The organism is Spirillospora sp. NPDC048911 (genome assembly GCF_043198015.1).
In the GTDB taxonomy this organism is placed as follows: Bacteria; Actinomycetota; Actinomycetes; order Streptosporangiales; family Streptosporangiaceae; genus Spirillospora.
The window spans coordinates 1,247,429-1,474,981 of the sequence record NZ_JBICUD010000001.1 but is presented as its reverse complement, the minus strand read 5'-3'; the positions used below and the strand labels follow the sequence as shown (position 1 = coordinate 1,474,981).

The 227,553-nt window shown below is 70.1% G+C and carries 204 protein-coding genes, 2 tRNA genes, 2 pseudogenes and 1 riboswitch (2 of these 209 only partly in view); of the genes and pseudogenes, 55 read left to right on the top strand and 153 right to left on the bottom strand.

Features of this window, described 5'->3' with window-relative positions:
- Positions 1–915 carry the 5' portion of a cytochrome P450 gene (locus tag ACGFNU_RS06785; RefSeq protein ID WP_392590830.1) on the bottom strand. Its footprint begins 219 nt before the window's first position, so 915 of the gene's 1,134 nt are visible here — the first part of the coding sequence; it begins with the start codon at positions 913–915; the stop codon falls past the left edge of the window.
- A gap of 427 nt (positions 916–1,342) precedes the next feature.
- Here ACGFNU_RS06785 and ACGFNU_RS06780 point away from each other — a divergent pair, with 427 nt between their 5' ends.
- The 7 genes from ACGFNU_RS06780 to ACGFNU_RS06750 all read left to right on the top strand — a co-directional run bounded on the left by ACGFNU_RS06780 (position 1,343) and on the right by ACGFNU_RS06750 (position 9,449).
- The gene (locus ACGFNU_RS06780) at positions 1,343–2,728 is read left to right on the top strand and encodes a cytochrome P450 (RefSeq protein ID WP_392590828.1); all 1,386 of its coding nucleotides are present in this window, start codon (positions 1,343–1,345) and stop codon (positions 2,726–2,728) included.
- Complete coding sequence (locus ACGFNU_RS06775) at positions 2,725–3,699, top strand: hypothetical protein (protein WP_392590827.1); 975 nt, start codon at positions 2,725–2,727, stop codon at positions 3,697–3,699. The genes ACGFNU_RS06780 and ACGFNU_RS06775 overlap by 4 nt, the downstream gene beginning before the upstream one ends.
- 146 nt (positions 3,700–3,845) lie before the next feature.
- Entirely contained in the window at positions 3,846–5,438 is a 1,593-nt protein-coding gene (locus tag ACGFNU_RS06770; RefSeq protein ID WP_392590825.1) for a prenyltransferase/squalene oxidase repeat-containing protein, read from the top strand.
- Positions 5,439–5,640: 202 nt separating this feature from the next.
- Complete coding sequence (locus tag ACGFNU_RS06765; protein WP_392590823.1) at positions 5,641–8,037, top strand: nitrate- and nitrite sensing domain-containing protein; 2,397 nt, start codon at positions 5,641–5,643, stop codon at positions 8,035–8,037.
- Positions 8,034–8,456, top strand: a complete 423-nt coding sequence (locus ACGFNU_RS06760) for a roadblock/LC7 domain-containing protein (protein WP_392590821.1) — start codon at positions 8,034–8,036, stop codon at positions 8,454–8,456. Before ACGFNU_RS06765 ends, ACGFNU_RS06760 begins: the two co-directional genes overlap by 4 nt.
- On the top strand, positions 8,453–8,869 hold the full coding sequence (locus ACGFNU_RS06755; RefSeq protein WP_392590819.1) for a DUF742 domain-containing protein: 417 nt from the start codon (positions 8,453–8,455) through the stop codon (positions 8,867–8,869). Before ACGFNU_RS06760 ends, ACGFNU_RS06755 begins: the two co-directional genes overlap by 4 nt.
- Entirely contained in the window at positions 8,850–9,449 is a 600-nt protein-coding gene (locus ACGFNU_RS06750) for an ATP/GTP-binding protein (RefSeq protein ID WP_392590818.1), read from the top strand. The genes ACGFNU_RS06755 and ACGFNU_RS06750 overlap by 20 nt, the downstream gene beginning before the upstream one ends.
- On the opposite strand, the gene ACGFNU_RS06745 is transcribed toward ACGFNU_RS06750, so the two are convergent.
- The 21 genes from ACGFNU_RS06745 to ACGFNU_RS06645 all read right to left on the bottom strand — a co-directional run bounded on the left by ACGFNU_RS06745 (position 9,446) and on the right by ACGFNU_RS06645 (position 34,656).
- Positions 9,446–10,393 (bottom strand): polyprenyl synthetase family protein, encoded by a 948-nt coding sequence (locus tag ACGFNU_RS06745; RefSeq protein WP_392591031.1) that lies wholly within the window; start codon positions 10,391–10,393, stop codon positions 9,446–9,448. The genes ACGFNU_RS06750 and ACGFNU_RS06745 overlap by 4 nt on opposite strands.
- Before the next feature lie 66 nt (positions 10,394–10,459).
- Complete coding sequence (gene nuoN / locus ACGFNU_RS06740) at positions 10,460–12,025, bottom strand: NADH-quinone oxidoreductase subunit NuoN (protein ID WP_392590817.1); 1,566 nt, start codon at positions 12,023–12,025, stop codon at positions 10,460–10,462.
- On the bottom strand, positions 12,022–13,605 hold the full coding sequence (locus tag ACGFNU_RS06735) for an NADH-quinone oxidoreductase subunit M (protein WP_392590815.1): 1,584 nt from the start codon (positions 13,603–13,605) through the stop codon (positions 12,022–12,024). Before ACGFNU_RS06735 ends, nuoN begins: the two co-directional genes overlap by 4 nt.
- The gene (gene nuoL / locus ACGFNU_RS06730) at positions 13,605–15,515 is read right to left on the bottom strand and encodes an NADH-quinone oxidoreductase subunit L (protein WP_392590813.1); all 1,911 of its coding nucleotides are present in this window, start codon (positions 15,513–15,515) and stop codon (positions 13,605–13,607) included. The genes ACGFNU_RS06735 and nuoL overlap by 1 nt, the downstream gene beginning before the upstream one ends.
- A gap of 9 nt (positions 15,516–15,524) precedes the next feature.
- Complete coding sequence (nuoK, locus tag ACGFNU_RS06725; protein WP_208259340.1) at positions 15,525–15,824, bottom strand: NADH-quinone oxidoreductase subunit NuoK; 300 nt, start codon at positions 15,822–15,824, stop codon at positions 15,525–15,527.
- Positions 15,821–16,738, bottom strand: a complete 918-nt coding sequence (locus ACGFNU_RS06720; RefSeq protein WP_392590812.1) for an NADH-quinone oxidoreductase subunit J — start codon at positions 16,736–16,738, stop codon at positions 15,821–15,823. Before ACGFNU_RS06720 ends, nuoK begins: the two co-directional genes overlap by 4 nt.
- The gene (gene nuoI / locus ACGFNU_RS06715) at positions 16,735–17,331 is read right to left on the bottom strand and encodes an NADH-quinone oxidoreductase subunit NuoI (protein ID WP_392591030.1); all 597 of its coding nucleotides are present in this window, start codon (positions 17,329–17,331) and stop codon (positions 16,735–16,737) included. The genes ACGFNU_RS06720 and nuoI overlap by 4 nt, the downstream gene beginning before the upstream one ends.
- A 43-nt stretch (positions 17,332–17,374) precedes the next feature.
- Positions 17,375–18,751 carry an NADH-quinone oxidoreductase subunit NuoH gene (nuoH, locus tag ACGFNU_RS06710; RefSeq protein WP_392590810.1) on the bottom strand — a complete coding sequence of 459 codons (1,377 nt, stop codon included), beginning with the start codon at positions 18,749–18,751 and terminating at the stop codon, positions 17,375–17,377.
- On the bottom strand, positions 18,748–21,165 hold the full coding sequence (locus tag ACGFNU_RS06705) for an NADH-quinone oxidoreductase subunit G (RefSeq protein WP_392590809.1): 2,418 nt from the start codon (positions 21,163–21,165) through the stop codon (positions 18,748–18,750). Before ACGFNU_RS06705 ends, nuoH begins: the two co-directional genes overlap by 4 nt.
- Positions 21,162–22,463: an NADH-quinone oxidoreductase subunit NuoF gene (gene nuoF, locus ACGFNU_RS06700; protein ID WP_392590807.1), complete on the bottom strand. Its 1,302-nt coding sequence runs from the start codon at positions 22,461–22,463 to the stop codon at positions 21,162–21,164. The genes ACGFNU_RS06705 and nuoF overlap by 4 nt, the downstream gene beginning before the upstream one ends.
- On the bottom strand, positions 22,460–23,242 hold the full coding sequence (gene nuoE, locus ACGFNU_RS06695; protein WP_392590805.1) for an NADH-quinone oxidoreductase subunit NuoE: 783 nt from the start codon (positions 23,240–23,242) through the stop codon (positions 22,460–22,462). The genes nuoF and nuoE overlap by 4 nt, the downstream gene beginning before the upstream one ends.
- On the bottom strand, positions 23,242–24,591 hold the full coding sequence (locus ACGFNU_RS06690; RefSeq protein ID WP_392590803.1) for an NADH-quinone oxidoreductase subunit D: 1,350 nt from the start codon (positions 24,589–24,591) through the stop codon (positions 23,242–23,244). Before ACGFNU_RS06690 ends, nuoE begins: the two co-directional genes overlap by 1 nt.
- Entirely contained in the window at positions 24,588–25,334 is a 747-nt protein-coding gene (locus tag ACGFNU_RS06685; RefSeq protein WP_392590802.1) for an NADH-quinone oxidoreductase subunit C, read from the bottom strand. Before ACGFNU_RS06685 ends, ACGFNU_RS06690 begins: the two co-directional genes overlap by 4 nt.
- A 97-nt stretch (positions 25,335–25,431) precedes the next feature.
- Positions 25,432–25,986, bottom strand: coding sequence for a NuoB/complex I 20 kDa subunit family protein (locus tag ACGFNU_RS06680; RefSeq protein WP_392590800.1), 555 nt, complete (start codon positions 25,984–25,986; stop codon positions 25,432–25,434).
- 99 nt (positions 25,987–26,085) lie between these two features.
- Positions 26,086–26,445 carry an NADH-quinone oxidoreductase subunit A gene (locus tag ACGFNU_RS06675; protein ID WP_392590798.1) on the bottom strand — a complete coding sequence of 120 codons (360 nt, stop codon included), beginning with the start codon at positions 26,443–26,445 and terminating at the stop codon, positions 26,086–26,088.
- A 146-nt stretch (positions 26,446–26,591) separates the two neighbouring features.
- Positions 26,592–27,848, bottom strand: coding sequence for a geranylgeranyl reductase family protein (locus tag ACGFNU_RS06670; protein WP_392590796.1), 1,257 nt, complete (start codon positions 27,846–27,848; stop codon positions 26,592–26,594).
- Positions 27,849–27,971: 123 nt separating this feature from the next.
- Positions 27,972–28,673, bottom strand: coding sequence for a demethylmenaquinone methyltransferase (locus ACGFNU_RS06665; protein ID WP_392590794.1), 702 nt, complete (start codon positions 28,671–28,673; stop codon positions 27,972–27,974).
- Between the two features lie 83 nt (positions 28,674–28,756).
- The gene (locus tag ACGFNU_RS06660; RefSeq protein ID WP_392590792.1) at positions 28,757–29,959 is read right to left on the bottom strand and encodes a hypothetical protein; all 1,203 of its coding nucleotides are present in this window, start codon (positions 29,957–29,959) and stop codon (positions 28,757–28,759) included.
- A 143-nt stretch (positions 29,960–30,102) separates the two neighbouring features.
- Complete coding sequence (locus ACGFNU_RS06655; RefSeq protein WP_392590790.1) at positions 30,103–33,348, bottom strand: S8 family serine peptidase; 3,246 nt, start codon at positions 33,346–33,348, stop codon at positions 30,103–30,105.
- A gap of 56 nt (positions 33,349–33,404) precedes the next feature.
- Positions 33,405–33,644: a DUF4229 domain-containing protein gene (locus ACGFNU_RS06650; protein ID WP_392590788.1), complete on the bottom strand. Its 240-nt coding sequence runs from the start codon at positions 33,642–33,644 to the stop codon at positions 33,405–33,407.
- A 52-nt stretch (positions 33,645–33,696) separates the two neighbouring features.
- Positions 33,697–34,656, bottom strand: coding sequence for a threonine/serine dehydratase (locus tag ACGFNU_RS06645; RefSeq protein ID WP_392590787.1), 960 nt, complete (start codon positions 34,654–34,656; stop codon positions 33,697–33,699).
- 244 nt (positions 34,657–34,900) lie between these two features.
- Here ACGFNU_RS06645 and ACGFNU_RS06640 point away from each other — a divergent pair, with 244 nt between their 5' ends.
- Positions 34,901–35,101 carry a BldC family transcriptional regulator gene (locus ACGFNU_RS06640; RefSeq protein WP_151559136.1) on the top strand — a complete coding sequence of 67 codons (201 nt, stop codon included), beginning with the start codon at positions 34,901–34,903 and terminating at the stop codon, positions 35,099–35,101.
- A 99-nt stretch (positions 35,102–35,200) separates the two neighbouring features.
- On the opposite strand, the gene ACGFNU_RS06635 is transcribed toward ACGFNU_RS06640, so the two are convergent.
- On the bottom strand, positions 35,201–35,458 hold the full coding sequence (locus ACGFNU_RS06635) for a hypothetical protein (RefSeq protein ID WP_392590785.1): 258 nt from the start codon (positions 35,456–35,458) through the stop codon (positions 35,201–35,203).
- Positions 35,459–35,527: 69 nt separating this feature from the next.
- Complete coding sequence (locus ACGFNU_RS06630; RefSeq protein ID WP_392590783.1) at positions 35,528–36,472, bottom strand: hypothetical protein; 945 nt, start codon at positions 36,470–36,472, stop codon at positions 35,528–35,530.
- A 114-nt stretch (positions 36,473–36,586) separates the two neighbouring features.
- Here ACGFNU_RS06630 and ACGFNU_RS06625 point away from each other — a divergent pair, with 114 nt between their 5' ends.
- Positions 36,587–36,880, top strand: coding sequence for a PLDc N-terminal domain-containing protein (locus ACGFNU_RS06625; RefSeq protein ID WP_392590781.1), 294 nt, complete (start codon positions 36,587–36,589; stop codon positions 36,878–36,880).
- A gap of 28 nt (positions 36,881–36,908) precedes the next feature.
- Here ACGFNU_RS06625 and ccsB read toward each other — a convergent pair whose 3' ends face one another.
- From ccsB to ACGFNU_RS06590, 7 genes are all read right to left on the bottom strand, one after another.
- Positions 36,909–37,862, bottom strand: a complete 954-nt coding sequence (gene ccsB / locus ACGFNU_RS06620; RefSeq protein ID WP_392591029.1) for a c-type cytochrome biogenesis protein CcsB — start codon at positions 37,860–37,862, stop codon at positions 36,909–36,911.
- A gap of 44 nt (positions 37,863–37,906) precedes the next feature.
- The gene (locus ACGFNU_RS06615) at positions 37,907–39,538 is read right to left on the bottom strand and encodes a cytochrome c biogenesis protein ResB (RefSeq protein WP_392590779.1); all 1,632 of its coding nucleotides are present in this window, start codon (positions 39,536–39,538) and stop codon (positions 37,907–37,909) included.
- Between the two features lies 1 nt (position 39,539).
- Positions 39,540–40,283: a cytochrome c biogenesis CcdA family protein gene (locus tag ACGFNU_RS06610; RefSeq protein WP_392590777.1), complete on the bottom strand. Its 744-nt coding sequence runs from the start codon at positions 40,281–40,283 to the stop codon at positions 39,540–39,542.
- Between the two features lie 19 nt (positions 40,284–40,302).
- On the bottom strand, positions 40,303–40,887 hold the full coding sequence (locus ACGFNU_RS06605) for a TlpA family protein disulfide reductase (RefSeq protein ID WP_392590775.1): 585 nt from the start codon (positions 40,885–40,887) through the stop codon (positions 40,303–40,305).
- Positions 40,888–40,935: 48 nt separating this feature from the next.
- Positions 40,936–41,577 (bottom strand): histidine phosphatase family protein, encoded by a 642-nt coding sequence (locus ACGFNU_RS06600; RefSeq protein WP_392590773.1) that lies wholly within the window; start codon positions 41,575–41,577, stop codon positions 40,936–40,938.
- A 78-nt stretch (positions 41,578–41,655) separates the two neighbouring features.
- The gene (locus ACGFNU_RS06595) at positions 41,656–42,939 is read right to left on the bottom strand and encodes a sensor histidine kinase (RefSeq protein ID WP_392590771.1); all 1,284 of its coding nucleotides are present in this window, start codon (positions 42,937–42,939) and stop codon (positions 41,656–41,658) included.
- A complete protein-coding gene (locus ACGFNU_RS06590; protein WP_392590769.1) occupies positions 42,936–43,592 on the bottom strand; it encodes a response regulator transcription factor in 657 nt (218 codons plus the stop codon). The genes ACGFNU_RS06595 and ACGFNU_RS06590 overlap by 4 nt, the downstream gene beginning before the upstream one ends.
- Positions 43,593–43,745: 153 nt before the next feature.
- On the opposite strand from ACGFNU_RS06590, the gene ACGFNU_RS06585 reads away from it, so the two are divergent.
- From ACGFNU_RS06585 to ACGFNU_RS06570, 4 genes are read left to right on the top strand one after another with little or no spacing between them, the layout of a single operon-like run.
- On the top strand, positions 43,746–44,288 hold the full coding sequence (locus ACGFNU_RS06585) for a hypothetical protein (protein ID WP_392590767.1): 543 nt from the start codon (positions 43,746–43,748) through the stop codon (positions 44,286–44,288).
- Positions 44,285–45,451 (top strand): peptidoglycan-binding protein, encoded by a 1,167-nt coding sequence (locus ACGFNU_RS06580; RefSeq protein WP_392590765.1) that lies wholly within the window; start codon positions 44,285–44,287, stop codon positions 45,449–45,451. The genes ACGFNU_RS06585 and ACGFNU_RS06580 overlap by 4 nt, the downstream gene beginning before the upstream one ends.
- Positions 45,448–46,140, top strand: coding sequence for an ABC transporter ATP-binding protein (locus ACGFNU_RS06575; RefSeq protein ID WP_392590763.1), 693 nt, complete (start codon positions 45,448–45,450; stop codon positions 46,138–46,140). The genes ACGFNU_RS06580 and ACGFNU_RS06575 overlap by 4 nt, the downstream gene beginning before the upstream one ends.
- 8 nt (positions 46,141–46,148) lie before the next feature.
- On the top strand, positions 46,149–47,351 hold the full coding sequence (locus ACGFNU_RS06570; RefSeq protein ID WP_392591028.1) for an ABC transporter permease: 1,203 nt from the start codon (positions 46,149–46,151) through the stop codon (positions 47,349–47,351).
- 36 nt (positions 47,352–47,387) lie between these two features.
- Here ACGFNU_RS06570 and ACGFNU_RS06565 read toward each other — a convergent pair whose 3' ends face one another.
- From ACGFNU_RS06565 to ACGFNU_RS06550, 4 genes are all read right to left on the bottom strand, one after another.
- The gene (locus tag ACGFNU_RS06565) at positions 47,388–47,987 is read right to left on the bottom strand and encodes a hypothetical protein (RefSeq protein ID WP_392590761.1); all 600 of its coding nucleotides are present in this window, start codon (positions 47,985–47,987) and stop codon (positions 47,388–47,390) included.
- Positions 47,988–48,002: 15 nt separating this feature from the next.
- Positions 48,003–48,329, bottom strand: coding sequence for a hypothetical protein (locus ACGFNU_RS06560; protein WP_392590759.1), 327 nt, complete (start codon positions 48,327–48,329; stop codon positions 48,003–48,005).
- Complete coding sequence (locus ACGFNU_RS06555) at positions 48,326–48,454, bottom strand: hypothetical protein (protein ID WP_392590757.1); 129 nt, start codon at positions 48,452–48,454, stop codon at positions 48,326–48,328. The genes ACGFNU_RS06560 and ACGFNU_RS06555 overlap by 4 nt, the downstream gene beginning before the upstream one ends.
- 62 nt (positions 48,455–48,516) lie before the next feature.
- Complete coding sequence (locus tag ACGFNU_RS06550; RefSeq protein ID WP_392590755.1) at positions 48,517–49,440, bottom strand: LysR substrate-binding domain-containing protein; 924 nt, start codon at positions 49,438–49,440, stop codon at positions 48,517–48,519.
- A gap of 72 nt (positions 49,441–49,512) precedes the next feature.
- Between ACGFNU_RS06550 and ACGFNU_RS06545 the strand changes: the two genes are divergently transcribed.
- Positions 49,513–50,436, top strand: coding sequence for an EamA family transporter (locus ACGFNU_RS06545; RefSeq protein ID WP_392590753.1), 924 nt, complete (start codon positions 49,513–49,515; stop codon positions 50,434–50,436).
- A gap of 32 nt (positions 50,437–50,468) precedes the next feature.
- Complete coding sequence (locus tag ACGFNU_RS06540) at positions 50,469–51,350, top strand: dihydrodipicolinate synthase family protein (RefSeq protein ID WP_392590752.1); 882 nt, start codon at positions 50,469–50,471, stop codon at positions 51,348–51,350.
- 3 nt (positions 51,351–51,353) lie between these two features.
- Here ACGFNU_RS06540 and hemL read toward each other — a convergent pair whose 3' ends face one another.
- Positions 51,354–52,655 carry a glutamate-1-semialdehyde 2,1-aminomutase gene (gene hemL, locus ACGFNU_RS06535; protein WP_392590750.1) on the bottom strand — a complete coding sequence of 434 codons (1,302 nt, stop codon included), beginning with the start codon at positions 52,653–52,655 and terminating at the stop codon, positions 51,354–51,356.
- 148 nt (positions 52,656–52,803) lie between these two features.
- Here hemL and ACGFNU_RS06530 point away from each other — a divergent pair, with 148 nt between their 5' ends.
- Positions 52,804–54,480 (top strand): serine/threonine-protein kinase, encoded by a 1,677-nt coding sequence (locus tag ACGFNU_RS06530; protein ID WP_392590748.1) that lies wholly within the window; start codon positions 52,804–52,806, stop codon positions 54,478–54,480.
- A gap of 3 nt (positions 54,481–54,483) precedes the next feature.
- Here the strand turns inward: ACGFNU_RS06530 and ACGFNU_RS06525 are convergent, their stop codons facing one another.
- From ACGFNU_RS06525 to ACGFNU_RS06495, 7 genes are all read right to left on the bottom strand, one after another.
- Positions 54,484–55,128, bottom strand: a complete 645-nt coding sequence (locus tag ACGFNU_RS06525) for a bifunctional DNA primase/polymerase (protein ID WP_392591027.1) — start codon at positions 55,126–55,128, stop codon at positions 54,484–54,486.
- 261 nt (positions 55,129–55,389) lie between these two features.
- Entirely contained in the window at positions 55,390–55,842 is a 453-nt protein-coding gene (locus ACGFNU_RS06520) for a hypothetical protein (RefSeq protein ID WP_392590746.1), read from the bottom strand.
- Between the two features lie 102 nt (positions 55,843–55,944).
- Entirely contained in the window at positions 55,945–57,222 is a 1,278-nt protein-coding gene (locus ACGFNU_RS06515; protein WP_392590744.1) for an ABC transporter permease, read from the bottom strand.
- On the bottom strand, positions 57,219–58,016 hold the full coding sequence (locus ACGFNU_RS06510) for an ABC transporter ATP-binding protein (RefSeq protein ID WP_392590743.1): 798 nt from the start codon (positions 58,014–58,016) through the stop codon (positions 57,219–57,221). The genes ACGFNU_RS06515 and ACGFNU_RS06510 overlap by 4 nt, the downstream gene beginning before the upstream one ends.
- Positions 58,013–59,242, bottom strand: a complete 1,230-nt coding sequence (locus ACGFNU_RS06505) for a peptidoglycan-binding protein (RefSeq protein ID WP_392590741.1) — start codon at positions 59,240–59,242, stop codon at positions 58,013–58,015. Before ACGFNU_RS06505 ends, ACGFNU_RS06510 begins: the two co-directional genes overlap by 4 nt.
- Positions 59,243–59,554: 312 nt before the next feature.
- Positions 59,555–59,986 (bottom strand): hypothetical protein, encoded by a 432-nt coding sequence (locus ACGFNU_RS06500; protein WP_392590739.1) that lies wholly within the window; start codon positions 59,984–59,986, stop codon positions 59,555–59,557.
- A 77-nt stretch (positions 59,987–60,063) separates the two neighbouring features.
- Positions 60,064–60,510 (bottom strand): peptidase inhibitor family I36 protein, encoded by a 447-nt coding sequence (locus ACGFNU_RS06495; RefSeq protein WP_392590733.1) that lies wholly within the window; start codon positions 60,508–60,510, stop codon positions 60,064–60,066.
- Between the two features lie 231 nt (positions 60,511–60,741).
- Here ACGFNU_RS06495 and ACGFNU_RS06490 point away from each other — a divergent pair, with 231 nt between their 5' ends.
- Complete coding sequence (locus ACGFNU_RS06490) at positions 60,742–61,746, top strand: hypothetical protein (protein ID WP_392590732.1); 1,005 nt, start codon at positions 60,742–60,744, stop codon at positions 61,744–61,746.
- A 15-nt stretch (positions 61,747–61,761) separates the two neighbouring features.
- On the opposite strand, the gene ACGFNU_RS06485 is transcribed toward ACGFNU_RS06490, so the two are convergent.
- From ACGFNU_RS06485 to ACGFNU_RS06425, 13 genes are all read right to left on the bottom strand, one after another.
- The gene (locus tag ACGFNU_RS06485) at positions 61,762–62,733 is read right to left on the bottom strand and encodes a TAXI family TRAP transporter solute-binding subunit (RefSeq protein ID WP_392590731.1); all 972 of its coding nucleotides are present in this window, start codon (positions 62,731–62,733) and stop codon (positions 61,762–61,764) included.
- Positions 62,734–62,763: 30 nt separating this feature from the next.
- Positions 62,764–64,164 carry a sensor histidine kinase gene (locus ACGFNU_RS06480; protein ID WP_392590729.1) on the bottom strand — a complete coding sequence of 467 codons (1,401 nt, stop codon included), beginning with the start codon at positions 64,162–64,164 and terminating at the stop codon, positions 62,764–62,766.
- Positions 64,164–64,859 carry a response regulator transcription factor gene (locus ACGFNU_RS06475; RefSeq protein WP_392590727.1) on the bottom strand — a complete coding sequence of 232 codons (696 nt, stop codon included), beginning with the start codon at positions 64,857–64,859 and terminating at the stop codon, positions 64,164–64,166. Before ACGFNU_RS06475 ends, ACGFNU_RS06480 begins: the two co-directional genes overlap by 1 nt.
- A gap of 31 nt (positions 64,860–64,890) precedes the next feature.
- The gene (locus tag ACGFNU_RS06470) at positions 64,891–65,907 is read right to left on the bottom strand and encodes a hypothetical protein (protein ID WP_392590725.1); all 1,017 of its coding nucleotides are present in this window, start codon (positions 65,905–65,907) and stop codon (positions 64,891–64,893) included.
- Positions 65,908–66,101: 194 nt separating this feature from the next.
- Positions 66,102–66,590, bottom strand: coding sequence for a hypothetical protein (locus ACGFNU_RS06465; RefSeq protein ID WP_392590724.1), 489 nt, complete (start codon positions 66,588–66,590; stop codon positions 66,102–66,104).
- Positions 66,591–66,597: 7 nt separating this feature from the next.
- Complete coding sequence (locus ACGFNU_RS06460) at positions 66,598–67,098, bottom strand: hypothetical protein (protein WP_392590722.1); 501 nt, start codon at positions 67,096–67,098, stop codon at positions 66,598–66,600.
- A 313-nt stretch (positions 67,099–67,411) separates the two neighbouring features.
- On the bottom strand, positions 67,412–68,416 hold the full coding sequence (gene hemB, locus ACGFNU_RS06455; RefSeq protein ID WP_392590720.1) for a porphobilinogen synthase: 1,005 nt from the start codon (positions 68,414–68,416) through the stop codon (positions 67,412–67,414).
- Positions 68,417–68,451: 35 nt separating this feature from the next.
- Positions 68,452–70,056, bottom strand: a complete 1,605-nt coding sequence (locus ACGFNU_RS06450) for a uroporphyrinogen-III synthase (protein ID WP_392590718.1) — start codon at positions 70,054–70,056, stop codon at positions 68,452–68,454.
- Positions 70,043–70,957: a hydroxymethylbilane synthase gene (gene hemC / locus ACGFNU_RS06445; protein ID WP_392590716.1), complete on the bottom strand. Its 915-nt coding sequence runs from the start codon at positions 70,955–70,957 to the stop codon at positions 70,043–70,045. Before hemC ends, ACGFNU_RS06450 begins: the two co-directional genes overlap by 14 nt.
- A complete protein-coding gene (locus tag ACGFNU_RS06440) occupies positions 70,954–72,402 on the bottom strand; it encodes a glutamyl-tRNA reductase (RefSeq protein WP_392590714.1) in 1,449 nt (482 codons plus the stop codon). Before ACGFNU_RS06440 ends, hemC begins: the two co-directional genes overlap by 4 nt.
- Positions 72,399–73,169, bottom strand: coding sequence for a redox-sensing transcriptional repressor Rex (locus tag ACGFNU_RS06435; protein WP_392590712.1), 771 nt, complete (start codon positions 73,167–73,169; stop codon positions 72,399–72,401). Before ACGFNU_RS06435 ends, ACGFNU_RS06440 begins: the two co-directional genes overlap by 4 nt.
- Before the next feature lie 293 nt (positions 73,170–73,462).
- On the bottom strand, positions 73,463–73,708 hold the full coding sequence (locus ACGFNU_RS06430; protein ID WP_392590710.1) for a glutaredoxin family protein: 246 nt from the start codon (positions 73,706–73,708) through the stop codon (positions 73,463–73,465).
- Positions 73,709–73,715: 7 nt separating this feature from the next.
- Positions 73,716–75,158 carry a putative quinol monooxygenase gene (locus ACGFNU_RS06425; protein WP_392590708.1) on the bottom strand — a complete coding sequence of 481 codons (1,443 nt, stop codon included), beginning with the start codon at positions 75,156–75,158 and terminating at the stop codon, positions 73,716–73,718.
- Between the two features lie 196 nt (positions 75,159–75,354).
- On the opposite strand from ACGFNU_RS06425, the gene ACGFNU_RS06420 reads away from it, so the two are divergent.
- Both ACGFNU_RS06420 and ACGFNU_RS06415 read left to right on the top strand, forming a co-directional pair.
- On the top strand, positions 75,355–75,999 hold the full coding sequence (locus ACGFNU_RS06420; protein WP_392590707.1) for a sigma-70 family RNA polymerase sigma factor: 645 nt from the start codon (positions 75,355–75,357) through the stop codon (positions 75,997–75,999).
- A gap of 321 nt (positions 76,000–76,320) precedes the next feature.
- A complete protein-coding gene (locus tag ACGFNU_RS06415; RefSeq protein ID WP_392590706.1) occupies positions 76,321–77,193 on the top strand; it encodes an HAD family hydrolase in 873 nt (290 codons plus the stop codon).
- A gap of 295 nt (positions 77,194–77,488) precedes the next feature.
- Here the strand turns inward: ACGFNU_RS06415 and ACGFNU_RS06410 are convergent, their stop codons facing one another.
- The 6 genes from ACGFNU_RS06410 to ACGFNU_RS06385 all read right to left on the bottom strand — a co-directional run bounded on the left by ACGFNU_RS06410 (position 77,489) and on the right by ACGFNU_RS06385 (position 82,621).
- Positions 77,489–78,406, bottom strand: a complete 918-nt coding sequence (locus ACGFNU_RS06410) for a lysophospholipid acyltransferase family protein (protein WP_392590705.1) — start codon at positions 78,404–78,406, stop codon at positions 77,489–77,491.
- A 14-nt stretch (positions 78,407–78,420) separates the two neighbouring features.
- A complete protein-coding gene (locus ACGFNU_RS06405; protein WP_392590703.1) occupies positions 78,421–79,437 on the bottom strand; it encodes an NAD-dependent epimerase/dehydratase family protein in 1,017 nt (338 codons plus the stop codon).
- Between the two features lie 47 nt (positions 79,438–79,484).
- A complete protein-coding gene (locus ACGFNU_RS06400; protein WP_018654693.1) occupies positions 79,485–79,583 on the bottom strand; it encodes a 30S ribosomal protein bS22 in 99 nt (32 codons plus the stop codon).
- 412 nt (positions 79,584–79,995) lie between these two features.
- On the bottom strand, positions 79,996–80,199 hold the full coding sequence (locus tag ACGFNU_RS06395) for a helix-turn-helix domain-containing protein (RefSeq protein WP_026414196.1): 204 nt from the start codon (positions 80,197–80,199) through the stop codon (positions 79,996–79,998).
- Positions 80,200–80,546: 347 nt separating this feature from the next.
- Positions 80,547–81,404, bottom strand: coding sequence for a phosphatase (locus tag ACGFNU_RS06390; RefSeq protein ID WP_392590701.1), 858 nt, complete (start codon positions 81,402–81,404; stop codon positions 80,547–80,549).
- On the bottom strand, positions 81,404–82,621 hold the full coding sequence (locus ACGFNU_RS06385) for an acetoin utilization protein AcuC (RefSeq protein ID WP_392590700.1): 1,218 nt from the start codon (positions 82,619–82,621) through the stop codon (positions 81,404–81,406). The genes ACGFNU_RS06390 and ACGFNU_RS06385 overlap by 1 nt, the downstream gene beginning before the upstream one ends.
- A gap of 308 nt (positions 82,622–82,929) precedes the next feature.
- Here ACGFNU_RS06385 and ACGFNU_RS06380 point away from each other — a divergent pair, with 308 nt between their 5' ends.
- Positions 82,930–83,898, top strand: a complete 969-nt coding sequence (locus ACGFNU_RS06380; protein ID WP_392590698.1) for an alpha/beta hydrolase — start codon at positions 82,930–82,932, stop codon at positions 83,896–83,898.
- Between the two features lie 98 nt (positions 83,899–83,996).
- Here ACGFNU_RS06380 and ACGFNU_RS06375 read toward each other — a convergent pair whose 3' ends face one another.
- From ACGFNU_RS06375 to ACGFNU_RS06365, 3 genes are read right to left on the bottom strand one after another with little or no spacing between them, the layout of a single operon-like run.
- Positions 83,997–86,087, bottom strand: a complete 2,091-nt coding sequence (locus tag ACGFNU_RS06375) for a hypothetical protein (RefSeq protein WP_392590696.1) — start codon at positions 86,085–86,087, stop codon at positions 83,997–83,999.
- A gap of 41 nt (positions 86,088–86,128) precedes the next feature.
- A complete protein-coding gene (locus tag ACGFNU_RS06370) occupies positions 86,129–86,437 on the bottom strand; it encodes an AzlD domain-containing protein (protein ID WP_392590694.1) in 309 nt (102 codons plus the stop codon).
- Positions 86,437–87,120, bottom strand: coding sequence for an AzlC family ABC transporter permease (locus tag ACGFNU_RS06365; protein ID WP_392590692.1), 684 nt, complete (start codon positions 87,118–87,120; stop codon positions 86,437–86,439). The genes ACGFNU_RS06370 and ACGFNU_RS06365 overlap by 1 nt, the downstream gene beginning before the upstream one ends.
- A 67-nt stretch (positions 87,121–87,187) precedes the next feature.
- Here ACGFNU_RS06365 and ACGFNU_RS06360 point away from each other — a divergent pair, with 67 nt between their 5' ends.
- Positions 87,188–87,748, top strand: a complete 561-nt coding sequence (locus ACGFNU_RS06360) for a helix-turn-helix domain-containing protein (RefSeq protein WP_392590690.1) — start codon at positions 87,188–87,190, stop codon at positions 87,746–87,748.
- A 53-nt stretch (positions 87,749–87,801) separates the two neighbouring features.
- Here the strand turns inward: ACGFNU_RS06360 and ACGFNU_RS06355 are convergent, their stop codons facing one another.
- The 11 genes from ACGFNU_RS06355 to ACGFNU_RS06305 form a co-directional block, all read right to left on the bottom strand.
- Positions 87,802–88,989: an ABC transporter permease gene (locus ACGFNU_RS06355; RefSeq protein WP_392590688.1), complete on the bottom strand. Its 1,188-nt coding sequence runs from the start codon at positions 88,987–88,989 to the stop codon at positions 87,802–87,804.
- Positions 88,986–89,624 carry an ABC transporter ATP-binding protein gene (locus ACGFNU_RS06350; protein ID WP_392591025.1) on the bottom strand — a complete coding sequence of 213 codons (639 nt, stop codon included), beginning with the start codon at positions 89,622–89,624 and terminating at the stop codon, positions 88,986–88,988. Before ACGFNU_RS06350 ends, ACGFNU_RS06355 begins: the two co-directional genes overlap by 4 nt.
- Before the next feature lie 233 nt (positions 89,625–89,857).
- Entirely contained in the window at positions 89,858–91,228 is a 1,371-nt protein-coding gene (locus tag ACGFNU_RS06345) for an efflux RND transporter periplasmic adaptor subunit (protein WP_392590686.1), read from the bottom strand.
- A 111-nt stretch (positions 91,229–91,339) separates the two neighbouring features.
- Entirely contained in the window at positions 91,340–91,762 is a 423-nt protein-coding gene (locus ACGFNU_RS06340; protein ID WP_392590684.1) for a hypothetical protein, read from the bottom strand.
- A 159-nt stretch (positions 91,763–91,921) separates the two neighbouring features.
- Positions 91,922–92,716 carry a pyrroline-5-carboxylate reductase gene (gene proC / locus ACGFNU_RS06335; protein ID WP_392590682.1) on the bottom strand — a complete coding sequence of 265 codons (795 nt, stop codon included), beginning with the start codon at positions 92,714–92,716 and terminating at the stop codon, positions 91,922–91,924.
- Positions 92,717–92,820: 104 nt separating this feature from the next.
- Positions 92,821–93,741: a proline dehydrogenase family protein gene (locus ACGFNU_RS06330; protein WP_392590681.1), complete on the bottom strand. Its 921-nt coding sequence runs from the start codon at positions 93,739–93,741 to the stop codon at positions 92,821–92,823.
- Positions 93,742–93,852: 111 nt separating this feature from the next.
- The gene (locus ACGFNU_RS06325; protein WP_392590679.1) at positions 93,853–95,040 is read right to left on the bottom strand and encodes an LCP family protein; all 1,188 of its coding nucleotides are present in this window, start codon (positions 95,038–95,040) and stop codon (positions 93,853–93,855) included.
- A 59-nt stretch (positions 95,041–95,099) separates the two neighbouring features.
- On the bottom strand, positions 95,100–95,834 hold the full coding sequence (locus ACGFNU_RS06320) for an ABC transporter permease (protein WP_392590678.1): 735 nt from the start codon (positions 95,832–95,834) through the stop codon (positions 95,100–95,102).
- Complete coding sequence (locus ACGFNU_RS06315) at positions 95,831–96,565, bottom strand: ABC transporter ATP-binding protein (protein ID WP_392590676.1); 735 nt, start codon at positions 96,563–96,565, stop codon at positions 95,831–95,833. Before ACGFNU_RS06315 ends, ACGFNU_RS06320 begins: the two co-directional genes overlap by 4 nt.
- Positions 96,566–96,720: 155 nt before the next feature.
- Entirely contained in the window at positions 96,721–97,449 is a 729-nt protein-coding gene (locus tag ACGFNU_RS06310) for a TetR family transcriptional regulator (RefSeq protein WP_392590674.1), read from the bottom strand.
- Positions 97,446–98,330 (bottom strand): sugar phosphate isomerase/epimerase family protein, encoded by an 885-nt coding sequence (locus ACGFNU_RS06305; RefSeq protein ID WP_392590672.1) that lies wholly within the window; start codon positions 98,328–98,330, stop codon positions 97,446–97,448. Before ACGFNU_RS06305 ends, ACGFNU_RS06310 begins: the two co-directional genes overlap by 4 nt.
- 144 nt (positions 98,331–98,474) lie before the next feature.
- Between ACGFNU_RS06305 and ACGFNU_RS06300 the strand changes: the two genes are divergently transcribed.
- Positions 98,475–99,173 (top strand): class I SAM-dependent methyltransferase, encoded by a 699-nt coding sequence (locus ACGFNU_RS06300; RefSeq protein ID WP_392590671.1) that lies wholly within the window; start codon positions 98,475–98,477, stop codon positions 99,171–99,173.
- A 68-nt stretch (positions 99,174–99,241) separates the two neighbouring features.
- Positions 99,242–100,342, top strand: coding sequence for an alpha/beta fold hydrolase (locus ACGFNU_RS06295; protein ID WP_392590670.1), 1,101 nt, complete (start codon positions 99,242–99,244; stop codon positions 100,340–100,342).
- A gap of 8 nt (positions 100,343–100,350) precedes the next feature.
- Here ACGFNU_RS06295 and ACGFNU_RS06290 read toward each other — a convergent pair whose 3' ends face one another.
- The gene (locus ACGFNU_RS06290) at positions 100,351–100,593 is read right to left on the bottom strand and encodes a hypothetical protein (RefSeq protein ID WP_392590669.1); all 243 of its coding nucleotides are present in this window, start codon (positions 100,591–100,593) and stop codon (positions 100,351–100,353) included.
- 34 nt (positions 100,594–100,627) lie between these two features.
- Here ACGFNU_RS06290 and radA point away from each other — a divergent pair, with 34 nt between their 5' ends.
- On the top strand, positions 100,628–102,103 hold the full coding sequence (gene radA, locus ACGFNU_RS06285) for a DNA repair protein RadA (RefSeq protein ID WP_392590668.1): 1,476 nt from the start codon (positions 100,628–100,630) through the stop codon (positions 102,101–102,103).
- Between the two features lie 177 nt (positions 102,104–102,280).
- Positions 102,281–103,363 (top strand): DNA integrity scanning diadenylate cyclase DisA, encoded by a 1,083-nt coding sequence (disA, locus tag ACGFNU_RS06280; RefSeq protein ID WP_392590666.1) that lies wholly within the window; start codon positions 102,281–102,283, stop codon positions 103,361–103,363.
- Between the two features lie 288 nt (positions 103,364–103,651).
- Here disA and ACGFNU_RS06275 read toward each other — a convergent pair whose 3' ends face one another.
- Positions 103,652–104,305, bottom strand: coding sequence for a hypothetical protein (locus ACGFNU_RS06275; protein ID WP_392590665.1), 654 nt, complete (start codon positions 104,303–104,305; stop codon positions 103,652–103,654).
- A 68-nt stretch (positions 104,306–104,373) separates the two neighbouring features.
- Here ACGFNU_RS06275 and ACGFNU_RS06270 point away from each other — a divergent pair, with 68 nt between their 5' ends.
- Entirely contained in the window at positions 104,374–105,267 is an 894-nt protein-coding gene (locus tag ACGFNU_RS06270) for an A/G-specific adenine glycosylase (RefSeq protein ID WP_392590663.1), read from the top strand.
- On the opposite strand, the gene ACGFNU_RS06265 is transcribed toward ACGFNU_RS06270, so the two are convergent.
- Positions 105,209–105,604 carry a hypothetical protein gene (locus ACGFNU_RS06265; RefSeq protein ID WP_392590662.1) on the bottom strand — a complete coding sequence of 132 codons (396 nt, stop codon included), beginning with the start codon at positions 105,602–105,604 and terminating at the stop codon, positions 105,209–105,211. The genes ACGFNU_RS06270 and ACGFNU_RS06265 overlap by 59 nt on opposite strands.
- A gap of 221 nt (positions 105,605–105,825) precedes the next feature.
- Between ACGFNU_RS06265 and add the strand changes: the two genes are divergently transcribed.
- A complete protein-coding gene (add, locus tag ACGFNU_RS06260; protein WP_392590660.1) occupies positions 105,826–106,818 on the top strand; it encodes an adenosine deaminase in 993 nt (330 codons plus the stop codon).
- Positions 106,819–106,933: 115 nt separating this feature from the next.
- On the opposite strand, the gene ACGFNU_RS06255 is transcribed toward add, so the two are convergent.
- The 7 genes from ACGFNU_RS06255 to ACGFNU_RS06225 form a co-directional block, all read right to left on the bottom strand.
- On the bottom strand, positions 106,934–107,416 hold the full coding sequence (locus ACGFNU_RS06255) for a hypothetical protein (protein ID WP_392590659.1): 483 nt from the start codon (positions 107,414–107,416) through the stop codon (positions 106,934–106,936).
- Positions 107,417–107,569: 153 nt separating this feature from the next.
- Positions 107,570–108,358 carry an N-acetylmuramoyl-L-alanine amidase gene (locus ACGFNU_RS06250; protein WP_392590657.1) on the bottom strand — a complete coding sequence of 263 codons (789 nt, stop codon included), beginning with the start codon at positions 108,356–108,358 and terminating at the stop codon, positions 107,570–107,572.
- A gap of 146 nt (positions 108,359–108,504) precedes the next feature.
- On the bottom strand, positions 108,505–111,018 hold the full coding sequence (locus ACGFNU_RS06245; RefSeq protein WP_392590655.1) for an ATP-dependent Clp protease ATP-binding subunit: 2,514 nt from the start codon (positions 111,016–111,018) through the stop codon (positions 108,505–108,507).
- 359 nt (positions 111,019–111,377) lie between these two features.
- On the bottom strand, positions 111,378–111,698 hold the full coding sequence (locus ACGFNU_RS06240) for an Lsr2 family protein (protein WP_392590654.1): 321 nt from the start codon (positions 111,696–111,698) through the stop codon (positions 111,378–111,380).
- A 622-nt stretch (positions 111,699–112,320) separates the two neighbouring features.
- Positions 112,321–112,770: an RDD family protein gene (locus ACGFNU_RS06235; RefSeq protein ID WP_392591023.1), complete on the bottom strand. Its 450-nt coding sequence runs from the start codon at positions 112,768–112,770 to the stop codon at positions 112,321–112,323.
- 348 nt (positions 112,771–113,118) lie between these two features.
- Positions 113,119–113,880, bottom strand: a complete 762-nt coding sequence (locus ACGFNU_RS06230) for an RDD family protein (protein WP_392590653.1) — start codon at positions 113,878–113,880, stop codon at positions 113,119–113,121.
- Between the two features lie 3 nt (positions 113,881–113,883).
- The gene (locus tag ACGFNU_RS06225; protein ID WP_392590651.1) at positions 113,884–114,399 is read right to left on the bottom strand and encodes an amino-acid N-acetyltransferase; all 516 of its coding nucleotides are present in this window, start codon (positions 114,397–114,399) and stop codon (positions 113,884–113,886) included.
- Between the two features lie 232 nt (positions 114,400–114,631).
- Positions 114,632–114,818: riboswitch (cyclic di-AMP (ydaO/yuaA leader) on the top strand.
- Between the two features lie 78 nt (positions 114,819–114,896).
- Between ACGFNU_RS06225 and ACGFNU_RS06220 the strand changes: the two genes are divergently transcribed.
- Positions 114,897–115,814 (top strand): NlpC/P60 family protein, encoded by a 918-nt coding sequence (locus ACGFNU_RS06220; RefSeq protein WP_392590649.1) that lies wholly within the window; start codon positions 114,897–114,899, stop codon positions 115,812–115,814.
- A gap of 1,030 nt (positions 115,815–116,844) precedes the next feature.
- On the opposite strand, the gene ACGFNU_RS06215 is transcribed toward ACGFNU_RS06220, so the two are convergent.
- Positions 116,845–117,075, bottom strand: coding sequence for a LuxR family transcriptional regulator (locus ACGFNU_RS06215; RefSeq protein WP_151559203.1), 231 nt, complete (start codon positions 117,073–117,075; stop codon positions 116,845–116,847).
- A 534-nt stretch (positions 117,076–117,609) separates the two neighbouring features.
- Here ACGFNU_RS06215 and ACGFNU_RS06210 point away from each other — a divergent pair.
- Positions 117,610–118,608 carry a LacI family DNA-binding transcriptional regulator gene (locus ACGFNU_RS06210; RefSeq protein WP_392590647.1) on the top strand — a complete coding sequence of 333 codons (999 nt, stop codon included), beginning with the start codon at positions 117,610–117,612 and terminating at the stop codon, positions 118,606–118,608.
- A gap of 210 nt (positions 118,609–118,818) precedes the next feature.
- Here the strand turns inward: ACGFNU_RS06210 and lysX are convergent, their stop codons facing one another.
- From lysX to ACGFNU_RS06165, 9 genes and pseudogenes are all read right to left on the bottom strand, one after another.
- Positions 118,819–120,309 carry a bifunctional lysylphosphatidylglycerol synthetase/lysine--tRNA ligase LysX gene (gene lysX, locus ACGFNU_RS06205; protein ID WP_392590645.1) on the bottom strand — a complete coding sequence of 497 codons (1,491 nt, stop codon included), beginning with the start codon at positions 120,307–120,309 and terminating at the stop codon, positions 118,819–118,821.
- 85 nt (positions 120,310–120,394) lie between these two features.
- Positions 120,395–120,976 (bottom strand): hypothetical protein, encoded by a 582-nt coding sequence (locus ACGFNU_RS06200; protein WP_392590643.1) that lies wholly within the window; start codon positions 120,974–120,976, stop codon positions 120,395–120,397.
- A gap of 108 nt (positions 120,977–121,084) precedes the next feature.
- Complete coding sequence (locus ACGFNU_RS06195; RefSeq protein WP_392590641.1) at positions 121,085–121,867, bottom strand: type III pantothenate kinase; 783 nt, start codon at positions 121,865–121,867, stop codon at positions 121,085–121,087.
- A 14-nt stretch (positions 121,868–121,881) separates the two neighbouring features.
- Entirely contained in the window at positions 121,882–122,739 is an 858-nt protein-coding gene (gene nadC, locus ACGFNU_RS06190; protein ID WP_392590640.1) for a carboxylating nicotinate-nucleotide diphosphorylase, read from the bottom strand.
- Complete coding sequence (locus ACGFNU_RS06185; RefSeq protein WP_392591021.1) at positions 122,736–123,083, bottom strand: hypothetical protein; 348 nt, start codon at positions 123,081–123,083, stop codon at positions 122,736–122,738. Before ACGFNU_RS06185 ends, nadC begins: the two co-directional genes overlap by 4 nt.
- A gap of 258 nt (positions 123,084–123,341) precedes the next feature.
- Positions 123,342–124,661 (bottom strand): annotated as a pseudogene (locus tag ACGFNU_RS06180) (L-aspartate oxidase); the annotation flags it as partial.
- Between the two features lie 229 nt (positions 124,662–124,890).
- A complete protein-coding gene (panD, locus tag ACGFNU_RS06175) occupies positions 124,891–125,313 on the bottom strand; it encodes an aspartate 1-decarboxylase (RefSeq protein ID WP_392590638.1) in 423 nt (140 codons plus the stop codon).
- A complete protein-coding gene (gene panC / locus ACGFNU_RS06170; protein WP_392590637.1) occupies positions 125,313–126,200 on the bottom strand; it encodes a pantoate--beta-alanine ligase in 888 nt (295 codons plus the stop codon). The genes panD and panC overlap by 1 nt, the downstream gene beginning before the upstream one ends.
- A 117-nt stretch (positions 126,201–126,317) precedes the next feature.
- Complete coding sequence (locus tag ACGFNU_RS06165; RefSeq protein ID WP_392590635.1) at positions 126,318–127,304, bottom strand: Rossmann-like and DUF2520 domain-containing protein; 987 nt, start codon at positions 127,302–127,304, stop codon at positions 126,318–126,320.
- A 267-nt stretch (positions 127,305–127,571) separates the two neighbouring features.
- Between ACGFNU_RS06165 and ACGFNU_RS06160 the strand changes: the two genes are divergently transcribed.
- The gene (locus tag ACGFNU_RS06160) at positions 127,572–127,868 is read left to right on the top strand and encodes a hypothetical protein (protein ID WP_392590633.1); all 297 of its coding nucleotides are present in this window, start codon (positions 127,572–127,574) and stop codon (positions 127,866–127,868) included.
- A 237-nt stretch (positions 127,869–128,105) separates the two neighbouring features.
- On the opposite strand, the gene ACGFNU_RS06155 is transcribed toward ACGFNU_RS06160, so the two are convergent.
- The 4 genes from ACGFNU_RS06155 to ACGFNU_RS06140 all read right to left on the bottom strand — a co-directional run bounded on the left by ACGFNU_RS06155 (position 128,106) and on the right by ACGFNU_RS06140 (position 133,651).
- On the bottom strand, positions 128,106–130,610 hold the full coding sequence (locus ACGFNU_RS06155; RefSeq protein ID WP_392590631.1) for an ABC transporter permease: 2,505 nt from the start codon (positions 130,608–130,610) through the stop codon (positions 128,106–128,108).
- A gap of 5 nt (positions 130,611–130,615) precedes the next feature.
- Positions 130,616–131,386, bottom strand: a complete 771-nt coding sequence (locus ACGFNU_RS06150) for an ABC transporter ATP-binding protein (protein ID WP_392590629.1) — start codon at positions 131,384–131,386, stop codon at positions 130,616–130,618.
- Between the two features lie 285 nt (positions 131,387–131,671).
- The gene (locus tag ACGFNU_RS06145; RefSeq protein WP_392591019.1) at positions 131,672–132,346 is read right to left on the bottom strand and encodes a response regulator; all 675 of its coding nucleotides are present in this window, start codon (positions 132,344–132,346) and stop codon (positions 131,672–131,674) included.
- A 138-nt stretch (positions 132,347–132,484) separates the two neighbouring features.
- Complete coding sequence (locus ACGFNU_RS06140) at positions 132,485–133,651, bottom strand: sensor histidine kinase (RefSeq protein ID WP_392590627.1); 1,167 nt, start codon at positions 133,649–133,651, stop codon at positions 132,485–132,487.
- 153 nt (positions 133,652–133,804) lie between these two features.
- On the opposite strand from ACGFNU_RS06140, the gene ACGFNU_RS06135 reads away from it, so the two are divergent.
- Positions 133,805–134,803 carry an SAM-dependent methyltransferase gene (locus ACGFNU_RS06135; protein ID WP_392590625.1) on the top strand — a complete coding sequence of 333 codons (999 nt, stop codon included), beginning with the start codon at positions 133,805–133,807 and terminating at the stop codon, positions 134,801–134,803.
- Here ACGFNU_RS06135 and ACGFNU_RS06130 read toward each other — a convergent pair.
- From ACGFNU_RS06130 to ACGFNU_RS06120, 3 genes are all read right to left on the bottom strand, one after another.
- Positions 134,800–136,008, bottom strand: coding sequence for a cytochrome P450 (locus tag ACGFNU_RS06130; protein ID WP_392590624.1), 1,209 nt, complete (start codon positions 136,006–136,008; stop codon positions 134,800–134,802). The two genes, ACGFNU_RS06135 and ACGFNU_RS06130, sit on opposite strands and share 4 nt — an antisense overlap.
- A gap of 286 nt (positions 136,009–136,294) precedes the next feature.
- Positions 136,295–137,638 (bottom strand): PH domain-containing protein, encoded by a 1,344-nt coding sequence (locus tag ACGFNU_RS06125; RefSeq protein ID WP_392590623.1) that lies wholly within the window; start codon positions 137,636–137,638, stop codon positions 136,295–136,297.
- Positions 137,639–138,054: 416 nt separating this feature from the next.
- A complete protein-coding gene (locus ACGFNU_RS06120) occupies positions 138,055–138,675 on the bottom strand; it encodes a PH domain-containing protein (RefSeq protein WP_392590621.1) in 621 nt (206 codons plus the stop codon).
- A gap of 251 nt (positions 138,676–138,926) precedes the next feature.
- On the opposite strand from ACGFNU_RS06120, the gene ACGFNU_RS06115 reads away from it, so the two are divergent.
- On the top strand, positions 138,927–140,075 hold the full coding sequence (locus ACGFNU_RS06115) for an NADH-quinone oxidoreductase subunit D (RefSeq protein ID WP_392591018.1): 1,149 nt from the start codon (positions 138,927–138,929) through the stop codon (positions 140,073–140,075).
- Positions 140,076–140,080: 5 nt separating this feature from the next.
- On the opposite strand, the gene ACGFNU_RS06110 is transcribed toward ACGFNU_RS06115, so the two are convergent.
- The 13 genes from ACGFNU_RS06110 to dacB form a co-directional block, all read right to left on the bottom strand.
- The gene (locus tag ACGFNU_RS06110) at positions 140,081–140,218 is read right to left on the bottom strand and encodes a hypothetical protein (RefSeq protein ID WP_392590619.1); all 138 of its coding nucleotides are present in this window, start codon (positions 140,216–140,218) and stop codon (positions 140,081–140,083) included.
- On the bottom strand, positions 140,205–140,546 hold the full coding sequence (locus ACGFNU_RS06105) for an MmcQ/YjbR family DNA-binding protein (protein ID WP_392590617.1): 342 nt from the start codon (positions 140,544–140,546) through the stop codon (positions 140,205–140,207). The genes ACGFNU_RS06110 and ACGFNU_RS06105 overlap by 14 nt, the downstream gene beginning before the upstream one ends.
- A gap of 15 nt (positions 140,547–140,561) precedes the next feature.
- Complete coding sequence (locus ACGFNU_RS06100; protein ID WP_392590616.1) at positions 140,562–141,035, bottom strand: DUF3180 domain-containing protein; 474 nt, start codon at positions 141,033–141,035, stop codon at positions 140,562–140,564.
- The gene (gene folK / locus ACGFNU_RS06095; protein ID WP_392590614.1) at positions 141,032–141,628 is read right to left on the bottom strand and encodes a 2-amino-4-hydroxy-6-hydroxymethyldihydropteridine diphosphokinase; all 597 of its coding nucleotides are present in this window, start codon (positions 141,626–141,628) and stop codon (positions 141,032–141,034) included. The genes ACGFNU_RS06100 and folK overlap by 4 nt, the downstream gene beginning before the upstream one ends.
- Positions 141,625–141,990 carry a dihydroneopterin aldolase gene (gene folB, locus ACGFNU_RS06090; RefSeq protein ID WP_392590612.1) on the bottom strand — a complete coding sequence of 122 codons (366 nt, stop codon included), beginning with the start codon at positions 141,988–141,990 and terminating at the stop codon, positions 141,625–141,627. The genes folK and folB overlap by 4 nt, the downstream gene beginning before the upstream one ends.
- On the bottom strand, positions 141,987–142,418 hold the full coding sequence (locus tag ACGFNU_RS06085) for a nuclear transport factor 2 family protein (protein ID WP_392590610.1): 432 nt from the start codon (positions 142,416–142,418) through the stop codon (positions 141,987–141,989). Before ACGFNU_RS06085 ends, folB begins: the two co-directional genes overlap by 4 nt.
- Entirely contained in the window at positions 142,415–143,293 is an 879-nt protein-coding gene (gene folP, locus ACGFNU_RS06080) for a dihydropteroate synthase (RefSeq protein WP_392590608.1), read from the bottom strand. The genes ACGFNU_RS06085 and folP overlap by 4 nt, the downstream gene beginning before the upstream one ends.
- Before the next feature lie 163 nt (positions 143,294–143,456).
- Entirely contained in the window at positions 143,457–144,071 is a 615-nt protein-coding gene (folE, locus tag ACGFNU_RS06075; RefSeq protein ID WP_392591016.1) for a GTP cyclohydrolase I FolE, read from the bottom strand.
- Positions 144,072–144,073: 2 nt separating this feature from the next.
- The gene (ftsH, locus tag ACGFNU_RS06070; protein ID WP_392590606.1) at positions 144,074–146,077 is read right to left on the bottom strand and encodes an ATP-dependent zinc metalloprotease FtsH; all 2,004 of its coding nucleotides are present in this window, start codon (positions 146,075–146,077) and stop codon (positions 144,074–144,076) included.
- 255 nt (positions 146,078–146,332) lie between these two features.
- A complete protein-coding gene (gene hpt, locus ACGFNU_RS06065; protein WP_392590604.1) occupies positions 146,333–146,896 on the bottom strand; it encodes a hypoxanthine phosphoribosyltransferase in 564 nt (187 codons plus the stop codon).
- Positions 146,897–146,976: 80 nt separating this feature from the next.
- The gene (gene tilS / locus ACGFNU_RS06060; protein ID WP_392590602.1) at positions 146,977–148,038 is read right to left on the bottom strand and encodes a tRNA lysidine(34) synthetase TilS; all 1,062 of its coding nucleotides are present in this window, start codon (positions 148,036–148,038) and stop codon (positions 146,977–146,979) included.
- Positions 148,039–148,277: 239 nt separating this feature from the next.
- The gene (locus tag ACGFNU_RS06055) at positions 148,278–149,390 is read right to left on the bottom strand and encodes a zinc-dependent metalloprotease (RefSeq protein ID WP_392591015.1); all 1,113 of its coding nucleotides are present in this window, start codon (positions 149,388–149,390) and stop codon (positions 148,278–148,280) included.
- A 236-nt stretch (positions 149,391–149,626) separates the two neighbouring features.
- Complete coding sequence (gene dacB, locus ACGFNU_RS06050; RefSeq protein WP_392590600.1) at positions 149,627–150,877, bottom strand: D-alanyl-D-alanine carboxypeptidase/D-alanyl-D-alanine-endopeptidase; 1,251 nt, start codon at positions 150,875–150,877, stop codon at positions 149,627–149,629.
- A 285-nt stretch (positions 150,878–151,162) separates the two neighbouring features.
- On the opposite strand from dacB, the gene ACGFNU_RS06045 reads away from it, so the two are divergent.
- Positions 151,163–151,666 (top strand): inorganic diphosphatase, encoded by a 504-nt coding sequence (locus ACGFNU_RS06045; RefSeq protein ID WP_344544104.1) that lies wholly within the window; start codon positions 151,163–151,165, stop codon positions 151,664–151,666.
- A gap of 295 nt (positions 151,667–151,961) precedes the next feature.
- Here ACGFNU_RS06045 and ACGFNU_RS06040 read toward each other — a convergent pair whose 3' ends face one another.
- The 3 genes from ACGFNU_RS06040 to ACGFNU_RS06030 all read right to left on the bottom strand — a co-directional run bounded on the left by ACGFNU_RS06040 (position 151,962) and on the right by ACGFNU_RS06030 (position 155,918).
- Positions 151,962–153,173 carry an NlpC/P60 family protein gene (locus ACGFNU_RS06040; RefSeq protein ID WP_392590598.1) on the bottom strand — a complete coding sequence of 404 codons (1,212 nt, stop codon included), beginning with the start codon at positions 153,171–153,173 and terminating at the stop codon, positions 151,962–151,964.
- Between the two features lie 237 nt (positions 153,174–153,410).
- Positions 153,411–155,003: an RNA polymerase sigma factor gene (locus ACGFNU_RS06035; protein WP_392590596.1), complete on the bottom strand. Its 1,593-nt coding sequence runs from the start codon at positions 155,001–155,003 to the stop codon at positions 153,411–153,413.
- 171 nt (positions 155,004–155,174) lie between these two features.
- Entirely contained in the window at positions 155,175–155,918 is a 744-nt protein-coding gene (locus ACGFNU_RS06030) for a nuclease-related domain-containing protein (protein WP_392590594.1), read from the bottom strand.
- Positions 155,919–156,093: 175 nt separating this feature from the next.
- Here ACGFNU_RS06030 and ACGFNU_RS06025 point away from each other — a divergent pair, with 175 nt between their 5' ends.
- Positions 156,094–156,888, top strand: a complete 795-nt coding sequence (locus ACGFNU_RS06025; RefSeq protein WP_392590592.1) for a MerR family transcriptional regulator — start codon at positions 156,094–156,096, stop codon at positions 156,886–156,888.
- Complete coding sequence (locus tag ACGFNU_RS06020; RefSeq protein WP_392590590.1) at positions 156,885–159,497, top strand: VIT domain-containing protein; 2,613 nt, start codon at positions 156,885–156,887, stop codon at positions 159,495–159,497. The genes ACGFNU_RS06025 and ACGFNU_RS06020 overlap by 4 nt, the downstream gene beginning before the upstream one ends.
- 54 nt (positions 159,498–159,551) lie before the next feature.
- Here ACGFNU_RS06020 and ACGFNU_RS06015 read toward each other — a convergent pair whose 3' ends face one another.
- On the bottom strand, positions 159,552–161,006 hold the full coding sequence (locus ACGFNU_RS06015; protein ID WP_392590588.1) for an MFS transporter: 1,455 nt from the start codon (positions 161,004–161,006) through the stop codon (positions 159,552–159,554).
- Positions 161,007–161,108: 102 nt separating this feature from the next.
- Here ACGFNU_RS06015 and ACGFNU_RS06010 point away from each other — a divergent pair, with 102 nt between their 5' ends.
- Both ACGFNU_RS06010 and ACGFNU_RS06005 read left to right on the top strand, forming a co-directional pair.
- Positions 161,109–161,486 carry a MarR family winged helix-turn-helix transcriptional regulator gene (locus ACGFNU_RS06010; protein WP_392590586.1) on the top strand — a complete coding sequence of 126 codons (378 nt, stop codon included), beginning with the start codon at positions 161,109–161,111 and terminating at the stop codon, positions 161,484–161,486.
- Positions 161,487–162,208: 722 nt separating this feature from the next.
- Complete coding sequence (locus tag ACGFNU_RS06005; protein ID WP_392590584.1) at positions 162,209–163,768, top strand: PP2C family protein-serine/threonine phosphatase; 1,560 nt, start codon at positions 162,209–162,211, stop codon at positions 163,766–163,768.
- Positions 163,769–163,880: 112 nt separating this feature from the next.
- Here the strand turns inward: ACGFNU_RS06005 and ACGFNU_RS06000 are convergent, their stop codons facing one another.
- The 6 genes from ACGFNU_RS06000 to ACGFNU_RS05975 all read right to left on the bottom strand — a co-directional run bounded on the left by ACGFNU_RS06000 (position 163,881) and on the right by ACGFNU_RS05975 (position 170,389).
- On the bottom strand, positions 163,881–164,669 hold the full coding sequence (locus tag ACGFNU_RS06000) for an SDR family oxidoreductase (RefSeq protein ID WP_392590582.1): 789 nt from the start codon (positions 164,667–164,669) through the stop codon (positions 163,881–163,883).
- Between the two features lie 735 nt (positions 164,670–165,404).
- The gene (locus tag ACGFNU_RS05995) at positions 165,405–166,349 is read right to left on the bottom strand and encodes a peptidase inhibitor family I36 protein (protein ID WP_392590580.1); all 945 of its coding nucleotides are present in this window, start codon (positions 166,347–166,349) and stop codon (positions 165,405–165,407) included.
- A 35-nt stretch (positions 166,350–166,384) separates the two neighbouring features.
- On the bottom strand, positions 166,385–167,272 hold the full coding sequence (locus tag ACGFNU_RS05990; protein WP_392590579.1) for a peptidase inhibitor family I36 protein: 888 nt from the start codon (positions 167,270–167,272) through the stop codon (positions 166,385–166,387).
- 635 nt (positions 167,273–167,907) lie between these two features.
- Positions 167,908–167,983 (bottom strand) — tRNA-Thr (locus ACGFNU_RS05985).
- Between the two features lie 55 nt (positions 167,984–168,038).
- On the bottom strand, positions 168,039–169,523 hold the full coding sequence (locus ACGFNU_RS05980; RefSeq protein WP_392590577.1) for an alpha/beta hydrolase: 1,485 nt from the start codon (positions 169,521–169,523) through the stop codon (positions 168,039–168,041).
- A 110-nt stretch (positions 169,524–169,633) separates the two neighbouring features.
- Positions 169,634–170,389: a TetR/AcrR family transcriptional regulator gene (locus ACGFNU_RS05975; protein ID WP_392590575.1), complete on the bottom strand. Its 756-nt coding sequence runs from the start codon at positions 170,387–170,389 to the stop codon at positions 169,634–169,636.
- Positions 170,390–170,507: 118 nt separating this feature from the next.
- Between ACGFNU_RS05975 and ACGFNU_RS05970 the strand changes: the two genes are divergently transcribed.
- Together ACGFNU_RS05970 and ACGFNU_RS05965 are read left to right on the top strand one after the other, a co-directional pair.
- On the top strand, positions 170,508–171,974 hold the full coding sequence (locus ACGFNU_RS05970; protein WP_392590573.1) for an MDR family MFS transporter: 1,467 nt from the start codon (positions 170,508–170,510) through the stop codon (positions 171,972–171,974).
- A 138-nt stretch (positions 171,975–172,112) separates the two neighbouring features.
- On the top strand, positions 172,113–173,117 hold the full coding sequence (locus ACGFNU_RS05965) for a glycoside hydrolase family 6 protein (RefSeq protein ID WP_392590571.1): 1,005 nt from the start codon (positions 172,113–172,115) through the stop codon (positions 173,115–173,117).
- Positions 173,118–174,188: 1,071 nt separating this feature from the next.
- Here the strand turns inward: ACGFNU_RS05965 and ACGFNU_RS05960 are convergent.
- The 5 genes from ACGFNU_RS05960 to ACGFNU_RS05940 all read right to left on the bottom strand — a co-directional run bounded on the left by ACGFNU_RS05960 (position 174,189) and on the right by ACGFNU_RS05940 (position 179,679).
- Positions 174,189–174,869, bottom strand: coding sequence for a YceI family protein (locus tag ACGFNU_RS05960; protein WP_392590570.1), 681 nt, complete (start codon positions 174,867–174,869; stop codon positions 174,189–174,191).
- Positions 174,870–175,336: 467 nt separating this feature from the next.
- A complete protein-coding gene (locus tag ACGFNU_RS05955) occupies positions 175,337–175,912 on the bottom strand; it encodes a hypothetical protein (RefSeq protein WP_392590568.1) in 576 nt (191 codons plus the stop codon).
- A 16-nt stretch (positions 175,913–175,928) separates the two neighbouring features.
- The gene (locus ACGFNU_RS05950; RefSeq protein WP_392590567.1) at positions 175,929–177,167 is read right to left on the bottom strand and encodes an ABC transporter permease; all 1,239 of its coding nucleotides are present in this window, start codon (positions 177,165–177,167) and stop codon (positions 175,929–175,931) included.
- Complete coding sequence (locus ACGFNU_RS05945; RefSeq protein ID WP_392591014.1) at positions 177,164–177,847, bottom strand: ABC transporter ATP-binding protein; 684 nt, start codon at positions 177,845–177,847, stop codon at positions 177,164–177,166. Before ACGFNU_RS05945 ends, ACGFNU_RS05950 begins: the two co-directional genes overlap by 4 nt.
- 602 nt (positions 177,848–178,449) lie before the next feature.
- A complete protein-coding gene (locus ACGFNU_RS05940) occupies positions 178,450–179,679 on the bottom strand; it encodes an efflux RND transporter periplasmic adaptor subunit (protein WP_392590565.1) in 1,230 nt (409 codons plus the stop codon).
- Positions 179,680–179,824: 145 nt separating this feature from the next.
- Here ACGFNU_RS05940 and ACGFNU_RS05935 point away from each other — a divergent pair, with 145 nt between their 5' ends.
- The 4 genes from ACGFNU_RS05935 (at position 179,825) to ACGFNU_RS05920 (ending at position 184,365) form a co-directional block, all read left to right on the top strand.
- Positions 179,825–180,583 (top strand): DUF427 domain-containing protein, encoded by a 759-nt coding sequence (locus tag ACGFNU_RS05935; protein ID WP_392590563.1) that lies wholly within the window; start codon positions 179,825–179,827, stop codon positions 180,581–180,583.
- Positions 180,584–180,797: 214 nt separating this feature from the next.
- Entirely contained in the window at positions 180,798–181,868 is a 1,071-nt protein-coding gene (locus tag ACGFNU_RS05930; RefSeq protein ID WP_392590561.1) for a ferredoxin reductase, read from the top strand.
- 17 nt (positions 181,869–181,885) lie between these two features.
- Positions 181,886–183,031, top strand: a complete 1,146-nt coding sequence (locus ACGFNU_RS05925; protein WP_392590559.1) for a fatty acid desaturase family protein — start codon at positions 181,886–181,888, stop codon at positions 183,029–183,031.
- A 191-nt stretch (positions 183,032–183,222) separates the two neighbouring features.
- Entirely contained in the window at positions 183,223–184,365 is a 1,143-nt protein-coding gene (locus ACGFNU_RS05920) for a BTAD domain-containing putative transcriptional regulator (RefSeq protein WP_392590557.1), read from the top strand.
- A gap of 556 nt (positions 184,366–184,921) precedes the next feature.
- Here the strand turns inward: ACGFNU_RS05920 and ACGFNU_RS05915 are convergent.
- Positions 184,922–185,815, bottom strand: coding sequence for a M23 family metallopeptidase (locus tag ACGFNU_RS05915; protein ID WP_392590556.1), 894 nt, complete (start codon positions 185,813–185,815; stop codon positions 184,922–184,924).
- 478 nt (positions 185,816–186,293) lie between these two features.
- Here ACGFNU_RS05915 and ACGFNU_RS05910 point away from each other — a divergent pair, with 478 nt between their 5' ends.
- Both ACGFNU_RS05910 and ACGFNU_RS05905 read left to right on the top strand, forming a co-directional pair.
- The gene (locus ACGFNU_RS05910; RefSeq protein ID WP_392590554.1) at positions 186,294–187,391 is read left to right on the top strand and encodes a hypothetical protein; all 1,098 of its coding nucleotides are present in this window, start codon (positions 186,294–186,296) and stop codon (positions 187,389–187,391) included.
- A gap of 186 nt (positions 187,392–187,577) precedes the next feature.
- Positions 187,578–188,456 carry a BTAD domain-containing putative transcriptional regulator gene (locus ACGFNU_RS05905; RefSeq protein WP_392590552.1) on the top strand — a complete coding sequence of 293 codons (879 nt, stop codon included), beginning with the start codon at positions 187,578–187,580 and terminating at the stop codon, positions 188,454–188,456.
- 413 nt (positions 188,457–188,869) lie between these two features.
- Here the strand turns inward: ACGFNU_RS05905 and ACGFNU_RS05900 are convergent, their stop codons facing one another.
- The 10 genes from ACGFNU_RS05900 to topA all read right to left on the bottom strand — a co-directional run bounded on the left by ACGFNU_RS05900 (position 188,870) and on the right by topA (position 202,059).
- The gene (locus tag ACGFNU_RS05900; RefSeq protein WP_392591012.1) at positions 188,870–189,739 is read right to left on the bottom strand and encodes a stage 0 sporulation family protein; all 870 of its coding nucleotides are present in this window, start codon (positions 189,737–189,739) and stop codon (positions 188,870–188,872) included.
- A gap of 92 nt (positions 189,740–189,831) precedes the next feature.
- Positions 189,832–190,881, bottom strand: coding sequence for a hypothetical protein (locus ACGFNU_RS05895; protein WP_392590550.1), 1,050 nt, complete (start codon positions 190,879–190,881; stop codon positions 189,832–189,834).
- A gap of 109 nt (positions 190,882–190,990) precedes the next feature.
- Positions 190,991–191,851, bottom strand: coding sequence for a fructosamine kinase family protein (locus ACGFNU_RS05890; protein WP_392590549.1), 861 nt, complete (start codon positions 191,849–191,851; stop codon positions 190,991–190,993).
- 6 nt (positions 191,852–191,857) lie between these two features.
- On the bottom strand, positions 191,858–192,331 hold the full coding sequence (locus ACGFNU_RS05885) for a low molecular weight protein-tyrosine-phosphatase (protein ID WP_392590548.1): 474 nt from the start codon (positions 192,329–192,331) through the stop codon (positions 191,858–191,860).
- Positions 192,332–192,356: 25 nt separating this feature from the next.
- Complete coding sequence (locus ACGFNU_RS05880; protein WP_392590546.1) at positions 192,357–192,950, bottom strand: permease-like cell division protein FtsX; 594 nt, start codon at positions 192,948–192,950, stop codon at positions 192,357–192,359.
- Entirely contained in the window at positions 192,947–193,510 is a 564-nt protein-coding gene (locus tag ACGFNU_RS05875; RefSeq protein ID WP_392590544.1) for a SigE family RNA polymerase sigma factor, read from the bottom strand. Before ACGFNU_RS05875 ends, ACGFNU_RS05880 begins: the two co-directional genes overlap by 4 nt.
- 144 nt (positions 193,511–193,654) lie before the next feature.
- The gene (locus ACGFNU_RS05870) at positions 193,655–195,379 is read right to left on the bottom strand and encodes a S8 family serine peptidase (RefSeq protein ID WP_392590542.1); all 1,725 of its coding nucleotides are present in this window, start codon (positions 195,377–195,379) and stop codon (positions 193,655–193,657) included.
- A gap of 445 nt (positions 195,380–195,824) precedes the next feature.
- On the bottom strand, positions 195,825–196,979 hold the full coding sequence (locus ACGFNU_RS05865; RefSeq protein ID WP_392590540.1) for a DNA polymerase III subunit delta': 1,155 nt from the start codon (positions 196,977–196,979) through the stop codon (positions 195,825–195,827).
- A 202-nt stretch (positions 196,980–197,181) separates the two neighbouring features.
- Positions 197,182–199,287 carry a dTMP kinase gene (gene tmk / locus ACGFNU_RS05860; protein WP_392590538.1) on the bottom strand — a complete coding sequence of 702 codons (2,106 nt, stop codon included), beginning with the start codon at positions 199,285–199,287 and terminating at the stop codon, positions 197,182–197,184.
- A 75-nt stretch (positions 199,288–199,362) separates the two neighbouring features.
- The gene (topA, locus tag ACGFNU_RS05855) at positions 199,363–202,059 is read right to left on the bottom strand and encodes a type I DNA topoisomerase (protein ID WP_392590537.1); all 2,697 of its coding nucleotides are present in this window, start codon (positions 202,057–202,059) and stop codon (positions 199,363–199,365) included.
- A 189-nt stretch (positions 202,060–202,248) separates the two neighbouring features.
- Here topA and ACGFNU_RS05850 point away from each other — a divergent pair, with 189 nt between their 5' ends.
- Positions 202,249–202,434, top strand: a complete 186-nt coding sequence (locus ACGFNU_RS05850) for a DUF5703 family protein (RefSeq protein WP_344544196.1) — start codon at positions 202,249–202,251, stop codon at positions 202,432–202,434.
- 423 nt (positions 202,435–202,857) lie between these two features.
- On the opposite strand, the gene ACGFNU_RS05845 is transcribed toward ACGFNU_RS05850, so the two are convergent.
- From ACGFNU_RS05845 to ACGFNU_RS05835, 3 genes are all read right to left on the bottom strand, one after another.
- On the bottom strand, positions 202,858–205,209 hold the full coding sequence (locus ACGFNU_RS05845) for a chaplin family protein (RefSeq protein WP_392590534.1): 2,352 nt from the start codon (positions 205,207–205,209) through the stop codon (positions 202,858–202,860).
- Between the two features lie 201 nt (positions 205,210–205,410).
- Positions 205,411–206,313, bottom strand: coding sequence for a hypothetical protein (locus tag ACGFNU_RS05840; RefSeq protein ID WP_392590532.1), 903 nt, complete (start codon positions 206,311–206,313; stop codon positions 205,411–205,413).
- 136 nt (positions 206,314–206,449) lie between these two features.
- Positions 206,450–207,760: a M20/M25/M40 family metallo-hydrolase gene (locus ACGFNU_RS05835; RefSeq protein WP_392590531.1), complete on the bottom strand. Its 1,311-nt coding sequence runs from the start codon at positions 207,758–207,760 to the stop codon at positions 206,450–206,452.
- A 119-nt stretch (positions 207,761–207,879) separates the two neighbouring features.
- On the opposite strand from ACGFNU_RS05835, the gene ACGFNU_RS05830 reads away from it, so the two are divergent.
- A tRNA-Leu gene (locus ACGFNU_RS05830) sits at positions 207,880–207,965 on the top strand.
- Between the two features lie 523 nt (positions 207,966–208,488).
- Here the strand turns inward: ACGFNU_RS05830 and ACGFNU_RS05825 are convergent.
- The 3 genes and pseudogenes from ACGFNU_RS05825 to ACGFNU_RS05815 all read right to left on the bottom strand — a co-directional run.
- Positions 208,489–209,610: pseudogene (locus tag ACGFNU_RS05825) on the bottom strand (recombinase family protein); the annotation flags it as partial.
- A 646-nt stretch (positions 209,611–210,256) separates the two neighbouring features.
- A complete protein-coding gene (locus ACGFNU_RS05820) occupies positions 210,257–211,180 on the bottom strand; it encodes a TRM11 family SAM-dependent methyltransferase (protein WP_392590529.1) in 924 nt (307 codons plus the stop codon).
- Positions 211,180–212,073, bottom strand: coding sequence for a hypothetical protein (locus tag ACGFNU_RS05815; protein ID WP_392590527.1), 894 nt, complete (start codon positions 212,071–212,073; stop codon positions 211,180–211,182). Before ACGFNU_RS05815 ends, ACGFNU_RS05820 begins: the two co-directional genes overlap by 1 nt.
- A gap of 567 nt (positions 212,074–212,640) precedes the next feature.
- Here ACGFNU_RS05815 and ACGFNU_RS05810 point away from each other — a divergent pair.
- The 8 genes from ACGFNU_RS05810 to ACGFNU_RS05775 all read left to right on the top strand — a co-directional run bounded on the left by ACGFNU_RS05810 (position 212,641) and on the right by ACGFNU_RS05775 (position 223,518).
- Positions 212,641–213,480, top strand: coding sequence for a hypothetical protein (locus ACGFNU_RS05810; RefSeq protein WP_392590526.1), 840 nt, complete (start codon positions 212,641–212,643; stop codon positions 213,478–213,480).
- Between the two features lie 199 nt (positions 213,481–213,679).
- Positions 213,680–214,129 carry a pilin gene (locus tag ACGFNU_RS05805; protein ID WP_392590525.1) on the top strand — a complete coding sequence of 150 codons (450 nt, stop codon included), beginning with the start codon at positions 213,680–213,682 and terminating at the stop codon, positions 214,127–214,129.
- 268 nt (positions 214,130–214,397) lie between these two features.
- Positions 214,398–216,173 (top strand): hypothetical protein, encoded by a 1,776-nt coding sequence (locus ACGFNU_RS05800; protein ID WP_392590524.1) that lies wholly within the window; start codon positions 214,398–214,400, stop codon positions 216,171–216,173.
- Entirely contained in the window at positions 216,173–217,177 is a 1,005-nt protein-coding gene (locus ACGFNU_RS05795; RefSeq protein ID WP_392590522.1) for a PrgI family protein, read from the top strand. The genes ACGFNU_RS05800 and ACGFNU_RS05795 overlap by 1 nt, the downstream gene beginning before the upstream one ends.
- Positions 217,174–219,036: a VirB4 family type IV secretion system protein gene (locus tag ACGFNU_RS05790; protein WP_392590521.1), complete on the top strand. Its 1,863-nt coding sequence runs from the start codon at positions 217,174–217,176 to the stop codon at positions 219,034–219,036. The genes ACGFNU_RS05795 and ACGFNU_RS05790 overlap by 4 nt, the downstream gene beginning before the upstream one ends.
- The gene (locus tag ACGFNU_RS05785) at positions 219,033–221,597 is read left to right on the top strand and encodes a hypothetical protein (RefSeq protein ID WP_392590519.1); all 2,565 of its coding nucleotides are present in this window, start codon (positions 219,033–219,035) and stop codon (positions 221,595–221,597) included. Before ACGFNU_RS05790 ends, ACGFNU_RS05785 begins: the two co-directional genes overlap by 4 nt.
- Positions 221,598–221,665: 68 nt before the next feature.
- Entirely contained in the window at positions 221,666–222,526 is an 861-nt protein-coding gene (locus tag ACGFNU_RS05780) for a replication-relaxation family protein (protein WP_392590518.1), read from the top strand.
- Positions 222,526–223,518, top strand: coding sequence for an NlpC/P60 family protein (locus tag ACGFNU_RS05775; RefSeq protein WP_392590516.1), 993 nt, complete (start codon positions 222,526–222,528; stop codon positions 223,516–223,518). Before ACGFNU_RS05780 ends, ACGFNU_RS05775 begins: the two co-directional genes overlap by 1 nt.
- 161 nt (positions 223,519–223,679) lie before the next feature.
- Here the strand turns inward: ACGFNU_RS05775 and ACGFNU_RS05770 are convergent, their stop codons facing one another.
- From ACGFNU_RS05770 to ACGFNU_RS05750, 5 genes are all read right to left on the bottom strand, one after another.
- Complete coding sequence (locus tag ACGFNU_RS05770; protein WP_392590514.1) at positions 223,680–223,997, bottom strand: hypothetical protein; 318 nt, start codon at positions 223,995–223,997, stop codon at positions 223,680–223,682.
- A 38-nt stretch (positions 223,998–224,035) separates the two neighbouring features.
- Positions 224,036–224,518 carry a hypothetical protein gene (locus tag ACGFNU_RS05765; RefSeq protein WP_392590513.1) on the bottom strand — a complete coding sequence of 161 codons (483 nt, stop codon included), beginning with the start codon at positions 224,516–224,518 and terminating at the stop codon, positions 224,036–224,038.
- Positions 224,519–224,608: 90 nt separating this feature from the next.
- Positions 224,609–225,799 (bottom strand): hypothetical protein, encoded by a 1,191-nt coding sequence (locus tag ACGFNU_RS05760; protein ID WP_392590512.1) that lies wholly within the window; start codon positions 225,797–225,799, stop codon positions 224,609–224,611.
- 326 nt (positions 225,800–226,125) lie between these two features.
- Positions 226,126–226,581 (bottom strand): hypothetical protein, encoded by a 456-nt coding sequence (locus ACGFNU_RS05755; protein ID WP_392590511.1) that lies wholly within the window; start codon positions 226,579–226,581, stop codon positions 226,126–226,128.
- Positions 226,582–227,211: 630 nt separating this feature from the next.
- Positions 227,212–227,553: the 3' portion of an ATP-binding protein gene (locus ACGFNU_RS05750; RefSeq protein WP_392590509.1), read on the bottom strand. It continues 147 nt past the right edge of the window; only the last 342 of its 489 coding nucleotides appear in the window; its start codon lies beyond the right edge, outside the window; the stop codon is at positions 227,212–227,214.

Genomic DNA, 227,553 nt, shown 5'->3' with positions numbered 1-227,553 from the left:
GAGCACGTCGGCATCGTCCAACTCTGACGGATCCCGGTTCGCGGCGCCGACGGCCACGCCCACCGCCGAGCCCGCCGGAATGCTCACGCCCGCCAGTTCGACGTCGCGCGTGGTCACCCGGGGAATGACCGCGTTGGCCGGATCGACCCGGAGCATCTCCTCGATCAGGGCGGGGATGGCCGAGGACTCCCCGGCGATCAGCCGGCGCAGGTCCGGACGGACCGCCAGCTTCGCGAAGATCAGGCTCAGCGCGTTGGTGACGGAGTCCACCCCCGCGAGGACGAAGAGGAAGCACAGGCCCACCGCCTCCTGATCGGTCATCGGCTCCTCTGCCGACGCTTCGAAGAGACTTCGAAGGAGTCCCTGCGCCCTGCCGGCACGGCTTTCGGCCGCGTGCGCGCTGACGTACTCGAAGAGCTCGGTCGCCGACCGCACGGCCTCCGGCGTGGGCTCTCCCGCCCCGGACAGATCGGCCAGCTGAATGATCACCTCACGCCAGGCCAGCAGCCGCTCGACATCGCTCGCGGGCAGGCCGAAGAGCGTGAGGAAGACCTGGGCCGGCACCGGTCGCGACAGGCCGGACACCACGTCGCCGCCTCCCTCCGGGAGGAACGCGTCGATCAGTGTGCCGGCGTGGTCGCGGACGGCCCGCTCCAGGGCCGCGGCCGCCCGCGGCGTGAAGAACGGCTGGAGCAGGCGCCGGTAGCGGGTGTGGTCCGGCGGGTCGAAGGCGATCGGGACCAGCGGAACCGGACTTCCCAACGTGTCGAACGCCTTTTTCGAGGAGAAGGTCGCGGGGTCTTTGAAGACCTGATCAGCGAGTTCGCGAGTCGTCACCAGATAGCCCGCGTCCGACCGTACGAGGGGACCGGCGCCGCGCAGCACGGCGTAGCCCTCCCCACGGTCGTCCGCCATGGGCAACTCCGCCATACGGAGCACGTCGCCATTCCTTGCATCGATAGTCATGGCCATCCTGAGGCGCGGTCAAGGAAGATCGGCCAGATCGTATGTCGGCATTGCGGTGAATGGAAGCCTCTCAAGATGATCAATTCATGGGTCTCGAACCTCTCTCACGCCGGCCTCCATGCCTCTTTACAGCACTTGTTGACAAGAGCCCACAGTGAGTGATCTCTGTCACCTTTTAAGTCCGATTCCCGAACGATGCCCAACTTGATACCTAAAAGAGGATCATGTAATACTTTGGCGATAAGTGATCGCTTTGTACGTCTTTGACCTATCTGTCGAACTTTCCCGTCACCGAGGGGCCTCACGCGGCAGAGGTTGCGGCGTGACCCGGGCCCACCGCCACCATCCACCCGGTTCGTCCGAGGGGCAGTGAGCCATGTCCGCCACGGTCAAAACGAACGGCATCCGCAAACCCAGGAATTTCCCCCTCTACAAGACCCTGCCCGGATTCATTCGCAATCCGCTCAAGGAGATCGAGCACATCGGAAGGGTCGCCGACGGAGACCTCGCACGATTGGATCTGGGAGCTTCCAAGCCCCTGATAGCCACCCACCCCGACCACGTGCAGAAGGTTTTGCGCAACTCAGGCGACTACGTTCGGGCGGGAACGTTCTGGCGTCCCCTGCACGGCCTGATGGGTGACGGCATCCTCGGCGAAGGCGAGCTTTGGGCCCTGAGCCGCAGGAGTCTCCAGCCACTGTTCACCACTCGCAATGTGAACACCCTCGTCGGCCGGATGGCCGAAACGATCGACGAGGCCGTCGGCGAGCTGGACGGCCCCGCACGGGACCGGCGCCCCGTGTCCGCGAGCGCTGCGATGATCCGTATCGTCAACAGGACGGTGCTGAGGGTCTTCTTCGGGGAGAAGGTGTCACCGGCCGAGATCGAGCGGCTCGGCCCGGCCTTCGAGGCCGTGGCCACCAAGCTGGTCTTCCGGTTCCTGCTGCCGTTCGTCCCCGAGGCGGTTCCCATGCCCGGTGACCGCGCCTATCGCCGGGGCGTCCAGATCATGGACGAGGTGATGTACGGGCTGGTCGAGCGGTACCGCGACGACCCGGGCCCCGGCGAGGACATCTTCACCGCGCTCTGCCGGGCACGGACGGAGCAGGGACACACGGAGCAGGGACACGAGGTCTCGGGGCGCTGGATTCGCGACAACCTCGTCGCCATGTTCGCCACGAGCACGGAGACGACCTCCACCGCGTTGACCTGGCTGTGGCCGACGCTCGAATCCCATCCCGACGTCGCCCGGCGGCTTTATGACGAGATCGAGCAGGTCACCCAGGGGAAGAGCGTGACAGCCGAGCACCTCCCCCAGCTGGCCTACACAAGGCAGGTCGTGCAAGAGCTGCTGCGCCTCTACCCCGTCGGGTGGTTGTTCCCGAGGGTGGCGCGGAGGCCGGACTCCATCGGTGGAGTGCCGATCAAAGCCGGGCAGTCGGTGCTGATCAGCCCTTATCTGACCCACCGGCTTCCCTCGGTATGGGATCGGCCGCTCGTGTTCGACCCCGACCGTTTCGCTCCCGGCCGCGGCGCGGACCGCCATCGCTACGCCTACTTCCCGTTCGGCGGCGGTCAGCACCAGTGCATCGGCATGCACGTCTTCAACCTCGAGGCGCAACTGGTCATCGCGAGCATCCTGAGCAGGTACCGGCCCGAGCTGCGGGGGTTCACCGCGCCCGCCGCTCCGCGAATCGGCGCGACGATCCGGCCGAGTCAGGACCCGAAGCTGATCCTGCACCCGCTGGATCGCGTCAGATGACGCGGGCAGAGGTCGCGGGATCGCCCGCTCCCCCGTTCGTCCCGTCGACGTCCGCCGCCGAGGCCGGAGCCATCTGCGCCGTGGCGGGGCAGAGCCAGCGGCAGATGCGCGAGTGGGCCAGCGCCTATCCGGCTCTGTACGCCGTGAGCCCGTTCGACCCCGCTCTCTTCAGCACCCTTTCCCTCGCGGCGGCGTTCAGCGGGCCCGGTCTCACCGCGGACCAGCTCCGCATGGCGAACCGCGTGTGCCTGTGGTGCTTCGGGCTGGACTGGCTGGTCGACTACGTCTTCACCACCGAGGAGCAGATCAGCGCTCTCGTCCAGCGGTGCCAGTCGGTCGTGGACGGCACCCTCACGTCGGCCGGCGCAGCCAGGCCACCGGCGCCAGAGCCGACACCGACACTCAACGATGATTCCGCGGCGGCCTTGGACGATCTGGAGCTCTTCCTGATCGACATCCGGCGGGAGCTCGCCGCCGCGCCGGCGTTCACCGACCTCGGGGACGTCTGGCGTGCGGAGTTCCGGCTCATGGTGGAGGCGATGGCCCGCGAGTGGCGGTGGAAGGCCGATCGTGACGGCGGCATGGGCCGTGGCCCGACCTTCGACGAGTACCTCGCCAACGCCGACAACCTCGGCTTCTCCTTCGTCCTGGCCTCGCACTGGATCGCGAACGGGGGCGGCGGCGACATCGACGGCGTGCGGACGGCGAGCCGAGCCGTGCAACGCGTGATCCGCCTGTTGAACGACCTCGGAACCTACGACCGGGACATCCGGTGGGGCGACCTCAACGGGCTCCTTCTCGATCGCACGCGGAGCGAGGTCGAGCGACAGGTCATCGTCCTCGCCGAGCATGCCCGGGCCGCGATCCAGGACATTCGCCACGAGTGCCCGGCACTGGCTTCGTACATGGAGCGGCAGATGGATTTCTGTGCAGGTTTCTATGGATCTGCCGACTTCTGGGGCGCTCTGTGAGCTCCTGTACGCGGACGTCAGGCGCGGGCCAGACGTCGGGCGCAGGCCAGACGCCGGGCGCGGGCCTGGCGTCCGCCGTCATCTCCACGGACGACACGCGCCCGTCCGCCATCGTCTCGGCTGCCCAGGACCTGGTCGACGGTCTCATGACGCACGGCTGGGGGCAGACGTCACCGTCGGTCTACGAGACAGGCCGGCTGGTGACGCTGGTCCCCTGGCTGTCCGGGCATGGCCGGCGGGTGGCCTACCTCCTGAAGACCCAACGCTCAGACGGCGCCTGGGGGCCAGGGGAAGAGGGCTATTCGCTGGCTCCGACCCTGAGCGCGGCCGAGGCGCTCTTGTCGGTCGTGTGCAACGACACGCTCGCGACGGGCACCGGCTCGCAGCCCCACCCCGAGGCAGTGGCCGAGGCCGCGGCACGCGGGCTGAGCGCCTTGGTGGACGGACTGAACGGCGCACGCCCGAGCTGGACTCCGCTACCCGACATGCCGGCCATCGAGCTGATCGTGCCCTCGCTCGTCGAAAGGATCAACCGGCACCTGGCGGGCCTGCCCGCACGGCCGCGGCAGGGCCTCGAAGAATGGGCGGGCACCCGGATCGCCCTTCCCGCCGGCGTGAACGGCGACAAGCTCCTGCGGACCAGAAGACTGCTGGAATCGGGAAGGGACATACCGCCGAAGCTCCTGCACGCACTGGAAGTGGCCGGTGAGACCGCGGTCGGCCTGCCGCACGTCCGTCCCGAGCGGACCGGCACGATCGGGGCGGCCCCCGCCGCCACCGCGGCCTGGCTGGGAGATCGTATGCCGGCCGATCCCGGCGACCCCGCACGCTGGCACCTGGAGACCGTGGTGGCGCTGCACGACGGTCCGGTGCCCTGCGGATTGCCGCTGACGGTGTTCGAACGCGGATGGGTGCTGGCCTGGCTGCTGCGTTCGGGATTGCCGGTGAACGTCCATCCCCAGCTCGTGCTGAGCCTCACCGCACCGCTGGGCCCCAAGGGCACCGCCGCCGCCGCGGGCCTGCCCGCGGACGCCGACACCACGGCCGGCGCGCTCTACGCGCTGGCGCTGCTCGGAGCTCCGCGCCGGCCCGACCCGCTGTGGGAGTACGAGGGCGAGACGCATTTCTGCACGTGGGCAGAGGAAGACGGCAACTCCACCACCACGAACGCCCACGTCATTGAAGCCTTCGGACAATATCTGGCGTCCGTTCCCGCCCAACGGATCGGCGCCGGGATGGGACGACGCTATTCAGCGACTATCAACAAGCTTGCCTATTGGTTGTGCGAACAGCAACGAAACGACGGGAGCTGGGCAGATCGCTGGCACGCCTCGCCTTATTATGCGACTGCCTGCTGCGCCGTCGCGCTGGCCGGATTCGCAGGCGAGCGATCCGCGCCCGCGGTGAAGGCCGCCCGCCAGTGGGTTCTGGACACCCAGCGCGCGGACGGCTCTTGGGGGCGATGGCAAGGGACGGCGGAGGAGACGGCCTACGCCGTGCGAACTCTGCTTCTTACGACGCCGCGGCCGGATCCGCTCTCCCTACGGGCGGTGGCGCGTGGCCGGGAACACCTCGCACAGGCACTGTGGGACGAATCCGGCGCTCTTGCCGGCGAGCTCAAGGATGAGCCGGCCCTGTGGCACGACAAAGATCTTTACCGGCCCACGGCAATCGTTCGAGCCGCGATCGTGGCGTCGCTGCATCTCGCGGAGAAGTCCGCACCGGTTTCCGGTAAGTGAATTGCGCCACATACTCGGCTCTTCGCCGAGGTCGGTCGGCATTTATGTTGGTTGACCTTGAGCCGGTATGTCACGGGTTGCTAGTGTTCCCTCGCGTGCCGAACGGCCGCTGCCCGCGCCCATCCCGGTCAAGGGAAACTTGCGCTGGTCCGTTAGTTCCTAACGGTTCGCAGATCAACCTACATATTGTTGGGGCGAAGTTATGCGCTTCCGCAACTCACGCCTGCGGACGAAAGTCACGGCCCTGCTGCTCTCCCTGATCGCCCTCTGGTCGTTCGCCGCATGGGTGACCTTGCGGGAAGGCGTGAACCTGCTCGGCGTGAGCACCCTCGACTCCAACATCGCGCAGCCCTCCGACCCGCTCCTCGTCGAGCTCCAGCAGGAACGCCGGCTCTCCATGATTCACATGGCGGCGCCGACCGCCGCCAAGCGGCGCGCCCTCGACCAGCAGCGGGCCCGCACCGACAGGGCCAAGGCCGAACTGGTGCGAAAGGCACGTGCGGGCAGCGTCCGGTGGACCGCGGGCGACCTGCTCGAACGACGGATCACGCAGATGCTCGACCAGCTGAGCGGCATGGACGGCGCACGCCGGACGGTCGACGCCGGAGTCACCGACCGGACCCGCGTCGCGACGTCGTACTCCAAGGTCATCGACTCGTTCTTCCTGGTCTACGACACCCTCGCCACGCTGGACGACAAGGACTTCGCCAAGGACACCCGATCCCTGGTCGAGCTCAACCGCTCCTGGGAGCTGCTCTCCCAGGAGGACGCGCTGATGGCCGGCGCGCTGTCCACCGGCCGGGTGACACCGGCGGAGCAGTTCCAGTTCATCCAGCTCGTCGGCGCGCGGCGCAACCTCCTCGCGCGCGCCGTGACCGATGTCGAGAACTCCGACCGCGTCCTGCACACGAATCTGATCAGGAGCCCGGTCCTCGCGCGGATCAGCGCCTTGGAGGAGCAGCTCGCGCAGAGCCGCCGCGCCGGCGCGCAGGACCGGTCGGCGCAGCGCTCGCCGGTGAGCGCCGAACAATGGACCGCCGCGGCGGGGCCGGCGCTCACCGAGCTGCGGCGTCAGGTGCAGGGGTCGGGAGACCGGCTGGTGGAACGGGCCAAGCCGATCGCCGCCGGAGTGGTCATCCGGTTGCTGCTGGCCGGTGGGCTCGGCCTGATCGCGGTCATCGCGTCCATCGTGCTGTCCATCACCACGGTCCGCGGCATGTCCCGGCAGTTGCAGCGGCTGCGTGACGCCGCGCGCGAACTGGCCGAGCAGCGGCTGCCGAGCGTCGTCGAGCGGCTGGGGCATGGCGACAAGGTCGACGTCGCCAAGGAGGCTCCGCCGCTGGAGTTCGGAGCGGACGAGATCGGGCAGGTGGGCCGCGCGTTCAACGTCGTGCAGGAGACCGCGATCCGCACCGCGGTCGAGCAGGCCGAGCTGCGGCGCGGTATTCGCGACGTCCTGCTGAGCCTGGCCCGCCGCACGCAGACCCTCGTCCACCGGCAGCTCAGCATGCTCGACCAGATGGAGCGCAAGCACGACATCGATCCCAAGGATCTGCAGGAGCTGTTCCGGCTGGACCACCTGGCCACCCGCATGCGGCGCAACGCCGAGAACCTCATCGTCCTCTCCGGGGCCATCCCCGCGCGTGGCTGGCGGCGGTCGGTGCCGATGGTGGACGTGGTCCGGGCGGCGGTCGGCGAGGTCGAGGACTACACCCGGGTCCAGGTCATGCCCATCGGCGAGGTCGAGCTGACCGGGCGGGCCGTCGGCGACGTCACGCACCTGCTGGCCGAGCTGATCGAGAACGCGGTGACGTTCTCCCCGCCCGACACCGTCGTCCAGATCGGCGGGCATCCGGTCGCGAGCGGATTCGCGATCGACATCGAGGACCGCGGCCTCGGCATGGACGACCAGAAGCTCGGCGAGATCAACCAGCGCATCGCCGATCCGCCGGAGTTCAACCTGCAGAGCTCGGTGCAGCTCGGCCTGTTCGTCGTCGGCAAGCTGGCCGAACGGTACGGGCTCCAGGTCTCCCTGAAGCGGTCGGCGTACGGCGGCACGACCGCCGTCGTGGTGGTCCCGCGCGAGCTCGTGACGGACGCCGAGGACGGATCGACCGGTCCACGGCCTCTTCCCGCCGCCACGGCGACGACCGAGAACGGCCTGGCCGTCCGCCAGCCCGTGCTCGCCGCCGCACCGGCGGCCGCGCCGGCACCGGTCACGGCCATCTCGCTCGCGGCCCCTTCGCCTGAGCACGATGTCGCCGACATCTCGGCACCGGCGCCATTGGCGGAGACCGCCCCGGCCGAGGCGTCCGGTCCGGCGGCACCGGACGACACGGAGGGCGCGGTGGACGAGAGGCCTGAGCCGGAGGTTTCGAGTACTCCGGGTGGGTTGCCGGTGCGGGTGCCGCAGGCGAGCTTGGCGCCGGCTTTGAAGACCGAGGAGCCGGCGGTGGTCGAGGAGCCGGACGAGGACGATCCCGGGCGGTCTCCCGAGGAGATTCAGCGGATCATGGGCTCGTACCAGCGCGGCACGGAGCGCGGGCGGAGCGAGGCGGCCGCCAGGACGGACACAGCGGAAGGTGAGGACGAGCAGTGACGCAGAAGACGGGTTCGCCGGCGGACCTGAGCTGGTTGCTGGACGACCTGATCACCCGGCTGCCCCATGCCCGGCACGCCGTCGTGCTGTCGGCGGACGGGCTGCTGATGGCGTCGTCGCGCGGCATCGGGCAGGACGACGGCGAGCACCTGGCCGCGGTGGCGGCGGGGATCCAGAGCCTGGCCAAGGGCGCGGGGACGCGGTTCGGCGGCGGGCCCGTACGCCAGACGATCATCGAGATGCAGTCGGCCTTCATGCTGGTCACGGTGGCGGGCAAGGGGGCCTGCCTGGCGGTGCTGAGCGACGAGGACTCCGATGTGGGGCTCATCGCCTACGAGATGGCGATGCTCGTCACCGCCATGGGACACCACCTGACCAGCCCGTCGCGAACCTCCATGGAGGATCAGGCCCCGTCATGATGCCCCCAGAGGATCCCTGGCAGGACGGTCCGCGACGGCAGGACCGGCCCGAGGAACGGTGGCTCGACGAGCACGCCGGGCCGATGGTGCGCCCGTACGTGATGACCAGCGGGCGGATCGAGCCGACCCGGGGCAGCTTCGACCTCATCACGCTGGTGGTGGCGCTCGCGCCGGAGACGGCGAGCGAGGTGGGCCTCGGGCCCGAACATCTGGCGATCACGCGGCTGTGCCAGTCGGTGATGTCGGTGGCCGAGCTCACCGGGCATCTGGACCTGCCCGTGGCCACCGTGCGGGTCCTGCTGGGCGACCTCCTCGACAAGGGCCTCATCACCCTGCAGGAACCCGAACCGGAGGCGGACATGCACGACATCAGGCTCTACAAGGCGGTGATCGATGGTCTCCGGGCCCTCTAACGAGCGCAGGCTGCCCACGGCGGTCAAGATCGTGATCGCGGGCGGCTTCGGGGTCGGGAAGACCACGATGGTCGGGACCGTGTCGGAGACCGCGCCCCTGCGGACCGAGGAGATCCTCACCGATCACAGCGTGGGCGTCGACGACGTGTCCGGCGTCGAGACGAAGCAGACGACCACCGTCGCGATGGACTTCGGCCGCATCACCATGCGCGATGAGTACGTGCTCTACCTCTTCGGCACCCCGGGCCAGGAGCGGTTCTGGTTCATGTGGGACGAGGTGTCGCTGGGCGCGCTCGGGGCGGTCGTCCTCGCCGACACCCGGCGCCTGTCGGAGTGCTTCCCTTCGGTCGACTACTTCGAGCGCCGCGGCACGCCGTTCATCGTGGCGGTCAACTGCTTCGAGGGGGCCCGCCGGTTCGACCTGGAGGAGATCCAGCAGGCCCTCAACCTGGGCCCGAACGTGCCGGTCATGCTGTGCGACGCCCGCCGGCTCGACTCGTGCAAGGAGGTCCTCGTCAACCTGGTCCTCCACGCCATGAAGGTCCGAGGGCTGCCTTCCGCCGAACCCCAGAAGGCCTAACCCGTGCGGGAGACGACGTAGTCGCAGAGGCCGGTGAAGGCGGCGCGGACGGGGATGTCCGGGAGGGTCTCCAGCTCGGCGCGGGCGTCTTCGGCCCAGCGGCGGAGGTCGGTGCGGGCCCGGTCCATCGCGGGGTGGGCGCGCAGCAGGGCCAGTGCCTCGGCGTGCAGGGCGTCGTCGGTGAGGTCCTGGCCGAGGAGCTCGCGGAGGCGGGCGTCGTCGGGGCCTGAGCCGGCACCGGCGAGGACGAGGTGCATCGGCAGGGTGCGGATGCCCTCGCGCAGGTCGGTGCCCGGGGTCTTGCCCGACTGCTCGGCGTCCGAGGCGATGTCGAGGATGTCGTCGGAGAGCTGGAACGCGACGCCGATCTTCTCGCAGGCGGAGGTGATGGTGTCGACGACGTGCGAGGGGGCGCCGCCGAGGAGGGCGCCGAACTGGCCCGACACGGCGATGAGGGACGCGGTCTTGTCGGCCACGACCTGCAGGTAGTGCTTGAGCGGGTCGGCGTCGGGGGTGGCGCCGACGGTCTCCTGGATCTGGCCGCGGACCAGGCGGGCGAACGCGCGGGCCTGGATGCGGACGGCCTCGGGGCCGAGGTCGGCCAGCAGGTCGGAGGCGCGGGCGAACAGGTAGTCGCCGGTGAGGATGGCGACGGTGTTGGTCCACCGGGCGTTGGCCGAGGGGGTGCCCCGGCGCACGGTCGCCTCGTCCATGACGTCGTCGTGGTAGAGGGTGGCCAGGTGGGTCAGCTCGACCACCACCGCGGCCGGGACGACACCGGCCGCGGCGGGGTCGCCGAAGTGGGAGGCCAGCAGCACCAGCATCGGGCGGAAGCGCTTGCCGCCGGCCTCGACCAGGTGCTTGGAGGCCTGGGTGAGCAGCGGGTCCTCGCTGTGGACCGACTCGAGCAGCAGGCTCTCGACGGCCGCGAGCCGCTCCAGCATGTCGGCGGCGAGGCCCTCGTCCACGGGCAGACCGAACGGAACGGCGCTGCTACTCACCCAAACCCCCTACCGCACGAACATCTGTGTCGCGGCGTGTCCCGCCAGGTCCAGCATGGGCTGGGGCAGGACGCCGAGTACAACAGTAGCCGTCAGCCCGAGCGCCACCGCAGCCGCGGTCGCCGGTCCGGCCACGACCGTCGGCCCGTCGGCCTCCGGCTCGCTGAAGAACATGACCACGATCACCCGGACGTAGAAGAACGCGGCGATGGCCGAGGACAGCACGCCGACCACGACCAGCGGGGTCGCCCCCGCCTCGATGGCCGCCTTGAAGACCGCGAACTTGCCGGTGAAACCGCTGGTCAGCGGGATACCGGCGAAGGCCAGGAGGAAGAAGGCGAACACCCCGGCGACCACCGGGGAACGCTTGCCCAGCCCGGCCCAGCGCGACAGGTGGCCCGCCTCGCCGCCCGCGTCCCGGACCATGGTGATCACGGCGAACGCGCCGATCGTGGTGAAGCCGTAGGCCGCCAGGTAGAACAGCGTGCTCGACAGGCCGTCGCGCGAGGTCGCGATCACGCCGGTGAGCAGGAAGCCCGCGTGCGCGATCGAGGAGTACGCGAGGAGCCGCTTCACGTCGGTCTGGGTGATGGCGATGACCGCGCCCGCGACCATTGTGAGAATGGCCACACCCCACATGACCGGCCGCCAGTCCCAGCGCAGGTTCTCGAACGCCACGTAGAAGACCCGCAACATCGCGCCGAACGCCGACACCAGCGTGCAGGACGCCATCAGCGCGGTGATCGGGGTCGGGGCGCCCTGGTAGACGTCCGGCTTCCACATGTGGAACGGCACCGCGCCGAGCTTGAACAGCAGCCCGACGGCCAGCAGCGCCATCCCGGCCAGCAGCAGGGTCTCGCTGCCCGCGTTCTTGCTCAGCTGGTCGGCGATCACCGACAGCCGCACCGAACCGGCGTAGCCGTACAGCAGCGCCGTCCCGTACAGGAAGAAGGCCGAGGAGAACGCGCCCAGCAGGAAGTACTTGAGCGCGGCCTCCTGCGACAGCAGCCGCCGACGGCGGGCCAGCCCGCAGAGCAGGTAGAGCGGGAGCGACAGGATCTCGAGCGCCACGAACATCGTGAGCAGGTCGTTCGAGGCGGGGAAGGCCAGCATGCCGCCCACCGCGAACATCATCAGCGGGAACACCTCGGTCTGGGTGATCCCGGCCGCCATCGTCTCCTGCTCGGCCTCGCTGCCCGGCAGCGCCGCGGCCTGCGACGCGAAGTGCGCCTTGCCGCCGCGCTCGGAGATCAGCAGGAGCGAGATGAGGGCGAGCACGAGGATCGTGCCCTGCAGGAACAGGGTCGGCCCGTCCACCGCCAGTGCGCCTTCGGCCGCGACGTGGAAGGGCTTGTCGGTGTAGGCCAGGACGCAGGTCCAGGCGAACGCGCCGATCAAGCCGAGGAAGGCCAGCGGCACCTGCACCGAATAGCGCCACGTGCGCGAGACGAACGCCTCGACGAGCACGCCCGCGATCGCCACGCCGAAGACCAGCAACATCGGGGCGAGCTGCCCGTACTCGATGTGCGGCGCGGAGATGTCCCCCTGCGCCAGCACCGCGCCAGTCGTGCTCATGGCCGCGCTCCGTTCTCGGCGACGTTACCGGTGATCTTCGGCGCCGGATCGTTCGGCTTGTCGACCCGGCTCAGGGTCTGCTCCACCGAGGGGTTGATCACGTTCAGCACCGGCTGCGGGAAGAAGCCCATCACCACGATGAGCGCGATGATCGGCCCGACCGCCCACAGCTCGCGCGCGGACAGGTCGGGCATGCCCTTCACCTTCTCGGTGGCGGGCCCGCCCATCGTCCGCTGGTACATCCACAGGATGTAGATGGCGGCGAGGACGATGCCGGTCGTGGCGATCAGCGCCGGCACCTTGTACCGGGTGAACGTTCCGGTCAGGACCAGGAACTCCGACACGAACGGCGCGAGGCCCGGCAGCGACAGCCCCGACAGCCCGGCGACCAGGAAGAGCCCGGCGAGCTTGGGGGCCTCCTTCTGGACGCCACCGTAGGCGTCGACCCGGGCCGACCGGCGCCGGACGATCATGAAGCCGACGATCAGGAACAGCGCGCCGGTGGAGAAGCCGTGGTTGACCATGTAGAGCGCGGCACCCGACTGCCCCTGCGAGGTCATCGCGAAGATGCCCAGCACGATGAACCCGAAGTGCGAGATCGAGGTGTAGGCGACCAGCCGCTTGAGGTCGACCTGGCCGATCGCCAGCACCGCGCCGTAGATGATGCTGATCACGGCGAGCGTGAGCACCACCGGGGTCGCCCAGTCGGCCGCGCCCGGGAACAGCTCCAGGCAGAACCGCAGCATCCCGTACGTGCCGACCTTGTCGAGCACGCCGACGATCAGCACTAGCGCGCCCGCCGGGGACTGCCCGGCCGCGTCCGGCAGCCAGGTGTGCACCGGCACCATCGGCGCCTTGATCGCGAACGCGATGAAGAAGCCCACGAACAGCCACTTGGCGGTGCTGGGGTCGATGTTCAGCTTGCTCAGCTCGCTGAACAGGAACGTGCCCTGCCCGAGCCCGCCCTCGCTCGCCGGCTTGGCCGACAGCGGGTAGAGCCAGATCACCGCGACGAGCATGATCAGCCCGCCGAACAGCGAGTAGAGCAGGAACTTCACCGCGGCGTACGAGCGCTGCGCGCCGCCGTAGGACCCGATGATGAAGTACACCGGGATCAGCATCGCCTCGAAGAAGACGTAGAAGAGGAAGACGTCGGTCGCCGCGAAGACGCCGATCATCATCGACTCCAGCGCCAGGATCAGCACGAAGTACGTCTTCACCGACCGCTTGGCGGGCACGTCGACGCCGCCCGACCGGTCGGCGTCGTTCCACGAGGCCAGGATGACCAGCGGCACGAGGACGACCGACAGCAGCACCAGCGTCAGCGCGACACCGTCGACGCCGACCGCCCAGTGGACCCCGAACTGCTTGATCCACCAGTACTTCTCGTCGAACTGGAACCGCGCGCCGCCGGTGTCGAACTGCGCCGCCATCACACCGGCGACCACCGCGACCACCAGCGAGACGCCGAGCGCGACCCGCTTGACGAGCTCGTCGCTCCCGCGTGGCAGCAGCCCCACGATCAGCGCGCCGAGCACCGGCAGCGCGATCAGGACGCTCAGCCAGGGAAAGTCTTCCATCAGACGCTCACCACCAGGAGCGCTGCCACGACAAGAGCGGCGCCGAAGAACATTGAGAGTGCATAGGAACGGGCGAAGCCGGTCTGGACGCGCCGGACGCGGCCCGAGGTGCCGCCGATCCCGGCCGCGAGGCCGTTCACCGCGCCGTCGACGCCCCGGTTGTCGAACCAGACCGCCAGCCGGGTCAGCCACTGGCCGGGCCGCATGAGCAGCGACTCGTTCAGCGCGTCCCCGTAGAGGTCCTTGCGGGCGGCGACCGTGACGAAGGAGCCCTTCGGCGCCTCACGCGGCACCGGCCGCGCCCCGTACTGCCGCCACGCGATCCCGACGCCGACGAGCATCAGCACGAACGTGGCGATGCCCGGACCGGTGATCGGCTTGAAGCCGTGGTGCTCGGGCTCGCCCACGACCGGGGCGAGGAAGTCGGAGAAACCACCGAGAATCAGGAAGCCACCGGCGAACAGCGACCCGAGCGCCAGCACCATCAGCGGAACCGTCATCACCTTGGGCGACTCGTGCGGGTGCACGTCCTCGTCCCAGCGCTTCTCGCCGTAGAACGTCATGAACATCACGCGCGACATGTAGTACGCGGTGATGCCGGCGCCGATCAGCGCGCACGCCCCGAGGATCGCCCCCGAGGTGCCGCCCTTCTCGAACGCGGCCTCGATGATGCCGTCCTTGGTGAACCAGCCCGACAGTCCCGGGAACCCGATGATCGCCAGGAAGCCGAGCCCGAACGTGGCCCACGTGACGACCATCATCGCGCGCAGCCCGCCGTAGTGGCGCATGTTGACGTCGTCCTTCATGCCGTGCATGACGGACCCGGCGCCGAGGAACAGCCCCGCCTTGAAGAAGCCGTGCGCGATGAGGTGCGCGATGGCGAACGCGTACCCGGCCTTGCCGAGCCCGGCCGCCAGGTGCATGTAGCCGATCTGCGACATCGTCGAGCCGGCCAGCGCCTTCTTGATGTCGTCCTTGCCGGTACCGATGATCGCACCGGCGAGCAGCGTGGCGGCGCCGACGATCGTCACGACGAGCTGCGCGGTGTCGGACATCTCGAAGATCGCCGCGGACCGCACGATCAGGTAGACGCCCGCGGTCACCATGGTCGCCGCGTGGATCAGGGCCGACACCGGGGTCGGGCCCTCCATCGCGTCCAGCAGCCAGGACTGCAGCGGGAGCTGGGCCGACTTGCCGCACGCGCCGAGGAGCAGCAGCAGGCCGATCGCGGTCGCGGTGCCGGTGCCGAGCTTGGAGGCGAGCCCCACGTGCTCGGCGCCCTCGCCCAGGATCTGCTCGAACGAGACCGTGCCGAACGTGGTGAACATCAGCATGATCGCCGCGACCAGGCCGAAGTCGCCGACCCGGTTGACCACGAACGCCTTCTTGGCCGCAGTGGCCGCGGTCGGCTTGTACTGCCAGAACCCGATCAGCAGGTACGAGGCGAGACCGACGCCCTCCCAGCCGATGAACATGGCGACGTAGTTGTCACCGAGCACCAGCAGGAGCATCGCCGCGACGAAGAGGTTCAGATAGGCGAAGAAGCGCCGCCGGTCCTCGTCGTGCGCCATGTAGCCGATGGAGTAGATGTGGATCAGCGAGCCGACGCCGGTGATCAGGAGCACGAAGCTGATGGACAGCGGGTCCACCAGCAGGCCCATGTCGACCTTGAACGAGCCGACGTCGAAGAACTCCCAGAGGTGCACGGTCCGGCGGCGCTCTTCGGCGTCGTAACCGAGCATCTGGACGAACATCGCCGCGCCGACCACGAACGAGCCGAGCGACATCAGCACGCCGAGCAGGTGCCCCCACTTGTCGGTGCGGCGCCCGCCCAGGAGCAGGATCGCCGCGCCCGCCAGCGGGAGCGCTATGAGAAGCCAGGCGAGTGCCTGGACGCCTTCTGCCTTCACCAGCGCACCTCAGTACTTCAGCAGGTTCGCGTCGTCCACCGACGAGGACCTGCGGGTCCGGAAGATGGTCATGATGATCGCGAGGCCCACCACGACCTCGGCCGCCGCCACCACCATCACGAAGAACGCGATGATCTGGCCGTCGAGGTTGCCGTGCATGCGGGAGAACGACACGAACGCGAGGTTCGTGGCGTTGAGCATGAGCTCGACGCACATGAACACCACGATCGCGTTGCGGCGCACGAGCACGCCGACCGCGCCGATGGTGAACAGGATCGCCGAGAGGGCCAGGTAGTGCCCGGGACTCATCGACCAGCCTCGCCTTCGTTCGACGGGAGCGCCGGTGTCCCGGCCTTGACCTCCCGCGCCGCCGCGTCCGCGCCCTCGGCCTCCGCCGTGACGGCCTTGACGGCGGCCACGTCCTCCTCCAGCGCGTGCTGCTCGGTCTCGCCGTACAGGTCGGCGTGCCGGGAGGCGGTGTCGGTGCGGGCCGCGATGACCGGGTTGACCGACAGCTCGGACGGCGTGCCGTCGGGCAGCAGCGCGGGCATGTCGACCGCGTTGTGCCGCGCGTACGTGCCGGGGCCGGGCAGCGGGCCCGGGTGGGTGGAGTCGCCGCCCGCGTAGACCTCGAACCGCTTCTTCGACAGGTCCCGCTGCGTCGGCTTGGGCGTCGTGCGCTCGCGGTGCGCCAGCACCATCGCGCCGAGCGCCGCGGTGATCAGCAGCGCGCTGGTCGCCTCGAACGCGAACACGTACTTGCCGAACAGCAACCGGGCCAGCCCGATCACGTTGCCCTCGGCGTTGGCGTCCTTGAGGCCCGCCGAGTCGCTCAGCGCCGCGTCCCCGAGGCCGAAGACCAGCAGCACCAGGAAGCCGATGCCGCCGACGGCCGCCCAGAGCCGCTGCCCGCGGATCGTCTCCACCAGCGAGTCGGTGGAGCTCACGCCCACGAGCATCAGCACGAACAGGAAGAGCATCAGCACGGCGCCGGTGTAGACGATCACCTGGACGAACGCGAGGAACGGCGCGTCCTGGATCGCGTACAGCGCGGCCAGCGACAACATCACGACCGCCAGCAGCAGCGCGGAGTGCACCGCCCGCCGCATGAAGATCATGCCGAGCGCGGCGGCCACCGACGCGATCGCCAGCACCCAGAAGAAGAAGGGCTCGCCCGGCTGCGCGTCGGCGACCTGAGCCGCCGCGACCACGTCCGCCCTCACTTCTTCTCACCCTCTTGGCGGGCGCTCTTGCGGGTGCCCTTCTCGCGGGCGTTCTTTCCGCGCGTGCCCTCTTCGCGGGCCACCGCGGCGTCGACGCTCGCGCGCCCGCCGCCCTCGCTCGGGATGGCCGGGCCCTCGTCCGGCTGGAGGCCGAGGCGGTAGTAGTCCTCCTCGGTCTCACCGAGGCGCATCGCGTGCGGCGGCGTCTCCATGCCCTCACGGAGCGGCGCCAGCAGCATGTCCTTGGTGTAGATGAGGCTCTCGCGGCTGTCGTCGGCGAGCTCGTACTCGTTCGTCATCGTGAGCGCCCGGGTGGGACACGCCTCGATGCACAGCCCGCAGAGGATGCAGCGCAGATAGTTGATCTGGTAGACGCGGCCGTACCGCTCACCCGGCGAGTAGCGCTCGTCCTCGGTGTTGTCGGCGCCCTCGACGAAGATGGCGTCGGCGGGACAGGCCCAGGCGCACAGCTCGCAGCCGACGCACTTCTCCAGCCCGTCGGGCCAGCGGTTGAGCTGGTGCCGGCCGTGGAACCGCGGTGCGGTCGGCTTCTTCACCTCGGGGTACTGGACGGTCTCGCTCTTGGTGAACATCTGATGGAACGAGACCCCGAACCCCTTGACCGGGTTCAGGAAGTCAGTGAAGCCCACTGGTGACCTCCTTACGAGAGGTAGTGGTCTTTCCGTGGTAGTGGGGCGCGTCCATCGGCGGCACGGGGAACCCGCCCGCCGCGGCCACGTCGGCGGGAGCGGCGGGCCCGCCGGCGGCGGCACCGCCCGCCGGGTCCGGGACGATCTGCTTCTCCTTGTCGCCGTCGCCGCGGGCGGTCTCCCAGATCAGCGTGACGATGATGATCACGCCCAGCGCGATCGCGGAGTAGATCGAGATCCGGCCCATGTCGTAGCCCTCGTTCTTGAAGGCCCGGATGGTGGCGACCAGCAGGATCCAGCCGAGCGAGAAGGGCATCAGCACCTTCCAGCCGAGCTTCATCAGCTGGTCGTAGCGGACCCGCGGGAGCGTGCCGCGCAGCCAGACGAAGAAGAAGATGAACAGGACGAGCTTGATGACGAACCAGAGCACCGGCCACCAGCCCTGGTTGGCGCCCGCCCACACCGTGGAGATCGGCGCCGGGGCGCGCCAGCCGCCCAGGAAGAGCGTGGTGCACAGCGCCGACAGCGTCGCCAGGTTGATGTACTCCGCGAGGAAGAACATCGCGAACTTCAGCGACGAGTACTCGGTGTGGAAGCCGCCGACCAGCTCGCCCTCGCCCTCGGGGAGGTCGAACGGAATGCGGTTCGACTCGCCCATCATCGTGATCACGTAGACCAGGAACGACGGGAACAGCAGGAGCACGAACCACTTGTCGGCCTGCGCGTTGACGATGCCGGTCGTCGACATCGTCCCCGCGAAGAGGAACACCGCGACGAACGACAGGCCCATCGCGATCTCGTACGAGATGACCTGCGCCGACGAGCGCAGCCCGCCGAGCAGCGAGTACGGCGACATCGACGACCAGCCGGCCAGCACGATCCCGTAGACGCCCATCGACGACATGGCCAGCACCAGCAGCACCGCGACCGGCAGGTCGGTGCCCTGCAGCGCGGTCTCATGGCCGAAGACCGACACCGTCGGGCCGAACGGGATGATCGCGAACGAGATGAACGCCGGCACCGCCGAGATGATCGGCGCCAGGACGAAGACGAGCTTGTCGACCTGGCGGGGGACGATGTCCTCCTTGAGCGCCAGCTTCACGCCGTCCGCCAGGCCCTGCAGCAGGCCGAAGGGCCCGGCGCGGTTGGGGCCGACGCGCAGCTGCATCCGGCCGATGACGCGGCGTTCCATCCACATGGACATCAGCACGGTGACCACGAGGAAGACGAAGATGACCAGCACCTTGCCGCCGACCAGCCACCACGGATCGTTGCCGAAGTCCTTGAGCGTCGGGTCGCCGTCGGCCGGTCCGGCCGCCGCGACCCGCGTGGCGGCCGTGGCCAGGGTGGCGTGCGGACTCATCGGGAGCCTCCAGTGGAGATCTTGACCACGCTTCCCGCGGCCACGCCCAGATCGCGGTAGAGCGCGCATCCGGCGGAGTTCGTCGGCACCCAGACCACCCGGTCCGGCAGATCGGCGGTGATCTCCAGCGGCAGCGTGACCTCGCCGCGCCCGGCCGACACCGCGACCGTGTCGTTGGCCCCGATCTCGGCCGCGGTGGCCGGCGACAGCCGCACCACCGCCGGCTTGGCCGTCCCCGCCAGGTAGGGCTCGCCGTCCTGCATGGCGCCCTTGTCGAGCAGCATCCGCCAGGTGGCCAGCAGCGCCTCGCCGAGTCCGGGCTGCGCCTGCGCGCCCTGCGCCACGCTCGGCGCCGCGGGCCGCTCGCCGCGGAAGGCGCCGAGCCCGGCGAGCTCGCGCCGCGCGGCCTCGGGCCCCGGCAGCGCCAGGTGCACGTCCATCTCGTTCGCCAGCGCGTCCAGGACGCGCAGGTCGGACAGGTGCCCGGTGGACTTGAGCACGGCGTCGAACGGGCGGCCGCGGCCCTCCCAGTCGACGAACGTGCCGGACTTCTCGGCGACCGCCGCGACCGGCAGCACCACGTCGGCCCGGTCGGTGACCGCGCTGACCCGCTGCTCCAGGCTCACCACGAACGGGGCGCGCTCCAGGGCGGCCAGCGCCGCCTCCGGGTCAGGCAGGTCGTACGGGTCGAAGCCGCCGACGAGCAGGGCCTCCCGCTCGCCCGCCGCCGCGGCCGCGAGGATCGCGTCGGTGTCGTGCCCGGGCGTGGCCGGCAGTTCGGCGACGCCCCACGTGCGGGCGACCTCGGCGCGCGCGTCGGGGTCGGTGACCGGGCGGCCGATCGGCAGCAGCCCGGGCAGCGCCCCGGCCTCGATCGCGCCGCGCTCACCGGCCCGGCGCGGCACCCAGGCCAGCCGGGCGCCACTGGCCTGCGCCAGCCGGACCACGCTGGACAGCGCGCCGGGGCTGGCGGCCAGCCGCTCGCCGACCATGATGATCGATCCGACCGGCAGCGTGTCGGCGGCGGAGGCGACCAGGTCGCCGAGCACCTCGGCCTCGGCGCCGGGCCCGGCCGGCAGCAGCGTGCCGCCGACCTTCGCCAGGCCCCGGGTGGCGTACGGGCCGACCGCGAGGACCTTCAGCCCCTTCTTGCGGAACGCCTTGCGGAGCCGCAGGAAGACGATCGGCGACTCCTCCTCCGGTTCGAACCCGGCCAGCAGGACCGCCGGCGCGTTCTCCAGGTCGGAGTAGGAGACCTCGATGTCACGGCCCGCGACCGACGAGGCCAGGAACTCGGCCTCCTCGCGCGAGTGCGGCCGGGCGCGGAAGTCGACGTCGTTGGTGCCGAGCGCGATGCGGGCGAACTTGGCGTACGCGTAGGCGTCCTCCAGGGTCACCCGCCCGCCGGTCAGCACGCCCGTCTTGCCGCGGGCGGCGGCGAGGCCCCGCGCCGCGATCGTGAGCGCCTCCGGCCAGGAGGCCGGCTCCAGCTCGCCCCGCTCGTTGCGGACGAGCGGGTGGGTGAGGCGGTCGGGCTGGGTGGCGTAGGTGAACGCCCACCGGCCCTTGTCGCAGTTCCACTCCTCGTTCACCTGCGGGTCGTCACCGGCCAGCCGCCGCGTGATCTTGCCGCGCCGGGAGTCGGCGCGGATCGCGCAGCCGGACGCGCAGTGCTCGCACGTGGTCGGCGTCGACACCAGGTCGAACGGCCGCGACCGGAACCGGTAGGCCGCGCCGGTCAGCGCGCCGACCGGGCAGATCTGGACGGTGTTGCCGGAGAAGTAGGACTGGAACGGCTTGTCCTCGGCCGCGCCGACCTGCTCCTTGGCGCCGCGCTCGAACAGGTCGATGAACGCGTCGCCGGCGATCTGGTCGGAGAACCGGGTGCACCGGGCGCACTGGATGCAGCGCTCACGGTCGAGCAGCACCTGGCTGGACAGCGGGATCGGCTTGGGGAACGTCCGCTTGGTCTCGGTGAACCGCGTCTCGCCCCGGCCGTTGGACATCGCCTGGTTCTGCAGGGGGCACTCGCCGCCCTTGTCGCAGATCGGGCAGTCCAGCGGGTGGTTGATGAGCAGCAGCTCCATGACGCCGTGCTGCGCCTTGTCGGCCACCGGCGACGTCAACTGGGTCTTGATGACCATGCCGGGCATCACGGTGGTCGTGCAGGACGCCTGCGGCTTGGGCATCCCGCGCCCGTTGCCCGCGTCCGGGATCTCCACCAGGCACTGGCGGCAGGCCCCGACCGGGTCGAGCAGCGGATGGTCGCAGAACCGCGGGATCTGGATGCCGAGCAGCTCGGCGGCCCGGATGATCAGGGTGCCCTTGGGCACCTCGATCTCGAAGCCGTCGATGGTGACCGGCACCATCTCCTCGCCTGTAGCCACCGTTTTCTTGTCATCGGTGACCGTCATCGGGCGGCACCTCCCCACAGGGTGGACTTGGCCGGATCGAACGGGCAGCCGCCCTGCTCGAAGTGCTGGAGGTACTCGTCGCGGAAGAGCTTGATGGACGAGACCACCGGGCTCGTCGCACCGTCGCCGAGCGCGCAGAACGAGCGGCCGAGGATGTTGTCGGACAGGTCGAGGAGCGTCTCCAGGTCCTCTTCCTTGCCGTCGCCGGCCTCCAGGCGCTTGAGCATCTGCTTGTACCAGTAGGTGCCCTCGCGGCACGGCGTGCACTTGCCGCACGACTCGTGCGCGTAGAACTCCGACCAGCGCAGCACGGCCCGGACGACGCAGGTCGTCTCGTCGAAGATCTGCAGCGCCCGGGTACCGAGCATCGAGCCCGCGGCCCCCACCGACTCGAAGTCGAGGGGAACGTCGAGGTGCTCGTCGGTGAAGATCGGGGTGGAGGACCCGCCCGGCGTCCAGAACTTCAGCCGGTGGCCCTCGCGGATCCCGCCCGCCATGTCGAGGAGCTCGCGCAGCGTGATGCCGAGCGGCGCCTCGTACTGGCCCGGCCTGGTCACGTGCCCCGACAGCGAGAAGATCCCGAAGCCCTTGGACTTCTCGGTGCCCATCGAGGCGAACCAGTCGGCGCCGTTCTCCACGATCGAGGGAACCGAGGCGATCGACTCGACGTTATTGATCACAGTGGGGCCGCCGTAGAGACCGGCGACCGCCGGGAAGGGAGGCTTCAGCCGAGGTTGGCCGCGGAACCCTTCCAGCGAGTCGAGCAGCGCCGTCTCCTCGCCGCAGATGTACGCCCCGGCGCCGGTGTGCACGACCAGTTCGAGGTCGTAGCCGCTGCCGAGGATGTCCTTGCCGAGGTAACCGGCCTCGTAGGCCTCCGCGACCGCCGCCTGGAGGCGCCGGATCACGTGCAGCACCTCGCCGCGCACGTAGATGAACGCGTAGTTGGAGCGGATCGCGTAGGAGCTGATGATCACGCCCTCGACCAGCACGTGCGGGTTGGCCATCATCAGCGGGATGTCCTTGCACGTGCCCGGCTCGGACTCGTCCGCGTTCACGACCAGGTACCGCGGGTTGGGGCTGGTCGGCGGCAGGAACCCCCACTTCATGCCGGTGGGGAAGCCCGCACCGCCGCGGCCGCGCAGGCCGGAGTCCTTGACCGCCTGCACGATCGCGTCGGGCTCCATGCCGAACGCCGTGCGCAGGGCCTTGTAGCCGCCCTCACGCTCGTACGCGGCGCGCGTGAAGGAGTCGCTCTGGTCCCAGTTCTTGGTGAGAACCGGAGTCAGCGTCGTCACTTGTTCTCACCTTCCTGGCTGCCGGGCTTGACCGCGCCGCCGATGGGCTTGCCGGGCTCGTTCGGCGGGGGGTCGGTGACCTCGCCCGGCTTGACCGGCTCGTGCGCCCGCGGCTGGTCGCCGTTCGGTTCGGGGGCGGTCCAGTTGCGCTCCTTGGCGAGCGCGAGCCCGACCAGCGACTCGGCGCCGGCCTGGAGGCCCTCGCCCGCCCTGCCGTCCGGGAAGCCGGCCAGCACGCGGGAGGCCTCCTTCCAGCTGCACAGGCTCTCGGGCCCGCGCGAAGGAAGCACTTCCTTACCGGAGCGCAGGTCGTCGACCAGCTCCTTGGCCTTGCCGGGAGTCATGTTGTCGAAGAACTCCCAGTTGACCGTCATCACGGGAGCGAAGTCGCAGGCCGCGTTGCACTCGATGCGCTCCAGCGACACCTTGCCGTCCGGCGTGGCCTCGTCGTGGCCGACGCCCAGATGGTCGCTGACCTCGCTCCAGATCTGGTCGCCGCCCATGACGGCGCAGAGCGTGTTGATGCAGACGCCCACGTGGTACTCGCCGACCGGGTTCCGCTTGTACTGCGTGTAGAACGTGCTGACACCGGTGACCTGGGCGGGGGTGATGCCCAGCTGCTCCGCGCAGAACTCGATGCCGTCCTGGGTGATGTGCCCGTCGACCGACTGCACCAGGTGCAGCATCGGCAGCAGCGCCGACCGGGGCTTGGGATAGCGCCCGATGATGTTCTTGGCGTCCGCTTCGAGGCGCTCACGCACGTCGGGTTCGTATGGCATTAACGGTCCACTCCCCCCATGACGGGGTCGATCGAGGCGACGGCCGCGATCACGTCGGCGATCATGCCGCCCTCGGCCATCGCCGGGGTGGCCTGCAGGTTGGTGAAGGACGGGTCGCGGAAGTGCACACGGTAGGGGCGGGTGCCGCCGTCGCTCACCACGTGCACGCCCATCTCGCCGCGCGGCGACTCGATCGTCGAGTACGCCTGGCCCGCCGGGACGCGGAAACCCTCGGTCACCAGCTTGAAGTGGTGGATGAGGGCCTCCATCGAGGTGCCCATGATGTGCGCGATGTGGCGCGGCGAGTTGCCCATGCCGTCGGCGCCGATCGCCAGCTGCGCGGGCCAGCCGATCTTCTTGTCCTCGACCATCACCGGGCCCTTGACCGACTGCAGCCGCTCCACGCACTGCTCGACGATCTTGAGGGACTCCTCCATCTCCTGCATGCGCACGAGATAGCGGCCATAGACGTCGCTGGTGTCCTGCGTGGCCACCTCGAAGTCGTAGGTCTCGTAGCCGCAGTAGGGCTGCGACTTGCGCAGGTCCCACGGCAGGCCGGTCGCGCGCAGCACCGGGCCGGTGATGCCGAGGGCCATGCAGCCGGTCAGGTCGAGGTACGCGATGTCCTTGGTGCGAGCCAGGTAGACCGGGTTGGAGTCCATCAGCTTGCGCAGCGCCTGGATGCGCTTGGGCATGCGGTCCAGGTAGTCGCGGATCGAGCTGAGGGCCCCGCTCGGCAGGTCCTGGGCGACGCCGCCGGGACGCACGTACGCCATGTTCATGCGCAGGCCCGTGATCTCCTCGAAGAGGTCAAGGGTGTACTCGCGCTCGATGAACCCGTTGAGCATGACCGTCGTCGCGCCCAGTTCCAGGCCGAACGTGGCGATCGCGACCAGGTGCGAGGAGATGCGGTTGAGCTCCATCATCATCACGCGGATGATCTGGGCCCGCTCCGGCACCTGGTCGGTGATGCCGAGCAGCTTCTCCACGCCCAGGCAGTACGCCGTCTCGTTGAAGATCGGCGCCAGGTAGTCCATGCGCGTGCAGAACGTGGAGCCCTGCGTCCAGGTGCGGAACTCCATGTTCTTCTCGATGCCGGTGTGCAGGTAGCCGATGCCCACCCGGCACTCGTTCACCGTCTCGCCGTCGAGCGTCAGGATGAGCCGGAGCACGCCGTGCGTGGACGGGTGCTGCGGGCCCATGTTGACGACCAGGCGCTCGTCGCCGAGGTCCTCCGCCGCGGCCACGACCTTGTCCCAGTCCTGGCCGCCGACGTCGAAGACCTTGCCCTCCGCGGCCTCGTCGGCTGCGTAGGCGTCGTACTCGGTGTACTTCGTCGAGGGGCTCATACGTACGACCTCCGCTCATCCGGCGGCGGGATCTCGGCGCCGCGGTACTCGACGGGGATGCCGCCGAGCGGGTAGTCCTTGCGCTGCGGGTGGCCGACCCAGTCGTCCGGCATCTCGATGCGGGTGAGCGCCGGGTGGCCGTCGTAGACGATCCCGAAGAAGTCGTAGGTCTCCCGCTCGTGCCAGTCGGCGGTCGGGTAGACCGGGACGAGCGACGGGACGTGCGGGTCGGCGTCGGGGCAGGTCGTCTCCAGCCGGACCCGCCGGTTGTGCGTGATCGACAGGAGGTGGACGACCGAGTGCAGCTCGGCGCCGGTGTCCTGCGGGTAGTGCACGCCGGAGACGCCGGAGCACAACTCGAACCGCAGCGACGGCTCGTCCCGCATGGTCTTGGCGACCGCGGCCAGGTGCTCGCGCTTGACGAAGAACGTCATCTCGCCCCGGTCGACCACGATGCGCTCGACGGCGTCGCCGAAGCCGGCGAAGACGCGCTCCAGCTCGTCGGCGATCTCGTCGAACGCGCCCGCCTCGGCGGCGCCCTCGGGCCCGCCGAACGGGCGCGGCGTGGACACCTTCGGCGACTGGCGGACGACGAGACCGCCGTAGCCGGAGGTGTCGCCGGTCGTCTTGGCGCCGAACATGCCCATGCGGGCGACCGGCTGCTCCTTGCGCTCCTCCTCGGAGTGCGCGGGCAGCTGGTCGGCGGCCTGCTCGGCCTTCTGCTCAGGATGCTGAGAACTCACAGTGTCCCCCGCTCGGCTCCGGCGCGCCTTTCGGTGCGCGCTTCCCTCGTCGCAGGTTCCTCAGTCCAGCGCGCACCGCGCGCCTGCACCTCGCTCATCAGAGCGACCCCGTCCCTTGTCCGAGCAGCGGCAGCTGGCGGCGCTTGGCCACCTCCAGCTCCTGGATCTGCTTCGCGCGCTGCGGGCCGAGCTTGGTGTTCTGGATCTTGTCGTGCAGCTTGAGGATCGCGTCCAGGAGCATCTCGGGCCGCGGCGGGCAGCCGGGCAGGTAGATGTCCACCGGGACGATGTGATCGACGCCCTGCACGATCGCGTAGTTGTTGAACATGCCGCCGGACGAGGCGCACACGCCCATCGCGATGACCCACTTGGGCTCGGTCATCTGGTCGTAGATCTGCCGGAGCACCGGGGCCATCTTCTGGCTCACCCGGCCCGCGACGACCATCAGGTCGGCCTGCCGCGGCGTCGCCGACGCCCGTTCCATGCCCCAGCGGGCCATGTCGTGACGGGGGTCGCCCGTCGCCATCATCTCGATCGCGCAGCAGGCGAGACCGAAGGTGGCCGGCCACACCGAGCTCTTGCGCGCCCAACCGGCGACCTGCTCGACGGTCGTCAGCAGGAAGCCGCTGGGGAGTTTCTCTTCAAGACCCATGACACTGCCCCCGCTCCGCTCCGGCGCGCCTTCCGGCACGCGCTTCCCTCGTCGCAGGCTCCTCGGTCCAGCGCGCGCCGCGCGCCTCCGCGTCCCTCATCAGTCCCACTCCAGACCACCGCGCCGCCAGATGTAGGCGTACGCCACCAGCACGGTGAGGATGAACAGGACCATCTCCACAAGACCGAAAATTCCCAGGTGGTCGAAGGCGACCGCCCAGGGATAAAGGAAGATGATCTCAATGTCGAAGACGATGAACAGCATCGCCGTCAGGTAGTACTTCACCGGGAAACGCCCGCCGCCGGCCGGCTGCGGGGTCGGTTCGATACCGCATTCGTAGGCGTCCAGCCGGGCGCGGTTCCAGCGCTTGGGACCCGTGAGGGCGGCCATCGCCACCGAACCCGCCGCGAAAGCGAAGGCGAGCACTCCAAGCACGATGATCGGAACATAGAGATCCATGCCTCTACAGCCCCTCCTCGGTTCGTACGGCGTTGTACGGGGCGCACACGTGACGGCCATCACGAATACGGCTCGCCACCTTAGCCAAGGCGATCAATAGCACTCCCCTCCGGGGGGTCGGTCTCAAGCTGTATTGCCCGGTCGCCTCATGCTGCCGGAGCCACCTTCTGCATCGCGTTGATGACCCGGTCCATCGCGTCACCGCCCTTGGGATCGGTGAGATTCGCCAGCAGCTTGAGCGTGAATCGCATCAACGTCGGGTGCGGCAGGCCGTGCGCGGTCAGGAACTTCATGACTCGCGGGTCGCCGATGGCCTGGACGAAGACACGGGCGAGGGTGAAATAGCCGCCGTGCTCGTCCTTGAGGATCCGGGGGTACTCGTACAGGGTCCGCTCCCGCTGCGCGGGGGTCCGCCGGGCGAGCGCCTGGACGATGATGTCGGCGGCGAGGTGGCCGGATTCGAGGGCGTAGTCGATGCCCTCGCCGTTGAACGGGTTGACCATTCCGCCGGCGTCGCCGACCAGCAGCATGCCGCGCGTGTAGTGCGGCTGCCGGTTGAAGCCCATGGGGAGCGCGGCGCCGCGGATGGGGCTCGTCGCGTGCTCCTCGTCGAACCGCCAGTCCTCGGGCATGTTGGCGCACCAGCGCTTGAGCATGCCGCGGTAGTCGACGTCCTTGAACGACTTGCTGGTGTTGAGCAGGCCGAGCCCGACGTTGCAGGTGCCGTCGGCGACCGGGAAGACCCAGCCGTAGCCGGGGAGCAGGCGTTCGCCGTCCCAGAGCTCCAGCCACGCCTCCATGTAGTCGTCGGTGTGCCGCGGGCTCTCGAAGTAGCGCCGGACGGCCACGCCCATCGGGCGGTCTTCGCGCCGCCGGACGTCCATCGCGGTGGAGAGCCGGGACGAGACGCCGTCGCAGGCCACCACCACGGACGCCCGGAACTCGACCTCTTCGCCCTCGTACTTGGCGGTCACGCCGATGATGCGGTCGGTGCGCTCGTCCAGGATCGGCGCCTGGACGTTGCAGCCCTGCAGGAGCTTGGCCCCCGCCTTGACCGCGTGCTCGGCCAGCAACTGGTCGAGGTCCATGCGCGTGCGGACGAGCCCGTAGTCGGGGAAGCTCGCCAGTTCCGGCCACGGCAGCTCGATCTTGACGCCGCCGCCGTAGATCCGCAGGCCCTTGTTGCGGGCCCAGCCGGGCGCGTTGACGTCGACGCCCATGCCCACCAGTGCCCGCACGGCGCGCGGCGTGAGCCCGTCGCCGCAGATCTTGTCGCGCGGGAACGTCGCCTTCTCCAGCAGCAGCACGTCCAGGCCGGCCTGGGCCAGCCAGTAGGCGGTCCCCGATCCGGCGGGGCCGGCCCCGACGACGATGACGTCTGCCGTACGGGTGGAGTCGGTCACAGCGTTCCTCTTTAGCTCGTTCGCTTGTGAAGTACTTCACAAGGATCCGTTGGGGAGTCTATTCCTTATTGGCTGCGTGTGGGTACCTCTGTACGTCCAGAGATTTGGACCGGTCCCACGACATCAGCCCGGGTTGATGGCGTGATGGAGCGCCACGACCCCGAACGTCAGGTCACGCCAGCGGACCTTCTCCCATCCCGCGCCCTGAATCAACTCGGCCAGCGCCGCCTGGCCGGGCCACGCGAGCGTCGATTCGCCCAAGTACCTGTAGGAATCGGGGTTGGAGCTCACCTTGGCCAGCAGCGGCAGCCCGTACCGCAGGTGCATCTTGTGCCCCATCGCCAGGAGCGCGTTCGGCGGGTGACTGACCTCACAGACCAGCAGCCGCCCACCCGGCTTGGCGACCCGCCGCAACTCGCGGAGCGCCAGATCCGTGTCCGCGACGTTGCGCAATCCGAACGAAATCGTCACCGCGTCGAACGACCCGTCCGCGAACGGGAGCCTCAGCGCGTCCCCCGCCACGAACCGCAGCCGCTCCACACCGGCTTGCCGCCGCACCCCGACCCGCAACATCCCCAGCGAGAAGTCGCAGGCCACCGTCTCGGCCCCCGCCTCGGCGAACGGCACCGACGACGTGCCCGTCCCGGCGGCCAGATCGAGGACCCGCTCCCCCGGCCGCGCGGCCACGGCCTTGACGACCTCTTTCCGCCAGCGCCGATCCTGGCCACCGGTCATCAGGCTGTTGAGCAGGTCGTACCGCTCGGCCGTGCTGTCGAACATCGCGGCGACGTCGGCGGGCTGCTTGTCGAGTGAGGCGCGGGTCATGACCCCAACCTTAGAAGGGCCCGCCCCCTGCCACGCGAAGGCGGGCCGCCCCAAGGGCCGGCCCGCCGTGTGCGTCGAACGTCCTACTTCGTAATCTTCCGGGTGATTCGCACGCGGTCGTTGCCGCTCACCGGGTCCTTGGTCGCGCTCTTGACCCCGGCGACGAACAGCCGGGACCCGGACGCCGACTTCGCGACGGCCACGTTCAGGACGATCGTGACCTTCCCGCCGGCCTTCAGGTTCGCGATCGTGCACTTGATGCCGTTACCGGCCTTCTTGCAGCCGCGAACGGACTTGAACCTCAGCCCCTTGGGCAGCGCCCCGCTCACCACGACGTTCTTGGCCGCCGCAGGTCCCCGGTTGGCGACGGTCAACGTGTAGGTGCCCGTCCGCCCCTTCCGAAGCGCGCCGACCTTCCCGGAGATCCCGACATCCGCAACCACCGGCCTCGGCGGCTTCGGCGGCGCGACAACCAGAGTCTCCACCGCGGCTGAGTCGTTCTCGCGGACCGGATCGTTCAAAGACCAATAGGCCTCGACCGCCGAGTACATTCGGCTGCCGACCGGCACGGCCTCGTGAACCTTGACGGTGACTCTGAGGGTCCTGGTCTCGTTCTTGTCGAAGTTCTCAAGCCGGCAGCGGCTCTTGCCGTTGCACTCGGGCGAGGAACTCTGGAAGACCACACCGTTGGAGAGGTTGAAGTCCACATTCGCGCTCCAGAGGAACCTGGGCCCGTTGTTGGTGACCTTGGCCTCGTAGGTGATCAGGTCCCCCGGCTTGGCGGTGGCGGGACCGCTCATCGTGACCGCGAGATCAGTGGAGGGGTAGACGAGGCTCATCCCCGAATGGTCGTTCCTGTTCCAGTCCGGATTCGGCTCGGTGGTCTTGGCCCTGACGCCGGCCCGGAAGTCGAACCTGTCGTCGGCCTGGAGATCGACTGTCCCGACGAGACCGATCCTCCTCTCCTCACCGGCGGCGAGCGACCCGCCCTTCACATCGCAGGTGGCCGTGCGAGCACCCCAGACACAGTCGGTCAGTCCGGCGACGAGGTTCTGATCGACATGCAACTCGGCTGGCCAATCGAAGGTCGCCTTGACCTCCTCTGCGGCATCCGGACCGCTATTCCAGACCTTGGCGTAGAAGGCGTAGCGCTTACCCGGCATGACACTGTCCGGCGCTTCGACGGTCACGCCCAGATCCGCGGATCCGTCCGTGGCCGCGTTCGCGATGGGCGACAGCACCGAGGCCGCGACTGCTGCGCACAGCACGACGGCGAACCGTTTCATCCGTGAGACCCCCCTGAACTCCGTGCGACCGGGCGAGTGATCATATTGAGGTGATCATCTAGAACGGCGGGGTTCGGGTGATCTTGTCCCGATGCGGCCTGTGGGTGATCTCATGACAACCCACAGGCCGGGTCGGGCGTCGGTCAGCGCAGGCCGTAGGCGCGGATCGTGGTCTGCTCCACCGAGGCCGCGCCGCCGTCGGAGGCGCGGAGGCGGAGCGAGACGTGGCCTTGGTTGGCGGCCGGGTGGACGAGCTGGGCTTGCCAGCGGTTGGTGCCGTCAGCGGTCACCTCGGTCTCTTGCCAGGTTTTGCCCTCGTCGTAGGAGACCTCGACCGTCAGGGTTTGCAGGTTGGGCAGGGGGTGGGTTTGCGTGTCCACGCGGGTGTCGACGACCTGAACGGTGAGTCTGAACGGGCCGGCGGGGGCGCGATTGTTCAGGTCGAACGGGCCTGTGGCGCGCAGGGAGTAGAGCGGAGGCTGTTCCAGCACCTTCGGGTCGGGGGTGTAGGGGAAGGTCCAGCGGGCCTCTGATCTGGTGCCGAGCGCCGTCCACGAGACGTGCCTGGTGGCGGTGGAATGCAACGAGTAGGTGGCCTGGCCCGGCGGGGTCGCGACGGCGATCGTGTCGGCGTCGGCGGAGCCGAGCAGCTTTCCGTCGCGGTAGACGGCGATGGTGGGCCGGGTTTCGGGTGAGCGTTGCCAGGAGGCGTTCGCCGAGTGGATAGTCCAGGCCGTGAAAGCCATCGGGCACTTGACGCACTTGCGGGTGCCTTGGGGGGCGGTGCCGAACGCCGCTTTGTTCCAATCGGCGCGCTGTGAACGTCCGGCGACCATCGGCGGGTCGATCGCACTCTCGGCGAAGGCGGTGTTCGACTCGCCGGTTTCGAGCGTGCGAGCCCAGTTCACATTTTGTACTGGCGAGTAGAACTCGATGCGACGGCCGGGCAGCGAAACGGGGTATTCGCCACCCCCGCTCGGGAAGGGCTGGCCCGGCAAGATCACGCCCGTCCGCCGGAAGCCGGAGAGCGGTTTGTCGGAGTGATAGCGGGAGTCCAGGCGCGCGAGCCCGCGGTCCCTGACACGGAATGCGGGATTGGCCGGGATTCGTTTCTGGCTGACCAACGCGAGGTGGTAGGCGCGCGGCCCGTCCGGCTCCACGCGGGTGGTCACGAAGGAGAAGGCGTACGGGCGGTCGGTGGTCGTCGCGGACGGCTCCGCGAACAGGCCGGCGGCCGGGTCGCCGGAGCCGATGCCGAAGGCGACGGCGTTCCCGGCGACGGTCTCCGACACCAGGGCCTCGTCGAATCCGCTCTGCACGGCGGTACGGCTGTCCAGGCGGGCGGTGACGCGCTTGGCCCGGCGGGCGTCGGCCTCGATCGCGATGTCCCGGTCGACGTCGAGGACGGGCCGGGAGAAGAGCGTGCTGTCGTTGATCGTGCCGTCCGCGGCCACGGTGCTGACGGCGGCGGTCAGCCCGTACCGGCCGGCCGGGACGCGGGCGACGACCTTGCCGCCGCTGACGAACGTGGGGGCGTACTCGCCGCTCTTCAGGTCGATGAGGCCGACGAAGGGCAGCGACTCGACCGTGCCGCCGACGGGCCGTCCCGTACGGTCGATGCCGCTGAGTGTGACGGTGTGCAGGGGCGGCTCCAGGAAGGCTCCGACCGGCAGCTTCAGCTGACCGGCGGTGAGCCTGCCGCTGTACGAGCCGGTCGCGGTGGACTTGGCGGGGTCGACGGTGACGGACGCGGACGCCGTCCCGTTCGGAGGGATCTCGATCTTCGCGGGAGTGACCTCGAACATGCCCTCTGGGGCCTGGTCTCCTGATGGGTTCTTGACGGAGAGGTCCAGGTCCAGGGTCGTGGGGGCGTCGGAGTCGTTGCGGAAGGTCACGGTCTTGGTGGCCTTCGCCTTGGCGTGGAACGACAGGCTGCCCTCATCGGTCCAGAGCCGCTGGGAGATGGCACGGCCGACATCGACGCGCCCCGCGCCCTGCCGGTAGACGGTGTCGGTGTCGTTCGGCTTGGCGGTGTTCATCAGGGCGGCCTTGAGACGGGCGGGTGCCCAGGCGGGGTGAGCCTGGGCGAGGAGCGCCGCGGCGCCCGCCACGTGCGGCGTCGCCATCGAGGTGCCGTCGGCTCGCGTGTAGTGGTCGCCGACCGGCTCGCCGATGGCGGTGCCCTGGGCGCGGGCGGCGACGATTCCCACGCCGGGTGCGGTGATGTCGGGTTTGACGGCGCCGTCTCCGGGGCGCGGGCCGTTGCTGGAGAACTCTGCCCGGTTGTCGTCGCCGTCCACGGCGCCCACGGTCAGCGCGGCGTCGGCGAGGCCGGGCGCGCTGACGGACTCATCGCCACCGGCGTTGCCGGAGGCGACGACGAAAAGCGTTCCGGTCCGTGCCGTGAGGGTGTTCACGGCGGTGGAGAGCGGATCGGTGCCGTCGCTGGCCAGGGACACGCCGAGGCTCATGTTCACGACGCGGAGACGCTGCCCGGCCGCCCATTCCATACCCGCGATGACCTGCGAAACGGTGCCGTTTCCGCCGTCGTCGAGCACCTTGCCGACGACCAGCCTGGCGTCGGGCGCCACGCCGCGATAGCGCCGGTCGGCGACGCCGTCACCGGTGATGATCGAGGCGACGTGGGTGCCGTGGCCGAAGCCGTCCCGCACACCCTTCGGGTTCCCGGTGAAGTCCTGCGAGGCGGCGACGGCGTCCGCGAGGTCGGGATGGCTCGCGTCGATGCCCGAGTCGAGGACCCCGACCGTGACGCCCTTGCCCGTGCTGCCCGCCTCCCACGCCGTGGGCGCCCCGATCTGCGGCACGCTCTTGTCGAGGGCCGCCCGCACCCGCGCGTCGAGCCAGACCTTGGCGTTCCCGGACTTGATCGAGGTCCAGAAGGTCGCGGCCCGGTCCTTGCGGGTGCTGACGGCGGCCCCGTTCAGCGCGCCCAGCGTCCTGGTGACCTGCGCGCCGGCGGGCCGGGCCGTGCCCGCGACGATCAGTGGCAGGTCGCCGCGGTTCCGGTCGTCGTACCGGTCGCGGACGAGGCGGGTGACGTTGAAGAGCCCGGCGTCGAGGCGTCCGGCGGTCACCAGCGGCGCCGCGTCGGCCGGGACGATGGTCAGCTCGCGCCGGTGCACCCGGCGGAAGAACACCAGCTCCTTACGGCCCGGGCCCGGCTCGATCCGTACGGATCGTCCGTTCAGGTGGACCTTGTCGCCCGTCACCAGCGTCACGCTCACGCGCTGGCCGGGGGACGGATCCGGCCCTGCGGTGGTGGTCGCGGCGTGCGCCGGGGGCAGGGGCAAAGCGGTGGTGAGGGTGGCCACCACCGCGACGGCGCCGGCCGTCCGGCGGCGCGTCGTTCGGTTTCTCCTTGTGATCACACAGGGAAGTGGCCGGGCGGTGCCGAACGTTGCAGCCGCCCGCCGAACTAGTTGATCTAGCTGTCCTCTTTGGTGCGCGCCCGCTCGAACTTCTTGCGGCGCGCCTGGAACCCGGAGGTGACCGCGGACGACATCGCGTCCCGCTGGCCGGACAGCAGGACGAAGCTGACGATCCCGCTGATCAGCAGGGCCATCAGGAGCAGCAGCACGCCGCGGGCGCCGAAGAGCGCGAGGACGGCGGCGGTGGCGACGAAGATGACCAGCCGCGCGGCGGTGTAGAAGAATACGGAACGCATGACGCCCCCGAGCCTACCCGCGCCCCTCCGTGGCCTGACCTCGGGTGGTTCGTCAGGCGAGGACGTCCCGGAAGAGCGCCGGGTCGACGTTGCCGCCGGACAGCACCGACACGTACGTCTGCGCCGCCGGAAGCCGGTCGCGGTGGAAGAGGTAGCCCGCGGTCGCCACGGCGCCACCGGGCTCGGCGATGAGCCGGGTCTGGCGGGCGAGCCGGCGCATCGCCAGCCGGATCTCGTCCTCGGTGACGGTGATGATGTCGTCCACGTACTCGTTGATGTGGGCGAACGGGAGGTCGCCGAGCCGCTGGGCGCGCAGCGCGTCGGCGATGGTGCGGCCGGTCTCCTCGGCCGACCAGGCGACCGGCTTGCCCGCGCGGAACGAGGCCCGGGCGTCGGCGGCCAGCTCGGGTTCCACGCCGATGACCTTGATCCCGGGGTTCAGCTGCTTGACCGCGGCGGCGACGCCCGCGATGAGGCCCCCGCCGCCGACCGGGACCAGCACGACCCCGGCGTCCGGGCGGTCCTGGACGATCTCCAGCCCGACGGTGCCCTGGCCCGCGATGATTCCCGGATGGTCGAAAGGCGGGACGAGCGTGAATCCGTGCGCCTCGGCCAGCCGTTCGGCGGTGCCGACCCGGTCCTCCATCGTGGGCTCGACGTAAACAATCTCAGCGCCCAGCGCGATGCACGCCTCGACCTTCACGCCGGGGGTCGTGTGCGGGATGACGAGCACCACCGGAATGTCCAATGCCCGTGCCGTATAGGCGACGGCTTGGGCATGGTTACCGCTGGAATGCGTCACCACGCCCTTCTGCCGGAGAGGTTCCGGCATCGCGGCGATCGTGGCGTATGCGCCGCGCAGTTTGAACGCGCCGATCGGCTGCAGCGACTCGGCCTTCACCAGGAGGCGCGGATCGCTCAGCGGAAAGGGCACGAGGGGGGTCCGGACGGTGACCCCCGCGAGCCGTGCGGCGGCGCGTTCGATCTCCTCCAGAGCCACTAGATCGGACATGCCACCGAGCCTACGGGGATGTCCTCTGAGGTGGTTAACGGGCGGTTCCGATCGGGACACGGCATGGCTATAGAGATCAACGTGACCACTGTGCCCAATGCCATGTTTACTTCACGTTATTCCCGCTGTTCAGCCGATCACGCACGGTGATGTTTTGCGAAAACAAGGGAGAAATCGGTCTTGACCCGCCACACTAGGAAACAGTCCACCCGCACCGAGAGCGGGACAAAGGGGGAGAGATAACGTGGAAAGCACGAGCGAGCGTCTGCTCACCCCAGGAGAGGTCGCAGCCCTCTTCCGGGTCGATCCCAAGACCGTGACGCGCTGGGCCGCGGCCGGCCGGATCAGCAGCATCCGCACTCCCGGCGGGCACCGCCGTTTCCGCGAGTCCGAAGTACACGCGCTGCTGCGCGGGGAAGAGCCGGTAGCCGAGCACGTGCGCTGAGCGCCGGAGACCTGCTCGGCCCGCCCTTCCCCCGCGGCGGTTCCCGCTCCTCATCGCACGCAGGTTCATCGTACGCAGGGCCTCATCATCACCCAGGGACTACTCGTCCCTGCCCGCCTTCCACTCCTCGAACTGACGGAGCAGGTCGGCGTCCCCGTCTCGCCAGCCGCGGCGTTTCTCCTCCAGCTCCGCCTCGGTCAGTGACTGTCCGAGCAGCCGGTCGTAGTCGGGGTCGTCAGGGCCGATCTCCACGTATGCCTGGGCGATGATCCGTCCCTCGTCCGTGCCCTCGTCGGGGTTGAGCAGAACGCTGTGGGGCACCCGGAGCGTTCCGTCGGGGAGCCGGATCACGTACATCGTCGATCACCTTCGGTGCTGGTCGTGCAGCCTTGAGGTTCCGTTCGGGCTTACGTCGGTGGTGTTCCGTCAGATTCCGTAGCGGCGGTTGAAGAAGAGCATGACATCGAGTGCGGCGCGGATATTGCCGGCGAGCATATCGACCAGGGCGGGCCGCTGCCGGGCGGAGATCGCGGCGAACGCGTCCGCGAAGAACTCCCGGCGGCCGAGATCGTCGGGCTGCAGATGGAAGTCGCTGGCGAGGAAGGGGCGGCACTGGTCGTACAGCGCCCGGAACGCGGCGCTGTCGGACGTCCAGCCGCCCCCCTCGCCGTCGATGTCGTCGAGCGCGTGGCCGACCTCGTGCATCATCACGTCGGGGGTGGGCGAGGGCCGGTCCCCCACCACGATCTTCCGGTCGCCGTACGCTCCGGCGCAGATGTCCCAGGTCGCGCGGCCGGACGGCAGCGGCCGGTCGCGCAGATGGCCCATGTCGTCGAGCTGCGGCACGCCGCCCGGCCCGACGTAGATGCCGTCGAGGCCGCTCGCGAGCTTCTCCTTGAGCGAGTCGGGCAGCCCCGCGAGGCTCTCGACGGCGCGGACGACCTCCGGTGTCGGCGGCCCCTGCCGGGCGTCCCACTGGCGGTAGAGGATGCCCTCCAGCACGCCGCAGTGGACGCGGCCGTCGGCGGCGCGGTGCGGCCTGCCGGGCGGGTGCGGCTCGGCGCGCGGCGGCTCGTCGTCGAGCTCGAAGTCACGCCACGAGTAGCCGACCGGACGCGCGTCCTTGGTGCGGCCGCCGGGCCGCCTGGGCCGGACGGCGGCGTCCGAGGCCGCGTCGGCGGCCGCGCGCACCGCGAAGTCGTCGTCCCTGCCCGCCTTGCGGAACCGGCCGAACCGGTCGCGCGGCTGGTTGCCGCGCGGGCGGAACTGGCGGGTCTCCGGACGCTGCCCCGAGTCCTGGGGTGCGGGCGAGGGCGAGTACGAGGCGTCCCTCAGCTCCCGGGACTTGCGATGGATGCCTTTGAAGCGCATCGGGCTCCTCTGTCAGCGGGCCCCCCGAAGAATCAAGCGACAGGGCCCCCGATGCAGGGTAAGCCGGAATCCGACATGCCGTCATCCCCATCAGTCACGGACTAATCTCAAGGCATGGCGTTTGTGCTGCTCGTGCTCATCCTTGTGGGAGTTTGGCTCTTTTGCCTCTTCGACGTCCTCGGCACCGATGAGACCGACGTAAGGCATCTGCCCAAGTTCGGCTGGTTCCTCGTTGTTCTGCTGGGTTTCCTGCTGGGCGCGGCGGCGTGGCTGTCGCTGGGCCGGCCGCGGCGTACGCCCGAGGAGGCGTTGTGGCCGCCGCCGGGCGCGTCCGGCGGCCCGAAGGGCCCGGACGACGACCCGGCGTTCCTGCGCGACCTCGACCGCCGCCTGCGCGACGACGAGTGAGCCGTGACGGTTGCTGCGTGGACGGTGCCTACGCGTACGAGTGCAGGCCGGAGAACATGTAGTTCACGCCGAAGAAGTTGAACATCAGGCACGCGAACGCGACGAGCGAGAGGATCGCGGCCTTGCGGCCGCGCCAGCCGGCGGTCGCCCGCGCGTGCAGGTAGGCGGCGTAGGCGATCCAGGTGATGAACGACCAGATCTCCTTGGGGTCCCAGCCCCAGTAGCGGCCCCACGCCTCGTCCGCCCAGATGGCGCCCATGATGATCGCGGCGGTCCAGATCGGGAACGCGAACATGGTGACGCGCAGCGCCAGCCGGTCGAGGTCGTCGGCCGCGGGCACCCGGGCGAGGAAGCCGCCCGCCGCGCCGGCGGGCGCGAGCTTGGGCCCCTCGGCCGCCACCGCCGTCTTCGCCTCGTGGCGCGACTTGACCAGGTAGAGGATCGTCGAGGTGCCGGCGACGGTGAACGCGCCGGTCGCGATGATGGCGGCGCTGACGTGGATGGCGATCCAGTACGAGTTGAGGGCGGGCACGAGCGGGCCGACCTTGTCGTACAGCCAGATGTTGGCGACGCCGAGCGCGATGACCGCCGCGAGCATGACGAACGCGCCGAGGAAGCGGGCCTTGTAGCGGAACATCACGACGAGGTACGCGGTGACGGCCGCGAACGCGATCGCGGTGAGGAACTCGTACATGTTGCCCCACGGCCAGCGTTCGGCCGCCAGCCCGCGCGTCACGATGACGCCGAGGTGCGCGCCCCAGCCGAGGACGTTCAGCAGGACCGCGAGCCGTCCCCAGTCGCGGCCCTCGGGCTCTTCGCCGGCGGCCGCGTCCTCGGGGGGGACGTCGGCCACCTCGGCGCCGCCCGCGCCGACGAGGACCTTGGCCTCGGCCCTGTCCTCGGCCCGCCGCCGCGGCCCGAAGCCCAGATCGGCCGCGTAGGCGACCATGGCGACGATGTAGAGCACGACGGTGCTCAGCATGAGCTTGTCGCTCAGATTGGCGAGATCGGCAGTGCCCACCCTCGTCACTCCTCAGATTCGGTTGCCGAAGCGGCGGCCTGATCGGTGCCGGGCTTCTCTTGCTCGCCGCGCAACGCGGCCACGATGTCGTCGAACTCGGAGGTCGGGTTGCCGAGCGTCAGCCCGCCGACCTCGACCACGGTACGCCCGCCCTCGCCGGCGCCCGCACGGACCCATACCCTGCGCCGCCGGACCAGGAAGGAGGCGACCACGCCGACGATCGCCAGGATCGCCGCGACCAGCGCGGGCATCCGGCCCGGGTCGCGGTTGACCGACAGCGCCGCCCACTCCTTGAGGCCCTCGAACGTGACGGTCCCGGCGCCGTCGGGGAGCTTGAACGTCTCCCCCGGCTTCATGATCTTCTGGCCGTCGCGGCCGAGCGGCTGCAGCGTCTTGCCGATGCCTTCGAGCTTGTAGACCGACTGCGGGACGCCGGAGTCGAGGCCCAGCCGGCCCTTGAACGACGAGATCGTGATCATCGGGTTGAGCGGGGCCGGGAAGGCCGACACGATCTGCTTCTGGTCGGGGGTGGCCACCGCCGACGGCCACAGGATGGCGTAGAAGGCCAGCTCGTCCGGCTCGGCGTCGGGGACCTTGATGACGCCCTCGGCGGTCTGGTTGCGGTTCTCCATCTGGAGGAACGGCACGGCGTCCCGGAAGGCGACGTTGCCCTTGGCGTCGCGCACGGTGAAGACCGGCGAGTAGCCGTGGTTGATCAGGTAGACCTTGGCGCCGCCGATCTTCAGCGGATGGTTGACCTTCAGGTCGTACGGCTTCTCGGGCGAGTCCGGCGTCTCGCGGTAGCGCATCTTGGCCAGGAAGTCGATGGCCTGGCCGCGCTTGGCGCCCTGCGTCTGGTACGTCGCCCTGAAGTCGTCGAGGGTCATGGTGAACGGCGGCAGGTCGTCCGAGTCGAACTCGCGTCCCGGCATGAACTGGTCGTAGCGCGACAGTGAGTTGGCGAACGTGTTGCCCTCGGTCAGCAGCACGTTGCCCCGGTAGCCGAACGACGAGCCGAGGCCGAGCGCGAACAGCAGCGCCAGCAGTGCCAGGTGGAAGACCAGGTTGCCGGTCTCGCCCAGATAGCCCTTCTCAGCCGCCACCGAGCTTTCGCTCGCGTCGACACGGAAGCGACGCCCGCGCAACAGTTTGCGCGCCTCCGCCAGCACCTCGTCCGGCGAGGCGTCCGTCTCGTACGTCTCCGACTGCGGCAGCCGCATCAGGTTGCGGGGCGCGGCCGGCGGGCGGGCGCGCATCCCGCGGTAGTGCTTGAACGCGCGCGGGATCACGCAGCCCGCGAGCGACACGAACAGCAGGATGTAGATCGCCGCGAACCACGGCGCGCCGAAGACGTCGAACAGCGAGAACCTGTCGAGCCACGGCGCGAGCGACGTGTGGTCGACGAAGTACTGGTCGACCTTCTCCGGCGACTGCGCGCGCTGCGGCAGGATCGAGCCCGGCACCGCGCCCAGCGCGACCAGGAAGAGCAGGATCAGCGCCGTGCGCATCGTGGTGAGCTGGCGCCAGGCCCAGCGCAGCCACCCGATCGGGCCCAGCCCCTTGGGCCGGGGCACCTCCTCGGCGGCCTGCCGCTCCGGCGGCGCCGCGACGCCCGGTTCGATGTCGGTGTCGTCCATCTCAAATCACCGGTTCGAAGCCGCTGATCCACGACTTCAGCTGGATGGTCAGGTCGTCCCAGACGCCGGTCACCAGCAGCAGCCCGATCGCGACGAGCATGCCGCCGCCGATGCGCATGACCAGCCGGTAGTGGCGCTTGACCGCCCCGAAGGCCCCGAGGGCCCGCCGGTACGCCAGCGCGGTGATCACGAACGGAAGGCCGAGGCCGAGGCAGTACGCCAGCGACAGTAGCGCGCCGCGGCCCGCGCTCGCCTCGGTGATGGACAGCGCCTGGACGGCGCCGAGCGTCGGGCCGATGCACGGCGTCCACCCGACCCCGAACAGGACGCCCAGCAGCGGCGCGCCCATCAGGCCGGCGTTGGGAAGCCGCCCGGACTTCAGCGTGCGCTGGAGCCCCGGCACGAATCCCATGAACGCCAGCCCGAACACGATCGTGACGGCGCCCAGCACCCGGGTGATCGTGTCCTGGTATTCGAGCAGCCAGCGCCCGAGGCCGCCGAACAAGACCCCGTAACTCACGAAGACGAAGGTGAAGCCCGCGATGAAGAGCGCGGCCCCGGCCACCAGCCGTCCCCGCCGCTGCTCGGCCAGGTCGGCGCCGCTCATGCCGGTGACGTACGAGAGGTAACCGGGCACGAGCGGCAGCACGCACGGCGAGGCGAACGAGACCAGCCCGGCCAGGGCCGCCAAAGGCGCCGCCACCAGCAGCGAACCGCTGGTGACGGTCTCGTTGACTGCGCTCATGGCCTCGCTCCACTCGATGTCACCGCTCGGCCGCGACCTTGGCGACGAGCGGGCTCAGCTTGGAGTAGGTCGTGGCGCCGACGATGCGCGCCGCGACCCGGCCCTGCCGGTCCAGGATCAGCGTGCTGGGGATCGCGTTCGGCGGCACGTCCCGGAAGGCGAGGGTGATCTGCCCGTTCTCGTCGAAGAGGCTCGGGTAGGTGACCTTGAACTTGCGCTCGAAGGCCTTGGCGTTGTCGCGGCTGTCCTTGAAGCCGACGCCGACGAACTCCACGCCCTTGGCCTTGTTCTCCTTGTAGACCTGCTCCAGGGAGGGCGCCTCGCCCCGGCAGGGCGCGCACCACGAGGCCCAGAAGTTGACCACGGTGACCTTGCCCTTGAGGTCGGCCAGTTGGAGGGGCTTGCCCTCCAGCGTCGTCCCGGCCGCCTGCGGAGCGGCCTTGCGGTCGCCGGCCTTGATCTCCTGGGCGTTGCCGTCGCCCGCGACGAAGCGGTTGCCGCTGCCGCCGGGGGTGCCCGAGGCCGGGGATCCCGCGCAGCCCGCCAGAGCCGTGGACAGGGCGAACACGGCAACGAGCATCCCGGGGGAGGTGCGGGGGTTCAACGGACCCTCCTACAACTACAGCGTGTAGTACTCAATCTAGCGGCAGGGTCAGGCGCCCGCGACACTGGGCCCCTTGGCGATCCCGGCGGCGGGCTCGTGGTAGGAGACCTCCACCAGCCGGCTGCCCTCGAACGCCAGGGACGTGACGCTGGCCAGATCGCACTGCCGTTTGCCGGGATGGTGCCAGAGGCGCCGGTGCTCGGCCCGCAGCCGCAGGATCCACACCGGGAGCTGGTGGCTGACGCAGACGGCCTCGTGCCCGCTCGCGGTGTCGCGCGCCCGGATCACCGCGGCCTTCATCCGGTCCGCGATCTCCTTGTACGGCTCACCCCACGAGGGCCGGAACGGGTTGACGAGGTATCGCCAGTGCTCCGGCCGCTTCAGCGAGCCCGTTCCCGCCCCGAAGGTCATCCCCTCGAAGTGGTTGTCGGCCTCGATGAGCCGGTCGTCCACCGTCACCGGCAGATCGAGCGCGTCCGCCAGCGGCGCCGCCGTCTCCAGCGCGCGCTGCATCGGCGACGAGAACACCGCGGTGACGTCCCGCTCGCCGAACCACTTGGCCGCGGCCTTGGCCATGAGGACCCCGTCCTCACTCAGCCGGTATCCCGGCAGCCGCCCGTACAGCACACCCTCGGGGTTGTGCACCTCACCGTGCCGCAGCAGGTGAACGATCGTCTTATCAGCAGTCATGGCGTCGCCAGGGTACCCGCGCGCCCTTCGTGAACCCTCCCCCGACCTCACCTGACCGCAGGCGGCCGGAAGCGGCCCTCAGGTGCGGATGATCTCTACCTGCCTGTCCGGGCGGACGTCGTCGCGGGCGTCCGCCGGGCAGGCGGGGAGGGTGACGGTGACCACCAGGCCGCCGCCGGGACGGGGGCTCGCGGCTATCCGGCCAGAGTGGGCGCCGACGATGGACCGGACGATGGAGAGCCCGAGACCGGCGCCCTTGGCGGTGACCAGGCGGTCGCTGTCGAAGCGGTGGAAGGGCTCGAAGAGGGCGGGGATCTCGTAGGGCGGGACGGCGGGGCCCGAGTTGCTGACGGTCAGCTCCACCTGGCCGGCACGGGTACGGCTGCCCACCTCCACCCAGCCGCCGGGACCGGAGTTGTGCCGGATGCCGTTCTCCACGAGGTTCTGGACGAGGCGTTCCAGGAGGAGCGCGTCGCCCGAGGTGAGCGCCTCGCCGGGCTCCTCGCGGATAGTGATCTCGGCCTGGCCGGCCTCGCGGGCGGTCTGGGCGGCGACGTGCCCGACGACGTCGGCCAGGTCGACCGGGGCCCGGTCGGTGATCTCGTTCTCCGACCGCGCCAGCAGGAGCAGGCCGCCGATCAGGCGTTCGTGCCTGGAGTTGATCTCCAGGAGGGTCTCGCCGAGCTGGACGACGTCGGGCGAGGCGGCCTTGCGGTGCATGGCGACCTCGACCAGCGCGCGGCCCAGCGTGAGCGGGGTGCGCAGCTCGTGCGAGGCGTTGGCGACGAAGCGGCGCTGCCCGTCGAACGACCGGTCGAGCCGCTCGACCATGGTGTCGAAGGTGTCGGCGAGCTCCTTGACCTCGTCGTCCGGGCCGACGAGCGCGATGCGCTCGTGCAGGTTGTGGTCGGCGGCGGGCGCGTTCGCGATGCGCCGCGCGGTGTCGGTGACCTTGTTCAGCGGGGCGAGCACGCGGCCGGCGATGAGCCAGCCGAAGCCCACCGCCAGGCCGCCGACCGCCAGCAACGACAACCCGCCCTGCGTGACCAGGGAGGTCGCGGCGGCGTCGTGCAGCTTGTCCCGCTCCTCCTTGAGGTAGCGCTCCATGTCGGCGGACATGAGCCGGTCGTTCGGGCCCGGCGCGGCCGGCAGCGACCGCGTCACCGTGGTCTTCGCGCCGGACTTGTCCGTCTGCGTGAGCGCGAGATACTTCTGGCCGCCGCGCTGGGCGAGCTGCTGGTCGAACAGGACGTAGGTGACGCCGAGCAGCAGCAGCCCGGCCACGAAGAACAGGCCGCCGTAGGTCAGCGTGAGCCGGGCACGCAGGGAGACGCGGCGTCGCCGCAGGCGCTTCAACCTCATCGGATCCGGTACCCCACTCCCTTGACGGTCTCGACCACGGGCGGGTCGGCGAGCTTGCGGCGCAGCTTGAGGATGGTGAGCCGGACCGCCCCGGTGAACGGGTCGGCGTGCTCGTCCCACGCCTTCTCCAGCAGCCGTTCGGCGGAGACGACGGTCCCTTCGGCGCGGAGCAGTTCGGTCAGCACGGCGAACTCTTTGCGCGCCAGCGGAACGTAGCGTCCGTCCCGGAACACCTCCCGGCGTGCCGGATCCAGCGTGATCCCCGCACGGCGCAGCACCGGCGGCGCGGCGGGACGGGAGCGGCGGCCGAGCGCGAGGACGCGGGCGGCCAGTTCCGGGAACGCGAACGGCTTGGTCAGGTAGTCGTCCGCGCCGATGCCGAGCCCCGCGACCCTGTCGGTGACCTCCGCCGCGGCGGTCAGCATGAGGACGCGGACGGCCGACTCCGCCTCGGCGAGCTCCCGGCAGATCTCGTCCCCGTGGACGATCGGCAGGTCCCGGTCCAGCACGACGACGTCGTAGTCGTTGACCGCGACGCGTTCGAGCGCCGCCGCCCCGTCGTAGGCGAGATCGACCGCGTGGGCGTCGTCCCGCAGCCACTCGGCGATCGCGTCCGCGAGCAACCGCTCGTCCTCCACCACCAGCACCCGCATCTGTCCCGGTCCTCTCGATCCGCCTCGGGTTCATAGTGACGATCGGCCTGTTTCTTTTCTGTTAGGGCCGCGAGAAACGGAGGGGAAACGTGGGGCCGGGTTGCATGCCGGTCATTCGCCGGAACGGATCCGGCCTGATCGAGGAGAAGACACATGCGACGGCAGACGATGAGCGCGCTCGCGGCCCTCCCGCTGGCACTGGCCCTCACCCTCACCGCGTGCGGCGGCGACGAGAAGGAGCCGGGCGTCGCGAGCGTCAACAACGGCAAGCAGGCGGGCGGCACCGGCGCCCCGTCGCTCAGCCCGGGCGAGCGGGGGATCAAGTACGCCGAGTGCATGCGCAAGAACGGTGTCCCGATGGACGACCCGAAGCCGGGCGGCGGCATCCAGCTCAAGCTCGACGGGAAGACCCCGAAGTCCACGGTGGACAAGGCGCAGGAGGCCTGCCGCGAGTTCAACCCGATGCAGAACGCCGCCCCCGGCTCGGACCCCGAGGCCGAGAAGCGGAGCCTCAAGTTCGCCGAGTGCATGCGCGAGAAGGGTGTGGAGAAGTTCCCCAACCCCAAGCCGGGCCAGCGCGGCGTCTTCATCAACAAGGAAGAGGTCGGAGATGACCCCGATCTCGAGACCGCCCAGAAGGCCTGCATGTCCATCATGCAGCGCGGCGGCGGCAACGGCGGCGGGGCCGGGCAGTGACGGCTGTGGGCGAGCAGGGGGTCGACGGGCAGGCCAAGCCGGCCGCGCCTGAGGAACCACCCCCTCCGGGAGGGAGGGGGGCGGAAAAGCGGCGGCGGCGGTCCCGCAAGAAGCTCATCTCGGCCGTCGCCGTCGTCGCCGCCGGAGGCGTGGCGGTCGCGGCGGTGCTGGTCCTCGGCCGGGGCGGCGGCGACGGCGGCACGACGGCGAGCGACCTGCCGCCGAAGACCGCCAAGGTGTCCAAGCAGACGCTCAAGGACACCCAGGATGCCGACGGGCAACTCGGCTTCGGGACGACCAGCACCGCCACCAGCAGGCTGTCCGGCACGCTCACGGCCCTGCCGGACAGCGGCAGCGAGATCAGCCGGGGCAAGCCGCTCTACAAGGTCGACGACGACCCCGTCTTGCTCATGTACGGGTCGAAGCCCGCCTACCGGACCCTGCGGTCCGGCGTCGAGGGGTCGGACGTCAAGCAGCTCGAACGCAACCTGAGCGCCCTCGGCTACGACGGGTTCACGGTGGACGACGAGTACACCGGGGACACCGCCGACGCCGTACGCGAGTGGCAGGACGACAAGGGCCTGGAGGAGACGGGCGAGGTCGAGCTCGGCCGGGTCGTCTTCGCGCCCGGCAAGATCCGGGTGGAGACCGTGCACGCGGGCGAGGGCGATCCGACGCGTCCGGGCAGCAAGGTGCTCTCGTACACCGGGACCGACAAGGCCGTCACGGTGGAGCTGGAGACCGCCGACCAGCGGCTGGCCAAGAAGGGCGCGACCGTCCAGGTGACGCTGCCCGACGACACCACCGTGCCCGGCCGGATCGACAAGGTCTCCACGGTGATCCAGCCGGCGAGCCAGAACGAGGAGGCGTCGACGAAGGTCGAGGTGGTCGTGGAGCTCAAGGGCGCCAAGGCCCAGAAGGCGGCCGCGGACTACGCCATGGCCTCGGTGGACGTCACGTTCACCGCCGGGACGCGCAAGGACGTCCTCACCGTGCCGGTCGCGGCGCTGCTGGCCCTCCAGGAGGGCGGGTTCGGCGTGGAGGTCGTCAACGGCGCCACCTCGTCCTACGTCCCGGTCAAGACGGGGCTGTTCGCGGACGGCAAGGTCGAGGTCTCCGGCCAGGGGATCGCCGAGGGCACGACCGTGGGGATGCCGAAATGATCTCCCTCCGGGACGTGACCAAGCGCTACTCCGGCGGGGTGACCGCGCTCGGCGGCGTCACGCTGGAGATCGGCGCGGGCGAGCTGGCCGCGATCGTCGGCCCGTCCGGGTCGGGCAAGTCGACCATGCTCAACGTGCTCGGCACGCTCGACCGGCCCTCGTCGGGCACGGTGCACATCGACGGCTACGAGATCGGCGAGCTCTCCGACGCCAAGCTGTCGGCGCTGCGGGCGAGCCGGATCGGCTTCGTCTTCCAGCAGTTCCATCTGGCCCCGGGCACGGCGGCGCTGGACAACGTGGCGGACGGGCTTCTCTATTCGGGGCACCGCCCGGCCGCACGGCGCCGGCGCGCGGCGGCGGCGCTGGAGCGGGTCGGGCTGGGGCATCGCATGGACCACCACCCGCACGAGCTGTCGGGCGGTGAGCGGCAGCGCGTCGCCATCGCGCGGGCCGTGGCGGGCGAGCCCGCGCTGCTGCTCGCCGACGAGCCCACCGGGGCGCTCGACTCGGCCTCGGGCGCGGGGGTGATGTCGCTGCTGCGCGAGCTGCACGCGGCCGGCACCACGGTCCTGATCATCACGCACGACCGGGACATCGCGGCCGGGCTGCCCCGGCAGGTGCGGATGCGCGACGGCCTGGTGGTGGCGGACTCGGGGCAGCCCGATCTGCTCGCGGCGGGGGTGGGCTGATGGCGGCGATGGGCGCCTCCCTCAGACCGGCGCGGATGTGGCCCGGGGACGTCGTCAAGGTCGGCGCGGTGGGCCTGCGCACCCGCCCGATGCGGGCGTTCCTGTCCGCGCTCGGCATCGCCATCGGCATCGCGGCGATGGTCGCCGTCGTCGGCATCTCCTCGTCGTCGCGGGCCGACCTCGACGCGACCCTGGCGTCGCTGGGGACCAACCTGCTGAAGGTCACGCCCGGCAACACGCTGACCGGCGACGAGGCCCAGTTGCCGAACGAGGCCGAGGCGATGGTGGCCCGGATCGCGCCGGTTCAGACGGTCTCGGCGATCGGCCTGATCGACGAGGCGAAGGTCTACCGCAACAGCAAGATCGACGAGGCGGAGACGGGCGGGATCGCGACCTACGCCGCCCGGACCGGCCTGCGCGAGGCGGTCGGCGCCAAGCTGCGCGCCGGCACCTGGCTGAACGAGGCGACGAGCCGCTACCCGGCGACCGTGCTCGGCGCGACCGCCGCGGAGAAGCTCGGCGTCAGCCGGGCCGGGCCCGCCACCCAGGTGGTGATCGGCGGCGAGCTGTTCACCGTCGTCGGCATCCTCGAACCGGCCCCGCTCGCCGAGGAGCTCAACAGCGCGGCACTGGTCGGCTGGCCGGTCGCGGAGTCCGAGCTGGGCTTCGACGGGCATCCGACGACGGTCTTCACCCGTTCGGACGACGCGTCCGTCGAGGCCGTGCGGTCCGTTCTGGGCGCCACGGCCAACCCGGAGGCGCCCAACGAGGTCGAGGTGTCCCGTCCGTCCGACGCGCTCGCCGCGCGGCAGGCCGCCGACGAGGCCCTCACCGGGTTGCTACTCGGACTCGGCGCGGTGGCGCTGCTCGTGGGCGGTGTCGGGGTGGCCAACACCATGGTCATCTCGGTGCTGGAACGGCGCTCGGAGATCGGGCTCCGCCGTTCGCTCGGGGCGACGCGCGGGCAGATCCGTACCCAGTTCCTGGCGGAGTCGCTGCTGCTCTCCGCCCTGGGCGGGGCGGGCGGCGCGCTGATCGGCAGCCTGGTGACCGGCGGCTACGCCCTCTACCAGGGCTGGCCGGTCGTCATCCCCGCGTGGGCGGTGCTCGGCGGCATCGGCGCCACCCTCGCGATCGGCGCCCTGGCGGGCCTCTACCCCGCCGTTCGCGCCTCCCGGCTCTCGCCCACGGAGGCGCTCTCCGCCCCGTGAGCCACGTGATTCAGGGCCCCTCCCCCGGGCCCTGAATCACCCCTCCCAGGTGTGGCGGCCGAGGAAGGCCCGATCATCGCGGGCGTACTCGTCGAAGGCGCGCTGGACCTCGGCCAGGTCGTCCACGTGGGTCCGGTGGAGCTTTCCTTGGACGCTGTCCTTGTACTCCAGTTCGTAGCCACCGGGCTCTGGCGCGACCTGGATGAAGTGCTGGCCGAAGACGACCAGGGCCGCGAACGGATTCTGGTCGGACAGCCGTTCCAGCACGTCTCGGACGAGCCCCAGGTCGGGATCGACGACCTGAACGCCGTCGCCCGTGTGCAGTTGCATGCCCTTGTACGCCCCGGTGGGCCCGAGGTTGTGCACCAGCCCGCGATGCGGGTCGTAGCAGGTCAACCCGAACGCCTTTGCGAGCTCGTAGACCTGCGCCGACACCTCGTCTGCGCGTTCGGGCGCCATGCGCACGCGAGCGAAACGCTCACCTTCGGCGGACACCTCCACGTCCGGGAAACGCTCGGCGAACTCCTTGGCGAACGCTGCGACCGCCGGGTCGGGGGCGGCCTCCTCGAACGCCGTCGCGGCCCGGTCGCGGGCGATCGGTGCGTCCTCATGCCAAATGACCAGCTCGTACGTCACCTGGTCATGATCCCATCAGAGGTCCTGGGGCTTCCGCGCCGCCTCGACGACCTGTCCCGTCTGGTCGTACCGGACGTTCCACGTGAGGCTGCCACTGATCTTCCGGCCCGCCTTCTCCCGCGTCCTGGCCACGGCCTCGTCGAAGGCGGCCCGGCTCATCGGCGTCTTGATGATCTTGCTCTCGCCGCCCTCCGGTGCGAGCCCGTATCCGTAGAACCGCACCGCCGGAGCGAGCACGACCGGCTGAAAGTCGCCCGTGCGGATCACGTCGTACATGCCCGGCTCCAGGAACTCGACCCTCGCGGGAGCGAAGACGAGCCCGCCGGCGGCGCGGTCGTTCATGAACACGCCCTCTTGATCGCGACCGGGGCGCCGGAATCGGTGTGCCGAGCCGGCACGACCCGCCCCTGGGCGCCCTCGCCCAGGGGGCGCACCTCCTGGAAGCCGGGGATCCGCCAGCCGTCCACGAAGCAATCCTCCTCCACCGCCACATCCGGACGAACAGGAGGAAAGGTAGCTCAAATGATCATTAGTCGCCCTGGCCGGGCGCCTCGGACGCGGTGGGGGCGGCGACGCGCAGGGCGTCCATGGCGGCGCGGATGGCGGGCCGCCGGGCCGCCTCCTCCCGCCAGACCGCGTAGATGCGGCGGGAGAGGGAGGTCTTGAGCGGGACGACCCGCACCCCCTCGGGCACGTCGCAGCGGCCCAGCCGGGGCAGGATGACGTTGCCCAGCCCAGCCCCGACCAGCGTCAGCTGGGTGGCGAACTCGTAGGCCTGGTGGTCGATGCGCGGCTCGGCGTCGATCGAGCGCAGCGTGTGGGTGAGCCAGTCGCAGCAGATGCTGCCCGGCGTGGAGCTGATCCACGGGTCGCCCGCCAGCTCCTTGAGCTCCACCTCGTCGCGATCGGCCAGCGGATGACCGGCGGCCAGCGCGACGTCGGCCACGTCGTAGCAGATCGTGCCGCGCAGCAGGCCCTCGGGGATCGGCAGCGGCTCGTTGTTCCAGTCCTGGACGACCGCCATGTCGAGATCGCCGCGCACGACGCGCGGGATGCTCTGCATCGGGTCCTCCTCGGCCACGAGCACGCGGAGATCGGGATGGTCCGCGCGCAGGCCGTGCAGCGCGGCCGGCATGAGGCCGCGGATGGCCGTCGGGAAGGCCGCGACGGCGAGCTCGCCCACCACGGCGCCCCGGTGGGCCTCCAGATCGGCCTGCGCCCGTTCGACCAGGGACAGGATGCGATCGGCGTGCGTGACGAGCAGCTCGGCGGCGTCGGTCAGCCGGACGCCGCGGCCGTTGCGCTCCAGCAGCTTCTGCCCGGTCTCGCGTTCGAGCTTGGCCAGCTGCTGGGACACGGCGGACGTGGTGACGTGCAGCACATCGGCCGCGGCGCTCACCGAGCCGTACGTCGCGACGGAGTGCAGCGCGCGCAGGCGTTCCAAATCGAGCATGAAGTAACTCTAAAGCGAGCTGTCAACTAATTCTAGATTGTCCTAAAACGACTGGCCCGCCAGCATAAGTGCATGTCACCGCGCCACCTGCTGCTCGCCATCGTGATCGCCGCGATCTGGGGCTTCAACTTCGTGCCGATCAAGACCGGGCTCGACACGTTCCCCCCGCTCCTGTTCGCCTCCCTCCGCTTCGTGGTGTCGGCGGTGCCCGCGGTCTTCTTCATGCGGCGGCCGCCGGTCGCCTGGAAATGGATCGTCCTGCCCGGCCTGGCGATCGGGGTCGGCCAGTTCGGCCTGATGTTCCTCGGGATGCGGCAGGGGATGCCGGCCGGGCTGGCGTCGGTGCTGCTCCAGTCGGCGGCGCTCTTCACGACCGTGTTCGCGTTCGGCCTGCTGCGCGAGCGGCCCCGGCCGCTCACCGCGGCCGGCATGCTGATCGCCCTCTTCGGCGTGACGCTGATCGGCGTCGACTTCGGGCACGGCAGCCCGATCACCGCGTTCTTGCTGACCATCGGCGCCGCGGCCTCCTGGGGGCTCGGCAACGTCCTCATGCGGATGATGAGCCAGTCCACCGAGGAGCCCGTCGACAGCGTCGGCTTCATGGTGTGGATGTCCCTCGTCCCCCCGCTGCCGCTGCTCGCGCTCTCCCTGATCTTCGAGGGGCCGTCCGCCGACCTCGACGCGTTCAGGGACGTGCCCTGGGAGGCCTGGGCGTCCCTGGCCTACATCGCCTACCTGTCGACGCTGGTCGGCTTCGGCGCGTGGGGCTGGCTCATGCGGCGCTACGAGGCGGGCACGGTGGCGATGTACGCGCTGCTCGTCCCGCCGTTCGGCATCGCCTCCACGGTCGTGGTCCTCGGCGAGAGCGTCAGCGCCGTGCGGCTCTTCGCCGCCGCGCTCATCGTCGGCGGCGTGGCCCTCGGCAGCGTCCGCCGCCGGGTGGCCCCCGCCGCCGAGCCGCCCCTCGCCACCCCCGAGCCCGTGCTCTCCAAGTGATCCCCGCCCCTCCAGCGATCAAGGTGAGAATCATGCATGGCGTCCACGCGTCCCTGGTGACCCCGTTCACCCACTCCGGCGAGGTCGACACCAAGTCGCTCGAACGCCTCGCCCGGCACTGCCTGGAGCAGGGCGCGGCCGGGCTGGTCGCCCTCGGCACCACCGGCGAGGCCCCCCTGCTGACCGCGGCCGAGCAGCGCGCGGTCCTGGAGACCTGCCGCGCGGTGTCGATCGAGCACGGCACCCCGCTGACCGTCGGCGCGGGCACGATGGGCACCGAGACCTCCATCGAGCAGGCCCGCGAGCGCATGTGCCTGGCGGACGCCCTGCTCGTGGTGGTCCCCTACTACCTGCGGCCGTCCGACGAGGGCGTGCTCGACCACTTCGCCGCGATCGGCGCCGCCGTGGACGTGCCGCTCATCCCGTACAACATCCCGTACCGTACCGGGAAGCACCTCACGGCCGAGACCCTGCTCCGCCTGCTCGCCCTCGACTGCGTCGGCGGGATCAAGCACTGCGCCGGCGCGATCGACGCGGACACGCTGCGGCTGCTGGCGGCCAAGCCGGGCAAGGCGATCCTCGCCGGCGACGACGCGTACCTCTACCCGATGCTGCAGCTGGGCGGCGCGGGCGGGATCACCGCGTCGGCCTGCCTCGCGCCCGCCGCCTACGCGGCGATGGCCGAGGCCGTCCGCGACGGCAACCACGCCCGCGCCCTGGCCCTGCACAACGCCCTGATGCCGCTCACCGACGCCCTCTTCAGTGAGCCGTCACCCGCGGTGCTCAAGGCGGCCCTGGCCGACCGCGGCATCATCGACGAGCCCACGGTCCGGACCCCGCTGCACGCACCCGCCGCCGAGCCCGTGGCCGCCGCCCTGACCGCCTTGGCCCACCTGAAGCCCCTGGTCAGCTGACCGCTACGACGTCTCCCTGGCCTGTGCCGCCGCGCGCGCGGCATGGGGCAGGGCGTCGGTGACGCGCTCCAGGGCCTCCTCGTCGTGAGCCGCCGAGAGGAACCACACCTCGTACGAGGACGGCGGCAGGTAGACGCCGCGGTCGAGGGCCTCGTGGAAGAACGCCGCGTAGGCCTTGGAGTCCTGGCGCTGCGCGGCCGCGAAGTCGCCGACGACCTCGTCGGTGAAGAAGACCGAGAAGAGGTTGCCCGCGGTCTGGAGCCGGTGCGGGACGCCCTCCTTGGCCAGCGCGGCCGACGCCGCCTCGGCCACCAGCGCGGCCGACCAGTCGATCGCCGCGTACACCTCGTCCGTCGCGTTCCGCAGGGTGGCGAGACCCGCCGCGGTGGCCAGCGGATTTCCCGACAGCGTCCCCGCCTGGTAGACCGGACCCGCGGGCGCCAGGTGGTCCATGATGTCGGCACGGCCGCCGAAGGCGGCGGCGGGCAGCCCGCCGCCCATCACCTTGCCGAACGTGACGAGGTCACCGGGCACGCCCTCGATGCCGTACCAGCCCGACCGGGAGGCCCGAAAGCCGGTGAGGACCTCATCGATGATCAGCAGCGCGCCACTGCGCTCGCACAGCGCCTTGAGCAGCGCGTTGAAGTCCGGCAGCGGCGGGACGACGCCCATGTTGCAGGGGACGGCCTCGGTGATCACACAGGCGATCTCGTGCCCGTGTTCGGCGAACGCCTCCTCGATCGCGGTGACGTCGTTGTACGGCAGCACGATCGTGTCGGCCGTCGTGGCGCCGGTCACCCCCGGGGTGTCGGGCAGCCCGAGCGTGGCGACGCCCGAGCCGGCCGCGGCCAGCAGGGAGTCGACATGCCCGTGGTAGCACCCGGCGAACTTCACGATCTTGGAGCGGCCGGTGAATCCCCGCGCCAGCCGGATCGCCGACATCGTCGCCTCGGTGCCCGAGTTGACCAGCCGGACCTTCTCGACCGGCGCCCGGGCCACCATCTCCTCGGCCAGCTCCACCTCGCCTGGAGTCGGGGCGCCATAGGAGGTGCCGAGCGCGGCCGCCCGCTGGACCGCCTCGACGACGGCGGGATGCGCGTGCCCGAGGATCATCGGGCCCCACGAGCAGATGAGATCGACGTAGTCGTTCCCGTCGGCGTCGGTGAGGTAGGGCCCCCTCGCCGACGTCATGAACCGCGGTGTCCCGCCCACCGCCCGGAAGGCCCGCACCGGCGAGTTCACCCCGCCGGGGACCACCTGATTCGCACGATCGAAAAGCCGTTCGGAGTCTTCGATGCCAGTCACACGCCCAGTCTCTCAGTTCCAGTTTGGCGACAGCCCTTGACCTCGGCCGTAACCGGCCGATATTCCACCAAGTACACCGGCGTCGCGGCTGCTACCCGACGCCTCATTCGTAGCGGCGCCGGCCGTATCGGAGGGATGGGCTCTCAACGTGGTTGACGGCTGGACTGTCCCGGGCTTCACGCACGTCCGGGACCTGGGGAGCGGCGCGTCGGGTCGAGTCGTGCTGGCCGTCGACGACCTCACCCAGACCAAGGTCGCCATCAAGTATCTCGATCGGCGGCTCCGGGGGGACGAGGAGTTCCTGGCGGCCTTCCGGGCGGCCGCGCGGCGGTTGTCCCAGCTGGAGGACCCCAACGTCGTCGACTTCTATGACTTCGTGGAGACCCCCGAGGGGGCCGCGGTCGTCATGGAACGCGTCAACGGGGTCAGCATGCGGTGGATGCTCGCCGCGCAGGGCCCGACCGGCCCGCTGGCCGCGCTGGCGATGCTGGGCGGCATCCTGGCCGGCCTGGCCGCCGGGCACGAGCGGGAGGTCGTCCACGGCGCGGTGCGGCCGGGCAACGTCCTCGTGGACGGCGAGGGCAACGGGCGGCTGACCGACTTCGGGCTCGCGCCCGAGGCGTCGGCCGCGCAGTCCGGTCCCGCGTACGCGGCGCCCGAGTTGTGGGACGGGCAGGCGCCGAGCGTCGCCACGGACCTCTACGCCGCCACGGCGATCTTCTTCGAGTGCCTGACCGGGCGGCCCCCGTTCAGCGCCCGCAGCCAGTCCGGGCTGGCCAAGGCCCACCGCGAGGCCGCCATCCCGGTGGAGGAGGTGCCCGGTCCGCTGCGCGACCTGATCGCGCGGGGCCTGGCGAAGGACCCCGACGAACGGCCCAAGACGGCCGCCGACATGCTCGGCGCGGTCGAGGAGGCCGCGGTCGCCGCGTACGGCCTCGCCTGGGAGGCGCAGGGCCGCAGCCGGCTGACGGAGCTGGCCGCGCAGACCGCCGAGCGCCCGGAGCCCAAGCCGTCGCGGATCACCACGCCCCGCGGCAACCCGATCTCGCCGCCCTCCGTCCGGGGGTCCCGGTCCCGGCTGGTCGCCGCCCTGGTGGCGGCCGTGGTCATCGTCGGCGGCGTGCTGGGCGCCGCGGTGCTGTACGACGGCGGCGGTGACGACGACGCGCGGCCCGAGCCGTCCCCCGCGGGCAGCGGCACGCCCTCCCCCGCCTCCGCCGGCACCGCGCTGGCCACCAGCCTGGCCGACAAGGTGAGCAAGGCGACCGCCCAGGCGCCGAACGCCTCGTTCGTCTTCCGGCGCAGCGGCTGCTGCGGCGGCCCGGCGTGGGCGCAGGGCTCGTTCGCGACGGTCTCGGGCGCGGCTCCCTCGTACACGATGACCGTCACCGGCGGCGCGAAGGCGCTGCGCAAGCGCACGCGGGCCGTGCTGGTGGGCGACGCGGCCTACGTCCAGGCCGGAAAGCGGTGGCAGAACACCTCGCTCGCGGGCGGCGGGCGCGGGTACGCGGCCCTCGCCGGCCAGGTGCGGGCGGGGTCGGCGGCCGACAACGTCGCGGTGCTGCTGCGGGCCAGCACCAGCCTGAACCAGTCGGGCGGGATCTACCGCGGCACGGTGCCGGTCAGCGCGCTGGGCGGCAGCGCCGAGCTCACCCGGCTGGCCTCGGCCGCCAAGGCCGAGCAGCTGTCGTTCTCGCTGCGGCTCGACCGGGCCGGGCTGCCGGTGCAGATCCGGATCAGGCTGGGCCAGGGCGGGCGCACGCAGTCGCTGCAGACGTCCTATTCGAGGTGGGGCAAGACGGGATCGATCAGTGCCCCGCGCTGATCGCTACCCGGCGGCCTCACAGCTGTCGGAGAGGACTTCCAGGAGCCGGAGGGGGTCGGGCAGCGGGCCGCCGTCCGGCGTCCTGATCCAGGTGATCTCACGGCCGTACGGGAGCATCGACGGCGGGGCGACCACGTAGCTGTCGCGGCAGTGCCAGCGCATGCCCGGCGTCTCGGCGACGGTCTCGGGCGAGCAGTCGAGATGGCACGACCACCACTCGTCCTCGTCGTCGGGGGCGCCGCGGGTGGCCACGAAGAACAGGTGCCGGTCGTCGCCCACCGCCGCGACCGGGCCCACCCGCAGCCCGTCCCTGGCGATCCGTTCGAGGGCGTCGGCGCCGGCGGCGGCCGGTACGTCGAAGACGTCGAACACCCGCCCGGTGGGCAGGATGATGTTGGCCTCGGGACGCTCGGACCACCAGCGTCTCAGCACCGCCGGGTCGGTCGAGGCCTGGATCGCCCAGGCGGCCGACACGGGGTGGGCGCCGGGGTCGGGACATCCCATCCGGTCGCACGAACACGCTCGGTCACCGTCGATCGGAGAATGCGCCCCCAGGCTGGAAGGCCATCCGAGTTCGGCGTACTCGAGCGCCGCCGCGGCCATCCGGCTCCGCGCCCTTTGCCGTTTTCCCCCCGAGACCGCCAGCATCATCGCGCCCCCCGTGTTCCCCTGGTCGAACGTGGCTCCTTCCTAACGATGATGCAGGTAACGCTGAGGGCCGGACACGCCAACCCCCTGGAAACGACCCTAAGTGACTAGACCCACGTGATCACCAGCAAAGAATCACATCACCAGGCCGTGACCTCGTGATCGCCTGACGTGACCGCCCTCACAGAGACTCCGTCGGACCGAAAGGGAGAACGCCCGTCACATACCGTGACGGGCGTTCTGGCGCGAACGAAGGAACACTCAGCCCGTGTAGGGACCGGTGTGCGAGCTCAGCTTGTCGTTCACGTTGCCCGTCTCGCTGCCCCACCAGTCGGACGAGGCCAGGTCGCTGTCCCAGGTCGACCCGTCGATGTAGTAGATGGGACCTTCCTGGTTGACGTACCGATGCACGAGGTAGTCGGCCCAGTGCCGGTTGTTGAACGACGAGATCGTGTTGTTGAGGGCGACCCTGCCGCTGGCGTAGTCGTAGTAGTCGTTCGTGTAGTTCTTGTCCTCGCCGGAGAAGGCCCGCGATCCGCCGCCGTAGTCCTTGTTCCGGTAGTAGCAGACCTCCAGGTAGTCGAAGGCCGGGTCGCCGCACTTGTGGGAGGCGGAGGCCGGCGCGGCCAACGCCACCATGGACCCGGCCACCGCCACGCCCACCATGGCGACCTTGACGGCGGTGCCGCCGAGGGCGTTCCGATACGACCGCATGTGCACACTCCTTGTCGTGATCATCGTGATCATCTGGTTGTTCCGCTTCGGTCGCCCACCGGTCGGCGGGCGCCGGTCAGGGGGTCGGCTGGGGTCGGCGCCTCAGCGGCGCAGGGCTTCGATGGGCTCGATGCGGCTCGCCCGCCAGGCGGGATAGAGGCCGGCGAGCAGGCCGGTGACCGCGCCGACGGCCGGGGCGGGCAGGACGGCGAGGGGTTCGAGGATCGGGGTCCAGTCCTTGCTGATCGCGACGCCCACCACGGCCGCCACGCCGAGGCTCGTGCCGACCAGCCCGCCGAGCAGGCCGAGGGCGGCGGACTCGGTGAGGAACTGCGCGGCGATGTGCCGGCCGCGCGCGCCCAGGGAACGGCGCAGCCCGATCTCGCCGGTGCGTTCGAGCACCGCGACCAGGGTGGTGTTGGCGATGCCCACCGCCCCGATGACCAGGCAGATCCCGGCCAGGGCGAGGAAGAGGGTGCCGAGGTCGGTGTCGACCTGCTCCTTGAGCTGCTTGGGATCCGGCGGCACCGTGACCTTGAAGCGCTCGGGCTGGTCCGGCCGGATCGCCAGGGCGGCCTGCCGGCCGATCAGCGGCGCCGCCCCGAGCCGGGTCTCCACCAGCACCTTCGGCGGCTCCCCCTCCAGGCCGCCGGGAACGCCCCACAGGTCGGTGGCGGTCACCGAGGGCACCAGGACCGACAGCAACGTGGCCGACTGCCGGTCGACCTCGTCGATGATCCCGATCACGGTCAGCGGGGTGGAGCCGATGAAGATCGCCGGCTGGGCGTCCAGCCGCGTGATCCCCAGCCGGGCCGCCGCCGCACGGCCCAGCAGGCACACCCGCTGCCCGGTCCGCTGGTGGAAGGAGTCGAAGAGCCGCCCGCTGCCGGCCCGGGCGTGCACGGCGTCCAGATAACCCGGTGACACGGCGGTCACCGCGAGCGGCTCGCCCTGGCCCGCCCCGATCGACGGCGGGCGCGCCGAGACGAGGACGCCGGACTCGCTGCCCTCGGCCCCGGGGATGGTCGGCCGCCAGAACAGGCCGGCGGCCCGCACTCCGTTCAGCGAGGTGAGCCGCCGCTCGGTGTCGGCGGGGAAGGCGAAGTCAGCGGTGGCACGGTCTTCGGGCGCGTCCTCCACGGTGACCTCGGTGGCGGCCAGCGCGGTGAAGCGCTTGGAGATCTGGCCGCTGGCGGTGGCGGTCAGGCCGAGCACGGCGACGAACGCGGCCACGCCGAGCAGGGTCCCGAGGACGGTCAGCGCGGCCCGGGCCGGACGCGCCAGCATCGCCGCGGTGGCCTCGTCCAGGGCGTCCCGCACCGCGAACCGCGTCTGCTTGACCGGCGCGACCCCGCCCCGGCCTCTCCTCGGACGTCTCATTGGACGTCCTGGAGGGTCGCGTCCTGGAGTGTCGCGTGCTGGAGGGGCCGCACGTCCTGGAGGGTCTGGACGGCCTCGGCGGTCAGCGTCGCCGGGTCCGTCTCCCGGAGCACGCCGTCGCGGATCACCACCGCGCGCTCGCCGCGCGCCGCCACCCCGGGGTCGTGGGTGACCACCAGGACGGTGAAGCCGTCCGCGTGCAGCTCGTCGATGAGGGCCAGCACGGTCCCGGCGGTGGTCGTGTCGAGGTTGCCGGTCGGCTCGTCGCACAGCAGCAGGCTCGGCCGGTTGACCAGGGCGCGCGCGATCGCGACCCGCTGCCGTTCCCCGCCCGACAGCCGCCCGGTCGGCGCGTGCGCGCGGTGCCCGAGGCCGACCCGTTCGAGCGTCTCCAGCGCGCGGACGCGGCGCTCCTTGCGCCGGGTGCCGGTGTAGAGGAGGGACAGCATCACGTTCTCCACCGAGCTGCGGTGCGGCAGCAGATGGAAGGACTGGAAGACGAACCCGATCCGGCGGCCGCGCAGCGCCGTCCGGTCCCGTTCGTTCAGCGTGGCGGTGTCGATGCCGTCCAGCCGGTAGACGCCCTCGCTCGGCCGGTCCAGCAGCCCCGCGACGTTCAGGAACGTCGACTTCCCGGACCCGGACGGGCCGACCACGGTCACGTACTCGCCGCGCCGGATCACCAGCTCGGCGGGCCGCAGCGCGGGCACCGGCGGCGGGCCCGGATACGTCCGGCCGACCCCGGCGAACTCGATCACCGGCGCCCGCTCGCTCACCGGCGCCTCGTCGCTCACTTTCCGACCACCACGCGGTCGCCCTCGGCCAGGCCGTCCCCGCGCACCTCGACGAAGCCACCGCCCGTCGCGCCGGTGGTGACGGCGATCCGCTCCTGGGCGCCGCCCGACGCGAGCTTGATCACCTGGGTGGACCCGTCGGCCGCCCCGTAGACCGCCGAGGCGGGCACGACCAGCACCGGACCGCCGGTGGACGCCGCCTCGATCGTCAGCCGCACGTCCTGCCCGGCGAACCGCTCCGGCAGCTGGGACACCCCGGCCACCTTGACCGGATGCCCCGCGCCCTCGGTGCCGCCGTCGGCGGTGAACGCCCCGATGCTCCGCACCCGCCCCCGCGCGGACCGCCCGGACTCCTCCGAGAAGATCGTCACGTCCATGCCGGGCTTCACGAGCTTGCGGTCCGGCGCCGTCAGCATGCCCTTGACCTCCAGCTCGCCCGCGGCCAGCTTGAGGATCGTGCCGGTCACCTGGGCGCCCAGCGTCGCCTTCACCTCGGTCGCCCGCGCGGGGAACCGCGGAACGTAGACGACCTCACCGGCCTTCAGGTAGACGCTCGGCTTGGCCTTGGCCCGAGTTCGGGTCGCGGACCCGGCACCCTCGCCGGCCGCACCACCCTCGGGCTCACCGCCCTCCGAGTCGTCGCCCTCCGGCTCACCGGTCGTCGCGCCCGGCGCGGCCGGAGCCTCGTACCCGCGGTCCTCGTACAGCTTGCGGACGGCCGCCTGCGTGCCCGCGCCGTAGGTTCCGGCGGTGTCGCCCACGGAGTAGCCTATGCCGCGCAACGCTCGTTGCAGCTGCTTCACGTCCGGCCCCTTGCCGCCCGGCCGGATGTCCCGGTACGCGGGAATGGCTCCGGTCAGGGCGATCACGGGACGTCCCGAGACCTCGGCGACGACCGCGCCCGCCTTGATCCGCTGCCCCTTCTTCACCGTGGTCCGGGTGATCACGGACCTGCCCTCGGCCGCCGCGGCGGGGGTCACCTCGATCGTCCGGCCCGGCGCCACCGTGCCGCGCAGGATCACCGACTCCTTCAGCACGCGGCGTTCCACCGGCGCGGAGATCACCGAGGCCCGGGGCGGACCCGCGTCCGCCGCCACCTGCTGCGGCGACTTGATCAGGGTCGAGACGCCCAGGCTGGCGACCGACGCCAGCACCGAGGCCGCGACGATGCTGAGCAGGAAGCGCCGGCGGGACCGCAGCGGCGCCTCCTCAGCGGAGGACGACATCGGCGGCCCGGCTCTCAGGGCACCGGAGGAACGGGGTCATGGGCTTCCCTCTCGCTGGAGAACGGGACCGGGGAGGTCCGCCCGCGGACGCCTCAGCGCGTTCGGCGGCGCGCCCGCGAGCGGTACCCAGGGGGGTGGTGGCGGGCACTGTCGGGGGGTAGCGCCGGCCACCTTTGGGGGTGCGCCACCAGGCAATCGGTGGCGCGAGATGCCCGCCACAGTGGGCGGCATAACTTGAAGCCTCTTTAACACTTCGCCCCGGTGCGCGACCGGCCCGTCACCCACCGGTAGCGCGCCCCCGGAACTCCCGGGTCAGTTCCAGACGACGTGGGAACTGATGGTGTTGTCCATGTCGATGCCGTCGTACCAGAGCTTGTCCCTCAGGTCGGACGCGGCCGACATCGGATACAGCGACTTCGTGCAGAAGGCCTGGTTGACGCGCTGGCAGATCCGGTAGGAATTCGTGATGTGGTAGTTCACGTAGGATGAGATCGTGTCGTTGAGGGACTTCGTCGGCGACAGATTGTCGTAATAGTCGTTCGCGTAGGTGGCGTCCTCATTCGTGAAGGCGCGGGACCCACCCGTGTAACCCGCCAGCCGCCAGTAGCAGATCTCCTGCTCCCTGTCGCACTTGTGCGAGGCGGACGCGGGCGGGGCGGCGACGAGAACGGCGCCGATGGCCAGCGCGCCGAGCACCGCTCCCCTCGTGACCTTCGCGGTGACACCGGCCGTGAATCGGGGCATGCTCATACTCCATCCGTCGAGAATCGGTCGCCGTCCTGGCCCGGATCGGTTCGGGCCGGTTCGGAATCGGTTCGGAATCAGCTCGGGAACCACACGTGCGAGCTGAACGTGTCGTTCATCTCGCAGCACGGGGCCCAGAAATTGTTGGTCAGATCGCCGTCCATCGTGAGCGAGAGAATTCCCTTGGTGCAGCCCTCCTGCCCGACGTAGCGGCATTCGGTGTAACCACGGTCCCAGTGCCGGTTGATGTACGAGGAAATGGTGTTGTTGAGCGAGACGCTCGTCCCGGTGTACTTGTCATTGGCGTACGTGGTGTCGTTCTCGGTGAAGGCCCGGCTGGCACCGCCGTAACCGGCGTTCCGGTAAAAGCAGATCTCGTCGTGCACGTAGTCGTCGCAGGCGTGCGACGCCGAGGCGGCCGGCGCGAGGGTGAGAACTCCTCCCGCCGCGGTCATGGTGAGGGCGGCCACCGCGGCGGTCTTGGCCGCCGCGCCCGCCAGCCGGCTCGAAAGTCTCTGGATCACGTTGCCCCTCCTGGAATGGGCCCGGATGACGCGGACCCGATCGGTCGGTCCCATTGAGCGGATCATCCGGCCGGGAGACAAGCGCGGGCCCGCGAATTTGACCGATCCCTAACAACTCGCGCCCGGAATTCGCGGTCCTTAGCATTTTGTAAAGAAAAGCCGGGGCGGGCTGTTCGCCGGCCACGGTGAGCTGCGACGCTCCGTCTGGATCCTGACCGGACGGAGGCGGGCATGCGAGCACGAAAGGCGGGCACCGCGGCGTTGGCCGGGCTGGCCTTGGCCGTCACGGCGTCGGGATGTTCCGGCGACGGCAGGCCGGCGGCGGAGGCGCCGCCCTCGATCCCGCCGCCCCCGATCGCGGTGATCCCGGCGCCGGCGTCGGCGGACGGGCTCTCCCTGCCGCTGGAGGCGTACCTGCTCACACCAGAGCAGAACGCCACGGTGGAGCGGGCCCAGAGCATGCTCACGGCCGACTGCATGCGGCGCTTCGGCTTCTCCTATCCCGTGGCCGGCGCGCGGGGCCTGTCGGCCGCGCGCGAGACGGTGAACTGGCTCTTCCTTCCCGAGCGCACCGCGGCGCGGTGGGGCTACCACCAGAGCCCGGAACGCCGCGCCGAGATCCAGCGCGCCCAGGAGGGCGGCAACGGCGCGGACCTGAGCAGCGCGGCCAAGGCCGTCATGACCGGGACGGCCGCCTCCTACCGGGGGGCCGCCGTGCCCAAGGGCGGCTGTTTCTCCCTCGGCCGCGACGGCGTCGAGGCGGGAGCCGCCAAGATCAAGCTGCCCGCCTGGGCCGATCGCGCGGACCAGAAACTGCCGCCCGGGGCCCCTCCCTCGATGCGGCTCGCCTCGCAGCAGCCGTCGTTCCTCCCGGAGACGCTCCTCGACGGCGCGTTCAAGTACGCGCAGGCCGACGCGCGCATGAAGAAGGTGGAGGCCTCCTGGAGCGCCTGCATGAAGCAGGCCGGCCACGCCTACCCCAACCTGGACGCCGTGCTGCGCGACCGGCGCTGGGAGGGCGGCGACGGCCCGTCCGCCGCCGAGATCGCCACCGCCCAGGCCGACGCCCGTTGCCGCGCCAGGGTGAACTACGCGGGGACGATGTACGCGCTTCAGGTGGCGTACCAGAAGGCGCTGATCGACCAGAACGCCGAGGCCCTCGCCCAGGTGCGGAGCACCAACGAGACGATGGTCCGCAACGCGGCGAAGGTGCTGAACGGAGGCCCGGCCTCATGAGCCCGGAAGCCCGCCTCATGAGCCGGAGACGGCCGCCATCACCTTCGACTCCTGGTAGTACTTGGCCGCTCCCGGGTGCAGCGGCACGGGGAAGGTGACGAGGGCCGTGCGGTGGTCCAGACGCCTGGCCTCCGCGTGCGCGGCGTTCAGCGTGGTCTTCGCTTGGAACAGCAGGGCGGTCAGCGCCTTGGCCGCCGCGGTCGGCATGTCCGCGCGCACGACGAGCACGTTGGCGATCCCGACGGTGGTGACCTCACCGGCGACCGAGTAGAGGTTCGCCGGAATGGAACGCGGCTGGTACACCTCCCCGTACCTGGCCTGCAGCTCGTCGACGAGCTGGCCCACGGGCAGGATGCGGATCTGGTGGCCGGCGGCCAGCGCGGCGACCGCCGGCGTGGGCAGCCCGCCGGTGAAGAAGAACGCGTCGATCTCGCCCCGGCCGAGCGCGGCGGCCGACGCGGACGCCGAGAGGCGATGCCGGTCGATCCGGTCGAGGCCGAGCCCGGCCGCCTCCATGACCCGCGCCGCCACGATCTCGGTGCCCGACCCTGCCGATCCGGTGGAGACCCGGCGGCCGCGCAGGTCGGCGATCTCGTGGATGGGGCCGTCCGCGCTCACCACGATCTGCAGGTAGTCGTCGTAGAGCCCGGCCAGCGCGACGATCGGCAGGGCGTGGGCGAAGGGCCCCTCGCCGTTCACAGCGAGCGCGGCCGAGTCCACCGTCGCGAAGCCCACATGTGCCCTGCCGTCGGCGATCAGCCGCAGGTTCTCCACCGAGGCCGCCGTGGTGAGCACGGCGGTGTCGGCCGACCAGCGGCGCCGCACGGCGCCGGCGAACGCCGTGCCCAGCGCGTGGTAGACACCGCCCTCGCCACCGGTGGCGATCACCAGCCGGCTCACCGGCGCGGACGAGGCGCCGCTGGCGAAACCGGCCAGCCCGGTGAGGACGAGCACGGCGAGCACCACCGTGGACTGCACTGCCTTCATGACCGCACCGCCTTCATGACTGCGCTACTTTCATGACGGGGCCTCCTTGTCCTGGGGACTGGGGGGCGCGGGCAGCCGGATCCTGGCGTCCACGCCGTGCGGCTCGGCCGGCAGCAGGTCCAGGGCGCCGCCGCACGCGGTGACCAGCGCGTGGGCGATGGTCACGCCGAGGCCCGAGCCGTCGAGGTTCTGGTCGCGCGGGTGCCGCCAGAACGGCTCGGCCGCCCGGCGCAGCTCGTCGGGCCCCATGCCCGGACCGGTGTCGACGACGTGCACGTCGACCCATCCGCCGGCCGGCTCCTTCACCATGAGGGTGACCGTGCTGCCCTCGCCGGAGAACTTGACGGCGTTGTCGATCAGAGCGTCGAGCACCTGGTCCAGCGTGTCCGCCGCGGCCCGGCACACGCTCCTGGCGGCCCCCGTTCGCACCACGCCGATCCCGGCGTTCGCCGCCACCGCCTGCCAGGCGGCCGCCCTCTCGTCGGCGACGGACCCCACGTCGATGTCGTCGACCTCGGCCGAGGTGGCCTCCGCGTGCGCGTAGGCGAGCAACGCGTCGTAGAGGGACGCCATCCGCTCGATCTCCTCGACCACCATCTGGTGATCCTCCTGGCCCTCCGGAGTGGTCTGGGAGGCGAGGTTGTCCATGGAGAGCCTGAGCCGCGCCAGCGGGGTGCGCAGCTGATGGCTCGCGTACGACACGAACGCCCGTTGTCGCTCGACGAGCACGGATATCTGCTCGGCCATCGCGTTGAACGAGTTCGCCAGCCGCCGCAGCTCCGGTGGACCGGACACGGTGCCGACCCGTTCGCCGAAGCGCCCCTCCGTCAGCGCCTGCGCGGTCGTGTCGAGGCGATGCACGGGCCGCAGCAGCCAGCGGGTGAGGTAGGTCGCGGCGACCACCCCGATCATCAGGACCAGCAGCCCCTGCCCCAGCAGGGCGGTCCAGCTCCGCACCGTGGCGCCGCGCAGCCGTTCCGTCGGCGACACCGTGAGCGCCGCGCCGATGATCTCACCGCCCCGGCCCACCGGCTCGACGACGATCAGCGGATCGTCGCGCCAGGGCCAGACCACCCCGGCGGTGGCCGACCGGTTGCCGGAGAGCCCCTCGTCGATCTTGAGCCGGACCGACCGGCTGCCGAGGTCCACGCCCGGCCCCGAGGCCATGACCGCCTCGCCGTCCCGGCCGACGATGAGCACGCCGATGCCGAACAACTCCTCGTACCGGCTCAGCTCCGCCCGGAGCCCGGACGTCTGGCCCGTGCGCAGCGCGGTCTCCGCGAGCGAGGCGAACCGGACGGTGTCGTTCACCCGGTCCAGGAACATGGTCTGGGTGTCCCTGGACGCGGCCGCCGTCGCCAGCGGCACGGTCAGCACCCCCAGGACGAGCACCAGCAGCGTCAGCAGGACGCCGAGCAGCCGGAACCGCATCAGAGCTCCTCGGCGGACCGGCCGGCGGCCCCGTGGAGCAGCGCGCCGACCGGCACCAGCCGGTAGCCGACCCCGTGCACCGCCTCGACCCGGGCCCCGGTACGGATCTTCGTGCGCAGCGTCGACACGTGCACGTCGAGCGTCCGCGACTTGCCCTGCCAGGTGGTCCCCCACACCTCGCGGAGCAACTGCTCGCGCATGAGGACGACGCCCTGCTCGCGGATGAGGGCCGCCAGGAGGGAGAACTCCTTCGGCGTCAGCTTGACCCGGTCGCCGTCCACGCGGGCCACGCGCGCGTCCAGGTCGACCTCCAGGCCGCCGACCGTGTGGACGCCGTTGGACTGGGGCCGCACCCGCCGGAGCACGGCGTCCATCCGCGCCTGGAGCTCGGCGACGCCGAACGGCTTGACCAGGTAGTCGTCGGCCCCGCAGCGCAGGCCCGTGACCCGGTCCCGTTCGGTCCCGCGCGCGGACAGGATGATGATCGCGACGTCGCCGCGCCGCCGCATCCGCCGGCACACCTCCAGCCCGTCCAGATCGGGCAGGCCGAGGTCCAGCAGCACGAGATCACAGGCCGGGCCGGCCAGCGCGGCCGCCGCGTTGTCGACGTACTCGACCTCGTGCCCGCACTGGCGCAGCGACTTGACCAGCGCCGCGGCGAAGCGCCGGTCGTCCTCCACGAGCAGAATCCGCATCGGCCCAGATCCCCTCGTCGCCTCGGCCCGGTCAGCCCGCCGCGTTTCCGCTGAGCACCCGGGTGGCGTTCCGCACCCTCGCCTCGTTGGCCTGCTTCACCTGGTTCAGCGAGTCCGCGTACATGTCGATCATCGCCTTCTGGTAGCCGAGCTGCAGCGCGTACATCAGTCCGCCGTACTTCACCTTGACGCGGCACCGGGCGTCGGCGACCGCGGTGGCGATCTCGGAGGCGGAGGGCGCGTCGCTCTCGGCCCACTTGCTGTTCCGCAGGATCGCGTCGACGCTCGCGTAGGCGTAGCCCGACTGCTTCATGCAGGCGCTCCAGCCGGCGTCCGCCTGCTTGGTGCGCGGGTCGGACAGCGCGAGGTCGAACGCGCCGTTCAGCATCGACTGCGGCAGATAGCCGGGATCGGCCCGTGCCGACCGCATCGCGGGCGGGGCGCCGGGGGGCGGCTTGTCGTCGTCGGCCCCCTTCATCCATGGCGGAAGCGTGACCTTCGCCGCCCCGGACTCGACCGAGTCCCGGCCGTGCGCGAAGCAGCCGCCCTTGGGCACGTCCTTGCCGCCGTGGGACTTCGCCGTGCCCGTCAGCACGGTCTGCGCGGCGGGGCTCAGCTTCGGGGCCGCGCCCCCTTGGCTGCTCTTGACCTGCGCCTGCCGCTCAGCGGTCGGGTGGTAACCCCAGCGAGCGGCTGTGCTCTCGGAGAGGAAAAGCGGCCGGAGCACTTCCCTGACCGGCGAGATGCCGCTGCTGCCGGTGTTCACCGGGTAGGAGAAGCCGAAACGCCGCATGCAGTCGGACGTGAGCATGCTCTGTGCCCGGGCCACCGTGCGGCTCTGGTCGGGGGTCAGGAAGTACGCCTCCAGCGGGAGCGAGAGGCCGTCGGCCGACCGGGGGGCGGGCGTGGCCGAGATCGCGGGCGGCGAGAACGTCGGCCGCGCCGCTTGCGGCTCGTCCTTTCCGCCCGAGCAGCCGGTGGTGACGAGCGTGAGCGCCACAGCCGACAAAAGGGCAGGCCGCAGGCTGCTCAGAGGGTACGACCTCATCGGCTCTCCTCATACTTCGAAGCGATTCGATCGCTTCGGAGGAAGACTAGATCGTCTTGATCCGGATGCCATCGGCTCGCATGTCACGAATTGGTTCCAAAAGATCATTAAGGCGGTGGTACCGGTCCGGACCAACCCGGCCCGTGGCGACCGCCCGCAGGCGAGCGTCCCGGCGCCGGACCGCGGGGGCGAGCTCAGCTGACCTTGGGGGAACCGGTCAGATCCCAGGTGAAGCCGCCCTTGCCGTCATCGTTGTAGTCGTAAATGATCTTGCCGTCGCCGGTCCAGCCGCCCGACTGGGACGTCCGGACGGGCAGCGGGTCGCACGTGTAGCTGCCCGTCGAGCTGCCGTTGACGTCGGAGGTGACGGGGCAGTACGCGTAGCCGCGCTCGGCGTCGTTGCGCTCCAGCCGCGCGGTGACGACGAAGTCGTCGAACTTCGCGCCGGTCCCGCCGATCCAGGAGATCTCCACCCATCCCCGCTTCAGGGTCCCGTCGCTCTGCACGCAGGTGCGCGCCGTGACGGTCGTGTTCGAGCGGCCCGGCGGGTGGAAGGTCTTCTTCTGATCGGCGCCGCACCTGGAGGCGGCCGACGCGGGAGCCGCCGTCAGGACGAGCCCGCTCCCGGCCACCAGGGCTGCGGCGGAGACCGCCAGCACAGATTTGATCTTGATTGCGCGCATGGCCTGCTCAGCTCACCTTGGGCGACCCGGTCAGGGCCTTGGTGTAGTAGCCCCTGCCGTCCAGGTTGAAGTTGTAGGCGCCCTCACCGTCGGCTGTCCAGCCGCCGGCCGTCGTGGAGTACAACGTCGCGGTGGTGCACTTGATGTCGCCGATCGTGGTGGCGTTCAGCTTGTCGGTGAAGTCGCAGTGCTTCGAGGTCTTGATGACGTCGTTGCGTTCGAGCGTGGCCAGGATGTCGAAGCCGTCCCACTTCGTACCCCTGTAGTCGTAGAACCACCGCACCCGGATCCAGGCCTTGCGGTAGTTGCCGTCCTTCTGGACGCACGGTTGCATGCCGACCCAGCTGCGGCCGCCGTCAAGGTAGATGTACTGCTCGGAGGAGCACTTGGTGGTGGCCGCCGAGGCCGGCGTCGCCACGCCGGCGACCACACCGGTCAGCGTCAGGGCCGGGACGGCGATCGCGATGGCGGTTCTGCGGGCTCTGGAGGACGTCGAGCTGCTGCGCATGACCTGCGCTCCTTTGGTCGGGCCTCGCGGCACAGACTGGGGAGGAACCGTGTCGCCGCCCCCTCGGCTGCACGCCCCAAATGAAGCGCAGACCGACCAAGGACTCCACGTCGAGGGATTTTTCTTGAATCTTCCCTAACATCCGTCAACGGGATGTAGAACACCCGCCACAATCCGCAGCTAGCGGAATGGGGATCCCGCCAACGGCCTCAGCCGTCACGCGAGCGCGCTACCTGAGCCGGAGCGAGCCGCCAGGCGAAGCTTCGCGCGAAGATCGCGAAGCGATGCCGCGCTCGCCCCCTTTGCGGTTTGGTCACGAGCCGCCAGGCGAGTGATCAAGGCCGCGAAGGGCTACTTCTACAGCCCAGTAGGTGAGGATCGTGTCGGCGCCGGCGCGGCGGATCGCGATCAGCGACTCGGCGATGGCGCGCTCGCGGTCGAGCCAGCCCTTCTCGGCGGCGGCCTCGATCATCGCGTACTCGCCGCTGACCTGGTAGGCGGCCACGGGCACGTCGACCGCGTCGCGCACCCGGCGGACGACGTCGAGGTAGGCGCCGGCGGGCTTGACCATGACCATGTCGGCGCCCTCGTCGAGGTCGAGGAGGACCTCACGGAGCGACTCGTCGGCGTTGGCCGGGTCTTGCTGGTGGGTGGAGCGGTCGCCGAACTGCGGGGCGCCCTCGGCCGCCTCGCGGAACGGGCCGTAGAAGGCCGACGCGTACTTCGCGGAGTAGGCGAGGATCGAGGTGTCGGGATGGCCCGCCCGGTCGAGCGCGGCCCGGATCACGCCGACCTGCCCGTCCATCATCCCGCTGGGCGCCACGACGGCGGCTCCCGCGGCGGCCTGGGCGCCGGCGATCGCGGCGTACCGTTCGAGGGTCGCGTCGTTGTCGACCTCACCGGCCGGGGTCACGATGCCGCAGTGCCCGTGGTCGGTGTACTCGCACAGGCAGAGGTCGGCGATGAGGACGATCGTGTCGCCGATGTCGGAGTGCAGGTCGCGCAGGGCCGCCTGGACGATGCCGTCCGGGTCGTCGGCGCCCGCCCCGGTGCCGTCCTTCACCGCCGGGATGCCGAACAGCATGATCCCGCCGACGCCGGCCTCGGCGGCCTCGTGCGCCGCTTTGCGCAGGCTGTCGCGGGTGTGCTGGTAGACGCCCGGCATGGAGGTCACCGGGTTGGGCTCGTCGAGGCCCTCCTTGACGAACATCGGCAGCACCAGGTCGGCGGGGGCGAGCCGGGTCTCGGCGACCAGCCGGCGCAGCGCGGGCGTGCGGCGGAGCCGCCGGGGACGCGCGACGGGAAACTGTGCGGACATGACCCTTCTCTCCTGATGTGGCCGCCCGGCAGGGACTACTTGCGGCGGCGGGCGCCCCGGCGCATCTGGCTGGGCTTGCGCAGCGGGTCGCCGGCCTCGACCTGGGCGGCCCTCCTCTTCGCACCGTACTCCGCCAGGGCCTCGGCGAGTGCCGAAACCGACGGCTTCTCGGCCATCACGTCGACGCGCAGGCCGTACTCTTCCGCGGTCTTGGCGGTCTGCGGGCCGATCACCGCGATGACGGTGACGTTGTGCGGCTTGCCGGCGATGCCGATGAGGTTCTTGACCGTCGAGGACGAGGTGAACAGCACCGCGTCGAACCCGCCGCCCTTGATCGCCTCACGGATCGGCGCGGGCGGCGGCGCGGCCCGGACGGTGCGGTAGGCGGTGACGTCCTCGCACTCCCAGCCGAGCTCGGTGAGCTTGGCGATGAGGGTGTCGGTGGCGATGTCGGCGCGGGGCAGCAGCACCCGGTTGATCGGGTCGAGGTCCTCGTCGTAGGGCGGCCACACCGCGCCCAGGCCCTCACTGGACTGCTCACCGTCGGGCACCAGGTCGGGCTGGATGCCGAACTCCACGAGCGCGGCGGCGGTCTGCTCACCGACCGCGGCGACCTTGAGACCGGCGAACGCGCGGGCGTCGAGGCCGTAGTCGACGAACTTCTCCCGGATCGCCCTGACCGCGTTGGTGGAGGTGAACACCACCCACTCGTAGCGGCCGGTCACCAGGCCCTTGACGGCGCGGTCCATCTGCTGCGGCGTCCGCGGCGGCTCGACCGAGATCGTCGGCACCTCGTCCGGCACCGCGCCGTACGAGCGGAGCTGGTCCGACAGCGAGGCCGCCTGCTCCTTGGTGCGCGGCACCAGCACCCGCCACCCGAACAGCGGCTTGGTCTCGAACCACGACAGCTTGTCGCGCCAGCCGACCACGTCGCCGACGATGATCAGCGCGGGCGCCTCCATGCCCTTGGTGTCGGCGGCCAGCCGCTGCAGCGTGGAGACCACGGTCTCCTGCTCGGTGGTGGTGCCGAGGCTGGTCATCGCGGCGGGCGTCGTCTCGGGGCGGCCGACGGCAATCAGGCCCTTGGCCACCTCGCCGACCGTGCCCTCGGCGCCGAGGATCACCAGGGTGACGTGCGGCGCGGCGAAGGCCTCCCAGTCGATGCCGCCCTCGGAGGCGTCGACGATGCGCACCTCACGGTGCTTGGCGTCGGTGAGCGGGATGCCCGCGTAGCCCGGCACACCGGTGACGGCCGAGACGCCGGGCACGACCTCGAACGGGACGCCGGCCTTGGCCAGCGCGCCGCCCTCGGCGGCCAGCCCGCAGGCCAGCCCGGGGTCGCCCTGGAAGAGCCGGACGACGTGCTTGCCCGCCTTGGCCGCCTTGGCGGCCGCCTTGCCGGGGTCGGTGTCGGCGGAGTCGAGGATCTCGGCGTCCGGGCGGCAGTGGGACAGGAACTCGGGATGGACGGCGGCACGGTTCACGACGACCACGTCGGCGCGGCCCAGCACGGCGGCGGCCCGCAACGTCAGCAGGCCCGGGTCGCCCGGGCCCATGCCGACGAGCGAGACCAGACCGGCCGCGGCACCGGCGGCCCGGCGGCCGTCCTTCTGCTCGGCGGGGCTCTTACTGGGGCTCAAGGCGCTCCCCCATCAACTGGTCGGCCCCTTGGCCGAGCAGCCGGGCGGCGAGATCGCGCCCCAGCTGTTCGGCCTCATCGAGGTGGCCGCTTGCGGACAGCCGGACCTGGCGGCTCCCGTCGTGCGCGACGACGGACGCGGTCAGATGCAGCTTTTGTTCTACTTCGGCAGCGTATGCTCCCACGGGCGCCGAACATCCCGCTTCGAGCACCGCCAGTACCGTGCGTTCGGCGACGACCGCGGCCCTGGTGGAGCGATCATCGACCGTTCCAAGAAGCTCGCGGAGATCGGCCCGATCGGCGCGGCATTCGAGGGCCAGCGAGCCCTGCCCCGGCGCGGGCAACATCTGGTCCGGCTCGAAGACCTCGGCCACCGCCTCCAGCCGTCCGATCCGCGTCAGCCCCGCGTAGGCCAGCACCACGGCGTCGAGCTCGCCGTCGGTGACCTTGCGCAGCCGCGTGTCGGCGTTGCCGCGGATCGGGACCACGTTCAGGTCCGGACGGAGCGCGCGCAACTGCGCCACCCGGCGCGGCGAACCGGTGCCGACGCGGGCCCCGGCGGGCAGGTCGGCCAGCTTGGCCGGGCCGCACAGGGCGTCGCGGGGGTCGTCACGAGTCGGGGTCGCGGCGAGCGCGATCCCGTCGGCCGGGCCGGTGGGCAGATCCTTCAGCGAGTGCACCGCGAAGTCCACCTCGCCGGAGAGGATCTTGTCGCGGAGCCCGTTGACGAAGACCCCGGTCCCCCCGATCTGCGCGAGCAGAGCCTTGGAAACATCACCTTCGGTCGTTACCCCGACCAGCTCCACGGCATGCCCCGTACGCTCGGACAATGCGTCGGCGACCAGCTGGGACTGGGTCGTCGCCATGAGACTCTTGCGGGTTCCGAGCCTGAGTACGGTCACGTGCCGGTTCCTTCGAGATTGACGGTCCCATTGGCGGCCCCGGCCTCGCTCGTGATGTTCGCTCTGCCGGGCTGGGGGGGCGCCCCCCCAGACCCCCCGGCAAAGACGGCTGCGCCGCCATCACTCGCTTCGCTCGTGATGTCGGCTCGCGTCACGGCCTCGGGTGCCTTCGGGTCGAGGTCGAAGAGCTCGCGCAGCGCGTCGGCGTAGCTGTCGCCGCCGGGCGCCGCGGCCAGCTCCTTCACTCGTACGGTCGGCGCGTGCAGGAGCTTGTCCACCACGCGCCGTACGGTCTGGGAGATCTCCTTGCGCGCCTTGTCGTCGAGTTCGGGCAGCCGGCCGGTCAGGCGGGCCAGCTCGGCTTCGACGACGTCGGCGGCCTTGCTGCGCAGCGCCACCACGGTCGGCGCCACGGCGGCGGCGCGGGCGGCGCCGAGGAAGGTGGCCACCTCGGCGGCGACGATGGCCCGGACGGCCTCGACGGCCTCCGGCCCGATCGCCTCGGCGGCCTGCTCGGCGGTGCGCAGCTCGGCCAGCCCCGCGAGCGCGGCCCCGGGCAGGTCGCCCACGGCCGGATCGATGTCGTGCGGCAGGGCGAGGTCGAGGAAGAACCGGCGGCCGTTCCCGGTCGCGCCGGCGGTCTCCAGCTGCCCCTTCGTGATGACCAGCCCCGCGGCGCCGGTGCAGGACACGACGAGGTCGGCCCCGGCCAGCTCACGGTCGAGGTCGGCCAGGTCGATCGCCCGCGCGGCCACCCCGGCCGCGGTCGCGTCACCGGCCAGCCGGACGGCCTTGTCGTAGGTGCGGTTGGCGACCACGATCTCGCGGGCGCCCGCCCTGGCCAGCGTCGCGACGGCCAGCCCGCTCATCGCGCCGGCCCCCACCACCAGGGCGTTCACCTGGTCGAGCGGCCCGAGGTGCTCCCGCGCCACGTCCAGGCCCACGCTCACCAGGGACGCGCCGGCCTGATCGATGCCGGTCTCGTGGTGGGCGCGCTTGCCCACCCGCAGCGCCTGCTGCAGGAGGTCGTGCAGGTCCCGGCCGATGGTGCCCTCGTCCTGGGCGTGCCGGAGGGCCGACCGGATCTGCCCGAGGATCTGCCCCTCGCCGACGACCATCGACTCCATGCCGCAGGCCACCGAGAAGGCGTGCTGGACGGCCCGGTCCTCGTAGTGCACGTAGAGATGCCGGGAAAGATCGTCGAGCGGGATGCCGGAATGCAGGGACAGCAGCTCGGAGATCGAGGAGACCCCGCCGTGGAACTTGTCGACCACGGCGTAGACCTCGACCCGGTTGCAGGTCGACACGATGGCCGTCTCGGCCACGTGCGGCGAGTCGTCGACCGCGTGCAGCAGCTTGCCGAGATCGTCGCCGGACACCGCGGCACGTTCGAGCAGGGCCACGGGTGCGCTCTGATGGCTGAGGCCCACCACCAAGACGCTCATGCTTCTACCGCCTCCACATACTGCGTGGACGTGGCGCCCCCCGGGGCGCCCGGTGGTGCGGCCGCCTTGGGGGCGGCGCCGTTCAGCGCGTCGAAGTCGTCGGGACCGCCGGCCTTGCGCTGCTCGTGGAACGCGAGGATCTGCAGCTCGATCGACAGGTCGACCTTACGCACGTCCACTCCCTCGGGAACCGACAGCACGACGGGCGCGAAGTTGAGGACGCTCGTCACGCCGGAGGCCACCACCCGGTCGCACACCCCCTGGGCGGCGCCCGCGGGCGTGGCGATGACGGCGATCGAGACGCCGCGCTCGCCGATGATGTCCTCCAGCCGGTCGATGTGCTCCACGGTGAGGCCGGAGATCTCCTCGCCGACGATCTCGTCGTCGGCGTCGAGGAGGCCCGCCACGCGGAAGCCACGAGAGGCGAAGCCGCCGTACCCGGCCAGCGCCCGGCCCAGGTTACCGACCCCGATGATTGCCACGACCCAATCCTGGGTCAGGCCGAGTTCACGAGAGATCTGGTAGACGAGGTACTCCACCTCATATCCGACACCGCGGGTGCCGTACGAGCCGAGGTGGGAGAGGTCCTTGCGGAGTTTGGCGGAGTTGACGCCGGCGGCGGCGGCCAGCTCCTCCGAGGACACGGTGGCGACCCCGCGGTCCTGCAGGCTGTGCAGCGCCCGCAGGTAGACCGGCAGGCGTGCCACGGTGGCTTCGGGAATGCCGCGATCGGCACGATCGCGAGTGCGGGTCTGTCGAGAAGTCACGGCCTGCTCTTCGGGGGCTCGACGCTTGGGGTGGGGCCCGAGAACCCCTGGCCCCGGGCCGGCCGGAGCCGGTGACAGCCCAGGACCATCCACCAGATTAAGCCTTTGTGAATACATGCACAAAGTCGCCCCCGGCGTACGAGATCCGTCCACCCGGCCGTCGAACCACCGAAAGCCCTGACCACACCGGGTTCAGCGGCAACGCCGGAACGCTTCCGTTCCACGGTACTGGTCCGGAAGGTGTGACTGACTAGACATTTCCGATTAGAGAAAATTACCGCGGCGGCGGCGGATTACCGCAATTCCTTGAGGGCGCGGCGCAGCCGAGCCTCGTCCACGCGCCAGAAGTCGTGCTGCACCCCGTTGATCAGGGTGACCGGGATGTGCTCCCAGTACTCCCGGGTGTCGTCCTCGGAGAGGGTGATGTCGCGCTCTTCCCAGCGGACGTCCAGCTCCGCCGCCACCCGGCGGATCACCTCACGGGCGTCGTCGCACAGGTGGCAGCCGGGCTTGCCGAGCAGGGTGATGAGAACGTCCATGATCAGCTCACCGGCGGGGGTGGTCGGGCGTGGCCGGGGACGGCGGCGCCGCCAGGTTCGTCGCGCCGAGCTTGAGCTCGATGATGTTGGTGGCGATCACGTGGGTGCGCGAGTCGGTCAGGAACCGCTGCAGGTGCGGCTGCTGCCGGTGCGAGGCGAACGACGGCTCGTCCCGGAACAGCTGGTAGAAGATCCGCTGCGTCGGGGCGTTGACCACCTCGTGGCAGGCGAAGATCAGGGTGTCCGGCTCGGCGGCGCGCGCCGCCCGGACGAACTCCTCGGCCAGCCGGTCGAACGCCTCCTCCCGGCCGTCGAGCAGCGTGTAGACGGTGATCTGCCCGCACGCGCGGGACAGATCGCCAAAGCCGAGGCCGCCCAGGGCGCCACCGAGCGCGGCGCCCGCGCCGGCGAGACCGGCGGCGCCCGCGGCACCTGCCACACCGGCGGCTCCTGCCGCTCCCAGGGCGCTCGCGGCGAGCGAGCCGGCGCCGAAGCCGTCCAGACCGGACGGCCCGGCGACCTTCATGTCGTCGATCGCGGTCGGGGCGGGCGGATCGGGGAAGCGGAGCTCCTCGCTCGCGGCCGGGTCGGGGAAGCGGAGCTCGCCGCGCTTGGTCGCGGGCTTGGGCGGCGGGACGGGCGGACCCGCCGGGACGGGCGGCGCGCCCGCCACGGCGGTGTGCTGGGCGTCGACCGGCGGCGGGGGCGGCGGGGCGTAGGCCTGGTCGGCGTAGCCGGACCCGGCCTCCTCGCCGTACTCGTCACCCGCGTAACCGCCGTCGTCGTCGGCGTAGACAGGCAAAGTGCGCATCCCGCCGTACCAGATCAGCCCGGCGGCGCCGCCGAGGGCGACGGCGGCGACCGCCCCGGGCAGGAAGCCGCGGCTGCCGGCGACGACGAGCACCCCGGCCAGGGCCACCAGGGCGATGGGGATGAGCAGCTCGTAGGCCTCGCGGTCCTGCTTGCTGGCCAGCAGCGCGGTGACGATGGCGCACGCGACGAGCGCGAGGACCGCGATGAGGTGCGCGCCGTTGATCAGCAGCGGCGGCAGCGCGTCATAGATCTGGGTCGGCTTGGGCAGCTTCTTGCTGAACGAGCCGTGCAGCGGATCGAGCATGAGGATCACCGTCGCGACGACGGTGTAGGACACCGCGAACAGCCAGGCGGCGAACCGCACCTGGACGATCCGCGCGATCAGCTCGACCATGCCGAGCGCCAGCCAGATCGGCGCGATGAGGGCGCCGCCCAGCTCCATGACCCGGAACAGCGCGTCGTTGAAGCCGAGCAGGAAGCCCAGCGCCATCGACGCGAGCGCGACCGCGATCCCGACCGAGGTCAGCGACCACGCGATCAGGTAGAGCAGCCGGTCCTTGTAGGCGCGCGAAATGAGCAACCCCGTGGCCACCAGAGCGCCAAGGGTCGCCAGCAGCGCGAGAGCAGCATCGACCATCGGGCCCCATGGTGCCCGATTCCGAGCGATGACGGGTAACCGTGCCCGAGGAAGCACGGGAGATCGCACCGTTCCAACGACCCGTTCGTCCTTATATAGACGGGGTTGTCCAGGGGCACACCATTGCCTGGCGTACCCCTCGGTATCTAGAGTGGCTTTTCACGCCGGAGGTCGCGTACGCCCCGAGGAGAACTGCATGAGCAGCTTGACCCTCGATGCCCGAGTGACGTTGCTCCGTCGACCGACCCCTCAGCCCGAGCCGACCGCTCCCGGCCATGCCGACGAGGAACGCGGCGAGACCATCAAGGCGCTCGTCCTGCGGGCCCGCGACGGCGACGCCGAGGCGTTCGGCTCCCTCTACGACCACTACGTCGAACTGGTCTACCGGTACGTGTACTACCGGGTCGGCGGCCATTCCCTCGCCGAGGACCTGACCAGCGAGACCTTCCTGAGGGCCCTCCGCCGCATCCGTGACTTCAACTGGCAGGGCAAGGACTTCGGCGCCTGGCTGGTGACGATCGCGCGCAACCTCGTCGCGGACCATTTCAAGTCCAGCCGCTACCGGCTGGAGGTCTGCACCGCCGAACTGCTCGAACCCGACCGCCCCCAGGAAGGCCCCGAACGGGCCGTCCTGGACTCGATGACCAACAAGACCCTGCTCGCGGCGGTCCGGCGGCTCGGCTCCGAACAGCAGGAATGCGTGGTGCTCCGCTTCCTGCACGGCCTCTCCGTCGCCGAGACGGCGCTGGTCATGGGCAAGAAGGGCGGGGCGATCAAGGCCCTGCAGTACCGCGCCGTCCGGTCGCTGGCGCGCATGCTCCCCGACGACCTGCGATCCTGACCGCTTTTGGGCGTCTCCCCGTAACCCCGCAGGCCCATGCTCGTTCTTGCGGGCAGGACCGCATTTCGCAGTGGGGGTGCCGAGCCCGGCTCAGCCGGGTGAGGCCGAGAGAAGGCGACATGAGAACAAGGCGGGCCAAGGGAGAGGGTGACAGCGGCAATCCGCTGTCAGGCCTACAGATGCGCAGGGCGGAGCCGGATCCGGAGTTCCGCGCGGTCCTGCGCGAGCGACTGGTGACGGCTGTGCTGAACGGAGGTGAGGACCATCGCAATTCCGGCCGAACCGACGGCCGGACGGAGACCGTTGACTAGGCTCGGGCACATGCGTCGATTCTGGCAGCGCGACAAGGACGAGGACCCGGTGAGCGCGGGCGAGGCGGCCGCCGCCGCGGCGGCCGTGAGCGAGCCCCTGCCCGACCCCGATCCGAGCGCCGCCGCGTTCTTCGACGTCGACAACACGATGATGCGCGGCGCGTCGATCTACTACTTCGCGCGGGGCCTCGCCAGCCGCAAGCTCTTCACGATGCGCGACCTGGCCATGTTCGCCTGGGGCCAGGCCGCGTTCCGGCTGCGCGGCTCCGAGAACGCCGAGCACATCAGCAGCGCCCGCGAGGCCGCGCTGGCCTTCGTCGCCGGCCAGAAGGTCACCGACCTCGTCCGGCTCAGCGAGGAGATCTACGACGAGGTGATGGCCGACCGCATCTGGCACGGCACGCGCACCCTCGCCCTCCAGCACCTGGACGCGGGCCAGCAGGTCTGGCTGGTCACCGCCACCCCCGTCGAGGTGGCCCGCACCATCGCCCACCGCCTCGGCCTCACCGGCGCCCTCGGCACCGTCGCCGAGACCAAGGACGGCGTCTACACCGGCCGCCTCGTCGGCAACCTCCTGCACGGCCCCGCCAAGTCCGAGGCCGTCCGCGCCCTGGCCCAGCGCGAGGGCCTCGACCTGAGCCGCTGCGCCGCCTACAGCGACTCGATCAACGACCTCCCCATGCTGACCGCCGTCGGCCACCCGCACGCCGTCAACCCCGACGGAGACCTGCGCGACCACGCCAAAGAACACGAGTGGCCGATCCACGACTTCCGCACCGGCCGCAAGGTGACCATGGTCGCCCTCCCCGCCGCCGCCGGCGCCGGCGCCCTGGCCGGCGGCGTAGCCGCCGGCATAGCCCTCCGCAAGCACTACCGTTCTTAATTCCTTTCCGGCCTCGAGCCCTCGCCTAGCGGCTCAGGCCCGAACCGCGAAAGCGGCGAGCGCGACATCGCTTCGCGATCTTCGCGCGAAGCTTCGCTGGCGCTCGCTCCGGCTCAGGTAGCGCGCTCGCGTGCGTGGCAGGCGTCGCCGATCACGCGAACGACGCTCCTCCATGTCGGCGAGTAACTCCCCATCCGGTGAGTCCAGCACGCGAGCGACGCCCTGACCGTCCCCTCGCTGGTGAGCTGCTTGTTACGCGAGCGACATCCGAGCCGCTAGGCGAGGATGTTGTGAGCTAGAAGAAGGCAGAGCCTCTGCGGAGGAGGGTGTCGTAGAGCATTTGCTGGACGTTCTCGCGCACGTGGTCGGTGAGGTTGAAGAGGGTCATCGGGTCGTCGGCGGCGGTGGCGTCGTACTCGTCCATGGGGATGGGCTCGCCGAACTGGATCATCCACTTGGACGGCAGGGGCACCAGGCCCAGGGGGCCGAAGAAGGGGAACGTGGGCGTGACCGGGAAGTAGGGGACGCCGAGGAGGCGGGCCAGGGGCTTGAGGTCGGCGATCTTGGGATAGATCTCCTCGGCGCCGACGATGGCGCACGGGATGATCGGCACGTCGGCGCGGAGGGCCGTCTCGACGAAGCCGCCGCGGCCGAAGCGCTGCAGCTTGTAGCGGTCGGCGTACGGCTTGCCGACGCCCTTGAAGCCCTCGGGGAAGACGCCGACGAGCTCGCCCTTGTCGAGGAGGCGCGCGGCGTCGGAGTGGCAGGCCAGGGTGTGCCCGGCCTTGCGGGACAGGTGGCCGAGGACGGGCACCTGGTAGACGAGATCGGCGCCGAGCAGGCGGAGGTCGCGCTGGGCGTGGTCGTGCATCGCGACGGAGAGCATGATCCCGTCGATGGGGAGCGTCCCCGAGTGGTTGGCGACGATGAGGGCGCCGCCCTTGGCCGGCACGTTGTCGAGGCCGAAGATCTCCACCCGGAACCAGCGCTCGTAGAGGGCACGGGCCACCGGCAGCAGGACCGAGCGGTTGAACTCCGGGTCGAAGCCGAACTCGTCGACGTCGTAGTCGCCCGCGAGCCGGCGGCGCAGGAAGGCGAGGCCGGAGGCGATCTTGCGTTCGACCGGGTTGCGCTGGGGTTCCTCGTCGTGCTGGGTCACGTTCAGCGGGATGATCTGGGCGTCCCCGTCGAATCGCTCTTGGTGCGCCTTCATGGGAACCTCCGTGGTCAGTCGCGGGCGAGCACCGCGGCCAGGCGGTCGAGCAGTTCGAGCGGCGGGGTGCGGTGCAGTCCCTGCGACGAGACGAAGTCGGCGAACGCGGCCTCCGAGCCGTACTTGGGGCGCCAGGAGAGCTCGTTCTCGAGCCGGGCCGTGTCGATGACCCGGCCGTACATCAGCAGGCGCAGCAGCTCTGGCGAGAAGCCCGAGAGGCCGCCGAAGCGCCGCCCCAGGTCACCGAGCGCGGACACCGAGGGCGCGGGCATGGGCACGTACGAGCGGCCGGCGCGGCGCAGGGCCTGGGAGAGGAGCAGCACTCCGTCACCGGCGACGTTGAACGTGCCGGGATGGTCCTCGACGGTCATCCGCCGCAGCACCTCGATGCCGTCGTCCTCGTGCACGAACTGCAGCCGCGGGTCGAAGCCCAGCACCGTCGGCACGACGGGCATGCGGAGATAGCGGGTCAGCGGGGAGTCGACCCCCGGCCCGAGGAAGTTGGCGAAGCGCAACACCGAGACCGTCAGGTCGGACCGGCGCCGGCGCAGGCCGCGCACGTAGCCCTCGACCTCCACGGCGTCCTTGGCGTAGCCGGACGCCGGGGCCTCGACGGGCTCGTCGCGTTCGGCGAAGACCGCCGGGTTCATCGGCGAGGACCCGTAGACGGCGGCCGAGGACCGCACGACGAGCTTGCGCATGTCCGGCGACCGCTGGCACGCCGCAAGCAGCTGCATCGTGCCGATGACGTTGAATTCCTTCATCTTCGACCGCGGGCCGATCTGGGAGGTCACCAGATTCAGGTGGACCACCGTGTCGACCTCAGCGGCGGAGATGACCTTCGCGATGCTCGGCGTACGGATGTCGACGCGAACGAACTCGGTGCGCCCGAGCGACGTCGCAGGGGGGACCGTGTCCACGCCGATGACCCGTTCGATGCCCGGATCGGCCTGGAGGGTGTTCGCGACCCGCGCCCCTAGGAAACGGGAGACACCCGTCACCAGTACGACGCGAGCCGCGGCGGAGGGCATAGAGGACACTGTGCACCCCACCCCTTACGGCTGAGTAGCCTGCGTGTTTACTTCTTGTTACGACGCTGAATACGCGTCTTCTTCAGCAGCTTGCGGTGCTTCTTCTTAGCCATCCGCTTGCGGCGCTTCTTGATGACAGAGCCCACGAGACCTCGCTCGGCGTATCCGGAGTGGTACAGGAGAGGGACCTGCCGTTCGGCGATGTCTCGACGATCGTGCACGGTCCGCTGCCCAAGGGTACCGCTGCCTCGGTGGCGCTCTGGCCGCCGGTCGTCACAGAACCGGGATCACCGGCGGTCGCGGGCACGCCGATGCCCGGGTCACCGCGGGCGTCCCTGCCGCCCCCGGCGTCCCGGGCACCGGCTCCGGCGGCCCCGTCGAGGCCGCCGGCCGGTCGCTGTCCCTGCCCTTCTGCCCATCCCCGTGTGTTGCCAGCAGATTCCGTGCCATTGCCCCCTGCACGGCCGGATGTGAAGAACGTCGCGGGGTCGTGGAGCATGACCCCGCCATACCCTCCGGGACGGCGGGCATGTCCTCCGTCGACGGTGATTACCGCCTTTATCCGGCTTCGATGAACGCGTCGCGCAGATAGTCGTGAACGGCCTGCTCGGGAACCCGGAACGAGCGTCCCACGCGGATCGCGGGCAGCTCGCCTGAGTGGACGAGGCGGTAGACGGTCATCTTGGACACCCGCATCACCGCCGCCACTTCGGCCACAGTCAGGAACCTGACCTCACTCAGAGGTCGCTCGCCTGAGCTCATCGGACGCCCTCTTCCACACGTGCCGCGCACCGGCCCTTTGGGTGACTTTGATCACGCACGTGTACTTCCTCCAGCGTAAATCGTGTATCCACAGTCGCAAGAGGGGAGTTCCACCCAATTCCGTATCCGGCCTGACGGAACGGCCACAGTCCGCTTCCGTACACAGCGTGGACATGACGGCACATGGCGTCACACGACGAACACTTGTAAGCCGAAACCAGGCGATGACCTGCGACTCAGGCGCCACCGGCGGCATTGGACCGAACCAACCGTCCCGGTACGGCCATCACGTCACACGCAGTGACCCTCACGCGTCACACGCTGCACGGCGCGGGGCGCCCGGCCAGTCAGGCGAGGCCCGCCCGGCCGAGGAGATACGCGGTCATTGGGGCGTAATGGTGCGGCGATACGCCGTCGTCGAGCGGCACCGCCACGTCGATCTTGCCCTCGTCGGCGCCGGCGAACAACGCTGGATCGTTACAGTCCGCGAAGCCCACGGTGTCGATGCCCGCCTGTCCGGCCGCGCCCGCCCAGCCATGATCGGCGATGGCCAGATCCGGCCAACTGCCCCGTTCGAGTTCCCGAGATCGCTCCGCAGGAGTAGAAGCGGCCGCCAGATCGGCGAGCATCGCCTCCATCGGAGCGGCGTCGTGGGTGTGGTGCGTGCGCCCGTCGTCCCCCTCCAGCATCGCCACCCCCTCGGGTGCGTAGACGATGCGCCGCAGCGCGGTGCCGTAGGAGGTGTCGATCTCGTACGTCCAGCCGGCCGCCGGGGTCAGGATCTCGCAGCCGCGCCGGGCGAGGGCGCGCGCCACCGCCTGGTAGACGGGCGTGAGGGTGGCCGGGTGCCCGGTCGCCAGGACGACCCGCTCGCGCCGTTCGGCGGCGAGCCCGATCCGGTCGCCCATCGCCTCCAGCGCGTCGATGGTGAGCTCGGGATCGATCGTGTCGTCCCCGTACAGGTGCAGCGGGTTCGGGTCGACGCCACAGCGCTCGACCATGACCCGCAGGATCTCGCGCTCGGTCCAGGTCGGCTTGAGATCCATCCCGAACAGGTAGTACGGGTTGCGCGCCGCCATCCGCCGGTAGTGGAGCAGGTTGTTCTGCCGCGGTGTGGCCACCTCGCCGGCGATCATCGTGCGGACGAGATGGGCGCGCAGCTCGGCGCGCGTGGGGCCACCGGAACCGCTGATGCCGCCCGCCATCAGACGTCCATCATCGGGTCGAGGCCGTGCTCGGGGAACACCGCCCGCCGGGTCGCCAGCACCGCCTGGTCGACCGGGTTGGCCGGGTCGTAGCCGTCCCCCCACGTGCGCACCTCCACCGTGCCTGTCCCGTCCGTCATGCGCCGTGGCGCGATCTCATCGGTCCGTTCGCGGACGAAGTCACGCCATGGCTCCGGCGTGGCCGTCTCGGGCTCGATCGGGCGCCCCGCGGCCTCGGCGAGCAGATGTGTCCACGCCCGCGGCACCACCTGCACCAGCTCGTATCCACCGCCGCCGGTGGGCAGCCAGCGGCCGCCGGAGACCTCGTGCGCCAGCCTGTGCAGCGCCGCGTACGCCGTCCGCTGCCCGTCCACGCTGAGGGAGAGGTGCGCGAGCGGGTCGAGCGCGTGGCTGTCGCAGCCGTGCTGGGTGACCAGCACCTGCGGCCGGAACTCGCGCAGCAGCGGCGGCACGACCGCGTCGAACGCGCGCAGCCACGCGGCGTCGCCCGTGCCCGGCGGGAGCGCCACGTTGACCGCCGTGCCGTGGGCGTCGCGGCCGCCGATCTCGTTCGGGAAGCCGGTGCCGGGAAAGAGCGTGCGCGGCGTCTCGTGCAGGCTGATCGTGAGCACCCGGGGGTCGTCGTAGAAGGCCGCCTGGACTCCGTCGCCGTGGTGCACGTCGACGTCGACGTACGCGACACGTTCGGCGCCGTTCTCCAGGAGCCAGGCGATGGCGATCGCCACGTCGTTGTAGACGCAGAAGCCGCTCGCCGCACCACGCATCGCGTGGTGCAGACCGCCGGAGACGTTGGCGGCGTGCTCCGTCTCGCCCTCCCAGAGCGCACGTGCCGCAGCCACCGATGCTCCTGCCACGAGCGCCGAAGCCTCGTGCATTCCTAGGAAGACCGGGTTGTCGGCGGTGCCGAGGCCGTGCTTCAGCTCGGGCAGCCCTGTCGCGCCCGCGTGCTTCACCGCGGCGATATAGGCGTCCTCATGGACGAGGCCCAGCAGCTCATCGTCGGCGGTGGCGAAGTCCTTGACGGTGACGTTCGCCGCGTCCAGCAGGCCGTACTCGCGGGCCAGCGCCATCGTCAGCTCGACCCGGACCGGGTTGAGCGGATGGCTCGGACCGAAGTCGTAGGAGATGAGCCGGTCGTCCCAGAAGACCGTGAGCCCGCAGTTCCGGGGAGATTCAGGGGAGTCGGCGCTGCTCATGACCTCACGGTATCGCTATGTCCGCAATCGCTTACCCGTGGCCTGGATCACAGCCGGCCCGCGTAGATCATCATGACCGGGGCCAAATCTCTGACGCTGACACAAAGTTGTTACGTGAACTATCCGACAAAAGGGGCATCTATGTAACAGGAAAGAAACAAAAGCCAGCTGGGGTGTAGATGGACCCGATCGCTTCGAACCACCTGCCGGCAGAGGTCACCCCTCTGCCGGGAGTCGCAGCCGCCCCCCGCCATCCGGCCGCACGCACCGCCTCTCCCCGCACCCCGCCCTTCACCCGCCGTCCAACGGTGCGCAGCCGCGCCATCTCCCAGGCGCTGAGGCTCAGCCTCCGCCCGTTCATCCATCATGTGCCGAGCCACGCGCGAGGCCTGCGCACGGCCCGGTCGACCGTGGACGCCGCGGCCCGCCTGGTGCCCGTCGGACGCGACGTACGGATCAAGCCGCTGGTCGACCCCCAGGTCGAGACCGGCCGCGAGGAACGTCCGGTCGTCGGCGAGTGGGTCACCTCCCGCACGGGCGAGCGCCGCGACGACGGGGCGATCCTCTACCTGCACGGCGGCGCGTACGTCGTCTGCTCGCCCAGGACGCACCGTCCCATCACGACGCGGCTGGCCGTGGAGACCGGAATCCCCGTCCTGGTCCCGCGCTACCGGATGGCCCCCGAGCACCCGTTCCCCGCGCCGCTCGAAGACGCCCTGGCGGCCTACCGCTGGCTGCTCGCCCGCGGCGTCCCGGCGAGCGGCATCGTCATCGCCGGCGACTCGGCCGGCGGGCACCTCGCGGCGTCCCTGACCGGCGAGATCTGCCGGACCGGGCTCCCCCGCCCGGCCGGGACGGTGCTCTTCTCGCCCTGGGTCGATCTGACCTGCGAGCTGTCGACGGCCGAGCAGCGGCGTGCCCGCGACCCGTACATCAGCGCCTACGCGGCCCAGAAGGTCGCCCGCCTCGTAGTGGGGCCAGCCGGATTCGACGACCCGCGGCTGGCCCTGCTCACCTGCCCCTGGGGCGAGACCTCGCCGTTCCTGATCCAGGTGGGCGGCGCCGAGGTCCTCCGGCCCGAGGCGGAGGCGTTCGCCGAGGCGCTCACCGGCGCGGGCATCGCCTGCGAGCTCCAGGTCTGGAAGGGGCAGATGCACGTCTTCCAGATCCTCAACCGTGTCCTGCCGGAAGCGAGCGCGGCCATGCGTGAGACGGCCCGCTTCATCCGCGAAGCCATCGCCACCGCGTCGGCGGCCGAATCGGAAGCCGTCGCCTGACGCACGGACTTGAAGCACCTCCGCCGGCCGCCTGGTGCCCCGACCGCGGCCCGCGGAGGTGCTTCGCCAATTCAAGCCGCTGATCCAAGGCGCCTGGCTCAGCCCTCGCCGGGTGCTATGCGCGCCAGGGCGGTGGTGCACTCGCGCAGGAGCAGTTCGTCATCGTGGATCGAGTGGCCGCCGTTGATGTCATGGTTGTGGCGGCGCGCGGTCGCCAGCTCGCGGCGCAGTACCGGCAGGGCGGCTTGGGCGGCCGCACCCATCTCGCCGGCGGTACGGGCGATGTGTGAACGGGCATAGGCGTTCTCGTTCCAGAGGCCGAGCAGGACGGGGAGCGCCGTCTCAGCGTCGCCCGTGGTCCGCCACAGCGCCACCGCCGCGTCCAGCCTGATCCACTGCTGTGTTCCGTCGTCGAGCAGGCCGCGCAGGCTGTCCGCCGCCGGAGCACCGTCCACGCCCATCGCCGCCAGAGCGACGGCCGCGTTGCGCTCCTGACCGTCGACCTCGGTGAGGCATCGCCGAAGAGTCGGCAGCACCTGATCCGGATCGCCCTCGATCTCCCAGAGCGCCTGAGCGGCCTTGGTCTGCGGGCGCTCGTTCGCGAGGAGCTCGCGCAACATCGGCACCGCAGGGGCGGCCTCCGGGCCGATCCGGCCGAGTGCCCGGATGGCCGGGTCCGCACCCGGGTCCCTGCGCAGCATGTCCATGAGCTCGGGCACCGCAGGGGCGGCGAGCGGGCCGAGGGTCCCGAGCACCCTGGCGAGCCCGCTACGGTGCGCGTCGTACCCGTCCGGCCTGGAGAGGTCACGCAGCCGCCGGATGATCGGCGTGATGAGTTCCGCCGCCCGCTCGCCCATACCGTCGAGCCCGGCGTCGATGTCACGAGGCGGCTCGGGCCGTTCCAGGGCCCAGCGCAGCATGGGAAGTGCACGCGGATCGCCGAGACGGGCCAGCGCCAGAAGCGGCGCGCCGAGTGTGGAGGGGCCCTGTGAATAGACCGAGATCCAGCCGGACCGCCGGCCGAAGCCGCCGCCGGACTCCCGCGGGGCCTGGGCCAGATACTCCGCGAGGTCGTCAGCCGCCGGTGCCGCCAGTCCGAAGAGGTCTTTGATGATGGACGCCGCGGCGTAGGACAACCGTGGTTCGGGATCGGCGAGCTGGCGGCCGAGCAGCCTCACCAGGTCGTCGTACGGACCGCGCCAGCCGCGGAAGAGCCCGCTGGTGGCCCACACGGCGTCGACCCGCCGTCCCCAGTCAGGCGACAGGAGAAGCGCGGAGAGGAATTCGATCCGATCCGCCACTCGATCCCCCAGGGCCCGGTCGAGCCCCCGGATGAGCTGCTGCAGTTCGGGAGCGCGGCGCCCGGCGTCGGCGTTCTCGCGCATCTCCCGCAGACTGCCGACCAGCGTCGGTGTCGACGGGAGGTCCTGAGGTCCTCGGGGCGGCCCTGCCGTCGCGACGGCCTCGTCCATCAGCCCGAGGGCGGTCGGGACGATGCCGTCCGGCAGGGCCTCCGGAGCGACCCGGGCGACCTGGACGAACGCGGCCAGCCGCACCGCCGGATCGGTGTGCTGGACCGCGACGGCGGCCAGCCAGGCACCTGCCTTTTGCTTGCCCACCGCTCCGATGGCGTCGATGAGATCCAGCCGATTCTGCGGATCGTCCTCGGCCGGAAAGTGCCGCTGGAGCGCGGGAACGATCTCGTCGGCGTGCTCCCGGCATGCCGTCAGCGCACGGAACGCACCGTTGCGGACAGCCGCGTCCGGATCGTCGAGCAGGCTCAGGAAGAGAGGCGTCGAGCGGGCCACCGCTTCGTGCGCCATGCGGTAGTTCTGGTCCCACTCGGCGTCCTCATCATCCTCGTAGTCCGCCTCGGCGTCCTCATCGTCACCCTCGTCCAAGTCGCCCTCGACGTCCACGCCACCGATGCTGGCCAGGAGAGCGAGAATGCGTCCCCGGTCGGGTACTCCAGGATCGGCGACCGCTTCCAGGAGAAAGGGAAGGGTCGCAAGGGTGGAGTCGTAAACGTCCCCCTGGTGGTGCACCGCGCCGTACATGCCGTCAAGGGCGATCTCGCGTTCGGCGGCGTCCGCCGAGAGCAGGCCCCGCAGCAGATCGGGCACTTCCGTGGCAGGACCGTAGGCGTGGCTCATGGAAGCCCAGTCGACCTCATCAAGCTCTTTGAACACGTCAGGCATTCTGGTGCAGACAAGGCCATTCCCGGGCGGGATCAGTCGAGGCCGCAGAGCCGGAGCACGGCCGTGGTCGCGGCGGCGGCGATCACGATCACCGGGAACGGGGCACGCCGCACGGCCAGGACGCCCGCGACGAGGACTCCCGCCGGCCTGGCCCAGCCCGCGAAGCCATGCCCCTCGGTGAGGGCGGCGGTGACCACCAGCGTGATCAGCAGGACGGCGGCGGCGACGGGCAGCAGCCGCCGCAGCCGGTCGGGGATCTCCAGCCGGTGCTGGAGGACCGGCCCGGCCAGCCTGAACGCGTAGGTTCCGGCGGCCAGGACGAGGAGGGCGGCCAGCGGCATCAGCGAGCCACCTCCTTCCTTCTCATCTCGGGGACGTAGAGCACCAGTCCGGCCAGCGACAGCAGCACGGGCACTCCGGCGGGGAGGAAAGGCGTCGCCGCCAGCGCCACGGCCGCGCCCAGGAGGGCGGCGTTCCGCGTGCCGCGGTCGCGGAGGGCGGGCAGGACGAGCGCGAGGAGGACGGCGGGGAAAGCCGCGTCCAGGCCGAGGGCGTCGGTGTCACCGATGATCCCGCCGGCGAACGCGCCGAGCACGACCGACACGTTCCAGACCACGAACAGCGCCACGCCGCACATCCAGAACGCGGCGCGGCGGTGGCGCGGATCGGTGTGGCGCATGGTGAACGCGACGGCCTCGTCCATGATCAGGTGCGCGCCCAGGAGCCGGCCGCGGCCCGCCAGCACGTCGGAGACCGCGAAGCCGAACGGGAGCAGCCGGGCGTTGAGCACCAGGCCGGTCGCCACGGCCGCGACCGCGCCGCCCCCGGCGAGGACCACGCCGATCGCGGCGAACTGGGCCCCGCCCGCGAAGACCAGCAGGGACATGGTGATGGGCACCCACGCGTCGAGGCCGCCGGAGACGGCGATGGCACCGAACGAGGCGCCCACGAGCGCGTCGGCCACGCAGACCAGGGCGATGTCGCGCAGGGTCTGCCGATCGAGTGTTCGCCAGAATGTACGCATGTCCATTAGAATGAACACACATAGTCAAGTTCGTCAAATCGAACTCCTGGACGTCTGGAGCGAACACGTGCCGGAGCAGCAGGGCCCGCCCCTCGACCTGATCGCCGCGTCGATCCGCCGCGAACGCGAGCGCGCCGGCATCTCCCAGACCGAGCTGGCCAAGCGGGCCGGCATCGCCAAGTCCACGATGTCCCAGCTGGAGTCGGGAGCCGGAAATCCCAGCGTGGAGACGTTGTGGGCGCTCGGCGTCGCGCTGGGCGTCCCGTTCAGCAGGCTGGTCGAGCCGCCACGCCGCCACGTTCAGGTCATCCGCGCCGGAGAGGGCCCGGTCACCCACTCCGAGCACGCCAGCTACGCCGCCACCCTCCTGGCCTCATGCCCGCCCAACGCCCGCCGCGACATCTACCGCCTGGACGTCCAGCCCGGCGAGCCCCGGATCTCCGAACCGCACATGCCCGGCACGTCCGAACACGTCGTGATCGGCGCCGGCCGCGCGCTCGTCGGGCCGGCCGAGGAGCCGGCCGAGTTGGGACCGGGCGACTACGTCAGCTATCCGGGCGACGCCCCGCACATCTTCCGAGCACTGGAACCGGGCACGACGGCGGTCATGGTGATGGAACACATCTGAACACCCAGTGCGGAGCACTCACCCAGTGCGGGGGCTCATCCAGCGCAGAGCGCTCATTCCGTGCGGAGGGCGATGACGGGGTCGAGGCGTCCCGCGCGCCGGGCCGGGACGACGCCGAAGAAGATGCCGACCCCGGCCGACACCAGGAACGCCAGCACGGGCGACCACCAGGTGATCGCGGCCGGGACGGGCGACACGGCCGTGATCGCGACCGAGAGACCGGCGCCCAGCAGGATCCCGGCCGTGCCGCCGATCGTGGTCAGCAGCACCGCCTCCACCAGGAACTGGGCCAGGATGTCGCGCTGCCGGGCGCCCAGGGCCTTGCGCAGCCCGATCTCCCGGGTTCGCTCGCGCACGCTCACCAGCATGATGTTGGAGACGCCGACCCCGCCGACCAGCAGGGAGATCGCGGCGATCGCGGCCAGCACGCCGGTGAGCGCGCTCAGCACGGTGCCGATGGTGCCGAGCAGCTGCGTCTGCGTGATCGCCGAGAACTGCTCGCCCTGGTACTTGCGCTGGAGGGCGTCCACGACCTCCTTCTGGAGGCGCGGGATGTCGCCGCTCGTCGGCGCGCGGATGGCGATGAAGTCGATCCGGTCGACGCCGAACATCCGCTGCGCCGTGGTGACCGGGACGTGCACCTCGGCGTCCCGCGTCTGGCCGAACGTCTGCCCGACCTCCTCGAAGACCCCGACGACACGGAACCGCGTGCCGCCCGCGATCGCGACCTGGCGGCCCACCGGATCGACGTCCCCGAAGAGCCGGCGGGCGATGTCCGAGCCGAGCACGACGACCCTGCGCCGGGTCTCGACGTCCGTGCGGCTGAGGTAGCGGCCCCGGCGCAGCGGCCGGTCGAAGACGTTCTGCACGTTCTCGTTCGCGCCGACGATGCTGGAGAACGTCTGCGCGCGGCCCGCCCGGACGATCTCGCCGGAGTTGAGGGCGACGGCGATCTGCCCTTCGTCGCCCGTCACCCGCCCGAGGTAGGTGACGTCCTCCAACCGCATGCGGCTGATCGTGGGCACCGCGCCGAACGAGAACTCCCCCGGCGCGACGAAGATGATGTTGGAGCCGAGCCCCTCGATCTCGTTCTCCACCAGGTTGCGGGCCCCGGTCCCGATCGCCACCAGCACCACCACGGCCGCGACCCCGACGACCACGCCGAACATCGTCAGCGCGCTGCGCAGCCGGTTGACCCGCAGCGCCTCCAGCGCCACCCGGAACGACTCGCCGAGCCTCACGAGACATCACGTTCGATGAGGCCGTCGCGGATGTGGATCTGCCGCCGGGCCCGATCGGCAACGTCCGGCTCGTGCGTGACGAGGACGATCGCCACGCCCTGCTCGGTGTTGAGCCGCTCCAGCAGGTCCATCACCTCGTGGCCGGTACGGGTGTCGAGGTTGCCGGTGGGCTCGTCCGCCAGCACCACCCCGGGCTCGCCGACCAGCGCCCGCGCGATCGCCACCCGCTGCTGTTCACCGCCGGACAGCTGGCTGGGCCGGTGATCGAGCCGGTGCGCCAGGCCCACGGTGCCGAGCGCGGCGACGGCCCGGCGCCGCCGTTCGCCACGCGACATCCCGCGATAGACGAGCGGGAGCGCCACGTTCTCCCTGGCGCTCGTCCGGGCGAGCAGGTGGAACGACTGGAAGACGAAGCCGATCTGCGAATTGCGGAGCTCGGCGAGCTCGGTCTCGCTGAGCTTGGCGACGTCCTTGCCGCCGATGCGCAGGAGCCCGCCGGTCGGGCGGTCCAGGCAGCCGAGCAGGTGCATGAGCGTGGACTTGCCCGACCCGGACGGGCCGAGGATCGCGACGAACTCCCCCTCGTCGATCCGGACGCTCACCCCGCGGAGCGCCTCCACCTCCACACCCTCCATCGTGTAAGTCCGGGTGACGTCCACCGCCTCGAGCGCAGCACGCGCCCGCCCAACCGCCTGCCCGGCCGCAGGCTCGGACGCCCGCCCAGCCGCAGGCTCGGACGCCTGCCCAGGCGCGGGTTCGGGAGCCTGCCCGGCCGCTGGCTCGGATGCCCGCCCAGCCGCTGGCTCGGGCGCCTGCCCGGCCGCTGGTTCGGGCGGCGGCTCGGGCGGTGGTTCGGGTGTGGGCCCGGTCATGGGGAGAGCTCCTGGCCCTGCTTGATCGAGTCGGCGCCGCGGACGACGACCTCTTCGCCTTCCTTGAGGCCGCGGGTGACCTCGACGGAGGTGTCGCCCTGAGCGCCGAGCCGGACCACGCGCCGCTGCGCACGGCCGCCGACGACCGCCCACACGACCGAGTCGCGGCCGCTGCTGACGATCGCGGCGGACGGCACCGACAGCACGTCCGTCACCTCGCGGACGCGCAGGTCGACGACCGCGCTCATGCCGGGCTTGGGCATGGGCGCCCGGCCGCCGCCGGAGAGCGTGCCGTCCTTGAGGACGAGCGTGACCTTGTACGTGACGCCGCCGCCGGTGGACTCCTTGGGGGTGACGCCGACGCCGGTGACCTCGGCGGTGTACGTCCCGCCCGGGACGGCGTCGAGTTCCACGTCGGCGTCGACGCCCTCCCTGATCTGCAGCACATCGGTCTCGTCGACGTCGGCGGCGAGGGAGAGCCGGGAGACGTCGGTGACCGTGACCACGGCGTCGCCGCTGGAGACCGGGGCGCCCGTCGCGATCGAGGTGGCGTCCTTGGCCCCGCCGCCGAGCCCGCCGAGCGCCGCCAGGCCCGAGGAGGCCGAACCGCCGCCCTGCCCGGCGAGTTGCTGGGGCAGGCGGCCGGCCAGGTCGCCGAGACCGCCACCGCCGCCCGCGGGGCCGCCGAGGCTGACGACGCCGTCGAACGGGGCCTTGATCGTGAGGGCCTTGACGGTGCGTTCGGCGGCCCGCACCGCGGCGCGCGTCTGGACGCGCTGGGCCGCGGTGATCGAGGAGAACGCGTTGCCGGCGCTGTCGAGCCCCGCGTTGAGGCGCGCGACGGCGTCCCGGGCGGCCATGGCGGCGGCCCGGTACTCGCCCTCGGCCCGGGTGATCCCGGCGAGGACGAGCGCGCGCTGGCGCAGGTCCGGGATCTTCAGCGCGACCTTCCGGGCGGCGGCGAATCCCTGCCGCGCGTTCCGGTCCGTCTTGCGCTGGAAGCCCGACATGTCGAGGGCGGCGGGCATGGAGGCGCCGCCTCCGGCGAGCGAGCCGTCGGCCTCGCGGGCTTGGGCGAGCTGCTCTTTCGCGGTGGGCGAGCCGATCCTGGCGAGCACGTCGCCCTCCTGGACGCGGTCGCCGTCCCCCACGTACAGGCGCTCGATCGTGCCCTCGGCGGACGCCCGCAACGTCGCGGCCGCCCGCGCGGACACGGTCGCCGGAGCCTCGACGACCTCCGCGACGTCGGACCGTGCCACCTTGCCCAACCGGACCCGGTCGGCGTCGTCATCGCCGCTGCACGCGCTGAGCTGGGCGGCCAGCAGCACGGCGACCGCGACCGCGGGGAGGTAACGCCGCACTGACATGCGCGTCATCGTAAAAGCGTGCGGATCCCCACGTAAGGGCTTTACCGGGCGATCGCCACCCGGCTGACCTCTCCCGGTCAACAGCTGAGATCTGCGTCACCCTCTGGTAGATCACACCCTGGAGGCATGGGCCTCCGAGCCGTGCCTCGACGTCGGGCGCACGGTGAAGAAGCCGACCAGAGCCGCCAGCGCCGCTATGCCCTCACCGACGAGACTGATGGTCTTCTCGGTGTACCAGACCGGCTCGTGCATGGCCGGGAGCGGGCCCAGCTGCCCCACGTCGACGTAGTAGTAGAGGAGCAGCGCGCCGACCGCGCTCGCCGCCACCAGGAAGGCGATCGCGTAGGTCACGCGGTTGGCCAGGACGAGGACGGCGATCCCTGCCAGCGCGGCGACGATCGCCTGGGCCTGGAAGAGCACCTCACCGTCGATGGAGCCGCCCTGGCTGCCCTTCATGTCGGGCGCGAACTGCCAGTGCACGTATGCGTCGGCCGCCAGCCCGGCGGCCACGAGGAGACGCAGCAGAATTCCCATACCCACTACACGGCCACAACCCCCACTCAGGATCAATGGCCGAACAGAGTTATAGCCGGAAATATCCCCCCTGCCACCGGGGGCGTTCCCTGAGGTGAGCCGCTGGTCTGCCGGAATGGCCCAGGGCCGGCCCGGAGGCGCGCCAGGTCGGCGCCGGGGTCAGCCGCCGGCGAGTTCTCGGCCGCGGTCGCGGGCGGCCTCGATGGCCTCCAGGACGGCGGCCCGCACGCCGTGCTTCTCCAGCTCCCGGATCGCCGCGATCGTCGTCCCGCCCGGGGAGGTCACCGCCTCGCGCAGCAGCACCGGATGCTCACCCGAGTCGCGCAGCATGACCGCGGCGCCGACGGCCGACTGGATCACCATCTCCAGCGCGGCGGCGCGCGGCATGCCGAGCAGGATTCCGGCGTCCACCATCGCCTCGACGAGGTAGTAGAAGTAGGCCGGACCGCTGCCGGAGAGCGCGGTGGCGCCGTCCTGCAGCGACTCGGGGATGCGCAGCACCTTGCCGACGGGGCTCAGCAGCTCCTCGGCGAGCTTGAGGTGTTCCTCGCCCGCGTGCGACCCGGCCGAGATCACGCTCATCGCCTCGTCCACGTGCACCGGGGTGTTGGACATGACGCGGACGACCGGCACGCCGGCGGGCAGGCGCTTCTCGATGAACGCGGTGGTGATCCCTGCCGCCATCGAGATCACGAGCCGGCCGGCCGGGATGTGGCCGCCCACCTCGTCCAGCAGCACGCCCATGTCCTGCGGCTTGACCGCGAGGACCAGCACGTCCGCGGTGGTGGCCGCCTCGACATTGGTCACGATCTCGATGCCGTAGCGTTCGCGCAGCAGGGCGCCGCGCTCCTCGCGCCGGGCGGTGGCCATCAGCTCGGCGGGACGGCGGCCGGCCCGGAGGACCCCGGACAGCAGGGCCTCGCCCATCTTGCCGGCACCCAGAATCGCGATCATTTCAACACCTCAGGCAGGGAATGGACGTCCCCACCCTAGGGCGTGTCTCAAAGTCGGCGCAGTAGGGCAGCTGGCTTTGAGACACGCCCTCGCGTCGGGAGGCCTCAGGACTTGCTGGCCAGCGACCTGAGGAAGAAGCCAAGGTTGGCGGGACGCTCGGCCAGGCGGCGCATAAAGTAGCCGTACCACTCTTGCCCGTACGCGACGTACACGCGCACCTGTGCCCCCTGGGCAGCGAGGCGGCGCTGCTCTTGCGGGCGGATCCCATACAGCATCTGGTACTCGAAGCTCTCGGCCTCACGCTCGTTCAGCACGGCGAGCGCACCGGCGATGTCGATGAGCCGAGGGTCGTGCGTGGCGAGCATCGGGTAACCCTTGCCGGCCATCAGAACCTTCATGCAGCGCACGTACGCCTTGTCGACCTCGTCCTTGTCGTCGAAGGCCACGTCCTCGGGAGCCGCATAGGCACCCTTGCACAGCCGTACGCGGGACCCCTCGTACGCCAGCTCGGCGCAGTACTCCTCGGAGCGCCGCAAGTAAGCCTGGATGACGGCCCCAGTGTCAGGGAAGTCGCGACGCAGCTCGTGCAGGATGCGCAGCGTGGAGTCGACCGTGGTGTGGTCTTCCATGTCCAAGGTGACCGTGGTGCTGGCCTGACGGGCCGCGGTGCAGATGCGGCGCGCGTTCTCCAGGGCGAGGTCCTCGTCGAACGCCTGGCCGAGGGCCGTGAGCTTCACCGAGACCTCGGCGCGCGTGCCCAGCCCGGCACCCGCCAGCCGGTCGAGCAGCTCGACATAGCCCTTGACGGTCGCCTCCGCCTGCCCGGCGTCGAGGGTGTCCTCGCCGAGCACGTCCAGGGTGACGAGCAGGCTCTCGCCCGTGAGCTCCTCGGTGGACCGCAGCGCGTCGTCGACGGACTCACCCGCCACGAAGCGGTGCACGACGTCGCGCGTGAAGGGCGCGGTCTCCACAAGTTTGCGTACGCCGCCACTGCGCGAGGCGACCAGCAGGGCCTGACGAAGCACTTCACATCCCCTTGTCCGGTGGGACGGCTCTGTCCCCCTTGCTCCAGGTTAATGCCCGGAAAGCGGACGACGATCACACGGGGTGGACAAGCCAGGCACGCTCGGCATGGGTCAGGAAACCTTGCCGATACGGTTCACACCGCCGTACTTCGCAACGTAGTCGGCCATCTCGGCCGTCTTCACCGCGGTGAAGAGCGCGCCCGCCTTCGCGCGGTCGAGGAGCACGACGCTCTGCTTGCCGCGCCGGGCGCTGCCCTTGTTGGGCGCGGTGATGAACGCCACGCTGGACGCGCGGATGTTGCGGAGGCTGAGCGCGAGCGAGCGCAGCTTGCCGGCGTCGACCTCGTCGTCCACGCTGATCGACTTGGTGAACGCCGACAGGAACCGGTCCAGCTTGAGCGGGTTGGAGATGGTGCCCCCGTCCGCCGCCTTCTTGGCCAGCGCGCCCAGGAACGCCTGCTGCCGCTTGATCCGGTCGAAGTCGCCGTTCGGCAGGTTGTAGCGCTGCCGCACGAAGAGCAGGGCCTTCTCGCCGTCGAGCTTCTGCCGCCCGGCCTGCCAGCTGACCTTGCGGGCCGGGTCGTACACGCTCTGCGCGATGTCGACGTCGACGCCGCCGAGCGCGTCGGTCATGGACTTGAAGCCCTCGAAGTCGATGGCGCCGAAGTGGTCGATCCGGATGCCGGTGAGCTTCTCGACGGTGTCGATCAGCAGCGGCGGGCCGCCGAACGAGAACGCGGCGTTGATCTTCTGGTTGCCGTAGCCGGGGATGTCGACCCACGAGTCACGGGGGAACGAGACCACGTACGCCTTGTCCCGGTCGGCCGGCAGGTGCAGCAACATGATCGTGTCCGACCGCTGCCCGCCCGGCTTCCAGACCTGGCCCCCGTCGCCCGTGGTGCCCATGTCGGCGCGGGTGTCGGAGCCGACGAGCAGCCAGTTCTCCGTACCGGTCACGTTCGGCCCGGGACGGCTCTTGCTCGTCGGCATCACGCCGTGGATGCGGTCGATGTTGCCGTTGTAGGACGACTGCCGCTGCCAGAGGAGCCCGCCGATCCCCGCCACCACCAGGAGCACGAAGACGAGCACGGCGGCCAGGACGCGGGGCCAGCGGCGCTTACGCTTCCGGTGGCCGTCGCCCGGTTCGAGCTCATCAGGCGTGAATTCGCCGGGTTCGCCAGGTGCTCGTGGTTCGCCGAGCACGCCCAGCCCGCCGAACGCTCCGGGCTCTCCGGGCTCGGCCGGTGCGCCGGGCGAGGGCTGGGGCGCCTGGGGACCGGGGGGGTCGAGGGGGCTCATGGCGCCGGAGGTTATCAGCCGATTGCCCTCGTTTTAGCCATGGTCAGAAGGTTCCGGGCTCATGGGGTGCGGCGGCGGAGGGTGGCGGCGCCGAGGACCAGCGCCAGCAGCGCGCAGCCCGCGATGACCACCATGTCACGCCACAGGTCGCCGGTGATGCCGGTGTTCGCGCTCACCTGCTTCATCGCGTCCACCGCGTAGGAGAGCGGCAGCACGTTCGAGATCGCCTCCAGCCAGCCGGCCATCTGGTCGCGCGCGACGAACATGCCGCAGAGCAGGGCCTGCGGCAGGACGAACGCGGGCATGAGCTGCACCGCCTGGAACTCCGTCCGGGCGAACGCGCTCGCGAACAGGCCGAGTGCGACGCCGAGCACGGAGCAGAGCAGCGCCACCAGGACCAGCGACCAGACCGAGCCGTTCAGGTCCAGGCCCAGCCAGGTGAGCGAGATCGTCAGGACGACCCCGACCTGGAGCAGGGCGACCAGCCCGAACGCCAGCGCGTACCCGAGCAGCAGGTCCAGCTTGCCCGCCGGCATGGTCATCAGCCGTTCCAGTGTTCCGCCGGTCCGCTCGCGCAGGGTCGCCACGCTCGTCACCACGAACATGATCACGAATGGGAAGATGCCGAGCAGCAGCGGGCCGACGCGGTCGAACATCCCGGGCCCGTCGAACATGTAGCGCAGCAGGATCATCAGCAGGGTCGGCACGCCGACGATCAGACCGATCGTGCGATGGTCGTGCCGCAGCTGGGACAGGATCCGCCGCGTCGTGGCGAGCGTGATGGCGAGATTCATGCCCGGGCCCCTTCCCGTTCGTTGATCAGCTGGAGGAAGACCTTCTCCAGGTCCTGGACGCCGGCGCGGTCGCGCAGCCCGTCGGGGGTGTCGTCGGCGAGGATCTCGCCTTCGCGCATCAGCAGGAGCCGGTCGGTGCGGCCCGCCTCGTCCATGACATGGCTGGAGACGAGGAGCGTCGTGCCGCGTTCGGCCAGGTCGCGGAAGAGCCGCCACAGCTCCTCCCGCAGGACGGGGTCGAGGCCGACGGTGGGCTCGTCCAGCACCAGCAACTCGGGGGTGCCGAGCAGCGCGACGGCCAGGTTGGCGCGATTGTGCTGGCCGCCCGACAGGGTCGCGACGATCTGATCACGGTGCCTGGTGAGCCCGACCTCCTCGATTGCCCGGTCAGCGTCGGACTTGGGCGCCCCCAGCACGGAGGCGAAGTAGCGCAGGTTCTCGTAGACGCTCAGGTCGTCGTAGACGGCCGGGCTCTGCGTGGCGTACCCGACACGCCTGCGGAGGCTCGCGGTGCCGGCGGGCTCGCCGAGCACGGTCACCGTGCCGCTCTTGACGATCTGCACGCCGACGAGGGCGCGCATCAACGTCGTCTTGCCGCATCCGCTCGGGCCGAGGAGGCCGACCACCGAACCTCGCGGAACATCGAACGTGAGCGCGTGCAGCACCTCGCGGCCGCCTCGGACCACCGTCAGGTCGCGCACGCTCACCGCTGCCGGACCAGAACTCATCATGTGTTGAATTTATGTCGCCGAGCCGGCCGGCGTCAAGGCGGCACAACGCCTCCGGGTGGCAGCGCGAGGTTTCGGAATGCCGAAAAGCCCGTGCCGACGGACGGCACGGGCAAGGAAAGGGCAGGTAAGAAAGGGCCGGCGAGAAGGGGCGGGCGTCAGCCCAGGTGACGCTGGAGCGTCGGAGCCAGCAGCTCGACGAGCTCGTCCGGCGTCGACGAGGCGATCGGCTCGACCTCCAGCACGTACCGCAGGATCATCACGCCGATCATCTGGCCCGCGGCGGCCTGCACCTTCAGCAGCGGGATGTCGTGCACCCCGGCGGCACGGGCGAACAGGGCGGCCGACACGAACTCCCGCATCATCACCGCCGCGCGCGCGTTGGTCATCGCCGAACGCAGCAGCGCGATGATGGGCGCGCGGTGCTCGGGCACCTCCCACACCGACAGGAAGGTGCGGACCATCGTCTCGCCGAGGTTCTCCCGGGGCGTCGCCAGGATCTTGGGCAGCAGCTCGGCCGGGTCGACCGGAAACCGCATCGCCGCGATGAAGACGCCCTCCTTGTTGCCGAAGAAGTGGTGCACGAGCGCCGGATCGACCCCGGCCCCGCGAGCGATGGCGCGCAGCGAGGCACCGTCGTAGCCCTTGTCGGCGAACAGCTCGCGAGCCGACGTCAGGATCGCCTCGCGCGTCTCGGTCGGACCGGGCCGCCGCCCCGGCGGCCGGCGGCCGGGCTCCTTGCCGGGCGCCTGCGCGGCGTCCTTGCCGGGCGCCTGCGCAGCGTCCTTGCGAGGCGTCCGCGGGGCGTCCTTGCGCGGAGCCTGCGCGGCGTCCTTGGGCGAAGCCTGCGCGGCCTTCTCGCGCGGAACCTGTGCGGACTCGGTCACCGGATGCCCCGGGGCGAGACCTCGCCGCCCGAGGTGACCTCCCACGTACGGTCGGCGGCGGCGAGGTGCAGGCGGGTGAACGCGAGGGCCTCGGCCAGGTCCTCCATGCGCTCGGCGCGGGTGGTGGCCCGGCGGGTGTTGACCTCGAGGACGATGTGACCGCGATAGCCGTCGTCGGCGAGCCGCTCCAGCATCGGGCCGCACGGCTGGCCGCCCCGGCCGGGCACCAGGTGCTCGTCCTTGTTGGTGATGCCGACGCCGTCGGCGAGGTGGACGTGGCGGAGCCGGTCGCCGAGATCGGCGGCCATGTCCAGCGCGTCCGAGCCGGACACGGCGGTGTGCGAGAGGTCGAGGGTCACGTGCGGGTAGTCCTGGTCGACGGGGTTCCAGTCCGGGAGGTACATGCCGGCCTCGGCCCCGCGGGCCTTGAGCGGGAACATGTTCTCGACCGCGAAGAGCACGTCGGTCTCGTCCTGCATGCGGGCGATGCCCTCGACGAACTCCCGCGCGTAGTCGCGCTGCCAGCGGAACGGCGGGTGCACCACGACCACGTCGGCGCCGAGCTCCTCGGCGACCTCCTTGGAGCGCACGAGCTTGCCCCACGGCTCGCGTCCCCAGACCCGCTGCGTCAGGAGCAGGCAGGGCGCGTGGATCGATTTGATCGGCATCTGGTGGTAGTCGGAGAGCCGCCGCAGCACGTTGAGGTCCTGCGAGGAGGCGTCCGTCGAGACCATGACCTCGATGCCGTCGTAGCCCAGCAGCGCCGCGATCTCGAAGGCGCTCGGCACCTTCTCCGGGTAGACCGACGCGGTGGACAGCGTGATCGGGGCATCCGGGACCCGGATGCCCGGTGAAACGACGCCGTTGTGCTGCGGGGTCAAGGCTCCCTCGCCAGTGATCGGTAGGCAGTGGTCGCTCGGCGGTGTCCGTCGTGTGGAAAGCCTATGCGCTACCGGCGCCCGCTCAACCTCCGGCCCTTGGTGATCCGCGTTGCTCGACGCCGGGACTGACTACGCTCTGTCCCCGTGGTCGAGATCGCTCCAGGCGCCGTGCCCAGCCCGAACATCTGGAACTCCCCGCGGGTCTACGAGATCGAGAACCGCGCCGTCGACCCCGACGGCGCGCTCGAGTCGGCGATGCGCGCCCTCAGGCCGTGGGACGGCGCGACCGTGCTCGATCTCGGCTGCGGCACGGGCTTCCACCTGCCGATGTTCGCCCGGGACGCGGCTCAGGTGGTCGGCGTCGAGCCGCATGCCGGTCTTGCCGCGGCGGCCCGGCGGCGCGTGGCCGAAGTACCAAATGTGACGGTGCGTGTAGGCGCGGCCCAGGCTCTTCCGATTCCGGACGCGTCCGTCGACGTGGTGCATGTCCGGTGGGCCTATTTCTTCGGCCCGGGTTGCGAGCCGGGCCTGGCCGAGCTCGACCGCGTCGTCCGGCGCGGCGGCGCGATCTTCATCATCGACAACGACGCGACCCGGTCGACCTTCGGCGGCTGGTTCCGGCGCGGGCTGCCGTCGTACGACCCGGAGGCGGTCGAACGTTTCTGGACGCGGCGCGGCTTCACCCGCGAGCCGCTGCTGATCCGGTGGTCGTTCGAGAGCAGGAAGGATCTCGCCGCGGTGCTCCGCATCGAGTTCCCGGAGGCACTGGCGGCGGAGTTCCTGCGGGAGCACGAGGGGTGCGAGGTCGACTACGCGGTCAACCTGTGGTGGCGCCGCGTCTGAGGCGGTTACTGACTAGTCGGTCACATTCGCGGCGAGGGTCTGGCCCACTACTGACTCGCCGTACAACAATGGCGTCTCCGACGATCGTGCCCCCTCAGGAGGTCGGGACCATGGGCCGTGCCGCCAGGACGAGCAGCGCCATCCTCGCCACCACCGCGCTCGGCGCCGGTGCCGCGGGCCTCGGGCTCGCCGGGCAGCGCCGGGCCGTGCGGCGCCTGCGGCTGCGCCCCGACGCGCACGCGGGCGAGCCGTTCGGTTCCCTGCGCGGCCGCCCGGTGCCGGTGCGCGCCATGGACGGCACCCGGCTGTACGCGGAGATCGACGGCGACGACCGCACCGACCTCGCGGTCGTCTTCTGCCACGGCTGGACGCTCACCCAAGACTCCTGGCACTTCCAACGCAAGGCCCTGCGCGGCCTCGGCCGTCTCGTCTTCTGGGACCAGCGTGGCCACGGCCGTTCCGACGGCGGCGACCGTACCGAGAACGACCTCGCCCAGCTGGCCCACGACCTGGCCGCCGTCATCGAGCAGACCGTGCCCGCCGAGACGCCCGTGGTGCTGGTCGGCCACTCGATGGGCGGCATGACGATCCAGCGCTACGCCGACGCCTTCCCCGACGAGCTCGGACGCAAGGTGCAGGCGGTCGGCCTGCTCAACACCTCCTCCGGCGGTCTCGGCGAAGTCACCCTCGGCCTGCCCGCGCTCCTCGCGCGGTCGACCCAGCGCGTGCTGCCGCGGGCGTTGCGAACGCTCGGAGCGGGCTCGGGCGTCATCGAGAAGGTCCGTCACCTGGGCCGGGACGGCACGCTCCTCTTCCTCGACCAGTTCGTCTTCGGGCCCGGCGCCAGCCCGGCGGCGGTCGCGTTCACCGAGGAGATGCTGGCCGACACCCGGCTGGACGCGCTCGTCGACTTCTTCCACTCGATGATCTCCTACGACGTGATCAGCGAGTGCGCGGAGCTAGGCAAGGTCGACACCCTGGTGCTCGGCGCCGAGAACGACCTGCTCACCCCGATCGAGCACAGCCTCAAGATCGCCGCCTGCGTCGACTCCGCCCGGCTGGAGGTCATCCCGACCGCGGGCCACATGGCGATGCTGGAGCGCCCCAGCCTCGTCTCCGACCACCTAGGCGACCTAGTCGAACGCGCCAAAAAGTCGATAGCCGCCTAACCACCACCTCAGCCCCCACCGCCCCCGCCCAATGCCGCGGTCTTCCATACTTCGGCCGTCCATGCCGCCGCCATCCATGCCGCTGCCGCCGTCGACGCCATCGCCGTCCATTCGGCGACCGTCTCCGCCGCTCCACGCAGCCGTCCATGCCGCAGTCGTTTTATGCGGCCGCCGTCCATGCGCGGCCGTTCATGCCGCTGCTCGGGATGCCGTTGTTCGCGGTTCTGGGGGGTGGGTGGTGCGGCGGGCACGTTGTGTCACTGGGGACCTCTACTGTTTCTCTCCATGGCGAAGGCGAAGACGGCTAAGGCCTCGTACCGGTGTTCTGAGTGCGGCTGGCAGACCTCCAAATGGGTCGGCCGCTGCGGCGAGTGCCAGGCGTGGGGCACGGTCACCGAGGCCGGTTCGGCGACCCCCACGCGGGTGGTCTCGGCGGGTCCGGTCAGCTCCCCGGCGAGGCCGATCGGCGAGGTCGACGTGCGTTCCGCGCAGTCCAGGCCGACCGGTCTGGACGAGCTCGACCGGGTGCTGGGCGGCGGCCTGGTACCCGGCGCCGTCGTGCTGCTGGCCGGCGAGCCGGGCATCGGCAAGTCGACGCTGCTGCTGGAGGTCGCGGCGCTGGCCTCGCAACCCTCCGTCGCTCCCATCCCGCTGCGGCGCGAGCCCGGAGCGCGCGCCAACGGGGCGGAGGCCGCCGGCCGTACCCCCGTCCTGTACGTGACGGGCGAGGAGTCGGCCGAACAGGTGCGGCTCCGGGCCGACCGGGTGGGCGCGGTCACCGACGACCTCTACCTCGCCGCCGAGACCGAGCTGTCGGCCGTGCTGGGGCACGTCGACGCGGTCGAGCCCAAGCTGATGGTGGTCGACTCGATCCAGACCATCGGCACCTCCGAGGTCGACGGCGCGCCCGGCGGCGTCACCCAGATCCGCGAGGTCACCGCCAACCTGATCCGGGTCGCCAAGGAACGCGGCATCACCGTGGTCCTCGTCGGCCACGTCACCAAGGAGGGCGCGATCGCCGGCCCGCGCCTCCTCGAACACCTCGTCGACGTGGTGCTCTACTTCGAGGGCGACCGCCACAGCCGGCTCCGCATGATCCGCGCCGTCAAGAACCGGTACGGCCCCACCGACGAGCTCGGCTGCTTCGACCTGTCCGAGGTGGGCATCGTCGGGCTGCCCGACCCGAGCGGGCTGTTCCTCACGCGCCGCGAGGAGCCGGTGCCGGGCACCTGCGTCACGGTCACGCTGGAGGGCCGCCGCCCGCTGGTCGCCGAGGTCCAGGCCCTGGTCGCCAAGTCGCAGCTGCCGGCGCCGCGCCGCGCCACGTCCGGGCTCGACACCTCGCGGGTCGCGATGGTGCTGGCGGTCCTCGCCCAGCGCTGCAAGATCCCCATGCACGAGCAGGACGTCTACGTCTCCACGGTCGGCGGCGTCCGGCTGAGCGAGACGTCGGTCGACCTGGCGCTGGCGCTCGCCGTCGCGGGCTCCACCGCCGACCAGGCGCTGTCCAGCACGCTGATCGGGCTGGGCGAGGTCGGCCTGGCCGGTGAGGTGCGCGTCGTCCCGGGCGTGCAGCGCCGCCTGGCCGAGGCGGCGCGTCTCGGATTCAAGCACGCGATCGTGCCGCGCGGCGCGCTCTCGCTGGGCGACGGCTCACCGCTGAAGAAGGCCGATCCGCAGCTCACCAGCCATGAGGGCATGCAGGTGATGGAGGTCGACGACCTCCGGCAGGCGCTGCGGGTGGCCTTCACGGCTCCCTGAACGAACCCCGGTGGCCCCATTCGGCCACGAAACCCCCCTGACAAGGGGCTTTACGGCCACATAACAAGAGTCACGCCAGAGTATTACGCCACAGGCAGCACGCTTGCTACCAGGGGAGGAACCGGCGCTCGGAGCTCCTCGGTAAACTGACGCCGTCCAGCGACCTCCGGGGGCCAGGTGCCAACATACGACAAGGGTCATGACGAACGACGCCGCGCGACACTCGCCGCGGTGGCCCCGGGCACGTCGATCCGCGACGGCCTGGAGCGCATCCTGCGGGGCCACACCGGCGCTCTGATCGTCCTCGGCCACGACCCGCTCGTCGAGGAGCTGTGCAGCGGCGGCTTCGAGCTCGACGTCGAGTTCTCCGCGACCCGCCTGCGCGAGCTGGCCAAGATGGACGGCGCGATCGTGCTCGACAGCACCCGCAACCGCATCGTCCGCGCCGCGGTGCATCTCGTGCCCGACTCCACCATCCCGACCGAAGAGTCGGGTACCCGGCACCGCACGGCCGAACGGGTCGCCCGCCAGACCCGGCATCCGGTGATCTCGGTCAGCCAGTCGATGCACATCATCGCGCTCTACCTCGACGGCATCCGCTACGTCCTCGAAGACTCCGCGGCGATCCTGTCCAAGGCCAACCAGGCCCTGGCCACCCTCGAGCGCTACAAGCTCCGCCTCGACGAGGTGTCGGGCACCCTCTCCGCGCTGGAGATCGAGGACCTGGTCACCGTCCGCGACGTCAGCGCGGTCGTGCAGCGCCTGGAGATGGTCCGCCGCATCGCCGACGAGATCGAGGGCTACGTCGTCGAGCTCGGCACCGACGGCCGGCTGCTCTCACTCCAGCTCGACGAGCTGGTGTCCGGCGTCGACGTCGACCGCGAGCTGATCGTCCGCGACTACCCGCCGCCGGACGCCCGCACCCGCACGGTCTCCGACACCCTGGGCGCGCTGGACGGGCTGTCGGCCAACGAGCTCCTCGACCTGTCCACGGTCGCCGAGGTGATGGGCTTCGCCGGGTCGGACGCCCTCGACCTGCCGGTGAGCCCCAAGGGCTACCGCCTGCTGGCCAAGGTGCCCCGCCTGCCCGGTCTGGTCGTCGAACGCCTCGTCGAGCACTTCGGCGGCCTGCAGAAGCTCCTGGCCGCGAGCATCGACGACCTCCAAGCCGTCGGCGGCGTCGGCGAGTCGCGAGCGCGCAGCGTCCGCGAGGGCCTGTCCCGCCTAGCCGAGTCATCCATCCTGGAACGCTACGTCTGAAGGATCCACCCACGCCGACCGCACCGCAGTGCACCACGCAGCGGCGCGGCGCACCACGTCGCGGTCGCATAGCGGCACCACGCGTCGCGTGTCGCATCGCGGCACCGCGTCGCAGCGCGCGGCGCGGCGTCGCAGCGCGCGGCGCGGCGTCGCAGCGCGCGGCGCGGCGTCGCAGCGCGCGGCGCGGCGTCGCAGCGCGCGGCGCGGCGTCGCGCCGGGCGGCACCCACGCCACGCCAGACGGCACCACGTCGGGCCGGGCGGCATTGCGGCGTGCGGGTGGATCGGGTCAGCGGAGGCGGAAGATCTGCTTTCTGACCTTGATCTTGTCGGCCTTGACGGCGGCGACATAGGTGCCGGGACGGGCGGGCTCTCGGTCGCCCCGGCACTGGCCGGAGGTGAGCTTGCGGTCCCAGGTCACGGTGCCCACGTACGGGATGCCGCGGCGCAGCATCTGGATCGACGAGCCCGTCCCCTGGTCGCAGCCGGACGCCGACCAGACGCGGGCCGCACCTGACGTGACGCGCACGTTCAGCGACCTGGAGCCCACGTCGAACGTGCAGGCGTACTCGCCCGTGTTGACGACCGTCAGCCGGAACTGCGGCATCTCGTCCTTGGCGAACGTCTCGCGCGTCGAGGTCATGTCGATGACGACGTTGTCCCGCTCGCAGGCGTCGCCGTCCTCCTTGGCGGGCGAGGGCGTGGCCTGTGCCGTCACGGTGACCGTGGGGGTCGCCACGGGAATGCTCGGCGACGCGCCGCTCACCGACGGGCTCGCGACGGCCGCGTTCTTCAGCGGCTGCTTCCGCTCGCCCCCGCCGCCGGCGCACGCCCAGACGAAGAAGCCCACGACGCCGACCATCCCGCCGAGCGCGATGACCCGCCGCCGCCAGTACTGGTCCAGCCCCAGACCCTCCGGATCACTCCCGGTGTCCGTACCCATACACGCAGTATGCTGAGTTCGATCTTCATTGGCGTGGCGACCCGCCGGGCCCTATAGGTTCACTCGTGATGGACACAGGTTTCCTTGCATCCGACGGCGGGTACGCCGGCCCGATCCTCGCCTGGTATGAGGCGAACGCCCGGGATCTGCCCTGGCGTGCCCCCGACGCCACCCCCTGGGGCGTCCTGGTCAGCGAGATCATGCTCCAGCAGACTCCGGTCAACCGCGTGCTGCCCGTCTGGCACGAGTGGATGGCCCGCTGGCCCACCCCGGCCTCCCTGGCCGCCGAACCCTCCGGCGAGGCGGTTCGGGCATGGGGCCGGCTCGGGTACCCGCGGCGCGCTCTGCGTCTGCACGGCAGCGCTCAGGCGATCGTGGAACGCCATGGCGGCGAGGTTCCGTCATCGCACGACGACCTGCTGGCCCTCCCGGGCATCGGGTCCTACACGGCCGCCGCCGTCGCCAGCTTCGCGTTCCGCCAACGCCATGCCGTCCTTGACACCAACGTCCGCCGCGTCTTCGCGCGCCTGCTTTCTGGCGACGAATACCCGCCCAAGTCGCAGACCAAGGCCGAGGTGGCCCAGGCCGAGGCGCTCCTCCCCGACGATCCGCCCACCGCGGCGCGCTGGGCGGTCGCCGTGATGGAGCTCGGCGCCCTTGTCTGCACGGCGCGCACGCCGCGTTGCGTCGACTGCCCCGTGCTGGACAAATGCACCTGGCATCTCAACGGGCGCCCTGCGTACGACGGCCCACCTCGCCGCGGGCAAACCTACGCGGGCACCGACCGTCAATGCCGGGGCCGCCTGCTCGCCGTCCTCCGCCAGGCCGAGGGCCCCGTGGAGAAGCCCGCGCTGGACATCGTCTGGTCCGACGACCTGCAGCGTGAACGGGCCCTCGACACGCTCATCGTGGATGGTCTGGTGGATCCTCTGGAGGACGGTCGCTACGCCCTTCCGAGCTGACGGCCTTGTCCTGCGCCCGGGGCCGAGGGCTGTCCTCGACGGAGAGGCAGATGCCGTAGACACGGTCGTGGTGCGTCCAGCCGTTGACGCGGCCGCGGTTGTTGCTGATCTGCACCCGTCCGCGGGCGGGGTCGAGTGCGGAGACCAGGTGCAGGTAGACCGTTCCGGCGACCTTGGCGAGAACGATGTCGCCGACTTCGAGCTTGGCGGGATCCACGGGGGCGACCGTGACGAGGTCACGGCTCCGGATCAGCGGCACCATCGAGGAACCCGTCGGGCGGAACCGCACGGTGGCGCCGCCGGCGACGCGCGCCGCGATCGCGTCCATCTTTCCCATCCTGGGCAGGATGCGGGCTTCGGATGTCCGCCGTCCAACGGTTTTCGCCGCGGGCCCGAGGCGCCCTGGCTGCGGAAAGGATGCCCTGGCCACAGGATGGACGCCCCGGGCGCGGGATCGGCGCCCCGGGCGCGGGATGGGCGCCCCGGGCGCGGGATGGGCGCCTTGTGCGCGGGATAATTGCCTGGCTCGGGACCCTTCCCAGGTCATACGGTGTGGCGGTGCGTGATCTTTCGCTGCTGCCCAAGGCCCACCTGCACGTTCACCTTGAGAGCACGGTCGGCTGGCCGACGCTCCGGGAGATCGGGAAGGCGAACGGGATCGAGATCCCCGAGCACCTTCGTGAGGGTTATGTCTTCGGCGGGTTCGCCGATTTCTTCGTCCAGAACGATCTGGTCCGGAACTGCCTGCTGACGGCGGACGATTTCCGGCGGGTCGCGTACGAGTACTGCCGCGACGAGGCCGCGCAGGGCACCCGCTATGCCGAGCTGTCGTTCACGGCGGCGGCCCACGGCGAGCGCCTCGGGGACATGGACATGCCTCTGGTGGCGGTGCTGGAAGGCCTCGCGGAGGGGCGCCGGGACTTCGGCATCGAGGTCCGCCTGCTGCTCGACCACTCCCGGCGGCGGTCGGTCGAGCGCGCGTGGCGGACGCTTGAGCTGGCCAAGAAGTACAAGGAGGTCGTGGCGGTCGGGCTTGCCGGGGACGAGGCGTTCCCGGGCGATCCGTTCGTCGAGGTCTTCGCGGCGGCCAGGGACACGGGCCTGCACGTCGTCCACCACGCGGGCGAGGCGGAGGGTGCCGCGAGCATCCGCCAGGCGATCACATCGGGACGGACGGAGCGGCTCGGGCACGGGGTGCGCGTGCTGGACGACCCGGACCTGGTCGCCGAGGTCCGCGACCGAGGGATCCCGCTGGAGGTCTGCCCGTCGTCGAACGTGGCGCTCGGCTTCGCGCCGTCGTTGGCGGAGCACCCGCTTCCCCGGCTGCTGGAGGCGGGGCTGAAGGTGACGATCAACACCGACATCCCCGTCATGATCGGCACCCCGTTGGCCGGCGAGTACGCCCGGATCCGCGACACGTTCGGCTATGACGACGAGATGCTGGCCGACCTCGCCCGCGCGGGCGTCGACGCCTCGTTCGCCCCGGCCGCGCTGAAGGCACGCCTGTACACCGAGATCGACGCCTGGCTCGCCGGTCCGCTCCAGGCATGACCACGCCTACGCCATGAGCATGACCACCTCCGCGCCCACGAGCATGTCCACATCATGACGACGGCCACACCGTGATCACATTTGCCGGGCGGAGCGGCTGCGGGGCGCCGCGCGGCTACCGATTGACTCGGTGGAGGACACCGGCGCGGATCTCGCGGAGGAACGGGTCGTCGTCGTCCTGCCAGGATCGGGCTGAACGGACGACGGGGTGGACGGGCAGGCCGAGTCGCGCGGCGGCCTCCTGTGCGGCGTCGAAGGCACGCGCGTGGGAGAGCTCTCCGATCACCAGGACCTCCACGTCCCCAGGCGGGTCACCCGCGACCCCCTCGTAACGTTCGGCCCAGGCGCCGAACAGCAGGACCTCCACGACTCCTGGCAGACGCGCGAACTCGTGGGCGACGACCGCCCTCGGCCCGAACGTGAGCATCAGCAGCTGCGCGAGCGGCTCGTACAGGGGCGTGTTCGTGTCGCGGCGAACCATGCGTCCGGCCATGGTGCGCCGCAGCCCGAGCAGCCCCGCACGGGCGAGCCCGTCGACTTCGCGCATGACCGAGCCCAGGTCGGTGCGGAGCATGACGGCGAGATCGAGCATGGTCATCTCCCGTTCCGGCCCGAGGAGTAGCCGCGCCAGCAGTTCCCCCTGTAACCGGGACCGGAAGATCGGTGGCTGTGGAGGGGCAGTCGTCTTCGTTGAGCCCAGTAAACTCGAACGCATATTCGAAATACTAGGCCGCGTGTACGACAGAACACCTCAGCGGCGCAGGTAGACCCCCATGCCGGCTGCCAGGCGCTGTGCAGCCTTCTGACGCCATGCGGCGCTCTTCAGCCTCGTCGCGTCGGTCCGGTTGCGCATGTTGCCGCATTCGATGAAGACCTTGGGCACCTTCGACATGTTGAGCCCGCCCAGGTCCGTCCGCACGTCGAGCCCGTCACCGCCGACGTAGTTCGCGTACGGCTGCAGCTGGTGGAACGCCGCGCGTACGTCGTAGCCGAGGCGCTTGGACGGCTTCACGATCGGCCCTGTGTAGCCCTTCACGTATCCAGGCAGGATGACGTGGAAGCCCCGCCGCGACGCAGGCGCTCCGTCGGCGTGGATGGAGATCGCCGCGTCGGCGTGCAGCCGGTTGGCGATCGCGGCCCGCTCGTTGATGCACGGGCCCACGCCCCGGTCGTTCGGCCGTGTCAGCCGTACCGTCGCTCCCTGCGCGCGCAGTAGCTTGGCGAGCCGCTGCGCCACGTCGAAGGTGTACGCGTGCTCGGCGTACCCGGAGCTGGTCGCCGTGCCCGTCGTGTCGCACGCCTTCTTCTTCGGCCCCGCCGGCACCTTCCGGTTGATCACCTTCGGGTACTTGTAGTTGAGCCCGTTGTGGCCCGGGTCGATCACGACCACCTTGCCCGCCAGCGGCTTGGGTTTCGCGGCGACCCGCGCCGCGGCCGGATGGGCGCCCGGCGACGCGCCGCCCGCGTTCAGCCCCACCAGGACCGCACCCGTGGTCGCGACCGCGACCATTCCCGCTCCCACGGCCCATCGAGTCATCATGATCAGGGACCGTATCGCCCTTCCCGCCCCCTCGCCCGCCCCTGACCGCAAAAGGTCTCAGACCGGCAGGAAGGCGCAGAGGCCGGCGGGACGCGGAAGGGCCCGTACCGAACGGATCGGTACGGGCCCTGCCTCAGGACTTCGGGTCAGTCCTTGTTGAAGTTGACCGCGCCCTCGATGGGGGGCGGGCTGTCCGGCACGCCGGTCGGCTTCGGCACGCCCTTGAACGTGAACTTGGCCTCCTCGCCGGAGCCCTCGGTGCCCACGATCACGATCTGGCCGGCCTTGAGCTCGTTGTAGAGGATCTTCTCGGACAGGTTGTCCTCGATCTCCCGCTGGATGGTCCGGCGCAGCGGCCGGGCGCCCAGGACGGGGTCGTAGCCCCGCTCGGCCAGCAGGTCCTTGGCCTCCTGCTTGAGCTCCAGGCCCATGTCCCGGTCCTTCAGCCGCTCGTCGACCTTGGCGATCATGAGATCCACGATCTCGATGATCTCCTTCGGCGTGAGCTGGTGGAAGACCACCGTGTCGTCGACACGGTTGAGGAACTCGGGCCGGAAGTGCTGCTTGAGCTCCTCGGAGACCTTGGCCTTCATGCGCTCGTACGAACCCTGGTCGTCGTTCGAGCGGGCGAAGCCCATCGAGACGCCCTTGGAGATGTCCTTGGAGCCGAGGTTCGTCGTCATGATGATGACGGTGTTCTTGAAGTCGACGACCCGGCCCTGGGCGTCGGTCAGGCGACCGTCCTCCAGGATCTGCAGCAGCGAGTTGAAGATGTCCGGGTGGGCCTTCTCGATCTCGTCGAACAGCACGACGGAGAAAGGCTTGCGGCGCACCTTCTCGGTGAGCTGGCCGCCCTCCTCGTAACCGACATATCCGGGCGGAGAGCCGAACAGACGCGAGACGGTGTGCTTCTCCATGAACTCGCTCATGTCGAGCTGGATGAGCGCGTCCTCGTCACCGAAGAGGAACTCGGCGAGCGTCTTGGAGAGCTCGGTCTTTCCGACGCCGGACGGGCCGGCGAAGATGAACGAGCCACCGGGACGCTTGGGGTCCTTCAGCCCGGCGCGGGTACGCCGAATGGACTGCGAGAGCGCCTTGATGGCGTCTTCCTGTCCGATGACCCGCTTGTGCAGCTCGTCCTCCATACGGAGCAGACGCGTGGTCTCCTCCTCGGTGAGCTTGAAGACCGGAATGCCGGTCGCGGTGGCGAGGACTTCGGCGATCAGTTCCTCGGTCACCTCGGCGACGACGTCCATGTCGCCGGCCTTCCATTCCTTCTCCCGCTGCGCCTTCTGCGCGAGAAGCTGCTTTTCGGAGTCGCGGAGCGCGGCGGCCTTCTCGAAGTCCTGCGCGTCGATCGCGGACTCCTTCTCGCGCCGCACGTCGGCGATCTTCTCGTCGTACTCGCGCAGGTCCGGCGGCGCGGTCATCCGGCGGATGCGCATCCGCGAACCGGCCTCGTCGATGAGGTCGATCGCCTTGTCCGGCAGGAACCGGTCACTGATGTAGCGGTCGGCGAGCTGCGCGGCCGCGACCAGGGCGCTGTCGGTGATCGAGACGCGGTGGTGCGCCTCGTACCGGTCGCGCAGGCCCTTGAGGATCTCGATGGTGTGGCTGAGCGACGGCTCGGCGACCTGGATCGGCTGGAAGCGGCGCTCGAGCGCGGCGTCCTTCTCCAGGTGCTTGCGGTACTCGTCCAGCGTGGTCGCGCCGATGGTCTGCAGCTCGCCGCGGGCCAGCATCGGCTTGAGGATGCTGGCGGCGTCGATCGCGCCCTCGGCGGCGCCCGCCCCGACGAGCGTGTGGAGCTCGTCGATGAACAGGATGATGTCGCCGCGGGTGCGGATCTCCTTGAGGACCTTCTTCAGGCGTTCCTCGAAGTCACCGCGGTAGCGGGAACCGGCGACCAGCGCGCCCAGGTCGAGCGTGTAGAGCTGCTTGTCCTTGAGCGTCTCGGGCACCTCGCCCTTGACGATCTTCTGCGCGAGCCCCTCGACGACGGCGGTCTTGCCGACGCCCGGCTCGCCGACCAGGACGGGGTTGTTCTTGGTGCGGCGGGACAGCACCTGCATGACCCGCTCGATCTCCTTGTCCCGGCCGATGACCGGGTCCAGCTTGCCCTCACGTGCGGCCTGGGTGAGGTTGCGGCCGAACTGGTCCAGCACAAGGGAGGTCGACGGCGCCGACTCGGTCGGCCCGCCGGAGGCGGCCGGTTCCTTGCCCTGGTAGCCGTGCAGCAACTGGATGACCTGCTGGCGAACCCGGTTGAGGTCGGCCCCGAGCTTGACCAGGACCTGGGCGGCGACGCCCTCGCCCTCACGGATCAACCCCAGCAGGATGTGCTCAGTGCCGATGTAGTTGTGGCCCAGCTGCAGCGCCTCGCGCAGTGACAGCTCAAGGACCTTCTTGGCACGCGGAGTGAACGGGATGTGGCCCGACGGCGCCTGCTGACCCTGGCCGATGATCTCTTCGACCTGCTGGCGCACCGCCTCGAGGCTGATTCCCAGGCTCTCCAAAGCCTTGGCAGCGACACCCTCACCCTCGTGGATCAGACCCAGGAGGATGTGCTCGGTGCCGATGTAGTTGTGGTTGAGCATCCTGGCTTCTTCTTGAGCCAGAACGACAACCCGCCGCGCGCGGTCGGTAAACCTCTCGAACATCTCGTCGCTCCTCACAGAGCGGTTGGGCAGAGTCCGGAACGTCCGGACCTGTCCTTCCGCATGCTAGCCCGCCCCGAGGAGGCCAACCCGGTGCACTCCCACCAGGAGACGTTCCCCAGCTAAGCGCTGTTCATCCTCATCCAACTACCTCACCGGTGCGTCATGTTCCCGCTACGCCGCAAGCGAACGGGGCTTTTCAGCAGGTCGTTCACGGCAACGGGGGTCGTTCGTGCCGCACAGGCGCGGATTTGCCGAATGAGGGCTGTCTACCTCATCGCGGACGGCGCAACCCACCGAACGCTACGCCACAAGCGAACGGCCCGCCCCGGGATCGGGGCGGGCCGCCGAAGCGAGGGTTTTCAGTGAGCCGCTTCGTACTGCTCGACCACGTTCTGCGGGATACGGCCACGCTCGTTGACCTTGATGCCGCGCTGCTTGGCCCAGGCGCGGATGTCGGCACTCCGTTCGCGACTGGACGCACCGCGAGGACGGCGACGACGGACGGTGCCGGCCTTACGCGACTTCTCCACGAACGGCTGCAGAGAATCCCGCAGCTTCTTTGCGTTGGCGCCACTGAGATCGATCTCGTAGGAGGCGCCGTCGAGCGAGAACGCCACGGTCTCGTCCGCCTCGCCACCGTCGAGGTCGTCGACGAGAAGCACCTGAACCTTCTGTGCCATGGGGACAGACCTTTCAGCTTGAGCAAAGTGCATTCGGTTGACAAAGATATACCGCGAAGTCGACCGATGACAATTCAACACTCGCGATGAAGTTTCCTTCCCTGCCGGTAACTCATCGTAATCATGGTCACCGAATCAGCCATCCGCCTGATAGGCAGTGGCTGACACCCGCGGCGCCGGACCGCCGACGCATGAATTGTCCGGGCACGGGTCGTCGGGATGATTTCGGCGTGACGGGGGTCACCGTCGGCACCCTGACCTGGGCCATCGATCTTGCATTCTCACACGACCGGCTTTCCCGCGAGGGCGCAACCGGGAGAGAAATACTCCCGGCGCCACCTTAACGGGCACGGCAACACCGATCCCGGGGCCATCGTTTAACCCCCACGTAACGGTACTAACCGGCCCCGTCCCGGACCGAATGAACCCCGCCGGCCGTCACGCACAGGTGATCAGGACCGGTCCACCACGATGTGGATAGATTCCGTTACTGGCGAGCTCGACGAAATCCGTTGCCATCCGCACAGGTGTGCGTGGCGGCCGCGCCACTGCGACATACCTATATCAGCGGAAAGTTCATCAATACCGTCACACCGTCACGGTGCCGCCATACCAGTCGACGTCAGCGACCGGACCGCGCGCCCTTCGCGCGCTTGACCACGAGCGTCCCGGCAAGACGGTCATGCAGCGCCTGGCGCTGTCCGCCCTCGTACATCGCCGCCGCGTTGACCACCCAGAAGAGCCCCGCGAGAACGCCAAGGATCGCCACCGGGCGCAACGCGATCGGGGCCGAGTACGCCACCGACCGCTGGAACGTTCGCCACACGCCCGGTTTGCCGGAATTCATTCGTACGACCTGGATGCCCGCGAAGCGCTTGCCGATCGTGCGTCCCCACGCGGCGAGCTGAAGCCACTCATAAAGAAAGAGGACGCCGGCGACGGCGGGCGGCAAGACGACCTCCGCCTCCTGCCCGGGCAAAGCCTCCCGAACGACCATCGCGACCGGCAGCCCCACCACGAGGGTGTCGACGATGCGAGCCAACAATCTCTGGCCCGGCTCGGCAAGCTCCAGCCCCGTGCCAGTAGGCGTTAGCCCCTTGCCAGTAGGCGTTCCAGAAGGAACGGACGCGGCCCGTTCGCGGGAAACCGCCGCGCCAATACCGGCCGCCGCGACCTTCGGAGGAACGCCCGAAAGGTCCCCGGCTCTGCCGGCCGGATATTGAACCGAACCGGGCCTGGGCGCGTATTCAGCTAGGAGGCGCCCTGAAACGACGCGTCCGGCCCTTGAAGGCCTTGGGGGCACAGCGTCCCGCGGCGTGCCCTCAGACGGCTCTGAGGGCGACGCTGTGGCGCCATCCGCCGTCTCCGGTGCCGCGGGATCCGGCGGAGAGGATTCGGACGTGGACACCGTTCTGCGCCGTCAGGCCTCGAACTCGGCGGTCTGGTCGTATTCCGCGTACTGGCCGCGCTCGTCGATGACGAGTGTGCCCGCCATGCGGTCATGCAGGGACTGGCGCAACGGCTGGTCCCAGATCGCCCACAGGTAGGCCATCAGGGTGCCGGCCCAGACGAGCAGCATGCCGTAGGCGAAGTAGTCCCAGATCATGACCGCGAGCGCCAGAAAGACGAAGACGCCGATCTGGTACGCGACGTTGTTGATGGCCGCTCGCCAAACCGCTTGGTATGTCGTAAGCGCCTCGCCCGCGGGCCGTACCTGGACCACTCCCAGCCCGAGAACGCGCTTGCCGAGGGTCCGCCCCGACATCACCAGCTGGACCGCCTCGTAAATGAAGGGCAGCACCGACAGGACCGTGAAAAGCGTGAAGAAGATCGGCCAGTTCCAGATGCCGCCCTCGGTGTTGGCCTTGTCGCCGGGCGTATCGAGGCCGATCACGCCCAGCGTGATCGGCAGCACGAGGGCGAAGCCGAAGACCGCCACCAGGACGTAGTCGATGAGGCGCGCGCCGGCGCGGCGCATGATCGGCGCCAGCGGCAGTTCGGCGGCCTCCGCCGTGTCGTCGTAGTACGGCTGCTGGGAGCCGCCCGCCGGCTGCCACTGCTGCTGGGACGGGGGCTGACCACCCTGCCAGTGCTGCTGGGACGGGGCCTGGCCGCCCTGCCAGTGCTGTCCAGCGCCCGACTGCGGGTACGGCGGCCGCCCGCGATGGGGGGATTCACTCATCGGTCAGTCCTCCAGGCGAAGCAACATCCGGGTATTTCCCAACGTATTCGGCTTGACCCGGTCAAGGTCCAGGAACTCGGCCACGCCATCGTCGTACGAACGGAGGAGTTCCTCGTACACCTCGGGAGAGACCGGGGTGCCCAGGATCGGCTGGAACCCGTGGCGCGCGAAGAAGTCCACCTCGAAGGTAAGACAGAACACCCTCTCCACGCCCAGTTCCCGCGCGGTCTCCAGAAGCTTGCTGACGATGCGGTGCCCGATGCCCCGCCCGCCGTGTCCCTTCTCCACCGCGACCGAACGCACTTCAGCCAGGTCTTCCCACATCACGTGCAGCGCACCGCATCCCACGATGCGCGGCTCCCCCTGGCGGTCCTCCGCGACCCAGAACTCCTGCACGTCCTCATACAGGGTGACCGTGGTCTTCCTCAGCAGACGCCGCCCCGACCCAGAGAACATGTCGACCAGCCGACGGATCTCCTGCACATCGGCGGTTCGGGCTCGCCGGATCACTACTTCCACAAACAGGCGACATTATCGAACGCGCGGCCTTTACATGTAGTGGATTCCTCCTAACTCTGGGTAGCGAACGTGGGTGACTAGATAAAAGAGACCACACCCCTGCCTCGAAGGTGACGTAGAGCACACTGGCACGGGTGATGACGGAAGGTGCGCTCGCGATTTCGCATGTTTCGGTTGGCATCGAAGGCCGACTCCGTTAGTCTCCTGCGCTGACATCGGCCACCGCGTCTCGGTGGCCGAACCGCCGAGTCCATGGGCCGCAAACCAGCGTTCCGAGGAGCCGGGGACCCACTTTCGGTGGGTTCGGGGGTTCACCCCCGAACCGGCACCGACTGGGGTGAATCCGCACCCGCACCGCGGAAGGGCTGCTCCGGCCCGAACCCGTCAGCTAACTCGGTAGGCGGACGAGGAGAGGAGAATTAGTGGAGCCATTGCGCCCTGCATCCTTTTCGCGCATCGCCCGCCTTTCGCGGAGCGCTCGATTCCGTGTCGGGGCGGTGACCCTAGCCGGTGCGCTCGTCGCCGTTCCCGCGGTCCCGGCGCACGCCGACCCGGAGCCGTCCACCAAGGAGCTCAGGAGCCAGGCGCACAAACTCGCCGACCAGCTCGAACAGCTGACCGAGCAGTACAACGGCCTCAAGGTGAAACTCCAGCAGTCCCAGCGCGCCGCGAAGGTCGCCACCGACAACGCCAAGCGCCAGGAGAAGTCACTCGAGGGCGTCCGCGAGAAGGTCGGCAGCCTGGCCGCCACCAGCTACATGCAGGGCGGCGCCGACCCCACGGTCTCCTTCGTCGCCTCCCAGGATCCCCAGCGCCTGCTGGACCAGGCCGCGACGCTCCACTACTTCGCCACCCAGGACGGGACGCGCGTCCAGGGCCTGATGCAGGCCATGCAGGCCGCACAGCGCGCCCGCAAGGCCGCCGAACAACGCGCCAAGCAGGTCTCCCAACTCCGCTCCCAACTCGAAAGCCAGCGCAAGAAGGTCACCTCTCTCTACGAGAAGGTCCGCGGCCGCCTGGTCAAGAAGGACCCCTCCGAGCTCTCGAAGCTCCCCGTCGTAGGCACCGGCAAGGCCGCCCAGGCCCTCCGCTACGCCATGAGCAAGATCGGCCGCCCCTACGTCTGGGGCGCCGCCGGCCCCACCACCTTCGACTGCTCCGGCCTCACCATGTGGGCGTACAAGCAGGTGGGCATCAGCCTCCCCCACTACACCGGCAGCCAGTGGAACGCGGGCACGCACATCTCCCGCAACGACCTCCAGCCAGGCGACCTGGTCTTCTTCTACGGCGACCTGCACCACATGGGCATGTACGTAGGCGACGGCAAGATGCTCCATGCCCCCCAGACCGGCGACGTGGTCAAAATCGCCCCCCTGGCAGGCCGCCCCTTCGCCGGCGCAGTCCGAGTAGCCTGACCCACCCCAAGCGACGCCCCCGCAAGCGTTCCTCCACGGAAGCATTGCGCTGAGGCGCAACGCTGTTCCACGGCATGAGCATGCGGCGCCACGCTGAAACAGCGCCACACACGAGCGTCAATCCACCGCGCGAGCGTTGCCTACTCGCGCGATGGTTGCTCCACGTGAGCATTGTGCGGCGCGAGCGCTGCCTCACCCGCAATCATTGCCTGACGCAAGTGGCGCCCTGCAGCACAAGCGATGGCCCACGCACGCAGCGCCCTGCGCAAGTGTTGCGCTGTCGCGCAAGCGGCGCCGTGCCACGCGAGCGTTGTCCCGTGCAGCATTGCCTGCGGCACAGGCATTGGCTTACGGAGCCCAGCGCGAGCGGTGCGCCCACGGCTGAGTGTCAATCTTTGGTTGGCATGCATGTATGGCGGACGTGAAGGCGCTGGCGACCTTGGTGTGGCGTCAATGTGAGGTGGCTTCCAGAACTTGCGTCAATTGACGCATGCGGGCGCGGTGGACGTGGCGGCATCATTGACGCGCGGCTTGCGCCGCGTCGTGGGCGTTGCCGACAAGGGGTTCTTGCGAACATCGGCGGCGATGCGCACATGGCGGTCTCACGAACGTGGGGCGGCAGTGAACGTCCGGCCGAGATGCATGCGGAGTCGGCCGACGTTGGTGCGGGTCGACCGCAGATGCACGGACGTGACGTGCCCAGCAACTGAATACGAGCTGTAGGGATAGGCGCGTGGCAGGCGACGGGCAGGCTTAAGGAAGGCGCCACGCCTCGTGTGCGCTCGACGACGGGCGTGCTGGCGCTGCTGCATGTGCCTTGACTTGCGTGGGCAACGTTAAGGGCGCGTCCGCGCCTAGGCGCGGACGAGAAGAGCGTGGGTGAGCGGGGCCGGAGCGCGGCGTCCCCCCGTGGCCGCCGCTGTCAGTCGAACCTCGTCCGCGGCGACGCCGCCTGCAGGGACCTACCTGTCAGAGCGCCAGCGTCGCCGCTGCGGGGACGGACGGAGTTCTTCTCTCGCTTCCGGACTGCTCAGATGAGTTGCCTTCGGGCCGCCCACACCACGGCCTCGATAGGGGTGTTGACTTCGAGCCGATCACAGATCGTGCGCAGACGCCGCCTCAACGTCCGTGCGCTCAGCTCGAGCTTGCGTGCCGCCACATCGGCTGTGACACCGCTGGCGATCTGCGCGAGCAGCTTGATCTCCTCCTCGTTAAGTCGCAGATCGTCGGTGCCACGACGTGCGAGTGTGGCCTGTTCCACTCCGTCCTCCCTCGTCCGTGGTGATGACCGCGGGGATGCAGCCGTCCGCTGCACAGGCACGGGTAGGCCTCGATCTGTACGCGTTGGGTTGCCGGGTCCGGAGCAACCGGACTTAGATCATCTGTTTCCTCTTCTGTGTCGCATGCTTGGCCGGAGGTGGCCGATGGGTCGATTGCGGGGCCCCGTGCGGGAACTCCGGGTGACGATTCACTCGTTGGCCAACCGAACGCGGACGTACTCGCACCCACGAGGACGTGGGCGGGGAACGTCTCGTACGGGGACGGGTCATGATTGCCAGCCACGTCAGCCCCATCCCTTTCTCGTCCGGTTCTCCGACCCGTTCGCCAACGATGATCGTGAATCGTTTCAAGCTACGCTTCGGCTCGGAACGCTAGGCGGCCGGATCCGGCCCGTCAAGCGCCGATTGGGCACTTTGTGTGCTTGTATGGCCACCATCCGTGATGGATCTCACGGGGGCTCGCGGGGGAAGCTCGATAACCTGCGAAAACAGATCCGGGGTCGACGAGGAGTGAGTTGCCGCCCACCAGTATTCGGGAAGTCGCGAGGCGTGCCGGCGTCTCAGTTGGGACCGTTTCGAATGTCCTAAACCGGCCAGACCTCGTGGCCGAAGCCACCCGTGACCGCGTTCGTGCGGCGATCGAGGAACTCGGATTCGTCCGCAATGAGTCCGCCCGGCGGCTCCGTCAGGCCGACACCCCGCGCGCCCGCGCGTTCGGGATCGTCGTGGAGGACCTCACCAACCCGTACGCCACCGATGTCGCCCGCGGCGCGGAGATGGCGCTCAACGAGGCGGGCCATGACGCGCTGTGGTTGACGAGCGACCATTCGGCGGCGAAGGAGCGCCGCATCCTGGAGTTGCTGGAGGAGCAGCGGGCGGCCGGAGTGCTGATCATCCCGGTCGGTCTCGGGCCGGCGGGAATCGACCGGCTGCGCGCCTCGGGCATGACCGTGGTGCTGCTCGATCATTCGTCCCCCGAGGTGTGCTTCGCCCAGGTGGACCATGTCGCGGGCGGGGACATCGCCGCCGGGCATCTGCTCTCCCTCGGGCGCGAGCGGCTGGCGTTCGTGACCGGCCTGCCCGAGCCGCTGCCCTGTGTCGAACGCCGCAACGGCGCGGCTCGCACGCTGGCGAAGGCCGGTGGTGGCGAGCTGGTCACGCTGATCCAGGAGGCGCTGACGCCGACTGAGGGCCGCGCGGCGGCGCAGCGGCTGATGGACCTGCCGGTCATGCCGAACGGGGTCTTCTGCGCCAACGATCTGCTGGCCATCGGCCTGATCAACGAGCTGCTGCGGCTCGGGGTGCGGGTCCCTGAGGACGTCGCCGTGGTCGGTTACGACGACATCGAGCTCGCCACCAGCGCCGCCGTTCCGCTGACCACCATCCGCCAGCCGCGCCAGGAGCTCGGCTTCGAGGCCGCGGAGCTGGCGCTCGCCGAGGCCGCGGAAGGGAAACGTCACCGGCACCGCCAGGTCATTCTCACTCCCGAGCTGGTCATCCGCGAATCCGCGTGAAGTCCGTCCTCGGGTCCGATCCGTTCGACCCGTTCGATCCGACGTTCCGGGCCGACCCGAACGCTCCCGTCCGGCCGACGTGGTTTCGAACGTGACGTCACGCTGGCCACGACAAGCTCGACTATCGGAACAACCTGGTCTTGCGGGGCCTGGACACCCTGCCGGTGAGGGTGCCCAGGCACTGACCGCCCAATGTCGGAGCGGCGACCGCTATTCGGGCTTGACCAGCGGGAACAGGATCGTCTCGCGGATGTTCTTGCCGGTGAACGCCATAATCATCCGGTCGATGCCGGCGCCCATGCCACCCGTCGGCGGCATGGCGTACTCCAGAGCGCGCAGAAAGTCCTCGTCCAGTTGCATCGCCTCGGGGTCGCCGCCCGCCGCGAGCAGCGACTGCTCGGTGAGCCGGCGCCGCTGCTCGACCGGGTCGACGAGCTCGGAGTAGGCGGTGCCCAGCTCCGTCCCGAACCCGATCAGGTCCCACTTCTCGGTGAGCAGCGGCTCCTCGCGGTGCTGGCGCGTCAGCGGCGAGGTCTCGACCGGGTAGTCCATGACGAACGTGGGCTGCACGAGCGTGTGCTCGACCAGCTCCTCGAAGATCTCCTGGACGAGTTTGCCCTGCCCCCACTTGGGGTCCCAGGAGATGCCGCGCGCGTCGGCGAGCTTGCGCACCTGCTCGATCGGCGTGTGCGGCGTGACCTCCTCGCCGAGCGCCCCCGACACCGAGCCGTAGAGGGTGACGCGCGGCCACTCGGCCAGGCCGAGCTCGATCTCCTGGCCCTCGTGAACGACGACCGTCGTGCCCAGTGCGGCGACGACCGCGTTCTGGTACATCCGCTGGGTCAGGTCGGCCATGTCGTTGTAGTCGAGGTACGTGCCGTACGCCTCGACCATCGTGAACTCGGGGTTGTGCGTCGAGTCGGCGCCCTCGTTCCGGAAGTTCCGGTTGATCTCGAAGACCTTGTCGATGCCGCCGACGACGAGCCGCTTGAGGTAGAGCTCGATCGCGATGCGCAGGTAGAGCTCCATGTCGTATGCGTTGATGTGCGTCTTGAACGGACGCGCCGCCGCGCCGCCATGGATCGGCTGCAACATCGGGGTCTCGACCTCGAGGTAGCCCTCGTCGTGCCAGAAGTCGCGGACCGCCCGCACGGTGGCGCTGCGGATGCGCGCCATCGCGCGGGCCTCGTCGTTGACGATCAGGTCGACGTACCGCTGCCGGACGCGCGCCTCGGGATCGGTGAGCCCGGCGTGCTTCTCCGGCAGCGGCCGCAGGCACTTCGAAGTGATCGCGTACGAGTCGGCCATGACCGACAGCTCGCCGCGCCTGGACGTGATGACCTCGCCCTCGACGCCGACATGGTCGCCGAGGTCGACGTCACGCTTCCACGCGTCCAGCGCCTCCTGCCCCACCTTGGCGAGCGACAACATCACCTGGATGTCGCCGCTGCCGTCGCGGATGGTGGCGAAGCACAGCTTGCCGGTGTTGCGGACCAGCATGACGCGACCGGTGACGCCGACCTTCTCGCCCGTCTCGGTGCCCGGCTCCAGATCCGGGTGTTTCTCCCGGACCTCGGCGATCGTCGCCGTACGGGGGAAGGTCACCGGATAGGGGTCGATACCGCTCTCGCGGAGCCGGTCGAGCTTCTCCCGGCGCACCCGCATCTGCTCCGGAAGGTCGTCGTAGGTCTCGTCACTCACGGCACAAGGCTATCGAGCCGGATCGATGCCCCGCGAACGGCTTGCCCGCGAACGACTCGTCCGCGATCACCGCGAGAGCCGCCGATCACTTGAGGAGGGCGCTCTTGGCCGTGAACTTGTACGGCGCCTTCTTGTCGCCGGCGACGTCGTAGGTGAGCGTGGCGTCGCCCTTCCACTTGGCGTTGTGGTTCGGCAGCCCGATCTGGCAGCGCATGGTCAGCGGCCTCGGCTTCTTGGCCTTGTACTGGTGGGCCGCGTGCCGCCAGAAGTACTGGCCGCGGTCACAGGTGACGGAGTGCTTCTTCTTCCCGCTGGTGATCGTGAACTTCAGGACGACCATCTTGCTGAGCGGCTTCTTGGGGTCCTTGAGATGCGCGGGGTTGACGTTGTTCGGGCAGTACGTGACCACGAACTCGGCCCAGTAGTCCATCCCGCCCTCGCCCTGCTCCTTGGCGAGGCGCATCTTGAGGCCGACCTTGGGGTCCTTGGAGTTGGGGACCGGAATGACCTTCAGGCTCTTGGCGGCGCAGGGGTCGGCCGCCTGGGCGCCGACGGCGGCCTGAGCACCGGTCGCGGCCTGGGGGGCGGCGGCGTGCGCGGCGGGGACCATCATGCCGGCGGCGACGGCCGTCGCGCCCACGGCGAGCATGCGCTGAGCGATATTCACAACGACTCCTGGGGGGAGATCGGGATCATGAGCTTGGTGATCCACTATGCCGATCTTGAATCCCGCCCGGAACCCGCGGGCGCCAGATTGGCCCTCAGGCACTACACGTCAGGGAGTGTTGCGCTCGTAGATCAGCCGGAGGCCGACGAGGGTCAGCCAGGGCTCGAAGGCGTCGATCGTGCGGGCCTCGTCGAGGACGAGCGGCGCCAGGCCGCCGGTGGCGATGACCGTGACCTGGTCGGGATCCTCGGCCAGCTCTTCGGACATGCGCTCGACGATGCCGTCGACCTGCCCGGCGAAGCCGAAGATGATGCCGGACTGGAGGGCCTCGACGGTGTTCTTGGCGATCACGTTCCGGGGACGCTGGAGCTCGATCTTGTGCAGTTGCGCGCCGCGCACGGACAGCGCGTCGATGGAGATCTCGATGCCCGGGGCGATCGCGCCGCCGACGTACTCGCCCTTGGCGGAGACGGCGTCGAACGTGGTGGCGGTGCCGAAGTCGACGACGATCGCCGGGCCGCTGTGCAGGTGGACGGCCGCGAGCGCGTTGACGATGCGGTCGGCCCCGACCTCTTTGGGGTTGTCCATCCGGACCGGAACGCCGGTCTTGACCCCGGGCTCGACGATCACCGCGGCCACGTCGCCGTAGTACCGGCGGCACATCTCCCGCATCTCGTGCAGAACGGACGGGACGGTCGAGCACAGAGCGATGCCGCTGATATCGGACTCGGCCAGCAGCGGGCTCTGCTGGATGAGGCCCTGGAGGACGACGGCGATCTCGTCGGCGGTCCGGCGCGGATCGGTGTTGATCCTCCAGTGTTCGATAACCTCCTCGCCCTCGAACAGCCCGAGGACGGTGTGGGTGTTACCGACGTCGATGGTGAGCAGCATCAGGTCCCCGCTGGTCAGGAGAAGTCAAGGCCGATGTCGAGCACGCGCGCCGAGTGGGTCAGCGCACCTACTGCAAGGTAGTCGACGCCGGTCACGGCCACATCTCGGGCCCTGTCCAAAGCGAGTCCGCCGCTCGCCTCCAGCTCCGCCCGGCCGTTCACCAGACGCACCGCTTCGCGCATCTGATCGAGAGTCATGTTGTCGAGCAGGATCGAACGGGCGCCCACCGCGAGGGCCTCCTCGACCTGAGCGAGGGTGTCGCACTCGACCTCGATGTGCAGGGACGGGTAGACGCCGCGGATCGCCTGGTACGCGGCGGTGACCGAACCCGCGGCCGCGACGTGGTTGTCCTTGATCAGGGCGGAGTCGTGCAGGCCCATCCGGTGGTTGACCCCGCCGCCGCAGCGCACCGCGTACTTCTGCAGCGCGCGCATGCCCGGCAGCGTCTTGCGGCTGTCGCGCACCTTCGCCTTGGTGCCCTCCATGGCGTCCACCCAGCGTCCCGTGGCGGTGGCGATGCCCGAGAGGTGGGTGAGGAGGTTGAGGGCGGTCCGCTCGGCCCGGAGCACGGCGCGCGTCGGCCCGCTCACCGAGATCAGCACCTGGCCCGCGGTGACGCGGTCGCCGTCGGACGCCTTCGCCGTGTAGGCGACGTCCAGGAGCTCGAAGACGGCCTCCGCCACCGGGACGCCGGCCACGATCCCTTCCTCGCGCGCGGTGAAGTCCCCGCTCGCGGTGTCCTCCGGCGCGAAGATCGGCTCGCTGGTGACGTCGACCGGCCCGTCCTCGTCGAGCGCCGTTCGCACCAGGTTTTCCACAGCCTGTGGATCGAGCCCGGCATCCGTCAGGCGTCCGTGCGACTCTGGCGTCATGACATCTCCTCGTAAGTGGTGGCCAGCGCTCCGGCGGCCAGACGGGTGACCAGGTGGCCGCGCCAGGCGGCGTCGTCTCGTTCCGGGAAGTCCTCGCGCCAGTGACTCCCCCGCGTCTCCTCCCGCCGCCGGGCGGCCGCGACGATCGCCGTGGCCACCGTGTGCAGGTTGGTGACCTCCCAGGCCTCGACGCAAGGCGCCACGCGAGAGGCACCGGCCGCCATCGCGGCGAGTTCCCGTCCCGCCGCGGCCAGCCCCTCGGCGTTCCGCAGCACCCCGGCGCACGAGGTCATGATCCGCTGAATCTCCCCCCGAGCCGAAGGATCCAGCAGCCCACCCCCCACGCCCCCACGCCCGGCGACACCACTGCGCCCCGCATCCCCGCCACGGCCTTCGGCAACACCCTCACGCGCCGCTTGACCCCCAGCGCGACCGTGCTCGGCGACACCGCCGGGCGCCGCGCCAGTACCCGCGCCACCGCCGTCGGAGATCACGTCGCGCGCCGCATCACCGTCCGCACGACCGCCCTTGGTGGTCACGGTGCGTGCAGCGTCCCCGCCTGCGCCGCTCTCGGCGATCACGTTGGGCGCCGTCTCATCGCCCGCGTGATCGCGCTCCGGGACGGCGGTCGCTGCGACAGCGGCGTGCGCGCTCCGGCTGTCCGTTGTGGGTGGCGCGGCGGGAGCTTCGGGGATGGTTGCGGCGATTCGTTCGGCGAAGACCAGGCCTTCCAGGAGGGAGTTGGACGCGAGCCGGTTGGCGCCGTGGACGCCCGTGCAGGCCGCCTCACCGCAGGCGTACAGGCCCGGCACCGAGGTGCGCCCGGTCAGGTCCGTACGGATGCCGCCGCTGGCGTAGTGGGCGGCCGGCACCACCGGTATCGGCTCCGTGACGGGGTCGATGCCGTGGTGGCGGCAGGCCGCCAGGATCGTCGGGAAGCGCTCCTCCCACGTGTGAGCGCCGAGGTGGCGTCCGTCCAGGAGCATGTGGGACGCGCCGGTCTCGTGCATCCGCGTCATGATCCCCTTGGCCACGACGTCACGCGGGGCGAGGTCGGCCAGCTCGTGGCGGCCCACCATGAACCGTTCGCCGGAGTGGTCGATCAGGTAGGCGCCCTCGCCGCGGACGGCCTCGGAGATCAGCGGCTGCTGCCCGCGCGCGCCGTCCCCCAGCCACAGGACGGTCGGGTGGAACTGCACGAACTCCAGATCGGTGACCGCGGCCCCCGCCCGCAGGGCGAGCGCCACACCGTCGCCGGTCGAGACGGACGGGTTGGTGGTGGCCGAGAACACCTGCCCCAGGCCGCCGGTGGCGAGGACGACCGAGGGTGCGCGCACGGCACCGACCCCGCCGGGCTGCCCCTCGCCCATGACGTGCAGGGTGATCCCGGCCGCCCGGCCCGCGTCGTCGATGAGCAGGTCGAGCACGAGGGCATGCTCGATGACCCTGATGTCCGATTCCTTGAGCGCGGCGAGGAGGGCCCGGCTGATCTCGGCTCCGGTGGCGTCGCCGCCCGCGTGGGCGATGCGGCGCCGGTGGTGCCCGCCCTCGCGGGTGAGGGCGACGTCGCCGTCGGCCGTGCGGTCGAACTCGGTCCCGAGCTCGATGAGCCGCCGGACGGCCCCGGGGCCCTCGGTGACCAGCGTGCGCACGGCCGCCTCGTCGCAGATCCCGACGCCGGCGGTCAGGGTGTCGGCGAGGTGCTCCTCCGGCGTGTCATCGGGCGCGAGCGCCGCCGCGATGCCGCCCTGCGCCCAGCGGGTGGAGCCCTCGTCCAGCAGGGCCTTGGTGACGAGCAAAACCTTTCCGTGCGGCCGGCAGCGCAACGCGGTGACGAGGCCCGCGATGCCGGAGCCGACCACGACGACGTCGGCCGTCACGGTCCAGCCCGGCTCGGGGGCGGCGAGCAGTCGAGGGATCATGAGCCCTCCTCCAGGGGTTTGTTCTCGTCATTGTGACATTAACCCCGGACGGACGTTACGCCCGGGGTTGCCAGAGAACAAACAGCCGCAGGTGAAAGGACCTCCCCGGCCACGCACGCGAGCGCGCTACCCGTTGAAGTGAGCCGGCGGGCAGAGCTTCAAACGAAGATCGCGACGCGACGTCGCAACCGCCGCATCGCGGCTTGGCCATGAGCCACCGGACGTGCGGTCAGGGCCGCGACAGCGCATGGGGACCGCGGAGCTGATCGGACCCCGGAACGGGCTCGCCCGGGTCGGAACCCAGCGAGATGATCTTGTTGTCCCGGTCCACATGGACGACGCTCGGCTCGAACGAACGGGCGTCGGCGTCGCTCAGCTGCGCGTAGCTGATGATGATCACAAGGTCGCCGGGCTGGACGAGCCGCGCGGCGGCGCCGTTGATCCCGATCACACCGGAGCCGCGCTCCCCCGCGATCAGGTACGTCTCCAGCCGGGCGCCGTTGTCGATGTCGACGATGTGCACCTGCTCGCCCGGCAGCAGGTCGGCCGCGTCCATGAGGTCCTGGTCGATGGTGAGCGAGCCCACGTAGTGCAGGTCGGCCTGGGTCACCGTGGCGCGGTGGATCTTCGACTTGAACATCGTCCGGAACATCAGGACTCCTTCGCGGGGTCGGAGGGCGTGGCCGTGGGGGCGAACGAGAGCGGAACGTTGTCGATCAGGTGGGTGGAGCCGACCCGGCCCGCCACGGCCAGGACGGCCTCGCCGGTGTATCCGGCCGGGACCTCGGTGAAGGTCGACGGGTCGACCAGGACGAGGTAGTCCAGCTTCAGGGGCGGCTCGGCGCGAGCCGCCTTGTCGAGGACCTCCCGCGCCGCGCCCGTCACGGCGACCGGCCCGTCCGGCACCGCGTCGGCACCGGCCTGGAGAGCCTGTGCCAGCGCCAGCGCGGTCTCCCGCTCGGCCTCCGACAGGTAGCGGTTGCGGCTCGACAACGCCAGCCCGCCGAGCTCGCGCACGGTCGGGCCGCCCACGACCCGGACCGGGACGTCGAGGTCGGCGACCATCCGGCGGATCATGGCCAGTTGCTGGGCGTCCTTCTCCCCGAACACGGCGATGTCCGGCCGCACCAGTTGGAACAACTTCATGACGACCGTGAGCATTCCGGCGAAATGCCCCGGCCGGGTCTCGCCCTCCACGATCTCGCCCATCGGCCCGGGATCGATCGTGACCTGCGGTTCACGGGGATACATCACGTCCCGCGTGGGGGCGAAGACGATGTCCACGCCCTCCGCCGCACAGGCCTCGATGTCGTCGGCGAACGTCCGGGGATAGCGGTCGAGGTCCTCGTTCGGCCCGAACTGGAGCGGATTGACGAAGATGCTCACCGCCACCACGTCCGCCAGGCTCCGCGCCTTGCGGATCAGCGAGCGGTGGCCCTCGTGCAGGGCGCCCATGGTCGGTACGAGCGCCACGGTCCCCCGCGCTCCGGAGCGGACCGCCGCCAGCTCCTCACGGGTCTTCGCGATGACGGGTGTCACCGGGCCCGCCCCCTCTCCTTCTCGCGATCGGCTCGGTCGCCGGAAATTCAGTCGCCGGGAATCAGTCGCCAGGAATCAAGTCGCAGGAATCTGTCGCCAAGGATCAGCCGTCACGCATCAGTCGGCCAGGACTTCGAGGAGCCGCTCGGCGTCCTCGGGTTTGAGCAGCCCGGCACCGAGCGCCCGGTCGGCGGTGAGCCTGGCCAGCGCCACGTACGCGCGCAGACCGGCGGGCGAGACCTTGGCGAGCTCCTCCACATGGCCCGCCACCGTGCCGGCGTCACCGCGGGCGACGGGGCCGGTCAGGCCGTCGATGCCGAGGCGCAGAGCGTTGTCGAGCGCGGCGCCGAGGAGCGGCCCGAGCATGCGCCCGGGCTCGGCCACACCGGCCGAACGCAGCAGATCCATGGACTCGACGACCAGGGTGACCAGGTGGTTCGCGCCCCCGGCCAGCGCCGCGTGGTAGAGCGGGCGGTGCTCCTCGGTGATCCACGAGGGTTCGCCGCCCATCTCCAGTACCAGGGCCTCGGCCACCGGACGCAGCGGGTCCGGAGCGGTCACGCCGAATGAGATGCCCGTCAGGCGGTTGAGATCGTCCGGCCGCCCGGTGAACGTCATGACCGGGTGCAGGGCCAGTGGCAGGGCTCCGGCGCGGGTGACCGGGTCGAGGACGCCGATCCCGTACCGGCCGCTGGTGTGGGCGACCAGCTTGCCGCCGACCTGGACGTCCGTGGCGGCGAGCCCGGCCGCCAGTTCGGGGAGGGCGTCGTCCGGGACGGTCAGCAGGATGAGGTCGGAGGACGCCGCGACCTCCTGCGGCGTGACCAGCGCGGCACCGGGGAGCCGTTCCTCGGCTCGGCGGCGCGAGTCTTCGGAGACCGCGGTGGCGGCGACGACCCGGTGCCCGGCGCGGGCGAGCGCCGCGGCGAGCACGGTGCCGACGCGGCCCGCGCCGATGACGCCCACCGCGAGGCGGGCCGGGCGGTCTTCGGGCGCGGTCGCGCCGTTGCCCGCGACGGCCGGGCCGTCGCCGGATACGGGCAGGTCGTTCCTGGGTGTGCCGTTTCCGGGCGCGCCGGAGGGCGGCGTGACTCCAGAGTCCATTCTCGTTCCAGTCCTCAGGTAGGTACCGGACGTGCGTGAACAGCGTACCCGCGAGCCCGGGAGGGCACATCACCCCGACCACCCTGGCAAAGAAGTGAGCATTTGACTACCCATTGTCACGCCCGATACCGGCGCACCGGTGAGAGTTGGGGCGCCGGACGCCGTGATCCCTTGCTGATGATCTGAAATGCCAGGTAACTCTGTGTGAGTTGGCCGTCGCGTGAAGTGAAGACGGGCACCCGCCCTCCGATCGAGATGGAGCCCAGCATGATCAAGACAATCCTCCGGACCGGCGCGGTCACCGCGACCATCGCCGGAGCCACGTTCCTGGCCGCTCCCGCGTACGCCGATCCGCACAACGACGGCCACGGCAACACGACCTACGTCGTCCAGTTCGGCGAGTACATCGCCAACTGCGGCGGGCTCCCCTCCGAGAGCCAGGGCGTCACCCACTGCGACAGCAGCGTGGAGAACGTCGACGGCGGCGGATCTGAGGGCGGCCCCGAGGGCTCGCAGGGCCCCGGCGGCATGTTCGGCCTCGGCAACTGGCCCGGCGGCTGGTAGCCAGGACGTCGAAGCCCGGTCCTCCCGCATGCCGCCTCCGCCCCACCACACGGTGGGGCGGAGCCCTTTCCGGGCCCCGCCCCACTACGCCCCGCCGTACCCCGTCGCCTGATCCGCGCCCCCAATCCGCGTATCTGCTCCGCGTTCCTGAACCGCGTTCCTGAACCGCGTTCCTGAACCGCGTTCCTGAACCGCGTTCCTGAACCGCGTTCCTGAACCGCGTCCCCGAACCGCGCGTCAGTCGTGGGAGAGCGACTCCACGATCGAGGCCTTGGCCGCGCGGCGGGCGGGCAGGACGGCGGCGGCCATCCCGGCGACGCCCGCGAGGACCATGAACCCCGTCACCTGCAGCCAGGGCAGGGCGAAGACCGAGCTCGCGGCCATCGCGGTCGTGGCCGCCCAGCCGAACCCGACGCCGAGGACCACCCCTGTGAACGCGCCCATCACGGCCATCACGAACGCCTCGACCGAGAGCATCCGCCGGAGCTGGCGCTTGGTGATGCCGAGGGCCCGCAGCAGCGCCGACTCGCGGGTCCGTTCCACCACCGAGAGCGTCAGCGTGTTGGCGATGCCGAACAGCGCGATGATGATCGCCAGTCCGAGCAGCCCGCCGAAGATCATCAGGACCATGTCGATGGCCTTGGTGAACTGCTCGCGCAGCTCGGCCGACGAGGTCACCTGCACGGTCGGATACTGCTGGGCGGCCTTCTCCACGGCGGGGCGCGCCCCCTGCCCGGCGGCCCCCTTCTTGGCGTTGACGAAGATCATCTGCGGATCCCGGCCGGGGAAGTACCGGTCGAAGTCCGCCTGGGTCAGCAAGAAGGGGGTGACGGGCGCGTCGGTGCCGAAAGTTCCGATGATCTTCATCGGGACGTTCCCCCGCCGGGTCTTGACCTGCACCGTCTGCCCGGTCCGCAAGCCGCGTCCCTCTGCGGTCTCGGTGTCAACGGCCACCGTTCCCGGCCGCAGGTCCGCCAGCGATCCGGTGGTGAACTCCGGCTTGACCACCGTGCCGAGCGACGACGGCGTCACGCTGCCGACACGCTCCTCGGTCCCCCCGACCAGCGTCTCCTTCGTCCGCAACTCGGTGACGCTGGCCACCTGCGGCACCGTGCGCAGGGCTCCGGTCAGGGCCCGCGGCACCGGCTCACCGTCCGCGTCGTCGGTGCCGGACTGCGTCACCAGCTGGTAGTCCACCGGGAACTGCTTGTCCAGCCGCGCGTACGAGGTGGCCTTGCCGCTGGCGGCGACCACCGCGAACAGGCTCATCAGGCCGACGCCGATCGTCAGCGCGACGGTCGTGGTGGCGGTGCGGCGGGGCGAGCGGCGCGCGTTCTCCACCGCGAGCCGGCCCGGGACGCCGCCGAGCCGCGCCGGGATCGCCCCGGCGAGCCGGCCGAGCGGGCGGACGAGCGCCGGCATCAGCGCGATCACCGCGAGGAAGACCAGGCCGCCCGACACCGCGACCGTGAACATCGCGGCCTGGCCCTTGGCCATGACCAGCGCGCCGTAGACCCCCAGGCCCAGCCCGGCGAGCCCCAGGAGCACGGAGAGAACGGTCCGGGGCAGGCCCAGCCGGAACCGTCCGCTGCCCGGCTCCAGGTCGGTGCGCAGCGCGGCGATGGGCGCGATGCGGGTGGCGGCGCGGGCCGGCAGCAGCGCGGAGACCACGGTGACGATGACACCGACCAGCAGGCCCACCACGATCGTCCGCGGCGCCAGCGTGACCGCGGCCGTCGGGATGCCCGCGCCCAGCGCGTTGAACAGCGCCAGCGCACCGCCGCCGAGCCCCAGCCCGGCGAGCAGGCCGGTGATCGAGCCGACGAGGCCGACGACCGCGGACTCGGTGAGCACGCCCCCGAAGATCTGCCGCCGGGTGGCGCCGACGCAGCGCAGCAGCGCCATCTCCCGCATCCGCTGCGCGATCAGGATCGAGAACGTGTTGTAGATGACCAGGGCCGAGACCACCAGCGACACCAGCCCGAAGATGAGCAGGCCATTCCGGATGATCTTCATGTCGGCACCGGCGCTGGTGGCCAGGCGGTCGCCGAGCTTCGCGCCGGTCAGCACGTCGTACGAGCCGCCGACGGCCCGGGCGACGGCGTCGACGCTCCCGCCCGCGACGTCGATCTCCTCGTACGTCGTGCTGCCGGTCATCCGCGTCGCGGTGGCGGGATCGAACCCCACCGCGCCCCGGTACCCCGCGTCCGGATCGATGCCGAAGTCGACGATCCCGACCATCGTGAACCGGTGCGGCCTGCGCTGCTTGTCCAGCACCGTGATCGCCTGGCCGACCGTGAAGTCCTCCCGTTCGGCCGTCTTGGTGTCCACCACGGCCTCGGCCGGCCCGGCCGGCAGCCGGCCCTTGTCGAGCTCGTGCCGCTGCAGCCGCCCGCCCGGCGCCGAGAGGCCGATCGTCGGCGAGTCGCCGACCACCTTGCCGTCCTTGCCGACCAGCGGCGCGTCCCCACGGACCTCGCCCTGCGCCTCGGTCACGCCGGGGACGGCCCGGATCTTGGCCAGCAGGGCGGCGTTGAGCTCCGCCTCCGACGACTCCTTGGGCAGTACCGCGACGTCGACCTTGTCGGCGGACTTGGCGAACTTCTTGTCGACCCCCTTCTCCATCGTGTCGGTGAGGACGAACGTGCCGGCGATGAAGCCGACGCCGAGGGTGATGGCCAGCCCGGTGAGGAGCAGCCGCAGCTTGTGGGCGCGCAGGCCCGCCAGTGTGGTCTTCAGCATCGGGATCAGCCCTCGAGGCTCTTGAGCCGGTCGAGCACGGCGTCCGGCGTCGGCTGGAAGATCTCGCTGACGATCAGGCCGTCGCGCAGGAACACCACGCGGTCGGCGTACGAGGCGGCGACCGGGTCGTGCGTGACCATGACGATCGTCTGGCCCATCTCGCGGACGGACGAGCGCAGGAAGCTCAGCACCTCGGCGCCCGCGCGGGAGTCCAGGTTGCCGGTGGGCTCGTCCGCGAAGATCACCTCGGGCTGCGAGACCAGCGCGCGGGCGCAGGCGACCCGCTGCTGCTGGCCGCCCGACAGCTCGTTCGGCCGGTGGCCGAGCCGGTCGCGCAGGCCGACGACCTCGACGACCTGGTCGAACCACTGCTTGTGCAGCTTGCGCCCGGACAGCTCCAGCGGGAGCAGGATGTTCTGCTCGGCGGTCAGCGTCGGCAGCAGGTTGAACGCCTGGAAGACGAACCCGACGCGGTCGCGGCGCAGCAACGTGAGCTGCTTGTCGTTGAGCCCGGTGATCTCGGCGTCGCCCAGCATGACGCGGCCGCCGCTGACGGTGTCCAGCCCGGCCAGGCAGTGCATGAGCGTGGACTTGCCGGAGCCCGACGGCCCCATGATGGCGGTGAACGCGCCCTTGGCGAATCCGACGCTGACCCCGCGCAGCGCGTGCACGGCGGCGTCGCCCGACCCGTACACCTTGCTCACCTCGGTGGCCACGACGGCGGGGGCGGCGGTGGCGTGCGCTCCCGCGGACGGACTGGCGTACGTGCTGGTCACGGCGTCTCCTTAGGGGATCTGAACGTCGTGATCCACGCTAGGGATCGGCGTTCCCGCCGCCATCGACCGTGCGTCCACGCTTTGCGTCAGCTATTCGGCTGGCCCGTGGACATCCGTACGACCTGAGACGTACGAGCCCGTCCCACTCCTGATCGACGCCGGCCTGGGCGCCGCCTTCGGTGGACTCCGGTGGACTCCGGCGGACTCCGGTGGAGCGGGCGCGCGAGAGCGCCGGCGACCCGGGTGACGGATCTCCGGCGCTCTCGCGAACGCTCTCTGTTCCGGCTAGCCGTCTTTCTGGCCGCTCCGGACCAGACCCGACTCGTACGCGAAGACCACGGCCTGAACGCGGTCCCGCAGGCCGAGCTTCATCAGGATCCGGCCCATGTGCGTCTTGACGGTCGCCTCGGACACGTACAGCCGCTCGGCGATCTCGGCGTTCGACAGACCGCGGGCGACGAGGTGCAGCACCTCGGACTCCCGGTCGGTCAGCGTGTCGAGCGCGCCGGTCGCCTGGTGCTCCTTGTCGGGCAGGTGCAGGGCGAACCTGTCCAGCAGCCGCTTGGTCGTGCTGGGCGCCACCACGGCGTCGCCGGAGTGCACCGCCCGGATCGCCTCGATCAGCTGCGCGGGCCCGGCGTCCTTGAGCAGGAAGCCGCCCGCTCCCGCCTTGATCGCCGCGAACGCGTACTCGTCGAGGTCGAACGTCGTCAGGATGATGACCTTGGGCCCGTCCGGGCCGCTGTCCGCCGTGATCCGGCGGGTCGCCTCGATCCCGTCCATGCGCGGCATCCGCACGTCCATCAGCACGACGTCCGCCCGTGTGGTCCGCAGCAGTTCCAGGGCGCGCGCGCCGTCCCCCGCCTCGCCGACGACGTCCACGTCCGGCTGGGCGTCGAGCACCATCTTGAAGCCCGCCCGCACCAGCTCCTGGTCGTCGACCAGCATCACCCGGATCACGCCGTGTCCCTCGTCCATCCCCGTCACGCCGTCCTCCCAGTCATGCCGTCCGACCCGCTCACGCATCCGACCCGCTCACGCCGTCCGTCCCGATCATGCCGGTCGGGCCGACCGTCCCGCTCACTCCGTCCGTACCGGTCACGCTCGTACCTCCTCGCGGGCGGGGATCCGGGCGATCACCTCGAAGCCGCCGCCCTGGCGGGGCCCCGCCTCGACGGTGCCGCCATAGACCGCGGCGCGTTCCCGCATGCCCGCCAGGCCGTGGCCCCGGCCGTCATTCGTGGCCGCGGCGCCCCGGCCGTCATCGGTGATCCGGACTTCCACCGCCTCGTCACCGTAGTGCAGCCGGACCCGCGCGGCGGCTCTCGGACCGCCGTGTTTGAGGGCGTTGGTCAATCCCTCCTGCACGATCCGGTAGATCGTGAGCTGCCGGCCGTCCGACATCCGCCGCGGCGCGCCCGTCACCTCGAAGTCGAGCGGCAGGCCCGACGCGCGAACCTGTTCCACCAGGTCGCCCAGCTGATCGACGCCCGGTTGCGGCGCGTACGGCCCGGCGTCGCCGCCCTCGCGCAGCACGCCCAGAAGCCGCCGCATCTCCGCCAGCGCCTGGCGTCCGGTGGCCGAGATCGCCTCCAGTGCCTCCTTGGCCCGCGCCGTGTCGGTCTCGATGGCGTACGAGGCGCCGTCCGCCTGGACCACGATGACGCTGACGTTGTGCGCGACCACGTCGTGCAGCTCGCGCGCGATCCGGGCCCGTTCGGCGGCCATGGCCATCTGGACCTCGTTGTCGCGCTCCCGTTCCAGCCGTTCGGCGCGTTCCTCGACCGAACGCGTGTAGGCGCGACGGGTGCTGATGTACGTGCCGAGGATCCATACGCTCCACACCACGATGGAGAGCATGACGAGCGTCATCTTGATGTCGCCGCGGCCCTCCGGGTAGCGCAGCGTCGCCAGCACCGCGCCCAGCTCGCCCACGGCCACCCCGGCGAGCCCCCAGATCCGCGGCTGGTCGGCGGCGAGCGTGTAGATGCCCATGAGGACGGCGATGTTGCCCGGCAGAGGTGCGATGTTCACGGCGCACTGGACGAACGACAACAACGCCACGAAGGCGAAGACCCCGCGCGGGTAGGTCCGGCGCAGTATCAGGGGAAGGCAGAGAGCCAGGTTCCAGGCGACGTACGCCTCCGGCCGGATGGTGTTCGCCGCCGTGGAGCTCAGGGCGACGAGCAGCAGCAGCGGCGCCATGAACACCGCGTCCACCAGCAGCCTTTTGCGGCGCCACCAGTCCCAGAGTCTGCCGAGCATGTGTTCAGCGTACGTTTGCCAAGCTCAGTGCCGTATCAATCGGAGGTCGGACGCGCCTACGACTCAAGGATGCCTCGACATACGGGTCCAGGATGCCCTCGGCATACGGGTCCACTCGCGGAATGGCGCGGTAACGTCGCAAGGGTGGCTTGGGTGACCTGGCGCACTGCGATGGAGCGTGCGTTGTACGGGACTGACGGGTTCTACCGGCGTGAGCGGCCTGGAGAGCACTTCCGCACGTCGGTGCACGCCTCACCGCGCTTCGCGGCGGCCCTCGGCCGTCTCCTGGCCGAGGTGGACGCCGCGCTCGGCCATCCCGCCCGGCTGGACCTCGTCGACGTGGGCGCCGGCCGCGCCGAGCTGCTGGTCAACATCGTCCGCGCCGCCGAGCCGGGGCTGGCCGAACGCCTCGTCCCGACCGCCGTGGAGATCGCCCCGCGCCCGCCCGAGATCCCGGACCGGATCGCCTGGCGGCACGAGCTTCCGGCCCGCATCACCGGCCTCGTGATCGCGAACGAGTGGCTGGACAACATCGCGCTCGACGTGGTGGAGCAGACCCCGGCGGGCCCGCGCCTCGTGCTCGTCGACCCCGCCACCGGGGCCGAGCGGCCCGGCCCCGAGCCGTCCGCGCAGGACCTGGACTGGCTCGCCCGCTGGTGGCCGCTCCGTGAGCCCGGCGATCGCGCCGAGCTCGGGCATCCGCGCTGCATGGCGTGGTCATCGGTGATCGAACGCCTGTCGGGCGGGCTGGCGATCGCGGTCGACTACTCGCACACGCGCGCGTCCCGTCCGCCGTACGGCACGCTCACCGGCTATCGCGACGGCGCGACCGTGCCCGCCGTGCCGGACGGCTCCTGCGATGTCACCGCCCACGTGGCGCTCGACGCCTGCCGTGCCGCCGGAGAACAAGCCGGAGCCTCGGACACGCTCCTCACGACCCAGCGGGACGCCCTGCGCGCGCTGGGCCTGTCGGGTACACGCCCGCCGATCGACCTCGCCCACAGGGACCCTCGTGGTTATGTCCAGGCTCTGTGTGCCGCAGGCGAAGACGCCGAACTCACCGATCCGCAGGGCTTGGGCGGTTTCGGCTGGCTGGCCCAGGCGGCGGGCATACCAGTGCCAGCCATCCTGGCCCCGGTGCCGGTCGGTTAGGGCTCGACGTAGAGGGACTCCAGGCCGCGCAGGACGAAGCCTGGCTTCCACTCGGGTTCGGTGACGAGTTTGAGGTCGGGAGCGAGCCTCAGCAGCGCGCCGTACGACTCGTTCAACTCGATGCGGGCCAGCGGTGCGCCCAGGCAGTAGTGGATGCCGAGGCCGAATGTGATGTGCGGATTGGGATCACGGCCCGCGTCGAACCGGCCGGGCTCCGCGAACACCTCGGGATCGCGGTTGGCGGACGCGAATTGGAGGGCGACCTCACTGCCGCGCGGGATGTCCACCCCGGCGACCTGGATGTCCTCCAGGACCCAGCGCTCGAACATCGGCGCGGACGTGTCGTACCGCATCAGCTCCTCGACGGCCGTGGGGATCAGCGACCGGTCTGCGCGGATCCGGGCCAGCTCGCCGGGGTTGCGGAACAGGGACCACCAGCCGTTGCCGGTCGTGTTGACGGTCGCCTCGTGGCCCGCGTTCAGGAGCAGGACGCAGGTGCCGATGAGCTCGTCCTCGGTGAGCCGGTCGCCCTCGTCCACGACCTGGGCGAGGGCGCTGATCAGGTCGTCCCGAGGATTCGCCTTGCGGTCGCGCGCCAGCTCCCGCAGGTAGCCGGAGAACTCGACGGCGGCGCGCACGGCGGTGCGCTGGGCGTCCTCGGACGGGTTCAGCTCGTACATCCCGCAGATGTCGGCGGACCAGGGCCGCAGCAGGTGCCGATCGGCGGCGGGCACCCCCAGCATCTCCGCGATCACGTTCACGGGCAGCGGCTCGGCGACCTCGGCCAGCAGGTCACCGCCGCCCTTGGCGACGAACGCCCCGGCCAGCTCCTCGGCGAGGCCGCGCACCATCGGCCGCAGGCCCTCGACCATGCGGGCGGTGAACGCCTTGGACACCAGGCGCCGCAGCCGGGTGTGCGTGGGCGGCTCGACGTCCAGCATCCCGGCGCGCACGAGGTCCCAGAACGGCCGGAGGAACTCGGCCTCCGGCTCCCGGCCGAACTCCTCGTGGCCGCCGACGTGCAGGTACGTCCGGCCCAGGCGCCGGTCCCGCAGCAGCCCGCTGACGTCCGCGTACCGGGTGATCACCCACTGGCCGGTCGGCTCGTGGAAGAACACCGGCTCCTCCGCCCGGAGCCGCTCGAACGCCGGGTACGGGTCGGCCACGAAGCCGGGCGACCACGGGTCATAGGCCACATCGCTCATGACCGGACACTACGCCCACCAAGGACCCACCCTCACACGTCGGGCATGACCAGCACGCGGCATGACCAGCGCGCGGCGTGGCCAGCGGGCGACGTGGCCAGCAGGCAGCGTGACCAGCGCGGCGTGATCAGCACGCGGCGCGGCCAGCACGCGGCGTGACCAGCGCACGGCGTGACCAGCGCACGGCGTGACCAGCGCACGGCGTGGCCTGGGAGCGGCGTGGCCTGGGAGCGGCGTGGTCAGCGGCTGGCGTGGCAGCGGGCGGCGGGGTCAGCGGGCGGCGGGGTCAGCGGGCGGCCCAGCGGCCGGGGTCGCCGCCCGCGCGGCGGGCGGCCTGTGCGCGGCGGGCCGTGGATTCGACGATCGCGCGGGCCTCGCCCAGGTCGCGGTCGGCCGCGGACACCTGGACCGGCCCGGGCGGAGCGTCCACGTGAACGGTGGCCAAGCCCAGCATGCGCTGGAAGACGTTGGACGTCAGGCGGACGCTCTGCGCGCGCGCGTGGGCGATCACGTCCGTACGGCGGCAGGGCCAGCCGTGGCGGGACACGAACACCACGTCGTCGGTGCCGGCGCCGTCGGCCTTGTCCAGCGAGACGCCCTTGGAGGACGACGGCAGGAGGGCCACGGCGTCCACGTTCGTGCCAGGGAACACCTGCGAGACCAGATGGAGGGCGACATGGCGCGGGGCCGCGGGCAGGAGGACGGAGGAGAGCGCCTGCCGTTCACCCGCGTAACCGGCGACGGTGACCTCCAGGCGTGCCCAGCCGGTGGCGCGCCAGAGGGACGGCTCCACGATGCTGACGGCCTGCACACGACCCGGCGGGACCGTCTGCATGCGGGTCTCCAGGAGCCCGTAGCGGAGCCGTACGCCGTCCGGGGACGTCGCCACGGTGAAGTTCGCGTACATCACCAGCGGCGCCATCACGGCGCGGATCAGCCCGAGCAGCGCCGGGATCGCGACCGCCAGCATGCCCAGCTCGGCGTACGCCACGAGGAAGACCAGCGAGAGGACGAAGAGGATCGCCGTCCCGATCACCGGCAGCCGGAACAGCAGCGAGCCGAGGAGCGTGCCGAAGCCCACTCGCCAGAGCGGGCGCTCGGGCGCCTCGGGCGTGTGGCTGGGCAGCCCGGCGGCCAGGGCGAGGAGTTCGGCGCGCAGCTGGTGCGCCGCGTTCTTGCCCAGGTAACGGAGGACGATCTCGCTCTTCTCGCCGCCCGCCAGCTCCACCCGCACCTCGGCGAGCGAGAACGCCCGCGTCACCAGCGGCCGGACCAGGTCGATGGCCTGGATGCGCGACAGCGGGACCTGCCGCTTGCGCTTGCGCAGCATTCCGGTCTCGACGACCAGATCGTCTCCGGTGATCCAGAAGCGTGTGCCCAGCCAGCCCCAGAGCCCCGCGGCCACGGCGATCGCGGCCATCGGCACCGACACGACGAGGAACCTGCCGAGCACCTCGGGGCTGAGCACCAGCGCGGCGCCGCTGTCGGTCCTGGTCAGCAGCAGCGGGAAGCCCAGCAGCACGAAATAGATGATCAGGATGATGAACGCGCGCAGCGGTCCGGTGGCCCAGTGCAGGCGATGGACGCCCTCGGAGAAGCGCACCGGCGGCCTCGGCTGCGGACCGTACATCCCGGGATGCGCGGCGGGACCGAGCAGGCCGGGAGGGCCGTAGCCCTGCGGCCCGTACGGCGGCCCTGCGGGCCCCTGCGGGCGCGGGGGCCCATAAGGCGACCCCGGGCCTCCGGGCGGCCCCTGCGGCCCTGGAGAGCCGTAGGGGCCGTACGGGCCGGGACGTCCCGGCGGCCCGTAAGGTCCGCCGGGGCCGTGTGGCCCACCGGGCGGTCCATGTGGACCCCCAGGACCCTGTGCCCCGCCAGGACCTTGCGGCCCGCCGGGGCTTTGCGGTCCGCCGGGGCTTTGCGGGACCCCGGGGCCTTGCGGCCCGCTGGAACCTTGCGGTCCGCCGGGGCTTTGCGTGCCGCCGGGCGGGCCGTGTGGCGGGGGTGGCCCGTATCCGTCCGGCGACGGCGGGCCGTAGGGGCCGCTCACAGTCCCATGCTCCGTTCCTCGCCCTTCTGGGCGAGACGGTCGCGCAACATGGCGGCCTCCGCCGCGGGCAGCCCCGGGATCACCGCGTCGGTGGCCGCCGCGGCGGTGTGCATCCGGACGGTCGCGACGCCCATCCACTGCTCCAGCAGGCCGGCGGTCACGTCCACGAACTGCATCCGCCCGTACGGGACGACGATGAGCCGCTTGACGAACACCCCGTGCGACAGGATCAGGTCTTCGGCGCGCTCCGCGTACCCCCAGGAGCGGTAGGCCAGTTCGGCGACGATCCAGGCGAGCCCGACCGACAGCAGCACGGCGACGCCCCAGAGGGTCGCGCCCAGCGCGCCCCCGCTGCGCGACACCAGGAAGCCGCCGATGAGCCCGATCGGCACGGCCCAGAGCAACGCGCCGATGCGCCGGTGCCAGGTGAACCGTTTGGAGATGTGCGCCCATGCCAAGCCGCCGCCTGGCGCGAACGCCTCGTCGGCCGGATAAGGCGACGCAGGCGGCCCTGCGGGCGCGGGCGGCTGCAGCTGGGGGGCAGCGCCGTACTGCGGGGCGCCCTGACCGCCACCTGGCCCGGAAACGGGCGGTTGGTCATCATGGGTCGGATTCATCACTGCATAGTCAACCCGAAACCGGCTGAATACCGCGAGCCCTTGTCCATGGCACGATGTCAGGCGTGAGCAGCCGGAGCGGCGGAGGCGGTGCCGCGACCCATGACCGCGGCGATCCGGAGGTGTGCCCGTGACCGCGAGCGGGCCGTGCGATCTGGACTGAGGAACGCGCGCAGCGACGAAGGAGCGAGCACGTGACGAGGGAAGATCGCACGATGCAGCCCGCGAGCAGCCGCGCCGGAGGCGCGGCGATGGGCAGAGAGCGGATCGTCGGCATCGGGGCGGGGGCCAAGGAGCTCGCCACCGAGGACATGACCCTCAACATCGGGCCCCAGCACCCGTCCACGCACGGCGTGCTCCGGCTCCGGCTGACCCTGGACGGCGAGCGCATCTCGTCGGCCGAGCCGATCATCGGCTACATGCACCGGGGCGCCGAGAAGCTCTTCGAGGTCCGTGACTTCCGCCAGATCATCGTGCTGGCCAACCGTCACGACTGGCTGTCGGCGTTCTCCAACGAGCTGGGCGTGGTGCTGGCGGTCGAACGCATGCTGGGCATGGAGGTGCCCGACCGCGCGACGTGGGCGCGGACGCTCCTCGCCGAGCTCAACCGGGTGCTCAACCACCTGATGTTCCTCGGCTCGTACCCGCTCGAGGTGGGCGCGATCACGCCGATCTTCTACGCGTTCCGGGAACGCGAGCATCTCCAGCGGGTCATGGAGGAGATCTCCGGCGGCCGCATGCACTACATGTTCAACCGGGTCGGCGGCCTCAAGGAGGACCTGCCCGCCGGATGGACGCACCGCGCTCGCGCGGCCGTCGCCGACGTCCGCTCCCGGATGAGCGACATCGCCGACCTGATCATGGGGAACGAGATCTTCCGCGCCCGCACGCGCGGCGTGGGCGTCCTGGCCGAGGAACAGATCCTGCAGTACGGGGTGTCCGGGCCGATCGCACGCGCTTCCGGGGTGGACTTCGACCTGCGCAGGGACGAGCCGTACCTGGCCTACGGCGACCTCGACGTGCGTGTGGTCACACGTACCGAAGGCGACTGCCTGGCCCGTTTCGAGTGCCTGCTCGACCAGGTGTACGCGTCGCTCGACCTGGCCGACACCTGCCTGGACCGCCTAGGCGAGCTCCCGCCCGGCCCGATCAACCAGCGCCTGCCCAAGGTGCTCAAGGTCCCGGAGGGGCACACCTACGCCTGGACCGAGAATCCCCTCGGCATCAACGGCTACTACCTGGTCTCGCATGGTGAGAAGACCCCGTGGCGCATGAAGTTGCGCTCCGCGTCGTTCAACAACATCCAGGTCCTGTCAGAGCTCCTGCCAGGCACCCTGGTCGCCGACATGATCGCCATCCTCGGCTCGATGTTCTTCGTCGTAGGCGACATCGACAAATAACGCGCTCACCCGCCCGCGTCGTCGTCCCCGCCAAGGATCGCGTCGACGTCCAAGCCCTCGTGCCTCGCGAGCGCCGACACGAGCGCGAGCGTCCTGCTCGTCATGTCGATGATCGACTCCAGGTCGTCGTCACGCTTCGGCATCGAAGGCCTTCACTGTGCGTTTGGGAGCGGTGAGCCGCCACGCCTCGGTGATCAGATCGCGGAGTTCGCCGAGATCGACGCGGGTGACGTCGACGCCGACCCAGCCGTGCCGGCCGACATAGGCCGGGAATGAGAACGTCTCCGGATCCGCGGCGAGGAGCGCGGCCTGCTCCTCCTTGGTGGCCTTCAGGCTGGCGCTGGTGCCGTCCTCGGAGAGCCCGGCGAACATCTTGTCGCGCACCCGGAACGTCGGATGGCCCCAGGTCTCCTTCTCCACCGCCTCCGGCAGGGCGAGGGCGATCTTGCGGAAGTCGTCACCGGACGGCATGGCGGCCGGCTCCTTTCAAGCGTGGGAGGCGCCGCGGTCCTGGTCCTCCGCGTCGGGATCCTTGGGGACGCGGCAGGCGTACTCCAGGAAGAACGCGGCGCCGACCAGCACCACGGCGGCCAGGAACGTGCCGCCGCTCACGAAGAAGTCATGCCGTGGCGTCGGCTTGTCCAAGGCGTTGGTCAGGCTCAGCGCGAAACCGGCGAAGACGCCCGCCAGGACGGCCGCCGCGAGCGCCGTCGCCTTGCCGAGCGCGGCCATGCGGGCCACCACGAGCGGCTCGACCGGCTTGGTGTTCGGCTTGCGGCGGATCCGGCGCAGCGTGTTGACGCCGGTGACCGCCTCGCCGAGCGCCAGCAGGAGCAGCGTCGGCACGGCGGTCCACGGCAACGGCGGCAGGGAGACGTAGGCCGTCCGCAGCACCGCCCAGGTGATCAACGTGATGATCACCACGAGGCCGGCGAGGAACGGGACGCGCGTGGGTTTCATGCAGGCGGCTGCAGCGTCAGATCGTCACGGCGGCGCACGACCGAGGGGCCTCCCTCCGACTGGCGGGCATCGGCCAGATCGCCGACCCGCCCGTGCCCGGGCAGGAGGACGTCCGGCTCGATGTCCGCCCACGGCACGAGGACGAACGCCCGCTCGTGCGCGCGTGGGTGCGGCAGAGTCAGGTCTGGGTCGTCCATGGTGACGTTGCCGAACACGACGATGTCGATGTCGAGCGTGCGCGGGCCCCAGCGGACCTCGCGTACTCGCTGCATCGAGTTCTCGATGTTGAGGACGCGTTCGAGGAGGTTCTCCGGTGGCAGCCTGGTGTCGGCCACCAGCACGATGTTGAGAAAGTCGCCCTGCTCGGGGATCGAGACGCCGGGAGGCGCGTACGGGCTCGTCTCGTACACGGGCGAAAGCGCCACGAACGTCAGGCCGGGCGCGTCGAACAACGCGTCGACGGCCTCCTGGATGTTGTCCAGACGGTCACCGAGGTTGCTGCCTAGGGAGAACACGACACGGTGCTGGACCAGCATGTGGCCACCGGTCGCGGTGCGTTCGGGGGTGTGGCGGATGGGGTCGGACGCGGTCATGGGCGACTCCTCCTGATCTTCACGGCCACGTCCGTGAAGGGGTACGGCACGGGGGCGCTCGGCTTGTGAACGGTGATCTCGACCTCCGTCACAGGGGCCTCTTGCAGGCAGACCCCGGCCAGCCGGTCGGCCAGCGTCTCGATGAGGTTCACGGGCTCCCCTTCGACGACGGCGACCAGACGGCCGGCGAGCGATCCGTAGTCGACGGTACGGGATAGATCATCCCCTGCGGCGGCGGGGTGGGTGTCGAGGCCCAGTTCCACGTCCACCACGAACTCCTGGCCGAGCTCGCGTTCGGCCGGCAGGCAGCCGTGCCGCCCCCGGGCCCGCAGCCCGCGCAGTTCGATCCGGTCGAGACTCATTCTTCCTCTGCGGTGTTGAGGATGGGAGACCCATGGTGGAGCAGCAGGCGCCAGCCGCCGTCCACCCGGACGAAGACCTTGGTCGCCACGACCTCCCCACCTGCGAGGAAACCGGCCTCGGTGTCCTCGTCGGCGGTGAGGATGTTCTCCGAACAGGTCACCACGGCCTGGTTCCCGTGGATATCTGCCTCCACGTTGGTCAGGACAAACTGGATATAACTCGTGTTGGCCATGATCAACGCCCAGGACCGCAGCACCTCTTCCCGGCCGCGCAACATCGGCCAGCCGGGATGCACGCAGGTCACGGCGTGCGCGTAGGAGCCGTCCGCCCACAGCGCGGCCATCCGGTCCAGGTCTCCGGCCTCGAACGCGGCGTAGAACTCCGCGTTGGCCTCCTCAAGGGCGGCGGTCAGCTCGGCTGGGCTCACTGCTCGGGACTCCCGGTGTCGTCGGATGCGGCACGCACGGCCTGGGCGACGCGCACGGCGTCCGCATTCGGCCGTACGCGATGGACGCGGACGCACCAGGCGCCCGCGGCGGCGACCAGCGAGGTGATCGCCACGGTGGCGTCGTCGCAGTCGGTGAACGAGCGCGGCGTCCCGTCCTCGGCGGCGAGCAGCCGGCCGAGGAAGCGCTTGCGCGAGGCGCCCACGAGCACCGGGTAACCGGTGCCGACCAGCGCGTCCAGCCGGGCGATCAACTGCCAGTTGTGCCCCGCCTCGGGGCTCTTGGCGAAGCCCAGCCCCGGATCGAGCACGATCATCGATGGATCGACCCCGGCGCCCAGGATCGCGTCGACCCGCCCGAGCAACTCGTCCCGCACCTCGCGGACGACGTCCTCGTAGACGGCGCGCGTCTGCATGGCGTGGCTGTGCCCGCGCCAGTGCATGACCACGTACGGTACGCCCGTGGCGGCGACGACCCGCGCCATGCCGGGATCCGCCAGGCCGCCGCTGACATCGTTCACGAGCCGCGCCCCCGCGGCCACCGCCGCCTCGGCCACCTCGGCCCGCATGGTGTCGACGCTGACCGGCACGCCCTCGGCGCTCAGCGCCTCGATGACGGGCACGACCCGCCGCAGCTCCTCCTCCCGGGAGACCCGCTGCGCCCCGGGCCGGGTGGACTCACCACCCACGTCCACGAGGTCGGCGCCCTCCGCGACCAGGTCGATCCCATGCCGGATCGCCTTGTCCGGATCGAACCAGGCGCCACCGTCCGAGAACGAGTCGGGGGTCACGTTGACCACGCCCATGACGAGGCACCGCCCCGTCGAGGGCAGCCCAGGCACACCGGCTGTGGTCATGCAATCAACCCTATGCCTTGATCGGCGTGCTTATTGCTGTGTGCTTTTGGCGCGGCCTCGGGACCTCGCCTGACGGCTCGGACCCGAACCGGCAAGATGGCGAGCACGACACCGCTTCACGACCCGGTCGCGCGCCTGCGCACGGGCTGGTCGATGATCACAACTATCCGAGGATGAGGCCCATGGCTTCGGCGCGGGTCTCGGCGTGGTCGCGGAAGTCGCCGCGGACGGCCGAGGTGACGGTCTTGGCGCCGGGCTTGCGGACGCCCCGCATGGTCATGCAGAGGTGTTCGGCCTCGACCACGACGATGACGCCGCGGGGTTCGAGGATGCGCATGACGGCGTCGGCGACCTGGCTGGTCAGGCGTTCCTGGACCTGGGGGCGGCGGGCGAAGACGTCCACCAGGCGGGCCAGCTTGGAGAGGCCGGTGATCCGGCCGTTCGCGTTCGGCGTGTAGCCGACGTGGGCGAGGCCGTGGAAGGGCACCAGGTGGTGCTCGCAGGTCGAGTAGACCTCGATGTCCTTGACCAGGACCATCTCGTCGTGGTCGGCCTCGAAGACCTTGTTGAGGACGTCCTCGGGCTCCTGGCGGAGACCGGCGAACTGCTCGGCGTAGGCACGTGCCACGCGTGCGGGCGTGTCGAGCAGTCCGTCGCGGTCCGGGTCTTCACCGATGGCGAGCAGGATCTCGCGGACGGCCTTTTCGATCCTGGCATGGTCGAAGCCCGGGGGAAGTTCCCCCGGGACTTCGTCCTCGTCGTACGGAAGAGCCAAGATGGTCAGCTCTCAGGCGCCGGGTCGATGGCCGGCTCCGGGTCGCCGGCGGACTGGCCGTTGCCCTTGGTCAGGTCGGCGACGTCCTGCGGGCCCATCAGGGCCAGTTCCTTGGGCGTCAGCACGGGCGGGCGGTCCGACGGCAGGCGCTTGCCGTAGCCGGTGTAGGAGTTCTGGTGCGGCCGCTTCTGGATCGGCGCGAAGATCTCCAGCACCATGTCCTTGGAGAGCGTCTCCTTCTCCATCAGGTTGACCACGAGGTCGTCCAGAACGTCCCGGTACTCGACCAGGATCTCCCAGGCGGTGTCGTGGGCGCCCTCGATGTAGCGGCGGACCTCGTCGTCGATCGCGGAGGCGATGTCCTCGGAGTAGTCGCGCTCGTGACCCACGTCGCGGCCGAGGAAGACCTCGCCGGCGCCGGTGCCGAACTTGCGGGCGCCGAGGCGCTCGCTCATGCCGTACTCGGTGACCATGTTGCGGGCGATCGAGGTCGCCTTCTCGATGTCGTTGGCCGCGCCGGTGGTCGGCTCGTGGAAGACGAGCTCCTCGGCGGTGCGGCCACCGAGCAGCATGGCCAGCTGGTCGTTCATCTCCGAGCGCGTGGTGAGGAACTTGTCCTCCATCGGCAGGGTCATGGTGTAGCCCAGGGCCCGGCCGCGCGGCAGGATCGTCACCTTGTGCACGGGGTCGGCGTTCGGCAGCGCGTGCGCCACCAGAGCGTGCCCGCCCTCGTGATAGGCGATGATCTTCTTTTCCTTCTCGGACATGACGCGGGTCTTGCGCTCCGGCCCGGCCATCACGCGGTCGATGGATTCCTCGAGGGTCTCCATGTCGATCAGCTTGCGGTCGAAGCGGGCGGTGAGCAGCGCCGCCTCGTTGATCACGTTGGCGAGGTCGGCGCCGGTGAAGCCGGGCGTCCGGCGCGCGATCACGTCGAGGTCGACGTCCGGGGCGAACGGCTTGCCGCGGCCGTGCACCCGGAGGATGCCCTTGCGGCCCTCGAGGTCGGGACGGTCGACCGTGACCTGCCGGTCGAAGCGGCCCGGGCGCAGCAGCGCCGGGTCGAGGATGTCGGGGCGGTTGGTCGCGGCGATCAGGATCACGCCGCCCTTGACGTCGAAGCCGTCCATCTCGACCAGCAGCTGGTTGAGGGTCTGCTCGCGCTCGTCGTGGCCGCCGCCGAGCCCGGCGCCGCGGTGCCGGCCGACGGCGTCGATCTCGTCGATGAAGATGATCGAGGGGGCGTTGGCCTTGGCCTGCTCGAAGAGGTCGCGGACGCGGGACGCGCCGACACCGACGAACATCTCGACGAAGTCCGAACCGGAGATCGAGTAGAACGGCACCCCGGCCTCGCCCGCGACGGCGCGCGCCAGCAGGGTCTTACCGGTGCCGGGCGGGCCGTAGAGCAGCACGCCCTTGGGGATCTTGGCGCCGATGGACTGGAACTTGGCCGGGTTCTGGAGGAAGTCCTTGATCTCCTCCAGCTCCTCCAGCGCCTCGTCCGCGCCCGCGACGTCGGCGAACGTCGTCTTCGGCGTGTCCTTGGTGATCAACTTCGCCTTGGACTTGCCGAAGTTCATCACGCGAGAGCCGCCGCCCTGCATCTGGTTCATGATGAACAGGAAGATCAGCACGATGACCACGATGGGCAGCAGGCTGAACAGCAGGCTCAAGAAGAAGCTCTGCTTGGGAACCTCGACGTTGTAGCCACCCGTGAGGCTTCCGGCCTGCGCCTGCTGCTGCAGCGCGCGCTGCAGCTCGATGCCCTGGCCGTCGACCCAGGAGGCCTGCTGCTGCTTGCCGTCCTTGAGGGTGACCTCGATCTTCTGGTCCTTGTCGATGATCTTGGCGGACTTCACCTGTCCGCTCTGGATCTCCGAGACCACCTTGGAAGTGTCGGTCTTCTCGTACGAACGGCCGGGGTTGATCCCCCACATCACGAGGGCGATCAAGAGGCCGAACAGCAGGATCCACAGCAGCGGCCCGCGAAAGTAGCGCTTCACGTCCATTTATCCGGTCACCCCTTCCGGGGCCCGTCCCTCCTGACCAACGTCTGTGAACCGGCTCCGTGCGCGTCAGGACCCGTCGAAACGGGGCCCGGCGCCCACCGGGGCGGCCTTCGTCAAGCAGTGTCCCCGGCCGAGGCCCGGGATACCGAAGGTACACCGGCAGCACAGGGGACGCAGCCAGCGCCGATCCCCTGATCCATTCGATATACCCGTCAACGCCCCTTGCAACGATCCGCGCAGGCCTCTTGTTCCCGGTCAGGCCCCGTCGCCGCCGTACACGTGCGGCGCGAGCGTCCCCACGAAAGGCAGGTTGCGGTATTTCTCGGCGTAGTCGAGCCCGTAGCCGACGACGAACTCGTTCGGGATGTCGAACCCGAGGTACTTGCAGTCGATCTCGGTCTTGACCGCCTCCGGCTTGCGCAGCAGCGCGCAGATCTCCAGCGACGCGGGCCCGCGCGACCGCAGGTTGCTGACCAGCCACGACAGCGTCAGCCCCGAGTCGATGATGTCCTCGACGATGAGCACGTGCCGGTCGAGGATGTCGGTGTCCAGGTCCTTGAGGATCCGGACGACGCCGGACGACTTGGTGCCCGAGCCGTACGACGACACCGCCATCCAGTCCATGGAGGCGGGCGAGTGCAGCGCCCGCGCCAGATCGGCCATGATCATGACCGCGCCCTTGAGCACGCCCACCACCAGCAGGTCCTTGCCGGCGTAGTCGGCGTCGATCTGCGCCGCCAGCTCGCGCACCTTGGCCTGCAGCTGGTCCTCGGGGATGAGCACCTTCGCCAGGTCCGCGCCCAGATCCTTCTCGTCCACAACCCCACCCTCATCGAGACGGACGCGCTGCGTGAGAGCGCGCACACGGCACGGCCCCGTTCGCGCGCAGCGTAGAGCGCCTACCGCTCGCCGCCGCGTGGCGGGGGACCCGTCCCGAACAGCAGCTTCCCATACCGCCGGAACGCCCGTACGCCCCCCGGAAGATCGACGTGCCGCTGCCCGTGCCAGGCCGTGACCAGCCGATCCACTTCATCGACATGGACGGCCGCGAGCGTACCCGGTGGGCTTCCCGCCTCGATCGCCGCCATCCGCAACACCCGCGTCCGGACCGCCCGAGGCAACGCCGCGAGCCCCTCGACCGCCAACCCCCCGGACGCCGGTTCGTCCTTCGCCGCAGATTCGGCGTCCCTAGAAGTGAGGTGCGTCACTTGCAAGAGGTCTTGGTAGGCGCGATTTGCCAGGCTCTCCAGGGCGTCCGCGTCGTCGCGGAGCATGCGGGCAGTACGCGCCAGGGCGTCCGTCACCCCAGGGCCGAGGGTCTTCTCCAGGACCGGCAGCGCCTCGTTCCGTACGCGGACGCGGGTGTAGGACGGGTCATCGTTGTGGGGGTCGTCCCAGGAATCGAGGCTTTGGGCCTCACAGGCGCGGCGCGTGGTGGCGCGTTCGATTTCCAGCAGCGGACGGAGGTAGCGGGCGCCGGACGGCCGTTCGAACGCGGAGGCCATCCCGGCAAGGGAACGGGCGCCGGAGCCGCGTGCCAGGCCGAGGAGCACGGTCTCCGCCTGGTCGTCGCGGGTGTGCCCTAGGAGGATGGCCGCAGCGCCCAGGCGAGCGGCGGCCTTGTCCAGGGCGGCGTATCTCGACTCGCGCGCGGCGTTCTCCGGGCCGCCCTCCCGGCCGACTGTCACGGCGACCGACCCGGCTGGATCGAGCCCGAGGTCAGCCATGATCCGCACGAGACGCAGCGCACGTTCGTCCGAGCCCTCTTGCAGGCCATGGTCGATCGTCACCCCACCGGCCCGGCGGTCGTTGCGCGGGGCCTCGAACGCGAGCGCCGCGGCCAGCGCCAGCGAGTCGGCGCCGCCGCTGCAGGCCACCAGCACCAGAGCGCCCGGCGCGACGGCGTCGAGCGCCTGCCGGACCGCCACCCGCACCGCTGCCACGGCCGGATCGGGCCCCATGGGCTCCCTCCCTCGTCAACCTGCGGCAGGAGTGCCGCAGGTCAACGAAACCACGCGCCACCGACAGAGCCGCGAGGCGCGCTGCCCGGCAGCCGTTCCCGCACGCCAGACGGCGGGCAGCACTCGAGCACCACCCGCCAGGCAGGCGACGGCCAGGCACCGCGCACCGGGCGGGCGACGGTCAGGCATCGCGCGGCTTAGCAACGGGCGGCAGCCGTGCGTCGCGCGTCGGGCGGTGGTCAGGCCTCGTTGGCCGTGGGCGGGGCGTCGAGCTCGCGGGGGCCGATGACGCGGTTCATCCAGGCGGCCGGTTCCTTGATCTCATCGTGGGTCGGCAGCGTCTCCGGGGACTGCCAGATCTTGTTGAAGCCGTCCATGCCGACCTCGGTGACGACGCGGCGGACGAAGCGCGAACCCTCCGCGTACTGCTTCATCTTGAGGTCGATCCCGAGGACGCGGCGGATCGTCTTGTCCATCCGCGAGCCGCCGTCACGCCGCCCCTGGAATCGGGAGCGGATCTGCTGCACCGACGGCACGACCTCAGGCCCGACCGCGTCCATCACGTAGTCGCCATGTCCCTCGACGAGGGTCATGACGGCGGTGAGGCGGTCCAGGATCTCGCGCTGTTCGGGCGACTGGATCGCGTCGATCAGGCTGGACTCGCCGCCGCGGACGGCGTCGGCGACCGCCTCCGCCGCGTCCCGGAGCCGGTCGAGCATCGCGCCGGGGTCCAGGTCGGACGCGAGCAGGAACTTGGTCATCTGGTCCTGGACGTACTCGCGCAACCACGGCACGCCCGTGAACTGCGTACGGTGCGTCTCCTCGTGGAGGCACACCCAGAGCCGGAAGTCGCGCGGGTCCACGCCGAGCTCCTGCTCGACGTGGACGATGTTGGGCGCGACAAGCGTGAGACGTCCGGTCGGCGCGCGGCCCGAGGGGTCCGGCGGCAGGAACAGCTCGTACTGCCCCAGCACGCGGCTGGCCATGTACGAAAGGATGGCGCCGACCTGCATCCCGGTCACGCGCGAGCCGACGGCCTGGACCATCACGCCGCCCGGGCCGCCGCTCAGCAACCCGGTGCCGCGCCGCTCCTGCATCTGCTCCATCAGCGGTTCGAGCACCACCTTGAAGCCGTCCACATTGGCCCGGATCCAGCCCGGACGGTCCACGATGGTGGCCGGCGCGGGGTCCTGCTCTGCCTGGATGCCCGTGAACTCGAGGACGTGCCCCTGCGCGAGCCCGGACAGCTCGCGGAGCTCGTCGACGACCTTGCGGGCCTCTTCGTGGCTGACCTGCGGACCCGGCCGGACAAGCCGGATCCCCGTCTGCACGGCCACGTTCCAGTCGATCATTGAGGCGCTCATATACTCCACCGTACGTTTCGACACGGCGCCCGGGCGCCCCTGCACATTCGTTCAACGAACAACCGTTTTGGTTATCTCCCGCAGGGCCTTTTCCACACGTGATCCGAGGCTGCCGAGCCCACGAAGGCGGGCGTCCGGCCGGGACGTGGACGGGCATCCGGTCGGGACGTGGACGGGCGTTCGTCACAGGCGCGAGCAGACGGCGGCAGAGGCTCTGACGGGTGTCAGCAGCCGCAGGCGGCTAGGGTGCCGGCCAGGCGGTCGAGCTTGCCGGGGTCGACGGAACCCTTGCCGTCACCGGCCATGAAGGCGAAGGCCAGCAGGCGTCCGTCGGCGTCATAGGCGACACCGGCGAGGGTGCTGACTCCAGAGAGGGTGCCGGTCTTGGCGCGGACCATCCCGGCTCCGGCCTCGCTGCCGGGGCGTGTGTAGCGGGGCGGGCTGAGCGTCCCGGAAAAGCCTGCGACCGGCATGCCTGTGATCGCGGCGCGCAGATCTGGACGTTCGGGGGACGCGGCCAGGGCGGCGATGCGGGCGAGGGCGAGCGGCGTGATCTGGTTGCGCGGCGAAAGGCCGCTGCCGTCATTGGTCAGCACTCCGTCGGCGACGCCCAGCCCGGCCAGGACCTCGCGCACGGCTTGCGCTCCACCCGCGAACGTAACGGGCCGGCCACGCTTGATGGCCACCTGGCGCAGAACGGCCTCGGCCACGTCGTTGTTGCTGTGCGTCATCAGATATTCGACGAGCGCGGCAAGCGTGGGCGACTGCACGGCACCGAGGTTCTGAGCCTCAGCAGGTGCCTGCGTTGAGCGTCCAGCGTCTGCCTTCACCCCGTACCGGCTCAGCAACCTGGCGAACGTTGCGGCTGCGGCGGCGGGCGGGTTGCCGGCGCGGGTGTTCTCCCCTGGCTTGTCCGGGGAGATGCGCCCTTCGTCCACCGTCAACGCGGAAACAGGAGCGACTTCGCCGTCCGGCAAATAGTTGGGCTTCCAGCTAGCGGCGGTTCGAGGCCCCTGATAGGCCGAGATGTCGAAATCGACCCGCACGCGCCGAACACCGGCCGCTTTGAGTGCGGTCGCGGTCTGCTGGGCGAGATCGGTGAACGACGCGAACGCCGGGTCTCCCTGGTTCGGACGTGACGCGGTGGATCGCGCAGTCAGGGTAGGATCCCCGCCGCCGACCAAGACCACGCTGTCCCCGGTTCTTCCCTTCACCGCCCGGGTGGTGATCCGGTGCGCGGGGCCCAGCGCGGCCAGCGCGGCGACCGAGGTCACCAGCTTGGTGGTGGAGGCCGGGGTGGCGGGACGGTCGGCACGCTGCTGGAACAGCAGGCGGCGGGTCGTCGCGTCGATCACCACGGCGTTGATCTTCTCGCCGGGGCCGCCGATCACGTCGTTCAGGCGGGTGCCGAGGACGCCCCCGTCCGGGACGCGGGCAGTCATGTCCACGCCTGGCAATCCGGCCGCGGCGAGCACGGCCTCGCGGCCCGCCATCGTCGGCGGCTGCGGGGAAAGCCGCTGCTGAGGTGTGAGTTTCGCCACGGCGAGGCCCGCACCGACAGTGAAAACGTTAAGGAGGGACAGTGTGATCACGGCGACGGTGAGGCCCCTTCCGCGCACGTAACCGTCCCTCTCCCACTCAGCACTCACCAACGTGCGACATCCTTATATATGGGAACACCCACCCTGTGGGGGCCGCCTTCGCCCGCACAGGCTCCCGAAAGCCTAAACACTGCGAACACGCGGGGAGCGGAGGACATCTTGGAATTCGACGTCGTCATTGAGATCCCAAGGGGCAGCCGTAACAAGTACGAGGTGGACCACGAGAGCGGCCGCATCCGGCTGGACCGCATGCTCTTCACGTCCACGCAGTACCCGGCCGACTACGGGTTCGTCGAGAACACGCTCGGCGAGGACGGTGACCCGCTCGACGCGCTGGTCATCCTGCAGGAGCCGACGTTCCCGGGGTGCCTCATCAAGTGCCGCGCCGTCGGCATGTTCCGGATGACCGACGAGGCCGGCGGTGACGACAAGGTCCTGTGCGTCCCCGCGACCGACCCGCGCAGCGAGCACCTGCGGGACATCCACCACGTCCCGGAGTTCGACCGCCTGGAGATCCAGCACTTCTTCGAGGTCTACAAGGACCTCGAGCCCGGCAAGTCCGTCGAGGGCGCCAACTGGGTCGGGCGGGTCGAGGCCGAGGCCGAGATCGAGCGCTCCATCAAGCGCGAGGCGGAGAACGTCGCGCAGCGCGGCGGGCACTGACCTGCCGCACCGGACGGTGCCGGTCTGCTCCCCGCGCCGCCGTTCGGGGCCCGACATCGGAACGCTTCCGTACGAAACGCTCGTACGGAAGCGTTCCGTTGTCCGGAGCGTCAATCCGCAGCACATCAGCATGAGGCGCGTCGGCTCGGGGACGTCAGCGGACGGAGCGCGCAAGCAGACCGAGCGGCAGCCGGCCAACGCGCTTGCGGACGGAGCGCGTCCATTGACGGAGCGGCCAGCGAACACGTCGGCAGACGGAGCGGCCGCCTGCCAACGCCTCGCGTTCGGGGGCGCGTCAGCCTGCAGGACGGGTCGCTCCGATGAGGCCGTTGCGGTGGATCGTGGATATCCGTACCCGGGCGCCGGTGTAAGGCGCCTCGATCATGCGTCCCTGGCCGATGTAGATGCCGACGTGGTGGATCGTGTCGGGGTTCGAGGTGTCGTTCGCGAAGAAGACGAGGTCTCCGGCACGGAGATTGCTGAGCGGTACATGAGGGCCTGACGTCCACTGCGTGCCCGTCCAGTGGTCGAGCCGGACACCTGCCTTGGACCACGCGTACAACGCCAGCCCAGAGCAGTCGAAGCCGAACGTGCCCGCGCCGTGGGCGATGCCGTAGCTGGGGCCGCCAGAGGTCCCGCCACCCCACGAGTACGGTGTGCCGAGCCATTTGAGCGCCGCCCGTACGACCAGCGAACCTCGGGCCGATCCCCGCGCCATCGCGATCGCCGCACGCCCCGGCCCGCCGCCATAGGTGATCCGCGCGCGGCGTGCCTCCGCCCTGGCCAGCGCGGCCTCACGGGCCCTTTTCAGGCTCGCGGCACGTTCCTCAGCGGCGCCGAGACGTTGCTCCAAGAGCCGCTTCTCGGCCTCGATGCGGCCGACAGCTGAGCGCTGCTGCGCCACGGCGCCGGCCGCGGCTTTTCGCGCGTCCTCTGCCCGGCGTGCCGCCGCCGTCTGCTCGTCAACTGCGACCCTCGCCTGCCTGCGGAACACATCGGCGACGTTTCTGGCCGCTTCGACCTTCTGGACGATGTCGGTACGTTTGCGCGCCAGCATCTCCATCATCCCGGCGCGGTCCATGAAGCCCTGGGGGCCGCCGTTCCCCGCTACAGCAGCGGACCACGGGTTGTATCCGGTGTCAGCGCGGTAGGCCTCGGCGGCGAACGCCGCCATCTCTTCCTGTGCCACACCCAGACGCCGGCTCGCCTCCGCCAGGCGAGCCTGTGTGTCGACGTAGGACTTCTTGGCTTGCTGAAGTTTGACTATCTCGCCGTTGTAACGCTCAACGGCGACGGCAGCCGCTACACCTAGCCGTTCCAACTCAGCGTTGGCCTGAGCGAGCATCGTCTTGGTGCGTCCGACGTCCTCGGCCCGTTCATGAACCTCACGGTGGCTGTCGCGCACGTCCCGCGCGCTCGGCGCGGGCTTCGCATGGGCCGGCACGGACGCCTGTACGGACACGGTGAGACCCGCGACAGTCAACGCGATGCCGGACGACACGGCCATCAGACGAAGCGCCGCCCCATGCGTAGAGGCCCTCCGGCGAAGCTGCGCTGTGCTCGGTGACGGAATCACGGGCCCCCCTGCCGCGAATCACGATCTGCAAGTGATCTGCGACAGAGAGTAGTTCAGATCGACATCATGATGAACGTCCGCCGCAGAGTTGCGGAGTTAGTACCCACAGTGATCATTTCGCACACGTGGCCGCCGAGCGTGCGCGAGACCTTGGGCAGGAGGCGACCGTCATCCGGAGCGCTGCGGTCCGGATCTTGACCCCGAGGTGGCCGACGTCCGCGACTGCGAGTCGGATGCCGGGGGCGGCGGGGGCTCGCTGCTCGCCGGCGGGTTCGACGGCGCGGAGGTCGGGGCGGTAGTCGGGGCGGGGCTCGGCGGGGTCGAAGGTGGGTCCGAAGGAGGGGCGGAGGAGGACGGTGCCGGGGAGGACGGCGGCGTCGACGGTGGAGTGCTGGGCGCCGACGGGTGTGGCGTGCCTGGGCTTGAAGGATCAGGTGAGGGCGGCGGCGCGCCGGGGACGTGGGGCGCGGGAGCCGGGCCCGGAGGAAGCGTGCCGACGCCGGGAGGCAAGTGGTGCTCCGTGCCTGGCGGTGATGGCAGTGCGATGGGCGGAGCTGCCGGGTATCGCGCCCCGAGAGGAAACGTGGCCGACACAGGCGAACCAGTGAATCCACCCAGGCCCGGACTTGCCGAGGGGCGACGCGACGATCCTTCAGGAGGCGAGAGCCTGGCCACACCAGGACTCGGCAGACGCCCCGACGCGACCGTTTCCGTCTGCTCGTTGTCGCTACTGACGAACCAGTTGAACGCCGCGGCTCCGGCCGCGAGGAGAAGAGCGACCACTGCCGCGACCGCCAAGCCTCCCAGGCATGCTTGCAGACGTCCGTCACGTGCAAAGCCCACGAATGCCCCGGCCAATGGGACCCGGCGCGCGTCCGAGCGACGGCTGCCGTTCCGCCAGGGCAAGGCACTGCCACGCGAAAGAGTGGGCCGTCGCGGCAGGACGAGGCGATGCGGCTGAACAGGGAAGCCGCCTGGCGAAAACTCCACGACCCGTGTCGCCACGAACAACCGGTAGCCCACGAGTTCGGGGTCGAGGAAGCAGCTCATGACGCGCAGACGAAGCGCCTCCGGCGGTTCGGCCTGCGGCAGCAGCCCGTACACCTTGGCGGCGGAGACGGTCCGCGGCCGGAACGCCCCGCACAACGGGCATTCCTCCGCGTGACGCAGCAGCCGGAGGCGGAGGTCGTGCTCCATCTCGCCACGGCGGTCCCGGAGGATCACGCCGCGTTCGGTACAGCCGTAGGGTCCCTGATGCGCCATGATCTCCGCGGTCAGCGCCATCTCCAGCTCGGCGTGCGCGCGGTCGAGCGCCCCCTGGGCCTCTTTGACGGGCAGATCGAAGACGGCGGCCAGATCCGGCACCGAGAGCTGGTGCCGGACGCGCAGCTCCAGGAGCTCGCGGCTCAGCGGCGCCAGCCCCAGCACGGCCTGCCACGCCATGATCCGCTGATCGACGTCCTCCTGGTCGTGGCTGGCGACCGGCAGGTCCGGCGGCTGGCCGCCGTACGGCATCCGGCGCTCGCACTCCAGCCGCGCGATCGCGTACAGCCACGGCCCGAACCGGTCCGGGTCGCGCAGCTTGTCGATGTGCGCCTCCGCCACGATGAACGTGTCGCGCAGCGCCACCTGCGCGGCGTCGCGGCCGCGCAACTGGAACCAGCAGTACGCGTAGAGCCGGTCGGCGTACGCCTCGTACAGCGCGGCCGAGGCGCCGGAGTCTCGTGATCGCAGCGCGTCGACCAGGAGGTGGTCATTCATGCTTCCGAAAGTAAAGGTTCGTCAGAATCTTCACCGGCAATTTCGAGGGATCGAACTTTTTTGGCCGCAATGCGCCACGGCGCCGCTCATCGCAATCCACCATTCCGTTCAGAAATGACAGGGATAATGGCATTTATACAGGTAGTACGTCTTGTCCGATATTCGGTGTTATCACTTACGGAAAAGGTTTTCCAGCATCGGCGGCAGCACCCGTTCGGCGGCGGCCGCAACGGTCGCCACCTGCGCGCTCGTGAACACCACGGGCCGAGCCGCGATCATGTTCGGCAGCGGGCGGGCGGCGGCGAACAGCACTCCGCCATGACGCAACCCGCCCTGCGGCACTTTCGCCCCATGGACGGAGACCATCGGGCTCACCGGCACCTCGTGGTCGAGCTCCAATGAAAGCAAATCGGCGACTGTACGGGCGGCTCGGGAGGCGGCACCCGCGAGGTCGCCCGCGGGTCTATTGCCAATCCACAACCGCCGCCCCTCGGAACGCAACCGCAGACCCCAGCGCCACCGCCGGCTGGCTATGGCGTACACACCGGTGATGCCGATGACCAGATGGTCGAGGTTGGTCGTGGGCATGTTCGGCAGCGCCCGGTCATGCAGAACATGGAAACCGGCCGGATCGAGCTTCGCCAGGCTTCGTCCCGTCCGGCGCTCGGCCATCGCGCCCTGCCGCCAGCTGGTCGCCGGGCTCGGCCGGGCGCGTTCGTACATGGTGAACGCCGCGAACGCGGCCATCGCGGCACCCGGCCCGGCCCACCACACGCTGACCCCGGCCACGACGACCCCGAGGCCGCAAGCGAGGGCGCCGCGAAGCAGGAGCCGTTGCTGCCGGTGCTCCGCGGCGAGCACGCGGTAGCGCGACCAGGCAGAGGCTCCGGCGCTGGACGGGTCGACACCGCTCATCCGCACCCTGAACGCCCCTTCTCCGCCAGCCTTCCAGGGCTGCCCAAGTCGCCAGCGTGGGCCCCTGACGTCGCGAGTTCAAGGACTTTGACCTTCTTGATGCCGGCGCGCGGTGAAGTCCATGATCATCATTTGGTGTTGACACTGTCATTATTACAGTGTCATTATCGGCTCCATGGAGAGCACCTGGACCATCACCGAGCTGGCGGACCGCGCCGTCGCGGCCCTCGCCGCCGACGGCTCCCCGCGGGCCAACGGCCGGGTGCGCGACCTGCCCAACGAGCGGCTGATCCGCTGGTACACCACGATCGGCCTGGTCGACCCGCCCCTGGGCCGCCGCGGCCGCACCGCGCTCTACGGGCCCCGCCATCTCCTGCAGCTCGTCGCGGTCAAGCGCCGCCAGGCCGCGGGCCAATCGATCGCCGACATCCAGGCCGAGCTCACCGGCGCCACCGACGCGACTCTCAACGAGATCGCCCGGCTCCCTGAGCCCATCGCCACGACACTGCCCGCAGCAGACCCGCTCCCGGCGAACCCGTCCCGTGACCGCTTCTGGACCACCCGTCCCCATGCCGCAGCCACCACCTCACCTGCCGCCGACAACGGCCCCGCAGGAGCAGCCACCACCTCACCTGCCGAGGCCGCACCCGCTGTAGCAGCGAGAGCCTCCACAGAGGCAGAGCCCACTGCGAAGGCCGCGGCAGTCACGGACGCGGAGGCCGCGGCAGGGGCGGGGGCAGCCTCCACAGAAGCGGGAGCGGTCGCAAGAGTTACGGCCGGGCAGCTGGTGCAGGGGGTACGGCTGACGCCTGACCTCACTCTGCTCTTGAACGTTCCGTCGCTGAACGAAGAAGACCTTGCCGCGATCGAGACCGCGGCCCGGCCGCTGCTGGACGAGCTCTGGCGTCGCGGCCTCATCGGGACCGACCCCGATTCCCAGTCCGCCGTCAACTCCGGGAGCTCCTCGTGACCGTGCACATCACACCGCTGCCCGACCCCGTAGCGCCGCCCCCGGCACCTGACGGCGGACTCGGCGCGCTCGCCACCGACAAGGGGAACCTGCCGCTCGACTCCGTCGACGTGCACGCCGCCATCACCGGCCTGGCCGCCGGCGTCGAGGTCGTGCAGGGGTTCCGCAACCCGTTCGATGTACCGCTGGAAGCCACGTACATCTTCCCGCTGCCGGATCGCGCTGCCGTGACCGCGATGCGCATGGAGGCGGCCGACCGGGTGATCGACGGCCTGCTCAAGGAACGCGGCCAGGCCAGGCAGGACTACGACGAGGCGATCGCCGCCGGCAAGCGCGCCGCGATCGCCGAAGAGGAGCGCCCCGACATCTTCACCATGCGGGTCGGCAACATCCTCCCCGGCGAACGCGTGACGATCCGCGTGACCCTCAACCAGCCGCTGCCGTACGAGGACGACGCCGCGACCTTCCGTTTCCCGCTCGTGGTCGCCCCGCGGTTCATTCCCGGCGCGCCGTTGGACGACGCGCCCGCCGGCGACGGCGTCTCGCCCGACACCGACGCCGTGCCGGACGCCTCGCGGATCAGCCCGCCGGTCCTGTTGCCGGGCTTTCCCAACCCGGTGCGTCTGTCGGTCACCGCGGACATCGATCCGGCAGGGCTTCCGCTGGCCGAGATCCGTTCCGCCCTGCACGTCGTCGCCGAGACCAGGCAGGACGACGAAATCGAGGCCGACGCTCAAACCGGGGGAAACGCCAAGGGTGGCCGTACGACCGTCCGCCTTCAGCCTGGCGAGCGCCTCAACAGAGACTTCATCCTGCGCCTCGCCTACGCGCCGCAAGACGACGAGGACGAGGCGGTGGCACTCTCCCTCACTCCCGACGAAGGCGAATCTGACACGAGGAAGGGCACGGAGAAGGCCACGGAGGAGGGCACGGAGGAGGGCACGTTCACGCTGACCGTGTTGCCGTCAGGCGCGTCCCGGCGCGGCACCCGTCCTCGTGACGTCGTCCTCATCCTCGATCGTTCAGGCAGCATGCACGGCTGGAAGATGATCGCGGCGCGGCGGGCGGCGGCGCGGATCGTCGACACGCTCACCGCGGCCGACCGCTTCGCGGTGCTCTCGTTCGACAACGTCATCGAACGGCCTCGGGACCTGGACGCCGGGCTGTCCGCCGCGACCGACCGCAACCGGTTCCGCGCGGTCGAGCATCTGGCCGCGGTCGAGGCACGCGGCGGCACGCAGATGTTGTCGCCCTTGGAGGAGGCGTGCACGCTCCTGGCCGACTCCCCCAACGACCGTGTGGTCGTGCTCATCACGGACGGCCAAGTCGGCAACGAGGATCAGATCCTTGCGCGACTCACACCGCGCCTGCGCGGCGTCCGTGTTCACACGGTCGGCATCGACAGGGCGGTGAACGCCGGTTTCCTGCGCCGCCTGGCCGCCGACGGTGAAGGCCGGTGCGAGCTCGTCGAATCCGAGGACCGGCTGGACGAGGCGATGGAGCACATCCATCACCGCATCGGTGCCCCTGTCGCCACCGACCTGACGCTGCATGCCCAGGGCCTCGAACTCCTCCCGGACACGGTGGCACCGCGCCGTCTGGGTGCGTTGTTCCCTGGCGTGCCCCTGGTGATCTCGGGCCGGTACCGTGGCGCTCCGTCCACCGGAACCTTGGCCGTACGAGGCGTCACGGCCGACGGCGCGCCCTGGGAACAGACCGCCGCCGGGACCGTGACCAAGGACGCGGCGACCGCGGCCGTCTGGGCCCGCGCGCACCTGCGCGACCTGGAGGACCGGTACGCGGTCGAAGGCGGAGACGACCTCGAACGCCGCATCGTCGACACGTCGTTGCGCTTCGGTGTGCTGTGCCGGTTCACCGCGTTCGTGGCAGTGGACAGCCGGGTGGTGGCCGAAGGCGGAGGGGCGCCCCATCAAGTCGTCCAGCCGGTCGAGATGCCGGACGGCTGGGACGCTGGAGTTGGCGCGTTCAGCGCATCCGACGTGGCCCGAGGGATTTCGATGCCGGTGGCCGCTCCGATGACGGCGCAGCCCCAGGCCTACGCTGCCCCGCCTCCGCCTGCCCCTGGGGCGACGCCCGCGCCGCCTGGCGCCGGACCGGTTCCGCCTGCAGCGCCAATGCCTCCCTCTGCTCCGAGCAGCGGTTTCCGTGGGAGCAATGCACGTTCCCTCGACTTCGGGAGCGTTCCGGAGTCTGCGGCCTCAGCTCCACGGGCGTCCGAACGTCGCCGTGTGGGTGGACCGGGCAGGCCTGGAGGGGCTCGTTCATCCGACGTCCTGGCCGAGGCTCGTCGTGAGCTCGCCGGGGAGCTCCAACGCCTCCGCCAAGTCGGCGCTCAACGCGACGTACAACATTTGAAGGATCTGCTCACCAAGCTGGAGCCGATCGTTCGACGTCTGGAAAGGCGAGGCACCGACAGCAACCTGGTCGCGCCCCTTACAGCGTTGGCGGCGGACCTTCAGGTCGTACGAGCCGAGACCGCCCCCGCGGATCTCGACACGCTCTGGGACCGCGTCCTGCAGACCCTTGCCGACTTCGTCGCGGTACCTGGCAAAACCACCAAACGAGCTTTCTGGAAGCGCAGCAAGTAGAAAGCGTGGGCGTCCTCCCGGGTCAGTAGGAGGACGCCCACGCCATGGGGACGATCAGGCGTGCTGCGGCTGGTAGCGACGCCGGATCAGCGGAACGAGGTTGAACAGAAGCCCGGCCAGCGCCACCCCTGTGACGAGGTTGATGCCGGGGTGGAACTGGTTGAAGTCGTTCCCGCCCTCGGAACCGCTGGCGAGCAGAGCGGTCACCACTGCCAGCACCAGAGCGGCGCCTACCTGCATGGCGGTCTGCACGAGGCCGGAGGCCAGACCCTGCTCGGAGTCGTCGATCCCCTCCGTCGCCTGAGCCATGATCGAGCTGAACCCGAACGCGAAGCCACCACCCAGCAGCAGCATCGTCGGCAGCACGGTGAACGCGTAGTGCGGCGCGCTTCCGGCCGTCGTCAGGAACCACACGTAGCCCAGCGACATCGACGTCATCGCGGTCAGGATGAGCGGCGAGGTCCCGTACCGGTCGATCAGGCGGCCCATGAACGGGGAGCCGAAGGCGACCAGGAGTCCGGCAGGCAGGAGCGCCATCGCCATCTTCAGCGGCGACCAGTGCAGAACGTCCTGCAGGTAGAGCGTCATCATGAACTGGAAGCTGAGGTACGAGCCCATCAGGGCGACGACGCTCAGGTTGGCCCGCACGATCGTGCCGACCTTCAGGATGCCCAGGCGGATCAGCGGGTGGGCGACCTTCTTCTCGGTGTAGAAGAACGCGCCCAGCAGCGCCGCGGCCAGCGCCACCGAACCGATGGTCACCGGGTCGAGCCAGCCGCGTTCGGGGGCAGACACCACCGTGTAGACGGCAAGCAACATGCCCGCGGTCAAGGTGACCGCGCCGACCAGGTCGTGGCCGCCCTCCTCGGCGCGCTTGTCGCGGGGGATCAGGAAGTAGCCGGCCACCAGGGCGAGCACCGCGAGGGGAACCGGGGTGAGGAAGGTCCACCGCCAGCCGAAGCTGGTGAGCAGACCGCCGAGGATCAGGCCGGACGAGTAGCCGCTGGCGCCGAACACCGAGAACACCGACAGTGCCCGGTTGCGCGCGGGACCCTCGTGGAAGGTCGTGGTCAAAATGGACAGCGCGGTCGGCGCGGTGAACGCGGCCGCCAGGCCCTTGACGAAACGGGTGACGATGAGCAGCGTGCCGTTGTCGACGAGGCCGCCGATGAGCGACGCCAAGGCGAACACGGCCAACGCGATCAGGAAGATCTGGCGCCTGCCCAGGAGGTCCGCCGTACGGCCGCCCAGCAGGAGCAGACCTCCGTACCCGAGCACATAGCCGTTCACGATCCACTGCAGCGAAGTGGTCGAGAGGCCGAGCTCGGAGCCGATCGACGGCAGGGCCACGCCCACCATCGACACGTCGAGTCCGTCAAGGAACAACACGGCGCACAGCACCGCCAGGACGCCCCACAGTCGCGGGGTCCAGCGCTGTTCGCCAGGCTCGGTCGCGGTTGCCGTCGCTTGGGCCGTCGTGGTGACGGGAGACGTTTCGGTGATAGTCACGTCGGAGGACAGTACATGCACACGCATCAAATGTCCAAGCACAAATTTCTGGCGCATTTAATGCGTTTGCATCCACTGCCGGGGATCCCCTAGGATGCGCCCATGAAGTCGGAGACCGAGCTGGTCGACCGCTGGCGGAGCCTCGCGGCCTGCTACAACCAGGTCGCCTGCCACCTCGACCGGGAGCTGCAGGCGCGGCACGGCCTGTCCATGAGCGAGTTCGAGGCCCTGGACCGGCTCATCGGCCTGCAGTCCGAGAAGTGCCGCATGCAGGAGCTCGCCTCCGACATGTACCTGAGCCAGAGCGCCCTCTCCCGCACGGTCGCCCGCCTGGAGAAGCATGGCCTGGTAGAGCGCGGCCTCTGCGAAGCCGACCGCCGCGGTGTCTTCGTCCAGCCCACGGCCGCCGGCCGCGAACTCCACGCCAAGGCCCGCGAGACCCATCTCACAATCCTCGGCCAGCACCTGGCCGGCTCCTAGTCCTCCAAGCACCATCCCGCACCTTCAGCACCGCCGCGCCCACGCGCCTCCTCCCACCGCGTCTCCACGCCTCGCGCCGCCGCCTCTCGCGACCCCGCACCAGCGCTGCGGGGCGCCACTCCCGCGTCTCGTCGCTGCGACTTCAACACAGTCGCGCCATCGCGTCGTCGCGTCCCCACGCTGGCGCCCCGCCACATCCCAGGCTCCGCATCTGCGCTCGCACGCGCGGGAGCACACACCTCAGTGGCTCGCCTCTGGGAAGCACGTGTTCACGACCAGCACGCGCCTTGCTTGAGCACATGCTGCGCGGCAGCACGCGGTCTGTGGGAGTACGTGTCCAGTCGAGATGTCGCTAAATGCAGCAATGTTCTGCCCGAAATAGAGCATGGCGACAGCACGCGATAATCACCGGACGGTGAGGGAAGCCGGCCCGCTGTGACCCATCCGCCCAGCACGACGGACGCCTATCGAAGCATGACCGGGTGGCCACAGTGCAGATGCTCGTTAATCCATCTATGGTAGTTCAGGGAAAACCGGACGGAAATGGCAAAGAGGATTGACCTCCGCTGGATAGGGTGAGAACCGAACTCCCCCGCGCCACGTTCTTGATGTTGAAGAACGGAGCCCTCCACGGAGTTGTGGATGTGAACGCTTTCGTGATGCGATCCGAGGACACCCACCGCGAGGCGAACGACCCGATCTGGGCCCTTGCCCCCTATCCGGTGCTGGCCGCCGACACCGGCGGCGTGATCAGGCAGCTCAACAACGCCGCCCGCTCGCTGTTCGGCATCGCCGAGCTCGGCGGGCTGCTCGTGGACGCCGTACCGAGCTGGCTCGGCCAAGCCCATCTGCGGCTCGTGAACGCCGATCAGACGGCCCCTGCCACCCCCGCACGGGGGCCGATAGGTGAACGGACATTTGAGGCACATCCGACTCATTGGACCGATAGGGGCGTACCGAATATCGTCTGGTGGCTCGTCGAGAGCGCGGATCACCAGTCGGCTTCGGATACGTTGCGAATCGAGCGCGAACGTACCGCATTCCTGGCGGAAGCTTCCAACGACCTTTCGTCCTTGAACGTCGATCTCTGCCTGAATGCGACCATGCGTTTGGCGGCGCGGCATCTGGCCGATCTCGCAGTGATGGTGACGCCCAAGGCCGGCCGCGGATACACGGCGGTATTCTGCGGCCCCGACGCGCACGTGGTCAGTGAGGATCTCGACATTGATCCCGGCGAGGTGCCCGGATTGACCGAGGCCCTGCAGGGAACCCCGCCGATGCCGTCACGCTGGACTGACCCCACCGCCGTTCCGGAGCGTTTCCTACGCGGCCGGCTGGACGAGCCAGGCTCGATGGTGGTGGCGACGTTGCCCGGCTTGGGAACACCCGTCGGCGCCATGGTGTTCGTGCGGCGATCCGGCCGCGCCGCGTACACCAAGGGCGAAGAGGCGTTCGCGAAGCTGTTCGCGGCACGGGCAGGGACCGCGATGTCGGCCGCGCGCCTCTACGCCGAGCAGACGTCCATCACCGAGATCCTCATGCGAGAGTTGCTGCCGCCCCGCGCTCGCGACCTCGACGGGGTCGAGCTGGCCGCCAGATACCGGCCGTCAGGGAGCGGCGAACGGGTCGGCGGCGACTTCTACGACCTGTACCCGGCCACTCGCGGCGACCAGGAATCGTTGGTGGTCCTGGGAGACGTGTGCGGCAAGGGCCTCCAGGCGGCCGTGCTGACCGGCAAGATCCGTAATGCCCTGCAGGTGCTGCTGCCACTGGCCGGCGATCACCACGATGTCCTCGGCCGGCTGAACCAGATGATGTTGCTGAACGGCGATCCCACCAAGTTCGTCACGCTGGTGCTGGCCTCGGTGCGGCGCCACGGTGAACGGGTGCGAGTACGGCTGACCAGCGCCGGGCATCCGGCGCCGTTGATCATCCGTCCGGACGGCACCGTCGAGGAGGTGCCGACGATCGGCACCCTCATCGGCGTCATGGAGCAGGTCTCGACCGACACTGTCACCATCGAGCTCGCGCCTGGAGAGACCTGCCTGCTGCATACCGACGGCGTCACCGAGGCCAGGGGCGGACCACGGGGCGACGAGATGTTCGGTGATGATCGCCTGCGCCAGGAGCTGGCACGGTGCGGCGGGATGACACCCGACACGCTCGTGGAGCACGTCCAGCTGCTGGCGTCCGACTGGGTCGGCGACGGCTATCACGACGACATGGCTGTCATCGCGATCACTCCCCGCCGCGAGCGCCGGCCCGAACCAGATGAAGGCTGACCCGAACCACGCCTCCCGTCCCCCTCGACCGTCCCCCTCGACCGTCCCCCTCGACCGTCCCCCTCGACTGTCCCCGGCCGTCCCCCTCTGCCGTCCGCCCCTCGACCGTCCGTTACCGGGCCTGGCTCACCTGCTCTGCGAGGAAGTCCTCCCAGGTGCGCTGGCCGGTGGCGGGGGCGAGTGAGAGGTTGGCGCCTTCGCGGTAGGCGCGGGCGGCCTTGCCGGGCAGCCTGACCGGCATCATCGGCCGGCGCTTGCCGACAGCCGCCAGGTAGCCGCGGACGACCTCGTCCATCCCGTACACCTTCGGCCCCGCGATGTCGGGCACCAGCCCGGACGGCTCGCCGAGTGCCAGTTCGACGAGCCGGGCCGCCACGTCCCTGGCGTCGACGGGCTGGAACCGCACCCCCGCCGGCACCGGGATGACCGGCATTTTGGCCATTCCCCGGGCCGCCGCCAGGACGAAGTCGTGGAACTGGGTGGCCCGAAGCGTCGTCCATGGCAGGCCCGACTCTGAAACGGCCAGCTCCGCAGCCCGCTTGGCTGCGAAATAGCCGAACATGGTCCGGTCAATCACGCTTTCGACCGGAAGCCGGTCGGCGCCGACAACGGAGATGTAGACCACATGCGGGGAACCGGCCTGTGCGGCGGCCTCCACCAGATTCCGTGCCTTGTCCTCGTCTCCCTTGGCGCTCCCCGCGCAGTGGATGATGGTCTCGATTCCGCTGAGTGCGGCCTCGAGCCCCTCCCCCGTCGCCAGGTCCCCGTTGACGTACTCGATGCCGTCCTTGGCCTCATGACTGCTCCGGCTCAGCACCCGCACCTTGCTGCCTGCGTCCGCCAGTAGCGGCGTCACAAGCTTGCCCAGCGTTCCCGTGCCACCGGTGAGCAGGATCGTCATGGTTCTCTCCGATTCAGTCCGAGGTCGTCGATCTACTGCACTGACGACCCGAACCGACCGGATGTGACAGGACCGGACGCGTGACCTGCCATCAGCCGCCCGACCAGGCTCGATACTGACCGTTGAAGGAGCCCATCACGATGGCCCACGGCTTGTCGGCCCCGCGGTTCCTCGTACGCGTCAGGCTTGTGCGTGCGGGATAGTGGACGACATGACAGATTGAAGAGCACGCACTCAGCAGTGGCGATGGAAGAAGACCGCCGCTCTGGACTGGGCCACGATGGACAGCGGCATCCCGCACTGTGTGGCGTGCAACGTTCCCCTACGTCATCACGTGTACCGATACAGCCCAGGCAGCGAACGTTGCATCAGCTTGGTTTGGTGCACCGCGTGCCGTACGTACGCCGGAGCCATGGTCCATGTGCCTCACGAAGAGGAACTTCCCGATCCCCTGAGCCCACTGGACGAATTCGACCGCGAGCGCCTTCTCCGCAGCGAGAGCAAGCTCATCGACCACATCGATCACTTGATGCGACGAGGCGCCTGGCCGCCGGCCTGAACCGACCCCCAGCGGCCACGCAGACGTTGCGCAGTTCATGGCCGAACCGCCTAGCAGGCACCAAAGAGGCCCCTTGCGGAGATCGCAAGGGGCCTCTGAGGTGGAGCCGTCCATCCAGGGCTATCCGGAGCCGTTGTCAGCGTCCGTGTAGCAGGGCCAGACGACTTTCAGGGGTGTCAGGGCTTGATGGTGATGTTCCTGTAGTAGGACTTGAGGATCCTGGCGTAGCCCCAGCCCGCCCTGGCCTTGTCGCGGGAACCGTACTGCGACAGCCAGTCCCCGGTGCGCCACGCGCCGCACGCGGTCGTCGTCGCGCAGTACTGGGCCATGAAGATCTTCCCGTTACGGTTGATCCGCTTGCCCCACGTCGCGTCCACGGCGGCGTTGGTCACGGCCTTCGCGGAGCCGGGCCTGTAGACCTGGCTGTTGGTGTTGTCGTAGACGTCGAAGCACTGCCCGGAGGACGTCTTGCGCGTCGAGTGGAGCGCCCACCACCAGGCGTAGCTCTTGACGGCCATCGCGCCGGACCGGAGGGACTCCCTCGGCCAGCTCGTGATCCACTCGTTGGGCAGGACGTTCTTGACGTAGTACTTGAACGACACCCGGTCCACGCGCTTGAGACCGGTCCGGTACACGAGGATCGACGAGGGCAGCTTGGTGTTCGTGCCGTCCGTCTTGCACGTGTTCGGCGGCGGGGAACCCACCCGGTGCGAGGCGTTCTGGTTCTTCAGCCCGGAGTTCAGGTTGCCCTTGGCGCCCGCCTTGAAGGACTGGGACCTGCCCCCGTAGTTGCTGTTGTAGTAGACCGTGACGGTCTTCTTGGTGCGGTTCCAGACCGAGGCGGCGTGGTTCTTGACGCACTTGCCCTTGCCGGCGCCCGCGCCCTTGAACTCGTAGCAGGAGGGCTGCTTGGCCTTGTAGTCGGCGATCGAGCCGGTGAAGTCCGAGACCGAACCCTTGTTGCCGCTGTTGTAGTACAGGCAGAACTCGCCGCTCTCGCACTTGCCGTTGCGTGCCGCCGCCTCGGCGGGCGACGCGGTGACGAGGACCACCCCGCCGACCGCCATCGCGGCGGTCGTCGCGGTGAGCCCCGAGACCAGCCGTGCAGTCAGTGTTGACACTGTTGTTTTTTCCTTCTGTGGGGGGTACCGGTGGGCTATCGGACGTTATAGCCCTGAGAGTTCCAGAACGCAGTCGGGTTCGGGTTGTCCAGGTGCCGGTCACCGACGCTCTTGGCCGCGTGGGTCTGGCGCCCGAGGCGCATCTCGACGTGGGTGTGCGCGCCCGAGGGGCTCGACACCCCGCGCCACGACTCGTCGGCGATGATCTGGCCCTTGCTGATCGTCTGGCCGACGCGCAGGGAGGCGCGCGGAGCGGAGTGCAGGTAGATCACGGTCTTCTTCAGCGAGGCGTTGTAGATCGAGATCGTGGACAGGCCGCCGCTGCCGGTGCGCCCGCGAGCGAGGTAGATGATCTTGCCGCCGACCAGGGCGCGGACATCCGCGTTGATGCCGCGGGCGAGGTCGATGCCCTCGTGGCGGCCGGGGGTGCTGGTGTACCCGTCGAAGCCGCAGGTGATCCGGCCGGTCTGGGGCCTGTACAGCCCGCGCGACATGTTCGTGCGCGAGGACGGCGAGAACTGGTGGGAGGCGTTCTGGTTCTTCAGGCCGGAGTTCAGGTTGCCCTTGGCACCCGCCTTGAAGTCCTGGTAGCGACCGCCGTAGTTGCTGTTGAAGTAGACCCGGACGGTCTTCTTGCTGCGGTTCCAGACCGACGCGGCGGCGTTCTTGACGCACTTGCCCTTGCCGGCGCCAGCACCCTTGAACTCGTAGCAGGAGGGCTGCTTGGCCTTGTAGTCGGGAATCGAGCCGGTGAAGTCCGAGACCGAACCCTTGTTACCACTGTTGTAGTACAGGCAGAACTCGCCGCTCTCGCACTTGCCGTTGCGGCTCGCGGCATCGGCGGGCGACGCGGTGACGAAGACCGTCCCGCCGATCGCCATCGCGGCGGTCGTCGCGGTGAGGAACCGGTTAAGCGTTTTCACGCTGTTCTCCTTTTCCCTGAGAGCAAGGATCGTGGATGGGTAGCGAGATGTACGGTCAGGCACATTCGGACCGCGATCCCTTCAATTGCTTGGGCTAGCACTGTGCGGGGTGAACGCACGGGGCCCTAGCGGGAGCGAAGGGGGCCCTGAGCGGCGGGGGAGGTTGCTGCACGGCAACGTTGGCAGGCGCCGCCGCCCCCCGCCACAGATCTTCGTCCAGGAGACGTACAGATCTAGCTGGACAAAAGAAACCGCAGGTCAGACGCAATTTGGATGTCCGAGCGAGGTAGGTGGCCTGGACGGCACCGGCACCCGCCCCGTCGTGGGCACGGCTGGGAGTTTCGCGGATACCTTCGAAGGGCCCGGTCAGCGCGCTGCCCGGGACGGCTCACATCCCGCAGCCGCCGGATGCTCGATCGGGCCAAGGCGATATCTGGACAACGCTTGGAATAACTGGAAACGAAGCGGGAACAGAAAAGCGCTCCAGAGGGCGACCGACGCGGAATCCCAGGAAGCGACCAGTCCGCTGCTCCCGCTCAGCTGCGGCGGCTGTGGCAGCTGCGGTGGGCTAGGTCCCGTGTTGGCAGGCCTGTTAGCAAAAGCCCCCTTGCGATGATCGCAAGGGGGCTTTGACCTGGAGCCGCCTATCGGAATCGAACCGATGACCTATTCATTACGAGTGAATCGCTCTGCCGACTGAGCTAAGGCGGCGTGCCGTACCAGGACGGCGGCAGCAGTCTACCGGGTCTCGGGCAGTGCGTGCGCATCAGCGGCAGAGAGTGCCGGTCTTCGGGGGTTTGGCGCTCACCAGGTACTGGTCGGTGGCCTGGGTGATGCAGGCGTTTCCCTGGAGGTAGGCGGTGTGGCCGTCTCCGTCCAGGGAGAGGAGGACGCCCGAGTCGAGCTGGGCGGCCAGGGACTGGGCCCACTTGTACGGGGTGGCGGGGTCGCGGAGCGTGCCGATGACCAGGATGGGTGCCGCGCCCTTGGCGGTGATGGCCTTGGGCTTGTCTTTGGTCTTCACGGGCCAGTAGACGCAGGGCACGCCGCCCCAGACCACGAACTGGCCGAAGTGCGGAGAGGCTTTGGCGGCCTGGTCCACGGACTTCTTGTAGGTGGCCACGTCAGGCGGATTGGGCTTGTCGACACAGTTGACGGCCATGTTGGCGTCGGTCTGGTTGCTGTACGTGCCGTTCTGCTCGCGTTCGACCATCTGGTCTGCCAGGAGCAGGAGGAACGTGCCGTCGCCGTTCTGGATGGCCTGTGTCAGGGCTTGGCGGAGCGTGGGCCATAGCTCCTTGAGGTAGAGCGCCAAGGCGATGCCCATGGTGACCAGGGACTCTGTGACAGGACGAGAGTCTCGCTTGTTGGTGAGAGGTTTCTGGTCGGCTTGCTTCTGAAGCTCGGAGATCTTGGTGAGGGCGGCCGCGGGGTCGGTGCCGAGGGGGCAGCCGGGGTTCTTGACGCAGTCGGCGACGAAGGCGCGGAGGGCGGTCTCGAAGCCCTTGGACTGCTCGACCAGTGTCTGGGTCGAGGATTCCTTGGGGTCTACGGCCCCGTCGAGGACGAGGGCTCGCACGTTCTGCGGGAACTGCTCCGCGTAGAAGGCGCCCAGGTAAGTGCCGTACGAGGCCCCGTAATAGGTCATCTTCTGGTCGCCCAGGGCGGCGCGAAGGACGTCCATGTCGCGGGCGGCGTTGACGGTGCCCACGTAGGCGAGGCGATTCGCGGCCTTGGCTTTGCAGTTGTCGGCGAACGTCTTGCCCACAGTGGAGACCTTGGCGAGCTCGGATGGGTCATCGGGCGAGGCGTCGGTGGCGAAGAAGCGGTCAAGCTGCGGGCCGTCCATGCAGCGCACGGGATCGCTCTTGCCGACGCCACGGGGGTCGAAGCCCACGATGTCGAAACGTGAACGCAGGTCGGCACCGAACGTGCGTCCTGTGGAACGGATGAAATCGACGCCTGAGCCTCCGGGACCGCCCGGGTTGGTGAACAGCGAGCCGATACGGCGCGACTGGTCCTGGGCAGGCAGGCGGATCAGAGAAAGCTTGAGCTGATCAGTGCCGGGCTTGGCGTAGTCGAGCGGGACGTTGGCGGTTGCACACTGGAACCCGCCACCGCAGTCCGTCCAGCTCATTTTCTGGTTGTAGTAAGTCTGCAGGCCGGAGGGCGCGGTCTTGGAGGGCGACGGCCTGGCGGCCGGCTTCTCGGGATCGTCGCCGCTACATCCCGACACTGCGAGCGCCAGCACGACTACCACGCTCGTGAACCTCATTGCCCGCACGTAGGGTCCCCGTCTCGTCGTCGCGGTTCGTACGCTTCCGCCTACGCTACGGGCTCCCGGCCAGGACATCCCGCTATTCACCCAACGCCGTACTGTCGCTCGATGCCGTCCAGGAGCCAGGTGAGGCCCTGCTCGAAGTGCTGCCCGCCATAAATGCCCCGGCTGAAGACATCCCGCAGGTGAGGGAACTCGCCCGAGGCGATGAGGTCACGGAAGTAGGGGTGAGCCAGCCCGTCCGGGTCGTCCTCCCCTAGGCCGGCCAGCTGCTTGCGCTGCCGGTGGGTCACCTCGCGTACGACGAAGCCCAGCATGTAATGGTCGACCGCCGCGACGATCTCCACGCGCGCCTGCGGGTCGTCGGTGAGGCCGGAGACGGCCGCCAGGGACTGTTCGACATGCCGCAGCGCGTTCGGCCCCAGGTGGGGCAGGTTGGCCTGGCTCGAAAGCTCCACGATCCAGGGATGCCGGAGGATGTAGTCCCGCTCCTTGCGGGCGATGAGGCTGATCGCCTCGCGCCAGTCAGCGGGCAGCTCGCCACGGACGAGGATCTCCGGGATCACCTCGTCGACCATGAGCGCGAGCAGGTCCTCCTTGCGCTCGATGTGCGTGTAGAGGCTCATGGCGCGCACGCCCAGCTCGCCCGCCACCCGCCGGATGGAGACCGCCTCCAGGCCCTCGGAGTCGCCCAGCTTGATCGCCGCCTCGACGATCGCCTCGCGTGACAGTTTCGGCCGCCGTCCGCCGCTCGGCCTCGCCCAAACAAGATCCGGAACGGCCGACTTGGCGCCGCTCTCGGCCTGCTGGCTCGCACGTTCGTCCCTGGTCTCCGACACGACTCGATCCTACCTGGGGCCCGTACGCCGTACGTCTGGAGCGATACGGTGTACGGATCGGCCGATACAGTGTACGGTTAGCGATACGGCGTACGGAAGCTGATCGAGAGGGCGGAGAATGACCACCACGCAGACCGGCGTCCCCACCGAAAAACCCGCGATAGACCCGCACCTACGGCGTTTGGCGGTCGTCGTCGTCCTTGGCGCGATCATGACGGTCCTCGACACGACGATCGTGAACGTGGCGCTGCCGACCCTCGGACAGGACTTCGACGCCTCCCTCTCGTCCATCCAGTGGGTGGCGACCGGCTACATGCTGGCCCTGTCGATGGCGATCCCGCTCACCGGCTGGGCGGTGCAGCGGTTCGGCGCGCGAACGATGTGGCTCGTGTCGCTCGGCCTGTTCATCGCGGGCTCGCTGTTCTGCGGCCTGGCCTGGAACGTGACGTCGCTGGTCGCCTTCCGGGTCGTCCAGGGGCTGGGCGGCGGCATGCTCATGCCGGTCGGGCAGACCATGCTCGCCCGCGCCGCCGGCCCCGACCGGATGGGACGGGTGATGAGCATCGTCTCGGTGCCCGCCATGATGGCGCCGGTGTTCGGCCCGCTCCTCGGTGGCGTCGTGGTCGACCATCTCAACTGGCGCTGGATGTTCTATGTCAACGTCCCGTTCTGCGCGTTCGCGCTGATCGCCGCGATCCGCCTGCTGCCGCGCACCGACGAGCGCGACCCCGGCAGCAAGCTCGACTTCCTCGGCATGGCCCTGCTCTCGCCCGGCCTGGCCGCCCTGGTCTACGGCCTGTCCGAAGCGGCCGAGGGCAGCGGTGGGCTCCGTGCCATGGTCGGGACGATCGGCGGCGCCGTTCTCATCGCCTCGTTCGCCGTCCACGCGCTTCGCAAGCGCGACGGCGCGCTGGTCGACCTACGCCTGCTGCGCAGCCGGGCGTGGGCGAGCGCCGTGGGCGGGCTGTTCTTCTACAGCGGCGCGATGTTCGGCCTGATGATGCTCGTGCCGCTGTACGCACGGATCGTGCGGGGCGACACCGCCCTGGAGGCCGGGATGCTCCTGGCTCCCCTGGGTGTCGGGGCGGCGGTCATGATGCCGCTCTCGGGAAGGCTCGCCGATCGTCACGGCTCGCGCGTACTCGCGCCCGCCGGGCTCCTGATCATGGTGACCGGCACCGTGCTGCTCACCGGCATCGACGGCGGCACTCCCCGTCTCGCGCTCATGGGCGCCGTCCTGCTGATCGGCGTCGGGCACGGCATGCTGGCGCCGTCCCTCATGGCGGCCGCCTATCAAGGACTGCCACGTGCCTCCATCCCCACCGCCACTACCGGCTCGAACATCCTCCTCCGCGTCGGGGGCTCGTTCGGCGTCGCCGCGATCGCGGTCCTCCTCCAGGTGGCCATCCGCGACCGCATTCCCGGCGCGAGCGGCAACCTCAACGAGGCGGCCGCAGGCCAGGCCCCCGCGCTCCTCATGAGCGCCTTCAGCGACACCCTCTGGTGGGCGGCCGGCATAGCGTCGATCGGCCTGATCGCGACGCTCTTCCTCCCCGCCCGGCCCGCCGCCCCGGCCGGAGAATAGGCCCCAGGGTCCTAAAGATCCGCAAATTTGGGGGTTTTCGACCCGGAAGGCGGGGGTTCGTACCACACTGACGACTCGGCACAGTTGATCATCATGCGTGCGTGATGGTCTCCCCGCCTTCCAGAGGAGAGACGTCAAGTGCTGATCAGGAAAACCTCCCTGGCCGTCGGCGCGCTGGCGCTGGCCCTGACCGGCTGCTCGCAGGGTTCCGCGGACCTCAAGTCCGCGGACCAGCAGACCGGTGCAGGGTCGGACGCCGCCGCGGAGGCAGCCAGTCCCTTTTATGTAGACCCCAGCTCCAACCCCGCCGTCTGGGTGAAGAAGAACCCGCGCGACGCCCGCGCCGCGGCGATCAAGAAGTCGATCGCCACCAAGCCGGGCGCCAAGTGGTTCGGCAACTGGAGCGGAGACATCGGCAAGTCGGTCTCCGCCTACGTGACCGCCGCCCAGAAGGCGAAGAAGACCCCGATCCTCGTCGCGTACAACATCACCGACCGCGACTGCAGCGGCCACTCCGGCGGCGGCGCGGGCAGCGCGGCCAAGTACCGCACCTGGATCTCCAAGTTCGCGTCGGCGATCGGCAACCGCCCCGCCGTCGTGATCATCGAGCCGGACGCGGTCGCGCAGCTGGACTGCCTGCCCGCGGCGTCCCGCAAGACCCGGACCGCCCTGCTCTCGTACGCGACGAAGCAGTTCCAGACCAAGGCGAAGAAGAGCCGCGCCTACCTGGACGGCGGAAACTCCAACTGGATCGCGCCCGCCACCATGGCGACACGGCTCAACGCGGCCGGCGTCAAGAACGTTCGCGGCTTCTCGATCAACGTCTCGAACTTCTTCACCACCGCCCAGTCCGCCGCGTACGGCAAGAAGGTGAACGCGGCGCTCAAGAGCAAGTACCGCTACACCAAGAAGTTCGTCATCGACACCAGCCGCAACGGCAAGGGCGGCGTCGCGGGCCAGTGGTGCAACCCCGCCGGCCGCAAGCTCGGCGCCACCTCGCGCACCGGCGGCACCAGCGGCGCCGAGTACCTGCTGTGGATCAAGGTCCCCGGCGACTCCGACGGCCCCTGCGGCGTCGGCGCCGGCATCCCCGCCGGCACGTTCAGCCCGGTGCTGGCCACCCGCCTGATCAAGGGCTCCTGACCGGTCGGGTTCCGGACGCCCAGGCGTCCGGAACCCGCCGGCCTTCGCACGGCCCGGCCGGGCTCGGGGGCTCCCCCGACCGGGCCGTGCATCAGGGACGGCGCTGCCGAAAGACACCGCCCCCAGTCCCAATGAACGCCGCCAGCGTGAGCGCAACGCCCCGCCACGCCCAGCTCGATCTCCCAGCGCTCAGGCCAAACGATCACCGACCCGGCCACGGCGAGCACCGCGGCCGCCTCACCCCGAACCGCCACCACGCCGTAGTACAGCGGCACGTTGACCGGCGGCCGGTCGTCGCGCGGCCCGGACAGCGCCTCACCGTCGGCGGCGTTCCGCGGCGGCCGATCACACCGCCGCACCACGCGGTAGAGCAACTCTCCGGCAGTGGACGGGACAGCCGCCACGACAGCCGTACCCGGGCGCCCGACCCACCGCCCCGAGCCGGTGCCCAACCCGCCCGTCCGAGCCCGCCGTCCGAGCCCGCCGTCCCAGCCCGCCGTCCGAGCCGGTGCCATCCCCGCCGACCAGCGCCACTGACGCACCACCAACTGCGCGGCGTTGACCCCACGCGCCACTGACCACGCGCCACTGCAGTGCGCCACTGCAGTGCGCCACTGACCCCGCGCCGCTCGCAGTTCGCCGCTCGCGGTTCGCCGCAGACGCGCCACCGACCGCGCGCCGCAGGCGCACGACCGACTGCGCAGCATTGACCCAACGTGCCACTGACCACGCGCCACTGACCACGCGCCACTGACCACGTGCCACTGACCACGTGCCACTGACCGCGCGCCGCTCGCGGTGCGCCGCTGGCCTCGTGCCGCTGGCCTCGTGCCGCTGGCCTCGTGCCGCTGGCCTCGTGCCGCTGGCAGTGCGTCGTTGATGCACGAGCGACCGCGCGTCGCTGACGCGTCACCGACTGTGTATCGCTTGGTCATCACTGGCAGTGCTCGGTGTTGGCTCCCCTGCCGCTGACCGCGCTGCTGGCAGTGTGCGCTGCGGCAATGGTCTTCGTGCCGCCGCACTGTGGGCCGTGCGGACGCCGACCCCGCGCGCCATGGGTTGGTCATGGGGTTATGAGCGGGTCAGTTTGAGGAGGAACTCGACCTGGCCGTTGTCCTCGGTCTGGATGGGGCCGACGCTCGGGTTCGCGATGCCGTAGTCCGCGAACTTCACCGGAATCGATCCGCTCACCTCGACCGTTCCGTCGCCGGTGCGGGACGCGGTGACGTCGAACGTGACCGGCTTCTCGGCGTCCTTGAGCTTCAGCGTTCCCGTCGCCTTGGCCGTGACCTTCGCACCCACCGCGGGCAGCGTGCCGAGGTCGATCGGCTCGGTCAGCTTGAACGTGGCGTTCGGATACTTCGAGACCTCCATGATCCGGCCCTTGAACTGCTGGTCACGCCGGTCCTCGTCGCTCTTGACCGTGCTGAGGTTCACCGTGAACGAGCCCGCCGCCACCTTCGTGCCGCTCAGCGTGAGGTCGCCGGAGACGTCTCCGGTGCGGCCCACCGCCTCGACCTTCTGGCCGAAGAGCACCTCCTTGACGCGGTAGCCGGCCTGTGAGCCGGAGCCCGCCTTCCACGTGCCGTCGACGGACGTCGCCGGGCCGCTCGCGGTGGCGCCCGTCGAGACCGACAGGCGCTCCGGAGCGTCCTCCTGGATGAAATTGATATAGACGAACGGGCCGCCGACCACGAGGACCACCGCGACGATGGCTCCGATCAGCGTCCAGCGTTTCCAATGCCGTTTCATGGGATCCAGAAATACTGGATGGCCTGGTAAAGCCGCATAAAGCGTTCATGAGAATCGCATGAGACGTCAGTAGCCTGGCCTGCCACCTTGGGGCGCGAGCGACGCGCAGGCCGTCATCGCCTTCTGCTGCTCGGCCGACATCGACGGCCTTCCCCCAGGGGGCGTTGACGGCCTTGTCTTCTGGCCGTTCGGAGGCGTTGACGGCCTTGTCCCCTGGCCGTTGGGAGGCGCTGACGGGCGCCCGCTGGGTGGTGCGCCGGTGGGGCGGTTGCCTCGGCCTCCGCGCTCCGGCATCGTGACTCCCTGTTTCTCCATGCAGGCCCGGAAGGCGGCCATCCGATCATTGGGCGCGGAGGCCCCGGGCTTCGGGGAGTCGTCGCCTCCGCAGGCCGCGGCGGCGAAGAGCACCCCTCCTGTCAGAGCGATGGCGGCCACACGTCGGATGTCGTTCATCTCTGCTCCTGTGTTCATGGGCGGAATGAGCCGCCTTGGTTGACGCTGGTAGCGGTGACCGTGCCGTCCGTCCCGGCGGAACCGCGGACGATGATGGACGTTCCGGACTTCAGGTCGTTGACCGAGCCCGTCCTGGTCACCTGCACCTTGGTCGCACCGCTGGTCTTGACCTTGACGGTCTTGCCGTCGGCGGTACGGAGGTAGACGGTGGTGCCGACGATCTTGACGACGGTGCCCGTGGTGAGGCCGCCGGCGGTTCCGGTGCCGTTTCCGGGGCCACCGAAGCCTCGTTGACCGCCGGAGCCCGGCTGGGCACCGCCATAGCCCGGTGGGGCCCCGCCGAATCCTCGCTGCCCTCCGCCATAGCCCCGCTGGGCGGTGGCGGGTTGGCCCGCGTCCCCGTCCGACCAGACCTTCTCGGCCTGGATGCCACCCAGGAAACCGGCGACGAGCAGGACGCCCGCGCCCAGGTACACGGTCGGGCCGGGGAGGGCGCGCGAACGTGGCTGGGCGGCCAGTTCGGCGTCCAGGTCCCCCTTGAACGGGGACACCTCCAGGAGGTCGGGCTCCGCGGGGGGCTTGGCGTGCATGGACGTTCTCCTCGGGTCACTCATGACGGAGCGCCTCGATGGGGCGCAGGTTGGCGGCCCGGCTGGCGGGCATGCTGCCGAAGAAGAGGCCGATGGCGACCGACACCCCGAGGGCGAGCACGATCGACGAGGGGACGATCACCGGCTTGACCCCGACGATGGTGAAGCGGCTGCCGACGACTCCGGCGACGACGCCGAGCACGCCGCCCAGCAGGCTCAGCACGGTCGCCTCGGCGATGAACTGGCCGAGGATCGCGCCCCGGGGCGCACCGATGGCCTTGCGGATGCCGATCTCCCGCGTCCGTTCGGTGACGGTGACCAGCATGATGTTGGTGATGCCGATGCCGCCCACCAGGAGGCTGATCGCGGCGACCGCGCCGAGCAGGACGGTGAACGTCTTGTTGGACTCGCTGACGGCGGACTGGATGCTGGCCTGGTTGGTGACCTGAAAGTCGGCGGCCCCGGTGATGTCGTGCCGCTGGTTGAGGATGTCGGTGACCTCGGCCTGCGCGGTATTCACGACATCGGAGTTCCGGGCCTCCACGACGATCTGGTCGAGCCCGCCGTAACCCGTCAACGTCTCCCGGACGGCGGCGATCGGGGCGATCACGACGCTGTCGGCGTTCATGAAGCTGGACGACGAGGAGCCGCTCTCCTTCAGCACACCGACCACCGTGAACTGGATGCCGGAGACGGTCATCTTCTGGCCGAGCGGGTCGGTGCGGCCGAAGAGCTCCTCGGCCACCGTGCTGCCGATCACCGCCACCTTGCCGTCACCGCCGGTGAACGCGCCGCCTCGTTCGACGGTCTTGTTCGCCGCGGAGAAGTACGTCGGAGTCGTGCCGACGAACTGGCCGATCGTCGAACTGGAGCCCGCGTACGTCGCGGAGACGGACGAGGTGTTGACGACCGGCGACGCGCTCTTCACCGACGGGGCGTTCACCTTGTCGACCAGCGCGGCGGCGTCCGCCATGGTCAGGTCGCGTGCCTGTGTCCGCGGCCCGCTGGACGTCGCAGGCCCTCCGAAACCACCACGGAAGCCGCCGTTGCCGGTCGTGGACGTGGTGATGGTGAGCGAGTTCGCGCCAAGACGCTGGATGCTCTTCTTGATGGCCTCGGACGAGCCGTTGCCGACCGCGACCAGCAGGATCACCGCGCCGACCCCGATCAGGATGCCCAGCGTCGTCAGGCCGCTGCGCATCTTGTTGGCGCCCAGACCGCGGAGCGCGAACCGCAGAATCTCCAGCAGACTCATCGGGCGCCTTCCTTGACCCAGGCCAGCCGGGGCGGCGGCGCGGCGACACCGGTCACCCGCCGGTCCTCGACGATCCGGCCGTCGACGAGGCGGATCACGCGCTTGGCGTGGGCCGCCACCTCGTTCTCGTGGGTGATCACGACGATGGTGCGGCCGGCCATGCTCAGCCGGTCGAAGATGGCCAGCACCTCGGCCGTGGACGTGCTGTCCAGCGCGCCCGTCGGCTCGTCCGCCAGCAACATGGTCGGCGCCGTGACCAGGGCCCTGGCGACGGCGACCCGCTGCTGCTGCCCGCCGGACAGTTCGTTCGGCTCATGCCCGACCCGGTCCTCCAGCCCGACCTCGGCCAACGCGGCCAGGGCTCGTCGGCGCCGATCGTCCTTCTTGACGCCGCCGTACGCGAGCGGCAGCTCCACGTTCGCCTGCGCCGTCATCCGCGGGATCAGGTTGAACGACTGGAAGATGAAGCCGAGCTTGCGGTTGCGCAGGATCGCGAGCCGCCGCTCGTCCAGCCCGCCGACGTCAAGGCCGTCCAGCAGGTAGCGGCCGCCACTGGGCACGTCGAGGCAGCCGATGATGTTCATCAACGTGGACTTGCCCGAGCCCGACGCCCCCATGATCGCGACATAGTCACCACGCTCAACGGTCAGCGAGACGCCGCGCAGCGCGTGCACGGCCATGTCACCGTCCCCGTACACCTTGGTGACGTCCCGGATATCGAGAACAGGCGGCGCCGCAGGGGGCGACGACGCGGCCGCGGCCTCGGACGAAGACCCAGGCACGGGTAGTGATCCCGGCGCGGGAGATGAAACGGGCCCGGACGCGGACGAAGGCCCCGACGCAGGCAACGCTGCGGGCGCAGACCCGAACGGATGCCCAGCCGCGGGCCCAGGCGTGAGCCTGAACGCCGGGCTGGACGCGGGCCCCGGCGTGGGCAACAGCGCGGGCGCAGGGTCGAACGGATACCCGGGCGTGGGTCCAGACGTCGGCCCGGGCTCAGGTCTGGACGCGGGCTTGGACGGGGGGTCTGACTCGGGCCCCGGCACGGGAGATGACGCGGACACAGGCCCGGACGCAGGGCCGGGGCCGGACGCGGGTTCGGACGGGGGTGATGGTGTGGGAGATGGCGAGGACGGAGGTCCCAGTGGAGGCACGATGGGAAACCCGGGTGGGGGCAGCGGTCCAGGCTGGTGTGGGTGCGGAGGCGGGGAACCGGGGGACGGAGGCAGCCCGGACGGGGACGCGGACCTGGGCGAGAGTGGGGAGCCGGGGGCGGGCGCGTTCATCGGCGGGCTCCGCCGCCGGGCATGCCGCCACCGCCGCCCGGCATCCCGCCGCCTCCGGGGAATCCGCCGCCGCCCATCCCGGGCACGCGGCCGTTCGTCGTGGTCGAGCCCGTGCTGCTGGAGGTGACGACCACCTGGTCGCCCTCGGCCAACCCAGACTTGATCACGGTGCCCTGGTCGCCCTTGATGCCGACCTCGACGGTCTTGACGACCTGCTTGCCGTTCTCGAGCACGGTGACGGTGCTCTGCCCGCCCGCGGTCCGGACCGCCGCGGTCGGGACGTAGAGGACGTTCTCGGCGCTGCCCGTGGTGATCTCGACGGTGGCCGTCTGGCCGATCCGCACGCCCGAGGGCACGTCGGTGAGGCCGATCGTGACGGGATACGTGACCACGTTGTTCGAGGTGGTCGGCGAGATCGCGATCTTCTTGATCTCGCCCGTCGCGGTCTTGCCGGTCAGCGCGTCGAACGTGATCGTCGCCTCCTGGCCGACTTTGAGCTTGGTGGTGTCGGCCTCGGTGAAGTCGCCCTCGATCTCCAGCGACTTCGTGTTCACGAGCTCGACGAAGCCCGAGCCCGTGGACGAGGACCCCGACGAGGACGAACTGGACGTGCCGTTCCCGCTCGTTCCGGTGCCGCTCGCGCCTGAGCCGGACGAGCCACCGCTCCCCGACGATGAGGAGGACGAGCCGCCGCCCGCCGAGTCGCCGACGTTCCCGTTCACCTCGGTGACGGTCCCGGTGAACGGCGCCTTGATCACGGTGCCGTCGAGCGTCTGCTGCGCCGAACGGTAGGCGTTCTTGGCCTGGACGTAGCTGGAGTACACCTGCGCATAGGACGGGGAAGATGACGACGTTTCATTCAGCTTCTCCGTGGCCGCAGTCAGGGTCAGCTGGGCGGCCCTGAGACTGTCGAGTGCCGCAGTCTGATCCAGACGCGCCAACGACTCGTTCTTGGCGACCTTCTCCCCCGCCTTGACGTAGATCTTCGCCACGGTGCCCGACGCCCCGAAGCTCATTGAACGCGTCTGCGCGCTCGCCACCGAGCCCGACGCCGACACAGTCGATTCGACCGTTCCGCGCGCCACCTGGGTGATGCGCTGCTGGCCCTGCTGCGCGGCGGCCCCGTCATCGGCCAAGGACAGATAAGCGGCACCCACGCCACCGGCCAGCAGCACGCCGAGCGTGCCGTTGACCAGCAGGGTCCTGCGCTTGAACGGCGATTTCATGCCGGAAGGCTCGTGGCCCCACCTTGCTGAATTCTGATCTCAATCTGAGATTTCGATGAGATCCGGTCCGAAGCAAGCCAGCTCGCACATCGGAAGACGAGCCCGTCCAGAGAAATAGGCGTCGCTGAGGGGCTGTTGCCCGGACATGGGCACACAACAGGAGTCGGCCAAGACCCGCGTGCGGATCGAGCAGAGCGCCAAGAGGGTTCGCGCATACCTCGGCGGCCAAGTGGTCGTGGACACGATCCACCCCACACTCGTCTGGGAAATCCCCTACTACCCGGCCTACTACGTTCCGCTGTCCGACGTACGCGCGGAACTCGCGGAAGACGGAGCCGGCAAGCGTTCGCCCAGCCGCGGCGACTCGACCACCTACACGGTGAAGGTGGACGGTCAGGAGGCGCCCGGGGCGGCGCTGCGGTACGTGGACTCCCCGATCGAGGAGCTCCGCGACCTCGTACGGCTCGAGTGGGACGCGATGGACGCCTGGTTCGAAGAGGACGAGGAGGTGTTCGTCCATCCCCGCAGCCCGTACAGCCGGATCGACATCCTGCCCAGCTCGCGGCACGTCCGCATCGAGGTGGACGGCGTGACGGTGGCGGAGTCGAGCCACGCGCGACTGCTGTTCGAGACCGGGCTGCCGGTTCGCTACTACCTGCCGAAAACCCATGTACGGACGGACCTGCTCGTACGTAGCGAGACCACGACTGCCTGCCCCTACAAGGGCACCGCCGAATACTGGTCCGTCCGCGCGGGCGACAACGTCCGCAAGGATCTCGCCTGGTCGTACCCCACGCCGCTCCCCGAGAGCGAACGGGTCGCCGGGCTGGTCTGCTTCTACGACGAGAAGGTCGACGTCTTCGTCGACGGCGTCAGGCAGGAGTGTCCGAAGACGAAGCTCTGACGGCGCCGCGTCAGGCCCACACGCTCGCTCGTGCGCTCAGGGAAGCCACAACTTGGCGATCGGATTTATCAGCGGGCATTACACCATCCGATGTCACATCTTGGGATGGTGTGATGCCCGTCCCTTTTGCCCGGGATCTCTTGCCCTGACGCTTAAGGCTACGCGACCGTAGGTTACGCAAGCGTAAGTTAGCGAGCCCCGGGGGAGGCCCCTTTTGATCGCGACCCCGCTGCGCCGGCTGGGCGACGCCGCCCGCTGGCTCACCACTCCGCTGCTGCCCGAGGACTACCTGGCACTCGTCAATCCGCTCTGGTCGACCGCCGAGTTGCGGGGCCGGATCGAGGCGATCCGGCACGAGGCCCCCGGCGCCGCGACCATCGTGATCCGGCCGGGACGCGACTGGCCCGGGCACCGGCCCGGGCAGTGGGTGAAGATCGGCGTCGACATCGACGGCGTCCGTCATTGGCGCACGTTCTCGCTGTCATCGCCGCCCCGCGAAGACGGGCTCCTCACCGTCACCGTCAAGGCCACACCTGACGGCACCGTCTCGCGGCATCTCGTGCACGACGTCCATCCGCGAACGATCGTCCGCCTGGCCCCGGCCGAGGGCGACTTCGTCCTCCCCGAGCAGCTCCCCGACCGCATGCTCTTCTTCACGGCCGGCAGCGGCATCACCCCTGTCATGGCCATGCTGCGGGCCCTGGCCGCAAGCCCGGGAGACGGGCGAATGGATCTTGTGCTCGTGCATTCGGCTCGGACGGCTGAGGAGGTCATCTTCGGGGACGAACTGCGGGCGTTGGCGCGTCGCGTTCCTGGACTGCGGTTGTACGAGCGGCATACCGCGGCGGAGGGGCGCTTCAAGCCGGCCGAGCTCGCCGAGATCTGTCCTGACTGGACGGAACGCGAAACGTGGGCCTGCGGGCCCGGCGGCCTGCTGGACGAGATCGACGAGCACTGGCGGGCGGCGGGCGCCGAGGAGCGGCTCCGGATGGAACGTTTCCGGCCCGTGCTCGCGGTCGCCGACGGTGAGGGCGGCCGGGTGACCTTCTCCAGAAGCGGAATCGAGGTGGACGCCGACGGCGCCACCCCGCTGCTGCAAGCGGGCGAGGACGCGGGCGCGCTGCTGCCGAGCGGATGCCGGATGGGCATCTGTTACAGCTGCGTCGGGCGCCTGTGCTCCGGCAAGGTCCGCGACCTGCGTACCGGCGAGGTGCACGGCGAAGAGGGCCACCTCGTCCAGACCTGTGTGTCGGCGGCCGCCGGCCCCGTCGAGATCGAACTCTGACCACCGAAGGAGGCGTCATGACCGTCACAACGACCGCCAACGGGCATCCGTCGGCGACCGCGCCACCGGCCGCGGTCCGGCCCGAGAGCACGGCGCATCTGTCCCCCGAGGACTACGAGACCATCGCGCGCGAGCTGGACGCCATCCGCGACGAGATCAGCGCGGACCTGGGCGAAAGCGACTCCGCGTACATCCACCGGATCATCCGGCTGCAGCGCGGGCTGGAGATCGGCGGCCGGGCGCTGCTGTTCGCCTCCGCGCTGCCGCCCGCCTGGCTCGCCGGGACCGCGACCCTCACGGTCGCCAAGATCCTGGAGAACATGGAGATCGGGCACAACGTCATGCACGGCCAGTGGGACTGGATGCGCGACCCGAAGATCCACTCGACGACGTGGGAGTGGGACAACGTCTCGCCCGCCGAGCAGTGGAAGCACTCCCACAACTTCATCCACCACACGTTCACCAACGTCCTCGGCAAGGACAACGACGTCGGCTACGGCATCCTGCGCGTCACGCCAGAGCAGGAGTGGCACTGGGCCAACATTCCGCAGCCGATCTACACCGCGCTGCTGGCGATGTTCTTCGAGTACGGGGTGGCGCTGCACGACCTGGAGCTCGACAAGATCCGGGAGGGCACGAACGACCCGGAGGAGACCAAGGAGAAGCTGCGGGCGATCGGCCGTAAGATCCGCCGCCAGTGGACCAAGGACTACCTCGCGTTCCCGCTGCTCACCGGCCCGCAGTTCCTGTCCACGCTGGCCGCCAACTTCACCGCCAACGTCGCCCGCAACGTGTGGGCCCACACGATCATCTTCTGCGGCCACTTTCCCGGCGACGTCGAGGTGTTCGAGGAGGAGATGATGGAGGGCGAGACGAGGGGCGAGTGGTACGTCCGGCAGCTCCTCGGCTCCGCCAACATCTCCGGCGGGCGGCTCTTCCATCTCATGACCGGCAACCTCAGCCACCAGATCGAACACCATCTCTTTCCCGACCTGCCCAGCAACCGCTACGCCGAGATCGCGCCGCGCATCCGCGAGCTGTGCGAGAGGTACGACCTCCCGTACCACACCGGCCCGCTGCGGAAGCAGATCACCAGCACCTGGAGCAAGATCGCCCGCTTCGCCTTCCCCGGCGGCGGCCGACCGGCCGACGGCCAGACGTAGGCGGCGCGACGAGCTCCGGCGGCGTGGAGTGCACGAATACCGTTCTGAACGACTTTGAACCGATATCGCTCCCAACAAGTGAACGTTTGCGCCCCTCGCGGGTCTAACTCACAGCGGGTGTTCACGAGCCGGCCCCGGATCTGGGTGCCGGCCCGCCGGCCAGGCGGCACAACCGACCCGCCACGGGAGAGGTGACGGAACGGGTGGAGTTTCGAATCTTGGGACCGCTGCGGGCATGCACCGCGGAAGGGCCGGTTCGGATCGGGGGGCTCAGGCGGCGACTGGTGCTGGCGTCACTGCTCCTGGAGTCCGATCGCGTGGTCTCCACGGACCGTCTCGTCGAGGCCGTGTGGGAGGACGAACCTCCGGCCTCCGCGCGCACGCGGATCGCCGTCACGGTGGCGGGTTTGCGCCGCGTGCTGGGCGACGCGAGTGTCATCGGGGACGCGCCGTCCGGCTACCGGCTGCGGGTCGAGTCGGTGCGGATCGACGCGCGTACGGCCCGGGAACGGGTGACCGAGGCACGCGCGGCGGCCATGGAAGGCCGGCCCGACGAGGCGGTCCTGCTCTACCGGGCGGCGCTGGCGCTGTGGCGGGGGCCGGTCCTCACCGGATTGGATCGTTCCATCATCTCGGCCGCGGCCCGCGTGTGGGACGAACTGCGGCTGACCGCGCACGAGGAGGCGGCCGAGATCGACCTGGCCCGCGGCCGTCATCTCAGGCTGACCGAGAGGCTCATGCCGTTGGTGGCCGAACAGCCCCGTCGTGAACGGCTTCGGGCGCTGCTGATGCTCTCGCTGGTACGGAGCGGACGGCAGAACGAGGCCCTGGCCGCCTACCGGGAGGGCGTCCGCGCGTCCGCCGGAGCGCTCGGCCGCGAACTGCAGGACCTCCACGATGCGATTCTGCGCGACGATCCGGCCCTTCACGCCCGTCCCGTCCACGCCCTGACACCCATCACCCTCACTACACCGCCCGACCCAACGGTGAGCCCCTCCAGAAAGATCAAGCTCGGATCCAGGTTGAAGCACCCCGCGAGCCACACCACAGCGGTCAACCGGGCCAACTCGACCAACCCGATTAACGCAGCCAACCCCACAAATCCGACAACCTTGGGCGCACCACTCAACCTTGCCGTCTCAGCAAGGCCAGACACCCTGGCTAACCCAGCCACCGTGGTGAACCCAGCCACCGTGGTGAACCCGGCCGCCATGGTGAACCCGGCCGCCTTGCCCGACCCAGCCAACTTCGCCGGCTCCGCAGCCGCGCTGACCCTGCGGATCCTGCCAGTCCGACAGCCCAGCCAGCCCGACTGCACCAACCACCCCAGCTAGCCCGCGGTTAACCCGGTCAGCTCAGACCAGCGGCCACGGCGAGCGCTTCCGCTCGCGGTCCGACTGCCCAGGCCCTGCTCGTCCACGGCAGCGCACCCTCCGCCAGCCTCTCCCGGACGAAACTTGCCGCCCGGCCAACCCTGCCAGCTCCGACAGCCCGGTCAACCGGTCAGCACGGGTGGCCCGGCCGATTCGAGCGGCATGGGCTGCCGGAAGACATGGGGCAGTCGGGGGGACGAGAGCGGCACGGGCGCGCCGGGTGGCCAACTGGGCCTGACCGGCTCCACTGCGTAGGCCGCAGCGAGCCTTTTCGAGATGGCTCCCCGCGGGCGGCCCGTCCGCAGACGTCGCGTTCACCGATGTGAGACACGCAAGCGGCGCGCGGACCTGGGTTTGGTCCGCGCGCCGCTCGTCGCCCCGATCTCCCCGTTCGGCAACAGGGTGCGCCGCCCGCCGGCCACCTGGACGCGGACGGCGCACTCTCTGCCGCTGAATCGCTCACGCGGCCTGATCGGGAGCGTGGGGGCCGAGTGGCGATTCAGGTCATGCGGTTCGTTCAGCAGAAGGGGATGGTCTTGCCGGCGGAGTCCTTGGGACGCGCGCCGCCCTTGCCCAGGTACGCCGCCGAGGCCCAGCCGGACTTGTTGCCCGAGTCAAGCTCGGTGTAGAGCCAGTACTTGCTCGTCCCCCTGTAGCTGAAGGACCGGCCGGCGGCCGCGCAGAAGACGTAGCTCCTGCCCTTGTTCAGCTTGCCGACCGACTTCGTGCTCGACGGCGAGGCGTAGGAGGTGGCAGCGGCCTTCGTCGTGACGTAGTACTTCTTGGGCGCGCACTTGTTGGCGCTCTTGACGTTGTTCCACTCCTTCCCCTTGCCCGTGTACGTCTTGCCGTTGAAGGAGGCCGCGACCCGCTCGGCGCCCGCGTAACCCCAGGTGACGCTGCCGTTGTTGTTCTTGTCGTAGCCCTGCTCGTAGTGCAGGTGGGGGTGCTTGTTCGCGGTCGGGCCGGTCTTGCCCACGGCACCGATCTTGGTGCCCGCGCCGATCCAGGTGCCCTTGCTGACCGACCGGTACTTCATGTGCAGGTAGGTCGAGTAGTGCCGGCCGGAGTGCCGGATCTGGACGACGTTGCCGGCGTTTCTGTGCACGAACGAGGCGACCACGGTGCCGGACGCCGGGGCCAGCAGCGCCGCGCCCTCGGTGCCGTGCTGGTTGGGCTCCTTGACCATGTCCAGGGCGGGCGAGTGCGCCCAGGAGTTGAGCTGCCACTTCTGCCCGCAGGCGAACGGCAGCCGGAACTTCGGCGCCGCCTGAGCCTCCGCCGGGGCCGTGGCCGAGGTGGGGGCCGCAGGCGTCTCGGCGTTGACCGAAAAGGCCGCGACCAGCCCGCCGCCGAGGGCGGCCGTGGCGACGCCGGCGACGAGCAGCCGATTCAGCTGAGGAATGCGCATGGAGCCTGTCCTTTGCTGTGGGGGTTCGGTTCGGGGGGATGAACGATCACTTGCGGCGGGAGAGCGGCTTGCCCTTCGCGCTCGTCGTCCGGTCACTGCCCTTGCCGAGGTACGCGGTGACCGATCCGTCGAGGCCGGGACGAGAATCTGTGACGGACGGGCGGCACGAAGGGGAGCTCCGCCCGTCCGGCGGTGATCACCGTAGGGAGGGGCGTTATCGATCTCTTTTGGTTCCGTTAAACGTTCGCTTAGCGCTCGTCTGATCTGGACGAATGTCCGGACTTGTGCAACCGCGACCCGTTCGTGGACGTGATGGTTGTGTGGCGGATGTGAACCAGAGATGCCACCGTTTCGTCAGAGAACCGGAAAACCAGCCCACGTTCCATTGGAGCGTCACGTGTCCACCCCAGCCCCACCACCCCCGCCGCCTACCCCTGAAGGCGCCGGTACCTGGGCCGATTTCACGGCCCGTCTGCGTGTGTTGTACGAGTGGTGCGAGACACCGAAGTACCGCACCCTGACCGGCAGGGTCACCGGACTGTCCCCGGCGGCCATCTCCAACCTCATCGGCCGCAATCCCCTGACGCGTCCACCGGAGACCGCCTCGCTGCGTTTCGTCGAGGCGTGCCTCAGATACAGAGGCCACCCGGATCCACAGACTGAGCTCGCCCGCTGGAAGGCGCAGTGGGACGCCCTGTCCGAACGCGAGGCGAACGCGGCGGGCTCACCGGCCCAAGGCCACCCGAACGCCGCAACCTCCCCAAGCCAGCCGAACACCTCGAACCAGCGTGACCCGTCGGCCCCGTCGGGCCATGCGGGCCAGCCGAACGTCTCGAAGCAGCCGGTCCAACCTGGCGTCTCGGGCCAGCCGGACGTCCCGGACCAGCCGGGCTCCCCGAGCCACCCGGACACCCAGGAAAAGCCGGGTCCTCCGGGCCGACCTGACGCGGCGGGCCCTCCGGCGCCCGACCTGCCCGAGCAAACGCAGCCGTCGCCGCTGCCGGTGGAGGTGCCCGACCCGACCGTCGAGACCGTTCCGTCGTTCTCCCAGAGCACCAAGGCAGAGCGGCGTACGACGGTTCCGCCGATGGGCTTGGCGGTGGTGGCGGCGCTGGTCACGCTGGCCGCCGTTGCCGTCGTCGTGGTCTTCGTCAACCGCGACGACACGTCCGGGACCCCGTCCGGCTCCTCCACGGACACGGGCGCCGGGCCGATGGGCAATACGAACGATCCCTCAGCGGAGATGTGCCAGCCCAGGACCGAGATCCACACCGACAAGCGGCAGAACAAGCTCTGGAGGAACGTCTTCCAGTGCTCCAACAAGGCCCAGTCGCCCCTCTACGAGCATCCCCGCTCGGGCACTCAGGTAGGAGTCTTGGACACCCAGCGCAGCTGGTTCGCCTGCTGGGCCCGGGGTGAGAAGCACGCCGGCGGCAGCGACATCTGGTACTACACGCAAGGCGACCGGATGTCCAACAAGGCCGAGCTCAAAGGCTGGGGCTTCATGCCCGCCTCGTGGATGCTCTCCGCCGAGCACCCCAATCCCGGTGTGAAACGTGAGTGCTCGTTCAGCTGAGCCGCTCTCACCTGCGTGAACGCTGTTCAGAACGATCCTTGATCGACCGGGGGCTAGTTTGCCGGACAGGCCAGGCTCGTCCGTGTTTGTCTACTGCCGTCCTGCCGGGGGCAGCGACGCGAAAGGCCGTTCAGGGGCGATCGGCCGTGCAAAGAAGGGAAGCCGGATCCGGTGGAATTCCAAATCTTGGGTCCATTGCAGGCCGTCGACGGGGGCCGGCAGATCACACTTCAGGGGCCGAGGCCTCGGCTCGTCCTGGCGGTGCTCCTCCTCGATCCCGGGCGGGTGGTTCCGGTGGAACGCCTCGTCGAGGCGATCTGGGACGGCGAACCACCGTCCTCGATGCGGACGCAGATCGCCATCGCGATCTCCAGCCTGCGGCGCGCGTTCCGCGAAGCCGGTCTCGACGACGTGATCGAGACCGTGACCCCTGGCTACCGCATCAAGGCCGACGCCGTACGGGTCGACGCGCGCATCGCCGAGGAGCGCGTGGCGGCGGCCCGTCACGCCGCAGATGGCGGACATGCGGAAGAGGCCATCGCCCTCTATCGGCAAGCACTGGCGCTCTGGCGTGGCCCGGTGCTCTCCGGACTCGACAGCTCACAACTCACGACGGGCGGCCTGCGCTGGGAGGAACTGCGGCTGACCGCCACCGAAGAGCTGGCCGAGCTCGAACTCGCCCGCGGCCATCACCATGAGGTGGCCGGGGAGCTGATGGCCCTGGTCGCAGAGAATCCTTTCCGCGAACGGCTCCGCGCCCTACTGATGACCGCCCTGGCGCGCTCCGGCCGCCAGGCCGAATCGCTGGCCGTCTACCAGGAGGGCCGCCGGATCCTCGCCGATGACCTGGGCTTGGAACCGGGCCGCACACTGCGGGAACTGCACGAGGCGATCCTCAAGGACGCTCCGTCAGTTCAGCAGCGACCAATGCCGCTTCGTGGCCCAGCATCCACTCCGAAGGTCGTACGAGCAGGACTGGCCGCGCCATGCCGCCATCGTTCGCGCCACGGCCGACGCCGCCCCGGTGGCCTCCGCCGCGCAGCCGTCCACCACTCCGCCCTCTGACCCGGCCAAACCCACCAAGCGCCATCCCAAGCACCCGCGCTCGGCCGTCCACGCTCGACGGCCCGCAGCGCTCGACGATCAGCGATCGAGGTCAGCGCTCACGCTCGGCCATCCACACGCGGCGCCTGGCCATCGGCGCGACAGCACACGACGCTCGGCCGCCGGCGCGCAGTGGTCGGCGCTCGGTGGTCGGCGCTCGGTGGTCGGGGCCTGGATTGCCGGGGCCGGGTGGTCAGGCTCGGCGGTCGGCAGTTGAGGTCAGCGCTCGACGGTCGGCCGTGGGCGCAATGGCGCGCGGCGCCCTGCCGTGGTGGCGCGCAGCGGTCGGCGACCGACGGTTGGGCTCGGCGGCGGGAGTTGGCATTAGGGGGCGGTGGCTGGTTCTAGGCCGTCTGCCGGTGCTAGCGCGGGGGTTACTCGGCTGGCTGTGGCGAGTCCTTGTCGCCGTTGGTGGCGGTTGTGTCTCCGCCTTCGTTGTAGTGGGCGTCGTGCTGCTGGCGCGGTGAGCAGACGGACGCTGACGGGCATGAGCAGCGGCCGCCGCTGGTGAGGCGGACGGTCACGCGGTCGGACGGGACGTTGCGGCCGACCACCTGGCCGGGGCCCTCCGGGGTCTCCACCCGTTCGCCGAGTTTCGGCATCCGTTCGTGCGCCTGGAGGTAGAGCGGGTGCTCGTACTTGAGGCAGCACATCAGGCGGCCGCAGGCGCCGGCGATGCGCAGCGGGTTGACCGGGAGGTCCTGCTCCTTGGCCATGCGGACCGAGACCGGCTCGAAGTCCTTGAGGAACGTCGCGCAGCACAGATCACGGCCGCACGGGCCGATGCCGCCCTGGAGCCGGGCCTCATCACGCGGGCCGACCTGGCGCAGCTCCACCCGGGCCTTGACGTTGCGCGCCAGGTCGCGGACCAGCGCACGGAAGTCGACGCGGTGCGGCGCGGAGAAGTAGACCTTGAACACGTTGTCGGCGTCGAGGTAGTCCACGCCGATGACCTTCATCGGGAGCTCGTGCTTGCGGATCAGCCGCTTGGCGATGCTGCGGCCCTCGGCCCTGCGGCGCCGGTTGGTCTCGTCGCGGGCGAGGTGCTCGTCGGCGGCCGGTCCCTCGCACAGCGGCAGACCGCCGATGTCGTCGCTGACCCATTGCGGCGCCCACACGCATTCGGCCACCTCGGGGCCCGAGTCGGTGGGGACGAGCACCTTGTCGCCCACCTTCGGCGAGTGCGCGCCGGGGTCAAGGTAGTAGAGGCGGCCGTAACGGGTGAAGCTGACGGCCATCACCATGCCCACGGTTCGCTCCGATCGCCCGGGTTCGTGCCACCAACCCTACGTCGTGCGCCACCCGGAGGGTTACCGGGCGGCGTCGGCCAAGAGAGTCACCAGGCGGCGTCGGCCAGGTCTCCGGCGGGGACGGCGGGGGCGCCCTGGACGTAGAGGCGGCCATCGCCGCCCCTGATCAGCAGGTGGCCGCCGGTGGCGTCGGAATCCAGGCCGGTGAGGTCGCCGGTGCCCGTGACCTGCTTCTCCCAGAGAACCTTGGTGGGCTGCCCGGTCTCCACGGAGTACGCCTGCAGGGCGATCTGCGACTGGTCGGTGACGCCCGCGACGACGGTCTGGCCATCCTGGCTGAGCACGGCCGTCTCGCTGCCCTTGGGCAGCCGGAGCACCGCCTTGCTGAGCCCGAGATCGCCTGCGGGGCCGGTCGTGTCGAGCGTGCGCACCTGGTGGCGGATCTCCACCATCTTGCCGTCGACCTTGCGGAGGGGGTTCCAGACGAAGGAGAGGGTGTCGCCCGCCCAGGACAGGCTGCTGAGGCGGGCGGCGGACTTGGTCGTCCAGGTCTTGCGCGCGCCGGTCTCGACCGAGATCACGTCGAGGCGGCTCCGGGTGCCGCGGTACGTCACGTAGGCGATCTTGTCGCCGTCCGCGGCCACCGCGAGGTCGGACCATGGCGTCGATGTTCCTGTGACGGCGACGCGCGGTATCTCGGCCAGCGCCTTGGGGTGACCGTTCTTCTCCAGGCTGAGCCGCTGGAAGGTCACTTTCTTGGCGGTCTTAGCTGCCGCGACGTACGATCCGTCGCCGCCAGAGGCGACTCGCTGGAAACGCTGGCCCTGCGGGGCCGCGACAGGGAGACCCACATCGTCGCCAGAACGGATGTCCCGCACGATGAGGGCAGTGCCGTTGCGGCGTACACCGACGACGTAGCGAGGGCCCTTGGTGTCGGCCTTGCCCACGGCCTTCGTCTTGGCGGACTTCGGCTTGGGCTCGTCCGAGTCCTGCCTGGAGTGGACGAGGTCCACCCCACCACCGACGACGAGAGCCACGCCGACGGCGGCGGCCACCGGAACGGCGGTACGCCACACACCGCGCAGCCCGGCCACCTTGCCGGACTTCTCGTGCCTGCTCTCACGGTCGTCGTTCATGGGGTTGCGCCGCACCCGCCTCTCGCGTTCCGCCCCCGGATTTCCGCCAGATCGTTTCTATCTCATCTATCTCATGACAAACAGCCATTCCGGGCTGTTCGCCCCCAGGTCACCCCAGGGCCGCGCGTGCCGCGTCGACGGCGGCCGCCCGGTACGAGCCGCCGAACAAGGCGACGTGGACGAGCAAGGGGTGCAACTGGTGCAGCGGCACCCGCTCACGCCATCCCGCCGCAAGCGGGGCGACCTCATCGTAGGCGGACAGGACGCGTGACATGTGCGGAGCGCCGAAGAGAGCCAGCATCGCGAGATCGGTTTCGCGATGCCCGCCGTGCGCCGCAGGGTCGATGAGCCATCCGCGACCACCCGACCACATGACGTTGCCGGACCACAAGTCGCCGTGGATCCGGCTGGGCGGTTCAGGCGGCCCGGCGAGGGTCTCGATCTCGGTGATGACGCGTTCGATCAGCGCCACGTCCGGCCCGCTGAGATGGCCGGCGGCACGGCTGAGGAACGGAACGAGCCGCCGCTCGGCGTACCAGCGCGGCCACGCCTCCCCGGCGTCCGCGCTCGTGAGCGAGTTGTCCAGCGGCAGGTCGGCGATGAAGCCGGGCCAGGACGCCCCGTATGACGACGGAGGCGAGGACGTGTGAAGGGCCGCCAACTCACGTCCGAACCGTTCGGCGGCGGCGGCCGTGACCGGCTCGGCGGCCAGCCACGGCAGGATCAGATGGTGCTCGTCGGCGGCCAGCACCCCGGCCACGGGCATGCCCGGACCTGCCTCGTCCAGCCAGCGCAGACCCGCCGCCTCGGCCGCGAACACCCCCGCCTGGTCGTGGGCGGCCTTGACGAAGACCTCGCGACCGTCGGCGAGGCGTACCTGATGCAACGTCCACGAATGGCTGGAGCCGCGATCGGCGACCTCCACGGCGGGGACGCCGAGGAGTTCGCCGACGCGCTCCGGGTCGAGCACAGGTGATCAGCGTTCCTTGAGCATGGCGCGGGCCTCGTCGAGGAGGCCCGGCACCGCCGCCTCGATCAGATCCCGGACGTGTTCGAAATCACTCCGGCCGCCGTAGTAGGGGTCGGGCACGTCGAGATCGTCCCCCGCCGCCGGGTCGAACTCCCGGAGCAGCCGGATCTTGTCGCGCGCCGCCGCGTCCGGGGCCATCGCGCGCAGCTCCCGCAGGTGCCCCTCGTCGAGCGCGATGATCAGGTCGTAGGTGGCGAACCAGGCGTCCTCGAACTGCCGCGCGGCGTGCGCCGACCGGTACCCCGCCCGCCGCAGCGCCTGCACCGTCCGGTGATCCGCGTCGTCACCGACATGCCAGCCGCCGGTGCCCGAGCTGTCCACCTCGACGTCCAGGCCCTCCTCCTCGACGTGGTGGCGGAAGATCGACTCGGCCATCGGCGAGCGGCAGATGTTGCCCGTGCAGACGAACGTGATGCGCACCAATCCCGGCCCTTCCTCCCAGCCCCTACTGAGACTCAGGATAAGGGGAGCGCCCCATTTCCTTCAGAGTGACGGCCTTGTCCACGCCCGGCATGCCCATCACGCGCGCGGTGACCTCCCGGAGGACTGACGCGGTACGAGCCGTCACCAGGAACGAGTCCGGGATGTCGCCCACTTTGACCGAACTGCCGTTCTTGAACTGGTCGACGAAGCGTTGCCGCGCCTCCCGCGGCGACTCGTACTTGATCATGTACACGCCCTCCGCCTTCAGTGCGCGGCGCACAGCGTCCTTCTCCTCGCGTGTGGCGCTCCGCTTGCGGCACGTGGGACTGCTCGATTTCTTCGCGCACAGGAACACTCGGATCTCATGCGTCGTGGGCGACTGGCTGAGCGGCCGTGCCCCCCGCGGGCTCTCGTCACCATCGTTGAGGACGGCGACTCCCCCGGCGGCGAGGGCGACCGAGGCTGCGGCCGCGGCGACGATGACCATGGGACGTGCGAAGAGCGACCTGCCGCGGCGCGCACCCGCGAGATCGAGAGCGGAGACGTCTTCGGGGCCGAGCGTGTCACCGACGCCCTTCAGCGCGCCGGCGAGCCTTTCTTCGGTGCTCGTGTTCATCTCTCCGTCTCCAGAATCCGGCCGAGCGCCGCGAGGGCCCGGGACGTGGTGGACTTGACCGTGCCGCGGCTGATGCCCATGGCCTCGGCGATCTCCGACTCGCTCAGCTCCGCGAAGTAGCGCAGCACCAGGGCCTCGCGCTGCCGCCCCGGAAGCCGGTGCAGCGCCGTCATGACCTCCGTCCGCTCCTCGCCGACCATGACCTGGGCCTCCGCGGACCAGACCGGCGGCAGATGCTCGCCATGGAACGGCCGCCGGCGCCGGCGCAGCGCCGAACGGCAGCCGTTGAGCACGGACGAGCGCACGTACGCCAGCGCCTTCGCCCGGTCCTGAACACCCGACCAGCGCCGGTAGAGCCCGAGAAAGGCCTCCTGCACGACGTCCTCGGCCGTGGCGCGATCGCCGACCATCATCAGGGCGAGACGCATGAGGCCGAGGGCGTGCCCGCGATAGAGCTCGGTGACCGCGGCGGTCGCCTCGTCCTCCCGTGCCTCGTCCCCCCGTGGCGCGTCCTCCCGGTGGGCTCGTGCCGCACGGGCTCGTTCGCCTGCGGGGTTCATCAACACCGCTTCAACTTCCATATCCCAGAGACGCCATCAAGCCTTTCGGGTTGCTTTCGTACCGAAAGTCGCTCCCGTGCAGACGGAACGTGGCCCCCGACCGCGCGGGTCGGGGGCCACGTAGGTGGGCACTAAAGGCCGTGATCAGCGCCTGACGGCGTTGAACGCGTCGACGATGCCGTTGCCGTAGAACCCGTTGTAGCTCTTCGAGCCCTCACAGGCGTGGGTGGCCACGACCTTCTGGAACGAGCCGTCCGCCTGCTTGACGTACCGGGTGTAGGTGTACGAACCGCCCGCCGGGCACGGGGTCTCGGTCGCGGTGCCGGTCAGGACCGAACGGACGATCGACGGGGCCAGGGTGAGCCCGCCGTTGACCCGGTCGCGCTTGCCGTACCTGCTGACGATCAGCGCCGCGACGCCCACCGCGTGCGGCGAGGCCATCGAGGTGCCCTGGATCGACTGGTAGTACGCGCAGACGCCGGCCTTGCAGCTGCGCACCACCCGCGGCGTGTTGGGCGTGCCGTCGGCGTTCAGCTCGCCCCGCTGGCGCGCGATCGACTCGGGGTAGGCGGCCCAGATTCCGGCCTTGTCGTCGAGCTTCTGGTCGGCGGTGTCGTACTTGTCGCCACCGGGCGCCGCGACGGCGATGTAGCCCTTGCCGTAGCTGGAGTAGTAGGCCTTGCGCTTGCTGATGCCCGTCGAGGAGATCGGGATGACGTGGTCGCCTTCACCGGGCATGGACAGGCAGCTCGCCGGGATCGTCCGCTCGTAGGGCTTCTCGCCGGGCACGGAGGCGAAGTCCGGGCTGGTGTCGTCGATGTTGGTCTTGGTGTAGTCGATCGCCTCGTTGCCCGCGGCGCCGATCAGGGTGACGCCGTGCCGGTACGCGAAGTTCAGCGCCCGGTTCGTCGCCTTGATGACCGTCTGCTGCTCGGCCTGGTCGGCCGCGGAGTCGGCGGGGTTGTTCGTGCAGTTGAACAGCCACGGGTCGATGTAGTAGCTCATGTTGACCACGTCGATGCCGTGCTTGCCCGCGTAGGTGAGCGCGTCCACCGAGGGCTGCAGGAAGAAGTAGCCGGAGTCCTGGCCCGCGCGCAGGTTGACGAGCGACACGTTGGGGGCGACGCCGGCCATGCCGAGGCCGTTGCGGGGCGAGGCGATCGTGGACGCGACGTGGGTGCCGTGCTCGTTCTCGTCCACGTCCGCCGGGTCGCTGCAGGACTGGTCCGGCTCGTCGGCGCAGGGACCGTCGATCTCCCCGCCGTTGGCGTCGGCCGGGATGTCGGTGGTGAAGTTGCGGCTCAGCGCCCGGTTGAAGTTGGGCTTGATGTCCGGGTGAGAGCCGTCGATGCCGGTGTCGATGACGCCGACGAGGACCCGCCGGTCACCGGGCTCGACCTTGTACGAGCCCTTGGCCGTGGCATGGATCTGCTTCATGTCCCACTGCAGGCCGGCGAGGGGCTCCTCGCCCTTCTTGCCGGCCTTGGCGGCCGTGGCGCCGGTGGTCTGGCCCCGGCCTTCCTTCTCCACGGCGAACTGCTTGGTGACCTTGGCGGCCTTGGGGGCCCGGCCGATCACGCGGTTGGCGGCCGCGCCGTCCAGGGCGCCCTGCTGCCGGGCCTGCGCCGCGAATCCGTTGTTCGTGGAGCGAACGGTCGCCACACCGACGTCGGTGTTCTCACGGACGATCGTGCCTCCGGCCGCCTTCACGGCGGCGCGGGCCTTACTGAGCGAGACGCCGTCCTTGTAGAGGACGACGTATTCGGAAGCCTGCCCGGAAGATTTGTTCGGCAAGGCCGAGGCGGGGGCCGCGAGCGCGGTCGTCGCGGTGACGACGGCGCAGGCGGTAGCGATCAAGGTACGCCGCAACGCACAACCTCCTGGCAAAAGATGGAGATAAGCCCGAAATGGGGGGCGAGCCAGGCGACGCTACGGCAGCGACCATTGAGGCTTGTGTACGAATTTGTAACGAAACGGGCAATTTCCCGTCAAGACACAACCCCCGTCCCATTTAACGATCTTGAACTCCACCGCCCCGCGACGTGCGCACCTCCTTCCACGACCGCGATAACAGCCGCGCCACCACTGGGCAGGACGGCACGCTGGGCAGAGCGGCGCTGAGAAGGACAGCACGCTGGTGTTCGTCAGGTCGCTGGCCGGACCAAGCCGAACAGCGGCTCGCCCTCCTACACCACGTCCCAGGTGGGGCAGGCGGGCGTGGCGCCACACGCTGGCCAAACAGCGACGGGGCCGCGCGCGGGGCTGGCAGGGCTGATGCGGCACGTCAGCCAGACGGCACCTGGGGTGGGACGGGTCAGGTGGTGCGGAGGGCCAGGGCCATGGCCTCTACCGCCAGGAGGGGGTTGACGTTGGACTCGAGTCGTTCGCGGCATTCCATGATCGCGTCGAGGCGGCGGAGGGTGGCTTCGGGGGGGCCGGCCGCGGCGGCGGTGCGGAGCTCGGGGGCCAGGTCGATGTTGACCAGGTCGCTGCCGGCGCCCAGTTGCAAGGTGAGGACGTCCCGGTAGTAGGAGGCCAGGTCGAGGAGGGCCAGGTCCAGCGCGTCCCGCTTCACGCGCGTGGCGCGGGACTTCTGGCGGTCTTCGAGCTCCTTGAGGGCACCGGCGGTACCCCGGGGCATCCGGCCCTTGGCGCTCTCACCGAGCGCCTGGCGCAGCGCGGACGTCTCCGACTCGTTCAGCTCCTCGGTGGTCGTCTTGGCCTCCGCCTCGGCGGCCTTGACGAGGGCTTCGGCGGCGGCCACGGCGGGCCCGACCGAGGTGAGGCGGCGGGGCACGGCCAGCACATCGCCCCGGCGCTTGCGCGCCTCGGGGTCGGTGGCCAGGCGGCGGGCCCGGCCGATGTGGCCCTGCGCGGCGCGCGCGGCCTGCTCGGCGAGATCGGGGGCGATGCCGTCCCGCTGGACGAGCACGTTCGCGACGGCGGCGACCGGCGGTGTGCGCAAGGTCACCAGGCGGCAGCGGGACCGGATCGTCATGAGCATGTCCTCCGGGGAGGGCGTGCACATGAGCCAGACCGTCCGCGGCGGCGGCTCTTCGATCGCCTTGAGCAACGCGTTGGCGGCGGCCTCGGTGGCGCGGTCGGCGCCCTCGAAGAGCACGATCTGCCAGCGTCCGCCGCTCGGCGAGGACGAGGCGCGCAGGACCAGCTCGCGGGTCTCCTTCACGCCGTATGACAGCCCGCTCGGCCGGATGACCTCGACGTCCGCGTGCGTGCCCTGCAACACCTGGTGGCAGGACGCGCAGTGGCCGCAGCCGCGCGGCGTCTCGGCGCACTGCAGGGCGGCGGCGAACGCACGCGCGGCGGTGGAACGGCCCGAGCCAGGCGGCCCGGTGAACAGCCAGGCGTGCGCCATCTTGCCGGTGGCGTTGGCGCCGCCGGAGCCGACCGCGCCGCTCAGCTGCTCGACGACCGGCTCCTGACCCACCAGGTCATCCCACACGCTCATGCCGACAAGGCTATTGCCTCCCGGACGCGACCGCCTCAGATATCGGCCGCCTCAAGCACGGCCATCTCGGACGCGGGCGCCTCAGGTATCGGCCACCTCAAGCACAGGCATCTCAAGCACGGCCCCCCAAGCACGGCCGCTTCAAGCGCGGTCACCTCAGGTGTCAGCCACCTCAGGCACGGGCGTCTCGGGTGTGGGCGGGTCAGGCGTCGGTGATGGCGGGGAAGGTGCTGGTGATGTCCTCGGTGCCGGATGGGATGGGGTCGGGGAGGATGGCGCGGATGCGGTCCTGGATCAGGCGGCTGATCTCGGCCTGCGAACGGGAGGCGTCGATCACGAGGTAGCGGTCCGGCTCGGCCTCGGCCAGGGCCCGGAAGCCGCCCAGCACGCGCTCGTGGAAGGCCTGCGGCTCCGACTCCATGCGGTCGGCGGGCGAGGTGATCCGGTTGAGGCCGGCCTCGGGCGGGAGCTCCAGGAGCACGGTCAGGTCGGGGACGAGGCCCATCGTGGCCCACGCGTTCAGCTGCGCGATGTCGCCGACCCGCTGCTGGCGGCCGAAGCCCTGGTAGGCGAGCGACGAGTCGATGTAGCGGTCGCTGACCACGATGGCACCGCGCTGCATGGCGGGCCGGATCACGTTCGCGACGTGGTCGGCGCGGTCGGCCGCGTAAAGGAGCGTCTCGGCGCGATCCGACAGGCCGGTCGTCTCCTTGTCGAGCAGCAGCGCGCGCAGCCGCATGCCGGTCTTGGTGGCGCCGGGCTCGCGCGTGGTGACGACCTCGAAGCCGTGGTCACGGAGCCAGATCGCGGCGAGCCGCGCCTGGGTGGTCTTGCCCGCGCCCTCGCCGCCCTCGAACGCGATGAAGACGCCGCGGTCGCGGACGACCGGGGCGGCGGCGGTCGCGACGGGGGCCGCGGGGAGGGCGTAGATCTCGCCGCGCAGCGCGGCGGCCAGATCGGGCACCAGCGGGATGCCGCGCCGGTCGTCCAGCCTGCGGTGCGCGAGCAGACCGGCCACGAGGGCCAGGACCGCGACGATGAGCATCGCGGCGCCCGCGCCGTCGAGGTCGTACACGCCGTCGCCGAGCAGCTTGATCCGGTGGTCGCCCAGGACGCCCGCCAGCGGCGGTACCACGGCGACGGCGATCAGCGCGGAGATGAGCGCCACCGAGCTCAGGTAGCCGAACGCCCGTTCGTGCTGGGCCTGGTCGCCGCCGGCGAGAATCGTCCCGGCGGCGTAGGCGATGCCGGCGGCGACGCCCAGGAAGCCCGCCGCGAACACCACCACGACGAGGTTCTGGACCAGCGAGATCAGCACCAGGTCGAGCGCGGCGGCCACGACCGCCAGGCCCAGGAGGCGGCGCCGGCTGAACGGGCCGAGGATGCGCGGGCCCAGGAAGATGCCGAACGCGAGGCCGAGGGACAGCGCCGTGGCGAGCGCGCCGAATCCGGGGTCTCCGCCGCCCAGTTCACGCGCGTACACCTTGGCCACGGAGATGACCGCACCGCAGCTCAGCGCCACGCCGACGATGCCCAGCGCAAGGCCGCGCACTGGTGAGAGCCCAGACTCGCCCTCGACGGACGCCGAACGCGCGCCGTGCGCGCCTGCGGGACGTAGGCCCTGGAAGGCCAGCCGGAGCGGGGACGACACGGACACCTCGCCCGCGGAGGGCAGCCCGGACAGTGCCGAGACGGCGGCCGCCGATGCGAGGAAGACCACGGCCGTCACGTAGAGGGCGAGATCGGCGCGGTCGGCGGCATCCCAGGCGCCACCCGCGATCAAGGCCAGGACCGAGAAGAGCCCGGCCGCGACCGGGGCCGTCCCGTACGCGGCCAGCCGTCCGGCGCGGCGGGCGTCCTCGTGCCGGGACTCGGGGACCAGCCCCGGGCCGGAGCCGCTCACCACCGGGATCCACAGCAACGTGACGCATGCCACCAGGAACGCCGCCGCCAGCGTCCACGCCACCGAGTCGATCAGCGGCACCGACACCAGCAGCGCGAACCGCACGACATCGGCGGCGATCATCGTGGTGCGGCGGTCGAGCCGGGACGCCAGCGCGCCCGCGACCGGCGCGAAGAGCAGCGCCGGCAGCAGCATGGCGACCAGGACCGCCGCGATGACCTGGGCCTGCCCTGGGAAGTCCTTGTCGCGGGTGAGGGCACCGGCCATCGCCGTCAACGCCAGCACGCTCAGCCAATGGCCGAGGCTGGACAGTGACACCGCGGTCAGGAGCCGCCGGAACGGTTTGATCGAAGAGAGGCCTTGCGCTGCGGCGACTGGCGGCTGGACGGCGCCCGTTCTCGTCATGTCGGTCAGGGTATCGGCGTCGTTGTCCTCAGGAGTGAGACTTTGCGTCCTGAGGACCTCGACTTCAACCCGTCGTCACGACTTGGTCGGGCTCTTGCGGCGGGCGGGCGCCTTCTTCTTGCCGCCGCCCGCGGCGACCTTCTCGCGGCGTTCGGCGAGCAGCTCGGCGGCGCGCTGAATGGTGATCGACTCGACCTCGTCGCCCTTGCGGAGGCTGGCATTGGTCTCGCCGTCGGTGACGTACGGGCCGAAGCGTCCCTCCTTCACCACCACCGGCTGATCGCTCGCCGGGTCCTTGCCGAGCTCGCGCAACGGCGCCGCGGCCGCGGCCCGGCCGCGCCCGCGCTGCTTGGGCTGCGCGAACAGCTCCTTGGCCTTGTCGAGCGTCACCGTGAACAGCTCGTCCTCGGAGCCGAGCGAACGGCTGTCGGTTCCGCGCTTGATGTACGGGCCGAAGCGTCCGTTCTGCGCGGTCACGGGCTCGCCGTCGATCTCGCCCAGCGTGCGCGGCAGGGAGAGCAGCTTGAGCGCGTCGTCGAGGGTGACGGTGTCGAGTGACATCGTCTTGAAGAGCGATCCGGTGCGCGGCTTGGCCGCGTCGGCCTTCTTCGTCCGCTTCTTCTTCTCGCCTTCGGCGGGCGGCTCCGGCTCGGGCAGGATCTCGGTGACGTACGGGCCGAACCGGCCCGACTTGGCGATGATCTTGTGCCCGGTGGCCGGGTCGACGCCCAGCTCACGGTCGCCGCTGGGCTGCGCGAACAGCTCCTCGGCCTTCGCCGCGGTGAGCTCGTCCGGCGCGATGTCCTCGGGGATGTTGACCCGGTCGCCCTCGCGGTCGAGATACGGCCCGTACCGGCCGACGCGGATCAGGATGTCGGTCCCCTTGATCGGGAACGAGCTGATCTCCTTGGCGTCGATGTCGCCGATGTCGCCGGTGAGGTCCCGGAGGCCCTCCTCGCCGTTGTCGCCGAAGTAGAACCGGGTCAGCCAGCGCACTCGCTCGGCCTCGCCACGGGCGATCTCGTCGAGACCGTCCTCCATGTGGGCGGTGAAGTCGTAGTCGACCAGGTTGCCGAAGTGCTGCTCCAGCAGGTTGACCACGGCGAACGCCAGGAACGACGGGACGAGCGCGGTGCCCTTCTTGAAGACGTAACCGCGGTCGATGATGGTGCCGATGATCGAGGCGTACGTGGACGGCCGTCCGATCTCGCGGTCTTCCAGCTCCTTGACCAGGCTCGCCTCGGTGAAGCGGGCCGGCGGCCGGGTCGAGTGGCCCTCGGCCTCCATCGCGAGCGCGGTGAGCGGGTCGCCCTCGTCGAGGTTGGGCAGCCGCCGCTCCTGGTCGTCGCGGTCGGTGGACGGGTCGTCGGCGCTCTCGACGTAGGCCTTGAGGAAGCCGTAGAACGTGATCGTCTTGCCGGTCGCGCCGAACTCGGCGAGCTCGTTCGCCGTCGACGTGCCGGTCACGCGGATCGACACCGACTGGCCGCGCGCGTCGTTCATCTGGCTGGCGATCGTGCGCTTCCAGATCAGCTCGTACAGGCGGAACTGGTCACCGGACAGGCCGGTCTCGCCGGGGGTGCGGAAACTGTCACCGGCGGGCCTGATCGCCTCGTGCGCCTCCTGCGCGTTCTTGACCTTGCTGGCGTAGACGCGCGGCTTGTCCGGGACGTACTCGGCGCCGAACAGCGAGGCCGCCTGGCGCCGGGCCGCGGTGATCGCGGTCTCCGACAGCTGGATCGAGTCGGTGCGCATGTAGGTGATGAAGCCGTTCTCGTACAGCTTCTGCGCGACCGACATCGTGTATTTGGCGGAGAAGCCCAGCTTGCGGCTGGCCTCCTGCTGCAACGTGGTGGTGCGGAACGGCGGGTACGGCTTGCGGGTGTAGGGCTTGCGCTCGACCGACTTGACCTCGTACGGCCGGTCGGTCAGCCGCTCGGCCAGCGCGCGCGCCGCGTCCTCGTCGAGGTGCAGCGCGTCGCGGGTCTTGAGGGTGCCGTCGGACGCGAAGTCGCGGCCCTGGGCCACGCGCTTGGCGTCGACCGAGATGAGCCCGGCCTTGAACGCCTTGGGCTCATCGGCCTTACCGGTGTCGAACTCGGCCTGGATGTCCCAGTAGTGGGCGGGGACGAAGGCGATCCGCTCCCGTTCGCGCTCGACGACCAGACGGGTCGCCACGGACTGGACGCGGCCCGCCGAAAGCTTCGGCATGACCTTCTTCCAGAGCACCGGGCTGACCTCGTAGCCGTAGAGGCGGTCGAGGATGCGGCGGGTCTCCTGGGCGTCCACCAGCCGCAGGTTGAGCTCGCGCGGATTGGCTGCGGCGGCCCGGATCGCGTCCCGGGTGATCTCGTTGAAGACCATCCGGTGCACCGGGACCTTGGGCTTGAGCACTTCCTGGAGGTGCCAGGCGATCGCCTCGCCCTCCCGGTCCTCGTCCGTCGCGAGGAGGAGCTCGTCGGCCTCGGCAAGGGCCTTCTTGAGCTTGGCGACCTGCTGCTTCTTGTCGGCGTTGACGACATAGAGCGGCTCGAACTCGTGGTCGACGTTGACGCCGAGCTTGGCCCACGCTTCGCCCTTGTACTTGGCCGGCACCTCGGAGGCGCTCCCGGGAAGATCCCGGATATGGCCGATACTGGACTCCACGATGTAGCCGCCGCCCAGGTAACCGGCAATCGTCTTCGCCTTCGCAGGCGACTCGACGATCACCAGGCGGGTTCCGCCGCCCGCATCCTGGCCACCACGCTTCGCAGTGCCGTTCTTGGCTGGCACAGTCGCTCCAACCTCGCTGTCTGGTCTTCTTACACGGGCTTCCTACAACATTCGCAGACGACGCGTTCATGCCCGTGAGTTCCCACCGCTGCAAACCTCCGACAGGATGACACGTCCCCGGCGGGTTGCGGACCAAGGCCACCACCGACGCGTTCCCCCTCGTACATCGAGGCGTCATAATGGTCCGCAATGGTGGAGTACACCTACCTCGTCCTGCGGCTGCCCCGCGGTACCACACGTGATACCGCCCGGCAGGTCCTCACCGAGCACGCCGAACACGGTGGCTGGGAGCTCCACAGGTTGCGCCTCTACCCCGACGGTAGCCGCCGAATCCAACTCAGGCGCAAGATCATCCGCCAGGTCCGGACCTTCTGACCGCTCTCGTCCGGAGAGTAGCACTATGTGCGACCGCTATGACGTGCCGTAATCATAATGCCCGGCGCCGCCGAGCGCTTCGGCCGTCGCCCGCCGTTCGACCGCTGTTTGGCCGCCTCCGGCCGAGCGTGTCCGACCGGCCACCGGCCGTCTCCGGACGAGCCTGTCCGTGCGACCGCCTCTGTCTCCGGACAGGGCTTTGCCCGCCCCGGACCGCGCCTCCGGGACGGGCAAAGCGTCCTGTGACTCTGCCTGCGTGATGCGCCGCGGTCCGTAGACCGCGGCGGCACCGACGCGGGCAGAGCGTGTTTCGTGGAGCTTGTGGATCAGTGACCTGACAGGGACCTCAGGTCATGCGCGCCGGATGATCCAGTGCGCGGCCCACCGGCGGCGCCGGCCGTACCAGCTGGCCGACCGGACCGGTCAGCGGCGACCGCCCAGGCGGACGCGGCGGGTGAGCCCCATCGCACCCGACATGGCCGTCAGCAGCGCGGCGGCGGCCAGCACCCAGATCGACGAGCCGGTGTCGGACGTCACAGGCTCGACGGCGGCCACCGGCTGGATCGAGCCGAGGGTCTCCTGGGCTCCACCGACCGCGGGCAGCTTCACGTCACCGGTGACCGGCAGCTTGCCCAGGCCGGGCAGCTGCGGCTGGCCGATGGCGGGCAGCTCCGTCGCCGGAACCGGCGAGGCGGTACGGGCGTGCGCACGGTCCACGGACGTCGCCGGAAGCCGCGCGGGCAGCGCCGAGGTCCCCGCCAGCGCCTTGGCCGGGTCGGCCGGCAGGACGGTCGCCGGGTCGATCGGCAGCATGCCGGCCAGCTGGCCGGGGACCGGGAGGTCGGTGCTGGGCACCTGCGAGGCCTCCACGCCGGAGACGTCCTTCGGCAGCGCCTTGGTGACGTTCCCGGGAACGGCCGGCAGCGCGCCGGCCGGGTCGGCGGGCAGCGCCGTCGTCACGTCCGCGGGCAGCCCCGCGGCCGGGTCGGCGGGCAGCGCGCCCGCCAGCTGGCCGGCGGCCGGACGGTCGTGGTTGGCCACGCGCTTGGCCGCCACGCCCGAGGTGCTCATCGGCGGGAGCTTGGCGGCGTTCTTGGGAGCCGCGGGCAGGGCCGGCAGAGCCGGTGACGGGACCGCCCGGGTCTCCGGCACGGCCGAACGGCCGGTCGGCAGCTGCGCGGCGTGGCCCGGCAGCGCCGGAGCCTTACCGGACAGCTCAGAGGCCTTGCCGGACAGCTCGGGCGCCTTGCCGGACAGCGCCGGAGTCTTGGCGGGCAGCTGCGGCAGCGTGGGCAGCGCCGAGGTCAACCCCATCGGCAGAGCCTCGGCGGCGTCGGGCAGCATGGGCAGGCCCACGGAGTCACCGATCTCCGGGCCGGGACGGCGCCTGCTGTGGTCGTAGTAGTCGTCGCCGTTCCAGCCGGGGCCGTCGCCACACTGCGTCTCGGGGTGGCTGAGAGCCGCGACGGCGTTGCCGCACGCGCTTCCCGACCCGCTCCCGGGCACGTTGGCCTGGGTGCCCGATCCGATCCCGTTGTTGCCGGACGTGGTGGCGCCCGACCCGTGCGAGCCCTCGGTGACCGAGGTGCCACCGCAGCTCGCGGCACCGTCGCCCAGCGCCGCCACGGCATTGCCGCAGCCGTTCTCAGGGAAACTGCGCGGAACGTTGAACTGGTTGCCGCCGCCGTAGCTGCCCTTGCCCGAGGTGGTCTGGTCGCCGCCCGAGCTGCTGCGCACGTGGGCGCCGCCCTCGCAGAACGCGCCGGCCTCGCCCAGCATCGCCGCCGCGTTGCCGCAGGCGCTGGCCGGGACGCTCGCCGGGGAGTTGACCTGGTTGCCGCCGCCGTAGCTGCCGTTGCCGTTGGTGGTCTGGCCACCGGAACGGTGGCCGCCGTTGCGGACCGTGGCTCCGCCGTCACAGTCGGCCACCGCGTCGGTGCCGGCCGCGTTGCCGCAGACGTTGATCGGTGCCGAGTACGGCGTGTTCACCTGGTTGCCGGCGCCGTAGCCGCCCTTGCCGGAGCTCTTCTGACCGGCGCCGGTACGGCCGCCGTTCTTGACCTTCGCGCCGCCCTCACAACCGGCGACGGCCTCGCCGTACCCGGCTCCGGCGTTACCGCAGATGTTGACCGGCGTCGAGATCGGCGCGTTCACCTGGTTGCCCGCGACGGTTCCGCTGGCACCGGTGGTCTGGTGCTCGGTGGAGCCGTTCATGACCTTCGAGCCACCCTCGCAGCCCGCCTCGGAGGAGCCGAACACCGCGACCGCGTTGCCGCAGGCGTTGACCGGAGCCGAGACGGGGGCGTTGACCTGGTTGCCCGAGCCGATGCCGCCGTTGCCGGAGGACCGCTGGCCGTGCCGGCCGCCACCGCCCTTGACGGCCGCGCCGCCCGTGCACCCGGCGTCCGCGGTGCCGAAGATGGCGATCGCGTTGCCGCAGGCGTTGAACGGGGCCGAGACGGGGGCGTTGACCTGGTTGCCCGAGCCGATGCCGTTGTTGCCGGAGGACTTCTGGCCGGCTCCGCCGCGGCCGTTGGCGACCATCGCGCCGCCCTTGGAGGCGCCGGACGCCTCGCCGAGGGCGGCCAGGGAGTTGCCGCTGGCGTCCATCGGCGCGGAGATGGGCATGTTGAACTGATTGCCGCCGAGCACGCTGGAGTCGCCGCTGGTGGTGTCGGCGAAAGCACCGCTGGGGAAGACGGTGCCCGCACCGAGAGCGACGAAGCTCGCAGTGAGCATGGTGGCACGAGCAGTGCCCTTGGCCCACGTTCGCATGATGCTCCGTTCGGGGGAGATGTGATGAATGGAGATGGACAGGTGAGACCGGTCGCATGTAGCGCCACCGCGTGGTGGTGCTTGGCCGCGTCATGTGCGCGCCGTCGCGCGATCTCGGGGATGACGGGCCGTCAGAGGACGGCCCGTCCCGGCCCCGGTGGTCCGAACCGCACGGACTCGGAGGCCGGAGTCTGGGGGGTTCTAGTCAGGTGAGAAGGTCGGCTCGTCCGCTGCCGTGCGGATGGCCGGGGGGACCGCCCCGTAGGCGGGCATGAGCACCGGCCGCCGCAGGGCGGCGTTCCAGGACCAGCGGCCGAAGAGGCCGCCGAGCCCGGCGAGCGGAGCCGCACCGCTCGCCGGAACGGCCGTTCCGGCCTGGGCTGGCGCGTGCAGCGGCGAGCCGGGGGCCGGCGCGGGGGCCGGAGAGGTCACGGTCGCGTGCGAGACGGCCGAGCCGGACTTGGCGGACGCCTTGAGCACCCCTGCCGTAGCGGCTGGGAGACGAAGCCCCTGGCGGCCGCCGTGCGACGCGTCGGCGACGCACTGTTCAGAGCCGTCCGTCGCCGAATGGTCGGTGACCTTAGGCCCCGTGAGATCCTCCAGGGCGCCATCGGCCTGGCCCACGACATCCTGAGAGGGCACAGGCAGAGAAAGATCGGGCTGCGCCGCGCTCACATGACCGGGCCGCAGAACACCCTGAGCCGCCCCAGGGACGCCGTCTGCCGCCCCGGGAACACCGTCGGCCGCGCCAGGGACCGTCTCGGCCGCGCCGGGCACAGCCTTGGCCTTGCGATGAACGGCCTTGGCCGCGCCCGGGACATCCTGAGCCGCGCCAGGAACACCCCTGACCGCACCATGGACATCATCGGCGTCACCGGCCACGACACCCTTGCTCGCATGCCGGACGGGGCCCGTGTGCTCCGGGTGCGCCGCCCGCATGATTTCGCTCACCACAGGCGTCAGCGCCACGGGAGCGTCGTCCGCGTGGGCCTGGGCGGTGCCGCCGATCAGCCAGCCGGTGACCGCGATACCCGCGAGCACCAGCAGACGGCGGACCAGGCGGCTACCGGCGGCACGGCGCAGCAGGACGGAGACCGTCCTCATGCATGCCGGGCCGCGAGCCACAGGTTCTCCTCGGAAGTCGCCAAGAGGGAGTCGATCCACTCTCTACGGAAGGTGACCGTAGCACCACGGTACGCATGTGCGACGACAATTCCGGGAATATTTTTTTGGTTACCCCTCAAGCACGATCAAGGAAATGGTCAAGGACGCGCACACCGAAACGGAGACCGTCGACCGGCACCCGCTCGTCGATTCCGTGGAACATTCCGGAAAAGTCCAATTCCGGCGGAAGCCTGAGCGGCGCGAAGCCGAAGCAGCGCATGCCCAGGTGGGCGAACGCCTTGGCGTCCGTTCCCCCGCTCAGGCAGTACGGGACGGGCAGCGCACCTGGATCCTCCGAGATCAGGGCCTCTTCCATGGCCGCAACGAGCGCGCCCTCATAATCGGTCTCGACGGCCCAGTCGTAATGCACGAAATCGCGCTCTACGTCCGGCCCGAGGAGTTCGTCCACGGTCGCGAAGAACTCCTCTTCATGCCCCGGCAGGAATCGTCCGTCCACCTGAGCGGTCGCGCTCTGCGGAATGACATTCGTCTTATACCCGGCATCCAGCCGCGTCGGATTGAGGGTGTTCTTGAGCGTCGCACCGATCATCCTGGCCAGCGGCCCGATCTCCGCCAGCGCCAGCTCCGGCCGTTCCGGATCGAACTCCACCCCGTACGCCATGCAGGCCCGCTCTAGGAAGGCCCGCACGCTCTTGGTCAGCCGCACAGGAAACTCATGCGCCCCCAGCCGGGCGACTGCCGCTGCCAGCGCCGTGACCGCGTTGTCCGGATGCACCATCGACCCGTGGCCCGCGGTCCCCTTGGCAGTGAGCTGCATCCACGCGATGCCCTTCTCCGCCGTCTCAATCAGATACATGCGCTTGTCGCCAGGGACGCTCAGGCTGAACCCGCCAACCTCCCCCACTGCCTCAGTGCACCCTCGGAAAAGCTCCGGATGCTCCTTCACGAGCCACTGCGCGCCCCACTTACCCCCGGCCTCCTCGTCGGCCAGGAAGGCAAGCACGACATCCCTAGGCGGCTTGCGCCCCTCCCTGAGCCGCTGCCTGACCACCGCCAGGATCATCGCGTCCATGTCCTTCATGTCCACGGCCCCGCGACCCCAGACGCACCCGTCGGCGATCTCCCCGCCGAACGGATCCCGCGTCCAGTCCTCCATACGCGCCGGCACCACGTCCAGATGCCCATGGAGCAACAGGGCATCTCGCCCAGGGTCTTCTCCCTCGATCCGAGCCACCAGACTGGCCCGCCCCGGATGCGACTCGAAGATCTGCGACTCCAGCCCGACCTCCTCGAGCCGGGCCTTCACATACTCCGCGGCCTCCCGCTCCCCCGGCCCCGAGTGATCCCCAGGGTTGCTGGTGTCGATCCTGATCAGCTCCTGACACAGCTGAACGACCTCGTCCTCGGCGGTAGGAACCTGAGCCACAGTGATCACCTTTCCGTCCGACCGGTACCCGACCCATGGTGCCCCCCGTTCGACTTCGCCGCGAGTCGGGACCTTTGGTATGGTGAAGCCCGCCGCAGCGCACTGCGGCGTGCACACTTGTCCGGGTGGCGGAATAGGCAGACGCGCTAGCTTGAGGTGCTAGTGCCCTTTACGGGGCATGGGGGTTCAAGTCCCCCCTCGGACACAAACCATTTGCACATGTGGGGGTCAGGGATCACCTTGGCCTCCACTAGCTGTTTCTGGGGGTAGTAGATCATCTGCAGCCCCAACTCCTTGTAGAGATCGGATTTGTCGTCCGGGCTGGCCGTGGCCACGACCTGAACGAGATCCCCGACGCGTTCGAGCAGGTCGACGATCTCCTTGTGGTCGAGACGCTCTCGGCCCAGTTCGGCACGAGCCTCCCCTTCGAGTCTGGCCCGTTCTTGTTTGGTGTCGTTGATCCACTTGGTGACCTCTACGGGATCTGCTCCCGCGTCGAGCGCGGCCCGGTACTGCTTGAGCTTGCGGTCACACCCAGCGATCTTCTTGGCCATCTCCGCCTTGGCGGCGAGATCGGGATCGGGCATCTGGTCGGCCAGCGCATCGATGATCGACCGTATTCGCCCAGGCCCGAATGCGGTCGCCAGCCAGGCGTCGATGGGCTCGAGAATCTCAGCCTCGCGCAGGTAGACGACCTTCGGGTGGTCGATCTTGTTGGCGAGGGCGTACTCCTCAGGGAACCGGCAGCGGTAGTAAGCCTGCTTGTTGTTCCAGTTCCCTTGCATCCGGCGGTCGCAGTAACCGCAGAACAGCACGCCCCGGAAGCAATACGGCCGGAAGGTATGCGTCCGGTGCGGCTTGTGGGTGGCGGGTCCCCGCCCACGCGAGGCCAGCACCTGCTGTGCCCGTTCGAAATCTTCGGCCGAAATCAACGCTTCGTGGACCTCGTGCTCGGACCAGATCCATTGATTTCGATCGTTCCAACGGAGCCTGGTCGTATGGCCGAGGGCAACGTCGTCCACGTCGAGAAGGACCTCGTCCTTGCGCTGCTTGTTCCATACCTGACGGCCGGTATAGCGCGGGTTGGTGAGGATGACGCGGACAGCCGACTTGGACCAGGCCAGCCCGCAACGGTGGCGGTTGCGCTCTGGATCGCTGGCCGAAGGCGAAGCGACGCCCTGGCGGGTGAGATCCTCAGCGATGTCGAACAGACCCCGTCCCTTAAGGAACGCGGCGTAGATCCACTTGACGATCACGGAGTGGACCGGATGGGGCACCAGTTTGCGCAGCCTCTTACCGTCGGCGGCCTTGGCTGGATTGGGATGCGGCCCCGCGTCAACGAGTTCGTATCCGTAAGGCGGGCGTCCTCCGAGGTAGCGGCCTTCGGTGGCGGTGATCGCGCTCATGGCAGCACGGACGCGAAGCTTGATGCGGTTGCGCTCTCCCTTGGACAGACCTCCGAAGACACTCATGATCATGTCGTGGGCCTCGTTGGCCGGATCGATGGGACCGCCCACCTCTGGCACCCACAGCGGAACGCGGAAGTGTTCGAACAGCGGGAACGTCAGGCTGTACTGGTTGCCATAGAACGCTCGGTGCGGCTCCCCGATCACGACTCCATCGAACCCCCGGCCCGTGGTCTTGAGGTCATCGAGGAGGGCTGCGGCGTGCGGTCGACGCGACCACGGAATCGACCGGGACCGATCGACGTCGAAGTACTCGGCGACGATTTCACCACCGCGGGGCTCGATCAAGGCACGAGCCAGCCGAAGCTGCCATGCCCGGGACGCCTCCGGGTCCTGATTGTCCTCGGTGGAGACTCGGCCGTAGAAGGCGAATGCGGTGGTCATTCGGCACCACTTCCTTGCTGGTTGCCGAAGGGTACGAGTTGAGGGTCGATCACCTGGGATCTCCTAGACCGTGGTGTCGGGCGGAATACGGCGGGCGTCGGCCTTGAGCAGCATTCGCAGCAGGGCGCGGGCCACACCGGGAGTGAGCCGTGGAGGCTCATCCGGCACGACCACACGCACTTCCCTGCTGCCGTCCGTGCTCTTGGCTGATTTCGAGCCGGTCACCCCTCGCCTCTCGGCGAGCCGGTTCCCGGATCGGTCGCTCGCTGCCAGCCATCACGCGCACGGACACGGCGTCCGCCCGCGTGCTGACGGCCCCCGTATGACCGCTCAACTCGATTTCCAAGGTCAAGGCCGTTCCTCCGGTTCGGTCTTGGGCTGCATACCGTGACCGGCGAGGCGATGTACTTCGCACCGCCGGCGGACGAGCGAAGGTGCCAGGACGCCCCGCATCGGTAAGCGCGGAGCCTGATTCCGAAAGCTGCGATGCGGGCCGCGGAGCGCGCTTCCCGCCGTGTGGCATAGCGAGCCCGACCGCACGCGGCGCAGGTACCGAGTTGGAGCCAGGCAAGAAGTTCGGTGGTTCGTTCCCGCCCAGTACGGACGCGGACTCTCCGTGGCATGGGTTCGGTGGTGGGCGGCTGGCTCATCCGCGGCCCCCGTTCAGGTCACTCGCGGTTTGGAAGACCAGGAGGTCTTCGTGGGCGGTGGCGCAGGCGGGGATGCCCTTGGCGCGGGCGCGGCGGGTTTCGAGCATCTGGAAGAACGAAGCTCGGTTCACCAGGTCGCCGTCGCGGACGCCGCACAGCAGCGCGGCGAGCCGGTCGGTCAGCACCAGCCCGGATCGTTCGGCGACCTCGGTTACCCGCCCGGGCAGGTCGATCAACTCACCATTCACCCGGATGGGCCGGACGGTGACGGCAATGACTCCGTACGGCTTGAGCAGCTCACCGCAGCCAGACAGAATGCGCCCGAATCCGTCCAGGAGCACGTCGATCCGCTGGTGAGCAAGGTTGCCGGGGTCGCGAGAGTAGCGGTGGTTGGTCTTCTCAACCTTGGCGCCGTCGCCGCCCTGTCTGGCAGAGCGGACGTGTCCGTGGGTGTAGGAGCCGTATGGCGGTGAGGTCAGCACCAGCGCCACGTCGTTGCGCAGTGCGGCGTAGGCCGTGGTGATGTTGCGAGCGTCCCCTGCCAGGATCCGCGCTGTGCCGGTTGCGCCCTGGGCTTGGGCGTGCAGGATGTTGCGGGCGGTCATGGCGGCGAAGTCGCTCTCGTACTCCATGCCCACGGCATCACGTCCGAGGTGGATGGCTTCGACGAGCGTGGTGCCCACGCCGCACATCGGGTCGAGAACCAGCTCACCGGGTTGGGTGAACGCCGCGATCACGCGCGAGGCGATGGCCGGGAGCATCTTGCCAGGGTGCCGCATCGATTCCTCGGTGTAGCGGCCCTTGCGCTGCAGCCGCGACGGCTGTTGTCCCGTGGCCAGCACCGACGGCAGAACCTCACCTGCGGCAGTGCAGCCGATGCGCCCGGCGCCATGGTCTCCAGAGTTATGGAGCGTGGTCATCAGGCTTCACCGTCCTGGCGCTCACGGGTCCTGGGTTTGGCGAGCAGCAGGACGTCTGCGTGCACGCGTGCCGGTGGCGGCAGGGTTCTGGACCGGATGTCGCGGAGTTCCGCCAGTTCGTTGGCTGCGGCCTGAACGACCAGAGCGCCACCTTCGACGGGGATGCGTAGCGCGATGATGTGCTGGACGTATCGGAAGCCCATGGCGCTGGCTTGCTGGATGAGGCGTGGCGCTGGGTCGACCAGTCGCCCGGCCTCGTGCCTCGCGGTGGTGATGATCGCGAGTGTCCCGCCGGGGCGAAGGATCTTCCAGGCGCCGACCAGGAACGCGGTGAGCTGCTGGGCGGTGAGCATCCACAGGTCGGCCCGGCATGCGGGACAGCTCTGGCTGCCCGCGCCCTTGGGTACGCGGCCACCGATCTCGTACGGCGGTGGCGCGGCGACCACCAGCCCGACCCTGCCCGCGACGTCGGCCAGACCCCGGTGCATCTGGTCAGGACGGCAGGACCGCATCGCCGCACAATCGAGCTGCTCCTTGGTGAGGGCAGCGCGGAGCCGGGTTCCGATGTGCCGGGCGAGCGGGAAGTGCGGCACCAGGGCCACGCCCGGCCGGCTGGACTGGGCCGCCGCGACGAGGGTGGCCTCGCTGGTAGTGAACGCTTCGGCGACCACATCGCCCTCGCTGGTGCACGACGAGATGAGATGCCGGGCGAGCTGGTACCCGACCGCGCCGCGATGCTGCGGGCACAACTCACCTCGTCCGGCACCGCGGACCTTGCCCACCTCGCGCTGTGCGTTTGCAGCGTCCGCGGTAGCAGCAGCCTGCTTGTCGGAGTTGCCGTTGGAGTTGCGGCTGTTGTCTTGGTCGGAGCACATCCACACCGTCAGCGGCACAAGCCGCCTCGTGCTGGCTCCGGTATGGGGCTGTCCTTGGCCGGAAGGATCCGGGGTGGACGGGGTGTCGTTGGTCATTGCTGGGTGACCCGAGACGGTCACCCGGTCGCCGATGCACCCCTCAAACACCGGGCGCGGCCGGTTTTTGGAAGCACCAGACCGTAAAGCCCTGATCAAGTCGATGCAGATTCCGACCCCTGGGTGGCCGAGCCCTTGGCATCAACGGGGCATTAGAGACGCTCGCACCCAGCGCGAAGTCCCTCGACCGCGTGTCGCGCGCCTTGATCGAACCATTGCCGTGGGTCTTGCGGCGCGAGCGGGTGCTCCTGTCCACGGCGGGCTCGGCGGGCTTACCGCACGTTGACCATTGCCGCCGGTGCGGACGCGGTGCGCGGCTGGTTTTCGCAGTCGGCACAGGCCCCGGGCAGGTCCCTATCCGATCGCGACCGCCGAGCGCAGGAACCTTCGCTCTACCCGTTCCCCACCCGCTCGGTACCGACTGCTCACCAGTACGGGGCGGACAACGGTTGCCAACCGATCAGCCCGCGACCGTTCCTCGGGGGAACCATGAGCAACCACCGCGACGCCTTCATCTCCGTCACCCACATCGAAGCACTCCACAGTGACCAGCACGCCGACGTCTCCGGGCTCATCGAGTCCGGGAACGCATTGGACGTCGCTGACGCGACCTTCCGCCTGCTGGTGGCCGGGCCGTCTCCGCTGGCCGTCGACGGCAAGAGCGTCGGTCACGGCCTGCCATCTCGGCAGGTTGATCTGGCCGAGTTGAAAGCCAAGCTGTTGGCGCCAGGCGCGAGTGACGCCCTGCGGGATGCGGCCTGGGGCGAGCTGGTTCGCCGATCCCGGCAGGACGGCCCAGCCTGGGTCATCGGATGCGTCGGCGTGGCAATGCCGGGCCTCGTCAACATCGTCTCCCGCGTCTCGCGGACCGCTCCTCCGCATCTGGCCGACGACATCGCTTCGGATGTCGTGGCGGAGTTCGTGGCGCAGCTCAAGCGGACCGACCTGGACCGCCCGCACGTTCTTGAGCGGTTGCTGTCGTGGGCTCGCAAGGCCGCGATCTGCACACGCGGCAACCCAAGTCGCCGCCCGGTACCGGTGGACCCGGCCACTCTCCCCTCAGCACTGGTAGTCAGCACCGACACCGACCCGGCTGATCTGCTCGCCGACGCGGTCACGCAAGGCGTCATCGACCTAGACGTCGCGCGCATGATCGCCGTGACCCGGCTGGACGGGGTCTCGCTGCAGGACTACGCCGAGGCGGCCGGGCTGCCGCATTGGCGGCTCTACAAGCAGCGTCGGGCTGCCGAGGCCCGGTTGGTCGCGGCGCTGCGCACGGGTCAGCTCTCGGCAAACTCTGGCAGCCCGCTCTCCAATCGCGGCGCCTGAACGGTGTTTGAGGGCGTCAGACGAGATCACGGGGCCGTGGGATGGCTCGGGCGGACGGTCTATCCGGTCGCCGCCGCACACACCATCCGCGCAGTTCTCGAAGGAGGACACCCGCAGCCCGGCCATCCCCGGCCCCGTGCCTCCTCGTCCGGCACACGAACGCCAACAACATTGCTCGCCGTGACTTCGGAGGCCACCAGTGAACGCCCAGCACAACGACACTCAAGACGAAAAGACCCCGGATGCCACACCACCACCGCCCCTCTGCCCCTGCGGCAACGGCCCTTCCCCCGTAGGCCCCTACCGGGTGAGTCAGCTGCGTCTCATTGCAGCCGCCATGATCTGGACGTGCGGGTGCGTCGTGACGGCCCTTGTGGTGCCGGGGATCGCCGAGGCGAGTTCACGGTTGGTCGCGGTCGCGTCGTTGGACCAGGTCATCACCAACTTCCGCAATGTCATCGTGGGCCTGCTGGTGGGGCTGGCGACATTGTTCGCCACGATCGGCGGAGTCCGGTTGCTGCTGTCAGGGGGTGACCCTGGTGAGGCCGAGTCGGCCAAGCGGACCTTGCGGGGCGCGGCGATCGGTTACGGGGTCGCGGTGCTGGCGCCGGTGTTGGTGACCTTGCTGAAGACGATCGTGGGCGCCTGACATGCGGCCCCCAACGATCACCCTCACCCCCGCCCGGCTGCTCCTGGTAATCACGCTGGCGGCGATCTTCACAGCTGGGCTGGTCACCTGGGACATCTCCCGGGCACATGCCCAACCCGCGCGCGAGCCGGGCCCGCCGGTGCCCTTGCCCTCGTCGCAGCCCTGGATCGAGGCACCTGGCGGGCAGCCCGGCGCTCCGGTCACTCCTGCTCCGTCCATGCCGCCGTCGTCTTCGTCGTCCAAGCCGGGTGGTAAGTGCACGGGTCAGTTGAAGGTGGAGACGCGCGGCATGCAGCCGCATTTGATGTGTGAGTACGCGCCGGGCAAGTGGGTGGAGGTCAAGCCCGACTCCGTCGCCGCGCCAGCCGCCCCCGGCCAGACCACCTGCATCGGCGAACAGAAGATGGTCTTCACGCCGGGGATGCCCGCACCAGTACCGGTGTGCGAAGAGAAGTCCGGTAAACAGGTTCTTGATCCGAGCTTTGACGCCAAGGGCACCTCGGGTACGGCGACGGTCGGCAAGCCTTGTGGGGCAGCCGATTGGGGCTGCCAGGCGAAAGAGGCGGTGACCGGGTGGTTCAAGGATCTGGTGGAGTCCGCGCGCGAGCCCGCGTTCAAGCTGCTGACCGCTACGATCTTCGGCACCCCCGAAGCCGGGTCCAAGGACATGGCCCGGGCGCGGGAACTGTGGGGCACCTCCCAGGTCATCGCCAACAGCTGCTTCGTGCTGATCATCACCATCGCGGGCGTGATGTTGATGGCCGGGCAGTCTCTGCCCGACGAAATCTCGCTGCGTGAGTTGCTGCCGCGCGTGACTCTGGCCTTTCTGGCCAGCAATCTGAGCCTGGTCCTGATCGGCTACGGCGTCTGGTTCGCCAACGGCCTCGCCAAAGCCTTCCTGGCCGCCGGCGGCGACAAGGTCGATCCCGCGACCGCCGCTGACGTGCTCGGCAACGGCGTTCAAGCCTCGATCAACACCGCAGGCATCTTCTTCGTCCTCCTCGCGCTGATCGTGGTCATCCTCGCGGTCGTCGTGGGGTTCATTTACGTCATCCGGCTCGCCATCACGATGGTGCTGATCGCCGCCGCGCCGCTCGTGCTGATGTTCCACGCGCTCCCCTTCACCGACGGCATCGCCCGGCTGTGGTGGCGCGGTCTGACCGGCATGCTCGCGATCCAGGTCGTGCAAGCGCTGGTGTTCATCACCGCGCTGCAACTGCTATTCACCCAGTCCAAGAGCGGTGGGGAATTCCAAGGCATCCCCACCACCAAGGCCGACGCGATCGACCTGCTGCTGCTGATCGCCCTGCTGTGGGTGATGATCCGCATCCCGACCTGGATCGGCCAGACCATCTGGCGCAGCGCCCAACCCCGCGTGCTCGGCCAGGTCGTCAAGACTTTCCTGGTCTACCGGACCGTTGGCGCCGTCCTGGGCGCAGTGGGCCGCACCGGCAAAGCCGCCACCGGCAAGGGCCGTGCCGCACACCACCGCACCCCCGGAAGCACAGGCGGCGGGAAGAGGCGGGGGCGTCATCGCCCAGGGCCCGGCAGCGGTAAGGGCGGTGACGGTTCCTCTGGCAAGAGTGGTGACGCCGGAGGTAACGGTCGTCGTCGTGGCCGCCATCGTGGCGGAGACAGTGGTGAGAGTCGCGACGGTGACCGCGATGGCGCCGGAGGGACCCGCAACAGCCGCGCCGGTAGTCACGATCGCTCCAGCGGCACGACCGGCAGCGGAAACTCGGCCCGACGCCGAGGCCACGGTGCCCGCACCAGCGGCCAACCCGGCGCCAGCGCCCAGGCCGGAGGACCTAACCACGCCCGGACTGGCGCAGGCAGACCTGCTGCGCGAGGCACGTCGGCGGCCAGGCGGTGCACCGGCGCCAGCACAGGTCACAGCAAGGTCCACAGCACTGACCGGCTCTCCGGCTCGGGCCGCCGTGACCGTTCGCGCCGCGTCTACCAGATGCCCCGGGGACAGCGCGTCGATCTGCGGCTTGCGGCGCAACGTCGCCGAGCTGGCCGCCGACGCAAGGGAGAGCGCTGATGAGCACGCTCGATGAGGAGCCACTGGTCGCGCAGATCCCCGCCGACGTCGACCAGCCCGACAAGCTCCTCTACGGCCTGACCGCCCGCCAGCTCGTCATCCTGGTCATCACGGCTCTGCTGGCGTTGTGGTTCTACTTCACCGCTGCTCCATGGCTGCCGCTCGCGGTGATCGTCGCAGTGCTGCTGCCCGTCGTCGCGGCCGGAGCGGTGCTGGCGGTCGGACGCCGGGACGGGCTGAGCCTGGACCGCTTCGTTGTGACCGCCCTGGCCCATCTGCGCGCCCCGAAGACCCGCATAGCCACGTCCGGAGATATAGCTGCGCCGCCCGGCTGGTGCCGGATGGAAGGCAGCCTTCCAGCGCCGTTGCGGCTCCCGGTCCGTGCGGTGCGCGAGGACGGCGTGATGGAGCTGACCGAAGGCGGGACAGCCGTGATGGTGCGCGCCGGAACGGTGGCCTTCGCGCTACGGACCGCCTCCGAACAGGCCGCCTTGGTGGCGGTGTTCGGACGGTGGCTGAACTCCCTGGACGCGCCCACGCAGATCCTGGTGCGGGCCCGCGCCGCGGACCTTTCCGGGCTCGTCGACCGCGTCCAGGACGCCGCGCCTGGGTTGCCTGATTCGGCACTGGAGGAAGCGGCGCTCGATCATGCCGCGTTCCTGGCCGAGCTGACCGACTCACGCGAGTTGCTGGTCCGCGAAGTCCTCGTCGTCCTCCGCGACCACGGCCCGCAGGCCCCATCCCGCCCGTGGACCTCAGGCCGCAGACAGCGCGCCCTGCGCGACGCAGGCGCAACCGTGGTGCTGCGGCGTGCCGAGGAAGCCGCCCGCGCACTGGGCGTGCTCGGTATCTCCACCGAGGTCCTAGACGCGGCCGCCTGCACTCAGGTGCTCGCCGAAGCGCTGTCGCCCGCCGAGCCGCCCTTGGTCGGCGCGGCCGGCCCCGGCGAGGTCATCACCGCAAGGACCGACGACCTGATCGGCGCCTCGAAGGAGATCCTATGAAGCTGTCTTTCCCGCGCCGTTGCGGCCGCTCGGCCAAGGTGCCCACCGGAGTCGACGGCGCCGCGGACCTCACGGAAGAGATCGCCCAGGACGATCCTGCATTGTCGGGGCCTTCGGCGGTTCGCGTTGGTGCCCGGTCGGTGCAGTTGCCCGGAGGCGTGTGCGCTTCCTTCGCGGTTGCCGGCTACCCACGGGAGGTCGGGGCGGGCTGGTTGGAGCCGCTGCTGACCTTCCCCGGCCACGTGGACGTGTCGCTGCACATCGAGCCGATCCCGCCTTTGGTGGCTGCGCAGCGACTACGCCGCCAGCTCGCTCGGCTGGAGTCGACGGCGCGAGCGAACGCTCAGGCGGGCCGGTTGGTCGACTACGCGGCCGAGGCCGCCGCTGACGACGCTGCGGATCTCGCCGCGTCCTTGGCGCGCGGGCATGGTCGCCTATTCCGGCTGGGGTTGTATCTGACGGTGCACGCCGCCAACGCAGACGAACTGGAGGCGGAACTGCAGCGAGTGCGGGCGTTGGCCGCGTCGTTGCTGCTGGACGCACAGCCGACCACCTTCCGCGCGCTGCAGGGATGGGTGACAACGTTGCCGCTTGGGTCTGATCCGGTGAGGACCAGACGGACGTTCGACACCTCCGCGTTGGCGGCTGCGTTCCCGTTCACCTCACCCGATCTACAACCCCGCCTCGCAGATGCGCCGGTGTTGTACGGGCTGAACGCCTACTCCTCCGGAGTGGTGCTGTGGGACCGGTTCGCCCAGGACAACTACAACTCCGTCACCATCGCCCGTTCAGGCGCGGGCAAGTCCTACTTCACCAAGTTGGAGCTTCTGCGGCTGATGTATCACGGCGTCCAAGTTGCCGTGATCGACCCGGAAGGCGAATACATCCGGCTGGCCCAAGCGGTCAGCGGAACCTGCATCGCCCTTGGCGCGCCCGGTGTCTGCTTCAACCCCTTCGACCTCCCTCACGTGCAAGGCGACGACATCCTGACCCGCCGCGCGCTGTTCCTGCAGACCCTCGTCTCGACGATGCTCGGAGAACCGCTCGCCCCCGCTACGCGGGCCGTGCTGGATCGAGCCGTGATCGCCACCTACGCCGAGGTCGGGATCACAGCCGACCCGCGCACCTGGAAACGCCCCGCCCCCGTGCTGGCCGATCTCGCGGCCCAGCTCGGCCACACCGCCGAGGGCGAAGACGACACCGAGGCCGACCGGGCCGCGGCGGCCGAGTTGGCCACCCGGCTCACTCCGTACGTGTCCGGTTCCTATCGGGGCTTGTTCGCCGGAGCGACAACGACCCGCGCTGAGGGGCACCTGATCGTGTTCTCGCTGCGGGACCTGGCCGACGAGGTCCGCCCGGTCGGAATGCTGCTGGCGTTGGATGCCATCTGGCGGCAAGTCGCCAACCCCTCCGACAGGCGGCGGCGCCTGGTCGTGGTGGACGAGGCATGGACGCTGATGCAACAGGCCGAGGGCGCCAAGTTCCTCTACCGGCTCGCCAAGTCCGCCCGCAAACACTGGACGGGACTCGCCGTCGTCACCCAAGACGCCGCCGACCTTCTCAGCTCCGACTTGGGGCAGGCGGTCATCGCCAACGCCGCCACACAGCTCCTACTCCGGCAAGCACCACAGGTCATCGACCAGATCACCGACGTCTTCGGCCTCACCGAAGGGGAGCGCACGTTCCTGCTGGCTGCCGATCAAGGCGAGGGATTGCTGTGCGGCGGCGGAACCGCAGGTGACAGGGCTGCGTTCTGCGGCCATGCCAGCACCTTCGAACACGACTTGGCGACCACCGACCCCGCGGAGCTCGCCGCTGCCAGCAACGCCCAGCTCGACGAGGAGGCGGACCCACTATGAACCAGCCATCGCAGCACTTCGACGGCAGAGCGCACACCTTCACGCCCAGCCTCCTCACCGAGGGAGGCAACGGCGCCGGCGGTTGGATGGACTTCTGGGAAGGCCTCCTCAAAGACGTGTTCCCCGGCTTGGATCCCAGTTTCGATCTGGCGAGGCTCAGCCGGTACGCGCCGCTCGCCGTCGCGGCCGTCCTCGGCGCAGCGGCGCTGCTGGCCGCTGCGCAGTCGTGGCTGTGGCGGTGGCGTAACCAGCATCATTCGGACGGCGCCCGACTGGTCGAGATTGCGCTACCGCCCCAAGTCGAGGAGTCCAGTGCCGCCGCTTGGTGGGCGCGGCTGGTCGGCCTGACCGCGCCGTGGTGGAAGCGCCTGGTGTTCGGGCAGCAGCATCTGGCGTGGGAGTACGTCTCCGACGTCGACGGGATGAGGGTGCAGGTGTGGGTGCCGGGCACGGTGCCACCCGGCATCGTGGAGAAGTCGGTTCGCGCCGCGTGGCCAGGCGCCACCATCACCACCAACCCGACGCCACCTCCGCCCATCCCCTTCGAAGCGGCCTGCGCCGGTGGCCGCCTCGTGGTCGCCCGGCCCGATCACTACCCTCTCGCCACCAGCCACAAGACTGACCCCCTCCGAGGACTGCTGGGCGCGGTCGCAGGACTGAGCAGAGGCGAGTACGCCGCCGTGCAGATCCTTGCCCGGCCCGTTGTCGGGCGCCGTCTCGCTCGCGCGCACAAGGCCGCCGCCGCCTTGCGCGGCGGCCGATCCAGCGCCCCGCAAGCCGCCGTGTTCGAGCTGATCACCCCAGGCCGGACCGCTTCCAGCCGCTCCAGCGATATCACCCGCAGCCATCCCGAAAGGTCCGAGGAGGTCCGCGCGATCCTCGGCAAGGCGGCCGGGCCGCGGTTCGAAGTCCAGATCCGGTACGCCGTCGCCACTTCACGCCGCTTCTCGGACGGCAAGGCCACCGGCGCCGGCCCCGGTCAGACAAGCGCCGAGAGAGGTTGGCTGCGCGGGCACGCGCACGAGATCGCCTCCACGTTCGCGTCCTACTCCTCCGCGCACCAGTACCTTCGCCGCAAGCGGCTGCGCGACCCGGCCGTGTGGATGGCGGCGCGGAGACTGGGCGGGGGTTACCTGCTGTGCGCCGACGAGTTGGCTGCGCTCGCCCACCTGCCCTACGACCTGGCCGCGCCTGGAGTTGTCCGCGCCGGTGCCGCGCCAGTCGCGCCGTCACCCGCTGTTCCAGCCAGTTACCTGGATGGCGCTGGGCCCGTCCGGGTCCTGGGCGATGCCGAGGCCGGGCCTGCGCGTGCGGTGGCGATGCCGGTTGCCGGGGCGCGGCAGCACACGCACACGCTCGGCCAGACCGGTGTCGGCAAGTCCACTTTGACCGCCAATCTGGTCCTGGAGGACGCGAACGCTGGGCGTGGTGCCCTGGTCATCGACCCCAAGGGCGACCTGATCGCCGACATCCTGGAGCGGCTGCCCGAGCGTGCGATCGGCCGTACGGTGGTGTTCGATCCGGTCAGTCCTGGCGCTCCGCCGTGCATCAACGTGCTCGCCGGGACTGATCCGGCGTTCGCGGTGGAGTCGATCGTCACCACCTTCCGGCGCTGCTTCTCCTCCGCCTGGGGCCCACGCCTGGACGACCTGCTGCGGTCGGCCTGCCTCACCCTCACCCGGGTCAAAGGTCCGGCCGCCACCTTGGCTGAAGTTCCACGGCTGCTGACCGATGCCGAGTTCCGTGCCCGCCTGGCCGGCAAGCTCGGCGGTGACGATGCGCTGTTGCGAGGGTTCTGGGAGACCTATGAAGATCTGGGCCCAGGTGGGCGCGCGGCGATGATCAGCCCGGTCATGAACAAGCTGCGGGCGGTGCTCCTGCGGCCCTTCGTCCGCCAAGCCCTGTCCGGGTCGGCCTCGACCGTGGACCTGGGACGGGTACTGGAAGGCGGCGGGCTGATTCTGGCCCGACTCCCCAAGGGAACACTCGGGGACGACGCGACCCGACTTTGTGGGTCGCTGCTGCTCGCGCACACCTGGCAGGCCATCACCCCGCGCGCCAACCGTCCCGAGGACCAGCGACCCGACGTCGCCGCCTACGTGGACGAGGCGCACAACTTCCTCAACCTGCCCGGATCAGTCTCGGACATCCTCGCCGAGGCCCGCGGCTACCGCTTCGCTCTCCATCTGGCCCACCAGCACCTCTCCCAACTCCCCGGGGACCTTCGAGAGGCACTGTCGGCAGACGCCCGCAACAAGATCTACTTCGCGCTGTCACCCGATGACGCCGACCGGCTCGCCAAACCACTCGCACCGCTGATCACCGGCCACGATCTCGCACACCTGGGCGGCTTCCAGGCCGCCGCCCGCATCGTCACCGGCAGCACTCCAGCGCCGCCGTTCACCTTCCGCACCCGCCCGCTCCCGCCCGCAATCTCAGGGCGAGCGCAGGCCATACGAGACGCCTCCCACGAACGCTACGGAATCAAGCTCGACGAGCAGTTGCCTCGCTATCGGCCGCGCAGCAACACGGCCGAAGCTTGCGGTGCGGAGGACGAGTGACCCGGCGCTCCAGGTCCACTCACCGGCTGCGGGGTGGGGCTGGCCGTGCGGCGAGGACCAACCCGGAGGTGATCGCCGACCTAGCGCACCGGCTGACCACTCGTGACCGGGAAGTTCTCCGGCTGGTGTGGGATCACCGCGTTCTCACCACCGACCAACTCACCGCCCTGTGTTTTCCGAGCGTCTCGCGGGCACGCCAGCGGCTCAGGGCCTTGTATCAAGCCCGAGCGCTGCTGCGCTTCCAACCCTGGACACCGATCGGAACAGCGGCCAAGCATTGGGTACTCGGACCCGCCGGTGCGTACGTGCTCGCCGCCGAACAGGGCGTGAGCGTCCGCGATCTGGGCTACCGGCAAGACACGGCGCTGGATATCGCGGTGTCGTCGAAGCTGGGTCACCAGGTCGGGGTGAACGACTTCTTCGCCCGGCTACATGCCTATGCCCGCCATTGCGACAACAGCACCAAGGTCGAGCAGTGGGTGCCCGAGCGGCGTTGCGCCTCCCTGGACGGCGGGAAGGTCAAGCCCGATGCCTTCGGCCGGTGGAGTGAGACGGTCTCGGGTCGGGGGCCGGCGCGGGTGGAGTTCTTTCTCGAGCACGACACCGGCACTGAACCCCTCGCCCGCGTCGCGGCCAAACTCGACCGCTACGCCGCTCACGCCCGCGCGGCCGGTCATCTCACCCCGGTGTTGTTCTGGTTGCCCAGCTCGGCGCGCGAGGCCAACCTGCGCAGGCTGCTCGGCACGCCACCGGTGCCAGTGGCCACCGCCGTCCACACACCCAGCACCGCGCTGGAGGGACCAGCCGGGGCGGTGTGGCTCCCGGCCGGAGTGACCGCACCGCGCCGACGCTTGGCCGAACTCGCCAACGCATGGGAGTTCACCGGCCCCGAGCCCCCGCCCGATGACCCGTTCACGCGGGACGCTTGATGACCTTGATCGTCGGTGCTGCCGTCGCCGCGTTCGTCCTGGTGGCGCTGTTCATCGGTGCGCTCAGCGGGACCCTCGGCGGCACCGTCACTGGCGGAGCAGGTGATGAAGCGTGGTGTCAGACCGCGCCCGGGAAGGTGGCGGCCTCTCAAATCCCAGCGCGCTATCTGGCGTTGTACGTGAAGGCGGCGACCGCGTATGGCATCCCGTGGAACGTGCTGGCGGCGGTCGGTGCGGTGGAGTCCGACCACGGCCGGGGCGAAGGTTCGGGGATCCGGTCCGGCCGTAACCACGCGGGCGCGGCCGGACCCATGCAGTTCATCTCCGGCACCTGGGACGCCTACAAAGTCGACGGCAACCGCGACACCAAGAAGGACGTCTATGACCCGGCTGATGCGATCCCCTCCGCCGCCCGCCTGCTGAAGGCCAACGGCGCTCCCCAGCACATGAAGCGAGCGCTGTTCGCCTACAACCACGCCAACTGGTACGTGACGAAAGTGCTCGACCAAGCCGCCACCTACCACCGAGACGCGGGCACAGCCGCTTGCCCGGCCGTACCGCCAGCCTCCGGGCGAGCGGCGGTCGCAGTACGTGCCGCATTGCGATGGCTCGGCACCCCCTACTCTTGGGGCGGCGGCGGCCTTAATGGCCCCAGCGAGGGATTTGGACGCGGCGCCGGGATCAACGGCTTCGACTGCTCCGGCCTGACCCGCTACGCCTGGCACCAAGCCGGAATCTCGATCGAACGAACCTCGCAAAGACAATGGACGACCTTGCCGCACGTGCCGGCCGGACGAGAGGCCCCCGGCGATCTGGTGTTCTTCAAAGGCTCACTCGGCACCATGAGCAACCCCGGGCACGTCGGCATCGCCCTCGGCGGCGGGAGAATGATCGAAGCGCCCTCAACCGGGTTGAAGGTACGGGTGAGCTCGGTCCGAGAACGTTCGGACCTGGTCGGCTACGCCCGTCCAGGAACGCGCGCCACGACCTAACGCGGCCCACGGTCACCGGTCCTGACAACGATGGCCCGCCGACCGACGCGGGGCGCGACCCGTCGTGGTTGGGGGTCAGTGCCGGACGGCGGGTGAATGGGGCGGAGAGGACGCCACCGCGCCCCTGAGGGACACGGTGACGGGGTGGGCTGGTGACGCGGTCAGGGATTCGGGGAACAGGGCGCCGGGTCGAGATAGCGGCAGGTGACACACCCGCCCGCCCCATCACATGCGATCACGGGCACGGCCGGTGTCGCGCGCGTGAGCGCGTCACGGACAGCCGCCGCCGTCGCGCTCGGGCGAGCCAGCACCGGTTCGGCTGACCGCACCACCGTTCGCGCGGCGTGGATCAGCTGATCGGTGGCATGGTCGAAGGCGATCGAATCGGTATCGGGCTCGGTGTCGTCTAGCGCCCTCAGCGCTTCGCCAAGACGCACCAGGCCACCGACCACCGAACCGCCGAGCGTGGGAGCGGCCATCCGCCAAGGCGCTATACCGGGCGCGGGTGAGGGCGAGGTCACGACGCCTGCCCTGAGGCCGCCGCGTTCCCGGGCTCGCCCAGTGCGGAGCCGTCTGCCGCCGCCTCCGCCATGTTCGTACTGTCCGCTGCGCCGGGGGTGCGGGTGGCGGCGGTCGTGGTGATCTCTTCCAGGTGCGCGGTCGTACGGTAGAACGTACGGGCGGCCTCGATACGCGTACGGGCGAACTCCTGCTCGACCGGGCACGCATGCCGGGGAACGGTGTGCTCGATCAGGCAACGGCGAGCCGCTTGGCGGGTCAGGGCGAGCGCGTCGGCCGCATCGAGGCCCTGATTGTCGATGGCGTCGACGGCCACACGCCACCACTCGGCCACCGCTCGCGCGGCAACGACCGCGACGACGGCCGAGGCCTCCATCGGGTCGCCGTTGTTCATAGCCGAGTACACACGGCTTTCAGCATCGCCGTGGACGTCGCTGGCCTCGTCCGCGCTGGCACGTACGTACTCCTCATACACCGGCATCTCGATCCTCCTACGTGGGTCGCGTGGTTGTCGTCCGGGTTGATGCCGTCCCGGTAGGGGCGGGGCTTTGAGCCCCGCCCCTACCGGCCGTCAGGCAGCCGCGTCCGTGGCGCCAGCGTCACCCGTGGCGCCGTCCACGGCGGGGGTGTCGGTGCCGTCCGTGGTGGCGCGCGGGGCGGATGCCGGGGCGGTGGCGGACGTGGAGCCGTCCGTCGCGGTCGCGGTGGAGTTGAGGGAGTAGCGGGCAGGCTTGTCGGTGGTCATAGCCGCGTCGCCGAGTTCGACGAGCTTGTCCAGGGCGTTGGCGACCGCACCGGACGACCGGTCCAGAACCTTGCCGATCTCGCCCGGGGTGAATTCCTTACCCGGGTAGGCCTGCAGGTGCGCGAGCACCTCGGGGCGCAACGGGCGCGGCGCGGCGCGACCCGCCCGCGACCCGCCGCCGGTCCCACCGTGCCCGCCGCCGGTGCGAGGCTTGGCCGACCGCACGACCGCCGCACCCGTCGCGTACGCCACGCCGTTGGTAGCGGCGAACACGCGCTCCAGCCCCGCATCGGTCGCTGACTCGTCCCCGGCGACCACCGCCGCGTAGGTCGTGGTCACCGCCGCCAGGAGATCGGTCAACGCGCGACGGGTGGCCTCGGTCCGCTGTGCGGACTCCAACTCGGCCAAGATCGTGGCGCGGCGCGCTTCCTCCTCAGCGAGTTTGGCTTTGATCTCGGCGTCCGCGACCGCACGCCGTTCGCCCTCTTCGGCCATGACCCGCATCGCCTCAGCGATCATGTCCGCGTCCACCACCGGCGCAACCAGCTCCGCGTCCTCGTCGTCCTCGGTGTCGTCGCCATCCGTGGCTGGGGTGTCGGTTGAGGCGTCCCCGGTGGGTTCGGCGACCGGCTCCGTGACCGTGCCAGCGTCCGCGTCGGCACCCGCGTTGGCGTCCGTGTCGGTGGTCGAGTCCGTCTCGGCGGGGGTCCACGTGTCGGACTGACGACGGCCGTTGCGTCCCTTCTCACCCGGCGTGCACGTGGCGTGTCCGGCGTCGGCCAACGCCGCGAGCTCGTTCCGGGCGGTCCCGGACTTCACACCCGCCGCCTTGGCGATCACCGCGACGGTGGCGCCCGGGTTGGCCGTCAGCGCGTCCCACACTGCCCCCTCCGGGGCACCCGGCGCCACGGTGTCGGCGGGCACGGTGGGGGCGGTAGCGGGGACGTCAGCGGCGGGCGTGGGGGACGTCGCCGGGGCGGTGGCGGATGTGTCGGCGGAGGCGGTGTTCGCAGCCATTTCATGACTCCTTTTCGCGGGCGGCGGGACCATTTCCCGGGCCGCTGTATTTCGTTCGTTCCACCACCACCACCATTTCTCGATGGAACCCCAACCTCAAGTCCACGCGGCCAATTTCCATACCGCCAAAACGGCTGGAGAAGCTTACCTCTCTAACCACGGCCGACCACGCAAATTGATGACGACCCGGCAACCGGCATAACCGTTTTGCGGCCACGTGGCTTCGCCCAAGAAGAGGAACGCGCGCCGCACTTTCGTGCGGCGCGCGTCCGAGCGCGTTCGTGCGCGCGGGGGCGGATGTCGCCGCCCCCGGTGATGCGGGCAGATCACCACGGCCACAGTCCGGCATCGACGGCGGCTTCGTCGGTCAGCCACAGGAACCGGATCCGGGCGATCACACGCGGGTCATCGGAGTCGGCAGGGAAGGCGTACCACCCGTGCCCGGGTGCGTTGAGGTTGACGTTCATGACATCCCGCACGCCCGCGATGAACTCCTCGGTGATCTCGTCCGCACCGTGCACGTCAGGGGTGTCGATGTCGTCGGACTCGCCGTCGAATCGAATGATCTCGACGGTTTTGTCGAAGTGGTACTCGGCGACCGCCCCGGCCTCGATGTCGGACGGGTCGGGCGCGACACGGTGGGCGGTCCACCGGGATGGGGAGTCGGCGGTGGTGAGTCCACACCCGGCCGCATCCAACACCGTCGTCACGACGTCTGAATCGGCGTGCAACCCCGGCACCGGGGTGGTGCTGGCGGGCGGGGCGGGAACGTTCGTGGCCATTTCGATCTCCTTCTTGTTTGGCGGGATCTTTTTGTCTTGTTGTTTTGTTGTACGTATCAATTTTCGCTCGATATGTGGAGGGTCTCAAGTTTTTCCGCGCAGTCTTTGCCGACGGAAACGACTGAAGGGCCTTACCTTTCATTCGCCGCAAATGAATGACCGCGCGAACGATCCGATATCTTCCCGCATCGGTCATCACGACCGAACCGCCTCGGGCTCGAATCGACAGGAGGCCCATGGCAGCGCGCGCCAGATCGGCCTCGCAGACAGCCGGCGAGCAGGACTTGTCGGATGAAAGATGAAAGAAGGGGACAGAACTCAACGAGCAAAAGTCATAGGGCGAGGACGATCTCTCCCTACACACATTGGACTCACCTCCTAGTGGTGAGTCGGGGCCGTCAGCAGCACGTTCATGAGGGCATTGGCCTGCACATATACCGGTATCAGGGGCTCTCCCTCATAAGCAGCACCCCCAACAGCAGAGGCAACAGGACCCCTGACGGCAGACCCAACGGTGCCCGCTGCAGCCATAAAGAAAGGCCCTGCCCGCCGTTCTCTGGGGAACGTGCGAGCAGGGCCTCTATCCTGACCCTGAGGGGCCAGCCTGCTAGTCCCAGGCTGGGCCCTCCTCTACGAGGCCAGGACCTGCGCGATTCCTTGATCGGTGGCCTGGTTGTGGGTGAGGCTGAGGTCGGCCCAGACCGTGTGCCCAAAGGCGGGGTTTCCGTGGATGCCGAGGGCTACGGCCATGTTCTGGACACCGCGCAAGCCGTGTCCGTGGTCGCGCATCTGGCCCTCGGTGGGTTCTGGTCTCACCGTGGGAACGGTCCTGCCGCCTTGGTCGGTGACGGCGAGGTAAGCCAGGTCGGCGTAGGCGAGGTCCACGCCGAACCAGCCGCCGGGCTCTCCTGACCGCGTGTGGCGGATGGCGTTGGTCGCCAGCTCGGAGACGATGTACGAGACCTTGTCCTC

What these genes read in the sequence shown, in the direction of transcription:
- ACGFNU_RS06780 (WP_392590828.1), top strand. Translation starts at nt 1,343, where the DNA reads ATGTCCGCCACGGTCAAAACGAACGGCATCCGCAAACCCAGGAATTTC.
- ACGFNU_RS06775 (WP_392590827.1), top strand. Translation starts at nt 2,725, where the DNA reads ATGACGCGGGCAGAGGTCGCGGGATCGCCCGCTCCCCCGTTCGTCCCG.
- ACGFNU_RS06770 (WP_392590825.1), top strand. Translation starts at nt 3,846, where the DNA reads ATGACGCACGGCTGGGGGCAGACGTCACCGTCGGTCTACGAGACAGGC.
- ACGFNU_RS06765 (WP_392590823.1), top strand. Translation starts at nt 5,641, where the DNA reads ATGCGCTTCCGCAACTCACGCCTGCGGACGAAAGTCACGGCCCTGCTG.
- ACGFNU_RS06755 (WP_392590819.1), top strand. Translation starts at nt 8,453, where the DNA reads ATGATGCCCCCAGAGGATCCCTGGCAGGACGGTCCGCGACGGCAGGAC.
- ACGFNU_RS06750 (WP_392590818.1), top strand. Translation starts at nt 8,850, where the DNA reads ATGGTCTCCGGGCCCTCTAACGAGCGCAGGCTGCCCACGGCGGTCAAG.
- ACGFNU_RS06745 (WP_392591031.1), bottom strand. Translation starts at nt 10,393, where the DNA reads ATGCTGGAGCGGCTCGCGGCCGTCGAGAGCCTGCTGCTCGAGTCGGTC.
- nuoN (WP_392590817.1), bottom strand. Translation starts at nt 12,025, where the DNA reads ATGAGCACGACTGGCGCGGTGCTGGCGCAGGGGGACATCTCCGCGCCG.
- ACGFNU_RS06735 (WP_392590815.1), bottom strand. Translation starts at nt 13,605, where the DNA reads ATGGAAGACTTTCCCTGGCTGAGCGTCCTGATCGCGCTGCCGGTGCTC.
- nuoK (WP_208259340.1), bottom strand. Translation starts at nt 15,824, where the DNA reads ATGAGTCCCGGGCACTACCTGGCCCTCTCGGCGATCCTGTTCACCATC.
- nuoI (WP_392591030.1), bottom strand. Translation starts at nt 17,331, where the DNA reads ATGTTCACCAAGAGCGAGACCGTCCAGTACCCCGAGGTGAAGAAGCCG.
- nuoH (WP_392590810.1), bottom strand. Translation starts at nt 18,751, where the DNA reads ATGAGTCCGCACGCCACCCTGGCCACGGCCGCCACGCGGGTCGCGGCG.
- ACGFNU_RS06705 (WP_392590809.1), bottom strand. Translation starts at nt 21,165, where the DNA reads ATGACGGTCACCGATGACAAGAAAACGGTGGCTACAGGCGAGGAGATG.
- nuoE (WP_392590805.1), bottom strand. Translation starts at nt 23,242, where the DNA reads ATGCCATACGAACCCGACGTGCGTGAGCGCCTCGAAGCGGACGCCAAG.
- ACGFNU_RS06690 (WP_392590803.1), bottom strand. Translation starts at nt 24,591, where the DNA reads ATGAGCCCCTCGACGAAGTACACCGAGTACGACGCCTACGCAGCCGAC.
- ACGFNU_RS06680 (WP_392590800.1), bottom strand. Translation starts at nt 25,986, where the DNA reads ATGGGTCTTGAAGAGAAACTCCCCAGCGGCTTCCTGCTGACGACCGTC.
- ACGFNU_RS06675 (WP_392590798.1), bottom strand. Translation starts at nt 26,445, where the DNA reads ATGGATCTCTATGTTCCGATCATCGTGCTTGGAGTGCTCGCCTTCGCT.
- ACGFNU_RS06665 (WP_392590794.1), bottom strand. Translation starts at nt 28,673, where the DNA reads ATGACCCGCGCCTCACTCGACAAGCAGCCCGCCGACGTCGCCGCGATG.
- ACGFNU_RS06660 (WP_392590792.1), bottom strand. Translation starts at nt 29,959, where the DNA reads ATGAAACGGTTCGCCGTCGTGCTGTGCGCAGCAGTCGCGGCCTCGGTG.
- ACGFNU_RS06650 (WP_392590788.1), bottom strand. Translation starts at nt 33,644, where the DNA reads ATGCGTTCCGTATTCTTCTACACCGCCGCGCGGCTGGTCATCTTCGTC.
- ACGFNU_RS06645 (WP_392590787.1), bottom strand. Translation starts at nt 34,656, where the DNA reads ATGTCCGATCTAGTGGCTCTGGAGGAGATCGAACGCGCCGCCGCACGG.
- ACGFNU_RS06635 (WP_392590785.1), bottom strand. Translation starts at nt 35,458, where the DNA reads ATGTACGTGATCCGGCTCCCCGACGGAACGCTCCGGGTGCCCCACAGC.
- ACGFNU_RS06630 (WP_392590783.1), bottom strand. Translation starts at nt 36,472, where the DNA reads ATGCGCTTCAAAGGCATCCATCGCAAGTCCCGGGAGCTGAGGGACGCC.
- ACGFNU_RS06625 (WP_392590781.1), top strand. Translation starts at nt 36,587, where the DNA reads ATGGCGTTTGTGCTGCTCGTGCTCATCCTTGTGGGAGTTTGGCTCTTT.
- ccsB (WP_392591029.1), bottom strand. Translation starts at nt 37,862, where the DNA reads ATGCTGAGCACCGTCGTGCTCTACATCGTCGCCATGGTCGCCTACGCG.
- ACGFNU_RS06615 (WP_392590779.1), bottom strand. Translation starts at nt 39,538, where the DNA reads ATGGACGACACCGACATCGAACCGGGCGTCGCGGCGCCGCCGGAGCGG.
- ACGFNU_RS06610 (WP_392590777.1), bottom strand. Translation starts at nt 40,283, where the DNA reads ATGAGCGCAGTCAACGAGACCGTCACCAGCGGTTCGCTGCTGGTGGCG.
- ACGFNU_RS06600 (WP_392590773.1), bottom strand. Translation starts at nt 41,577, where the DNA reads ATGACTGCTGATAAGACGATCGTTCACCTGCTGCGGCACGGTGAGGTG.
- ACGFNU_RS06595 (WP_392590771.1), bottom strand. Translation starts at nt 42,939, where the DNA reads ATGAGGTTGAAGCGCCTGCGGCGACGCCGCGTCTCCCTGCGTGCCCGG.
- ACGFNU_RS06590 (WP_392590769.1), bottom strand. Translation starts at nt 43,592, where the DNA reads ATGCGGGTGCTGGTGGTGGAGGACGAGCGGTTGCTCGCGGACGCGATC.
- ACGFNU_RS06585 (WP_392590767.1), top strand. Translation starts at nt 43,746, where the DNA reads ATGCGACGGCAGACGATGAGCGCGCTCGCGGCCCTCCCGCTGGCACTG.
- ACGFNU_RS06575 (WP_392590763.1), top strand. Translation starts at nt 45,448, where the DNA reads ATGATCTCCCTCCGGGACGTGACCAAGCGCTACTCCGGCGGGGTGACC.
- ACGFNU_RS06570 (WP_392591028.1), top strand. Translation starts at nt 46,149, where the DNA reads ATGGGCGCCTCCCTCAGACCGGCGCGGATGTGGCCCGGGGACGTCGTC.
- ACGFNU_RS06560 (WP_392590759.1), bottom strand. Translation starts at nt 48,329, where the DNA reads ATGAACGACCGCGCCGCCGGCGGGCTCGTCTTCGCTCCCGCGAGGGTC.
- ACGFNU_RS06550 (WP_392590755.1), bottom strand. Translation starts at nt 49,440, where the DNA reads ATGCTCGATTTGGAACGCCTGCGCGCGCTGCACTCCGTCGCGACGTAC.
- ACGFNU_RS06545 (WP_392590753.1), top strand. Translation starts at nt 49,513, where the DNA reads ATGTCACCGCGCCACCTGCTGCTCGCCATCGTGATCGCCGCGATCTGG.
- ACGFNU_RS06540 (WP_392590752.1), top strand. Translation starts at nt 50,469, where the DNA reads ATGCATGGCGTCCACGCGTCCCTGGTGACCCCGTTCACCCACTCCGGC.
- ACGFNU_RS06525 (WP_392591027.1), bottom strand. Translation starts at nt 55,128, where the DNA reads ATGCTGGCGGTCTCGGGGGGAAAACGGCAAAGGGCGCGGAGCCGGATG.
- ACGFNU_RS06520 (WP_392590746.1), bottom strand. Translation starts at nt 55,842, where the DNA reads ATGCGGTCGTATCGGAACGCCCTCGGCGGCACCGCCGTCAAGGTCGCC.
- ACGFNU_RS06515 (WP_392590744.1), bottom strand. Translation starts at nt 57,222, where the DNA reads ATGAGACGTCCGAGGAGAGGCCGGGGCGGGGTCGCGCCGGTCAAGCAG.
- ACGFNU_RS06505 (WP_392590741.1), bottom strand. Translation starts at nt 59,242, where the DNA reads ATGTCGTCCTCCGCTGAGGAGGCGCCGCTGCGGTCCCGCCGGCGCTTC.
- ACGFNU_RS06500 (WP_392590739.1), bottom strand. Translation starts at nt 59,986, where the DNA reads ATGCCCCGATTCACGGCCGGTGTCACCGCGAAGGTCACGAGGGGAGCG.
- ACGFNU_RS06490 (WP_392590732.1), top strand. Translation starts at nt 60,742, where the DNA reads ATGCGAGCACGAAAGGCGGGCACCGCGGCGTTGGCCGGGCTGGCCTTG.
- ACGFNU_RS06485 (WP_392590731.1), bottom strand. Translation starts at nt 62,733, where the DNA reads ATGAAGGCAGTGCAGTCCACGGTGGTGCTCGCCGTGCTCGTCCTCACC.
- ACGFNU_RS06480 (WP_392590729.1), bottom strand. Translation starts at nt 64,164, where the DNA reads ATGCGGTTCCGGCTGCTCGGCGTCCTGCTGACGCTGCTGGTGCTCGTC.
- ACGFNU_RS06475 (WP_392590727.1), bottom strand. Translation starts at nt 64,859, where the DNA reads ATGCGGATTCTGCTCGTGGAGGACGACCGGCGCTTCGCCGCGGCGCTG.
- ACGFNU_RS06470 (WP_392590725.1), bottom strand. Translation starts at nt 65,907, where the DNA reads ATGAGGTCGTACCCTCTGAGCAGCCTGCGGCCTGCCCTTTTGTCGGCT.
- ACGFNU_RS06465 (WP_392590724.1), bottom strand. Translation starts at nt 66,590, where the DNA reads ATGCGCGCAATCAAGATCAAATCTGTGCTGGCGGTCTCCGCCGCAGCC.
- ACGFNU_RS06460 (WP_392590722.1), bottom strand. Translation starts at nt 67,098, where the DNA reads ATGCGCAGCAGCTCGACGTCCTCCAGAGCCCGCAGAACCGCCATCGCG.
- hemB (WP_392590720.1), bottom strand. Translation starts at nt 68,416, where the DNA reads ATGTCCGCACAGTTTCCCGTCGCGCGTCCCCGGCGGCTCCGCCGCACG.
- ACGFNU_RS06440 (WP_392590714.1), bottom strand. Translation starts at nt 72,402, where the DNA reads ATGAGCGTCTTGGTGGTGGGCCTCAGCCATCAGAGCGCACCCGTGGCC.
- ACGFNU_RS06430 (WP_392590710.1), bottom strand. Translation starts at nt 73,708, where the DNA reads ATGGACGTTCTCATCACCCTGCTCGGCAAGCCCGGCTGCCACCTGTGC.
- ACGFNU_RS06425 (WP_392590708.1), bottom strand. Translation starts at nt 75,158, where the DNA reads ATGGTCGATGCTGCTCTCGCGCTGCTGGCGACCCTTGGCGCTCTGGTG.
- ACGFNU_RS06420 (WP_392590707.1), top strand. Translation starts at nt 75,355, where the DNA reads ATGAGCAGCTTGACCCTCGATGCCCGAGTGACGTTGCTCCGTCGACCG.
- ACGFNU_RS06415 (WP_392590706.1), top strand. Translation starts at nt 76,321, where the DNA reads ATGCGTCGATTCTGGCAGCGCGACAAGGACGAGGACCCGGTGAGCGCG.
- ACGFNU_RS06410 (WP_392590705.1), bottom strand. Translation starts at nt 78,406, where the DNA reads ATGAAGGCGCACCAAGAGCGATTCGACGGGGACGCCCAGATCATCCCG.
- ACGFNU_RS06405 (WP_392590703.1), bottom strand. Translation starts at nt 79,437, where the DNA reads ATGCCCTCCGCCGCGGCTCGCGTCGTACTGGTGACGGGTGTCTCCCGT.
- ACGFNU_RS06395 (WP_026414196.1), bottom strand. Translation starts at nt 80,199, where the DNA reads ATGAGCTCAGGCGAGCGACCTCTGAGTGAGGTCAGGTTCCTGACTGTG.
- ACGFNU_RS06390 (WP_392590701.1), bottom strand. Translation starts at nt 81,404, where the DNA reads ATGGCGGGCGGCATCAGCGGTTCCGGTGGCCCCACGCGCGCCGAGCTG.
- ACGFNU_RS06385 (WP_392590700.1), bottom strand. Translation starts at nt 82,621, where the DNA reads ATGAGCAGCGCCGACTCCCCTGAATCTCCCCGGAACTGCGGGCTCACG.
- ACGFNU_RS06370 (WP_392590694.1), bottom strand. Translation starts at nt 86,437, where the DNA reads ATGCCGCTGGCCGCCCTCCTCGTCCTGGCCGCCGGAACCTACGCGTTC.
- ACGFNU_RS06365 (WP_392590692.1), bottom strand. Translation starts at nt 87,120, where the DNA reads ATGCGTACATTCTGGCGAACACTCGATCGGCAGACCCTGCGCGACATC.
- ACGFNU_RS06350 (WP_392591025.1), bottom strand. Translation starts at nt 89,624, where the DNA reads ATGGAGGGTGTGGAGGTGGAGGCGCTCCGCGGGGTGAGCGTCCGGATC.
- ACGFNU_RS06345 (WP_392590686.1), bottom strand. Translation starts at nt 91,228, where the DNA reads ATGTCAGTGCGGCGTTACCTCCCCGCGGTCGCGGTCGCCGTGCTGCTG.
- ACGFNU_RS06340 (WP_392590684.1), bottom strand. Translation starts at nt 91,762, where the DNA reads ATGGGAATTCTGCTGCGTCTCCTCGTGGCCGCCGGGCTGGCGGCCGAC.
- proC (WP_392590682.1), bottom strand. Translation starts at nt 92,716, where the DNA reads ATGATCGCGATTCTGGGTGCCGGCAAGATGGGCGAGGCCCTGCTGTCC.
- ACGFNU_RS06325 (WP_392590679.1), bottom strand. Translation starts at nt 95,040, where the DNA reads ATGAGCCCCCTCGACCCCCCCGGTCCCCAGGCGCCCCAGCCCTCGCCC.
- ACGFNU_RS06320 (WP_392590678.1), bottom strand. Translation starts at nt 95,834, where the DNA reads ATGAATCTCGCCATCACGCTCGCCACGACGCGGCGGATCCTGTCCCAG.
- ACGFNU_RS06315 (WP_392590676.1), bottom strand. Translation starts at nt 96,565, where the DNA reads ATGATGAGTTCTGGTCCGGCAGCGGTGAGCGTGCGCGACCTGACGGTG.
- ACGFNU_RS06295 (WP_392590670.1), top strand. Translation starts at nt 99,242, where the DNA reads ATGGCGTCTCCGACGATCGTGCCCCCTCAGGAGGTCGGGACCATGGGC.
- radA (WP_392590668.1), top strand. Translation starts at nt 100,628, where the DNA reads ATGGCGAAGGCGAAGACGGCTAAGGCCTCGTACCGGTGTTCTGAGTGC.
- ACGFNU_RS06275 (WP_392590665.1), bottom strand. Translation starts at nt 104,305, where the DNA reads ATGGGTACGGACACCGGGAGTGATCCGGAGGGTCTGGGGCTGGACCAG.
- ACGFNU_RS06270 (WP_392590663.1), top strand. Translation starts at nt 104,374, where the DNA reads ATGGACACAGGTTTCCTTGCATCCGACGGCGGGTACGCCGGCCCGATC.
- ACGFNU_RS06265 (WP_392590662.1), bottom strand. Translation starts at nt 105,604, where the DNA reads ATGGGAAAGATGGACGCGATCGCGGCGCGCGTCGCCGGCGGCGCCACC.
- ACGFNU_RS06255 (WP_392590659.1), bottom strand. Translation starts at nt 107,416, where the DNA reads ATGACCATGCTCGATCTCGCCGTCATGCTCCGCACCGACCTGGGCTCG.
- ACGFNU_RS06250 (WP_392590657.1), bottom strand. Translation starts at nt 108,358, where the DNA reads ATGATGACTCGATGGGCCGTGGGAGCGGGAATGGTCGCGGTCGCGACC.
- ACGFNU_RS06245 (WP_392590655.1), bottom strand. Translation starts at nt 111,018, where the DNA reads ATGTTCGAGAGGTTTACCGACCGCGCGCGGCGGGTTGTCGTTCTGGCT.
- ACGFNU_RS06240 (WP_392590654.1), bottom strand. Translation starts at nt 111,698, where the DNA reads ATGGCACAGAAGGTTCAGGTGCTTCTCGTCGACGACCTCGACGGTGGC.
- ACGFNU_RS06230 (WP_392590653.1), bottom strand. Translation starts at nt 113,880, where the DNA reads ATGAGTGAATCCCCCCATCGCGGGCGGCCGCCGTACCCGCAGTCGGGC.
- ACGFNU_RS06195 (WP_392590641.1), bottom strand. Translation starts at nt 121,867, where the DNA reads ATGCTGCTCACCATCGACGTCGGTAACACCCACACCGTCCTCGGGCTG.
- nadC (WP_392590640.1), bottom strand. Translation starts at nt 122,739, where the DNA reads ATGACGCCAGAGTCGCACGGACGCCTGACGGATGCCGGGCTCGATCCA.
- panD (WP_392590638.1), bottom strand. Translation starts at nt 125,313, where the DNA reads ATGTTCCGGACGATGTTCAAGTCGAAGATCCACCGCGCCACGGTGACC.
- ACGFNU_RS06165 (WP_392590635.1), bottom strand. Translation starts at nt 127,304, where the DNA reads ATGGACTCTGGAGTCACGCCGCCCTCCGGCGCGCCCGGAAACGGCACA.
- ACGFNU_RS06160 (WP_392590633.1), top strand. Translation starts at nt 127,572, where the DNA reads ATGATCAAGACAATCCTCCGGACCGGCGCGGTCACCGCGACCATCGCC.
- ACGFNU_RS06155 (WP_392590631.1), bottom strand. Translation starts at nt 130,610, where the DNA reads ATGCTGAAGACCACACTGGCGGGCCTGCGCGCCCACAAGCTGCGGCTG.
- ACGFNU_RS06140 (WP_392590627.1), bottom strand. Translation starts at nt 133,651, where the DNA reads ATGCTCGGCAGACTCTGGGACTGGTGGCGCCGCAAAAGGCTGCTGGTG.
- ACGFNU_RS06130 (WP_392590624.1), bottom strand. Translation starts at nt 136,008, where the DNA reads ATGAGCGATGTGGCCTATGACCCGTGGTCGCCCGGCTTCGTGGCCGAC.
- ACGFNU_RS06125 (WP_392590623.1), bottom strand. Translation starts at nt 137,638, where the DNA reads ATGTACGGTCCGCAGCCGAGGCCGCCGGTGCGCTTCTCCGAGGGCGTC.
- ACGFNU_RS06120 (WP_392590621.1), bottom strand. Translation starts at nt 138,675, where the DNA reads ATGAATCCGACCCATGATGACCAACCGCCCGTTTCCGGGCCAGGTGGC.
- ACGFNU_RS06115 (WP_392591018.1), top strand. Translation starts at nt 138,927, where the DNA reads ATGGGCAGAGAGCGGATCGTCGGCATCGGGGCGGGGGCCAAGGAGCTC.
- ACGFNU_RS06110 (WP_392590619.1), bottom strand. Translation starts at nt 140,218, where the DNA reads ATGCCGAAGCGTGACGACGACCTGGAGTCGATCATCGACATGACGAGC.
- ACGFNU_RS06105 (WP_392590617.1), bottom strand. Translation starts at nt 140,546, where the DNA reads ATGCCGTCCGGTGACGACTTCCGCAAGATCGCCCTCGCCCTGCCGGAG.
- ACGFNU_RS06100 (WP_392590616.1), bottom strand. Translation starts at nt 141,035, where the DNA reads ATGAAACCCACGCGCGTCCCGTTCCTCGCCGGCCTCGTGGTGATCATC.
- folK (WP_392590614.1), bottom strand. Translation starts at nt 141,628, where the DNA reads ATGACCGCGTCCGACCCCATCCGCCACACCCCCGAACGCACCGCGACC.
- folB (WP_392590612.1), bottom strand. Translation starts at nt 141,990, where the DNA reads ATGAGTCTCGACCGGATCGAACTGCGCGGGCTGCGGGCCCGGGGGCGG.
- folP (WP_392590608.1), bottom strand. Translation starts at nt 143,293, where the DNA reads ATGACCACAGCCGGTGTGCCTGGGCTGCCCTCGACGGGGCGGTGCCTC.
- ftsH (WP_392590606.1), bottom strand. Translation starts at nt 146,077, where the DNA reads ATGGACGTGAAGCGCTACTTTCGCGGGCCGCTGCTGTGGATCCTGCTG.
- tilS (WP_392590602.1), bottom strand. Translation starts at nt 148,038, where the DNA reads ATGGGGCCCGATCCGGCCGTGGCAGCGGTGCGGGTGGCGGTCCGGCAG.
- ACGFNU_RS06055 (WP_392591015.1), bottom strand. Translation starts at nt 149,390, where the DNA reads ATGATCGACTGGAACGTGGCCGTGCAGACGGGGATCCGGCTTGTCCGG.
- ACGFNU_RS06040 (WP_392590598.1), bottom strand. Translation starts at nt 153,173, where the DNA reads ATGGCCGTGTCGTCCGGCATCGCGTTGACTGTCGCGGGTCTCACCGTG.
- ACGFNU_RS06035 (WP_392590596.1), bottom strand. Translation starts at nt 155,003, where the DNA reads ATGAATGACCACCTCCTGGTCGACGCGCTGCGATCACGAGACTCCGGC.
- ACGFNU_RS06030 (WP_392590594.1), bottom strand. Translation starts at nt 155,918, where the DNA reads ATGAGCGGTGTCGACCCGTCCAGCGCCGGAGCCTCTGCCTGGTCGCGC.
- ACGFNU_RS06025 (WP_392590592.1), top strand. Translation starts at nt 156,094, where the DNA reads ATGGAGAGCACCTGGACCATCACCGAGCTGGCGGACCGCGCCGTCGCG.
- ACGFNU_RS06010 (WP_392590586.1), top strand. Translation starts at nt 161,109, where the DNA reads ATGAAGTCGGAGACCGAGCTGGTCGACCGCTGGCGGAGCCTCGCGGCC.
- ACGFNU_RS06000 (WP_392590582.1), bottom strand. Translation starts at nt 164,669, where the DNA reads ATGACGATCCTGCTCACCGGTGGCACGGGAACGCTGGGCAAGCTTGTG.
- ACGFNU_RS05970 (WP_392590573.1), top strand. Translation starts at nt 170,508, where the DNA reads ATGACCACCACGCAGACCGGCGTCCCCACCGAAAAACCCGCGATAGAC.
- ACGFNU_RS05960 (WP_392590570.1), bottom strand. Translation starts at nt 174,869, where the DNA reads ATGAAACGGCATTGGAAACGCTGGACGCTGATCGGAGCCATCGTCGCG.
- ACGFNU_RS05955 (WP_392590568.1), bottom strand. Translation starts at nt 175,912, where the DNA reads ATGCACGCCAAGCCCCCCGCGGAGCCCGACCTCCTGGAGGTGTCCCCG.
- ACGFNU_RS05950 (WP_392590567.1), bottom strand. Translation starts at nt 177,167, where the DNA reads ATGAGTCTGCTGGAGATTCTGCGGTTCGCGCTCCGCGGTCTGGGCGCC.
- ACGFNU_RS05945 (WP_392591014.1), bottom strand. Translation starts at nt 177,847, where the DNA reads ATGGCCGTGCACGCGCTGCGCGGCGTCTCGCTGACCGTTGAGCGTGGT.
- ACGFNU_RS05940 (WP_392590565.1), bottom strand. Translation starts at nt 179,679, where the DNA reads ATGAAATCGCCGTTCAAGCGCAGGACCCTGCTGGTCAACGGCACGCTC.
- ACGFNU_RS05935 (WP_392590563.1), top strand. Translation starts at nt 179,825, where the DNA reads ATGGGCACACAACAGGAGTCGGCCAAGACCCGCGTGCGGATCGAGCAG.
- ACGFNU_RS05925 (WP_392590559.1), top strand. Translation starts at nt 181,886, where the DNA reads ATGACCGTCACAACGACCGCCAACGGGCATCCGTCGGCGACCGCGCCA.
- ACGFNU_RS05915 (WP_392590556.1), bottom strand. Translation starts at nt 185,815, where the DNA reads ATGCGCATTCCTCAGCTGAATCGGCTGCTCGTCGCCGGCGTCGCCACG.
- ACGFNU_RS05900 (WP_392591012.1), bottom strand. Translation starts at nt 189,739, where the DNA reads ATGGTGATGGCCGTCAGCTTCACCCGTTACGGCCGCCTCTACTACCTT.
- ACGFNU_RS05895 (WP_392590550.1), bottom strand. Translation starts at nt 190,881, where the DNA reads ATGAACGACGACCGTGAGAGCAGGCACGAGAAGTCCGGCAAGGTGGCC.
- ACGFNU_RS05880 (WP_392590546.1), bottom strand. Translation starts at nt 192,950, where the DNA reads ATGAACACGAGCACCGAAGAAAGGCTCGCCGGCGCGCTGAAGGGCGTC.
- ACGFNU_RS05875 (WP_392590544.1), bottom strand. Translation starts at nt 193,510, where the DNA reads ATGAACCCCGCAGGCGAACGAGCCCGTGCGGCACGAGCCCACCGGGAG.
- ACGFNU_RS05865 (WP_392590540.1), bottom strand. Translation starts at nt 196,979, where the DNA reads ATGAGCGTGTGGGATGACCTGGTGGGTCAGGAGCCGGTCGTCGAGCAG.
- tmk (WP_392590538.1), bottom strand. Translation starts at nt 199,287, where the DNA reads ATGACGAGAACGGGCGCCGTCCAGCCGCCAGTCGCCGCAGCGCAAGGC.
- ACGFNU_RS05850 (WP_344544196.1), top strand. Translation starts at nt 202,249, where the DNA reads ATGGTGGAGTACACCTACCTCGTCCTGCGGCTGCCCCGCGGTACCACA.
- ACGFNU_RS05845 (WP_392590534.1), bottom strand. Translation starts at nt 205,209, where the DNA reads ATGCGAACGTGGGCCAAGGGCACTGCTCGTGCCACCATGCTCACTGCG.
- ACGFNU_RS05840 (WP_392590532.1), bottom strand. Translation starts at nt 206,313, where the DNA reads ATGAGGACGGTCTCCGTCCTGCTGCGCCGTGCCGCCGGTAGCCGCCTG.
- ACGFNU_RS05820 (WP_392590529.1), bottom strand. Translation starts at nt 211,180, where the DNA reads ATGACCACGCTCCATAACTCTGGAGACCATGGCGCCGGGCGCATCGGC.
- ACGFNU_RS05810 (WP_392590526.1), top strand. Translation starts at nt 212,641, where the DNA reads ATGAGCAACCACCGCGACGCCTTCATCTCCGTCACCCACATCGAAGCA.
- ACGFNU_RS05795 (WP_392590522.1), top strand. Translation starts at nt 216,173, where the DNA reads ATGAGCACGCTCGATGAGGAGCCACTGGTCGCGCAGATCCCCGCCGAC.
- ACGFNU_RS05790 (WP_392590521.1), top strand. Translation starts at nt 217,174, where the DNA reads ATGAAGCTGTCTTTCCCGCGCCGTTGCGGCCGCTCGGCCAAGGTGCCC.
- ACGFNU_RS05785 (WP_392590519.1), top strand. Translation starts at nt 219,033, where the DNA reads ATGAACCAGCCATCGCAGCACTTCGACGGCAGAGCGCACACCTTCACG.
- ACGFNU_RS05775 (WP_392590516.1), top strand. Translation starts at nt 222,526, where the DNA reads ATGACCTTGATCGTCGGTGCTGCCGTCGCCGCGTTCGTCCTGGTGGCG.
- ACGFNU_RS05770 (WP_392590514.1), bottom strand. Translation starts at nt 223,997, where the DNA reads ATGGCCGCTCCCACGCTCGGCGGTTCGGTGGTCGGTGGCCTGGTGCGT.
- ACGFNU_RS05765 (WP_392590513.1), bottom strand. Translation starts at nt 224,518, where the DNA reads ATGCCGGTGTATGAGGAGTACGTACGTGCCAGCGCGGACGAGGCCAGC.
- ACGFNU_RS05760 (WP_392590512.1), bottom strand. Translation starts at nt 225,799, where the DNA reads ATGGCTGCGAACACCGCCTCCGCCGACACATCCGCCACCGCCCCGGCG.
- ACGFNU_RS05755 (WP_392590511.1), bottom strand. Translation starts at nt 226,581, where the DNA reads ATGGCCACGAACGTTCCCGCCCCGCCCGCCAGCACCACCCCGGTGCCG.